A 163,487-nucleotide genomic window follows, 5' to 3' on the forward strand; every position below is an offset into this window, starting at 1 on the left:
GACTTGGGGGTTCGCCGTTAGGTCGCTGGCGCGAAAAGCAAAGCGGCGCTTGCGGTGTTTCGGCTTCGGTTCGCGGCGGCGGGGCTACGTCGCTGCGGTTGGCAACAGCAGCATCGCGTCGCCGTAGGAGAAGAACCGATAGCGCTCGGCGATCGCATGCGCGTAGGCGGCGAACATGCGCTCCTTGCCGGCGAAGGCCGAGACCAGCATCAGCAGCGTGCTCTCGGGCAGATGGAAGTTGGTGATCAGGCCGTCGACCGAGCGGATCCGATAGCCCGGCAGGATGAACAAGCGGGTCTCGCCGGCGAAGGGCTGCAGCTCGCCCTCGCCGCTCTGGCCGTCCTCGTGGCGGGTCGCGCTTTCCAGCGCGCGCACCACGGTCGTGCCGACCGCGATCACCCGGCCGCCGGCGGCGCGGGTGCGGCGGATCTGCTCGATCAGGCCGGCGCCGACGTTGAGCCATTCGCTGTGCATCACGTGCTGGTCCAGATGCTCGGCGCGCACCGGCTGGAAGGTGCCGGCGCCGACATGCAGGGTGACGTGGCCGAACTCGACCCCGCGCTCGCTCAGCCGCTGCAGCAGGGCCTGGTCGAAATGCAGGCCGGCGGTGGGCGCGGCGACCGCGCCGACTTCGCGCGCGAACACGGTCTGGTAGCGCTCGGCGTCGTCCTGGCCCGGCTCGCGCTGGATGTACGGCGGCAGCGGCAGGCGGCCGGCGTGCAGCAGCCATTGCTCCAGCGACTCGGGCACGTGGAAGCGCAGGCGGTAGAACTCGCCGTCGCGGCCCAGCACCTCGGCCTCGCCGCCGGCGTCCAGGGCGATGCGCGCGCCGGGCTTGGGCGACTTGCTGACCCCGAGCTGGGCGCGCGCCTCGGACCCGCCGAGCAGGCGCTCGATCAGGATCTCGACCCGGCCGCCGGTGCTCTTCTGCCCGAACAGGCGCGCCGGAATCACCCGGGTGTCGTTGAACACCAGCAGGTCGCCCGGCTGCAGCAGCTCGGTCAGGTCGCGGAAGCTGCGGTCCTGCAGCGGCGCCGGCTCCGGCGGCACGACCAGCAGGCGGCTGGCCGAGCGTTCGGCCAGCGGGGCCTGGGCGATCAGCTCGGGCGGGAGTTCGTAATGGAAGTCGGACTTTTTCAAAGGAAACCGGAGAGAGTGAGCGCGCAGCGCCGCGGCGGCCGAAGCCCGGCCAACCGGACCGTGCCGGCCGGAGAGGGGCCGGAGTCGGAACCGGGCAGGACGGAACCGGGCAGGGAGCGGGACATTATCCCGGGTATGGGCGGGATCGCCAAAGGCGGGGGTCGCAGGTGGGGGCGGCATCCGCAAAAGCAAAAGCAAATCCCCCCTGCCCCCCTTTTTCAAAGGGGGGAACGGCAAAAGCTGGGTGCGCGGGCTATTGCCCCTTTTGGCAAAGGGGGCCAAGGGTAGGAACGGCGAAAACTGAGCGCGCGAGCTATTGCCCCTTTTGGCAAAGGAGGCCAAGGGTGGGAACGGCAAAAGCTTAGCGCGCGGGCTATTGCCCCCTTTGACAAAGGGGGCCAGCGCCCGGCGCGGGCTGGGCCGCTGGACGGCGTCCGGAGCGCGGGGGATTTGCTCTTGCCCCGCTCTTGCCCCGCTCCTGCCTCGCCCCTACCCGACCGCGCCGGCGCCGCTACAACCAGCCGTTCTGGCGCGCGCGCCGGTAGGCCTCGATGCGGTTGCTGCTGTCGAGCTTGCCGATCGCTTCGGACAAGTAGTTGCGCACCGTGCCCTGGCTCAGGTGCAGGCGCTCGCCGATTTCGGCGGTGGACAGGCCCTCGCCGGCCAGGCGCAGGACCTGGCGCTCGCGCTCGGTCAGCGGGTCTTCGTCGCTCCAGGCCGCCACCGCGAGTTGCGGGTCGATCGCCCGGCCGCCGCGGTGGACCTGGCGCAGCGCGTCGGCGAGCTGGCCGGCGGGCGCGTCCTTGAGCAGATAGCCGCGCACCCCGGCGTCCATCGCCCGGCGCAGGTAGCCGGCGCGGCCGAAGGTGGTGACGATCACCACCCGGGTCGGCAGGCCGGAATCGCGCACCCGCAGGGCCAGGTCGATGCCGGTCATGCCGGGCATCTCGATGTCGGTGACCAGCAGGTCCGGCTGCACTCGCCGCACCGCCTCCCAGGCGGTGGCGCCGTCGCCGGCCTCGGCCACCACCTCGATGTCCGGCTCCAGGTTCAACAACGCGGCCAATGCGCCGCGCACCAGGGCCTGATCTTCGGCCAGCAACAATCGGATCATGCGATACCTCGTTCGAGCAAAGCCGGGCCCTTGTCCTTGGTCGGCGTCGGCGGCGCCGGCGGCAGCCGCCGCGCCGCGCTCAGCGCCTCGCGCGGCACCAGCAGGCTGAGCCGGGTGCCGCCGCCCTGGGGGCTGTCGATTTCGACCACGCCGCCGATCGCGCGCAGGCGCTCGCGCATGCCGGTCAGGCCGTGGCCCTCGGCCGCCACGCCGCCGCGGCCGTCGTCGGCGATGCGCAGCGCGATGCCGCCGCGCGATTCTTCGGTCAATTCGACCTCGACCCGGCGCGCGCGCGCGTGGCGCAGCACGTTGGTGACCGACTCGCGCAGGGCCAGGGCCAGGGTGGTCTCGATGTTGCCGGGGATCTCCACCGGCGCCAGGCGATGGTCGAGACTGATCTCGCCGCCGAGCAGGGCCAGCCGCGCCGCCGCCAGCTCGGCCTGCAGGCCGTTGGCGCGGATGCCGGCGACCGCTTCGCGGACCTGGGTCAGGGCTTCGCGCGAGACCCGCTCGACCTCGCCGATCTGGTCCTGCGCGGCGCGGGCGTCGTGTTCGATCAGGCGCGCGGCCAGCTGCGACTTCAGCACCACCACCGACAAGGTGTGGCCGAGCAGGTCGTGCAGGTCGCGGCCGATGCGCTCGCGTTCGGCCAGGCTGGCCAGGCGGCGCACTTCTTCCTGGGTCAGGCGCAGCTCGGCGTTGCGCAACTCGCGCGAACGCGCGGCGAGCACGCCGGCATAGACGATCGAGCCGACCAGGACATGGATCAGGAAACCCGACACCGGCATCGCCATCGCCGGCAGGGTCGTGATCATCACGATCCCGAGCACCGCGAACAGCAGCACGGTCAGGCTGACCCCGCGCCACAGCGGCAGGAAGCTGGCGAGCATGCCGGCGGCGAAGATCAGGTAAGTGCCGCCGCCGGCGCCGAACGGCAGCACCGTGTAGCCGATCGCCGCCACGCCCAGCACCAGCCACAGGCGCGCCTTGGCGCCGGCGCGGTAGAACGCCCAGTACAACGGCAGGAACACCGCCACCGAGCCGACCGCGACCGCCACCACCCACCACGGCAGCACCGGCCAGTAGAACAGCGGCACGAAGACGAAGCTCAGATAGAGCAAGGACGCCAGGTGCCAGCCCAGCAGGTGTTCCTGTGTGTCCAGCGACGGTCCGGGCAAGCGCATGGTCGTGTCCTACGATGAAGTCGGCATGCGGCCGCGCGAGGGCCGGGCGGGCATCGGCCCGGCGCGACGGAAGCGGAACGGCGCAAGCGCGCGGTCACCCTCGTGACCGGCGCTGCGGGATCGCTTCAGCGACCGCATGCCGGCGGACTTTAACGGAGTTCGACCGCGTCGATCTCGAATTCGAACCCGCCCGGGGCGCCGCCGGCGGCGAGGGCGATGCCGCGCAGCTGGCTCAGATCGACATGGGCCATGCCGGCCAGGGGCACGCTGACCTGCTGCCATTGCCCGGCCTGGGTCGGCACCAGTTGGAAGCCCGGCGTGCCCGGCAGCTCCTTGCCGGAGAACACCAGCACCGAGACCGGGCGGCCGTCGCCGCGCAGGCGCAGGCTGAGCTCGCGCACCGAACGGGCGTCGGCGGCGGCCATCGGCGCCGGACCCGGCACCAGCATCAGCCCGGCCCAGGGCTGCGGCAGGCCGGCGACGAGCTCGCCCTTGGCCGCCAGCGCGGTGCCGCCGCCCTGCCCCGCCTGCAGCTGCGATTTGGACTTGCCGCCCATGTAGGAGTCGTAGGACGCGACCCAGCGCGGACCCGGCTGGCCGGCGTTCCAGGTCGCCACCGCGCCGGGCTGCAGGGTCGGCGCGACGGCGACCCGCTCGACCGGGTAGCCGTTCTTCCACACCGTGCGGATCGCCCGGGTCGCGGCGATGTCGGCGGTCGGATCGCCTTCGACCAGGACCAGGTCGGCGCGCAGGCCCTTGGCGATGCGGCCGCGGTCGCTCAGGCCGAAGCTGCGCGCCGGCAGCGAGGTCGCCGCGCGCAGCGCTTCGATCGGGCTCAGCCCGGCCGCGACCAGCAGCTCCAGCTCGCCGTGCTGGCTGGCGCCGTGGCTGGTGCCGGGGTTGCCGGCGTCGGTGCCGGCCAGCACCGCGACGCCGGCCTGGTGCAGCAGGCGCACGTTCTCGCTCGCGTTCTTGGCCTTGTCCGGTTCGACCCGCCAACCGAAGCTGCGCGCCAACTCGTCCTTCTGCGCCGAGGTCAGGAACGGCGCCAGGCGCGCGTCGGCGATCAGCTGCTTGCCGTTGCCGGCGCCGTAGGCCGAGTGCTCGACGGTCAGGGTCGGCACCACGAACGCGCCGCGGCGCTTGATCGCCGCGACCAGTTGCGGGTCGTCGAGGCGGTCGGCGTTGATATGGACCAGGCCGTCGGCGCCGGCGTCGATCGCCAGCTTCGCCTCCTCGGCGCGCGAGACGTGGACCACGGCCAGTTTCTTGCGCGCGTGCGCGGCCTGGATCGCGGCGCGCAGCGAGGCTTCCGACAAGGTGTTCAGGCGCGGCTTGCCCTGCGCGTCGCGCAGTTCCTCCAGCACCAGCTTGATGTAGTCCGAGCCCTCGTCGATGCGCGCGTCGACGAAGGCCTGCGCCTGCGCCGGGTCGTCCAGGGTCGGAATCGGCACGCCGTACTGGGTGCCGTGGCCGCCCTTGGCGGTGACCAGGGTACCGGCCGACCACAGGTCGGCGCGGTCGGTGCGGGCGCGGCCGGCGCGTTCGATCTTCGCCGCGGTCAGCTGGCCGCTGGCGTTGAACATGTCCAGCTCGGTGGTCACGCCGAAACGCAGCGCGTCGTTGCGCGCGCTGCCGAAGCTGTGGGTATGGGCGTCGATCAGGCCCGGCAGCAGGGTCGCGCCCTGGCCGTCGATCACCGCGGTCCCGGCCGGCACCCGCAGCTTGGCGCCGACTTCGGCGATCAGCCCGTCGCGCACCAGCACGGTCGCCGACGGCAGCAGCTTGTCGCCGTCGAACACCCGCACCCCGGCGATGGCGAAGCTCGCCGGCGCCTCGCCGGCCGCCGGCTCGGCCCCGGCGGCCTGGGCCGCCGCCAACGGCGCGGCGGCGAACAGCGCCGCGGCCAACAACCGGGTCTTCAGTCGGCGAAGGGAGGGATGCGTCCGGGCGGGCGAGGACATGACGGCGGTCCGATGGGTCCGTGGAAGATGCGCCTACTGTCGGCGCCGGCCGCCGCAGCCGGCAGTGGGCGAAAGCATCGATCGCCGGTGACAAGCGTCAACCGGTCGCAGGCGGGCCGGCCTGAATCCCCTTGGGGGGGTGGGGGTTATCGCCGCCGCGCGGACATGATAGACTCGATAAATCATTGAAATGAAAAGAAAAATCGTCAAATAGGGCGGTCTTCACGCAAAATTTTTGCGCGACTTTTCTTCGTTTCGATCCGTTTTAAGGGTGTGCGAGATGGCGCTTGGCAGCCGGGGGCTGCTGCAACTGCGAAGGTCCGCGCCACGGCGCCGGACCGGTCTCCCACGTAGTCAAGCCTCGGCGGGACGCCGATGATCTTTGGAGATTGAAATGACCAACCTGCTCGACCAACTCGCGCCGCTGCGCGCCCACGCCGGCAAACGCCGCACCGTCGGCCTGGACGACGACACCCTCGTCCGTTTCGCCGTCACCCATCCCGAACTGGGCGAAGCCGTGGCCGCGGCCGCCGCCGAATACGCCCTGATCCGCGAGCTGCACGCCGACCTGCTCGACCTCGACGAGGACGCGCAGATCCACGCGGTCCAGGCCGGCTACGTCAACTTCTACCCCGACGACGGCGTCAACCCCTATGTCGCCCTGACCGCGCGCGGCCCCTGGGTGGTGACCCTCAAGGGCGCGGTGCTGCACGACTCCGGCGGCTACGGCATGCTCGGCTTCGGCCACACCCCTTCGGCGGTGATCGCGGCGATGGCCAAGCCGCAGGTGATGGCCAACATCATGACCCCCTCGCTGTCGCAGCTGCGCTTCGAGCGCGCCCTGCGCGGGGCCATCGGCACCGCCCGCGGCGGTTGCCCGTACGAGCGCTTCTTCTGCCTGAACTCCGGCTCGGAGTCGGTCTCGCTGGCCGCGCGCATCGCCGACGTCAACAGCAAGCTGATGACCGACCCCGGCGCCGCGCACGCCGGCCGCACGATCAAGCGGGTGGTGGTCAAGGGCAGCTTCCACGGCCGCACCGAGCGTCCGGCGCTGTATTCGGACTCCTCGCGCAAGACCTACCTGCAGCACCTGGCCAGCTTCCGCGGCGAGGACTCGGTGATCGCGGTCGAGCCTTACGACCTGGACGCGCTCAAGCAGGTGTTCGCCGACGCCGACGCCAACGGCTGGTTCATCGAGGCGATGTTCCTGGAGCCGGTGATGGGCGAAGGCGACCCCGGCCGCGGCGTGCCGCCGGCGTACTACGCCGCCGCGCGCGAGCTGACCCGCAACCACGGCTCGCTGCTGCTGGTGGATTCGATCCAGGCCGGCCTGCGCGCCCACGGCGTACTGTCGATCGTCGACTATCCAGGCTTCGAAGGCCTGGACGCGCCGGACATGGAGACCTATTCCAAGGCGCTCAACGCCGGCCAGTACCCGCTGTCGGTGCTCGCCGTGGGCGAACGCGCCGCCTCGCTGTACCGCAAGGGCCTGTACGGCAACACTATGACCAGCAATCCGCGCGCGCTCGACGTCGCCGTCGCCGTGCTCGAACAGGTCACCCCGCAGCTGCGCGCCAACATCCGCGCCCGCGGCGCCGAGGCGATCGAAAAGCTGGAAAAGCTCAAGGGCGAGCTCGGCGGCCTGATCACCAAGGTCCAGGGCACCGGCCTGCTGTTCTCCTGCGAACTGTCGCCGCAGTTCAAGTGCTACGGCGCCGGCTCGATCGAAGAGTGGCTGCGCGAGCGCGGCATCGGCGTGATCCACGGCGGCGTCAACTCGCTGCGCTTCACCCCGAACTTCACCATCGGCAGCGACGAACTGGAGCTGCTGGTGTCGATGGTCGGCCGCGCCCTGCGCGAAGGCCCGCGCCTGCAGCAGCAGGCGGCGGCCTGAGAGCTAGGAAAGCGAACAGGAGATAGAAGCTGGCGAAAGCCGCTTTCGCTAGCTTCCAACCCCTGTTTTCTATCTACTTGTTGCCTTCCATCTTCGGGAAATCCGCAATGATTCGTCTGTCCAACAAGGAAACCGGCGCCGACATCGGCGAGATCAGCGAGGAAGAACTGCAGATCCTGGTCGCGGCGCTGGAGGAAGAGAACAGCAGCGACCAGGACTACTGGATCGACCATGCCGTGGTCGACATGATCGAGATCGATCATCTCAACGCCGGCTCGCTGATCACCGTGCTGCGCGCGGCGATCGGCGACAGCGACGGGATCGAGATCCGCTACGTGCGCACGGCCTGAGGCCGACGCGCCTGGGCCGCGGCGACGCCGCGGCCCGGCCCGCCCTCCATGACGCTCGATCTGATCCAGGCCCGGCACGAGCGCGAGGCGTCCACCTCGCGCAAGTCGTTCGCCATCGATCTGCCCTTCCACCAGCAGCTGATGGCCCGGGCGCTGCCGCACGACGCGTATCCGCTGTTGCTCCGGCTGCGCGACTACTGGTCCGACGCGGCATGGTCGTCCGCCGAACTGCCGGATCTGCAGACGGAACTGACCCAGCTGCAGGCCCGGTTCACCGATCCCGCCGATATCCGCCGGCTTTCGCTGTTCCTCGCCCAGGCCGTCGCCGACGGCGACAACCTCTACGCCATCGCCGACTGAGTTCTCCGCGCTTCGCGAACCGGCCGCCGGACGCCTATTGCGCAAACGGCGCAGTACCGGCCTTCGTCCTGGCCCACGGAAGCGAACGCCAGTCCGCTGCGGCGGCCCGCGCCGCGCTTGCGCCCCGCTCCGCAACCATCAATCCTGTGCGGCAACGACCGCCGCCCGCCACCGTTTGAGGCCGCCATGAAAATCGTCGAAGTCCGCCATCCGCTGGTCCAGCACAAGCTCGGCCTGATGCGCCGCGCCGACAACAGCACCAAGTCGTTCCGCGAACTCGCCTCGGAAGTCGCGACTCTACTGACCTACGAAGCCACCGCCGACCTGGAGACCGAGGAAGCGGTGGTCGAAGGCTGGGCCGGGCCGGTGACCACGCGCCGGATCAAGGGCGCCAAGGTCACCCTGGTGCCGATCCTGCGCGCCGGCCTGGGCATGCTGCCGGGCGTGCTGGAACTGATCCCGGCGGCCAAGGTCGGCGTGGTCGGCCTGCAGCGCGACGAACAGACTCTGCAGCCGGTCGGCTACTACGAAAAACTCACCGGGCGCATGGACGAGCGCACCGCGCTGATCCTCGACCCGATGCTCGCCACCGGCGGCAGCCTGATCGCCACCGTCGACCTGCTCAAGGCCGCCGGCTGCAAGCGCATCAAGGGCCTGTTCCTGGTCGCCGCGCCGGAAGGCCTGAAAGCGCTGGAAGCGCGCCATCCGGACGTGGAGGTCTATACCGCCTCGGTCGACGAGCGCCTCAACGAAGTCGGCTACATCCTGCCCGGTCTCGGCGACGCCGGCGACAAGATCTTCGGCACCAAGCACTACGCCTGAGCCGGCCGCGCCGCGGGCACGCGCTCGCGGCGCGCCGCGGATAGCGGATTACTGCGCCTTGCGCCGGCGCCGCTGGCGCAGGCGATACAGCAGGATCAGCGCGAATCCCACCGCGACCGCGAACCAGCCCGGCGACCAGCCGCCCGGCGCCGCATCGGCGCTCGTCGCCGGCGCCGCGCGCGCAGGCGCGGCCGCCAGGGCCGCGGCGGCGGCTTCCGGCAACAGACGCCAACGCCCGTCGCGCAGTTCCAGCTTGCCTTCCAGCGCCGGCAGGCGCAGTTCGCGCCAGCTCACCCGCAGGTCGCCGATCTGCGGGTCCAGCGGGTTCTCCGCGCTGCCCAGGCCATCGCCCTCGGGCTGGAAGGTCGCCGCCAGATTGGCCGGCAGGCGGCTGAAATTGGGCCGGAACACCCGCCATTCGCCGATCGTGCGCAGCACCTCGACCTGGATCGGCTTGCCGTCCAGGCTGGCGTTCTCCGCCCACCAGCGCTTGTTCTCCAGCGGCATCCGCGTCGGGTTGACGTGGCCCGCAGCGAAGCCGGCCGAATCGATCGGCGCGGCGTTCCAGACTCGCTCGTAAGCCTTGCCGTTGAACCGCCACTGGTACATCTCGACCCGGCGGTCGAGGCCGAACTGGCGCGTCTCGACGCCGAAATCGCGATCGAGCAGGCGCTTGCCGGCGGTCGGCTCGCCCAGCGGTTCGGCGTCGGCGGCGGTCTGCGCCTGCGCGGCGAAGGCCACGCCGGCGATCGCCAACAGCGCGATCGCCCAGCCTTGGCCGCGCGCGCGCGCCGGGGTCATGCCGCCAGCGCCCTCGCCTGCAGCTCGGCGACTTCGCGCGCGGTGCCGAACTTGCCCTTGTCGTCGCGCACCACCTGGGCCAGGGCGCAGCCCGGGTCGTGGGTGAAGAACAGATGCACGTTACGCGCCAGCTTGTCGCTGAGGAAGGCCTTCTTCTCGTCGATCAGCAACTCGGCGTTGCGGTCGTAGCCCATGGTGATCGGCACGTGCACCCACGGCCGGCCCGGGATCAGGTCGGCGCAGAACACCACGCCGCCGTGCGGCTCGCCATCGACGCGGTCCGGGCCGACGATCTCGGCCAACATCAGCCCCGGCGTGTGGCCGTCGCTGTAATGGAAACGCACGCTCTCGCCGAGCAGCTTGGAATGCGCGCCGTCGACCAACTCGAGCCGGCCGGTGGCTTCGAGCAGGCCCGGCAGTTCGGCGATGAAGCTGGCGCGGTCGCGCGGATGCGGCTGCAGCGCGCGCTGGTAGTGCTCGCGGCCGACCAGGTAGTGCGCGTTCGGGAACAGCAGGCGCGGCGCCTGGCCTTCGGCCCACGGCGCCAGCAGGCCGCCGGCGTGGTCGAAATGCAGATGCGACAGCACCACCACGTCGATGTCTTCCGGCGCGAAGCCGGCCGCGGCCAGCGAATCGACCAGCACGTGGCGCTCTTCCACCACGCCGTAGCGCTCACGCAGCTTGGGTTCGAAAAACGCGCCGATGCCGGCCTCGAACAGCACCGTCTTGCCGGCCAGCGGCGTCGCCAGCAGGGCCCGGCAGGCCAGCTCGATGCGATTGGCTTCGTCGGGCGGCGACCACTTCGCCCACATCGCCCGCGGCGCGTTGCCGAACATCGCACCGCCGTCGAGCTTCTGCGAGTTGCCCAGGATCGACCAGAGTTTCATGGCTGCACCGCCCGTTCGGGCGTCGGCTGAGAAAGCTAGATTCTAGGCTTCGGGACGTGAATCGGGAATGGAGAATCGGGAATCGGAACAGCAAGAGCAAGACGCCAAGCTTTGCCGATTCCCTATTCCCTATTCCCGATTCCCGATTCCCGGCCCCAGGGCTTGAATCGGAACAGCAAGAGCGCGCAGCCGCGCCTTGCCGATTCCCTATTCCCGATTCCCCATTCCCGGCTTCACTGCGGCGTAGTAGTAGTCGCGAAGTGGAAAATGAACTCGCCGTCGCGGCCGTTTTCGCCGGCCAGCACGCGCACCGGCGGCAGCGATTGGCCGGCGCGCAGCACCGCGCTGCCGCTGGCGTGGGCCTTGAGGATCAGGCCGGCGGAGCGGCCGTCGATCTTGACCGGCATTTCCTGGCCCGGCACCAGCACCACCTGGCCCATCGACGGGTCGCTGGTGCGCGGGCTGGCGATGCGCGCGTCCTCGGCGTCACTGTAATCGCGCGCCGGCAGTTCGAACAGGTCTTCGCCGCCGGCTTCGACGTCGAAGGTCCAGGCGGTGCTGCCGTTGGTGCCGTCGTTGACGACTTCGATCCGCTGCAGGGTCAGCAGCACGGTGTAGCGCGACGGTGCCTGCGGCTTGTCTGCGGCGACGGCCGGCGCGGAGGCCGGTTGCGCGGCCGGCGCCGGCGCGGCGGCCGGCTTGTCCTTGAAGCCGCCGATCTCGCGCACGTTGTTGACCAGCGTGGTCAGGGCGACCAGAAAGGCGACCAGGGCGATCGAGATCGCCGGCACGCGGGTATACCAACGCTTGTCCTCGTCCTTGTCCCCGCTCACCTTGCGCTCCTGGTTACGTGATGGCCGTCGCCGTTGCGCGGCAATCTACCGCGCCGCCCGGCCGCCGCGCCATCGCGGCGGCGGGCGCGCGCTCAGCGATCGCTCAGCAGCACGTCGGCCTGGCCGACCGGGTTGCGCGGATCGGTGCCGCCGGACAGGGTGTTGTCGCGCCGGTCCCACATCACCGTCTGCAGATTGCCCCAGGTCGATTCGCCGGCGTTGACCTTGTGCCCCATCGCCTGCAGCTTGGCCACGGTGGCGGCGTCGAGCGCGCCGGCCTCGGCCGAAATCGCATCGGGGAACCACTGGTGGTGGATCCGCGGCTGCGCCGCGACCTGCTGCGGCGCCAGGCCGGCGTCGTAGGCCAGCACCGCCAGCAGCACCTGGGTGATGATCCGGCTGCCGCCCGGGGCGCCGACCGCGATCACCTTCTCCGCCGATTCCAGGAAGCTCGGGGTCATCGAGCTGAGCATGCGCTTGCCCGGCTCCGGCGCGTTGGCGGCGAAGCCCATCACGCCGAAGGCGTTGGGCGTGCCCGGGCGAAGGGCGAAGTCGTCCATCTCGTTGTTGAGCAGCACCCCGGTGCCCGGCGCGACCATGCCCGAGCCGTACAGCAGGTTCACGGTCTGGGTCGCGGCGACCCGGTTGCCTTCGCCGTCGATGATCGAGAAGTGGGTGGTTTCCTCGTCTTCCAGCGGCGCCGGCTGGCCCGACAGCAAGTCGCTGGGGGTGGCCTTCTCGGGATGGATGGTGGCGCGCAGGCCGGCGGCATAGTCGGCGCTGGTCAGCCGCGCCAGCGGCACCTTCACGAAGTCCGGATCGCCCAGGTAGATGGTGCGGTCGCGATAAGCGCGGCGCATCGCCTCGGCGATGATGTGGGTGCGGTGGGCCGGATCGAGCTTGGCCAGGTCCCAGCCCTGCAGCATCTGCAGGATCTCGGCCATCGCCACCCCACCCGAGGACGGCGGCGGCGCGGTGACGATGTCCCAGCTGCGGTACTTCAAGCGCAGCGGTTCGCGTTCGACCACCTTGTAGCCGGACAGCTCGTCGGCGCGCCATTGCCCGCCTTCTTCCTTCACCGCCTTGAGCAGCTTGGCGCCGACTTCGCCGCGGTAGAAACCGTCGTAGCCCTTGGCCGCCAGCAGTTCCAGGGTGCGCGCCAGGTCGGGCTGCTTGAGGATCTCGCCTTCCTTCGGCGGCGTGCCGTCGGCCAGGAACACCGCGCGGGTGCCGCGGTAGCGCTCCATCACCTCGCGCCGGCCGGCGTAGCCCTTCTCCAGCCGCGGGTACACCGGGAAACCTTCGCGGGCGATCCGGACCGCCGGCGCCAGCGAGGTCTTCAGCGGCAGCTTGCCGTACTTCTGCGCCAGGTGGACCAGCGCCGCCGGCAGGCCCGGGATGCCGGCCGACCACGGCCCGTTGGTGGCGCGGTCGCGGTTGAGTTCGCCCTTGGCGTCCAGGTAGGCGGCCGGCGTCGCCGCCGCCGGCGCGGTTTCGCGCGCGTCGACGAAGACGTCGCGGCCGCTCTTGGCTTCGTGCAGCAGGAAGAACCCGCCGCCGCCGATGCCGGAGCTGATCGGCTCGACCACCGACAGCGCGGCCGACACGGCGATCGCCGCATCGAAGGCGTTGCCGCCGGCGCGGACGATCTCCAGCCCGGCCTGGGTCGACAGCGAATGCGCGCTGGCGATCGCGGTGCCGGGCGGATGGGCGAAGCGGCGCGCGCTGTCGGCCGGCGCGGCGGCCGATGCGGGCGCCTGCACGGAGTCCTGCGCGAAAGCGGGCGCGGCGAGCGACAGCAGCGAGGCCAACAACCAGGGGAACGTCGAACCGGCTCGCGGCCGCATCGCCTTGCGCATCGGGTTTACTCCTGTTGTAGACGGCGCAGCTTCTCTAGCAACTGCGGCTCGGATTCGGGATGTTCCGGGTCCTTGTCGATGCACTCGACCGGACAGACGACCACGCACTGCGGCTCGTCGTAATGGCCGACGCACTCGGTGCAGCGCGCCGGATCGATCACATAGATGGTCTCGCCCTGGGCGATGGCCTGGTTCGGGCAGGCCGGCTCGCAGACGTCGCAGTTGACGCAGAGTTCGTTGATCTTGAGCGACATGACGGAGTTGCCAGCGGAGGGCGCGATTGCCTGTGCCGGTGGGGAGGGTCAGTGTAGGCCCCGGCGCGGGCGCGGCATAGCCGGCCGCCGGGACGCTGCGTATCGGAGGCCTCGCCGGGGCGCCGGCCGGCCTCCTCGGCACATTGCCGGGGGCGGCCTGCGGCGGGCGGCGGGACGAGGGCCGCAAACGATTCGGGCCGCTCGCGCGGCCCGGATCGATGCTGCGGCAGCGCGCGGGCGCTGCGGCTTACTTCACTTCGGCGAAGACGTAGTTGACGCCGGACGGGGTCACGGCGGCCTTGACCCGCTCGTTGTCGGCGGCGTCGCCGATGAAGATGAACTTCACGCCCTTCATCGTCGCCGGATCGACCTTGGCGAACGAGGCCACGGCCAGGTCGGCGGTCTTGACCGAGCTCGGCGAACCGAACGCGACCAGGTTGCCTTCCAGGATGCCGCGCGACATGTCGACCTGGGCCTTTTCCAGCATCAGATCGTAGTCGCGCTGGAAGGTCGGCGAATCCGGCGCCGGCAGGACGTAGACGTAGGTGCTGCCGTTGATGCCGTCCAGGTTGCGCTTGACCACGTCGGTCAGATACGCGTTCCAGGCGTTCTCGTCGTTGGTCTTCGGCGCCGGCAGCGGCGCGGCCTCGGCGGCGACCTCCTTCTTCTCCTCTTTCTGGCACGCGGCCACGAACGGCAGCGCCAGGCAGGCGATCAGCAGCAGGCGGGAGGAAGTCTTCATCGTATGCCCCTTAGGTATTGGCTTTGGTGTGACGTGTTGGGAGGTCAATGGTGCTTGCGTTGCCACTCGGCCCGCAGCGCCGCGTCGACCGCCGGCGGCACGAAGCCGGAAACGTCGCCGCCGAGGCGGGCGATTTCGCGCACCAGCGAGGAGGAAATGAAGCCGTACTGCTCGGCCGGGGTCAGGAACAGGGTCTCGACCTCGGGGATCAGGTGACGGTTCATGCTCGCCAGCTGGAATTCGTATTCGAAATCGGACACCGCGCGCAGGCCGCGCAGCAGCACCCCGCCGCCGACTTCGGCGACGAAATGCGCCAGCAGCGAATTGAAGCCGCGCACCTCGACGTGCGAGTGGTGCGCCACCGCTTTGCGCGCCAGATCGACCCGCACCTCCAGCGGCAGCGCCGGCCCCTTGCCCGGGCTTTCGGCGACGCCGATGACCATGCGTTCGAACAGCGGCGCGGCGCGGTCGACCAGGTCGACGTGGCCGTTGGTGATCGGGTCGAAGGTGCCGGGATAGACGGCGACGCGGTTGCGGGCGGAGCTCATTCGATGGTCGTTCGCTGCAGGAATGAGGGTAAAGCGGGAAGCCGCCCCGCCGGTTGCGGCGCAGTGTAGCAGCCGGCCGCGCGACGGGGTCAGGCCAGGCGGCGGCGGTACAAGGCGTAGCGCACTTCGCGGGTGGCGCCTTCGCGATGCAGGTCCCAGTCCGCCGGCAGGCGGATCGGCGCGTCGGCCGGCGCCTCGACGTACAGCCAGGCCGCCGGCGCCAACACCGGCAACAGTGTCGGCCAGACCCGGTCCCACAAACCGGCCGCGAACGGCGGGTCGACGAAGGCCAGGTCGAAGCCCGGCGCGGCCGCGTCGGCGGCGGGTTGCGCCGCCAGCCAGGCCAGGGCATCGGCCTGGACCACCTGGGCCGCCTCGCCGCCGGGCAGGCGCGCGCCCAGGGCGCGCAGTTCCGCCGTCAGGGCCGGGTCGCGTTCGACCAGCACCGCCGCGGCGGCGCCGCGCGACAACGCCTCCAGGCCGAGCGCGCCGCTGCCGGCGAACAGGTCGAGCACGCGCGCACCCGGCAGCATCGGCATCAGCCAGTTGAACAGCGTCTCGCGGACCCGGTCCGAGGTCGGCCGCAGGCCGGGCGCATCGGCCACCGCCAAGCGGGTGCCGCGCCAGCGCCCGCCGATGATCCGGACTTTGCCGGTCGTGGCCTTGCCGCCGCCGCCGCGGCCGGGCGCGGGCGCGCCGGCGAGGCCGGTTTGGGGCGGAACGCGCGGGCCGCGGCGGGAACTGTTCATCGGGAGAGTTTTCGGGCCGGTGCTAGCATGTGGCAATTCTCGCGCATGCCCCCACGTTCCGTCTCATGGTCAGTTTTTTTCGCCGTAAAAAGCCCGAAACCGCTGCCGGAACGCCTGCGTCCGAGCGCCGCTACAGCACCGAGGAGCTGGCCGCCGCGTTTCCGGGCGCCCAGCCGCGCGCGGCCGAACCGGTCGCGGCCGAGCCTGCGCCGGCGGTCGTAACGCCGGCCGCCGACGCGCCATCGGCCGTCGAACCCAGCCCGCTGCAGCCGGCCCCGCTGCAGCCGGCGCCGGTCCAACCGGCCCCTGTCGCAACGCCCGCGACGGCGCCGCCGGCGCCCGTCGCTCGCGCGGCCGAACCGGTGGCGGTCCAGGCGCCCGTCGCCGAACCGCGCGCCGCCGAACCACCCGTCCCGGCCGAAGTCGTCGCCGCGGCGCTGGAGGTCGAACCGCCGCTGCGCGACGACGCACCGCTGCCGGCCGCGCCGGCGCCGACCGCACCGGCCGCGCTGGACTACATCGACAAGCCCGCCGCCGCGCCGGGCAAGCCCGGCTGGCGCGAACGCCTGCGCGGCAGCGTGTTCGCGCGCAGCTTCGGCGGCCTGTTCTCGCGCAACCCGCGCCTGGACGACGACCTGCTCGACGAAATCGAAACCGCGCTGATCACCGCCGACGTCGGCGTCAGCGCCACCACGCAACTGGTCGAAGGCCTGCGCAAGCGGATGAAGTCGCGCGAGTTCGCCGACGCCAACGCTCTGCTCGCGGCGCTGCGCGCCGAACTGATCGCGATGCTGGTGCCGGTCGCCAAGCCGCTGCAGATCGACACCCAGGCCAAGCCTTTCGTGCTGCTGACCGTCGGCGTCAACGGAGTCGGCAAGACCACCACCATCGGCAAGCTGGCCAAGCGCTTCCGCGACGAGAACCGGCCGCTGATGCTGGCCGCCGGCGACACCTTCCGCGCCGCCGCGGTCGCCCAGCTGCAAGCCTGGGGCGAACGCAACGGCGTGCCGGTGGTGGCCCAGGGCCAGAACGCCGACGCCGCCTCGGTCGCCTTCGACGCCCTGCAGGCGGCCAAGGCGCGCGGCACCCAGGTGCTGATCGCCGACACCGCCGGGCGCCTGCATACCCAGCAGGGCCTGATGGCCGAGCTCGGCAAGATCCGCCGCGTGCTGGCCAAGGTCGATCCGACCGCGCCGCACGAGGTGCTGATGGTGATCGACGGCACCACCGGCCAGAACGCGTTATCGCAACTGCGCCAGTTCCACGCCGCGGTCGGCGTCACCGGCCTGGTGGTGACCAAGCTCGACGGCACCGCCAAGGGCGGCGTGGTGTTCGCCCTGGCGCGCGAATTCGGCATTCCGATCCGCTTCGCCGGCATCGGCGAGCGCCCGGAAGACCTGCGGGTGTTCGACGCCGAAGCCTTCGTCGACGCGTTGCTGCCCGAAACGCTCGGCGGCTGAGGCGCGGCCGCGCCATGTCCGCGCCGCCGGAGGCTGCCGCACCCGAGCGACGACGCTGGCGCAGGCGGGTGCTGGTCGCCGCCGGCGCGGTGCTGGCCCTGGTGCTGGCGCTGAGTTGGGTGTCGCAACCCAGCCAGGTCAGCGCGATCCTGCTCGACCGGGTCGGCCATGCCCTGGACCTGGAACTCAGCGCCTCGGGCGCCAGCGAGTACCGGTTGCGCGGCACGCCGATGCTGGAGGTGCGCGACCTGGTCGCGCGCCAGCCGGGCGCGGCGACGCCGCTGCTGCGCGCCGAGCGCGTCTACCTGTCGCTGCCGTGGAGCACGATCCGCGCCGCCGGCGCGGTGCTCGACGTGGAGCGGGTCGAACTCGACGCCCCGCAACTCGACGTCGGCGCCTTGCAGCGCTGGCTGGCTTCGCGCCCGCCCTCGCCCGCACCGCTGCGGCTGCCGACCCTGAGCCGCGGCGCGCGGATCGAACGCGGCCGCGCGGTCGGCGCCGGCTGGTCGGTCGAGAATCTCCTGATCGATCTGCCGCGCCTGCATCCCGAGCAGCCGCTGCGCGCGCGCCTGAGCGGCGCGGTCGTCGCCGCGCCGCTGCGGATCCCGTTCTCGCTCGCGGCGACCCTGCAGCGTCCGGCCGCCGCGCGCGGACTCGGCCTGGCCGGCCCGGTCGAGGTGGTCGCGCGCGACTGGCGCCTGCCGATGCATGCGATCGCCGGCGGCCGCCTGCATGCCGGCGCCGACGGTATCGGCCTGGACGGGCTGCGCCTGGGCGCTCGGGCGCGCTACCGCGCCAGCGACACCGACCTGCCGTTCGCGTTCGGCCTGGCCGGGCCGCTGCGCTACCGCGACGCCCGCCTGAGCCTGGCGCCGCTGGGCGCGGCGCTGCGCGGCCGCGAGGCGATGCCCAACCTCGATGGCGCCGGCCGCTTCGCCTACGCCGACCGACTGGAACTGCAGTTGCAGGGCCGCCTGGCCGAATGGCCGCAGGCCTGGCCGGCGCTGCCGCCGCCGCTGGGCCAGTCGCGCTCGCCGCTGCCGTTCGCGCTCGACTACGCCGGCGCGGCCGATTTCTCCGCGGTCGCGGCGCTGCGCCTGCAACGCGACGACACCGTCTTCGACGGCCGCTTCCGCCTGCCCGAGGTGCTGGACTGGGCCGACGCCGGCGCGCGCGGCGCCTTGCTGCCGCCGCTGCAGGGCCGCCTGAGCACGCCGCGGATCGAAGTCTCCGGCGCGGTGCTCGAAGGCGTGCAGGTCGAAATCGAAGACGATCCGCCGCCGGCCCCGCAGCAACCGACTCCGCCGCCCCATCCACCCGCCGTTGCTCCGCCGCCGAACCGATGACCGCTTCCAACGTCCCAGCCACCGCCGACGCCTTCGCCACCCGCCTGCTGGCGTGGTTCGACGTCAGCGGCCGCCACGACCTGCCCTGGCAGCACCCGCGCACGCCGTATCGGGTGTGGCTGTCGGAAATCATGCTGCAGCAGACCCAGGTCAAGACCGCGGCGCCGTACTTCGAGCGCTTCGTCGCGGCCCTGCCGAGCCTGCCCGACCTGGCCGCGGCCGAACTCGACAGCGTGCTCGGCCTGTGGTCGGGCCTGGGCTACTACGCCCGGGCGCGCAATCTGCACTCCGCGGCCAAGCTCTGCGTCGAACGCCACGGCGGCGAGCTGCCGCGCGACATCGATGCGCTGACCGCGTTGCCCGGCATCGGCCGCAGCACCGCCGCGGCGATCCTGGCCCAGGCCTGGGACGATCGCCATGCGATCCTCGACGGCAACGTCAAGCGCGTGCTCAGCCGCTACCACGGCATCGACGGCTATCCGGGCCTGCCGGCGGTCGAACGGCAGCTGTGGGCGCTGGCCGAATCGCATCTGCCGCAGGCGCGCATGGTCGACTACACCCAGGCGCAGATGGACCTGGGCGCGACCTTGTGCACCCGCGCCGATCCGTCCTGCATCCTGTGCCCTTTGCAGCACGACTGCGTCGCCCGGATCGAAGGCCGGGTCGCCGAACTGCCCACGCCCAAACCGGGCAAGACCGTGCCGCAGCGCCAGGCGCAGGTGCTGTGGCTGCTCGACGACGATGGCCGGGTGCTGCTGCAGCGCCGCCCGCCCAGCGGGATCTGGGCCGGCCTGTGGACCCTGCCGCAAAGCGAGGAAGCGGCCGGCGCGCAGCAGTGGTTCCAGGCTCACGTGCGCGGCGATTTCGCCGCCGGCGAAGCCTTGCCCGCGGTCGCGCACGCCTTCAGCCACTACAAGCTCGACCTGTGGCCGCGGCGCTGGCGCGGCATCGCCCTGCGCGACCGGGTCGGCGACAATGACGATCTGCGCTGGTTCGCGCGCGCCGAACTGGCTGCGCTCGGCATTCCCGCGCCGATCCGCAAACTGATCGAAGCGGCCTGAGCGCCGCACCGACCTCCATCAGGACTACCGACATGAGCCGCACCGTCTTCTGCGAATACGAACGCCGCGACACCGAAGGCCTGGACTTCGTGCCCTGGCCCGGCGAACTGGGCAAGCGCGTGTTCGCCCACATCGGCAAGGCCGGCTGGGCCGCCTGGCTGGCCCACCAGACCATGCTGATCAACGAAAACCGGCTGTCGCCGCTGGACCCCAAGCACCGCGCCTTCCTCGAAGGCGAGATGGAGAAGTTCCTGTTCGGCGGCGGCGCGGAGAAGCCGGCCGGGTTCGTGCCCGAAGGCTAGGAAATAGTGGAGAGGAGTGAGTAACGAGCGAAAGCGGTTGCGCGCCTTGCTCGCTCCTCGCAACTCGCTACTCCCCACTCGCTTCTAGGTCACAGTCCAAACGCCGGCGGATACGTCACCGAACCGCGCTCGCCGGCCAGCGCGCCGGGGCTTAGTTCCAGGGCCATGAAGCATTCGCCCGAGAACGGCGCGGCCAGCTTCGACGCCAGCGCGGGATCGAAGCCGAAGCGCGGGTAGTAGTCGGCATGACCGAGCACCACCACCGCTTCGAAACCGGCCTCGGCCAGGCGCGCCAGGCCGCTGCGGATCAATCGCGCGCCCACGCCGCGACGCTGCCAGGACGGCAGCACCGACACCGGCGCCAGGCACAGCGCATCGATCCGGCGTCCGTCGACCTGCACCGCGAGCGCGGTGAACAGTGCGTGGCCGACGACCTGGCCGGCCTCGTCGAGCGCGACCAGCGACAGCCGCACCAGGCCGTCGGCGTGCAGGCGGGCGACCAGTTCGGCCTCGCCGTCGCCGCCGAACGCGGCTCGGGTCAAGGCGTCGATCTGCGCTTCGTGTTCGCGGGTTTGTTCCTGGATGCGCATGGGCGGCTCCAATGGCGGGGTGTGCGGCGGGGCGTGCGGCGGCACGCGGGAAAACATCATCCAACTGAGCATGAAGGCCTCCATGGGATGCGAGGCGAGACTGGGGTCGGCGCTGGGCCGGAACCCAGCGCTGATACGCGCGGCCGGCAGGCGGCGCGCGCGGACGAAGAGCGCAGATGCGCGAGGGGCATGCGTCGCGGCATCGGCAACGCGAGCGCCGACAACGGCGTGAACGGCGCCGGCCGGATGCGGCGATCGCAGGAACAGCGCGGCGCAGCGCATCTCGCGCGTCGCCGCCAAGGCAGTAAGAGCATGGGAGTCTGTCGGTAGTAGCCGGAACGGACGCGACAGCGCGCATTCGCAAGACGCGAATGGCGAACGGTTCGACGCGTCAACCCACCTTCGCGAAACGAAGGGATTTAGCGGGTGGCTACACTCTCAGACATGGTGTCCCTCTGGTCCCGCCGGTCGACGGAGTACGGGGACGCGCACCGTAGTGCGCCTGCGCTGCGGCTGTCAAATCGGCCGCCCGGACGCCGCCTGAGGCCCAGCGCTCGCCCCAGCGCGGCAAACCCGACCCCGCCCCGACCCGGCGCCCGGCGATTCCGGCCTGCCGCAGAGGCGCGCATGCGCTGCCTCAAGACCCAAAGCTGACCTTTTTTGTCAGTTTCGGCGCCGGCCCGAGGGCGGGCCGGTCCAGGCCGGAATGCCCACCCAGGCACACTCTCAGTATAAAACGTGATGAATGGCACATTTTTTGCTCGATCCAATCGACACTTTCGCTGCCCTGCTTGGCGGCTCCCCCGCTTTCGTCGGATGGAACCCGGACTTCATGACGGCCAAATACCTCGTCCCCGCTCTCTGCCTCGTCGCCCTGATCGCCAGCGCCCCCCGCCCGCTCCACGCCCAAGCCGGCATCGGCGTGCAGGCCGGCGCCTCCCCCACCGGCACCATCGGCACCAACAAAGGCGATCCCGGCTCCGGGGCGCTGCAATGCCCGGCCGGCACCATCGTCCGCGGCGCCTACCATCGCGACAAGTCGATGAGCGGGGGACTGCCCTCCACCCGCGGCATGACCAACCGGGTCGGCCTGTACTGCGGCGGCATCACCACCGACGGCAGCACGGTCGCCGTGGTCAACCGCAACGCCAACGGCAGCCCGGACGTCCTGTCCGGCAGCTATGCCCAGCCCGGCACCGAGGTCACCAACTACTGCCCGTCCAACCAGTTGGTGCATCAGTTCGGCGGCTGGGACCGCGAATGGTCCAACGGCCAGTACCCGCCGTGGTCCTCGTCGCTGAACCTGGTCTGCCGGCCGCTGACCCTGGACGCGAATTCCTGGGTGCGGATGACCACCGGCGCCTCGACCAGCATCGAGGTCGGCGTACGCGAAACCATGTCCGGCCAACCGGCCCACGTCTCGCGCGGGCCGTTCTGCTCCAACACCTCCACCACCCTGGTCTCGGGCTTGTTCATGCAGGCCGGCGGCGAAGGCTACGACGGCATCAACGTCTATTGCGGCACCCTGCTGCAGGCGCGCCATTCGGCGATCCTGAGCTTCACCGATTTCGCCTGGAACAAGACCCTCGGCGGCACGGGCTGGCTGGTCAACCTGACCCAGGGCAGCACCCTGCTCGACAATGGCGCCGGCACCACCGGCGCCGGCCGCACCCCGCACGCCGGCGCCGCGGCCAATACCTCGACCGTGCAGACCGCGAGCGAGATCTACGTGCTGCCCGGCAGCAACTACCGCGCCGCGATCAGCCAGCGTCCGGGCGGCATCGCCGCCAACACCTACGTCACCGCCGGCAGCTGCCTTACCGGCACCGCCCTGAGCAACGAACAAGACGCTTCGTGCACGCTCGCCGTCACCGGCCTGCCCGACATCGCGGTGACGCTGAGCACGCCGGCGCCGGTCTACAGCAACTACGGCCAGTTGCAGAACATCGTCCTGACCGCGACCAACGTCGGCCCCGGCGCCACCGACGGCGACGACGGCTTCAGCGTGGTCGCAACCCTGCCGGCCGGCTGGACCGCCGGCACCCTGCCGGCCAACTGCGTCGCCAGCGGCGGCAATACCGTGGTCACCTGTGCGCTGAATCCGACTCCGCTGGCCGGCTCGGCCGCGCCCGGCAGCAACGGCGGCACGGTCGGCTTCACCATCCCGGTCACGGTCAACTCGCCGACCCTCAGCGGCACCTACACCGCCAATGCCGCGCTCGGCCGCAGCCTGCCCGACGGCGACGCCGATCCGACCAACAACGATTTCAACACCGCCAACGACACCGCCAGCGGCCCCCTGGTGTTCCAGAAGCAACCGATCCTGCGCCTGCGCAAGGCCTTGCCGCTGGGGCGGTTCGTCGCCGCCGACCAGTTCGCCCTGAGCATCGCCGGCACCGGCGGCCCGGCGAACGCCACTACCGCCGGCAGCGGCAGCACCGCGAACGGCGAAGCCCTGCTCAACGGCAGCGTCGGCGCGGTCTACACCCTGTCCGAAGCCGGCGCGGCCGGCGCCAACCTCGCCAACTACACCAGCGCTTACAGCTGCAGCAACGCCCTGGCCGGCGGCCAGGCGCCGAACGGCAACGGCGCCAGCTTCAATCTCACCGCGGTCGCCGGCGACGATCTGACCTGCACCTTCGGCAATACGCGCGCGCCGCTGGCCGATCTGGCGATCAGCAAGACCAATGGCGTCAGCACCGTTTCCCGCGGCGCGACCACGACCTACACCATCGTCGTCACCAACAACGGCCCGGACGCGGTGACCGGCGCGATCCTGCGCGACCCGGCGGCCGGCCGCCAAGGCCTGAGCTGCACCGCGCCGCCGAGCTGCACCGGCGCGGCCTGCCCGGCCGGATTGACCCTGGCTCAGCTGGAAGGCGGCGTCGCCCTCGGCGCGCTCGCCAACGGCGCCACGGTTACGGTCGACCTGAGCTGCACGGTGCAGTAAGCGCAACGCTGTGAGTTGCGCGGGGATTCGGGATTGGGGATTCGGGATTTGGAAAAGCGGAACGCGGGCGACGGGCTTGGACACCGTGGCCCGCCGCCGCTGGCGGCGGCGGGCGTTACGCCGGCTTAGAACAGTTCCATCACGTCGATCACCCGTCCGTCGCGGACGGTGACCAGCACGGTCTTGGTGCCGACGTAGTACTCGTAGCGCTCGGCGACGTTGGCGCCGAACTTGTTCTGGATCGGCACGATCTTGGCCGGCTTGCCCGCCACCTGTTCCAGGCGGCCGACGCTGTCGCCGACCACGATGACTTTGTTGCCGAAGGCTACGGTCTGCGCCATCGCGGCCGAGCTGAGGACGAACAGCAGCAGCGATGCGATCGTTCGGGTCATGGGCCTGCACTCCTTTGAGGATGCGCCGAGCATAGGCCGGCCCGGACACACTTCTTTGCGCCAATCCGCAGAATCACAGTGTTGCGCATTCGCCCGGCCGGCGAGCCGCCAAACGGCAAGCTCGGCAAAGATGCTGGCGGGCCTTCGGTCCCTGAAAACCCGTGGCGTGCGCGTAACTGGGGAGGGACGCACGCTGCCAGCCTGTCCAGGCTGCCCCAGCGCCGGGCCCGGTACAGTCGGCCGGCGCCGCACCGCAGGGTCGGATTTCTCCTACGCCCGGATCGCGCCAGCGCGCGCCGCGGCGGAGAAATCGCCGCGCGCGAAAAAACCAAGGGCCCGACCTTGCGGTCGAGCCCTTGGTTTTCGTAAATGGTGGCCGGGGAGGGAATCGAACCCCCGACACGGGGATTTTCAATCCCCTGCTCTACCAACTGAGCTACCCGGCCGTTCGCGGCGACCCGCGAGAGAGGCGGCATAATACGGACGCAAATCGGATCTGGCAAGCCTCACCTGCGCTGAACGATATCGGCACCGGTTCGCACTGCCGCGCTGCGGGCGGGCGCATGATGCGCGCAGGCCCGCAAGGACGGCCCGCGCCGTCGAGGAACGCTCATGAAAGCCTTGCTTACCGCCGTGCTCGCCGCCGTGGCGCTGGCCGGCTGCGCCTCCACCCCGAGGCTCGACGACGCCCAGCGCCTGGCGCTGTACCGCGCCCACGCCGGCGCGCCGGTCGACAGCTTCCAGTACTTCGGCGACCTCAACGGTTGGACGCCGCTGGGCGACAGCGCGCTGGCGGTGTGGACGCGCCCCAACCAGGCCTACTTGCTGGAACTGCGCGGCCCCTGCAGCGACCTGGAGTTCGCCTCGGCGATCAGCGTCAGCAACCAGATGGGGCGCGTGCATGCGCGCTTCGACAAGGTCACCGCGCTCGGCACGCAGTCGATCAAGATGCCCTGCTTCATCGGCCGCATCCTGCCGCTGGACGTCAAGGCGATCAAACAGGCGCAACAGGAAATGCGCAGCGCCGGCACCGTGCCGCGCGACGACGCCGGCCAGTGAGCGCGACGAGGATGCGGCCAGGCGCGTCCGCATAGTCGCCGCACGGCCAGCGCGCGATCGCCGCGCAGCGGCGCGCATTGGCGCGCCGCGTGCGATGCGACCGGATCGTGGCGCGAAACGTGATCGGGGGTCAGAAAAATCCTACAGCCGGCTGCGCCTTCGGCCGACTGTTTCGCCCTGCCCGCCGCGGCAATCTATCCAGGCCCCGGCAGCACGGTCGATGCGATGACACGGATGCCGCTCTGCAAAGGAAAAAGGCCGTCACCCTCGAGCAGGTGAGCCAGCGGAGCCGGGGTGACTTCATTGCAAGTGCCGAGGAAGCGTACATGTACGGCGAAACGGATTTCGCGCCGATGGCCAGGACGGCCGGTCGGCCGACGCCGCACAGGACGTGCGGGGTCCGCGCATGAGGGCAGCGACGTGGATGCAGGATTCGCTCCGCGCGCTGCCGCGCTACCTCCTGGTGCTGGCCACCGTCTCCGCGCTGGCGTGTCTGGCGCAGACGGTGGCGCCTTCTTCTGCGCCGACGCCCGCCGTTTCGCCGGGCTCGACCTCCTTGCCCGCATCCCGCACCGGCCCCGACACGCTGATGTTCGTCGTTGCGTCCGCAGCCAGCGCCTCCGCGCGCGAACCCGATGCCGCCCTTGGGCTCCCACGCTACGCGCGCACCGCGCCGGCGCCCGTCTCGCCCGTCTCACCGACCCCGTTCGCGCCCCTCGCTGCTCGGCTTCGCCCTGCGCAGGCCACGCCGCGCTGAGCGGCGGACGCTGGCCCGACCCCGCCCAACCGGCCTCCGCCTCGGCCGATTCTCCTGCAAGCGCTGCGCGGTCGGCGCCTTTCCGGCCCGGCTCGGGTTTCGCCGCGGCGGCCTCGCCGTTGTGCCGCGACCGGCACGCGCTTGGCCGGCGGCTTTTCCCTTTCTGCCGCCCCGCTCCGGGCGGCCCGATCTGAGCCGCGCCTGTCCGTGCGGACAGCGCTCGCCGCGCCCCTGACGGGCTCACCATTCGCCGTAGTATCCTCGCGGTCCCAACCCTGTGGAGCGGCGGAATGAAAGCACGGCCCTGGATGCGAACGATCGGCCCGGCGATCGGCCTGACCCTGGCCGCCGCGTTGCTGGCCAGTTGCTCCACCGGACCGGTACGCCGCGTCTCCGAACCCGCCGCGCGCATCCAGCAGTTGACCGTGCGCGCCAACGGCAGTTGGACGGTCGAGGTGCGGCTGGAGAACTTCAGCAGCATCCCGATGCGCTTCGACCGCTTCGATCTGCAGCTCAAGCTCGGCGAAGACAGCGCCGGCCAGTTGCAGGCCCAGCCCGCGCTGTCGATCGGCCCCGAATCGGCCGACGTGGTCAAGGTCGAGCTGACTCCGTCCGGCACCGCCAAGATCGCCGTCGCCGACGCCCTCGCCGGCGGCCGTAGCCTCAACTACAGCCTCAAGGGCGACGTCGTGGCCACTCCCGACGAAGCCAAGCAACGCACCTTCGCCATCGAACGCAGCAGCGCGCTGAGCCCCGCGCCGGGCTTGCCTGGCGTGATGCGCTGAAAGCCGGGAATGGGGAATCGGGAATCGGGAATCGGTTGAAGCCGACGCCCACTCCGCTTCCCATCCGCCTGGCCGCTCCTGCTTTCCCATTCCCCATTCCCTATTCCCCATTCCCGACCTATGAGCACCTACAAAGCCCCCCTCGCCGACATGCGTTTCGCCCTGTTCGACGTGCTCGGCGCCGAAGCCGCGTTCCAGCGCCTGGGTTACGCCGACGCCAGCCGCGACGTGCTCGACGCCGTGCTCGATGAAGGCGCGCGTTTCACCGAAACCGTGCTCGCCCCGCTCAACAGCGTCGGCGACCAGATCGGCTGCAGCCACGACAAGGCCAGCGGCGTGGTGACTACACCGCCGGGCTTCAAGCAGGCTTACGCCCAGTACGTCGAAGGCGGCTGGGCCGGCCTCACCTCCGACACCCGCTTCGGCGGCCAGGGCCTGCCGCACGCGGCCGGCGTGCCGCTGAAGGAAATGATCGACGCCGCCAACCTGGCCTGGGGCAACTTCCCGCTGCTCTCGCACGGCGCCACCGAGGCGCTGCTGCACCACGGCGAGGAGTGGCAGCAGGAGGTGTTCCTCAAGCCGCTGGTCGAAGGCCGCTGGACCGGCACCATGTGCCTGACCGAGCCGCATTGCGGCACCGACCTGGGCCTGCTCAAGACCCGCGCCGAGCCGCAGGCCGACGGCAGCTATGCAATCACCGGCACCAAGATCTTCATCACCGCCGGCGAGCACGATTTCACCGACAACATCGTCCACCTGGTGCTGGCGCGCCTGCCGGACGCGCCGGCCGGCAGCAAGGGCATTTCCTTGTTCATCGTGCCCAAGGTCCAGGTCGCGCGCGACGGCAGCCTGGGCGGGGCCAACGCGGTGCGCTGCGGCAGCCTCGAGCACAAGATGGGCATCCACGCCTCGGCCACCTGCGTGATGAACTTCGACGGCGCCCAGGGCTATCTGATCGGCCAGCCGCACAAGGGCCTGATGGCGATGTTCACCATGATGAACACCGCCCGCCTCGCGGTCGGCCTGCAAGGCCTGGGCCTGTCCGACCGCGCGCTGCAGAACGCGCTGCGCTACTCGCGCGAGCGCCTGCAGATGCGCGCGCTGTCCGGGGCCAAGCACCCCGAACTGGCCGCCGACCCGATCATCGTCCACCCCGACGTGCGGCGCATGCTGCTGACCTGCAAGGCGCTGGTCGAAGGCGGCCGGGTGATGGGCTACGACGCCGCCCTGCTGGTCGACATCGCCCACGCCAGCGGCGACGAGAAGGAACGCGCCGAGGCCGACGCGCTGATCGGCTTCATGACCCCGATCGTCAAGGCCTGCCTGACCGAGTGGGGCGTGGAATGCACCTACCACGCGCTGCAGTGCTTCGGCGGCCACGGCTACATCGCCGAGCACGGCATGGAGCAGCTCGCCCGCGACGCGCGCATCACCACCTTGTACGAAGGCACCACCGGCATCCAGGCCCTGGACCTGCTCGGCCGCAAGGTCATGCAGCTGCAGGGCGCGGGACTGAAGCTGATGCTGGAGCGGATCGAGCGCTTCTGCGCCGAGCACGAAGGCAATGCCGCGGTGGCCGAGTTCGTCGCTCCGCTGCGCGCCAAGGCGGCGCAGTGGCAGCAGCTGACGATGTCGATCGGCAAGCGCGCGATGGCCAATCCGGACGAAGTCGGCGCCGCCGCCTACGACTACCTGATGTACTCCGGCTACGTGTCGCTGGCCTACTGGTGGGCGCGCAGCGTCGCCGCCAGCGAAGCCTCGGCGCAGTCCGAGCGCTTCAAGGCCGGCAAGCGCGAAACCGCGCGCTTCTACTTCGCCCGCCTGCTGCCGCGTTGCGAAAGCCATGCCGCGACCATCGGCGCCAGCGTCGAGACCCTGACCGCGCTCGACGCCGACGCGTTCGACGCCTAAGCCCTCCCGCCCTGCCCTCGGCACCGCTCGCGCACTGCGCGCCGGTGCCGGCGGCGACGATCCGACCGCCGGCGCTCGGGCGGTCGCGAGCGGTCGGCGGCGCGCGATTTCGCGCGCCGCTACCAAATTCGTCATCAAACGGGTATAAGCTGGTTTCCCGATGGAGACCGATAGAGCGAAGATCCGCCTGGTCCGAACCGGAACCCACGCTGACATGCTGCAGCGTGAGCCGGATGCCTCCGGTGTCGCCGACCAATACTCGCCGTGGCCCGGCCCCCGCGCCGTCCCGCGCAACGCCCTCGAACGCCTGAGCTCGGTGCGACTGTTGTCGCTGGATGCGCACGGCCGGGTGCTGGACTGGATGAACTGGCAGACCGCCAGTTGCCTCTACGCCCGCGGCGCCGTCGCCTGGACCCTCGGCGATCCCTGCCTGGAAGTGCACGGCGGCATCAACCGCCTGACCGGCGAGCGCAGCGTGCTGGCCTTGCACCCGATCGTCGCCGCGCGCGGCCATGCCCGCCCCGGCGCGCTGGACCCGACGCCGGCGCTGACCAACGCCGCGCTGTTCGCCCGCGACGGCTACCTGTGCATGTACTGCGGCCACGACTTCCACCGCCCGCACCTGACCCGCGACCACGTCGTGCCGGTCTCCAAGGGCGGCCGCGACCTGTGGGAGAACGTGGTCGCCGCCTGCTTCGGCTGCAATTCGCGCAAGGGCAACCGCACCCCGCAGCAGGCCGGCATGCCGCTGCTCGCGGTGCCGTACCGGCCGAGCTGGGTCGAGCACCTGATCCTGTCCAACCGCAACATCCTCGCCGACCAGATGGCGTTCCTGAAAAACCAGCTGCCGAAGCGGTCGCATCTGGCCAACTGAAACGAGCGCGCACAAAGCGCCGGCGCAGGCGGCGCGAGCGCTCGCATGCGCTACGCCGACGCTTGCGGTTCGTCGTCCTTCGCCCAGACCCAGCCACTGCCGTTGCTACCCCCCTTTGAAAAGGGGGGCCAGGGGGGATTTGCTCTTACCTTGCTCTTGCCCGCCCCTGCCCCGTCCTCGCCCACCACCCCCAGCCCGCACCAACGCATCGACCGACGAATCGGAGCGCCTTCGAGCGCGCCCGCGCACGCGTTTACCCGCTTTCGCCGTCGACATCGAAAGCCAAGCCGACCGCTGCACGGCCAACTTCGTGACGAAAGTCGCAATATCGAGGCGTAAACCCCGTGTTTCTGCCCCAAAATGCTGCATAGCGACGCATCACGTCGCGTTGACGGTGACTCGTGCAGTCCGCAACACTTCTCGCTTGATTCTGATGCGGAAGCGACCATGCCTTTGACCCTCGGCCTGACCGGAATGGACCCGGCGACGGAGTCTGCGCTGCAGACCGCGTTCAAGGTCGCCAACGCCCAACTGGGCGGCCATTGGTCGCTGGTGCCCGAGCAACAGGCCGATTTCGTCGTGGTCGACATGGACAGCATGTACGGCCCGATGAGCTGGCTGCGCCTGCACGCCTCGGGCAAGTCGGTGATCGCGCTGACCGCCGCGCAACGCACCCAGGCCGACTTCCTGCTGTCGCATCCGGTCAACACCGATTCGGTGAAGCTGTTGCTCGGCGAGATCGCGCTGCAGTCCGGCCAGGCCCTGCCGACCCCGACTCCGGCCCCGGTCGAGATTCCGCCGCAGCCGCGCACCGACCCGACCGCCTCCCTGCCCGACGCCGTGGTCGAACTGCTCGAAGCCGACCGCGCCCAGATCCGCGCCGCGCAGGCGCCGGCCGCGGCTACGCCGTCGGCCGCACCGGCACCCATCGCACCTGCGCCCGTGGCGCCTGCGCCCGCCGCAGCGGCCGCGGTCGCCGCGCCCGTCGTTGCGCCGGCCGCGGCAGCACCCGCTCCGATCGCGGCGCCGGCCGCCGAGGCCGCCGCGGCGGACATCGCCGCAGCGGTTGCCGTTGCCGCCCCGGCCGCGCCCACCGCGCCTGCGACGCCCAGCATCACCGTCAGCGGCGACGGCCTGCTCGACTGGCTGATGCCGGGCCGCCTGCGCGGCCTGGTGCGTCTGAACCACGACGGCGAAGCGCTGTTGATCGACGCCGACGAACGCAAGTACCACGGGCCGGCGGCGCTGAAACCGCTCGTCGGGCTGTTCGAACGCGGTTTCGCCGCGGCCGATTTCGAATTGCTGCCGGCGGCGCAGTGGCAGGCCGCCGCGGCGCAGGCCGGCGCGGCGATGCCGCTGACCCGCCTGGTCTGGTTCGGCAACCTGCTCGCCGGCCGCGGCCGCCTCGCGCCGGGCTACGACCCGCAGCGCCGCTATCGCATGACCAAGTGGCCGCAGACCGAGCGCGAATACCCCAAGCATTTCCGCATCGCCACGGTGATGATGAAAGCGCCCGGGCACCTGGCCGAGATCGCCGAAGCCAGCGGCGTCAGCGAAGCCGAAGTCGCCGATTTCATCAACGCCAACCTCGCCACCGGTTTCGCCGAGGCCGAGGGCGACCCGGCGCCGGTCGAGCCGGCCAAGTCCGGCGGCCTGTTCGGCCGTTTGCGCGGCCGCTGAACCGCTGCGGCGCGGGGTCGCAGGCCCCCGCCCCGGCGACGTCCGCAATACCAAATCGCGACGATTCGAACGTATTCGGGCGGTTCCGCCTGAATGCGAGGCTGCGCGCTTCTTGCTCGCCTCACACTGGGGCGGGACAATGACCGACTAGCTGAACGTCAGATGGTCGTAATGATCGATTCGCAGCGCTACCCGCGTCTTTCCCGCATCCAGGTTCCCGCCGATCTGCGCCGCTTTCCCGAAGAGGAATTGCCGGCGATCGCGCAGGAACTGCGCGCCTACCTGATCGAACAGGTCGCCTTGGTCGGCGGCCATTTCGGCGCCGGCCTCGGCGTGATCGAACTCACCGTCGCCCTGCACTGGCTGTACGAAACGCCGCGCGACCGACTGGTTTGGGACGTCGGTCACCAAAGCTATCCGCACAAGATCCTCACCGGTCGCCGCGACAGCATCCATACGGTCAAGCAGAAGGACGGCGTCGCGCCGTTCCCGAAGCGCGACGAGTCCGAGTACGACACCTTCGGCGTCGGCCACAGCTCGACCTCGATCTCGGCCGCGCTCGGCATGGCGATCGCGCTCGAGCGGCTCGGCGACGAGCGCAAGGTCGTGGCGGTGATCGGCGACGGCGCGATGACCGCCGGCATGGCGTTCGAGGCGCTGGCGCACGCCGGCGGCCTGGATCCGGAGCCGAACGTGCTGGTGATCCTCAACGACAACCAGATGTCGATCTCCGAGAACGTCGGCGGCGTCACCAAGATGCTCGGCCGTCTGACCAGCAGCCGCACCCTCAACGCGATCCGCGAAGGCGGCAAGAAGCTGCTCGGCGACAAGCGCAAGCCGGCGGCGAAGTTCGTGCGCCGCTGGGAAGAGCACTGGAAGGGCATGTTCGTGCCCTCGACCTTCTTCGAGGAAGTCGGCTTCCACTACACCGGCCCGATCGACGGCCACGACCTGCCCGCGCTGCTGCACGCGATGAAGACGCTGAAGGGTCTCAAGGGCCCGCAGCTGCTGCACATCCTCACCACCAAGGGCAAGGGCTACGAGCTCGCCGAAGGCGACCAGATCGGCTACCACGCGGTCGGTCCGTTCGATCCGGAGAAGGGCCTGGTCGCCAAGGCCGGCGCCAAGAAGCCGACCTACACCGATGTGTTCGGCGAATGGCTGTGCGACATGGCCGCCGCCGACGAACGTCTGCTCGGCATCACCCCGGCGATGCGCGAAGGCTCGGGCCTGGTGCGCTTCAGCAAGGAATACCCGCAGCGCTACTTCGACGTCGCCATCGCCGAGCAGCATGCGGTGACCCTGGCCGCGGGCATGGCCTGCGAAGGCGCCAAGCCGGTGGTCGCGATCTACTCGACCTTCCTGCAGCGCGGCTACGACCAGCTGGTGCACGACGTCGCGATCCAGAACCTCGACGTGCTGTTCGCGATCGACCGCGGCGGCGTGGTCGGCCCCGACGGCGCCACCCACGCCGGCAACCTGGACCTGTCCTATCTGCGTTGCGTGCCGAACATGGTGGTGATGGCTCCGGCCGACGAGGACGAGTGCCGCAAGATGCTCAGCACCGGCCACCGCTACGAAGGCCCGGCCGCGGTGCGCTATCCGCGCGGCACCGGCCCCGGCGTCGCGGTGCAGCCGGACCTGGACGTGCTGCCGATCGGCAAGGCGCAGCTGCGCCGCCAGGGCTCGCGCGTCGCCCTGCTCGCCTTCGGCGCGATCGTGCCGGCGGCCGAGCAGGCCGCCGCCGAACTCGGCCTGACCGTGGTCAACATGCGCTTCGTCAAGCCGCTGGATCGCGAGCTGATCCTGGAGCTGGCCAAGAGCCACGACGGCTTCGTCACCCTGGAAGACAACGTCGTCGCCGGCGGCGCCGGCAGCGGCGTGGCCGAGCTGCTGTCCGCCGAAGGCATCGTCCTGCCGGTGCTGCACCTGGGCCTGCCGGACGAGTTCCAGCACCACGCCAGCCGCGAGCAACTGCTCGCCGAAGCCGGCCTGGACGCCGCCTCGATCCGCGCCAGCGTGCTCAAGCGCTGGCCGCAGTTGGCGGCGGCGCCGGCGCAGTCCGCGGCGGGCTGAGTCCCGCGCGCGCTTCGACCCAAAACGCCCGGCTCGCGCCGGGCGTTTTTGGTTTCGATAGCGCAGAAAATAAGAGTTCGCCGTTATCGGCTCGCCGCGGTCGCGGCTTGCGCCGCTCCTACAACGGAAACGTTGCGGCCGAAGCTCCTGCTGGAGCGGCGTAAGCCGCGACCACGCCGCTGCGGCTACGGCGAAACCGCTCCGCTCACACCGCCCAGAACGGCATCGCCACGAACGCGCTCAACAGCGCCGCCGCCGCGACCTTCACGCTCGCCTTCGGCGCCATCGTCATCAGCAAGGTCCACGCCAGCGCCGACACGATCATCGCCGCGAACCAGAAGATCGGGCCCTGGGCCCAGCCGCGCTCGTAGACCAGCACGGCGAACATCAGCGCCAGCAGCGCCCAGCCGACCGCGCGCAGGACGCGGCCGCGCGCGGGCACGAACGCGGCCGTCGACACCTGGCCGTGATGCTTTTCCAGCCCCAGGCTCAACAGGCACCACGCCGCCACGCCCAGACTCAGTCCCAACCACAGCATGCGCGCGCCTCCTCAGCGATCCGCCAGCGCCGGCTCGGCGGCGCGTTCGCGCCGCGACGGCGCCTGCGCCGGCCGCCGCGCCTTGATCCATCCGTGCCGCGCCAGCAGGGCGAAGCCCGCGGCCAGCGCCAGCGCGGTCAGGTCGACCGCGGCCAGGGCCCACTCGCCGCGCGCGATCGTGGCGAACAGGTGGCTGTTCGGCGCGGTGGCCAGATTGACCAACGGCACCAAGGCGAAAGCGGCGGCATTGAGGGCGAAGAACTGGCTCCAGCCGCGCTTGTGCACCGCCGGCACCGCCGCGTACAGCGTCGCCGCGATCCACACCGCGCAGAACACGGTGATCTCCGCGCTCGAACGTGCGACCGCATCGGCCGGAATCAGCCGGTTGGCGATCACCATCGCCGCGCTCGCCAGCGGCATGCCGCCGACCACGCCCAGGTTCAGCGCCTGCACCAGGCCGTAGCCCGACAGGCGGCCGGCCTCGGCGATCTTCTTCGCCCGCTTGTTGACCCAGACCTGCATGCCGCTGGCGATCATCACGCAGCCGGCCAGGCCCATGACGAAGTACAGCCAGCGCAACGCGCTGCCGCCCCACTGCGCCATATGCATGCCGCCGAGGAAGGTGTAAGTCTTGTAGCCGGGCCCGAACGCGCCGGTTTCGTGCAACAGCTTGCCGTCGTTGGCGTCGTAGAACACCTGGTCGAAATTCCAGGCCACGTCGCGGCTATGGTCGCCGCCGAAGGAAATGGTGGCGCTGGTGTCGTCGGGATGGTGCACGCTGACCCAGGTCAGCGGCTGGCCCAGGCGCCGGCGCGCGTCCTCGAGCAGGCGGTCGATCGGGTAGATCGCGGTCAGCGGCTTGCCGGTTTCGGCACGCTCGTAGCTGTCGGCGGCCTCGGCGTAGAACTTCTCGGCGTTGCCGTCGTAGGCGGTGAACAAGCCGGCCGGCATGTAATTGGCGACGAAGATCGCCACGCCGGTGTAGGCGATCATCAGATGGAACGGCAGGCCGAGCACGCCGGTGAGGTTGTGCCCGTCGAGCCAGGCGCGCTGGCCGCCGGCCTTGGGCCGGAAGGTGAAGAAGTCCTTGAAGATGCGCTTGTGGATCACGATGCCGGTCAGGATCGCGATCAGCATGAACATGCCGGCCAGGCCGACGATGTACATGCCCCAGGTCGGCGAGTGCAGGTTGAAGTGCAAGGTGAAGAAGAACTCGCCGCCGGCGGTCTCCGGCACTTTCTTGCCGGTGGCCGGATCCAGGCTGATCAGGTCCGGATCGCCGGCGTCGTAGTACACGCCGGCGTCCAGTGTCTTGCTGCGCTCGCCGGGCAGGGTCACGTAGTAGGCGTGCGGATGCGGCTTGGCGATCTTCTGCAGTTGCTCGACCGCGCTTTGCAGGCTGGGCGCCGGCGCGGCGGCCGCGCGTTCCTGGCCGTGCAGCGAGGGCTGCATCCAGTAGGTCAGCTCCTTGTCGAAGCAGGCGATGGTGCCGCCGACGAAGATCACGAACAGCAGCCAGCCGATCAGCAGTCCGGCCCAGGTGTGCAACCAGGCCATGGCCTGGGAAAAACTGTTTTTCATCGCCTCGGCCTCAGGTCGGCGGCACGGCGGAGCCGGGGAACAGGGCCGCAGCGCCGCACAGCTTGGCCGCCCAGAACAACAAGGCCGTGGCCAGCGCCGGAGCCCAGCACGCGCGCCAGGCGCTGCGCGCGGCGAAGGCGTACATCGCCACGCCGCACCAGACGAAGAAACTCAGCAGGCTGGCCGCGACCACCCGATCGACCCGCGGCAACGGCAAGGCCACGCTGAGAAAAGCGGTGCAGGCATAGGCGAAGAAATAGCCGATCACGATCGCCGCGAACGCGCGCGCGGCGACCGCGCCGCGATAGCGCCAGGACAGCGGCTGGCGCGGCTTGCGCGGGAGCGGCGGAGCCGGATTGACTAGGGTTTCGTTCATTGCGCTGGGCAGGGCGCCGGCCCGCGCCGGCGACGGCGGCGGGATGACGTTTGGGCGATGCGGGACGGACCTGGCCCCAGTCTAATTGGCAATAGTTCTCATTTGCAAACCATGACGGCGGCGGCGAGCGGATCTGCGCAGAGCGGCGCATTCCGACGTTGCCGCCGCGGTCGGGTTTACAGATCGCAACCCCGGTCGCGCCCGCGACCGGCTACGATCCGCTTTCGCCGCGTCCCCCATCCCCCGGAGCGCTACGCATGCGCCGTTCCCTGTTCGTCCTGCTGCTGTTGGCCCTGGCCCCGAGCGTCGCCCCGGCGCAGACGGCCGTGCCCGCGGCCGAGTCCATCCGCGACCTCGACACCCTGGTGGTCACCGGCGAGCAGCCCGGCCCCGGCATGTGGAAGGTGGTGCGCGGCGGCCATGTGCTGTGGATCCTGGGCACGGTCAGCCCGCTGCCGAAGAACATGACCTGGCTGTCGCGCGACGTCGAAGCGGCGATCGCCGAATCGCAGGCGGTGATCGCCCCGCCCTCGGTCAATTTCGACACCGACCTGGGCATGCTGCGCACGATGATGCTGATTCCGACCGCGCTGAAGGCGCGCAAGAATCCCGACGGCAAGACCCTGCAGGAAGTGGTGCCGGCGGACCTGTACGCGCGCTGGTCGACGCTCAAGGCGCGCTACATCGGCCGCGACGGCGGGGTCGAGAAGTGGCGGCCGATCTTCGCCGCGCAGGAACTGTACGAAGCGGCGATCGAGCGTTCGGGCATGAGCCTGAAGGGCGTGGTCAAGCCGGTGGTCGACCAGGCCGCCAAGCGCCACGGCGTGCCGGTGCTGGAGGCGCGGGTCGCGCTGAAGATCGCCGATCCGAAGGCGGCGCTGAAGGAGTTCGGCGCCAGCGCGCTCGACGACCGCGAATGCTTCGCCAAGACCATGGCGCGGATCGAGGGCGACCTGGAATCGATGCGCGCGCGCGGCAACGCCTGGGCGGTCGGCGACATCGCCGCGCTGCGCAGCCTGCCGCAGGGCGATCAGTACCGCACCTGCATGGACGCGCTGGCCACCACCGGCGTCGCCCACCGCCTGGGCTTCGCCGACCTGCGCGAACGCGTCGCCGCGACCTGGCTGGAACGCGCGCTGGATTCGCTGGCGGAAAACCGCAGCACCTTCGCCACCCTGCCGGTATCGGACCTGCTGGAGAACGGCGGCCTGCTCGACAAGCTGCGCGCCCAGGGCTACACCGTCGAGGATCCCTGAGCGGCCGCGCGCTCAGGCGCGCAGCCGGCGCACCAGGCCGTGGTCGCCGTCGACCTCGATTTCCTCGCCGTCGGTCAGTTCGCCGAGCAGGCCGGGCAGGTTGGCCACCGCCGGAATGCCGAACTCGCGCGCGACGATCGCGCCGTGCGACAGATACCCGCCGGTCTCCATGACCAGCGCCGCCGCGCGCAGGAACAGCGGCGTCCAGGCCGGGTCGGTGCTGGGCGCGATCAGGATCTCGCCCGCCGCCAGGCTCGCGCCCTGGTGCGGATCGCGCACGATCCGCGCCCGCCCGCGCGCGCGGCCGGCGCCGATCGGCGTGCCGCTCCAACCGTCCTCGCCCGCCGCGGCACGCGCCGGTTCCAGGGGCGCCGCCGCCAGGACGCCGTGTTCGACCACCAGTTCGGGCTCGGCCTGCAGCGCCTGCAGCAGACGCAACTCGCACCGGGTCCGCGCACGCGCTCGGGCGTGCGCCGGCGCGAGCCGACCGTCGGCCAGCGCGCACAGTTCCTCGGCGTCGAGCTCGAACGCATCCTCGGCCCGTTCCAGCGCGCCGCGCTCGCAGGCGCGCTCGCCGAGCTTCAGCGCCAGCCGCCGCAGCGCTTCGAAGTACGCCATCAGCGCGCTGCGCGCGGCCTCGCGCTGGTTGCTGTCGCGCGCCGCGCTGCGCAGCAGATAGTTCAGCGCCGGCCGCTGCCACCACGGCAGCCGTCCCTGCAGGCGTCGCCGCGCTTGCGCGCCGGCCTCGCGCTGGCGCAGACGCAGCGCCTGTGCGTCGCTGCCGCCCAGGGCCAGGATCTGGTCGAACAGATACTGCGGCCGTTCGCGCCAGCGCGCATGGCGCAGATAGCTCTCGGCGACCGTGCGATGGCCGTAGCGTTCGAGGAACGCGGCGAATTCGCCGCGGAACGCGCTGTCGGGCGGCAGGCTCTCGCGCCACGCCGCATCGTCGCGTCCGCCGCTGCGCAGCCAGGCCAGCACCGCCGGCTCGGCCGCCGCGCGCGCCGCCAGCGCCATCAGCTCGTAGCCCTGGCGCGCGGTGGTGCTCGGCTCGCCGCCGGCCAGCAAGGCCGCGGCCAAGGCATGGCCTTCGCCCGGGCAGTACTTCTCGATCAGGTCGACCAGGCCGCTGAGGCTGCCGCCGGCCGAACCCTGCAGGAAGAACAGCTCGTCGGCGCGGCGCACCTGCACGACCTGCTCGCTCAGGCGCTGGGCCAGCGCGCGATCGCCCTGGCTCAGGTCCTGTTCGCGCCACTGCTTCGCCTGCGCCAGTGCGGCGACGACCGCGGCGTCGGCCGCGCGTCGCCGCGCCGCCGACCGGCGCAGATACCTCAGCAGGCGCGCCACGCGGCGCAGCCGGTCGCGCCGACCCGGCGCGGGCACGGCGATCTCCGGCAGGCGTCCGCCGATCAGGGCGTTGATCGCCGCCGGCGCGATGCCGTAGGCGTCGTAGCCTTCCCACTGGATCAGCGAGGCCTCCAGGTACACCCGGCCATGGCGCAGGCCCGCGTGCGGCACGCCTTCCAGCACCGGATAGCCGCTGAGCTCGTAACCGGTGGTGAGCATGCGGTCGGCGGCCACGGCATAGATCGACCAGTCCATCGCCGACAAGGGCTCGGGCAGGATTTCGCGGGTGTTGCCGCGGGTCCACAGCGCCGGCTGGCCGCGCAGCGCCGGATAGGTGTGGCGCGCGCCGGCGGTGATCGGCCGCGCCTGTACGATCCACACCCGCGCGCCGTCCCAGACCCATTCCACGTCGTAATGCGGGCAGGCGAAATCGAGCGCGCGCGCCGCGTCCATCGCCAGCCAGGCGACCTGCTGCGACTGCTCAGGCGTCAGCACCGCCCGCGCGCCCTGCTCGGCCGGCGTGTCCGCCAGTTCGGTGCCGCCGTGTTGGCTGACCCGGGTGTAGTGGCGCTTGGCGCCGATACGGCGCTGCAGCGGCGCCAGGCGCTGTTCGATGCGGTCGTACCGCAGCAGGTATTCGTCGACATCGGCCTGGCCGCCGACCAGGGCCTCGCCCAGGCCCCAATGCGCGTTGACCGCGATCCGGTCCTCGCGTCCCGAGCGCGGGTCGCGGGTGAACACAACGCCCGAGGCCAGCGCCGGCAGCAGCGGCATCACCACCACCGCCATCGCGCTGTCGTCGGCGTCCAGGCCGAAACGCTCTCGGTAAGCGCGCGCGGCCGGCGCATGCGCCGAGTCCCAGACCTCGACCACCGCCTGCAGCAGCGCGTCCAGGCCGACCACGTTGAGACAGGAACGATGGATGCCGGCGAACGAGGCCTGGGCCGAGTCCTCCTGCGGCGCCGAAGAACGCACCGCCAGCGCCTGCGCGTTCCAGCCGCGCCGGGCCAGTTCCTCGGCCAGATGCTCGCGCAGCGCCGCGCCGACCGGCGCGCCCGGCGCGCGGCCGCGACTGGCGGCGGCGGCGATCACGAACCCGGCCGGCACCGCGATGCCGAGCCGGGCCATGCGCCCGAGCTGCCAGCCCTTGCCGCCGGCCACGCCCGCGCCGGCCGCTGCCGACGCGGCCCAGTCCAGCACCACGGCGGACTCGCTCATGGCGCCGCCCCGGCACGCGCCGCGGCGCCGTGCACGAACAGCTCGACGATCGCGGCGAACTCCTCCTCCAGCGTCGGCGCCGGCGCGCCCTCGCCCGGCGTCGCCAGCCAACGCATCAGCGCGCCCAGGTACAGGTGCTGGAGCAGGTCGGCCAACTGCCCGGCGGGCAGATCGCGCCGCAGTTCGCCGCTGGCCTGCCCGGCCAGGATCAACAGGCGGAACAACCGCTCCAGGCCGCTGCGCCCGTCGCCGTCGCGACGCCGCGCGGCGGCCTCGCTAGCGAGGAAGCGGTAGCGCACGTACGGCCACATGTAGCTACGCCGGCGTTCGCACCACTCGGCGGAAGTCCGCAGCCACTGCGACAGGCGGCGGGCGAAGGGCTCCGGCTCCGCCAGGCGGACCATCAGCCCGTCCAGCGCCTGCGCCAGCTCGCCGTGGAACCGGTGCGCCAACAGCGCTTCCTTGACCGGGAAATGGTTGTACAGCGTGCCCTTGGCCAGATCGGCCGCGGCGGCGATCTGCTCCATCGTCACCGCCTCGTAGCCCTCGGCCTCGAACAAGGCGAAGGCGGTGGCGGCGAGGTGGTCGAGGGTCTGCTGGCGCTTGCGCTCGCGCCGGCCCGGATCGGGCGTGGGGGCTGGAGAGTTCATGACGAGGCACGAATTGAACTTCGAACATATTTGTACGATGTTCAATATTTAGCAAGTGCCGGCCCGGCCGCCGGACGAGCCAGCCGAATCCGCATGGCCGGCCGATGCGCCCGGCTGGCCGGCGCCGCGGCGGAAGCCCGGCAAGGACGGCCATGCCGGCTGCTCAGAAACGCGCGCGCAGGTCGTCCAGCACCGGCACCAGCGCGAGCAGGCACAGCAAGGCCGCCAGCGGCACGATGGCGACGAAGCCGAGCCGGGCGAAGCCCAGCGCGCCGAGCACGCCGCCGAGGAAGAACAACCCGACCAGCCGCGCCAGCAGGCGCAACCGGGCCCGGTCCGCGCGCACCGGCGGCGCGGCCTCGCGGCGGTTCCAATAGGCGGATTTGCCCAGCTCGATGCCGAGGTCGGTGATCAGGCCGGTGACGTGGGTGGTGCGGATTTCCGCGCGCGAGAGCTTGGTGATCATCGCGTTCTGCAGCCCCATCACGAAGCACAACAACGCCGCGGTCGCCGAAACGAACAGCCATTGGGTGGCCTGCAAACGGCTGCCGGCGATACCGAACGCCAGCAACAGCCCGGCTTCGGCCATCAGCGGCAGCGCGTACTCGCTGTGCAGGCCGCGCCGGCGCCCCCAGTGGATCAGCATCGCCGAGCAGGCGGCGCCGGCGAGGAACGCCAGCACCGTGGCCAAACCGCCCGCCACCACCGCGTAGCGGCCCAGGGCGAGATCGTCGGCCATGCCCGAGACGATTCCGGTCATGTGCGAGGTGTACTGCTGCACGGCGAGAAACCCGCCGGCATTGACCGCGCCGGCGACGAAAGCCAGATACGCGGCCAGTTGCCGATCGGCGCCAGGCTGGCGGGTGCGGCCGGTCAGGCCGCGCAGATAAGCCACAGGCATTGCGCCCCCGAATCGAACGCGCCGACGGATCGCGACGCGACGATTATCGCGCGCCGGGCTTTCGATGAAATCCGCTCCCTCGCCGCCGCGCACGCAATGCCGGGCTCAGGAGCAAGCGCAGGGGACTGCCCGTCCGCTGGGATGCGGACGACGCGAGCCTGTCTGGAAGACGCGAACGGCCGCGGACCGGACTGGACGTCGGCTCCGCCTTATCGCGAAAGGGTGAAGTCAGCGAGCACTTGGGGCGGTGAGATTCGACGCATCACCCAAGCCGTTGATCCGCAACATCGAATGGTCGGGACGGCCGGATTCGAACCGACGACCCTCTGCCCCCCAGGCAGATGCGCTACCAGGCTGCGCTACGCCCCGACGTGTGTTGCGATGTTCCGCTCGTGGCGAGCGGGGCGGCAAGTATAGCCGCTGGAGCCGGGAATGGGGAATCGGGAATGGAGAATCGGCAAAGCTCTGCAGCCGTCGGCTCCCTATTCCCCATTCTCCATTCCCGATTCCCGGCCTTCAGCGCCTGAGCAGCTGCAAAACCTCTTCCAGCTCCATCCGCACCTGCTTGACGATCTGCGAGCTCAGCGCCGATTCGTCCTTGGCCGCCTCGCCTTCCAGGCGCAGGCGCGCGCCGCCGATGGTGTAGCCCTGTTCGTACAGCAGGCCGCGGATCTGCCGCACCATCAGCACCTCGTGGCGCTGGTAGTAACGGCGGTTACCGCGGCGCTTGACCGGGTTGAGGGTCGGGAACTCGGTTTCCCAGTAACGCAGCACGTGCGGCTTGACGTCGCACAGCTCGCTGACTTCGCCGATGGTGAAGTAGCGCTTCGCCGGAATCGGCGGCAGTTCGCGATTGCTGCCCGGGTCAAGCATGCTCCCCTCCGCTGTACGCCTCGACGCGTTCCTTCAGCTTCTGGCCGGGACGGAAGGTCACCACCGTCCGCGCCGAAATCGGGATCTCTTCGCCGGTCTTCGGATTGCGCCCCGGCCGCTGGTTTTTGCGACGCAGATCGAAATTGCCGAAGCCCGACAGCTTGACCTGGCGGCCCTGCTCCAACGCTTCGCGCAACGCGTCGAAGAACGCGTCGACGAATTCCTTGGCCTCGCGCTTGTTCAGTCCGACTTCGTCGAACAACCGCTCCGCCATTTCCGCTTTGGTAAGTGCCATTGTGTCCTCTGCGCGGCGCCCGGGACGGGACGCCGATCGAATCGCTCAGGCGCGCAGTTTCGCGCCGTGTTCGCGCTCGACCGCTGCGGTGACTTCGGCCACCACCGCGTCGACCTCCCGATCAGTCAGGGTGCGCGATTCATCCTGCAGAATCAAGCCCATAGCGAGACTCTTGAATCCGGTTTCCACGCCCTTGCCCTGGTAACGATCGAACAGGACCAATTCCCGCAGGCTGGGGCCCGCGGCGGCCCGGACGGTCGCCTGAACGGCGCCCCAGGCGACGTTGTCGGCGACGATGAACGCGCGGTCGCGACGCACCGAGGGGAAGCGCGACAGGCCGCCGGCGCGCGGCAGGGCGCGCTCGGCCAGCGGGGCCAGGTCGAGTTCGAAGGCGATCACGTCCTGGTCCAGGTCCAGGGCGCGCTGCAGGCGCGGGTGCAGCTGGCCGATCCAGCCCAGCCGGCGCTGCTGGCCGCCGTCGACCCGCCACACGTCGGCCGAACGGCCCGGATGGGCCCAGGCCGGCTGGCTCGGGCGGTACTCCAGGACCGCGCCGGCGCAGGCGGCCAGGCTGTCGAGGTCGCCGCGCAGGTCGTGGAAGCCGACCGCGCGCGCCGGCAGCGCCCACTGCTCGGCGTTGGCGCTGCCGCAGACCGCGGCGGCCACGCGCTGGGTCTCGACCGGGGCCGCGGCGGCGTCGCCGGCATGGAACACATTGCCCAGCTCGAACAGGCGCACCCGGCCCTGCTGACGGGCGGCATTGCGCGCCAGCGCCGCGACCAGGCCCGGCAGCAGCGAGGTGCGCATCACCCCGAGCTCGGCGCTGAGCGGGTTGGCCAACGGCACCGAACCGGCCCCGGCCTGCCACAGGTCCAGCCAGGCGGCGTCGACGAAGGCGTAGTTGATCGCCTCCAGGCAGTCGCGCGCGGCCAACTGGCGGCGCACGGTGACCGTGTCGACCCGGCCTTCGCTGGGCGCGACCAGGCGCGCGGCGCCGCCCGGTAGGGTGGTCGGGATCGCGTCGTAGCCGTGGATGCGGGCGATCTCTTCGATCAGGTCCTCTTCGATCGCGATGTCGAAACGGCGGCTGGGCGGGGTCACCCGCCAGCCGTCTTCGCTGCGTTCGAGCTTCAGGCCGAGCGCGCCGAGAATGCGTTCGACCTCGGCGTCGGCGACGCTCAGGCCCAGCACCCGCGCCAGGCGGGCGCGGCGCAGGGCGACCGGACGCGGCTGCGGCAGGTGGTCCGGCAAGGCCGACTCGACCACCGGGCCGGGCACGCCGCCGGCGATGTCGAGGATCAGCCGGGTCGCGTACTCGACCGCGGTGCGCGGCAGCTCGGGATCGACGCCGCGTTCGAAACGGTGGCCGGCGTCGGTGTGCAGGCCGAGCTTGCGGCCGCGGCCGATGATCGCCGCCGGGGCGAAGTGCGCGGCTTCGAGGAACACGTTGCGGGTGGCGTCGGTGACCCGCGTGTCGTAGCCGCCCATGATGCCGCCGAGCGCGATCACCCGCTGCGCGTCGCCGCTGCCGTCGACGATCGCCAGGAACTGCTCGTCCAGCGCCACGTCCTGGCCGTTGAGCAGCTTGGTCGTTTCGCCGGCGCGGGCACGGCGCACGCCGACCGGGCCCTGCAGCGTGTCGCGGTCGAAGGCGTGCATGGGCTGGCCGATCTCGAGCATCACGTACTGGGTGACGTCGACCAGCAGCGAGACCGGACGCACGCCGCTGCGGCGCAGCCGCTCGGCCATCCACACCGGGGTCGGCGCACTGGCGTCGACGCCTTCGATCACCCGGCCGCAGTAGCGCGGCGCGTCGGCGCCGGCGTCGAGTTCGACCGCCAGGGTTTCGGCGCTGGCCGCCGGCACCGCGGCGATCTGCGACGAAGCGACATTGGCGCCGGTCGCGGCGGCGACATCGTAGGCGATGCCGCGCACGCTGAAGCAGTCGGCGCGGTTCGGGGTCAGCTTGATCTCGATGCTGGCGTCGGGCAGGCCCAGGTAGTCCGCCAGCGGCGTGCCGACCGGCGCGTCGGCCGGCAGTTCGAGCAGGCCGGAGGCGTCCGGATCCACGCCCAGTTCCTTGGCCGAGCAGAGCATGCCGAAGGACTCGACCCCGCGCAGCTTGGCTGCCTTGATCGCGATCCCGCCCGGCAGTTGGGCGCCGACCGTGGCCAGCGGCGCGATCAGCCCGGCGCGCGCGTTCGGCGCGCCGCAGACGATCTGCACCGTGCCCTGCCCGGTCTCGACCTGGCACACCTGCAGGCGGTCGGCCTCCGGGTGCCGTTCGGCGGAGACGATGCGGGCCACGACCACGCCCTGCAGGGACTCGCCGAGCGCGACGACTTCTTCGACTTCCAGCCCGATCGCGGTCAGCGTCGCGGCGAGCCGCTCGCGCGAAACGGAGGTCGGGACATGCTGGCGCAGCCAGTTTTCGCTGAATTTCATGGGAGCCGGGAATGGGGAATGGGGAATAGGGAATCGGACGGCGCAACGCGGGGGCGGGAGGGGCAACGAGAATCGCAGCTCTTGCTCTTACGATTCCCTATTCCCCATTCCCGATTCCCGCCTCAGGCGAACTGCCTGAGGAACCGCACGTCGTTCTCGAAGAAGCTGCGCAGGTCGTCGACGCCGTAACGCAGCATGGTCAGGCGCTCCACGCCCATGCCGAAGGCGTAGCCGGTGTAGCGCTCCGGGTCGATGCCGACGTTGCGCAGCACGTTCGGGTGGACCATGCCGCAGCCCAGCACTTCCAGCCAGCGGGTGCTGCCGTCGGCCTGCTGCCAGGCGATGTCGACTTCGGCCGAGGGCTCGGTGAAGGGGAAATAGCTCGGGCGGAAGCGCATCTCGAAGTCGCGCTCGAAGAACGCGCGCACGAATTCGGCCAGGGTGCCCTTGAGGTCGGCGAAGCTGGAATGCTCGTCGATCAGCAGGCCCTCGCACTGGTGGAACATCGGCGTATGGGTCTGGTCGCTGTCGCTGCGGTAGACCTTGCCCAGCGCGATCATGCGCAGCGGCGGTTTGTTCTGCAGCATGTAGCGCACCTGCATGCCCGAGGTATGGGTACGCAGCAGGCGGGCGACGCCGGCGCTATCGGGCGGGAAATAGAAGGTGTCGTGCATCGCCCGCGCCGGATGGTGCGGGGGAAAGTTCAGCGCTTCGAAGTTGTGCCAGTCGTCCTCGATCTCCGGGCCGTCGGCCAGTTCGAAGCCGAGCCGGCCGAAGATGTCGGCCATGCGCTCCATGGTCCGGCTGACCGGGTGCAGGCCGCCGCGCTCGGCGTCGATGCCGGGCAGGGTCACGTCGATGGTCTCGGCGGCCAGGCGCGCGTCCAGCGCGGCCGCGTCCAGCGCGCCCTTGCGCTGCGCCAGCGCTTCGGTCAGCGCGTCGCGGGCCTTGTTGATCGCCTCGCCGGCGGCCTTGCGCTCGTCGGCCGGCAGCGCGCCGAGCTGCTTGAGCTGGGCGGTGACGCTGCCGGACTTGCCGAGCAGGGCCACGCGCAGCGCTTCGATGGCGTCGGGAGAGTCGGCCGCCGCGATATCGGCCAGCGCGTGCTGCGTCAGTTGCTCGATCTGCGCCATGTGCTCAGGTTTCCTTTCACTTGCCTTGCGTTGAATTGCCTCGCGATCGCCCGCCGCGGAGTTCCTCCGCCCAGGTCCTCGCCTGTTCACTGCCCGCCTCGACCAGTTGCCTGGTCGCCTCGTCGCAGCCCGCCGCCGACTCCGGGGCCCCGGTCGCGATCGCCGAGTTGATGATGACGTCGAGCAGTTGCTGAGCCGGAAGCCGCTTTTCCAGGACCATGGTGATCTTGTCGACATCCTCGGCGAAACGCTTGCCGCGCGCCTCGTCCAGCACCTTGCACTGCTCGTTGCGGCCCTGCGCGACCACCACCTCGGCGTAGCGCTTCAGCGTTTGCGCATTGCGCTGCTGGCGCGCATCCGGCGCCTGCGCCGATGCCGCCGCCGTCAGACCCAGCAACGCCAGGGTACCCAGCGCCGACTTGCCGTACCCGAAGATTCCTTTCATCGACCGCTCCGTTGAAATCCGACCGCCGTTGTTCGCGGCCCAGAAACGACAATGGGGAAGGACTTGCGCCCTTCCCCATGCCTTAGGTTCCCCGTGAAAAGTCCGCACATGGAAGCGCGGGCTTTGCGGAGGGATCCGCCTTAAGCCGCGAGCGCGCTCTTCGCCTTTTCCGCCAGCGCCGCAAAACCCTTCGCGTCGTGCACGGCGATGTCGGCCAGCACCTTACGGTCGAGGGTGATGCCGGCCTTCAGCAGGCCGTTGATGAAACGGCTGTAGCTCAGGCCGTTGATGCGGGCCGCCGCGTTGATGCGGGTGATCCACAGCGAACGGAAATTGCGCTTCTTCTGCTTACGACCGATGTAGGCGTACTGCAGGGCCTTCGTCACCGCCTGCTTGGCGACGCGGAAGACCTTGCGGCGGGCGTTGTAGTAGCCCTTGGCCTGCTTCAGGATTTTCTTGTGACGGCGACGCGCCGTTACACCACGCTTAACTCGTGCCATTTTTCAGTCTCCTCACAAATACGGAAGCATGCGGTCCAGACGGCCGGCGTCCTCGGCGCGAACATGGTTCGTCTGCCGCAGGTTGCGCTTCCGCTTGGTCGCTTTCTTGGTGAGGATGTGGCTCTTGTTGGCGTGGCCGCACTTGTACTTGCCGGAAGCGGTCTTCCGGAAGCGCTTGGCCGCCGCCCGATTGGTCTTGATCTTGGGCATTGCGATGTCCTTTCGGAGGTTTATGTCACTGGCCTGGGCGGTGGCCTGCGGCGCTGACGCGCCCTGCCACTCTTTCCGTCCTGCCCTTGCCGGCTTGTAAGTCGTTGATCTGAAACGAATCTACGACAGGTCCGTGAACTTGCATACAACAAACCCGGCGAACCGGGCCGCATAGTATGCGGCCTGGGCGCCGGGCTTGCAAATATATCGAAGGAAATCAGTCGATTGGCGCCGCCGCCAGGGTCCCGGCGGCGCGCTGCGGGCCGCCCCGGAGGCCGGGGCCGGCCGCTTACTGCTTCTTCTTCGGCGCGATCATCATGACCATCTGCCGCCCTTCCAGGCGCGGACGCGATTCGATCACGATGTCTTCGCCCAGGTCGGCCTCGATCCGCGCCGCCATCTCGCGACCGAGCTCCTGGTGGCTCATTTCGCGGCCGCGGAAGCGGATGTTGACCTTGACCTTGTCGCCCTCTTCCAGGAAGCGGCGCATGTTGCGCAGCTTGATCTGGTAGTCGCCCTCGTCGGTGACGGGGCGGAACTTGAGCTCCTTGATCTCGACCTGCTTCTGCTTCTTCTTGGCCTCGTTGGCCTTTTTCTGCTGCTCGAAGCGGAATTTGCCGAAATCCATGATCTTGCAGACCGGCGGATCGGCATTCGGCTGGATTTCGACCAGATCCAGGTCTTCCTCTTCGGCCATGCGCAGCGCTTCGTCGCGCGTGAGCACGCCGATCATTTCGCCATCGCTGCCGATCACGCGCACGCGCGGTACGCGGATTTCCTGGTTCTTTCGATTCGGCTTCTCGGGGGTACTGATTGTTGGATCTCCAAGGTGGTTCAGGCCGTCCCGGACGGCGCCGGGACGGGGTCTGTTGCGGGCTGCGCGGTTTAGCCGGCCGCTTCGCCATTCAAACGCGAGGCGAACTCGGCGACGGTCATCGTCCCCAGGTCTTCCCCTGCCCGCGTGCGCACCGCAACCAGGCCATTTTCCTTCTCGCGGTCGCCGGCCACAAGCAGGTACGGCACGCGGTCCAGCGTGTGCTCGCGAATCTTACGGCCGATTTTTTCGTTGCGCAAATCGGCCTCGACCCGGAACCCTTGATTTGCAAGGAGTTTCCGGACATCGGCCACATAATCGGCCTGGGCGTCGGTGATGTTCATGACCGCGGCCTGGACCGGGGCCAGCCAGGCCGGGAACTGGCCGGCGTGGTGCTCGATCAGGATCCCGATGAAGCGCTCCATCGAGCCGACGATGGCCCGGTGCAGCATGACCGGGGTCCGCCGCTGGCTGTTCTCGTCGACGTACTCGGCGCCGAGCCGGCCCGGCATCATGAAGTCGACCTGCATGGTGCCCAGCTGCCAGGTGCGGCCGATCGCGTCCTTGAGGTGGTACTCGATCTTGGGGCCGTAGAAGGCGCCCTCGCCCGGCAGCTCCTGCCATTCCACCCCGCAGGCCGACAGGGCGCTGCGCAGGGCGGCCTCGGCCTTGTCCCAGGTGGCGTCGTCGCCCAGGCGCGACTCGGGACGCAGGGCGATCTTGATCTGGATGTCGTCGAAGCCGAAGTCGCCGTAGACCGCCAGCGCCTGCCGGTGGAAGGCGGTGACCTCGGACTCGATCTGGTCTTCCAGGCAGAAGATGTGGCCGTCGTCCTGGGTGAAGCCGCGCACGCGCAGGATGCCGTGCAGCGCGCCGGAGGGCTCGTTGCGGTGGCAGGAGCCGAACTCGCCGTAGCGGATCGGCAGGTCGCGGTAGCTGTGCAGGCCCTGGTTGAACACCTGGACGTGGCCCGGGCAGTTCATCGGCTTGACCGCGTAGGTGCGCTTCTCCGACTCGGTGAAGAACATGTTCTCCTTGTAGTTGTCCCAGTGGCCGGACTTCTGCCACAGCGACACGTCCAGGATCTGCGGGCAGCGCACTTCGCCGTAGCCGCTGTCGCGGTACACGCGGCGCATGTACTGCTCGACCACCTGCCAGATCGACCAGCCCTTGGGATGCCAGAACACCAGGCCGGGCGCCTCTTCCTGCAGGTGGAACAGGTCCTGCTGCTTGCCGATCTTGCGGTGGTCGCGCTTCTCGGCCTCCTCGACGCGCTGGATGTAGGCCGACAGCTGCTTCTTGTCGGCCCAGGCGGTGCCGTAGACGCGCTGCAGCTGCTCGTTCTTGGAGTCGCCGCGCCAGTAAGCGCCGGAAATGCGGGTCAGCTTGAAGGCCTTGAGGAAACGCGTGTTCGGCACGTGCGGGCCGCGGCACATGTCGACGTATTCCTCGTGGTAGTACAGGCCCATCGCCTGTTCGTCGGGCATGTCCTCGACCAGGCGCAGCTTGTAGTCCTCGCCGCGCGACTGGAACACGGCGACGACCTCGTCGCGCGGCGTGACCTTCTTGATCACGTCGTAGTCCTTGTCGATCAGCTCGACCATGCGCGCTTCGATCGCGGCCAGGTCCTCGGGGGTGAACGGGCGCTCGTACCAGATGTCGTAGTAGAAGCCCTCCTCGATCACCGGGCCGATCACCATCTTCGCGCTCGGGTACAGCTGCTTGACCGCGTGGCCGACCAGGTGGGCGCAGGAGTGGCGGATGATCTCGACGCCTTCGGGATCCTTGGGGGTGATGATGCGCAGCTTGGCGTCGTGGTCGATACGGTCGCTGGCGTCGACCAGCTTGCCGTCGACCTCGCCGGCGACGGTGGCCTTGGCCAGGCCGGCGCCGATCGAGGCGGCGACCTCCATGACCGAAACGGGGTGGTCGAACTCGCGGCGGCTGCCGTCGGGAAGGGTAATGGCGATCATGAGTGCGGACTTGGGCAACGGATTCGGTGGCGATGCGGACGGCGGGCGCTGCGGCCTGCGCGCCGACGGGGCGAAGGACGCGGGCGCGGCGCGGGCCGCGGTCGCAGGGAGGGTACTGCTGGCTCGGCCGGGCAAGGCCCGGACAAGAAAAAAGCGCCGCTAGGGCGCCTGCGTGAGCGGGGCCTGCGCGGGTTCAGCGATGGGCGCGGGTAGTGTCCATGTCGCACGCTCGGCCGGCGGGATGCCGCGGGCCACCTGGTTCTCTGGGGGAAGCGGCCGGATGCCGCGTCGCAGGCGCTAATAGTTGGGGCGCGGCCGGGCCAAGTCAACCGTTCGCCGCCGGCGGGACCGCGACGCGGCGCACACGGGAGCCGCGCGGCCTCGGGTACTGTGCGCGATTCAAGGACGCCATCTGCGTGGGGACGTGATGGAAATCAGGGAAGCCGGCCGCGCCGCGCGCGGCTGCGGAGCGCCGTCGGCAACGTGGTGCGGCGGCGGCCGGTCCGCCGGCCGGCGCGGGCTCCGGGCCGGCGCCCCGGGCGGCCGATGAACGACGGCGCGCCTGCCTCCCCCGCTCCGACCGCCAGCGGCTCGGCCCTGGCCGTGCTGCGGCGCCTGCTGCCGACCCTGTGGCATTACCGCGGCCGGGTCCTGCTCGGCCTGGCCCTGGTGCTGGCCACCAAGCTGGCCCTGGTCGGATTGCCGCTGCTGCTCAAGCAGCTGATCGACGCGCTCGGTCAGAAGCCGACCGTACTGACCGTGCCGGCCGCGCTGCTGATGGCCTATGGCGCGCTGCGGCTGGCCTCCTCGTTGTTGCAGGAACTGCGCACGATCGTGTTCGCCCGGGTGCTGGCGCGCAGCTCGCGCGAGGTCGGGCTGCGCGTGTTCGCGCACCTGCACGCGCTGAGCCTGCGCTTCCACCTGGACCGCCGCACCGGCGCGGTCGGCCGCGACCTGGAGCGCGGCATGGCCTCGATCTCCGAACTGCTCGACACCGTGCTGTACATGGTGCTGCCGACCCTGCTCGAACTGGCGCTGATCGTCGCCATCCTGATCGCCGGCTACGACCTGTCCTTCGCTGCGATCACCCTGGCCACGCTGGCGGCGTACCTGGCCTTCACCTATCGCATGACCGAGTGGCGGCTGCGCTGGTACCGGCAAATGAACGAAGCCAACACCGAAGCCAACGCCGGCTCGGTGGATTCGCTGCTCAACTACGAAACGGTCAAGTACTTCAACAACGAGGCCTACGAGGCCCGCCGCTTCGACCGCCGCCTGCGCGAACTGGAAGACACCGCGGTCAAAAGCCTGAAGGCGGCGTCGCTGACCGGCATCGGCCAGGCCGCGATCATCGCCGTCGGCATCACCGCCCTGCTCTGGCGCGCCGCGGCCGGGGTGGCCGACGGCCGGATGAGCCTGGGCGACCTGGTCCTGGTCAACGCCTATCTGCTGCAGATGGCCGCGCCGCTGAGCTACCTGGGCGTGATCTACCGCGAAAGCAAGCAGATGCTGGCCAACCTGGAACGCATGTTCGCCCTGCTCGACGAACCGGTGGAGGTGCGCGACCGGCCCGACGCGCCGGCGCTGCGCGTGGCCGGCGGCGAGGTCCGGTTCGAGAACGCGAGTTTCCGCTATGGCGATCGCGAGATCCTGGCCGGCATCGACCTGACCATTCCCAGCGGCCGCACCCTGGCGATGGTGGGCAGCACCGGCGCCGGCAAGTCGACCCTGGCGCGGCTGCTGTACCGCCACTACGACCCCGACGGCGGGCGGGTGCTGATCGACGGCCAGGACCTGCGCGAGGTCGGCGTCGATTCGTTGCGCCGGCGCATCGGCGTGGTGCCGCAGGACACCGTGCTGTTCAACGAATCGCTGTACTACAACATCGCCTACGGCCGCCCGGACGCCAGCCGCGACGAGGTCCTGGAGGCCGCGCGCGCCGCGCGCATCCACGACTTCATCCAGGCTCTGCCGCAGGGCTACGACACCGGCGTGGGCGAACGCGGGCTGAAGCTCTCCGGCGGCGAAAAACAGCGCATCGCCATCGCCCGCACCCTGCTCAAGCGGCCGGCGATCCTGATCTTCGACGAAGCCACCTCGGCGCTGGACGCGCACACCGAAAGCGAGATCCTGCGCGAGTTGCGCCAGGCCGCGCAGGGCCGCACCGCGCTGGTGATCGCCCATCGCCTGTCCAGCGTGATCGACGCCGACCAGATCGTGGTGCTGGAGGCAGGCCGGATCGTCGAGCGCGGCGGCCACGCCGAGCTGCTCGCCGCCGGCGGCCGCTACGCCGAGCTGTGGGCGGTGCAGCAGCGCCGCGCCGACGCCGCGCCCGGACGCGGCGAATCCGCCCAGGCTGCGACCGACGGCATCGACGCCGACATGGCCGAGCCGAACCCGACTCCCGCCCTCATCGACTGAAGGAAGCCCGCATGACGACATTGATTGTCTCCGACCCCTGGGACATCCACGCCCGCTCGACGGCCTGGGCGCTGGAGAGCGAAGGCGAACGCGTGCATGTCTGGTACACCCACGACTATCCGCAGAAGCACGGCGTCAGCCTGCGCACCGGCGGCGGCACCGGCTCGGTGTCCCTGCACTGTCTGCGCCACGGCCGCGACTTCGACACCGCCGACGTCGACACGGTCTGGCTGCGCCGCTGGTACCAGCCCGAGGCCTCGGCGCAGCTGCATCCGGCCGACGTCCAGTTCGCCCAGCGCGAATCCACCGAATTCGTCCGCGCGACGATCAACCTGCTCGATGCGCAGCGCGAACGCTTCTGGGTCAATCCGGTGCAGGCCAAGGCCCTGGCCGACCGCAAGGCGGTGCAACTGCACCACGCCGCTGCGGTCGGCCTGGACACGCCGCCGACCCTGATCTCCAACGATCCCGAGGCGATCCGCGCGTTCTACCGCGAGCACGGCGGCCGCGCGATCTACAAGCCGATCACCGCCGCCTCCTGGATCGGCGAAGACAAGGTCTGGGGCACGTTCACTACGCCGCTGACCGACGAGTTGCTGCGCGAAGACGCGGCGCTGTCGAACGCGCCCGGCATCTACCAGCCCTTGCTGGACAAGGCCTACGAACTGCGGGTGACGGTGATGGGCCGGACCGTGATCGCCGCGCGCCTGCAGTCCCAGCGCGAAGGCCAGTACCTCACCGACTGGCGCGCCAACGAATTCGACGAACGCATGGGCTGCGAGCGCTATGTCCTGCCCGAGGCGGTGGAAACGCGCTGTTTGCAGACGATGGCGCGGCTGGGCTTGCTGTTCGGCTGCATCGACATCGTGGTGACCCGGGACGGCCGCTACGTGTTTCTCGAAGTCAACGAGATGGGGCAGTTCATGTGGCTGGAAGCGATCAATCCCGGCCTGCAATTGCTGGACTGCGTGGTCCGCTTCATCCAAAGCCGCGATCCGGCCTTCGTCTACGACTGGCGCGAACCGGCCTACCGCTACCGCGACTACTGGGAGTCGCGCGGCGAGCGCGGCGAAGCCGAGCCGGACGCGCAGCGCCACGTGCCCTTGCCGCAGACCTACCAGATGCGCGAATGAGCGACGCGGCGCGAGGCGCGAGGCGAAAAACAAGCGCAAAACAAGCGGGCCGGGAGGCGATGCCTCCCGGCCCGTTTCCCCTGACGCAATCCGGATGCCCGCAAGGGCGCAGCCGGGATTACGGGATATGGTCGCCGTTGTCGGCCGAATCGATCTCGCCGAACGGGCTGGTGCGGCGATAGGTCGTCGCGACCACGAACGCCGCATCCTGCGCGGCGCCCTCCATCTGCTCGGACTCGATCGCGACCATACGGCCGATCAGGCGGGTTTGTTCGCTCATTGCCTACTACTCCCTTAGCAAGGCGGCGGATCGCCGCGTTGCCAGCATTGGCAGTGCGGGGCCGCGTCGGCAAGCCGCGATTGCAGCGCTCCGATGCGTCCGCAAGGCGCCCGGCGAGGACTTTTCTTCGCAGCAACATGGATTTGAATTCGCCCGGAGCGGAAAATTCAGCACCGCAAAGTCGGCAATCAAACCGACTTGTGCGGCGTTAAGCACGTTCAGTTCGCGCTTGTTTCTGCGACCGAGTGCGGGTTCTGCGCGAACGCGGCGCGCCGCCCCTCGCCCCACCCGCTCCGCCCGTTTCGACGGGCGGCTGACGCCGCCGGCCGCACCCTTGCCCGCTTACCGCCAACGGGTATCGGGCAACTCTGCTCGACCGCAACGACGCGCCGATCCGCGGCGGCATGGACCCGGAGTTGCGTTCAAACGGCACATGCGACGATCGCATGCTCGATACCGGTGTCGGCGGCGGCATGCACCCGCACGAGCGGCCCCTGCAGCAGTCGGCGATGCCGGCCGTCGTCGCGCGCGCTGCGCAAGGCGACCGCAGCCGCCTATGCATCACTCGAAAATCACCTGCGGACGAACGGATACGTCCGGACAAACGAAAACGGCGCACCTCTTGCGAGATCCGCCGTTGCCGTAACAAATTGGTGGGCGGTACAGGGTTCGAACCTGTGACCCCTACCATGTCAAGGTAGTGCTCTACCGCTGAGCTAACCGCCCGTCGCCGTATTTACTGTTCAACACCCCGGCGAGGGCGCGTAGTGTAGCCCAGCGCAAAACGGGCGACAAGCCCTTTCGACGCCCCGGTCGGGCCAGCGGTTTTCGCGCCGGCGGCGGCCCGGAAGCGCTGCAGGCGCGCTCAGGCGGCGAAACCGGCGTCCTTGAGCTTGCGCAGTTCGTCGCGCACCGCCGCCGCCTGCTCGAACTCCAGGTCGCGCGCGTGCTGGTACATCTGCTGCTCCAGCTGCTTGATCCGCGCCGCGAACTGGGCCGGGCTGAGCGCGGCGTAGTCGGCGGCGGTCTCCGCCACCTTGCGCCCCTTGCCGCGGGCCTTGAGCGCCTCCGGATCGACCCGGGCCCCTTCCATGATGTCGACCACCGCCTTGGCCACCGACTTCGGGGTGATGCCGTGGGCTTCGTTGTGCTCGATCTGCTTGGCCCGGCGGCGGTCGGTTTCCTCGATCGCGCGCTGCATCGAGTTGGTGATCCGGTCGGCATACAGGATCGCCTTGCCGCGCAGGTTGCGCGCGGCGCGGCCGATGGTCTGGATCAGCGAACCGGTCGAACGCAGGAAGCCTTCCTTGTCGGCGTCGAGGATCGCCACCAGCGACACCTCGGGCATGTCCAGGCCTTCGCGCAGCAGGTTGATGCCGACCAGCACGTCGAACTTGCCCAGGCGCAGGTCGCGGATGATCTCCACCCGCTCGACCGTGTCCACGTCCGAATGCAGGTAGCGCACCTTGACCCCGTGCTCGCCGAGGTACTCGGTCAGGTTTTCGGCCATGCGCTTGGTCAGGGTGGTGATCAACACGCGGTCGCCGATCGCCACCCGCTCGCGGATTTCGCCGAGCACGTCGTCGACCTGGGTCGCGACCGGGCGGATCTCGACCTGCGGGTCGATCAGGCCGGTCGGGCGCACCACCAGTTCGGTGATCTGCCCCTCCGAATGGCGCAGTTCGTACGGCCCCGGGGTGGCCGAGACGAAGATCGAGCGCGGCGAGCGCCCCTCCCACTCCTCGAAGCGCAGCGGCCGGTTGTCCAGCGCCGACGGCAGACGGAAGCCGAATTCGACCAGGGTTTCCTTGCGCGAACGGTCGCCTTTGAACATCGCGCCGATCTGCGGCACGGTGACGTGCGACTCGTCGACCACCAGCAACGCGTCCGGCGGCAGGTAGTCGAACAGGCACGGCGGCGGCTCACCAGGCATGTGCCCGGTCAGGTGGCGGGAGTAGTTCTCGATACCGTTGCAGTAGCCGACCTCGGCCAGCATCTCCAGGTCGAACTGGGTGCGCTGGGCCAGGCGCTGGGCCTCGACCAGCTTGTTCTGCGCGTACAGCTGCTCCAGGCGTTCGCGCAACTCTTCCTTGATCGTGTCGATCGCGTCGAGCACGGTGCGGCGGGTGGTGACGTAGTGCGAGCCCGGGTAGATCGTGTAGCGCGGCACCTTGTTCAAGGTCTCGCCGGTCAGCGGGTCGAACAGGGTCAGCTGCTCGATCTCGCCGTCGAACAGCTCGATACGCAGCGCTTCGGCGTCGCTTTCGGCCGGGTGCACGTCGATCACCTCGCCGCGCACCCGGTAGGTGGCGCGTCGCAGTTCGGTGTCGTTGCGGGTGTACTGCATCTCGGTCAGGCGCCGGATCAGCTCGCGCTGGTCGATGCGCTCGCCGCGCACCATGTGCAGGACCATGCGGAAGTATTCGTTCGGGTCGCCCAGGCCGTAGATCGCCGACACCGTGCAGACGATGATCGCGTCGCGGCGCTCGAGCAGAGCCTTGGTCGCCGATAGGCGCATCTGCTCGATGTGCTCGTTGACCGAGCTGTCCTTCTCGATGAAGGTGTCGCTCGAGGGCACGTAGGCCTCGGGCTGGTAGTAGTCGTAGTAGCTGACGAAGTACTCGACCGCGTTGTGCGGGAAGAAGGCCTTGAACTCGCCGTACAGCTGCGCCGCCAGGGTCTTGTTCGGCGCCATCACGATGGTCGGCTTCTGCACCTGCTCGACCACGTTGGCGATGGTGTAGGTCTTGCCCGAGCCGGTCACGCCGAGCAGGGTCTGGTGGGCCAGGCCGTTCTCGAAGCCCTGGACCAGCCGCTCGATCGCCTGCGGCTGGTCGCCGGCCGGCGAATACGGCGCTACCAGCTCGAAGCCGGGGGACTGGGCGGTGTCGTCCATCGTGCGATCCGAACGCGGGGAGTCGACCAGTGTAGCCAACCGCGTCTCAACCGGTGAGATCGCCCCCTCGCCCTGCCCCACCCGAGCGGATACGAAAAGGCCCGCTCCGGTGGGGAGCGGGCCTGATTCGGTGCGGGTCGGCTACCGCGGGCCTACTTGTTCCAGCATTCGGCCGGGATCGAGGACGGGCCCTTGGCCCCGGTGTTGGACAAGTTCATGGTGCCGCATTTGTCCTTGTCCTGCCCGGTCGTGGTGCTCGGCACCGCCTGCAGGATGAAGCTGTTGGCGGTGACCGCGCCGTCGAAGGAAATCGTGTAGTGCGCGGTGCCTACCTTCGGCGACTGCGGCGGGTTGTTATAAATCGTGTTCAGGTTGGCGCCGACGTAGGTGCTATTGATGGTGTAGTAGCGCTCCATCGCCTGGGCCGCCTCGGCCAGGTCCGATTTGGCCTGGCCGCGCCGGCTCTTGCGCACGCTGTCCTGATAGGTCGGCACCGCGATGCCGACCAAGATGGCGATGATCGCGACCACCGCCATGAGCTCCATCAGGGTGAAACCCCGGCTCCGGCGCGCGCTCGAACGGTATCGGTAAGACGTCATGTCGGTCCCCTGTTATCGGATCTGGCGCCAGGACTGGCGTCCGCACGGCCTGGGCAGATAGATCGGCTGCGAACCGGAAGTCTGCACCATCACCGAGCACTTGGCCGCGACCGCCTTGGCGATCTCTTCCTCGGTCGCGGTGACCGGCAGGATATCGGTCTTCGGCGTCGCCACCACGGCCACGTCCTTGACCGGCGCGGTGCCGGTGCCGCTGCCCTGGCGCTTGAGCTTGACCGCGCCGACCTTGTCGCCGAAGCGGTTGCCGGTGGCCGAGCCGATGCGGGCGTTGGACATGCCGGCCGCGCCGCTCAGCGCATCCAGACCGTACAGCCAGTTGTTGCCGTCGGTGGAGCAGCCGTCGGTGCTGTTCGGGTCGTAGGTCGGGAAGAACAGGATGCCGTTCTGCAGGCGCGGATTGCCGATGAAGCGCTCGCCGGTCGCGACCGGATTGCCGGTCTTGGCCGTGTCCACGCCCAGGTTGATGTACCAGCCCTTCTTGGTCGCATCCAGGCGATCGCCGGTCACGTAGCGCAGCACGGCGCCGGTGGTGTCGACTTCCTGGTTGACGTACTGGGGTTGCAGTTCGTTGCGGCCGGCGATGACCACGCCCTTGTCGATGATGCCGTACACGCTCTGCATCGCCTTGTCGCTGGGGTCGTCGGTGAAGGAGAAGCTGCCGGTGCCGAACAGGACCATCACGTCGTTGCCGACCGTGGTCGCTTCCAGACCGCCGAGGATCGGCTGGCGCAGGGCGTAATTGTCGTTGTAGCGGGCGATGAACAACGGCTGGCCGCCGAAACCCACGCTGTTGTTGCGCAGATCGAACTTCCACACCGCGCCGTTGAGGTCACCGGCATAGACCGTGTCGGCGAAGCCGTCGCGGACCTGGGTGGAGCTGGTGCCCTGGTAACGGTCGATCACCACCACGTTGCCGAGGCCGTTCTTGGTCCGGGTCGGCAAGGTGCCGGTGGTTTCCTGGGCGGTGATCCGGGTGACCTTGCCGTCGGCGATGTCGACCAGGAACAGCACGGCCTTGCCGTTCGCGCTGTCGTAGCCGTTGCCGAAGATCGCCTTCCACTTGATCGCGCCGCCGGCTTCCTTGACCGGGACGATGGCGATCTTGCCGAGCACGCTGCCGATGTCCTTGGCGCCGTTGGCGTCGCCGGACAGGTCGTTGACTTCCCACAGCACGTTCAGCGTGGCCTGGTCGGTCACATCGAGGGCGAACACGCCTTTGCCGCCGGCGCCGACGCTGGCCGCCAGCACGGTCTTCCAGGCGCTGCCGTCGTGGGCGTCGGAGACTGTGACCAGGCCATCGACGTAGTAACGGTGCTGGAACACCTGGTCGTTGCGATCGGCGGCGCGGTACGGGAACAGCAGGTTGCCCATGTGGCCGACCGAGGTCGCCGGGATGTAGGCGAACTGTTCGTTGCCGGTATCGCCGTCGAAGGCATGGAACATGCCGTCGTTGGCGCCGACATAGACGAAGGTCTTGCGGGCGGTGCGCTTGGTGTTGAGATAGTTGGCGTAGTTCAGCACGTCCGGGGTCAGGCCGTCGGCGCTGCGCAGGCCGCGATAGCCGTAGTCGTCGCCCTTGGACGAGACGATCGGGGTGGAGTTGACGATGTCGCCGAGCAGCGTGGTGCGCTTGCGCAGCTTGCCGCCGTCGTGGGTCTTGTTGCCGCGCAGGTAGGCCACCGCCTCGGCGCCGGTCACGCCGCCGTCGATGCGGTTGAACTTGCCGGCGCAGTTCTGCAGCGCGTCGCTGCACAACGCGGTCTGCACTGCCGCATCCGTGGCGCCCAACGCGGTCGCGGTGAAATCGCCCACGGTCGGCTTGACGCTGCCGGCGGTCTTGCCGAAGCGGATGTTGCGCCCGGCTTCGCCGGTCAGCTTGGACGCGGCCTCCCACTTCTGGGTGAAGGTGATGGTGCCGGCGATCGGATCGTTGGTCGCCGTATACGCGGTGAGGCGGCTGAACCAGTCGGTGCCGTTGTTGGCCGATTCGTAGATCGGTTCGACCGACAAGGTGTTCGAACCGACGCGCGCGCCGACCAGGCCGATGGTGCCCGACGGGGTCGCGCCGCCGCCGACCGAGGCCAGGATCTCGCGCATCGCAGAGGTGATGTCGGACGGCGTGGTGGCGTTGATGTACTTGCCGCGCGCGTTCATGGTCGCGTGCCAGATCTCATCGACCGTGCTCGGCGCATCGTCCTGGCGCGAACGCCAGGCGGGGTAACCGGCCGGCGTATACGGATCGGGCGTATTGGTCAGCGGGTTGTAGGTCACGCCGTAGATATCGCCGCGAGCTCCCAGCGTGACGCCATAGAAGTTCATGTGCGGATCGGCGCGGCAATCCAGCTTGGGATCGTTCGGCGTGGTCTTGCACGCCTCCGGTACCGGCACCTTGCCCAGGCCCAGGTCGCTGCGCAGCGTGGTCTTGTAGTACAGCGCCGCGGTGTCGGCCAGGGTGTTGGCATGGGCGTCGGCCAGCGGCGCAGGCATACCGGCATCCTGAGATCCCGTCGCCGGACCGCCGCCGTTGCTGTAGCCGTCGGTGAACAGCATGCCGGCGTTGATCTGGCACGCGTACTTCACCGGGGCGCCGGCATCGGTGCGCAGGAACTGCTTGCCGATATGTTCGACGGCGAAACGATTGGGCGTGCCGCCGGACGCGTTCAAGGCCAGCAACTTCTCGTTGTAGAGCGCGGCCTTCTCGGCAGCCACCGACATGTCGCGCATCACGACGTCGGTATAGTTGGTCGGGTTGATCGTGAACATGCCGACGCGCATCTTCTCGGTGCGCTCGAGCGACAGGGTCAGCGCGGCCTTCATCGCGCGGTTGCGGTTGCCGTAGAAACTGAACCAGTTGGCGAAGTTCTGGATCGCGACAGCGTATTTTCCGGCGGAGTAATTGGCGGACTTGATCTCGTACTTGTACAGGTCGCAGCCGCTGCCGCAGGCATTCTTGGCCAGGGTCGGCGTGGCGGTGTAGCCCCAGGCCGAGCCTGCGGTCGCCGATTTCAGGTAGAAGGTCGCCGGATAGTACTCGATCGAGATTTCGCAGTAGTCGCTGACGGTGGTCGCGCTGTTGAGCGTGCGCCAGCTGCCGCTGCGCAAACCGCCGCAGTTGCCTTCGGAGTAGTACACCGTGTCCTTGGGCAGGACCGCGCCCTTGGGCACCATGAACAGGTTGTCGTCCGCATTCAGACGCCAGTTGCTCGCAAGATTGATCGTCGGCGACGTCTTGTCCGGATCGACCCGGGTATCGCTGATGCTGGCCTGCGGATAATCGACGATTTCGTTGGCTGCGTTCGGCCGCTTCCAGGGCGAGTAAGTGACGTTCGGATTGAAGTAGGCTGGATTCACATCGGGCGAGCGCGCGAAACCGAAATTGTCGATCGGCGGGATCGCATAACGGTTGTCGCCGATGCGATAGCCGGTCGACGGAATGGTGTGGTGGAAGTTCTCCCAATCCTCGCTGTCGTTCTGGGTACGCGGACGCGCGTTGGCGCCGGTACCGGTGAAGAAGCCGTTGGTGGAAGCGGCGTCCTCTTCCCAGAACGCAGCGCCGTCCTTGCCCGGGAACAGGGTCTGGAAGGTCATCGAGCCGGAGTTGTCGACCGCCATGACGAAGGCCGGCGGCACGGTCACGCTGGAGTTCAGCGGGGTCTGCGCCAGCGAACCGCCGGCCTGGATCGCGTTGGCGTTGTACAGCCAGTAGCCGCCGGCGGCGACCGCCACAGCCAAGGGCGCGAGTAGATAGATGCGCGGGGAAGTCATGACGTTACCCTCAGGGCACGAAAATGGTGTCGATGACGGCGTCCGAACCCGGGTTCGCGCCGCGGTCCACGGCGTAGGCCGTGACCTGGAAGATCAGATTGGTGTTCTCGCTGACCGGCGCGGTGCCCATGCCGATGCCGCCGCCGCCGGACACGCATTCGTCGATGCGGCGGGTATAGCTGAGCTTGGCCGGCAGCGGGTTGGCGTACTTGAGCTTCTCCGCCCACCCCGACGGGTCGAAGCCCGCGGTGCAGACCGATTCGTCCAGATCGATGGCTTCGGCGCCGCCGCTCTGCACCTGGCGCTGCAGGTCGCTCTCCTTGCTGCGCGCCCGCCCTTCGGCGTTCTGGAACGCCATATTGGTCGAGCGGTAACTCGCGGTCATGCGTTCCTGCAGGCCGGTGACCTGCATCGCGGTGATGCCGATCAGCGCCAGCAGAATCAGCATGATCAGGGCCACGTACAGCACCGCGCCGCGCTGAGCGCGAGGCGGGGCATGGCGACGGGTACGGATCGTATTCATGGCGGGCCTCAGTTTCCGTACAGCCGGTTGCGCAGGGCGATATTGGTTTCGTACACGGTGCGATAGCGCTGGTCGTCCGGCAGGGTCAGCTGGGTACCGAGCGAGCGCGTGACGGCAGTACGCGGCTGTGCCGAGGCGCCGTCGATGCTGCGGATCAACAGGCCGACCTGCATGCCGCCGACGCGCTGCCAACCGCCGCTGCTGTCGCTAGCCGGCAACAGGCTCGATGCGGTGCGTACCGCATCGATGACGCCGGTCGGCGGCTGGGTCGGATCGGTGATCATGTCCTGGGCGAACAGCAACTGCATGTTCTCCACGCCCTCGACGATCTCTTCGATGGTCGGCACGATCGTGTCCGTTCCGGGGGCCGCGTCGAAACGAGCCCGGTAAAGGCTCGGAATCTTGTCTGCGCCGACCAACTTGAAGCCGAGGTAATAGAGGTAGCTGTCGGCGCGATAGAGGCGCGCCTGCCCCGAGGCGAAGGTATCCGAGCCGTCGAAGGCGATCTGGTTGACGCCGGTGGTGCGCACCGTGAGCACCTTGGCGCCGGTGACATCGGCCACCGCGCTGGCCTGGAACAGCACCACCGAGCGGCAGTCGGCGATGCCGAACAGGCCGGGGGTGGCCACCGCGCGGGTCAGCGAGCCCCACTGGGTCTCGGCCGGGTTGACCCGGATCGTCGCCGGGTTGCCGGTGGTGAAGCCGGTGACCTCGGCGCTTTCCGGCGAGAGGACTCGCAGCACCAGGACGTCGCTGCCGCGAATCGGGGCGGGATTCAACGCGTTGAAAAGCGCATCTGGCAACGCCGGTACCCAGTCGCCAGCCGCACCATTCGTCGGGCCGGCCGTCAGGTTAAGGGTATCCGCCGGGCCGGTATTGCGCGCCTCGTAACCGCGCACCGAATAGTCGAAGCGCAAGGCCTCGCGCGCGCTGGGAATGCTGGCGTAGTTGCTGCGGTTGGACAGGAACAGCTCGCCGAACATGCCGTTGCCGGCGTAGAAGTGCGCCTGGTCGGACACGCAGCCGAAGTGGCCGCTCATCCGCGCGTCGCGTTGCAGCGCGTCGATCGCGAAGCGCGAGCTTTCCTGGGTGCGGGCCAGGCCCTGGGCCATCTGGTAGGAAGCGCGCGAGGCGCTGAAGATCTCGACCAGGCCGAGCAGCAGCAGGCCGCTCAGCAGCAACGCCACCATCAACTCGATCAACGACAAACCCTGTTGCAGTCGACGGCTCACAGCGCGCTCTCCATTCTGAATTCGGTACCGGAACCCAACGCGTTCCAACGCTTGTCGTCGTCCCAAGTGATCACGATGCGGACCGTCTTGTCCGGGTTCACCGTGACCGTGGCCACCGCCGATGCGCCCAGCGCCTCACGCATCCGGCAGGTGAACGCCGCCTTGCGATCGTCGGGGGTCAGCTTGTTGATCCGCGCGCAGCTGGCGTTGGCCGCTGCCGACGAGGCGTTGTAGGTGCCGCCGTATTTGGCCGCTAGCAGCCGGTTGGAGCGGATGTCGTCGAGCAGGTCGCTGGACAGGTTGGTGGCCACGGTGCGCTGGTTAGCGCTCTGCGACAGGCGCAGGTTGGTCGCCTGCAGCATCGCCAGGCCGAGCAGACCCAGGCCCATCACCAGCACGGCCATCAGGACTTCGATCAGGCTGAGACCGCGCTGGGTCCGAACGGGCGCGGGCCGGCGGGCATGTCGACGGCTCATGAGCAGGTTCCCTTGGTCACGCTGACGCGGCCGATGCGGTTGATTTCGAAGGCGCGCACGTTGTACGCGCCGGGCTTGCAGGTCGTCGCCTTCAACGAGAGGTTGAAGGTCCGAACCGTGACGCTGTTGCCCGTCTTCTCGACCGCACGGCCGCGATCGTCGAAACCGATCGCCGCGATGGTCGGATCGATCGCGAGGGTGATGCCTTCTTGCTGCTCGATCACGCGCTTGGTTTCGGTCAAGTCCTGATGGCTGCCGTTGCCGTTCTCGTCGGTCCAGATCAGCAGGCCCTGGTTCCAGTTCGTTCCGCAGGCGTTGCCGCCGGCATGGGGGCAGATCCAGGCCCTGCTCTTGCTGCGCAGGGCTTCGGCGCGGGCGAGGTTGAACGTCGCCAGCATCTGGTTGGTCGCGGTCGAGACCCGGTTGGAGCGGATGGATTCGGTGAAAGACGGCAAAGCCAGGGCGAGCAGGATCGCGGCGATCCCGATCGTCACCATCAGCTCGATCAGCGTGAAGCCGGCGGCACGGCGCATGTGCGGTTCTCTTCCCCAGAGGACAGCGAAGATGCTAACAGTCGGAATTACTTGGAAAACCCGCCGCACCGACGAGCGGTCGGGCTGGGTCGGCCAATGGTTCGAGGGGGAAAAATATTCCGACCGGCGTCACGTCCGGAGGGGTGATCGGTACCGGCCGCTGCGCTGCGGGCGACGGTTGCGCGGATTGGGGGCTCGGGACTCGGCTTAACAGCATCGGCCAGATCGATGCCGAAATCGGAGCTCTTGCGCTACGCGGGCAAGACGATCGCCAGACACGGCGCGGCAACCCGATTCCCGATTCCCGATTCCCGATTCCCGATTCCCGATTCCGAAAAAGAAAAAGCCCCGCATCGCTGCGAGGCTTTCTCTATTACTCGAATATGGCGCCCGAAGTTGGACTCGAACCAACGACCCCCTGATTAACAGTCAAGTGCTCTAACCGGCTGAGCTATTCGGGCGGGGCTGCATATGATGCTTATTGAACGGCCCGGCGTCAACACTCAAGTGAGAAATGAAGCGTCGACGCCGGAGCCCGCCATGATACCCGTTCAGGTCACCACGCGATAGCAGGGGCGGTACTCGCCGGCGATCTTCATCCGGCGCTGCTCGACGAACGCCCGCAGCAGCGCGTCCAGCGACTGCATCATGTCCGGGTCGCCGTGGATTTCGAACGGGCCGAATTCCTCGATCCGGCGCATGCCGTCCTCCTTGACGTTGCCGGCGACGATGCCGGAGAACGCCCGGCGCAGGTCGGCGGCCAGTTCGTGCGGCTTGCGACCGTGGTGCAGGTCCAGCGCGGCCATCGCCTCGTGGGTCGGGACGAACGGCTTCTGGAACTCCAGCGGGATGTCGACCGACCAATTGAAGAAGAACGAGTCCTTCTGCTCGATCCGGTACTCGCGCACCCGGCGGATGCCGGTGCTCATGCGCTTGGCCACCTGCTCCGGGTCGCCGACGACGATCTCGTAGCGCGAGGTCGCCGCCTCGCCCAGGGTCAGGCGCAGGAACTTGTCGATCTGCTCGAAATACGGCGCCGAGGCGGTCGGGCCGGTCAGGATCAGCGGGAACGGCAGTTCGGCGTTCTCTTCGCGCAGCAGGATGCCGAGCAGGTAGAGGATCTCTTCGGCGGTGCCGACGCCGCCCGGGAACACGATGATGCCGTGGCCCATGCGGACGAAGGCCTCCAGGCGCTTCTCGATGTCCGGCATGATCACCAGGTGGTTGACGATCGGGTTCGGCGATTCGGCGGCGATGATGCCCGGCTCGGTGATGCCGATGTAGCGCATGTTGCGGCGGCGCTGCTTGGCGTGGGCGATGGTCGCGCCCTTCATCGGCCCCTTCATCGCGCCCGGGCCGCAGCCGGTGCAGATGTCCAGGCCGCGCAGGCCCAGCTCGTAGCCGACCTGCTTGGTGTAGATGTACTCGTCGCGCGAGATCGAGTGGCCGCCCCAGCAGACCACCAGGTTGGGGTCGGCCGGGTGCAGGATGCGGGCGTTGCGCAGCAGGCCGAACACCGAGTCGGTCAGGCCGTCGCTGCTGCCCAGGTCGCGGCCGCCGCCCTTGCCGAGCTCGATCGCGGTGTAGGCCAGGTCGCGGACCACCGCGAACAGCAGCTCGGCGACGCCGCGGATGATCTCGCCGTCGACGAAGGCCATCGCCGGGGCGTGGCGCAAGTCGATCCGCACGCCGCGGTCCTGCTGGTGGACCTCGATGTCGAAATCGGGGTAGAGCTCGCGCGCGGCGCGCGGGTCGTCGGAGGCGCTGCCGCTGGTCAGCACGGCCAGGGCGCAGCGGCGCAGCAGGTCGTGCATGCCGGTGGACGCGTCGCGCAGGCGCGCGACCTCGTCGCGGGACAAGACGTCGAGTCCGCCCTTGGGGTAGATGCGGGCGTTGACCGTCGGCAGGACGGCCGTGGCGGGGGTTGCGGTCATTGCGTTTTTCTCTGCGTTTTCATCGATTAGTGGGAAAGGACTCTAGCAGCTTGTCCGCGGGACTGCGGAGGCCGCGCCCGCCGCCGGACCGGTCCGCGGCCGTGCCGCCCCACCCTGCCCGGCCGCGGAATCGGCGGCCCCATAAAAAAGAAAACGGCCGGAGCATCGCCCCGGCCGTTCTCGTTCACGCCAGATACCGCAAGAATCAGAAGCGGTAGTGGAAGCTCAGCTGAGCCGCCCAGCGCGAAATGCCCTTCTCGTCGTAGATCTGTTCCGGATCGGGCTTGGTGAAGCGGTAGACGTACTTGCCGGTGGCCGGATCGACGCCGCCGTAGTCGACGATGCCGCGCATGCCCGGGAAGGCGACTTCTTCGACCTGTCCCCAGTCCTTGTTCAGCAGGTTGCCGACGTTGAGGATGTCCAGCGCGAGCTCGGCCTTATGGCCTTCCCAGAAGCCCGGGAATTCCTGGGCGATGTGCAGGTCGAACTGGTTGACCCACTTGCCGCGGACGGCGTTGCGCTCGGCGACCTGGCCGGCGTGGCTGCGCATGTACTCGTCGCCGTTGAAGAACGCCCAGAACGCGGCCTCTTCGGCCGGGTTGCGGAACAGCACATCGCCCGGGCCCTTCGGGATGTACAGCAGGTCGTTGAAGCGGCCGTCGCCGTTGGCGTCGTTGTCGAAGGCATAGCTGTACGGGCGGCCCGAGCGGCCTTCGTAGAACAGCGACACGGTGGTCTTGTTGTCGCCGAAGAAGGCGTGCTTCCAGTTGATCGCCGCGGTGAAGCGGTCGCGGATCTCGTAGCTGGAGCGAGCCGACACTTCTTCGTTGGCCTGGAACACGGCGACGTTGCCGAGCTGCGAGCTCGAGGTCGAGCTGGTCAGCGGGCTGACTTCGTCGGCGTGGGTGTAGGTGTAGGCCACGCTCCACGACCAATCGCTGTTGTTGAACGGCTTGCTCAGCGACAGGGTGAACTGCTGGCTTTCGCCCTTGCTGGTCTGGCGGGCGATGATCGCGTCGTTGTACGTGGTACGACGGTTGGCGCGCGCATTGGTGCGGCTGTTGGTGCAGGACGAACCGTTCAGGCCGGTTTCGCGCAGGCAGGCCACGCCTTCGGCGTTCCAGCTGGCCGCGGCCAGGCCGTTTGCATCCCAATAGATGTTGCGGCCGTCCTGGCCGGTCTTGGTGACCGCGCCGAGGTTGAGCTGCTGGTAGTACAGCGCGTCGTTAATCGAGGTCACGACGGTTTCGGCGCTGGCGACGATGCCGTACCAGGGCAGCTCGGTTTCGAACGCCAGGTTGGCCTTCCACACCGACGGCAGGTTCAGGTCCTTCTCGATGAAGTCGACCGACTGGGTCGCGCCGGCGGCGCCGCCGGCGGCGTTGACCAGGCCGAGCTGCGCATCGGGGTTCGGGCTGAAGCCGTTGATACCGTTGGTGAACACGTAGTCGGTGTACGACAGGCCGTTGTTCGAGTACGGGTTGGCCAGCCACACGGTCGGGGTGCCGCCGCGGAACAGGCCGATGCCGCCGCGCAGCTGGGTCGGACGCTCGCTGTCGAAGGTGTAGTTGAAGCCGAAGCGCGGCGCCCACATGTCGGTGCCGTCGATGTTGTTGTCGTTGCGCACGCCGAACAGCGCCGAAGCGGCCGGATTGAACGTCGGCTTGTCGTCGACGATGGCGCGGTCGTAGCGGATGCCGAAGGTCAGGCTCAGCTTGTCGTTGACCGCCCAGGTGTCCTGCACGAACAGGCCGAGGTTCTTCTGGGTGAACTCGGCGGCCATGTTGTCGAGCTGGCCGCCGGCCGGGTAGAACAGCTGGTAGCGGCTGGAACGGCCGGCGCGGTAGTCGGCCGGGCTGTTGAAGGTGTAGACGCCGTTGACGCGGCGGCCGAACAGGTTATAGACCTCGTTCGACTCGTAGTCGGCGCCGAACTTGACGGTGTGGTCGCCCAGGAACAGGTTGCCGGCGAAGAACGCGTTCCAGGTCTTGGTTTCGAGGACGTTGGCGTGGGTGTTCTCTTCGGTGCCCAGGTTCAGGGTGTTGCTGCCGAAGCGGACCGCGATCGCCGGCAGGTCGAAGCGCGGGCTGCGCACGGCCGAATAGTCGCGGTAGGAGACCTTGGCTTCGGTCGAGAAGACGTCGGTCCAGTCGCTGAACAGCTGCGCGGTGTAGGTCTTGAACTCGAAGTCGTTGATGTAGTGGTACGAGTTCAACGCCAGCGAGTTGGTGCCGAAGCCCTGCAGGAACGCGGTGCTCTGCTCGCTCTTGGCGTAGCGGAAGTTGGCGCGGTGCTGGTCGTTGATGTTCCAGTCGAACTTGATGCCGTATTCCTCGCTCTTGGTGTCCAGCGAGGGCAGGCTCAGGTTGCCCGGATCGAAGCCGTACACGCTCTTCGAGGTGTTGATGACGTCGTCGATCTGCGCCTGGGTGATGTTGACGATGTTGTTGGCGCCCGAGCCCGGAGGACCGAAGCTGGAGTTGCCGGTGAACACTTCCTTGCCGGTGTACTTCTCGTAGTTGACGAAGAAGAACAGCTTGTCCTTGACCAGCGGGCCGCCGAAGGTGCCGCCGTAGGTCGATTCGCTGTCGAACAACTGCGGGCGCACGTCGTTCTGGTTCTTGCCCGACCAGTCGTTGTCGCGGTACACGCCGTACAGCGAGCCGTGGAATTCGTTGGTGCCGGACTTGGTCACGGCGTTGATCACGCCGCCGGTGCCGCCGGAGATGGTCACGTCGTAGTTGGCGACGTCGACCGAGACTTCGTCGACCACGTCCATCGAGAACGGCTGGCGCGGGGTCGGCAGGCCGTTGCCGCCGAGGCCGAACGAGTCGTTGGTGCTGATGCCGTCGACGCGGATCACGTTGTAGCGCGGGTTCTGGCCGCCGACCGAGATCTCGTTACGGGACTTGTCGGTCAGCACGACGCGCGGGTCGAGGCGGACGAAGTCCTGCAGATTGCGGTTGATGGTCGGCATCGACTCCAGCTGTTCGCGAGTGATGGTCGAGCCGGCGCCCATCTTGGTCGAGGAGAACACTTCCGAACCGCCCGCAGCGATCGCCTGCACGGCGTCGAGGGTGGTGACCGAATTGTTCAGCGCGACGTCGACTTCGTTGACCTTGTCGAGGTTCAGGAACACGCCGTCCTGGCTCGCAGTGCCCGCGCCTTCCTTGTTGATGACGACCGTGTACGGACCGCCGACGCGCAGACCGCGCGCGTTGTAGCGACCGTCGGCACCGGTGACGGCGCGGCTGACCGTGCCCGACTCGGTGTGGGTGATGGTCACTTCGGCGCCGGTGACGGGCTGGCCGTCGGCACCGAGGACGCGACCGGCGATGCCGGCGGAGGTGCTCTGCGCGAATACCGGCGCAGTGGCGAGGACGGCGAGCAGACCAAGCGTGAGCTTGGACGTGCGGACGCGGTTGCGATGGGTCATTACGATGGCCTCGGTACGTGGAATGCGTGGCGGAGTGCGGGCCGGCGCGGCTTTGCGCCGCAGCCGGGCCCTGAGAGGTTCTTCTGGCTAGCCCCTGACCCGGGCGGCGGAACAGTACGTCGCCGTCGGGTTAACAGCAGTTTAACAGGCTAGGAGGGGAGTGTGACAGGGACGTGACGCAGTTCATGCCTTGTCACACGGTGACGGCGGTCAAAGCTGAACCGGCAATTGCGGCAAAGTTCGGCGAAAAACCGCAAATCCGGGCAAACAAGCCAGTCGCGGCGGGCACTTAGCGCAGCCCGGCGAGGCGCAGCCGTCCGGCCGGCAGCCTCTCTACACAGCTCCAGGTGCCGCCCGGCAATGGGACGCAAGGACCACCGAAACGCGCCCCCTCGCAGCGACTCGGCAGTGCCGGGCCCGCCCCCCCTCCGCACCCGCCGGGGACGGCAACGGCCCGCGCCCCGGGCCGCGACAGGCGGGCAGCCGCAGGGCGGCCGGAACGCGCCGCTGCGCCTCGGATACGGCTGGTTTCTGACCTCTATCTGCTCGTTCCCGCCGTCAGGGCGGCGAGATCTGCAGGTACGTCCCCAGCCCGTCGAGGAACATCTGCACCGAGATCGCCACCAGCAGCATGCCCATCAGCCGCTCGATCGCGATCAGCGCGCGCCGGCCGAGCAGCTTGTACAACAAGGTGGCCGAGAACAGGATCGTCGCGGTCGCGCCCCAGGCGATCAGCAGCGCCAGGCTCCAGTCGCCCAGGCGCGCCGGGTCGTTGCTGCCCATCAGCATCACCGCGGCCATGCCCGAGGGGCCGGCCACCAGCGGAATGGCCATCGGCACGATGAAGGGCTCGCCGTCGGGCAACTCGCCCATCAAGCCTTCCGGCGGCGGGAAGATCATCCGGATGCCGATCAGGAACAGGACGATGCCGCCGGCGATCGACACCGACTCCTGGCGCAGGTGCATCAGCTCCAGCGCGTACTTGCCGCCCCACAGGAACATCATCAGCACGCCGAGCGCGATCAGCAGCTCGCGCGCCAGGACGATGCGCTGGCGCTTGGGCGGCAGCCCGCGCAGCAGGCTGAGGAATACCGGGATGTTGCCCAGCGGGTCCAGGATGATGAAAAGCAGCAGCGCGGCCGAGGCGATGGTCATGGGGTCGGCGTCCAGATCCGCCCCCGATGTTCGGCGCCGGCCGGCGACAGCAGGGTCACCGCAGCGGCGGCATAGGCCGCCGGCTCGCGCGCGGCGCGGTCGTTCTCTTCGACGTAGGCGCGGGCGCGCAACGGCGTGCGCATCGGCCCGGGACGCAGCCCGGACACCCGCACGCTCGAGTTGCCGAGCTCGGCATGGAGCATGCCGACCAGGGCCGCCAGCCCGTGCTGGGCGGCGCCGTAGCCGCCCCAATAAGCCTGACCGACCCGCTGCGGGTCGTCGACGGCGAACACCAGCGCCGCGTCCTGCGCCCGCGCCAGCAGCGGCAGGCAGGCCTGCGACAGCCACCACGGTGCGGTCAGGTTGACGTGCACGGCGCGCGCGAACGCGGCCGGGTCGGTCTGCATCAGCGGGGTCAGGCCGGGAAAGTCGGCGGCGCAGTGCAGCACGCCGTCGAGCCGGCCGAGTTCGGTTTCGATCCGCGCCGCCATCTCGGCGTAGTCGTCCGGCTGCGCGCCTTCCAGGTCGAGCGGGTACAGCAGCGGCTCGGGGCCGAGCTGGGCCAGCGCATCGTAGACCCGGTTCAACTTGGCCGGCTTGCGGCCGAGCAGGACCACGGTGGCGCCGGCCTGCGCGCAAGCCGCCGACGCGGCCGCGCCGAGGCCGCCGGCGGCGCCGGTGACGAGCACGACGCGGCCGGCCAGGGCCGGCGCCGGCGCAGGGCTGGCGGCGCTGGAACTCACTGCGACTGGGTCTCGCTGATCATCCGCGCCAGTTCGCCCGACTCGTACAGCTCCAGGGTGATGTCGCAGCCGCCGATCAGCTCGCCGTGGATGAAGAGCTGCGGGAAGGTCGGCCAGTTGGAGTAGCGCGGCAGGTTGGCGCGGATTTCCGGATCTTCCAGCACATTGACCGTGTGCAGCGAGGTCGCGCCCGCGGCCTTGAGCGCCTGCACGGCGCGGCTGGAGAACCCGCACATCGGGAACTGCGCGGTGCCCTTCATGAACAACACGATCGGATGGGCTTCGACTTCGGCCTGGATCCGTTCCATAACGGACATGGGTACTGCTCCTGCGAAAGCGGGTTGCCGACTTTGACGGTTCGGCAACCCGGCGTGGGGATAGAATATGAATTGTAAGCCTTCAAGGCGTCGCACAGGCGGCCGTCCGGGAACTCCATCGTCCCGGGACCGGAACGCCGGCCGCGGCGCCCCCCGCTAGCCAGCCCCCTCGACTCCTGGAGCCCGCCAATGGCCATCGAATTGCCTGCCCTGCCCTACGACCGCACCGCGCTGGAACCCACCATCTCGGCCGAGACCATCGACTTCCACTACGGCAAGCACCACAAGGCCTACGTCGACAATCTCAACAAGATGATCGAGGGCACCGAGTTCGCCTCGCTGTCGCTGGAAGAGATCATCAAGAAGTCGCAGGGCGGCATGTTCAACAACGCCGCCCAGATCTGGAACCACACCTTCTACTGGAACTGCCTCTCGCCCAAGGGCGGCGGCGAGCCGACCGGCAAGCTGGCCGAGCTGATCGCCAAGGCATTCGGCGACTTCGCCAAGTTCAAGGAAGAATTCACCAAGACCGCGATCGGCACCTTCGGTTCCGGCTGGGCCTGGCTGGTGCAGCGTCCGGACGGCTCGCTGGGCCTGGTCAGCACCCCCAACGCGGCCACCCCGCTGACCGGCGAAGACACCGCCCTGCTGACCTGCGACGTGTGGGAGCACGCCTACTACATCGACTACCGCAACGCCCGTCCGAAGTACGTCGAGGCGTTCTGGAACCTGGTCAACTGGGACTTCGTCGCCGCCAACCTGAAGTAAGCGCGCGCGGTCCGCAGCATCGGGACGGCCGGGGCGACCCGGCCGTCTTTTTTTGCGCCGCCGTCGGTCGCCAGACCGGTTCCGCGCCGGCGTTGCGTTGCTGGATATGCACGCATCGCCGCCGCAGGAGCCCGCACGCCATGAACAGGATCGGCCGCAGCCACCGCATCGGCCGCAACGCCCGGGCGGCAGCGCGCGGCGTCTTCGCCGCCGCGCTCGCCCTGGGCCTGGCCGCCTGCCCCGGACCCAAGCCCGCGCCCGGCCCCGACCCGGGCGGCCAGACCGCGCAGGCGCCGGCCAACACCACCGACCCGCGCTGGATCCGCCAGGCCCAGCCGCGCGCCAAGATCGCGGTGGTGTTCGTCCACGGCATCTTCGGCGACACCCTCGGCACCTGGACCCACGCCAACGGCGCGCGCTTTTTCGACCTGCTGAGCAGCGCGCCCGGGGTCGGCGACAAGGTCGACACCTACGCCTTCGGCTTCACCTCGCGCATGTTCGGCCAGGGCTCGCAGGACATCCGCGAGGCCTCGCTCAAGCTGCACGAATACCTGCAGTACCACGGCGTGACCGAGTACGACACGGTGGTGTTCGTCGCCCACAGCATGGGCGGGCTGGTGGCGATGCGCGAGCTGATCTCGCACCCGGAACTCAGCGCCAAGGTGCCGCTGCTGATGTTCTACGCCACTCCGCAGGAGGGCTCGGACATCACCCGCATCGCCAAGTACGTGGTCCAGAACAACGCCATCCGGCAAATGCTGCCGGCCGACGGCAACGACTACCTCAAGCAGCTCAGCGACGACTGGACCGGGCTGAAAGCCGCCGGCCGCGCGCCCAAGGTGATCTGCGCCTACGAAACCGTGACCACTCACGGCCAGATGATCGTCAAGTGGACCAGCGCCACCCGCTTCTGCGACGAGGCCCCGCCCGGCATCGCCGGCGCCGACCACATCAGCATCGTCAAGCCCGACCGGCAGGAGCACGAGTCGGTGGTCAAGCTGGTGAATGCCTTGCGCCGCTACGCGCTGCCGCGGCTGGAGGCCTCGGCCTGGGACACGCCGGACTTCGTGCCCGAGGCGGACGGCTGGAGCTACGTGCTGCAGCGCGCCGACGACCTCAACCACGCCGGCCTGGTCAACAAGAGCGCGACCAGCCAGAGCTATCGCATCGCCCTGCCGCAAAACTCCAAGCTGTGGATCTCGCCGGAAACCACGCCCAAGCTGATCCCCGCCGGCGGCCGCGAAGACCTGCGCCTGTTCGTTTACGGCGCGCCGCAGCCGGAGTACCGCTTCACCCTGCAACTGGCCTCTCAGCCGGAGCGCACGGTGGTGGTGCGGATCCCGGACCTGGCCGCGGCGCAGGCGGCCAAGGCGCAGCGGCTGGAGACCACCGCCGAAGCGATCAACGCCCGGATCGAAGCGTCCGACGGCGGCGTCGCCTTCCAGGATTTGCCCGACCAGGCCAAGTGGCAGGCCGTGGCCGAGGCCGCACAGGCCTCGATCGCCGCCGAGCGTCCGGACCTGCCGGCCGGCGCGCGCTGGGTCGCCGCCGCCGACACCCTGTCGGAGCTGGGCATGCTCGACTCTTCGGTCGCCGCCCTGCGCACGGTCGAGCGCCGTTACCCCAGCGTGGCCAAATCGGTCGCGGTCCAGCAGGTCGCGGCGCAGATCTCGGCCCAGTCCGGCCGCGACGACGTGCCGGTGGCGCCGAAACTGCGTCAGGACCTGCCGCCGCGCGAACGCCCGGCCGGCACCGCGCCGCGCCCCGACACCGCCCCGCGCCCCGAGCCGCGACGCGACCCGGTGGTGACCGCACCCGCCGTGACCGCGCCCACCGTCGCCGCCACACCGGCGGTGCGCGAGCTGTCGGTCAAGCTGCAGTCGATCCCGGCGACCCGTCGCGAAGGCCTGTCGCTGCAGGGCGACGTGCTCAAGGCCCAGGGCGACACCGCCGGCGCCGCGCGCGCCTACTCGGAAGCCAAGTCGATCCGCGCCACGCCCCTGCTCGACGCCAAGTTGCGCCGGACCGCGGTGGAATTGCAGCGCGATGGGGGCGGTTGAGCGCTAGCCTGCTCGTCCGACTCAGTTCGGCGGACCGTTGCGCTGAGGCTGGATCGTGCAAGGTGGCCCAATCGAGGACTTGCGCCAGCGATACGCGATGCCGAACCAGCCCCTGCGGAAAACGCAACGGACCTGCGCCCCGGGGCTCGCGGCATGGTAGAGCTGGGGGCTCACCGGGACCGAGGCTATCTGCCCGGTGGCCAGATCGCGGAACTCCAATGCGTTCGCGCGGTAGCGCGCACCGGCGATGTATTTTTTCGTCAAGGGGCCATGCAAGACCATTTCACCGCGGTCGACCAGGGCATTGGCGGCCATCCAGTACGGCCAGCTCATCAACAACAGCAACCCACACGTCATCGCGGCGTACCCCACGACCTTCCAGCGTCGGCGCAGCCGCTGCGTCAACCAATGCCGGTAGCACCAGGCATAAGCCGCGACGATTGCCAGCAACGGCAGCCACAGCCAAGCCACCGACTCGTAGAAGCCGCCGTTCAACGTGCTCTCGATCGCCACCAGCCACGCGATGCTGGCGACGATATAGACGCCCATCAACGTCCCGCCCCACCGCGCCAACAGGCGCGGTGGAGAACGCGGAGGACGGACCAGCCAAGCCACCTCAGCGCAACGCGGCGATGACCGGCTCGACCTGGTCCTCGCGCCCCAGCGCGGCGCCGACCCGGCGCAGCGCCGCGGCCAGCTCGGCCGGATCGTCGGCGCGCAAGGTGGCGTGGCCGACCTTGCGCCCGGCGCGCGCGGACTTGCCGTAGTCGTGCCAGTGGCCGCCGGCCTCGGCCAGCACCGGCGCGGCCTCGGGCATCGCGCCGATCCAGTTGAGCATGCAGGCCTGGCCGAGCATGCGCGTGTCGCCCAGCGGCAGGCCGAGCACGGCGCGCAGATGGTTCTGGAACTGCGAGGTCTCGCTGCCTTCGATGGTCCAGTGGCCGGAGTTGTGCACGCGCGGGGCGAGCTCGTTGGCCAGCAGCACGCCGTCGCGGCAGAACAGTTCCAGCGCGAACACGCCGACGTAGTCCAACGCCTGCGCCAGCTTGCCGGCGTGGGCGATCGCGGTCGCGGCCAGCGCATCGTCGACCCGCGCCGGCGCCAGGCTGGCCGAGAGCACGCCGTCGACGTGCCAGTTCTCGGTGATCGGCCAGGCGCGGAACTCGCCGTCGCGGCCGCGCACCGCGACCACCGACAGTTCGCGCTCGAAGCGCACGAAGCCTTCCAGGATCAGCCCGACCTTGTCGGCCTGCGCGCCGAGCGCGTCCCAGGCGGCGTCGAGGTCGTGCGGAGTCTTGATCCGGAACTGACCCTTGCCGTCGTAGCCCAGGCGGCGGGTCTTGAGGATGCAGGGCGTGCCGATCCGCGCCACCGCGTCGATCAATTGCTCGCGGGTGTCGATCGGGGCGAAGTCCGGCACCGGAATGCCGAGTTCGCGGAACAGGGTCTTCTCGGCCAGGCGGTCCTGGGCCACGGCCAGCGCGCGCGGGCTCGGGAACACCGGCCGGCGCTCGGCCAGCCAGTGCGCCGATTCGGCCGGCACGTTCTCGAAATCGAAGGTCGCCACGTCGATCTTGGAGGCGAACTCGTCCAGCGCCGGCTGGTCGGTGTAATCGCCCACCACCATCGGCGCGAACTGGCCGGCGCAGGCGTCGGCGGTGTTGTCCAGGACCAGGAAACGCAAGCCCAGCGGCGCGCCCGACAGGGCCAGCATGCGGGCCAGCTGCCCGCCTCCGAGGATGCCGACGGTGGTCATCGGCGCGGGTCGTCGTTGGCCAGCACGTCGTCGGTCTGGCGGGCGCGGAACGCGCTCAACGCGGCGCCGATCGCCGGATACTCGGCGGCCAGCAGCGCGGCCGCGAACAGGCCGGCGTTGGCCGCGCCGGCGTTGCCGATGGCGAAGGTCGCGACCGGGATGCCGGCCGGCATCTGCACGATCGACAGCAGCGAGTCCATGCCGTTGAGGGCCTTGGACTGCACCGGCACGCCGAGCACAGGCACCGCGGTCTTGGCCGCGAGCATGCCCGGCAGGTGGGCGGCGCCGCCGGCGCCGGCGATGATCGCGCGCAGGCCGCGCGCGGCGGCGGTGTCGGCGTATTCGAACAACACGTCCGGGGTGCGATGGGCCGAGACCACCCGGACCTCGTGCGGGACGCCCAGCGCCTCCAGCTTGGCGGCGGCGTGCTGCATGGTCTCCCAGTCCGAGCGCGAGCCCATGACGATGCCGACCAGCGGCGGCGGAGCGGACGGGGGGGCGGAACTCTGGGCTGGGGACATGGGACGTGCCTTGGCGCAAAGACGTATTCTAACGCCCTGTCCCGTCGTACCGGCACCGCACCGTATGGATCGCAAATTGCTCGACCTGCTCGTCTGCCCGACCACCCGCCAGCCGCTGCTGCCCCTGGACGGCCGCGGTCTGCAGGCCTTGAACGCGGCGATCGCCGCCGGCGCGGTGGTCCGCGGCAGCGGCGACGCCCAGACTCAGACCCAGCGCGAGGCGCTGATCACCCGCGACCGCAAGATCGTCTACCTGGTCGACGACGGGATTCCGCTGCTGGACGCGGAGAACGCCATCGCCGCGGCCCAGATCGACGGCCTGCCGGCGGCATGAGCGCCGCCGACCGCGACCTGACCCCGCCGCCGGCGGGCGAGATCGAGGCCGACGTCGCCGACGCCCTGGCCGAGGACCTCGGCCCCGGCGACGTCACCGCCTCGCTGCTGCCCGACGCCGCCGACAGCGCCTACCTGCTGTGCAAGGAGGACGCGGTGGTCTGCGGCCGGCCCTGGTTCGACGCCTGCCACCGCGCGCTCGACCCGGACGTGGTCATCGACTGGCGCGTCGCCGAGGGCGACCGGGTCGCCAAGGGCACGGTGCTGGCGACCCTGCAGGGCCGCGCCCGCGCCCTGGTCAGCGCCGAGCGCGCCTCGCTAAACTTCCTCCAGACCCTGTCCGGCACCGCCACCGTCACCGCCCGCTACGTCGAGGCGGTGCGCGGCACCGGCACCCGCATCCTCGATACCCGCAAGACCCTGCCCGGCCTGCGCCTGGCGCAGAAGTACGCGGTCCGGGTCGGCGGCGGGGTCAACCACCGCATCGGCCTGTACGACGCGGTCATGCTCAAGGAAAACCACGTCCGCGCCGCCGGCTCGCTGACCGCGGCGATCCAGGGCGCGCGGGCGCGCTACCCGCAGCTGCCGCTGATCGTCGAAGTCGAGACCCTGGAACAGTTGGGCGAGGCCCTGGAGCAGGGCTGCGACCGGATCCTGATCGACGACTTCGACGCCGCGACCCGGCGCGAAGCGGTGCGCATCGCCCGCGCCGCGCCGTATTCCGGGCGGATTCCGCTGGAAGTGTCCGGCGGCGTGGACCTGGACGGCCTGCGCGCGATCGCGCAGGACGGGGTCGACTGCATCTCGATCGGCGGCCTGACCAAACATGTGCGCGCGATCGACCTTTCGCTGAAACTCGGTCCGCCGCCGGGCTGACCCCCTTGGCTTTGCCCCTCGCCGCCGCCACAACTGCGCCATGCCTACCCTGATCCTGCTGATGATCTTCGGCGCCGCCGCCTTCGCTTTCTGGAGCGCGGGCCGCGCCGCCGCCGAACGCGCCGAGGCGGTCGGCCGCGACGCCTGCCGTGCGGCCGGCGTGCAATGGCTGGACCAGAGCGTGCACGCCATCGGCCTGCGCCTGATCCGGCGCGAAAGCGGCTGGCTGGGTTTCGAGCGCACCTTCCGCTTCGACTATTCGATCGACGGCGAAGACCGCCATGTCGGCCGCCTGGTCCTGCGCGACGGCCGCCTGATCGCCTTCAGCGGCCCGGTGGCGCGCGCGCCGGCGTCGCTGCACTGAGCCCCGGCTTCCTGTAGGAGCGGCGTGAGCCGCGACAATCGCAGCGACGTACGCGAGCGCAGTTGCCCGAAGCCCGGCCATACGAGCGCTGTGCACGCCCATGCCGATCAGCGTAATTCCTGACGCAGGCCTGGCATCTCACCGCTGCCGTGGTCGCGGCTCACGCCGCTCCTACAGAAGCGGCCGAAGACCGCGCTGCGAAAACGGGACATGGCGGTCACGGCTCGTGACCAGAGGAAATCCCTGCGGGACGCCGCTCCTACCCCGAGGACGCAGCGCGCTTATTTGACGATGCGCAGATGCCCGCCGCGGCGCGGCGTGGGCGGCTGCGGGCCGTCGTCGTCGCCGCCGTCGCTGGGGTCGTTCGGCACCGCGGTCAGCGGCGGCGGCGCGGTCTCGGCGCCCTCGTCCTCCGGGCCTGCATCCTCCATGCCGACGTCTTCCGGCAGGGCCATGCCCTGCCCGGTTTCGCGGGCGTAGATCGCCAGCACCGCGCCGACCGGCACCGAGACCGGATGGCTGACGCCGCCGAAGCGGGCGCTGAAACGGATCACGTCGTTGCCCATTTCCAGGTGCGAGACCGCGCGCGCGGCGACGTTGAGGACGATCTTGCCGTCCTTGACCGCGTGGGTGGGCACCTGCACGGCGGGACGGGTCGCGTCGACCAGCAGGTGCGGAGTCATGCCGTTATCGGCGATCCACTCGTACAGCGCCCGCAGCAGATAGGGGCGGTGGCTGGTCATCGTCGAGCTGCTTTCGGTCATGCCGGCATTTTAGCCCCATGCCGGCATGCGCGACGAGGCGTCGGCGGCGAAGGCCCCGATCCGGCACCGCGGCGCGCCCGGCGCCCGCGGCGCCGGGGGCCTCAGACCGGCAGGTCGCGCAGGCGGCGTTCCTGGTCGGTCAGGCTGCGGCCGAACCCGGGGCTGCGGAAGATCCGGTTGCCGTAGTCCTCGATCGCCTTGCCGTCCTTGGGCAGGGCCACGTCCAGCGAGGGCAGGCGCCAGATGATCGGCGCCATGGCGCAGTCGGCCAGGCTCATCTCGGGGTTGAGGAAGAACTTGCTGGCCTTGAACAGCGGCACCGAGGCGGTCAGCAGCTCCTTGAGCCGCTTGCGCGCGGCCTCGGCCTGGACCTTGTTGCCCATCTGGATCGCCTGCACCTGCGGCACCCAGTCGTGCTCCAGGCGCAGCATGGCCAGGCGCAGGCGGGCGCGGGACAGCGGATCGACCGGCATCAGCGGCGGATGCGGGTAGCGTTCGTCCAGGTACTCGCTGACCACGCTGGCCGCATACAGGACCAGGTCGCGCTCGACCAGGGTCGGCACCGAGTGATAGGGGTTGAGGTCGACGAGATCTTCCGGCGGATTCTGCGGGTCGACCGGAATCAGGTCGTAGCTGACGCCCTTGGCCGCCAGGACCAGGCGGACACGATGGCACAGCACGCAATCGGTGGACGAAAACAGAGTCAGGGCATTACGCATACGGGGGCTCGCCGCCATCATCGACCTCTCCAGCGACCGGAATCCGCCAGTCGCAAGACGCCCTCCACCCGCTGTGGAAGGTCGTCACGGCCTCGAGCCCGTGCCTGGTTCTGCGCCCGTCCGCATCCTCGCCGGCGGCTCCCCGGCCGCTCCGAAGACGGAAAGCCCGCGCCTTGCGGCCCGGGCTTTTCGCTGGACGGGATCAGTGCTCCACGTCGCGCCAGTACTCGGTCTTCAACAGATACGCGATGAAGGTGAACAACGCCAGGAACAGGATCACCCAAACGCCGATGCTCTGGCGCTTGAGCGCGGCCGGCTCGGCGGCGTACTCGAGGAATGTGGTGATGTCGCGCACCGCGGTCTTGAAGCCCTGCTCGTCGAGCGAGCCGGGCTGGGCGACCTTGAGCGCGTGCACCGGACGCTCGCCGGTGGTCTTGTCGGGTTCGCCGAACTCGGCGTGCTGCAGTCCCTGCAGCTCCCACAACGGGTTCGGCATCGAGGCGTTCGGGAACAGCTTGTTGTTCCAGCCCAGCGGACGGGACTCGTCGAGGTAGAACGAATTCAGGTAGGTGTAGACCCAGTCGCTGCCGCGCACGCGGGTGATCAGGCTCAGGTCCGGCGGCATCTTGCCGAACCACTGGTTGGCGTGCTCCGGGGTCAGGCTGACCTGGATCTGCTCGCCGAACTTGGCGCCGGTGAAGTTGAGGTTCTTCATCACCTCGTCTTCGCTCAGGCCCAGGTCCTCGGCCATGCGCGAATAACGCAGGTACTTCAGCGAGTGGCAGCCCGAGCAGTAGTTCATGTACAGCTGGGCGCCGCGCTGCAGCGAGGCGCGGTCGCTCAGGTCGGTGCCCGACTGCATCAGGTCGCCGCCGCCGGAGGCGAAGGCGGTGGCCGACACGAGCAGGCCGGCGGCGAAGGTGGCGAGCTTCTTCACGATGCGGTTCTTCTTCAAGGACGGCTGGCTGGTCTTAGTCATGCATCGTCACCCGTTCCGGTACCGGCTTGGTCTTGTCCAGCTTGGTCCACAGCGGCATGGTGATGAAGAAGGCGAAGTACAGGAAGGTCAGCACCCGGCCGATGATGGTCTCGACCGGGTCGGTGCCGGGGCCGGCGCCGATCTTGCCCAGCCACAGGAAGCACACCGCCAGCACGCCGAGCATCAGCTTGGTGATCCAGCCGCGGTAGCGGTGCGACTTGACCTTGCTGCGGTCCAGCCAGGGCACGAAGAACAGCACCGCGATCGCGCCGAACATCACCAGCACGCCCGACAGCTTGTGCGGAATCACCCGCAGCATCGCGTAGTACGGGGTGTAGTACCACACCGGCTTGATGTGCTCCGGCGTCACCAGGCGGTTGGCCTCGGTGAAGTTGTCGTGCTCGAGGAACCAGCCGCCGAAGGCCGGGGCGAAGAAGATGATGAAGGCGGCGATGATCAGGAAGAAACCGACCCCGACCAGGTCCTTGACCGTGTAGTACGGATGGAACGGAATGCCGTCGGCCGGCTTGCTCGGATCCCAGCGGTTGCCCTTCGGGCCGTACTTGATGTCGACGCCGTCGGGGTTGTTGGAGCCGACCTCGTGCAGCGCGCCCAGGTGCAGCACGACCAGCAGCAGCAGCACCAGCGGCAGCGCGATCACGTGCAAGGCGAAGAAGCGGTTGAGGGTGGCGTCGCCGGGCAGGTAGTCGCCCATGATCCACTCGGTCAGGCCGTTGCCGATCACCGGGATCGCGCCGAACAGCGAGATGATGACCTTGGCGCCCCAGAACGACATCTGGCCCCACGGCAGCACGTAGCCCATGAAGGCTTCGGCCATCAGCACCAGGTAGATGAACATGCCCAGGATCCACACCAGCTCGCGCGGCTTCTGGTACGAGCCGTAGATCAGGCCGCGGAACATGTGCAGGTAGACGACGATGAAGAACAGCGAGGCGCCGGTCGAATGCATGTACCGGATCAGCCAGCCCCACTCCACGTCGCGCATGATGTACTCGACCGAGGCGAAGGCCTCGGCCGCGCTCGGCTTGAAGTGCATCGTCAGGAAGATGCCGGTGACGATCTGGTTGACCAGCACCAGCAGGGCGAGCGAACCGAAGTAATACCAAAGATTGAAGTTCTTCGGCGCGTAGTACTCGGTCATGTGCTTGCGGTAGACCGGCATCATGCCGGGCGCGCGGGCGGTGACCCAGTCGAACACGTTGTTGGCGGTGCGGGTGAGGATGTTGGCCATGGCTTACGCCGCTCCCTTCGGGTCAACGCCGATCACGATCGTGGTGTCGTTCTCGTAGTGGTGCGGCGGCACCAGCAGGTTGGTCGGAGCGGGAACGCCCTGGAACACGCGCCCGGCCATGTCGAAGCGCGACTTGTGGCAGGGGCAGAAGTAGCCGCCCTTCCACGCCGGATCGAACGGTTCGGGGCGGATCTCGGCCTTCATTTCCGGCGAGCAGCCCAGATGGGTGCACAGGCCGACCAGCACCGAGACGTCGGGCTTGATCGAACGCAGCTCGCCCTTGATGTAGTCGGGCTGCTGGTCCTTGTTGTCCGACTTGGGATCGCGCAGATGCGAGTCCAGGGTCGGCAGCGCGTCGAGGATCGCCTTGGAGCGCTTGACGATCCAGATCGGCTGGCCGCGCCACTCCAGGACCAGGCGCTGGCCCTCGGCCAGCGCGCTGATGTCGGCCGTCACCGGAGCGCCGGCGAGCTTGGCGCGCGCGCTGGGGTTCCAGGACTTGATGAAAGGCACCGCCGCAAAGCCGGCTCCGACTGCGCCGACCACAGCCGTGGTCGCGGTCAGGAACCGACGCCGGCCCGTGTTGATAGGATCGTGGACCCCTTGGTTGGCCATCCGGCACTCCGCAAAACTGCAGTTCGAAGTTACGCCGCGAAGACCTGCACCAGGAGCGACTACTTGTACCACTGGCGAAAGGCTGGCGGCTCAAAAGACAGGGAAGTGTAGCGGAACCGTTAAGGGCGCGACAATCGGCCCTATTGCGAAAATCCCCACCGCCCACACTTGTGCGCCCGCAGCCTGCCCCGGCGGCGGCCGGCGGCCGCCGCGAGCGCGGCGTGAAACACGGTAAATCCCAGGGAAAAACCCCGTTTCCCGGGCTGCCGCGCCGCCGTCCCCGCGGCGCAGCCGGGCTCAGCGCGCCACGGTCGCCGCGGCACGGTAGCGTTCGGCCAGCACCGCCACCCGCTGCACGTAGCGCTGGGTTTCGCTGTACGGCGGCACGCCCTTGTACTTGTCGACCGCGCCCTCGCCGGCGTTGTAGCCGGCCGCGGCCAGAGTCAGGTTGCCGTTGAAGCGCTTCAGCAGCCAGGCCAGGTACTGCACCCCGCCCTGGATGTTCTGCCCGGCGTCGAAGGCGTTGCCGACGCCGAACCGGCGCGCGGTCGCCGGCATCAGCTGCATCAGCCCCTGCGCGCCGACCCGCGACATCGCGTTCGGGTTGTAGGCCGACTCGGCGTGGATGATGGCGCGGACGATGGCCTCTTCGACCCCGTGCTGGCGCGCCGCCGCGGCGATCTCGTTGGAGTAGGCCTCGGTGTTCAGGCGCAGGGTGCCGAAGTTGACCCCGGGCCGGGCCGCGCAGGCGAAGCAGGTCTCGATGAAGGAATAGCGGATCGTGCGCACCGCGGTGGCGCTGGCCAATCCCTTCGGCCGCTTGCTGGTGTAGTGGCGCACGCCGTCCTTGATATAGGAGTAGACCTGGCCCTGGACCAGCCGGGTCGGCGCCGCCTGCGGCGCGGCCGGGGCCGGGGCCGGGGCCGGCGGCGGGGCCGTCGGGGCGATCGCATTGGCGGCGTCGGCGGCCGGCGCAGCGGGCTTGAGTCCGGCCGCGGTCATCATCGCCGCGGCGCCGCTGTAGGTCGCCGGCGGGTTGTTGTTGACCGTGGCCGGCGCGCCGAGCGCGGCGACGCTGGCGGCCGGCGGCGGCGCGTACGCCGCCGGGGTCGGGTTGCGCGGCCGGCTGGCGCGGCTGGTGTACTGGCTGGCGACCACGCAGGTCTGGCCCTTGGGCTTCTTGCTGACGTAGCTGCGCTCGCCGGCGGCGTTCTCGCAGCGCCAGACGGTGCCGGCCACGGCCGGCGCCACGGCCAGCAGACAAGCCATCCCCAACAGTAGTGAGCTCCCCCTCATGGCGGCGAGTGTCCTCTGCCGCGCCCGAACTGCCAAGTCTTTGATACTGAAACGTGACCGGCGGCGCGGACAGGGCCCGCCGGGCCCCGGTTGCGGCTACACTGGCGCCCCCTTCCGGCGCGGACTAACCGCCGCCCTCCCCGGACCGACCATGACCGACCTGCACCCCCTGCCCACGGCGCCGGCCGCGGGCGCCGCCCGGCCGTCCACGCCGGGGGCCAAGAAGCTGTTCATCGAGACCCACGGTTGCCAGATGAACGAGTACGACTCGGCCAAGATGGCCGACGTGCTCGCCGCCAGCGACGGACTGGAACTCACCGACGACGCCTCGCAAGCCGACGTCATCCTGATCAACACCTGCTCGATCCGCGAGAAGGCCCAGGAGAAGGTGTTCAGCCAGCTCGGCCGCTGGAAGCAGCTCAAGCAGGGCGAGCGCCCGGTCATCATCGGCGTCGGCGGCTGCGTCGCCTCGCAGGAGGGCGCGGCGATCGTCAAGCGCGCCCCGCACGTCGACCTGGTGTTCGGCCCGCAGACCCTGCACCGCCTGCCCGAGCTGATCCGCGCCAAGCGCGAGACCGGCCTGCCCCAGGTCGACATCAGCTTCCCGGAGATCGAGAAGTTCGACCGCCTGCCCGAGCCGCGCGCCGAAGGCCCCAGCGCCTTCGTCTCGATCATGGAAGGCTGCAGCAAGTACTGCTCGTTCTGCGTGGTGCCCTACACCCGCGGCGAGGAGGTCAGCCGGCCGTTCGAGGACGTGCTGGTGGAAGTGGCGCAGCTGGCCGGCCAGGGCGTGCGCGAGATCAACCTGCTCGGCCAGAACGTCAACGCCTACCGCGGGCCGATGGCGCCGGGCGAGAACGGCGGCGAGGCCGAGGTCGCCGACCTGGGCCTGCTGATCCGCACCATCGCCCAGATCGACGGCGTCGACCGGATCCGCTTCACCACCTCGCACCCGCTGGAGTTCTCCGACTCGCTGGTCGAGGCCTACCGCGACGTGCCGCAGCTGGCCAACTACCTGCACCTGCCGGTGCAGGCCGGCAGCGACCGGATCCTGGCGGCGATGAAGCGCGGCTACACCGCGCTGGAGTTCAAGCAGAAAATCCGCAAGCTGCGCGCGGTGCGCCCGGACATCTCGATCTCCTCGGACTTCATCGTCGGCTTCCCCGGCGAGACCGAGGCCGATTTCGACAAGACCATGAAGCTGATCGAGGACGTCGGCTTCGACCAGTCGTTCTCGTTCATCTATTCGCGCCGCCCGGGCACCCCGGCCGCGGACCTGGAGGACACCGTCTCCAACGAGGAAAAGCACGCGCGCCTGTCGCGCCTGCAGGCGGCGATCAACGCCAACGCGGCGAAGATCTCCCAGGCCATGGTCGGCAGCGTGCAGACGGTGCTGGTCGAAGGGCCCTCGCGCAAGAACCCCAACGAGCTCACCGGCAAGACCGAGAACATGCGTTCGGTGAACTTCCCCGCTCCGCCGCGGCTGATCGGCCGGTTCGTCGACGTGCTGATCACCGAGGCCATGTCCAACTCGCTGCGCGGCCGGGTGCTCACCGACCAGGACCGCGACGCCGCCTGACCCAGCCCCGAGGAGACCGTTGCGCATGGACCGCGATTTCAACATCCGCGAGATCGGCCCCGACGAATTCGAACGCGTCTGGCCGATCTTCCGCGAAGTGCTGGCCCGCGGCGAGAGCTACAACTACCCGGCCGAACTGTCGCTGGAAAAGGCCCGCGAGATGTGGACCGCCCCGCCCTACCGGACCTTCGTCGCCGAGGGCGACGACGGCGAGATCCTGGCCTGCTACAAGCTCGGTCCGAATTACGCCGGCCGCGGCGACCACATCGCCAACGCCAGCTACATGGTCGCCGAGCGCTACTGGGGCCAGGGCATCGGCGCGGCGCTGTGCTCGCATTCGCTGACCCAGGCCAGCCAGGCCGGCTACGCGGCGATGCAGTTCAACTACGTGGTCAGCACCAACACCGCCGCGGTCAACCTGTGGCTCAAGCACGGCTTCGAGATCGTCGGCCGGGTGCCGAACGCGTTCCGCCACGTCACGCTGGGGCTGGTGGATGTGTTCGTGATGTATCGGGTGTTGTGAGGCCGGCCGGAAGCGGGAATGGGGAATGGGGAATGGGGAATGGGGAATCGGGATTCGGGATTCGGGATTCGTAAAAGCGGTGGCGGCTCGACTCGTTGAGGCCGCGCGCTTGTTGCCTGCCTGCTCCTGAGCTCGCCCTACGCGATCGCCGCGCCCTTACCTGCCGTCATTCCCGCGAACGCGGGAATCCAGGGCCTTTCGTGCGAGAACGCGCGAGGCCTCTGGATGACCGCCTTCGCATCAAAGCCAGACGCGCTCACGGCCATCGCCTGCCGAAGATACGCGGCGCGCGACTGCGCGCGCGCCGCGTCGGCCGACTAGGCCATGAATCCCAGATCGCGCGAGTTGAAATTGCCCAAGTTCGGGAAGATCAGATCCAACTCGCTGTCGCCGACCCCGAACCACCGCGCCAGGGTCGCCCCGTACTGGTCCACCGAGGTGGTCGGAATGATCTGGCCCCAGCCGGCGTCGTCGGCCCCGCCGTTGACCAGGGTCGGCATGGTGCCGAAGAATCGCCCGCCGCGCACCGCGCCGCCGACGATGAAGTGATGACCGCCCCAGCCGTGGTCGGAGCCGTCGCCGTTGGACGACAAGGTGCGGCCGAAATCCGAGGCGGTGAACGCGGTGACCTTGTCGGCCACGCCGAGTTCGCCGGTGGCCGCGTGGAACGCGGTCATCGCCTGCGACAGCCGCGCCAGCAGGCCCGGCTGATCGCCGAGCAGGCTGTCGTGATGGTCGAATCCGCCCATCGACACGAAGAACACCTGCCGCTTCAGCCCCAGCACCTCGCGCACCTTGATCAGCCGCGCCACCATCCGCAGCTGATTGCCCAGGTCTGTTTCTGGGAACGCGGTCTGCAACGGCGCGGAGGCCTCCAGCGCCATCGCCACCGCCGAGGCGTTCTCGCGCGCGCGACGGAACGCGCCGGCGTAACTGCGCCCGAACACGTGCGACTGCGCGCCTGGCGCCATCAGCTCCAGAAACGCCCGGCGGCTGTCGTCGTCCCACTCGAAGCGGCTGAACTGGCGCGGACCGTCGTTGCCGATCACGTACTGGCTGGACTGGCTCGCGCGTTGCAGGATGCTCTCGAAGTTCAGCGACACCGACATCGGAATGAAGGCGTCGGGATTGGCGTCGCGCAGCAGGTCGGCGATGTGCCCGGCCCAGCCGAAGCCGCGGCCCTCGCCGGTGCGCGAGACCTGCCAGTACTGCTGCTGGTCGTTGTGCGAGAACAGCTGCGGCGGCAGCTCTACCCTCTGATTGAGGTAATCGGCCTTGCTGGTCGGCCGGATCAGGGTGCCGACATTGCCCAGCACCGCTGCCTGCCCGCTGTTGAACAAGCCCTGCAGGCCGCCCATGCCGACCAAGTCGTCGTCGGTGGTGCAGGCCTGCAGACCGTACAGCGCGCCGTCCGAAGCGCCACCGCCGGCCTGCGCCGCCAGGGGCAGCAGTCGGTTCTGTTCGACCGCCAAGGTGGCTCGCGCGGTGCGGTATTGCTGATAGTGGCCGTCGTCGCGCGGCACGATCATGTTCAGCGAATCGTTGCCGCCGAACAGGAACACGCAGACCAGGGCCTTGTAATCGTCGAAGCGCGACGGTCCGTAGGCGTTGGCGGCCGCCTGCGCCAGGCGCAGGTTGCCGAGCGCGGAATACAGGCCGGCGCCGCCGAGCGCGGCGCAGATCGTGTTGGTCAGGAATTGCCGACGTTTCATGGGTGCTGTCTCCGTATTCCTGCTTACTTCTGCACGATGTAATCGGGCGAGTTGACGATCACGTACAGCGCCTCCTGCACCCGCAGGCGCTTGGCCGCGGTGGTGTTGGCCGGCATGCCGGACAGCCGCTGGGTCAGCACCTGCTTCATCTGATCGGTCATCTGCCCGGACAGGAACAAGGCGTCGTAGCGCGCGATCAACGCGGGAATGTCGTGCGCGACCGCGACTTCCGCGCTGAGGTCGATCGCCACCTCGTCGGTGCCGATGCCTTCCGGATTGCCGAGGTAAGCGTCGAAGATCTTCCTCATCAGATAGCTTTCGTTGGCCGGCATCATGTAGTCGGTCGCCAACTGCAGCTCCGGCGCCACCAGGCCCAGGCTCTGCGGCTCGCCGTTGGGGCTGTAGCGCGGGCTGAAGAAGTTGAACACCGACGGCGCGTACATCGGCACCTGGCCGAGGTAGTTGTCGACGCTCCAGAACTCCTCGGTGTGCCCGCTCTTGGACTTGCCCTTCAGCGCGCGCCACAGGTGGGTCAGGCGCAGGATCGGCTCGCGCACCTTGCCGAAATGCGCCGGCTGCGCGGCCGGATCGCGCGCTTCGGGGTCGAGTAGGATCGCGCTGACCACCGCGCGCAAGTCGCCGCGCACGCCTTGGCCGTTGTTGTCGAACGCCGCCGCGACCCGGCCGACATAGGCCGGGCTGGGATTGCTGGTCACCAGCCGCTGGATCAGCTGCTTGCCGATGAACGGCCCGACGTTGGGATGGTTGAAGATATTGTCCAGCGCCGCGCTCAGGTCGGCGCGGCCGCTGCCGCCGGCGGCGAGTTTGCCGCCCGGCAGGCTTACGCCCGGATACAGCAGCAACTGCTTCTCCTGCGCCGAGGCGTGGTACGCCGCATGGTTCTCCATCGGCGACACCCAGGCCGGCGCGTCGACTTCGTAGAAATAGCAATCGAACGAACCTTCGGCCTGGCAGCCCTTGAAGGTCCAGCCGGTGAACACGTGGGCGAAGCCGCGGACGGTGTCCTGGCCATAGGTCGGGATCGGCTGCTGCGCCGCGTCCAGCAGCGGCGTGCCGTCCTGCTTGAGTTGGACCAGGCCGACGCTGAACAACTGCATCACTTCGCGGGCGAAGTTCTCGTCGGGACGGATGTTGTTGACCGGATCGGGCTTGCGGTTCTGCAGCATCGACAGATAGATGCCCATCACCGGATGCAGGGTCACGTCCTCGAGCAAGGTGCGGAAGTTGCCGAACGCGTCGCGGGCCAGGGTGTCGTAGTAGTGGCTCATCCCGTACGAGGCGTGGTAGAGCGGATCGGAGGTCGCATCCGACACCACCATGATCTGGCTGAGCGCGAACGCCACCCGCTGGCGCAGTTGATCGCGGTGCACGATCAGGGTCGGCTTGATCGGGTCCTTGCCGCCTACGGCGTTGACGAACCACGCGTCCAGCCGCCAGTCGCGGCTGAAATCGTCGGGCCTGCGCACCCTGGCGTTCTTGAGGAACGTCAGCTGCGAAGACGCCGGGAACCCGACCTGCTCGTTGATCCAGGCGGTGTAGCCGATCTGCTTGAGCCGGTCGATGTCCTCGCGGGTCGGGCCGAACGTGGCCTGGGTCAGGAAGCGCGCGGCTTCGCCGTCGTTGGCGGGGATGTCGGCGAACCGCGCCACGGGCGCGGCGCCGGTCGCGCCCCGATCGGCGCGCAATTGCAGCGGATCCGGCGCACCGGGATACGGCCCGCCGTAGTCGGGCGTCGGCGTGACCCCGCGCAGTGCGATCAGGATTCCCAGCGCCAGCAACAGGCGCGACGATGCGCCCATCCACGCTGAGCGCAGAAGTAAGGATTTCATTGCAGGCCCCCAAGGCTGGCTGTTCGGCAGCGATCCTAGGGTCGGGGCCGGCGTCGAAATTTGACCGGCGACGCGATTTCAATCGGAAACACAACTGAATCCGGATTGACAATCACGGAATTACGAGTCCGTTACAATCGTCATCGACGCCGCATGATCGCCGCGCGCAGCCGCGCGTCGGCGAATCCCGCATGCGCCGCTCAGTCCAGCCGCTTGCGGAAGCGCGCCACCGCCAGGCTCATCATCACCGCGATGAAAGCCACCAGGTAGACCACGTCCGGCCACAGCTCCCACAGGCTGGCGCCGCGCAGCATCACCCCGCGGATCAGGCGCAGGAAATGGGTCATCGGCAGCACCTCGGCCAGCCACTGCGCGACCCGCGGCATGCCCGCGTAGGGGAACATGAAGCCCGACAGCAGGATCGACGGCAGCAGGATGAACACCGTCATCTGCATGGCCTGGAACTGCGAAGCGGCCTTGGTCGAGATCATCAGGCCCAGGGTCAGGTTGGCCAGGATCAGCAGGATCGCCGCCAGGTAGACATCGAGCACGCTGCCGCGGATCGGCACCTGGAACAGCCACAGCCCGAGCAGGATCACCACCGTGGTCTGGATCAGGCCGATCAGCGCGTACGGCAGCACCTTGCCGACCATCAGCTCGGTGCGGCTGACCGGGGTGGTGATCAGCAGCTCCATGTTGCCGCGCTCGCGTTCTCGCACGATCGCCACCGAGGTGAACATCACCATGGTCATGGTCAGGATCACCCCGATCAGGCCCGGCACGATGTTGACCGGCGAGCGCCGCTGCGGGTTGTAGAACGCGACCACCCCGATCGGCGCGGTCTTGCGCGGCGCAGTGCCGGCGTCGATCGGCAATTGCGCCAACTGCACCGCCGCGCTCTGCACCACCGTATCGCTGCCGTCGACCAGCACCTGCACCGCTTCGCGGCCGTCGATGCGCCGGCGTTCGAAATCCGCCGGCAGACTGACCCCGACGCTGATCTCTCCGCGCCGCAGCATCGCCATCAGCTGCTCGGGCGTGTCGGCCGTCGCCACCGGCCGGATCACCCCGGTCGCGACCATGTCCATCACCACGGCGCGCGAGCCGGCCGTGCCCGATTGATCGGCGACCGCCGCAGTGAGCCCGCGCGGATTGAGGTTGATCGCATAGCCGAACAGCACCAGCTGCCCGACCGGAATCATCACGATCATCGCCAGGGTGATGCGGTCGCGGCGCAGTTGCCGGACCTCCTTGAGCACGATCGCCCACAGCCGCCGCAGGTTCATGGCCCGATCTCCGCGTCCGCTGCGCGCCGCTCGCGGCCGCGCGTGGCCGAGACGAACACGTCTTCCAGGTTGGGCTTGGCCCGGCCGACCTGCGCTTCCAGGCCGGCCGCGCGCAAGGCGTCGCCGAGCGCCCGTTCGCCCAGACGCGCATCGGCCAACAACACCCGCAGGCTGTTGCCGACCTGAGCCACGCTGAGCACCCCGTCCAGGCCGACCAGCACCCGCTGCGCCTTGCGCGGTTGCGCCGCCAGCACCTCGACCGCGCGCCCGTCGAGTTCGCCGGCGAGCTCGGCCGGGGTGCCGTCGGCGACCAGCACGCCGCGGTCGAGGATGGCCAGGCGATGGCAACGCTCGGCCTCGTCCATGTAATGGGTCGAGACCAGCAAGGTGGTGCCGGCATCGGCCAGTTCGAACAGTTTTTCCCAGAAATCGCGCCGCGATTCCGGGTCGACCGCGCTGGTAGGTTCGTCCAGGAACAGCAGCTCGGGTTCGTGGATCACCGCGCCGGCCAGGGCCAGGCGCTGCTTCTGCCCGCCGCTCATGGTCCCGGCCAGTTGCTTCTGGCGATCGCCGAAGTGGTACTGCTCGATCAACTCGTCGACCCGCTGGCGCGCGCGCGCGCGCGGCAGTTCCTGCACCGTGGCCAGGAACTCCAGGTTCTCGCGCACGCTGAGGTCCTCGAACAGCGAGAACTTCTGGGTCATGTAGCCGATCCGCCGGCGCAGCGCTTCGGCCTGGGCGGGAATCTTCAGACCCAGCACTTCGATCTCGCCTTCGCTCGGGGTCAGCAGCCCGCACAGCATGCGGATGGTGGTCGACTTGCCGGAGCCGTTCGGGCCGAGAAAGCCGTACACGCAGGCGCGCGGCACGCTCAGATCGACCCGGTCGACCGCGCGCAGCGAGCCGAACTGCTTGCTCATGCCGCGCGCGCGGATGACCAGCGCGGCGGTGTCGGGCAGCGCGCTCATCGCGCGAACTCGACCCGCACCGGCAGCCCGGCCGGCAGCGCGGCCGCATCGGCCTCGGTGAACTCCACTTCGGCCAGATAGCTCAGCCGCGCCGCGTCCTCGCCGGTCAGGGCGTAGTACGGGGTGAAGCTGGGTTCGCTGCGGACCATGCGCACCCGGCCGGTCCAGGCGCGCTCGCGGCCCTCGATGCGGATCCGCGCGCTGCCGCCGACCCGCACATCGGCGCGGATCGGCTCGGGCACATAGACCCTTGCATACGGACGCTCGCCGACCAGCATCACCGCCAGCGGCGCGCCGACCGGGGCCTGGTCGCCGAGCTTGTACGGCAGGCTGTCGACCACGCCGTCGCGCGGCGCCAGCACGTCGAGTTTGCTCAGGTTGATCGCCTGCGCCGCGGCCTGGGCCTGCGCGGCGGCGAGCGCGGCGCGGCCCTGGGCGATGCGTTCGCGGCGGGTGCCGTGTTCGAGCTCCAACAGCGCCGCCTGCGCCGCGCGCACCTGCGCCTGGGCGTTGCCGGCGGCGGCGCGGGCGCGGTCGACCTCGGCCGCGGCGATCAACCGCTGCCGGCCCAGCGGCTGCACCCGGGCGTAATAGGCCGCCGAGTCGCGCGATTGCGCCTGCGCGGCGGCGAGGTTGGCGCGCGCCTGCTCGATGCTTTCGCTGCGCGCGCCGGCCTCCAGCTCCGCCAGCGCATCGGCCGATTGCTGCGCCTGCGCCTGCGCCGCCTGCGACTGGGCGCGGCTGCGGTCGGCCTCCAGTTGCAGCAGGCGCGTGCCGGCGCGCACCCGCTGTCCCTCGCGCACGTCGATGCGCACCACTTTTTCCGCGACCGGCGCCGGCAAGGCGACTCGGTCCCACTCCAGGGTGCCGAGCGCCTGCGGCGCGGGTTCGCTGCAGGCGGCCAGCAACAGCGCGGCCAACAGGGTCGACGCGCGCGCGGCGGCGACCGGGAAATCGAGTCGATAGGTCATGGCTGCAGTCCGCGGTCGAGCAGGGCCAGCGCGTGCTGGCGTTGCCGGTCCAGGTCGAGATCGTCGGCGTCGAACAGATGGCGCCAGATCGGCGCGCTGGCGGCCGGGAACAGGGTCAGGCCGATCAGGCTGACCATCAGCAGGCGCGGATCCAGGTCGGGGTTGATCTTGCCCTCGGCCTGGGCCTGGGCGAAGCGCGCCGCCAGCATCTTCGGCAGCGCCGGCGCGATCTGCTGGAACAACACGCTCTCGCGCAGCGCGCCGCCTTCGCACAGCACCTCGCGCACCCACAGCGAGGGCAGCCACGGATGCGCCGCGACGATCCGGCCGATGCCGGCGACGAAACCGCCGATCAGATCGAACACGTCGCGGCCCTCGCCCGCCACGCCCTCGCGCAGGCTCATGAACACCGGCAGCAGGCGTTCGCCGACCACCGCCTGCTGCAGTTGTTCCTTATCGCCGAAGTAGTAATGCAGCAGCGCCGGATTGACCCCGGCCTCGGCGGCGATCGCGCGCAGCGAGGTCGCGGCGATGCCCTGGCGGGCATAGCAGGCGATCGCCGCATCGAGCAGGCTCGCGCGCAGATCGGGATTGTCGGCCGCGGCCGGCCGCCCGGGGGCGCGGCGCACGGCGGCGGTCTTGCGCGGTCGTCCGCGCGACTTGGGGGCTGACGGGTCCATGCGCCATATTTAATTCAATGATTAATTAGTTTTCAAGACCGAGCCGACGGACGGTCGGCGGCGATGGCGGCCCAATCCGGCTGGGCGGCTTTTGTGGGAGCGGCCTACGCTCATGAGCGGCGACGACCGAAGGCCCGCAATGCCGCGCCCCAAGCCCGGCCATCCCCACGCCGTGCTGCCGGAAGCGACCGATTGCCCGGGCTTCGGCCGCGACGCTCGCGCCCACCGCTGCGGTTGGTCGCGGCTTACCCCGCTCCTACCCCAACCGCAGCGACATCGCACCTGCCGTTGCCGTTGCCGTTGCCGTTGCCGTTGCCGTTGCCGTTGCCGTGAAGAGCTTGGCGCAGAGTCGACCTCGCGATAGCAACTCGTAGCCCCGAAGGGCGGCCCGCAGGGATGCGGGCCGTGCGCAGCCAGGCCAAGGATGGCCTGTGCGGAGCAGCCCTGCGCGAGCCTCGTTCGATAGTGGCTCTTGATTCGAAACAGTTATGGCGTTTTCTTTGGTTACTTTCTTTGTCGCCTTGGACAAAGAAAGTGACCCGGCCGCTTGCGGACGGAAGCTTTGCTTTGGAGCTTTGCTTTAGAGCTTTGAAGCTTTAGAAGCCTTCGAACGACAGACGGCGCGAAACCGTAAGAACGCGGTCGCGGCTCACGCCGCTCCTACAGGGGCACAGGACAAAGACGCGGCGAACGGGCGAGATGGCGGTCGCGGCTTGTGACCGAAGGAAATCCCTGTGGGACACCGCCCCTACAGGGGAGCAGGTTCGTCGAGGACGGCGTGGGGATGACGGACGCGCCATCGCCCCAGGGTGTCGGCGCAGTGCGCGGGAATCACCCAAGCCTGCGGATGTTCGCGCTGGAACTGCGCCAGCCGCTGCACGGTGCGGCGATAGGCCGCCGCGTCGTCCACCGCCAGCCAGCGCGTCAGCCACGGCAGCTCGACCTCGCGCTGCAACTGCTCGCGGCGCCAGAACGCATCGGCCGCGAGCACGGCCCGCTCGCCCTCGACGGTACGCAGCGCCAGGCCGATCTGGCCGCGCGCATGCCCCGGCAAGGGCAGCACGACCACGCTGGCGTCGCCGAACAAATCCCAGCCGGGCCCGAACCCGGCCAGATCGCCGTCCAGCGCACCTGCGCCGCGTTCGTCCAGGCAGTCCAGGCGCGCGGCGAAATCCGCCGGCAGCAGCTCCTTCCAGATCTGCGCGTGCAGCAAACCGAACCAGCCGCCGCGCTGGACCTGCCGCCAGGCCTGCGCATGGACGACGAAACGCGCCTTGGCGAACGGCGCCAGCCCGCCGATGTGGTCGGGGTGGAAATGGCTCAGCACCACCGTGCCGATGTCGGCGCAGCGCAGGCCGCGCTGCTGCAGCAGGCTGGCCGCGTCGGTGTGCGCCGCCGAGCAGGCGTGGATCGCATGCCGGTAGATCCGGCGCAGGCCGCGGCGCATCGCCGCGCGCGCGGCGGCGCCGTAACCGCAGTCGAACAGGACCGCGCCGTGGCGCGGATGTTCGATCAGGGCCCAGCCGGCCGGGAAGCTCAGCGCCGGTCCGCCGCCCAGGCCGAGATGGCGCGGCGACGCGCAGCTGTGGCCGGACACGCCGAGGCTGAGCGCAACGCCCGCGCTCACCGCCGCGGTTCCTTGCGCGCCAGCTCGGCCAGGGTGCGGTTCAAGGCTTCGTCCATGCCCACCCGCGGCCGATAGCCGAGTTCGGCGCGGGCACGGCCGATGTCCAGGGTCATGTCCACGCTCAACAACTCGATGCCGTAGCGCAGCAGCGGCGGTTCGCGATCCGGACGCAGATGCCGGTAACCGGCCTCGACCGCGCTGGCCAGCGCCAGCACCAGCGGCCGCGGCAGGCGCCGCTGCGGGCGCGGCAGCGACAGCGCATCGGCGAGGCGGTCGATCACGCTCCAGATCCGCACCGGTTCGCCATTGCTGATGTTGTATACGCGACCGGCCAGGCGCCAGGACGCGTCCATCGCCAGCACGATCGCGTCGACCGCGTTGTCGACGTAGGTCAGGTCGACCTCGCAGTCCTCGGCGCCCAGCCGCGTCAGCCGGCCGCGGCGCAGCGCATCGGCCAGGCGCGGCAGGATCGCGCTGTCGCCGGGACCGAAGATCGCCCGCGGCCGCAACGCGATCGCGGTCACTCCGCCGTCGGCGCAGCGCGCCAGCACCCGCCGTTCGGCGATCAGCTTGGTCGCGGCGTAGTCGTTGACCGCGCGCGCCGGCAACGGCTGGTCTTCGCGGATGTTCCGCTGCGGACGGCCGTCGTGATAGATGCCGGGCGTGGAGATGTGCACCAACCGCCGCACCTGATGGGCGACGCAGGCTTCGGCGACGTGATCGCTGGCGTCGATGTTGGCGGCGACGAAATCCGCGCGCCGGCCCCATGGACTCGACAGCGCCGCGGCATGCACGACGATGTCGGCGCCGCGCAAGGCGCGGTGCACCGCTGCGGCATCGGTCAGGTCGAGCGCGGCGAACTCGACTCCCTGCGCCTGCAGGGCGCGGCCGCGCGCGGCGTCGCGGCCCAGGCCGAGCACCCGGTCCCAGGGCCGCGCCGCGGCCAGGCGGCGGGCCAGCGCGCCGCCGAGAAAACCGGTCGCGCCGGTGACGACGATGCGGCGCGGCGCGCTCATGCCGCCCGCTCCTTCGCCCTGGAGGTCCGCGGACCGCAAACTCGGTTAGTCCTCGGCACCGGCATCTCAGTAGGTCAGGGTCATGCCGACCCCGGACAGGCCGGCGCCGGTACCGAGCAGCACGCCGCGTTCGCCGCGGCGGATCGCGCCTTCGCGCACGCCCTGCTCCAGCGCCAGCGGAATCGAAGCCGCGATGCAGTTGCCGGTCTGCTCGAGCGTGCGCACCAGGCGCGCATGGTCGAAGCCGATCTGCTCGATCACTTCCAGCGCGGCGCGGCTGGCCTGGTGGCTGACCACCCAGCGCAGTTCGCGCCGCGCCTGCCGGTCTTCCAGCGCCAGCGCGCGCATCACGTGCGGTACCAGGCGGATGCCGCTGCGCAATGCCGCCGGCCCCTGCATGCTGAAGTAGGCGTCTTCCGGCCGGGTCGACGCGCCCAACGGCGGCCGCCAGCTGCCGCCGCCGCGCAAGGTGGTCAACTCCACGCCCTCGCCCAGGGTGCGCCAGGCGACCCGGTGGATCCGGCTCGGGCTGTCGTCCGGCGCGCGCTCCAGCACCGCCGCCGCGGCGCCGTCGCCGAACAGGGTGCAGACTTCGGCGTCGGCGAAGTTCAAACCGACCGAGGCGATCTCGCTGCTGACCACCAGGGCGCGTTCGATCCGGCCGTGGTGGATGCGTTCGGCCGCCATCTCCACCGCGGCGACGAAGCTCAGGCAGGTCGCATGCACCGACAGGGCCGGGATACCCGATCGGCCGAGTCCGAGTTCGCGCTGCAGCAAGGGGCCGCCGTCGGGAATCGCCCGCTCGGCCGATCCTGAAGCGTTGACGATCAGCTCGACCTGCTCCGGCGCGATGCCGGCGCGCTCGCAGGCCTGCAGCGCGGCCTGCGCGCCCATCCAACTGGCGCGTTCGCGCTCGGGTTCGGCCCAATGACGGAACGCCACGCCGCTGTGCTGCAGCGCCCAGCCCTCGGCCAGGCCGGCGCGCGCTTCGATTTCGGCGCTGGCGACGCGGCGTTGCGGCAGGTAGCGGCCGAGCCCGGCGATGCGCACACGCCAATCCAGCTCCGGGCCGGCGTCGCGGCGGCGCCGCGGCTCGCCCGCATCGGCCGGCGCGGCGGGCTGCGGCTCGCGCTGCGCACGCTCTTGATCTGCACGTTCCCGATCGATGTTCTGGATATCCCTCATCGCGACGCAGTATGAGCCTTGCCTCGCGGTTTGCCGATACGGACCGACTGCCGCGGCCACTGGCCTGGACCGCGCGCATCGCCCATGCTCGACGCCCGTCCCGCCTCCTCGCCGCGCCTTGCACGCGAACCCTCCCTCGCCGCCCGCCGTCCTGCCCTGGCCGCGCCGCCTCGCCATCGTGCTGGCGACGACGCTGCTCGGCGCGCTCGTCTACCTGGGCATCAACGCCCAGCCCTGGCGCCCGCCGTCGAGCCTGCCGCCCAGCCTCGTCGACGCGGCGATCGGTTGGCGGGCCTGGGCGATCTGGCCGTACTGGGCGATGTTGGCGACCGGGCCGGCGCTGGCGCTGGCGATTCGCGAACGCGCGCTGTTCTACGCCACCTTGCGCGCTTTCGCCCTTGCCGCCGGGCTCAATGCGGCGGTGTGGCTGGCCTGGCCGACCCGGATCGCGCGCCGGCCGCTGCCGGACGGCCTGGATGCCTGGACCGAGGCCGCCTGGCGCGCGCTGTATGCGCTGGACGGGCCGCACAACTGCTTTCCGTCCGGCCACATCACCATTCCGGCGGTGGCCGCGGTCGGTTTCGCCGCGCAGTATCCGCGCGCCCGCGGCGCGGTCGCGGTCGGCCTGGCCGCGCTGGCGCCGAGCGTGATCGCCACCGGCCAGCATTACGCCTGGGACATCGCCGGCGGCCTGCTCACCGCGACCTTGGGTCTCTTGCTCGCCGGCGCGCCCTTGTGGCGAGCTGTGCCCCCGCCCGCTGTCGCCTGCCGTTGAAGGACGCCGCCATGCCCGATACCACTCCCGATACCTCGCCCAACTCCCCCCGAACGACGCGCGACGCGGTCGGCTTCTGGTTTTTCGGCCTCGGCCTGCTCGGCCTGGTGCGCTCGCTGATGCGCGCCACCCGCGGCGGCGGTTTCGACGCCGACGCGATCACCCTGTTGTGGCTGATCGGTTCGGTGCTGCTGACCGCGATGGGCGCGGTGCGGATCTGGCGCAGCTGGCGCGCAGGCCGCCCGCCGCGCGCCTGAACCGCACGGCTTTGCGAAAACCCGGCGACAGGCGCAAGCTTTCAGACCCCAACGCGCTACCGCCTCACCCCGCTCTCATGCCCGCCCGAACCGCTTCCGAATTCGCCCTCGACCCCGCCGACAGCGAACGCCTGGCCAACCTCAACGGCCCGTTCGACGGTCATCTGCGCATGATCGAGCTGCGCCTGGGCGTGGAAATCGCCAATCGCGGCAACGTGTTCCGCATCGACGGCCCGCTGGCCGCGGTCGGCAGGACCGAAAAGCTGCTGCGCAGCCTGTGGCGGGAGGCCGCCGAGCAGACCCTGGACGAGAACGCGGTGCACCTGGCGCTGAGCGAGGCCGGGGTCGAGCAGATCGTCGCCGACGACATCGAGCCGCAGGAAGTCGCGATCCGGGTCAAGCGCGGCACCATCCGCGGCCGCGGCGCCAACCAGGCCAAGTACCTGCACGCCATCGCCACCCACGACATCAACTTCGGCATCGGCCCGGCCGGCACCGGCAAGACCTTCCTCGCCGTCGCCAGCGCGGTCGAAGCCCTGAACGAAGCGCGGGTGCAGCGCCTGATCCTGGTGCGCCCGGCGGTCGAGGCCGGCGAGAAGCTCGGCTTCCTGCCCGGCGACCTGACCCAGAAGGTCGACCCCTATCTGCGCCCGCTGTACGACGCCCTGTACGAAATGCTGGGCGTGGAGAAAGTGGTCAAGCTGCTGGAGAAGAACGTCATCGAGATCGCGCCGCTGGCCTACATGCGCGGACGCACCCTCAACGACGCCTACGTGATCCTCGACGAAGCGCAGAACACCACCATCGAACAGATGAAGATGTTCCTGACCCGGATCGGCTACGGCAGCACCGCGGTGGTCACCGGCGACCTGACCCAGATCGATCTGCCCAAGCACCAGAAGTCCGGGCTCAAGGATGCGCTGGACGTGCTGCGCAACGTCAACGGCATCAGCTTCACCTTCTTCGAGGCCAAGGACGTGGTCCGCCATCCCCTGGTCGCGCGCATCGTCAGCGCCTACGACGCGCGCGACGCCAAGGACGCCGAGACCGGGCCTTCCGCCTGATCCGGCCGGGTGACCGCGGGACGGCGCTTCCGTCCGCGGCACCGGCACGCTCCGCGAAGCGCCGCAACCAACGCAGTGAACGCCGTAATGACCCAAGGCCCCGTCCGACTCGATGTCACCGTCAACTATGCGATGCCGCGCAAAGGCCTGCCGGCCGCGACCAGCTTCCGCAAGTGGGTCGCGGCGGCGCTGGCCGGACGCATCCGCGAAGCCGACCTGGCGCTGCGCCTGGTCGACAGCAAGGAAGGCCGCGCGCTGAACCGCCACTACCGCGGCCGCGACTACGCCACCAACGTGCTCAGCTTTCCCGCCGACCTGCCCGAAGGCCTGCCCGAGGGCGTGCGCCTGCCGCTGCTCGGCGACCTGGTGATCTGCGCCCCGGTGGTCGCGCGCGAGGCGCGCGAACAGAAGAAAGCGCTCAACGACCACTACGCCCACCTGACCGTGCACGGCGTCCTGCACCTGCTCGGTTGGGACCACGAAGACGAGCGCGAAGCCGAATGCATGGAGCAGTTGGAGCGCGAGATCCTCGCCGGGCTCGGCATCGCCGACCCGTATCGCGAATAGAGGCATAGGGACGCAGTGGGTTAAGCGGTGCTTAACCCCCTCCGTCCCTGCCCGCGTTAGCTGGCACATTCGTCCAGGCAAAGTTCCGACATCGTCACCCGGAAAATCCGACCCCGCGTCGCGACGGGCGCCGATGTCCGACGGCCCGATCGACGCCGACACTGAGCGCCTCTTCCAGGAGGAACGCTCATGCGCACGATGCGCGGCATCACATTGCTCGAGGTGGCGATCGCCCTGACGATCGGCTTCCTGTTGTTCGGTTTCGCCGTGCCGGCCTTGCAGCATGCCGTGGCCCGCGCCCGCATCGGCCACGCCCGCCTGGCCCTGGCCGAGAGTTTCCTGCACGCCAACCGGGTCGCCGTCGCCACCGGCAGCGCGACCGTGATCTGCCCCGCGCCGGACGGCGGCGGCTGCCGGGCGAGCACCGACTGGAGCGCCGGCTGGCTGGTGTTCGCCGACGTCGACGGCGATCGCCGCTACGGCCCCAGCGACACCCTGATCCAGCGCCGGCGCGCGCTCGCCGGCGACATCCGCCTGCTCAGCACCGCCGGACGGACCCGGATCGTGTTCCAGCCCGAGGGCGACAGCGCCGGCTCCAATCTGACCTTCACCCTGTGCTCGTCCGGCGCCGGCGAGGCCGGCCTGCTGGTGCTGTCCAATCCGGGGCGGGTACGCCTGGACGCCGCCAGCGCCGCCCAGACCGCCGCCTGCCGCTACGGCCGCCCCCCGACCGGCGGTTAGCCGCCCGGTCCGGCCAGCGCGAGCCGGCGATGCGCGACGGCGAAGACCGGGCGGGAAGCGTCCGTCGGCGCGACGGTTCCGCTGCCGTTGCGACGACGGGCGGAGCGCGGCGGCAGGGCGGACGGCGGCCCTGCCACGGTCCGGTAGGACCTTCCGGGTTAGACTTGGCCCACAGCCCTCCCCCCGGGGGCACAGTTCATGAATCGAATGTCCGAGGACGACAGTAGTAGCACCCACGCGCCGGAACACCACGAGAAACGGCGCTCCTGGCTCGACCGCATCAGTTCCGCGCTGTCGGGCGAACCCAGTTCCCGCGAAGACCTGGTCGAGTTGCTGCGCGACGCGCAGTCCGACGGCCTCATCGCCGCCGACACCCTGCGAATGATGGAAGGCGCGATCGCCGTCTCCGACCTCACCGTCGGCGACGTGATGATTCCGCGCTCGCAGATGGTCGCCTTGCCGGCCGACGCCAAGTTCCTCGACCTGATGAAGCTGGTGGTCGAGTCCGGCCACTCGCGCTTCCCGGTCCACGGCGAAGACAAGGACGAGATCCTCGGCATCCTGCTGGCCAAGGACCTGCTGCGCGGCGTGGTCGCCGACAACGGTCCCGGCACCATCCACGAGCTGCTGCGTCCGGCGGTGCTGATCCCCGAGTCCAAGCGCCTGGACGTGCTGCTGCGCGAGTTCCGCCAGTCGCGCAACCACATGGCGATCGTGATCGACGAGCACGGCGGCGTCGCCGGCCTGCTGACCATCGAGGACGTGCTGGAGCAGATCGTCGGCGAGATCGACGACGAGCACGACGACGCCGAAGACCCGGACGCGCTGATCGCGGCCCAGGCCGACGGCCAGTACGTGGTCGACGCGCTGACCCCGATCGCCGACTTCAACGAGCGCTTCGGCGCCGATTTCGACGACGACGAGTACGACACCATCGGCGGCCTGATCATCGCCGCGATCGGCCACCTGCCCGAGGCCGGCGAAGAGCTGACCCTGGACCGCTTCGTGTTCCGCGTCGCCAGCGCCGACGCGCGCCGGGTGCACGCCTTCCACGTCGGCGTGCTCGGCAACGGCTGAGTCCGCGCGGCCGGCTCCGCGCCGGCCGCCGTTTCGATCCCGCATCCCTACGCGCTGCCGGCCCGGCGGCGCGACGGACGCTTGCGCCCGCCGCAGCGTCGCCGCGATGGCCGGCCGCAACCGCGCCCGCTCGCGCGCTTCTGCCCGGTGCGACAAGCCCAGCCGCGATAACGGCCAGCACCGGGCGTCACCGCGCCCGCGCACGGCCGACCGCCGCCTGGGCCTGTTTACAATGGCCGCCACCGCCCCGCCGGACCAGGCTGCCCGTGACCGCATTCCCCCGATTCGTCCGGCTCTACGCCCTCGCCGCCCTGCTGCTCCTGTCCGCCTTCGTCCACGCCGCCCCGCCGCCGGCCCCGGCCAGCGCGGCCGGCGCCAAGCCGCCGCGGATCGGCATGGTCACCATGCAACCGGGCGAAGAGTTCTGGTCGCGCTTCGGCCACGACGCCCTGGTGGTGCTGAATCCGGACAACGGCGAAGCGATCTCGTACAACTTCGGCTACTTCGACCCCAGCGAGCCCGATTTCGTCCAGCGCTTCGTCCGCAACGACATGCGCTACCGCCTGCTGGCGCTGCCGTTCGACGCCGACATGTCGCAGTACGCGCACGAAGGCCGCGGCGTGAGCCTGCAATGGCTGGACCTGACCCCGGCGCAGGCGCGCGAGCTGGCCGAAGCGCTGCGCCTGAACGCTTTGCCCGAGAATTCCTACTACCGCTACCAGTACTTCGACGACAACTGCGCCACCCGCGTGCGCGACGCCATCGATCGCGCGATCGGCGGCGAACTGCGCCGCCAGACCGAGGGCCGCTCGCACGGCAATACCTTGCGCAGCGAAGCGCTGCGGCTGTCTTCGCCGGAACCGTGGATGTGGGTGTTGCTGGACGTGATGATGGGTCCCAAGGCCGACCTGCCGGTGCCGGTGTGGGCCGAGTCCTACGTGCCGGGCCGGCTGGCCGCGGCGCTGCGCGAGGTCAAGAACCCGCAAGGCCGGCCGCTGGTGGCCGAAGAGCGCAGCCTGCTGCCGCATCAGATCTCGCCGGAACCCGAAGGCCAGCCGCTGCCGTGGTGGCCCTGGGCCCTGGCCGGGCTGGCGCTGGGCGCGGCGCTGGCCTGGATCGGCGACCGCAGCCCGCGCGTGCTGGCCTTCGCCGCGTTGCCGCTGTGGGGCGCGCTGGGCGCGGTCGGCGCGGTGCTGGTCTACGCCTGGGCCGGCACTGGCCACGACTACATCTGGGCCAACCGCAACCTGCTGCTGTTCAACCCGCTGTGCCTGCTGCTGTGGCTGGGCGGCCTGCGCGCGCTGTTCGGCCGCGAGACCGGTTCGGGCTTCGTCTGGCTGACCGCGCTGGTGGCCCTGTGCGCGCTGGCGGCGCTGTTCCTGTATTGGCTGCCGGTGTACCCGCAGCGCAACCTGCATTGGATCGCGCTGTGGCTGCCGATCCACGTCGGCCTGTGGGTCGGCTTCCGCAAAGCCGCCCGATTGCGCTTGGCCTGAGGCTTGCCCGTGCCGGCGAGCGCGGGCAGGATGCCGGCATGACCACGCCCGACCTGCCCCAATGCGTCATCAACGCGGCCGCCTACGGCCGCGACGGCAAGCGCCGCGACATCGGCCTGGACGAGATCAGCGACGTGCTCGCCGTCGACGACGGCAGCTTCGTCTGGGTCGGCCTGTACGAGCCGGACGAAGGCATCCTGGACAAACTGCAGGAAGAATTCGGCCTGCACGACCTGGCGGTCGAGGACGCGCACAACGCCCACCAGCGACCGAAGATCGAGTCCTACGGCAACTCGCTGTTCATCGCCATCCATACCGCGCAGAAGATCGACAACCGGATCCGCTTCGGCGAGACCCACCTGTTCGTCGGCCCGCGCTACCTGGTCACCGTGCGCCACGGCGCCTCGGTCAGCTACAAGAACGCGCGGGCGCGGATGGAGCGCGAGCCCGACCTGCTCGAGCACGGCCCCGGCGCGGCGCTGTATTCGGTGCTCGACAGCGTGGTCGACAACTTCATGCCGATCGTCGAAGGCTTCACCCTGGAGCTCAACGAACTGGAGAAGGACATCTTCGCCGAGGATTTCCGCAAGGACACCGTGCAGGAACTGTACGACCTCAAGCGCGAACTGACCCGCCTGCGCATGGCGGTGTCGCCCTTGCAGGACATCCTGGGCCAGCTCGCGCGCTCGCGCGGCGGCCTGATCGACGAGGAAATCCAGCTGTATTTCCGCGACGTGCTCGACCATGCCGTGCGCATCAACGAAACCACCGACACCTTGCGCGAGATGCTGACCACCGCGGTCAGCGTCAACCTGTCGCTGGTGACCGTGCGCCAGGGCGAGATCGTCAAGCGCCTCGGCGCCTGGGCGGCGCTGCTGGCCGCGCCGACCCTGATCGCCAGCTGGTACGGAATGAACTTCACCCATATGCCGGAACTGGCCGGGCAGTGGAGCTACGCGATCCTGATCGGCACGGTGATCGCGGTCTGCATCGTGCTGTACTTCGGCTTCAAGCGGGCTAAGTGGTTGTAGGGGCGCGGTAAGGGCGAACAGCAAATCCCCCCTGCCCCCCTTTTTCAAAGGGGGGAACAGCAAGGGCGGCGGCCGCTTCAGAAACGACGGCGGCGGCAGCGGAAGCGGAAGCGACAGCAAAAGGCAGCGGCGATCGTTGCCAGCTGGGTACGCTCCGACTCGTGAGACGGGCCACCACTCCCGTTGCGACAGGCCACCATTCCTGCTGCGACAGGCCCCCACGCGCTGCCGCGCACGACAACTCGCCCCCTTTGAAAAAGGGGGCTGGCGCCTGAGACGGCACGAAGTCAGGCGGCTCCAGCGGCGCCGGGGGATTTGCTTTGGCTTTGGGCGCTTTGGTTTGGCCTTGGCTCAGCCCTCGCCGCACCGAGCCCGCCATCGGCACTCCCCGACGCCCGAAACCGCACCGCCAGCGGCCCGAATCGCCCCCTAAGACCAAAGTATCAGCCGGGTTTGCGGCATTGCGCATTGACCCGTGCCGCCCCCGGCGCGACCCTCTGAGGGTCAAACTGGGAGGGTCGTCATGAAAGGTGGTCTCGGCAAATTGGGCTGGGCGGCCCTCGCAGTCCTCGGGGCGTTCTGCCTCGGCACCATCGCGCTGCGTCGCGGCGAACACATCAACGCGTTGTGGATCGTGGTCGCGGCGGTGTCGATCTATCTGGTCGCCTACCGCTACTACTCGCTGTTCATCGCCAACAAGGTGATGCAGCTCGACCCCACCCGCGCTACGCCGGCGGTGATCCACAACGACGGCCTGGACTACGTGCCGACCAACAAGCACGTGCTGTTCGGCCACCATTTCGCCGCGATCGCCGGCGCCGGCCCGCTGGTCGGCCCGGTGCTGGCGGCGCAGATGGGCTACCTGCCCGGCCTGCTGTGGCTGATCGTTGGCGTGGTGCTGGCCGGCGCGGTGCAGGACTTCATGGTCCTGTTCGTGTCCAGCCGCCGCAACGGCCGCTCGCTCGGCGACCTGGTGCGCGAGGAGATGGGCCGCGTGCCCGGCACCATCGCCCTGTTCGGCGCCTTCCTGATCATGATCATCATCCTCGCCGTGCTGGCGATGATCGTGGTCAAGGCGCTGGCCGAAAGCCCCTGGGGCATGTTCACGGTGATCGCGACGATCCCGATCGCGGTGCTGATGGGCGTGTACATGCGCTACATCCGACCGGGCAAGATCGGCGAGATCTCGATCGTGGGCCTGGTCCTGCTGCTGGCGGCGATCTGGTACGGCGGCAAGGTCGCGGCCGATCCGGTGCTGGGCCCGGCCTTCACCTTCACCGGCACCCAGATCACCTGGATGCTGATCGGCTACGGCTTCGTCGCCGCGGTGCTGCCGGTGTGGCTGGTGCTGGCGCCGCGCGACTATCTGTCGACCTTCCTCAAGATCGGCACCATCGTCGGCCTGGCCATCGGCATCTTCATCGTCATGCCCGACCTGCGCATGCCGGCGCTGACCCAGTTCACCGACGGCAACGGCCCGGTGTGGAAGGGCGGCCTGTTCCCGTTCCTGTTCATCACCATCGCCTGCGGCGCGGTGTCCGGCTTCCATGCGCTGATCTCGTCCGGCACCACGCCCAAGCTGCTCGCCAACGAGTCGCACATGCGCTACATCGGCTACGGCGGCATGCTGATGGAGTCCTTCGTCGCGATCATGGCCCTGGTCGCCGCCTCGGTGATCGACCCGGGCGTGTACTTCGCCATGAACAGCCCCGCGGCCCTGGTCGGCAGCGACGTGCACGCGGTGTCGCAGACCATCAGCGGTTGGGGCTTCAGCGTCACCCCGGAAGTGCTGGAGGCCACCGCCAAGGACATCGGCGAACACACCATCCTCGCCCGCGCCGGCGGCGCGCCGACGCTGGCGGTCGGCATCGCCCAGATCCTGCACAACGTGCTGCCGGGCGAGAACACGATGGCGTTCTGGTACCACTTCGCGATCCTGTTCGAGGCCTTGTTCATCCTCACCGCGGTCGACGCCGGCACCCGCGCCGGCCGCTTCATGCTGCAGGACCTGCTCGGCAGCTTCGTGCCGGCGCTGCGCCGCACCGAGGCCTGGGGCCCGAACCTGCTCGCCACCGCCGGCTGCGTCGCCTTGTGGGGCTACTTCCTGTACCAGGGCGTGGTCGATCCGCTCGGCGGCATCAACACCTTGTGGCCGCTGTTCGGCATCGCCAACCAGATGCTCGCCGGCATCGCCCTGATGCTGTGCACGGTGGCGCTGTTCAAGCTCAAGCGCGACCGCTACGCCTGGGTCACCATCGTGCCGACGGCGTGGCTGCTGATCTGCACCAGCGCGGCCGGCCTGATCAAGATCTTCGACGGCAATCCGGCGGTCGGTTTCCTCGCCCAGGCCAACAAGTACAGCGCCGCGATCGCCAAGGGCGAAGTGGTCGCGCCGGCCAAGAGCATCGAGCAGATGCAGCAGATCATGGTCAACAGCTACGTCAACACCGGCCTGACCGCGCTGTTCCTGTTCGTGGTGTTCAGCGTGCTGGCGTACTCGATCGGCGCCGTGCTCAAGGCCCGCGCCAACCCGCAGCGCAGCGACCGCGAGTCGCCCTACGTGGCCCTGAAGCCGCACGAAATGGGGAATATCTGAGATGGGCACCGCACTCGTCCCGGCCAGCCAGTACCAGTTGTACAAGCGCACCTGGCGCCGCCTGGTGCAGACCGCGCGGCTGTGCTGCGGGGTGCCGGACTACGACAACTATGTCCGCCACCTGATGGAGAAGCACCCGGAGCGGCCGATCCCGGACTACGCGACCTTCTTCCGCGAACGCCAGCAGGCGCGCTACGGCGGCGGGCGGTTCGGCTGTTGCTGAGCCGCTGCGACGCGAGCGACGAAAACGAAAAGGGCCGCCTCCGGGCGGCCTTTTTTTAGCGACGTTCTTTGGTCGGCGTTGCCGCCCCCCGGTAGGAGCGGCGCAAGCCGCGACAACCGAAGCGTTGCGATACCACGCCACCGACCGCAGCCGACGATCGCGGAGATCCGCTTCGGCCACCGCGCTCGCGTACCTCGTCTCTCCTGTCGCGGCTAACGCCGCTCCTACAAGACAATCAGACCGGCGCGGCGCCGGCCAGCGAGCGCAGGGTGATCCCGACCACGTAGGCCAGGCCGGTGCCGGTGGCGTAGCCGAGCGCGCCGAGCAGGGCGCCGACCGGCGCCAGCGAGGGATGGAAGGCCGAAGCCACCACCGGCGCCGAAGCCGGCCCGCCGATGTTGCTCTGCGAGCCGATCGCGAAATAGAACAGCGGCACCCGCAGCAAGCGGCCCACGCCCCACAGGATCGCGATATGCACGGCGATCCAGATCAGGCCCAGGGCGAACAGCCAGGGCTTGTCGAGCAGGGCCAGGATGTCCATCTGCAGGCCGATGCAGGCGATCAGGAAATACAGCAGCAGGCTGCCGATCTTGGAGGCGCCGGCGCCTTCCAGCTCGCGCGCGCGGGTGAAGCTCAGGCCCAGGCCGGCGAAGGTCGAGATCGCCACCACCCAGAAGAACGGCTCGTGCAGGCTGACCGTGCGCGCCCAGGACACGTTGGCGCCGAACCAGGCCGACAGCGGCGCGGCCAGGGCATGGGCCAGGCCGACCACGCCGAAGGCGATGCCGACGATCATCGCCAGGTCGGTCAGGCTGGTCACGCGCTGGTGCTGGGCCTGGAAGCTCTCGATCCGGCGCTTGAGTTCCTCGATGCCGCTAGTGTCGGCGCCGCTGCGCGCGTCGATCGCCTCGGCCCGGCTGGCCAGGAAGATCAGCACCGCCATCCAGACATAGCCGACGCCGACGTCGACCACCGCGAACTGGCCGAAGGTGGTCGCGTCGACCTGGAAGATCTCCTTCATCGCCAGCATGTTGGCGCCGCCGCCGATCCAGCTCCCGGCCAGCGCGGCCATGCCGCCCCAAGTGTCGCCGGCCACCGTTTCCGGATGCAGCGCGCGCATGACCAGGAACGCGACCACCGCGCCCAGCATCACGCTCAGCGAGGACACCGCGTACATCGCCAGCAGCTTGGGACCGAGCTTGAGCACGCCCTTGAGATCGATGGTCAGGGTCAGCAACACCAGCGCCGCCGGCAGCAGCACCCGGCTGGCGACCGGGTTGTAGAGCTTGGTGTTTTGGCCGTCGACTAGGCCGATGGTGTTGTAGATGCCGGGGATGAAGTAGCACAGCAGCAAGGCCGGGACGAAGGTGTAGAACTTCTTCCACAACCCGGTCTCGCGCGAGGAGGTCCAGAACACCAAGCCTAGGGTGGCGGCGATCAGGCCGAGCACGACGATGTCGTTGCTGATGAGCGCCGTGCGGGCGGGTTCTTGCATGCCGGACTTCCGAAGCGTGAGTGTCCCCGCTTTTACTTCGGATCGGCGCCGCCGGGCAAGGGTCAGTGGTGCGTGCGGTGCGAACGGGCCGCGGACGGGCAAAGCAAATCCCCCCTGCCCCCTTTTTCAAAGGGTCTTAGGAAGCAAAGCTGCCTCATAACGCAGCTATCTTCCTGAAATGAATAAGAAAAATAGGTACTACAGCCGTTCGAAAATCAGCGAGGCCCGATTTCGGGCCCTCGTGCGCTGCTGGGCCCTGGACCTGACCGCGACCAGCACCGCGCAACTGACCGGGTTGAGCGTGCGATCGGTCAACTCGATCTTCCTTGCCTTGCGTCGTGCCATCGCCACCGAATGCGAGCAGCATTCGCCGTTCACCGGCCAGGTGGAAGTCGACGAATCCTTCTTCGGACCGTGGCGCGTGCGCGGCAAACGCGGCCGCGGCGCCGGCAAGAAAACCATCGTCTTCGGCATGCTCAAACGCGGCCAGCACGTCTACACCCAGATCGTCCCCAACTGCAAAACCGCCACGCTTCAGGCCTTAATTCGTGGGCATATTCGCCTGGAGAGCGAAATCCTCTCCGACTGTCTGTCCAGCTACGACGGCCTGGTCGACCTGGGCTATGCCAAGCACTGGCGCATTCGCCACAGCGGCAATCATTTCGCCGAGGGCGACAACCACATCAACGGCATCGAGAGCTTCTGGAGCTTCGCCAAGCGGCGCCTGGCCAAATTCAACGGGGTGCCCAAGGCCACCTTCTACCTGCACCTGAAGGAGTGCGAGTTCCGCTTCAACCACCGCCACGAAGACCTCTACCGGGCGACCCTCAAGTTGCTACGATCCAACCCACTCTGAGGGGCTGTTTGCTTCCTAAGACCCTTTTCAAAGGGGGGAACGGTACGCGAAGCGTGGGCGGTTGCGGTTCGCAAGGGGGGGGACGGCAGCGCGAAGCGTGGGCGGTTGCGGTTCGCAAGGGGGAACGGCAGCGCGAAGCGTGGGCGGTTGCGATTCGCGAAGGGAGCCGTCGGCGCGAAGGGGGTCGTCGGCGCGAAGGGATGGACTGTCGGCGCGAAAGGGTCGGCTGCGGGCTCGAACCGGTGCCCCCTTTGGAAAAGGGGGCCAGCGCCCGGCGCCGGCGGGTTGCTGGGTGGCGTACGGAGCGCGGGGGATTTGCCGTTGCTCGTCTGTCGGCAAGGGCGCGAAAGCAAATCCCCCTGCCCCCCTCTTCAAAGGGGGGAACTGCTTGCGCGGGAGCTCGGGGGACGCGGCGGCCGTAACGGCCGCCGCGCCGATGGCGCTTACTGGCCGATGTGCTGCTTCAACCAGCCGTTGACCGTGTCGTGCCACTGCACGCTGTTCTGCGGCTTGAGCACCCAGTGGTTCTCGTCCGGGAAATACAGGAACTTGGACTCGATGCCCTGGCGCTGCAGCGCGGTGAACACGCCGATGCCCTGCTCGACCGGGATGCGGAAATCCAGCTGGCCGTGGATCACCAGCATCGGCACCTTCCAGTCCTTGACGTGGTTGACCGGGTTGAACTTCTCGTAGCTGGCCGGCTTGTCGTACGGGGTGCCGCCCTGCTCCCACTCGGTGAACCACAGCTCTTCGGTGGCGTAGCCCATCATCCGCTGGTCGAACACGCCGTCGTGGCTGACCAGGCACTTCCACGGCTGCTGCCAATTGCCGGCGATCCAGTTGACCATGAAGCCGCCGTAGGACGCGCCCAGCGCGCAGGCCTTGTCGCCGTCGAGGAAGGCGTACTTCTTCTGCGCCGCGGCCCAGCCCTTCTGCAGGTCTTCCAGCGGGCGGTCGCCCCAGTGCTGGCTGATCGCGTCGGTGAAGGCCTGGCCGTAGCCGGTCGAACCGTGGAAGTCGATCATCACCACCGCATAGCCCTGGCCGGCGTAGGTCTGCGGGTTCCAGCGGTAGCTCCAGCCGTTGCCGAAGCTGCCCTGCGGGCCGCCGTGGATCAGGAACGCGACCGGGTACTTCCTGCCTTCCTGGTAGTTCCACGGCTTGACCACGTAGCCGTGCACGGTGTCGCCGTTCCAGCCCTTGAAGTCGAACTGTTCGAAATCGCCGAACTTCACTCCCGGCAGCAGTTCCGACGCGCTCGGCGTGATCGCGCGCTGCGGCGCGCCGTCGAGGCCGCCGACGAAGATCTGGTCGCCGCTCTTGAGGCTGTTGCGGGTGAAGGCCAGGGTCTTGCCGGCCAGGGCGACCGAACCGACCGTGCCTTCGCCGATCAGCAGCGTCGCCTTGCCGCTGGCGATGTCGACGCCGAACAACGGCTGCTGGCCGAGGTCTTCACTGGTGGTGTAGATGGTCTTGCCGTCGTTGGACAGGACGATGCCCGAGGCCGAGCGATCCCAGTCCGGAGCGATCTCACGCGCCTTGCCGCTGGCCAGGTCGAGTTCCATCAGGGCGAAGCGGTCGGCCTCGAAGCCGGGGCGCTTCATCGCCCGGTAGTACAGGGTCTTGCCGTCGGCGCTGAACACCGCGCCGGTGTCCCAGGCCGGGTTGGACGCGGTCAGGTTCTTGGCCGCGCCGCCGTCGACGCCGACCTGGTAAAGGTCGAAGTTGGTCGACCACGGCTCCTTGGCGTCGGCCCGGCGGGCGTTGAACACCAGCGACCGGCTGTCGGGCGACCAGGTGTATTCGCTGCTGTCCCCGAACGGACGCGAGGGCACGTCGCCGACGACTTCGCCGCTGACCAGCTTGGCGCTGGCCACGGTCTTGCCCGCGGCCGGCAACTCGGCGACGAACAGCCGGTTCAGGCGGCCGTCGTTCCAGGCGTCCCAGTGGCGGATGAACATGCGGTCGAAGACCTTGCCGGTAGCCTTGCTCTTCTCCGCCGCGTCGAGCTTCTTCTTGCTGCAAGCCAGGTCGGCCGCGCAGTCGGGATAGGCTTCGGCGTTGAAGGCGACGCGCTTGCCGTCGGGCGAGATCTGGTAGCCGCCGACGTCGCCGTCGAAGGCGGTGATCTGCTTCGGCGTGCCGCCGCTCAGCGGCAGCGAATACAGCTGCGAGCTGCCGTTCTTGCTGCTGAGGAAGTACACGCTCTTGCCGTCCGGCGCGAACGCCGGCGAATTAACGTTCCAGCCTTCCGGGCTCAACCGCTTGGGCGGCGCGGCGTCGCGCGCGAACAGGTCCTCGATCCACAGCGAGGTGGTCGACTTGTTGGCGGCGAAGTCGACGCTGCGCTTGGCGAACACCAGTTGGCGGCCGTCCGCCGACAGGGTCGGCGAGGAGAAGCGGTCCATGCTGGCCAGATCGCGGATCTGCAGCCCCTGCGGCTCCGCCGGGGTGAGCGAGAAAGCCGGCGCGGACGCGCAGGCCAGGGTCAGGGCCAGCGGCAGAAGAGCGTGGCGTGGCGTCATGGCGAACCTCTGAACGTGATCGATGCGGGAACGGCGGCGCCGCGCGCGGCCGGGTTTGCGGAATCGGAACGAAAACGCGACGGCCCGGCATCGCTGCCGGGCCGTCGCCTGGAACTTACGCCTGCGGCACCGCCGCGTTCTTGCTGCTGCGGTAGAACAACCACACCACCGCAGCCAACACGGCCAGGCCGACCAGCGGACCGAAGTGGAATCGCTCCGGCAGCGCCAGCACTTCGCGGTTGCTGGTGATCACGATCGGGAAGGCGATGGCGATGCCCATCAGCGCCTCGCCGGTGATCAGGCCGGCGGCGAACAGGGTGCCCGGACGGTGCACGCGGTCGCTTTCCTCTTCGCTGCTGTTCGCGGTCAGACCGCGGCGGCGGCCGACGATGTGCGAGAGCAGGCCGCCGAGGAAGATCGGCACCATCAGCTCCAGCGGCAGGTAGATGCCGATCGCCGCGGCCAGCACCGGCACGCGGAACTTGGCCTTGCGCGACTTCAGCCATTCGTCGAAGGCGATGATGAGCGCGCCGATGCCGGCGCCGATGCCGATCATCGTCCACGGCAGCTCGCCGCCGAACAGGCCCTTGGCGACCGAGGCCATCAGCGTCGCCTGCGGCGCGGCCAGCGCGTTGGGGTGTTCCGGCGTCGGCGCGCCGATGCCGTAGGCGGCGGACAGCAGGTTCAGCACCGGCGCCATGATCAGCGCGCAGGAGAACGCGCCGATGCCCAGCATCAGCTGCTGCTTCCACGGCGTGGCGCCGACGATGTAGCCGGCCTTGAGGTCCTGCAGGTTGTCGCCGCCGACCGCGGCCGCGCAGCACACCACCGCGCCGATCATGATCGCGGCGACCGCGCCGATGGGCGAGTCGCGGCCCAGCATCAGCACCAGCACCGCCGAGGCGAACAGGATGGTGGAGATGGTGATGCCCGAAACCGGGTTGTTGGACGAACCGATCAGGCCGGCCAGATAGGCCGACACCGACACGAACAGGAAGCCGGCGACGATCATGATGACGGTCATCGGCACGCTGACGAACCAGTTGCCGACGATGGCCTGGTACAGCAGCAGCAGCGGGATGACGAAGCCGACCAGGGCCACCAGCATCCACTTCATCGGCAGGTCGCGGTCGGTCTCGGCGACGTCGCCGACCGCCGCGCTCTTGCGCGCCGCGGCCAGGCCGCTCTTGACCCCCGACAGCAGCGACTTGCGCAGCGAGAACAGGGTCCACACGCCGCCGATCAGCATGGTGCCGACGCCGAGGTAGCGCACCTTGGCCGACCAGATCGCGCCGCCGATGTCGGCCGCGCTGCCGCCGGCGATGCGCGCCGCCAGGGCCGGATCGGAGTCGAGGAAGAACATGTGGTAGATCGGAATCGCGAACTGCCAGGACAGGATCGAGCCCGACACGACCACGATGCCGACGTTGAGGCCGACGATGTAGCCCACGCCGATCAGCGCCGGCGACAGGTTGGTGCCCATGTAGCCCAGGTATTTGCCCATGAAGCCGGAGATCACCGCGTTGTCCGGGATCAGCTTCATGCCGCTTTCGGCGGCGAGCTTGAGCACCGCGCCGATGCCGCCCGCCAGGCCGAGGATCTTCATGCCCGGGCCCGGGTTCTCGCCGGCCTTGAGCACTTCGGCCGCGGCCTTGCCTTCGGGGAAGGGCAGCGGATCTTCGACGATCATCGAACGGCGCAGAGGCACCGAGAACAGCACGCCGAGCAGGCCGCCGAGGCCGGCGATGGCGAGCACCCACGAATAGCGGAAATCCTGCCAGTAGCCCAGGATCACCAGCGCCGGGATGGTGAAGATCACCCCGGCGGCGATCGACGAGCCGGCCGAGGCGCCGGTCTGGACGATGTTGTTCTCCAGGATGGTGCCGCCGCCGAGCAGGCGCAGCACCGCCATGGAGATCACCGCGGCCGGGATCGCGGTGGCGATGGTCAGGCCGGCGAACAGGCCCAGGTAGGCGTTGGCGGCGGCCAGGATCACCGCCAGGAAAATCGAGAGCGCGACGGCTCGGAAGGTCAATTGCTTCTGCGTTGCGGGCGATGCCATCGGCGTCTCCATCGCGGTAGGTCGGGCGGTAAGGCGGCGTATGGGCGGGTGGGGATCGCCGCCGGGCGGCGCCGCACAATCCGCCGATGATCGCATCCGCCGCGGGCGCCTGTAAAAGTGCAGTGCGGCAAAAAGCGTGATTGCGCAAACCCCGAGCCCGCCGCGGCAAAGCGGGGTTTTTCCGCGTTCATCGGGGAAAAGCGCGATCGCGCATCGCCGCGACGGCCCGGCCGGCACGGGCGGCGTCCGCCGCTGCGACCGGCGCGCCGCCCGCCCGGGCCTATACTCGCGCCTCCCGGTCCGGCCCGAACCGGCCCGACCCCACGAGAGGAACGTCCGCACGTGCCCGCCAGCCCCGCCCTGCCCGACTCCTCTCAACCCGATCCCGCCGCCGCGCGCTGCGACGAGTTCCTAGGCCACCCCAAGGGCCTGTACGTCTGCTTCTTCACCGAGATGTGGGAGCGCTTCTCGTTCTATGGGATGAAGGCGCTGCTGCTGCTGTACCTGCTCAAGTACCACCTGTTCGGCGACGACGCCGGCTACGACCTGATCGGCGCCTATGGCGGCCTGGTCTATGCCGTGCCGGTGATCGGCGGCCTGCTCGCCGACCGCTACCTGGGCATGCGCAAGGCGGTGGTGCTGGGCGGCGTGCTGCTGGTGCTCGGGCACCTGGGCATGGCCTACGAAGGCCAGGCGGCGAAGACGGTGAACGGCGCGGTGGTGCGCGACGAGGCCGCGCTGCAGGTGTTCTACCTGTCGCTGGCGCTGATCATCGCCGGGGTCGGCTTCCTCAAGCCGAACATCTCCACCATCGTCGGCAAGCTGTATGCGCACGATGATCCGCGCCGCGATTCCGGCTTCACCCTGTTCTATGCCGGGATCAACGTCGGCGCGCTGTTTTCGGCGCTGATCTGCGCCTTCCTCGGCGAGACCTACGGTTGGAAATACGGCTTCGGCGCCGCCGGAATCGGCATGGTCGCCGGCCTGCTGATGTTCCTGTGGGGCCAGCGCTATCTGCACGGCCATGCCGAGCCGGCCGACCCGGCGCGGCTGCGCGAGAAAGTGCGCGGCCTGTCGCGCGAGGCCTGGATCTACCTGGGCAGCGCCGCCGGCGTGCTGGTGCTGTGGGGCACGATCCAGTTCGCGTCGCAGGTCACCCTGCGCCTGGGCAGCCTCGACTTCACCGCCGCGCTGGCGATCATGCTGGCGACCCTGGCGGCGTTCCTGGTCTGGTTCTTCGGCTTCATCGCCCGCCAGTGCGGCAAGGTCGAACGCCAGCAGATGCTGGCCCTGGTGGTGCTGATCTTCGCGGTGCTGATCTTCTTCACCTTGTACGAGCAGACCTACGGCTCCTGGGTGACTTTCAACGACCGGCTGATGACCAAGGACATGTTCGGCCTGGCCAACGCCGCCGACTACAAGCCGACCCTGCCGTGGTCGCTGTTCTCGATGGCGGCCAGCCCGCCGCTGATGGTCGCCGCCCTGCTCGCCAGCGACCGCGGCCGCGACGGCCTGGCCAAGGCCCTGGTCGCGCTGCTGGTGCTCGGCCTGGCCCTGGCGACCGCGCACGACGTGGTGCTGGTGCCGCAGACCGCCGGCTCGCTGACCTACCTGGGCGCGTTCTTCATCGTCGTGCTGGCGCCGCTGTTCTCCTGGCTGTGGCCGTGGCTGGCGCGGCGCGGCCGCAGCCCGGGCAAGCCGGTGACGATGGCGCTGGGGCTGATCTTCGCCGGCCTGTCGTTCCTGCCGCTGGTGGCCGCGGCCGAGGTCGCCGGCGGCGGCGCGATGGCCAGCGTGTGGTACCTGGTCGCGGCCTACTTCATCCTCGAAATCGGCGAGATGTGCCTGTCGCCGATCGGCCTGTCGGCGGTGACCCAGCTGTCGGTGGCGCGCGTGGTCGGGCTGATGATGGGCGCGTTCTGGCTGGCCACGGCCTTTTCGGAAGTGCTGGCCGCGCAACTGGCCAAGATCGCCTCGGTCGACATTCCCGAAGGCGGCGCGATCGACCTGGCCGCGGCTGCGGCCAGGTACGGCGAGTTGTTCTCGATGCTGATGTGGCTGGGCCTGGGTTCCGGCGTCGCCTTCCTGTTGCTGGCGCCGCTGCTGCGGCGCTGGATGCACGGGGCGGGCTAGTGACGAGGAACGAGTGAAGAGGAGCGAGAAGTGAGCCAAAGCGGGTGCGTAGCCGCTTGCGCCCTGCTCGCTCCTCACTCCTCTACGCTCACTCCTCGCTGTTACTTCGCCGCCGCAGGCGCCGCGGCCTTGGCCGGCGCCGCCACCCGGCCGCCGAGCGAGCGCGACAGGAACGCCAGCAGGCGGGTGTAGAACTCGCGCTGGTGTTCCTTGACGTAGAAGCCGTGCCCTTCGGTCTTGTAGTACAGGGTTTCCACCGGCACCCCGGCGGCGCGCAGCGCCTTCTCCATCTTTTCGCTGTGGACGATCGGCGCGCGCTGGTCCTCGCCGCCTGCGGCCAGGAACACCGGCACCTTGATCTGTTGCGCCAACTGGGTCGGCGAGACCTTGGCGGTCTCCTCCTTGGAACCGATCCATTCGCGGATGTAGGTCTCGCCGGAACCGGCCTTCTGGATGTCGCCGGTGCTGTGCATCATCGGCAGGTCGTAGACGCCGACGTAACCGACCGCGCACTTGTACAGCGCCGGCTCCTTGGCCACGCCCATCAGCGAGGCGTAACCGCCGTAGCTGGCGCCGTACAGGCAGATCCGGGCCGGGTCGGCCACGCCCTGCTCGATCGCCCAGCGGGTGGCGTCGGTCAGGTCGTCCTGCATCGTGCCGCCCCACTGGCGCTGGCCGGCGAGCTGGAACGCCCGGCCGTAACCGGCCGAACCGCGGTAGTTCAGCTGCAGCACGGCATAACCGGCCTGGGCCAGCATCTGCGCGTCGTGGTCGAATTGCCACAGATCCTGGATGCCGAACGGACCGCCGTGCGGCATCACCACCAACGGCAGCGACTTGCCGTCGCTGCCGTTGGGCGTGGTCAGCAGGCCGGACAGCGCCAGGCCGTCGCGCGCCTTGAGGCGGACCGGGCGCACCGGCCCCATCTTCGCCGGATCGACCCAGGAGCCGCGGCTGATCACGTGCGCGGCATGCTTCTTGGCGTTGTCGTAGAGGAAGATGTCGCCGGGATTGCGGTCGCTCCAGCTGCGCAGCAAGGCCAGCCCGCCGTCGGCGGTCTCGGAGGTGACGCGCAGGCTCTCGCCCTTGAACGCGGCCTCCAGGCTGCGGTACTGCTTGGCCTCCGGCGAGGTCTTGTCGAAGAACTCGGTGCGCGGCACGCCGTCGGCGAAGAACACGCCGACCGGGATGTTGCTGTTGCGGCGGTAGATCGTCCGCTGCGGATCGGCGACCGGATCGCGCAGGATCTCCTTGCGGCTCTGGCTGGCGATGTCGAAGGCGACGATCGCGTCCGGCCCCTGCGGCTGCTCGCTGCGGAAATAGGCGACGCTGTCGTCGGCGGAGAAGCCGATCGGGCGGTCGATGCCCTTGCCCTGCGCGTCCGAGCTCAGCAGCTGCCAGTCCTTGCCTTCGCCGGCGCGGTAGAACAGCTTGCGCACCTGGTCGGTGCCGTAACCCAGCGCGAACCGGACCACGCCCTGGTTGTCGGTGACGAAATCGGCGTTGCGCACCGGTGCGATCGCGATCTGGTTGCGGCGCCCGGTGTACACGTCCAGGCGCTCGGCGCGGGTGTAGGCGTCGGCGGCGAACTGCTGCACCGAAATCACCACGCTCTTGTCGTCGCCGGGCAGGTCGTCGACCAGGAAGGCGGCGACCTGCTCGACCTTCTTCGGCTGGATGCGGGTGCCGGCGCCGGCGCCGCGCACGCGGTAGCCGACCAGCACGTCGATGCCGGTGCCGTTGGCGTTCATGGCGTAGATCTCGCCGGTCGGCTGCGGCTCGTCGCGCGAACCGAGCTTCTGCGCCATGCCCATCAGCACCCGGGTCGGGCTGACCCACCAGAAGTCGTGCACGTGGTTGTTCTTGCCGAGCCGGAACGCGCCGGTCATCTTCATGCCCTCGCGGGAGAAGATCACCAGCATGGTTTCGTTCTCGGTCGGCACCGTGGCGGCGTAGAACTCGCCGGTCGGCGAAAGCTTGATGTCGACGAAGGCGTCGTCCTTGATGAACGACTCGACATCGACTCCCTCGGCAGCGGCCGCAGCGGCCGCCATCGGCGCTGCCAGCCCCGCGGCCAGCAGCAACGCGTATCCCCACAACTTCATGGCCCTTCCCCCTGCACATCGTCCTTGGCGGCCGCCGCAGCGGCCGCTGTCGCTGCGCGACGGCCCGATCATAGGGGGGCGGCCGCGGCCGCACAAACGCACACAGGACGCCGCCGCAGCGGCACCGCGGGGGCCGCGCTCAGGCGGCCGGGCGGTCCAGGGTCGCGGCCAGGGCGGCGCGCCAGTGCGGCACGTCCAGGCCGTACTCGTCCCGCAGGCGGCCGCTGTCGAGCACCGAGTAGGCCGGGCGACGGGCCGGCGTCGGGTAGTCGGCGGTGGCGATCGGCTCGACCCGTGGCTGCCGCGCGATCAGCCCGCGCGCCAAAGCTTCTTCGAAGATCGCCTCGGCGAAACCGTGCCAGCTGGTCTGGCCGCCGGCGACCAGGTGGCGCACGCCGGATTGCTTCAAGCCCTGGCGCAGCACCTGCGCCGCGGCATCGGCCAGCAGCCAGGCCGGGGTCGGCGAACCGTGCTGGTCGGCGACCACGCGCAATTCCTCGCGCTCGCCGCCCAGGCGCAGCATGGTGCGCAGGAAGTTGTGCCCACGCGTGGCGTAGACCCAGGCGGTGCGCAGGATCAGATGGTCGGCGCCGCTGGCCCGGATCGCCTCCTCGCCGGCGAGCTTGCTTTCGCCGTAGGCGCTGATCGGGCCGGTCGGGTCGGTTTCGAGATAGGGCCGGGTGCCGCTGCCGTCGAAGACATAGTCGGTCGAGTAGTGAATCAGGCCGATCCCGTCCGCCGCGCACAGCTGCGCCAGCCGCTCCGGCGCCCCCGCATTGACCACGAACGCGAGCTCGCGCTCGTTCTCGGCGCGGTCGACCGCGGTGTAGGCGGTGGCGTTGATCACATGATCGGGCCGCACCCGGCGCAGCAAAGGCTCGATCGCGTCGGGCTGGGCCAGGTCCAGGGTTTCGCAGGCCGAACCATCCTCGGCCAGACGGCCGCTGCGGGTGGTGGTCACCACCTCGCCCAACGGGGCGAGGCTGCGGCGCAGTTCGTGGCCGACCTGGCCGTCGCCGCCGAGCAGCAGCAACCTCACGGCGCGTACACCGGCAAGCGGTCCTCGGCGATGTCTTTCAGCAACGGCGCGACCGCGTCCTTGGCCGACAGGCTCGGCTCGCTGAGCGGCCAGTCGATCGCCAGGTCCGGATCGTCCCAACGCACGCCGGCGTCGGCCGCGGCGTCGTAAACGTTGGTGCACAGATAGCTGAACACCGCGCGCTCGCTGAGCACCGCGAATCCGTGGGCGAAGCCTTCCGGGATCCAGAAATGGCGCTTGTTCTCGGCGCTCAGCACGACCGCGGTCCAGCGCCCGTAATGCGGCGAACCGCGGCGGATGTCGACCGCAACGTCCCACACCTCGCCTTCGACCACCGAGACGTACTTGCCCTGCGGATTGGGCCACTGGTAATGCAGGCCGCGCAGCACGCCGCGCGCGGACGAAGACACGTTGCCCTGCACGAAGCGCGGGTTGAGGCCGTGCGCGGCGAGCTTGTCCTGGTTGAACGACTCGTAGAAGAAGCCGCGCGCGTCGCCGAACACTTGCGGTTCGATGACGACGCAGCCGGGCAGATCGGTTTCGATGATTTTCAAACGTCTTTCCTCAGGGCACGAAGCCGCGCTCGGACAGCCCGAGCAGGTATTGGCCGTAGCCGTTCTTGGCCAGCGGGCGGGCCAGTTCGGCCAGTTGCGCGGCGTCGATCCAGCCGTTGTTCCAGGCGATTTCCTCGGGGCAGCAGATGCGCAGTCCCTGGCGGGCTTCGATGGTTTCGATGAAATTGGACGCTTCCAGCAGCGACTGGTGGGTACCGGTGTCGAGCCAGGCGTAGCCGCGGCCGAGCTGCTCCAGATGCAACGAGCCCTCTTCCAGATAGATCCGGTTGAGGTCGGTGATTTCCAGCTCGCCGCGCGCCGACGGCTTGAGGCGGGAAGCGAACTCGCTGGCGCGGCCGTCGTAGAAATACAGGCCGGTGACCGCGTAGTTGGAACGCGGCTTGTCCGGCTTCTCTTCCAGGCCGACCACCTTGCCCTCGCGGTCGAACTCGGCCACGCCGTAGCGCTCGGGGTCGCTGACCCAATAGCCGAACACGGTCGCGCCGTGATCGCGCTGGCCGGCGCGCTTGAGCATCGCGGTCAGGCCCGGGCCATGGAAGATGTTGTCGCCCAGCACCAGGCAGCTGGGCTGGCCGGCGACGAAGTCCTGGCCGATCAGATAGGCCTGGGCCAGGCCGTCCGGGCTGGGCTGGACCGCGTATTCGATCTTCATGCCCCAGCGCGAACCGTCGCCGAGCAGGGTCTTGAACAGCGCCTGCTCGTGCGGGGTGTTGATGATCAGCACCTCGCGGATGCCCGCCAGCATCAGCACGCTGAGCGGGTAATAGATCATCGGCTTGTCGTACACCGGCAGCAGCTGCTTGCTGATGCCCTGGGTGATCGGATACAGCCGGGTGCCGGAGCCGCCGGCGAGGATGATGCCCTTGCGATTCATGCGTGCGTCCTCAGGCCTGACCGATGCGTTCCAGGCGATAGCTGCCGTCGAGCACGCGCTGCACCCAAGCCTGGTTGTCCAGGTACCAGTCGACGGTGTGGGCGATGCCCTGCTCGAAGGTCAGGGTCGGCGCCCAGCCCAGCTCGCTCTTGAGCTTGGAAGCGTCGATCGCGTAACGGCGGTCGTGACCGGGACGGTCGGTCACGTAGGTGATCAGCGATTCGCGCGCGCGGCCGTCGGCCAGCGGGCGGCGTTGGTCGAGCAGCGCGCAGATGGTCTTGACCACGACGATGTTGGCGCGCTCGGCGTCGCCGCCGACATTGTAGGTCTCGCCGATGCGGCCGGCTTCCAGCACCCGCGCGATCGCCGAGCAGTGGTCGCCGACGAACAGCCAGTCGCGCACGTTGAGGCCGTCGCCGTACACCGGCAGCGGTTCGCCGACCAGGGCCTTGGCGATGATCAGCGGGATGAGCTTTTCCGGGAACTGGAACGGCCCGTAGTTGTTCGAGCAGTTCGTGGTCAGGACCGGCAAGCCGTAAGTGTGGTGGAAGGCGCGGACCAGATGGTCGGACGCGGCCTTCGACGCCGAGTACGGCGAATTCGGTGCGTACTGGGTGGTCTCGGTGAACTTGCCGGTCTCGCCGAGGCTGCCGTAGACCTCGTCGGTGGACACGTGCAGGAAGCGGAAGCCGTCGCGCGCCGGCGCGTCCAGCTGCTTCCAATAATCGCGCACCTGCTCCAGCAGGCTCAGGGTGCCGACCACATTGGTGTGGACGAACGCGGCAGGGCCATCGATCGAGCGGTCGACATGGCTTTCGGCAGCGAAATTGATCACCGCGTCGGGGCGGTGCTCGGCCAGCAGGCGCTTGATCAGGGCCGCATCGCCGATGTCGCCCTGGACGAAGACGTGGGCCGGATTGCCCTCCAGGCTGGCCAGGGTGTCGAGGTTGCCCGCATAGGTCAGAGCGTCGAGATTGACGACCTTGATGCCCTTGCGGACCGCATCGAGAACGAAGTTACCGCCGATAAAGCCGGCACCGCCGGTCACAAGCCAAGTAGGCACTCAGGACACTCCTTTATTTGATCGACGAAGATCGGGCCGGCCAGCCGGCGCGGACGCCCAGCGCCCGCACACCCGTTGCATCGGGCTGTTCAGCTTGCCCGGCCGATCCGAGCAAGTGCCGGATTGTAATGCCTATCCGGCTCCCGGCCGCGAGCGGCCGGGGCATCGATTCATCCTGTGCCGGTCCGGTTGCGGCGAATCCGCCGCAGCGACCGCGTGACCGACCTCACACCCGCTCGCCGACCGGCGAAAACACGACAAAGCCGGCAAGGCGCAACCCGATGTTAGGGCTGCGTGAAGACAGGACCCGCACGACTGGAGACAGGGTCGAGCGGCGAAACCCTCGCCTGAGACGATCCGGACGGGCGCAGCCGACGCCGCGCCCGTCCGCAAGCCGGCCTCAATCCACCGTCACCACCACCACGCTCATCCACGGCACCTGCACCACCACCCGCCCCTGGGCGAAGGCGACCGCATTGGCGATCCGGGCCGGGGCGCGGAACTGCGCGCCGAGGGCGAAGTCGGCCGGATTCATGCCGCGGCCGTGGCGCCAGGCCGAGTACACCCCGCTGGCCTTGCCGCGCAGGTCCATGACCACGCGCCGGTCCAGCGAGGCCGACTTGTTGATCAGCACGATCTTCTTGGCGTCGTCGGTGGCGAACACCTCCAGTTCCGGGATCGCGCTGGTCGCCGCGACCATGGTCGAACCGAAGCGCCGCGACCAGGTGCCGCCGGTCCACACGCTCATTCCCCAATACGCCGGCAGGCGCACGTGCTGCCCGTCCGGCTGGTCGTTGCGGCCGGTGCCGTCGGTGATCAGGCCCAGCGGGCCGTTGTTGTCGGCGTACTGATAGGCGCTGCCGCCGGCGTTGAGCACGTGACCGATCACCGAGGCGGTGTGGACCAGATTGCGCGAGGTGTAGAACGCGTCGCGCCAGCTGCCGTCGTACCAGGAGTTGTAGTTGAACTCGCCGACCTGGATCGCGATCCCGTCGGCGCGCTCGCCGAAGGTCGTGTCGATCTCCTGGCGCAGCCAGGCGATGGCGTCGGCGTACTGGCCGGTGCGGTGCAGGTTGTCGACGCGCTGGCCGTCGCCGTACTTGTGGAAGTCGACCACGTCGACATCGGCGTGGCTGGCGGCGAAGAACTTGCGGAAGTCCCCGAACTTGTAGTCGGCCCAGGTCACCAGCGAAGGGCCGGCCAGGGACAGCGGCCGCGCGCTGGCCGCGCGCATCGCCGTCGCGATGGCGTGGAAGCCGTCGCTGCCGTTGCCGCCGTGGATGTAGGGATCCATGCCGAAGCCGTTGTCGGGCTCGTTGCCGATGATGTAGTCGTCGACCGGGCCGCCGTGGCTGCCGCCGTTGTCGTTGAAGTAGCGAACCAGGGCCGCGGCGTCGCTGGCGCGGATGTCGTTGTCGTTGGCGCTGCCGCCGACGGCGATCATCGGGATGCCGCCGATGCCCTTGATCGCGCGGATATAGGCCTCGCCCTCGTTGCCGCCGTGCACGCCGCCGGCGGCGGAGCCGACCTGGCCGTCGTGGTGGTACAGCGGGATGCGCCAGACCAGCGGCCCCAGTTCGCCCAGGTAACGCTGCCACAGCGCCTGGTTCGGCCCCTTGATCAGGTTGCTGCCGTTGTCGGCATAGGTCGACACGGTCGAGCCCAGCGAATAGGCCGAAGTCGGCTGGCGATGGGCGGTGAAATCGACCACCACGTTGGCGGCCTCGGCGGCGTGGAGCGGGTTGCTGCCGAGCAGGGCCAGCGCGGCGGCCAGTACGGCGGCAAGAGGAAACGACGGGAGGGCGTGGGAGCGTAACGATAAGCGCATGGAAACCTCGCAGGGACACGGACAGGAGCGCGGCCGAAGCGCCGTCGCGCCAGGCGCCGTCATCGACGGTCGCGGCGGCGCGATCCGGCACGCAACGGCAGCGACGCGCACGCTACCCCCGGGCCGCGGCCGGAACCGCGACATGGATCGGCCATGCACAGGAGCACACAGATCGCGCCCCGAATTCGGGTCGCTAACACGCGTCGCACTTGACATCGATCACACAACGCCTGCGTCGACCAGGAGTCTTGTTGCTTTGCTACATGCAATCGCGTCGGCACCGACGACCCGGCCGCCTGCATTGCAAGCGACACACGTCACAGCGACAAGAATCGCATCGGAAGAAAGCGCGAAATCACCACGGAAACGCAGCCGAATCGATTAGCGTAGGCGCCTTCCACTCCGCTCAAATTCGGCATGTAAATCGAAACACATATCAAAATATTCTAAGTATCGGTGTCGAAAATTTTCTACATTCGACTCGCTCGCCCGATCCGCACGAACGCGACGGCGGGGCGTCCGCAGCGACGTCCGCTGCCCTATGCGCGCCAGCGTATCGGCACCGAATCGTTCCGAACCATCGCCTTGGCAACGGGACGCCATTCCATCCCGTCATGGAGGTTCGCAACGTGATCAAGACACTGACCGGCCTATTGCTCGCCCTGTCGGCGACCGGCGCATGGGCCACCGACCTCAGCCCCAACCAGGTCGGCGGCGGCGACATCCCCGGCAATTACCCGTCGATCGATTTCTACCTCAGCAACGGCAACTGGGCGCCCAAGCTGACCCTGTCCAACGCCGCCGGCGACGGCTACACCGTCGCGATCCACTCCAGTGCGGGCTACGACAGCCAGTTGGCCACCGGCAACACCGACTATCCGCTGAGCTCGATGCGGATCCAGGCCGGCAACCACCTGTCCTTCGTATACCGGGCCGCGCGGAAGCAATGGAGCCTGGTCGGGCCCAGCCTGAGTCCGAACCGCAACGGCGGCAGCGGCACCATCGGCAGTTACCCCGATGCCCGCGTGCTGCGCTTCGACCTCGCCGACGGCGATTGGGCGCAAGCGGTCACTCTGCCTTCCAGCGCCCCGGACAACAGCCTGATCGTGGTCTCGTCCAGCGCGACCTGGACCAGCCGCATCAATCCGCAGAACATCCAGTACGCGAGCAGCTTCAACCTGCGCACCGGCGACCAGTACGCCTTCCTGTATCGCTCCGCGCTGCAACGCTGGGTCAGCGTCAAGGCGCCGACCCAGACGCTCGACGCCGGCAAGGTCGGCGCGCAGATCCCGACCCCGAGCGTGCCCAACACCCAGGTCCGGTTCGGCGACGGCAACTGGGTGTCGGAGATCCGCCTGCCGGCCGGCGCCGGCGACCGCGATCGGATCAGCCTCGTGTCCGACGCGACCTGGACCGCGACCGTCTCCAGCCAGAACGTCGACGCGCCTTCGACCATGAAACTGTTCACCGGCTCGCGCTACGACTTCATCTACATCAAGGAGCGCGCGCGCTGGGTGCTGCAGTCCAGCCCGACCCCGGCCTATACCGCGAGCAGCCCGGGCGGCGCGCAACTGCCCGACATGACTTCGCCCAACGCCCGCTACTCGGCCTGGGACGGCAACTGGACCGGCACGGTGAAGCTGCCGGTCAACGCCGCGCCGGGCGACCGGGTGGTGGTCAAGAGCGATGCGGCCTGGGACTTCAGCGTCACCGGCCAAAACACCAGCTTCGGCAGCGTTCCGGTCCGTCGCGGCGAAACCCTGCGCTTCGTCCGCACCTCGGCCGGCGCCTGGGCGCTGGATACCCGCCTGATCACCATGCTGCTGGTCTACAGCGAGGAAGCGGCGGCGCAACTCGGCGAGACCGCGGCGCAGATGCGGCTGTGGGAAGGGCTGCGGCTGACCAACGAGGCGCTGGAGAACTCCCGCGCCAACTTCTACGTCAAGGCGGTCGGCCTGCTCAAGCGACAGTTCCAGGCGACCACGCTCGGCGACATCCTCAACGTCGCGCTCAAGGACTCGGTGGTCAGCTCGACCCGGTCGCGGCTGGCCGCCGATGCGGTCTATTACGAGGGCACCGAAGAAGGCTGCGGCCTGGCCTGGGTCAGCGCCGGCCGCGAGAGCATGATCGGTTCGGGCTCGCTGGCCTGCGGCACCACGGTGATGCGCCACGAGTTCGGCCACAACATGGGCCTCAATCACGGCGATGCCGCCAGCGGCGGTTCGGCGCCCTATGCCAAGGGCTACAACCTGATCCGCGACATCATGGGCGGCAACGCGATCCCCTTTTACTCCAACCCGAACCTGTACTACGCGACTCCTTACTACTCGTACACGCCCGATACCGAAGTGGCCATCGGCCTGCCGATGGGCATCGCCAACGTTACCGACTCGGTGCGGGCGATGAACGAGCGCTCCAAGATCGTTTCAGAGTTCTACTGATAGATCCCGTCGAACCCGCGCCCGCCCACCGCACCGGTGGGCGGGCTTCGTCTTGGCACTACGGAACTCCACCTCATGTCCATCACCCGCAAGCACGCCCTGGCGACCGCGCTCGCGCTGACCGCCGCGGCCACCGTCGGCCTGTTCCTGGTCGAACGCACGCGCGCCACCGCCCCGTCCGCTGCCGCGTCGCTGCTGGCGAGCGAGCCGGCGGCCGAGCCGGCAGCCGGCGCCGGAGCCCGCACGGCCTCCACGCCCGTCGACGCCTTCGTCGCCCGCCGCAGCGCCACGTTCTCGCTCGACCGCACTCGCCTGCAGCAAGCGCGCGCGCGCAAGGACGTCCTGCAACTGGCCGATCCGGCCAGGGTCGCCGCAGGCGCGCTGAAGCCGACCCCGCGGCAGATGAGCGACGGCCGCCAGTTCGTCGCCTACGACGCCTACGTGCTGGAAGCCAGGGGCGTCGGCGACGAGTTCGAAGTCTACGTGCCGAACATCGGCCTGACCCTGCACGGCGTGATCGACACGGTCGAAGTCAACGGCGACATCGTCCGCTGGTCGGGCACGTTCGAGGACTTCAATTCGACCCAGAGCCGGTTCTCGATCAGCCAGACCATGATCGACGACTACGTGCTGGGCAGCTTCGACACGCCGATGGGCAGCTACAACCTGGAAGCCAAGAACGGCCTGGGCTGGATCGTCGAGCAAGGCGCCGACTTCCATCTGCCGGCCGACGGCAAGGACTATCTGCAAGCCGCGCCGCGCCGCTGAGGCGCGCGATCGCCACGCGCCGGCATGGCGAAAAACCAAACCCCTCAACGAGCGGCGCGGACGCCGGGTCCGCGCGCCTGCGGTACGACCCCCCGTCGCGATGGGCCTGGCCGGGCGGATCCGGGCCGCGAGACCGCGCAGCCGCTTCGGCAGCTCCTGCCGAAGCGGCGCCCTGGCCCGAACGCGCCGGCCACGGCCGGCGCGTTCGCATCGCTCAGAACTTGTAGCCGACGCTCAGACTGTAGATGCGGCCGAAGTTGTTGGTGTAACCGGGGAAGCTCATCCAATCGTTCGGATCGTAGAACGGATGGCGGTCGAACAGGTTCTTCACCGTCGCGCCCACGGTCAGCTTCTCGGTCGGCCGCCAGGTCACGCCCAGGTTGGCCGTCCACCAGGCCGGCGCGCCGTCGCACTTGCTCGACTGCAGCGACACGTAGCTGCCGGTGCAGGTTTCGGCGTTGTTGTCCTGCGCGTCGATGCGGTCGTAGGACCACTTGGTCTTGCCGACGTAGTTGACATAGAAACTGGTGTTCCAGTCGCCGTAGCTCCAATCGACGTTGAAGGTCGCGCGCAGGCGCGGGTTGTTGTAGTAACCGACGGTATTGCCGTACAGCCAACCCGATTCGTCGCCGGCGTAGTACATGTTGCGGCGGGCGATGGTCGCGGCCACGCCGACGTTCAAGCGGCCCCAGTCGCCCAGGCCAAAACGGCCGCGCGCGTCGATATCGAAGCCGTCGACCAGGGTGCGGCCGCGGTTCTTGTACTGGCCGATCACGCTGGAAACGTTACCGATGCTGTAGCCCGGCAGCGCGCTCGGGCAGGTCACCCTGCTGGCCGGGTCGGCGCACATCGCCGCCAGCGCGGCCAGGTTGGAACGGTCGGCATCGGTGATCGGGAAGCGGGTCAGCGCCTGGATGTCCTCGGGCTTGCTGTAGTCCGGCGCGACGATCTCGTTGCGGCGATAGATGAACCAGTAATCGGCCGAGACCGACAGCCAGCTGGCGGGCTCGTACACGAAGCCCAGGGTGGCGATCTTGGCCTTCTCCGGCTCCAGGTCCTGGTTCGGCTGGGTCAGGCGCGCCACGTTGCGGCTGCAGTCGGAATTGCGCAGCGTACGGCCCAGGTCGACATCGCCGGGACGCGCGGACTGCAGCAGCAGGTTGGCGATGGCGTTGGTCTCGTTGCAGCGGACCTCGTCGCGGTAGCCGCCGATCTGGGCGAACACGCCGCCTTCGCCGGACTCGGCCAGGCTGGGCGCGCGGAAGCCTTCGGAATAGGTGCTACGCAGCAGCAGTTCCGGCAGCACCTGGTACTTGAGGCCGATCTTGGGCGCGAGGTTGGCGTTGAAGTTCGGGTACTTGTCCAGGCGCGCGGCGACTTCCAGCTCCAGCTTGTCGGTGATCGGCGCCACCGACTCGGCGAACAGCGCGTAGGTGGTGCGCTTGCCGTCGAACCAGGAGCCGCCCTGTTGGGTGATCAGGCCGTTGGCCGCGTCCTCGTTGCCCGGGGTGTAGAAGGTCTCGCGGCTGAGGTTGAAGCCGAACGCCGCGCGCACTTCGCCTGCGGGGAGCGAGAACAGCGGGCCTTCGATCTTGCCGTCCAGGGTGTGCAGGCGCGTCCAGGATTCGATGTCGAAGGTCGGATAGGCCTCGCGCAGCAGCCTGGCGTTGGCCTCGCTGATCTCGCCGAACTTATAGGCCGGATTGTCGGAGATGATCACCCGGCCCGTGCCCGGCTCGATGGTGAAGGGGCCGAAGGCGCGCTCGAAGCCTTCCAGGTTGACGTTGGCGGTCTGGTAGGTGACCGAATGCGAGCCGGCGGTGGTGAAGGCGCTTTCCCAGTTCCAGTCGCCCAGCGCGCCGCGCAGGCCGAACATGCCGCGGTAGCTCTTGTCGGTGTTGCGCTGGCCGAAGTGGTCGCCGCCCACGTCCTGCAGCAGGTACTGCAAGCCGACCACGCCGCCATTGATCGCACGCAGCGCGGGGCTGGCCTTGTTGTAGACGTTGTTGGGGCCGAGATAGGGATAGAAGAACTGGTTGACGCTGTTGCCGGTGTTGCGCGAGAACCAGCTGGTCGGATTGCCGGTGGTGGTACCGAACGCACGCGGGGTGCCGCCGTTGGCGCGCAGGTCGATGTCGGTATAGGTGGCTTCGGCGAAGGCTTCGGTGGTGTCGCCGATCAGGAAACGCGCGCTGACGTAGGCGGTGGCGCGTTCGGATTCGGCGCCGCCGTCGATCTCGTTGTTCAGCCAGGTCTGCCAGATGCAGCGCGGGCCGGCCGCTTCGACGACGACGTTCTGGCAGCCGGGCGCCGCCTCCTGCGTGCGCCGGCCGGTGACCGGGTTGATCGCGAAGTAGCTGCCCGGGTTGAACACGCCCGGCGCGCTGCCGGTACCCAGGCGCAGATTGTTGAGGTAGTTCGGGTTGTTGACGTAGAACTGTTCTGGCTTTTTGTCGTACCACTCCGACAGCGGAATCGGATCGCGCCGGTACAGATTGACCGACCCGTAGACGTTGTAGCGGTCCTCGTCCAGGTCGCCGAAGCCGCCGGTCAGGCTGAGCTGGTGCTCGCCGTAGGAATCGAAGCGCGGCGCGAAGTCGGTGGTGACGTTGATCTCCGCGCCCCGGTACTCGCGCTTGGTGATCACGTTGATCACGCCGGCGACCGCGTCGGTGCCGTACACCGCCGATGCGCCGTCGGTCAGCACCTCCATGCGCTCGATCGCCGCGGCGGGAATCGCGTCGATGTTGACGAACTGGGTCTGGAAGCCGGCCGGAGCGCCGTAGTACGACAGGCGCCGGCCGTTGAGCAGCACCAGCGTGCCCTGCGCGCCGAGGCCGCGCAGGTTGGCCTGCGAGGCCCCGTCGGAGCCGGTGAACAGCGACTTGGAATCCACCTGCGCCGGACGCGCGGCCGGCAGGTTGTCGAGCACCTGCAACAGGGTGCGCGCGCCCATGTTCTCGATGTCCTGCTTACTGATCACCTGCACCGGCGAGGCGGTCTCCACGTCCAGGCGGCGGATGTTGGAACCGGTCACTTCGACCCGCGACAGTTCGGTGGTCTTGTCCTTGCCGTCGGCGGCGGCAGCGGCGCCGTCCTGTGCGGCGGCGAACGAAGCATGGCCCAGCAACGCGGCGGCCAAGGCCAGCGACAACGGGGTGGCGGAAAAGCGGGACGGGCGGTCGGCGCGTTGACGGCGCGGGCGGCGGCTAGCGGGCAACATCGGAACTCTCCTGGCAGGATCTGCGGCGCGGATGGCGGACGAAGGGCAACAGCGATCCCGGGCCGCGGCCGGACGGCCGCAGTCGGTATGGGCGGGGGGAGGAGCGGTGTTACGTGTTCGGCGTCAGTGGTGGTGGGTCATGGCGCGAGGATGCTGGCGGTATCGCCCTCCTGGCCGATCAGTACGGCGTTGGCCCAGTTGGCGCAGACCTGGGCGGGTTGGCTGCCCTGCGCGCCGAGCGTGCGCAGGCTGAGGGAAGACAGGCCGCGGACGTCCAGCTCCGGCTTGACCACGCCGGGCGCTTTCACCAGACCGCTGTCGTAAAGCAGGCGTCCGTCGCCCCAGACCTGGAATTGCAGGCCGCCGGCGCTGCGGCAGGCGTCGTCTATGCCGAGGTCGGCGCGCAGCAGGCGCCACTGCCCTTGCAGGCGTAGGTCGAGGCGGCTGGACGGGCCGACGCCGAGGCCGCGGCGGAACAGCAGGCCGTTCATGCGCAGCGCGTCGCCGCCGCGCAAAGCGCGATCGCTGCGCACGGTTTCGGCCAGCGCGGCCGGCAACGGCAGCTCGGAGAGATAGCGTTGCTGTGCCGGCCGCTCCGGTTCTTGATGTTCGAGGATGTGGAAGCTCGACAGGGCGATCGGGCCGACGTCGCGCGGTTGCAAGGCATCGACCGCGCGCGCCGCGCCGCCCTGGGCGGCGGTGACCATCGGGTCGGCGCCGGACGCGCCGTCGCCGTCGGGGTTCTGCACGCTGAGCACGCGGAAGCGCAGCAGGCGGCCGGCGCGGGCCGGGAAATCGATCCGCTGCAGTTCCTGCTTGAGCTGCAGGCGGCCGCGCGCGATCGGCTCGCCCCACTCGCCGTTGCTGTCGCCCAGGTAGACCTCGTAGTCGCGCACCTGGCCGTGCTTCCAGTGCTGGTCGTTGCGCGGCGCCAGCTCGATGCCGTCGATCAGCTTGCGTTCGCCGAAACCGATGGTCCATTCGTGCGCGCCGGTGCGCACCGCCTGGTTGCGCACGCTGCGGAACCAGGTCTTGGGATCTTCGTCGAAGGCGTTCTCCAGCGCATGGCCGGGTTCTTCGGCCGGGCGGTTGACCACCAGCAGGCTGTCGGCCGGCAGCGCGCGGCCCAGCTTGGGCGCGTCCGGATAAGCGTCGTCGGCGGCCGCCGCGGCGACGGGAATGTCGAGCGCGAACCGCAGCGGCCTGCGGATATCGACCGCGGCGCTGCGCACGTGCACGCTGCCCTTGCGCTCGTTCGGATCGAAGTACCAGCCTTCCGCCGCCGACTGCAGCGCTGCGGCATCGGCCAGCTTCGGCAGCGCGCGGCCGTCCAGCGACACCGCGCGCGGCGCCTGCCGGCTGAGCACGCGCAAGGCGTAGCGGCGTTGCGCCAACTGGCCCTGGTACTGGCCCTGGACCGCATCGATCGCCACCGCCACCGGGCCGCTGCCCTGCGCCGGCGCGCTCATCCGCAACTGCTGGGCGCTCGACTCGCCCTGTTCGAAGCGGCGGGTGTTGCCGTCGTCTTCGTACAGGCTGTACTGCGACTCGCCCTGCGGGTACAGATCGAGCGTGATCTCGTCGAGCGGCTTTTCGCCGTCGTACAGCATCGCCGGATGCATCGGCACGATCGCCCCGGCGCGCACGAACAGCGGCAGCGTGGCCAGGTCGACCGGGCGGTCGAGTTCGCGCCCGGCGGCGCCGGCTTGCACGCTGCGGCCGTCCCAGTAGTCGATCCAGCGCCCGGCCGGCAGGTGGATGCCGCGACGCCAGCCGCGGCTGGCGGCCTGGCTGCGGTACACCGGCGCCACCAGCAGGTCGCGGCCGAGCAGGAACTGATACTTGTAGGCTTCGTCGCGGGCGTGCGGGTCTTGCGGGTAGTCCCACATCAGCCCGCGCACCGGCGGCGCGCCGGTCTGCGCGGCCTCGTGCGCCAGACCGTACATGTACGGGGTCAGCCGCATCTTCAGTTTCAGATAGTCGCGGTTGATGCTGCGGTAAGGCTCGTCGAACCACCACGGATGCTTGCGCGCGTTCGACGACCAGCCCGACATGCCCATCAGCACCGGGGTGAAGGCTTTCCACTGCAGGTCGCGGGTATAGGTTTCGGCGCTGCCGCCGAAGATCGCATCGACGTCGCCGGTGGCGTAGGCCATGCCCGACAGGCCCGAGCCGATCAGGGTCGGCACGTGCCAGCGGATGTAGTCCCAGCTCGCGCTCTGGTCGCCGGTCCAGGCCACCGCATAACGCTGGATTCCGGCCCAGCCCATCACCGTCCACAGGAACGGGCGCGAGTCGGAGTTGTGCAGGATGCCGTCGAACGCCGAGCGGTTGGCGTCCATCGCGAACTGGTAGCCCTTGCCGGTCCAGGCCACGTCGAGCTTCTGCACCCGGCTGCCGGCGGTGCCGACTTCCCAGGCGATCTTGTCGACGCCGTTCTCGGTCCACAGGCCGGTGCGGAAGCCGTACTTGGCCAGTCCCTTCACCGTCTCGGGCAATTGTTTGTAGCCGCAGCCGTAGCCGTCGTTGGGCAGGATCCAGCCGCCGGGCATGTCGTGCTCGCGGTACTGGCGGGCCACGCTTTCGACCACGTCCGCGGTGGTGCCGGTGGGGCCGTCGTGCCAGCCCTCCGGCACGGTGCCGGGCTTCTTGCCGTTGTCGCCGTCGTTGTAGCAATCGGCGTCGCCGTAGGACAGCGCCCAGCGCGGCAGCAGGCCGGGGCGACCGGTCAAACGGGTGTAGCGCTCGAGCAGGCGCGGCAGTTCGCCGACGAAGTAGTACGCGTCGAAGCGGTCTTCGCGATGCAGCAAGGTGGCCTGGTCGGGCTGGCGCAGGTCGTAACTGCCGTCGCTCCAGGTGTTGCGCAACATGCCCCAGCCGCGCGAGCTCAGCAGCATCGGCGCCGGGCTCGGGCGATCGCCCTCCTCCCAGCCGCCGGAATAGGACACGTCCAGTTCGCGGCCCTTGAACTGGTAGCGGCCGTTCTGCTGGCCGCCGCCGTAGAAGGCCTCGTCGGCCTGCGAGGACAACACCTGCACGCTCTGCGCCGGATCCAGGTCCAGCGGCTGCAGTTCCTGCCACAGCGGCACCCGCCGCTCGCCCTCGATCCGCTCCAGGCGCAGCTTCAACGGCTGCCGCTGCACGTGCAGGACCAGCGCGCCGGTGCGCACCCGCAGTTCGTTGGCGTCCTCTTCCAGAGCGGCGGCGACCTTGACCGCCGGTTGCGGCAAGACGATCGGCGCGGCCTTGTCGCCGGCCGGCGCCAGCTTGCCGCGGCGCCCGGCCTGCACCCGCACGATGTCCTCGGCCAGCACCTCGATGCGCAGCACGCTGCCGGTGTCGGTACTGAGCTCCCAACTCGGCGTGGCGGCGGCGACGGCGCTGACGCCGCGCAGGTTGCCGACCGGCTCGGCCGCGACCGGCAACGCCGACGCCCCCAGCGCAGCCAGGATCGCGATCGACAGTCGCGGACGACGCACGCGGAACTCCACCTTGCCCCCAGGGCCCGTTCGACGGGCGTTCGAAATGTGTTGCGACCGACTCTAGGGCAGGGTTTCGAAACCTGTCAATAAACTGAAAGGAAAAAGGAAGAATTTTTATAAGAAAACGAAAGATTGTGCGGCGCAATACTTTCTAAAATCGCTCGAAATGCCCATTAAGCCTTATACGAAAGGCATTCCAGTTCAATCTTTCGCTTCGTATCGATGGGATCCATTGCAAAGCGCGCCCGATCAATTTCTTTTGTTTTACTTTCGATAATTGACTTTCCGAAAGAAAACACTGATCTTGCCCTCGCTCAACAGGAACCCTCCATGGACCTCACCCCGCTTCCCGACTCGTCCGCCTGGCAGCGCCTGGGCGGAGCCGACACCGCCGCCGAGATCGCCCAGCAACCGGCCCTGTGGAACCGACTGGCCGAGGAGCTGGCGCAGGCGCGCGAACGCGTGCAGGCCTTCCTCGGCGACTGCCTCAAGGATCCGAACCAGCGCGTGCTGTTCACCGGCGCCGGCAGCTCGGGCTTCATCGCCGACCTGGTCGCCGACCGCATCAACTCGCAATGGCCGGCCGACGTGCGCGCCGTGCACACCACCAGCCTGCTGACCCATCCGGCGCTGTACCTGCAGCGCGACCGCCCGACCCTGCTGGTGTCCTTCGCCCGCAGCGGCTCCAGCCCGGAAAGCGTGGCCGCGGTCGAGCTGCTGCGCGCCGAAGTGGAACACGCGCGTTTTCTCGACATCACCTGCAATCCCGAGGGCGAGCTGGCCCGTCGCGGCGTCGGCCGCGAAGACACCTGCACCTTGCTGATGCCGGCGGCCAGTTGCGACCGCGCCTTCGCCATGACCAGCAGCCTGAGCTGCATGCTGCTGGCCGCGCTGAGCGTGTTCGACGCCGCGCCCTGGCCGCAACGCAGCGAGCGCCTGCAGCGGTTGGCCGGACTGGCGCAAGAAGGCCTGGCGCAATGGGATGCGGCGGCGGCCGCGTTGGCGCAACGTCCGTTCGACCGGGTGATCTACCTCGCCAGCGGCCCGCTGGAGGCGCTGGCGCGCGAAGCCGCGCTCAAGGTGCTCGAACTCACCGCCGGGCAGGTGCTCGCCCTGGCCAATACCCCGCTGGGCTTCCGCCACGGCCCCAAATCCACCCTCGACCGCGACACCCTGGTGGTGGTGATGCGCAGCGCCGATGCGCTGGCGCGCCGCTACGAGCAGGACTTGCTGGACGAACTGCGCCGCGACGGCGTCGCCGGCCAGGTGCTGGCGATCGGCCCGCACTCCGACATCGGCGGCGGCGACGATTACAGCCTGCGCGCGCCGCCGCTGGACGATACCTGGCTCGCGCCGGTGTGGCTGATCTTCGCCCAGTTGTACGCGCTGCAGCGCTCGGCCGCGCTCGGCCTGACTCCGGACAATCCCTTCCCGGACGGCACCGTCAACCGGGTGGTTCAGGGCGTTACCATCCACCATGGCTGAAGCGTCGCATTCCGGAATCTGTTACGGCATCGACATCGGCGGGACCAAGATCGAACTGGTCGCCTGCGATGCCGCGCTGGAGGTGCGCCATCGCCGGCGCATCGCCACGCCGCAGGGCGACTACGCCGGCTTCCTCGCCGCGCTGGAAGCGCTGGTCGCCGACGCCGACGCCGAACTCGGCCACAGCGGCAGCGCGATCGGCATCGCCCTGCCGGGCGTGCGCGACCGCCGCAGCGGCCGCCAGCTCAGCGCCAACGTGCCTGCGCTGACCGGCCAAGGCGTCGCCGCCGATCTGCAGGCGCGCCTGCGCCGTCCGCTGCATTTCGGCAACGACCTGCAGTGCTTCGCCCTGTCCGAGGCGCACGGCGGCGCGGCCGAAGGCTATCCGAGCATGTTCGGCGCGATCCTCGGCACCGGCGCCGGCGGCGGCTACTGCCTGCAAGGCCGCCTGGTCGCCGGCTACAACGGCCTGGCCGGCGAATGGGGCCATTGGAGCGTGCCGGCGCATCTGCTGCAGCGCCACGGCCTGCCGGTACTGGAATGCGCCTGCGGCCTGCGCGGCTGTGTCGAGCGCTATGTCTCCGGCAGCGGCTTGGTCGCCCTGCACGGCCACCTCGGCGGCACGGCCGCCGACGCCGGCGCGGTGATCGCCCTGGCCGACGCCGGCGACGCGCGCGCGCGCCAGGCCATGACCGTCCACCTGGACCTGCTCGGCCACAGCCTGGCCGCGCTGGTGCTGATCCTGGATCCGCACGTGATCGTGCTCGGCGGCGGCCTGTCGCAACACGCGCCCTTGTACGACGCCTTGCCGGCCGCGGTCGCCGCGCACCTGTTCAACGGCGTGCAGGTGCCGCCGATCGTGCCGCCGCGTTTCGGCGACGCCGGCGGCGCCCGCGGCGCCGCCCTGCTGGCCTGGCGTCCCGCCCTGTCCTGAGTTCGCGCCCTCCCCATCCGTTTTCCGCCGCGCTGGAGTTTCCACATGTCGCCCGTGCAATCGCTGATCGCCTCCCACCGCCAGGGCCGCAACCTCGGCCTGTACAGCGTGTGCTGCAGCAACGAACTGGTGCTGCGCGCGGCGATGGACGTGGCCCTGCGTCACGACACCCTGCTGCTGATCGAGGCGACCTCCAACCAGGTCGACCAGTTCGGCGGCTACACCGGCATGACCCCGCCGCAGTACCGCGACTACGTGCTGGCGCTGGCGCGCGAAGAGGGCTTCCCCAGCGACCGCCTGGTGCTGGGCGGCGACCACCTGGGCCCCAACGCCTGGCAGAAGCGCCCGGCCGCCGAAGCCATGGCCAACGCGCGGGTGTTGATCGAAGCCTATGTCGCCGCCGGCTTCCACAAGATCCACCTGGACTGCAGCATGTCCTGCGCCGACGATCCCACGCCGCTGCCCGATGCGGTCGTCGCCGAGCGTTCGGCCGAACTGGCGCGCATCGCCGAACGCACCGCCGCCGCGCACGGCCTGGCGCCGCCGGTGTACGTGATCGGCACCGAAGTGCCGGTGCCCGGCGGCGAAGCCTCGCTGGCCGGCGGCCTGCAGGTGACCACTCCGCAAGCGGCCGAGCAGACCTTGGCGATCCACCGCGAGGCCTTCGCCGCGCCCGACCTGGCCGCGGCCTGGGAGCGGGTGATCGCGATGGTGGTGCAGCCCGGGGTCGACTTCGACCACAGCAGCGTGCACGACTACGACCCGATCGCGGCGCGCGAGCTGGCCGACTTCCTCGAGCGCCAGCCGCGGATCGTGTTCGAGGCCCACTCCACCGACTACCAGCGCGAGCAAGGCCTGCACGAACTGGTGCGCGACCACTTCGCCATCCTCAAGGTCGGCCCGGCCGCGACCTTCGCCTACCGCGAGGCGCTGTTCGCGCTGGCCGCGATCGAGGCCGAACTGTTGCCGCAGGAGCAGCGCTCCGGCCTGCCCCAGGTGCTGGAACGCTGCATGCTCGAACAGCCGCGCCATTGGCAGCAGCACTACCGCGGCGACGAGCGCGAGCTGCACTTGCTGCGCCTGTACGCGCTCAGCGACCGCTGCCGCTACTACTGGGGCGAACCGGCCCTGGTCGCGGCGGTGCGGCGCCTGTTCGACAACCTGCGCGCGCATGCGCCGCCGGCCTACCTGCTCAGCCAGTACCTGCCCGAGCAGTACCGCGCGCTGCGCGCCGGCAACCTGGCCGACACGCCCGAAGCCTGGGTCCGGCACCGCATCGGCCTGTGCCTGGACGAGTACGCCCGCGCCTGCTCGGCGAACATGGCCGGCGCGCGGCCCGCGGAGCCGAAATCCGCGGCCGAGTCCGACGCCGGGCACGGCGCCAGCGCCGCGGCAAACGGCTAATCTTCTCTTCGCTCTCCTGCGGACCCACCGATGGCCACGCGCAATACCCGCTCCCGCCGGCAGCAGATCCTGCAATGCCTGATCGAGCAGGGCTCGGTGCAGGTCGCCGAACTGGTCGAACGCTTCGGCGTATCGGCCGTGACCGTGCGCGCCGACCTGAGCCATATCGAATCCCAGGGCCTGGCCACCCGCACCCACGGCGGCGCCAGCCTGGTGCGCACGCCGCCGCAGGAGCAGGACATCCACGAGAAGGACGCGCTGAACCTGCCGCTGAAGGAATCCATCGGCGCGCGCGCCGCGCAGCTGGTACAGGCCGGCGACAACATCATCATCGACTCGGGCTCCACCACCATGACCCTGGCCCGCCACCTGCGCGGCCACCGCGAGGTCACGGTGATGACCAACGGCCTCAACATCGCCTGGGAGCTGGCCAATGCCCCCGGCGTCGACGTGCTGCTCAGCGGCGGACTGCTGCGCAAGCAGTCGCTGTCGCTGCAGGGCAGCCAGGCCGAGGCCAGCCTCAACGCCTACAGCTTCGACACCCTGTTCCTCGGCGTGGACGGCCTGGACCTGCAGTTCGGCCTGACCACCCACGACGAGGCCGAAGCCCGCCTCAACCACCGCATGGTCGAGCGCGCGCGCCGGATCGTGGTGCTGACCGACGCGTCCAAGTTCGGTCGGGTCAGCCTGCACCGCATCGCCCGCCTCGACCAGATCCACGCCATCATCACCGACCCCGGCATCGACGACCGCTACCGCGAGGGCCTGCAGCGGCTGGGCATCGAGCTGATCATCGCCGAGCCTACGCCGTGACCGAACTGCGCAGCCTGCAAGGCCGCATCCTGACCCCCGCCGGCTGGCGCCGCGGCCGCATCGGCTTCGACGACAGGATCCGCACCATCGAGGACGTCGCCGGCGACGACGGCGACGGCGACGGCGACGGCGAAGCCATCGTCCTGCCCGGCTTCATCGACCTGCACGTGCACGGCGCCGCCGGGGTCGACCTGATGCAGGGCGGCGACGCCGCGCGCACCGTGACCCGCGCCCACGCGCGCCACGGCACCACCGCCCTGCTCGGCACCACCATGACCGCCGCCGAGGCCGACATCGCCCACGCCCTGCGCGGCCTGGCCGCGGCCATCGCCGAACCCGCCGCGGATGCGGCGCGCATGCTCGGGGTGCATCTGGAAGGGCCGTTCATCAGCCCGCAGCGGCTCGGCGCGCAGCCGCCGCTGACCGTGGAAGCCACCCTGGAATCGGTGCAGCGCCTGCACGCGCTGGCGCCGATCCGGGTGCTGACCCTGGCGCCGGAGATCGGCCGCCACACCGAGTTGATCCCGCATTTGAACGCGATCGGCATCCGGGTCCAGATCGGCCACAGCGCCGGCACCTACGAGGAAGGCCTGGCGGCGCTGCGCGCCGGCGCGGCCGGTTTCACCCATCTGTTCAACGGCATGACCGGGGTCGATCACTACCGGCCCGGCATCGCCGCGGCCGCCCTCGCCCACGCCGAGTACGCCGAGCTGATTCCCGACCTGCAGCATGTGCACCCCGGCGCGATCCGCATGGCCTTGCGCGCGATCCCGCGCCTGTATGCGGTCACCGACGCCACCGCCGCGACCGGCATGCCCGACGGCGAATACGCCCTGGGCTCGCAGCGCGTGCACAAATGCCTGGGCTGCGTGCGCCTGGCCAGCGGCTCGCTGGCCGGCAGCGCGCTGACCATGGACCAGGCCCTGCGCAACTTGGTCGAGGTCGGCCTGGACCTGGCCGACGCCGCGCAACGCGTCTCGACCTTCCCGGCCGACTACCTCGGCCTGAGCGACCGCGGCCGGCTCGAACCGGACGCCTGCGCCGACCTGGTGGTGCTGGACGCGCAGCTGCGCGTGGTCCAGGTGCATGTCGGCGGACGCGCGGTGGACTTGGGCGGAAACGCCTAAGCCGTGTCAGTGTGCGAGTCGGGCCAGGTCGCGCGCAGCGGCCGCCGGAGACGAATCGCTAGTCCCCATTCCGAACCCGTTTGGGGCCGTTCCAGTCCCTGAATTGTCCAAGGGGAACATCGCTCAGAAACTTCATGACCAGCGAATGCAGCGCTCCAGCATGGGCGGAGCGGTCGATCACTCCGTTGTTGCTGATCTCGAACCACTGATCCGTCACCTCCTTGCCCAGCTCCACGACCGCGGTCCGATAGGGCTCCGGCACTTTCAGCAGGAACATCGGATCGCCCGATTCGACCAGCGCCAAGGCGAAATCACGGTGCAGCAAAAAGTCTGGAAGGCCGTACTCGAGGTTTTCGCTGATCAGCCTGGAAATTTCTTCGTCGGTCACGGCCTGTTCCCGGGGCGGCGGTAGCGCATACCGGCTCGAGCGGCGCTCAAGCCTCACCCCGAGCAGAGGGGACGGGCTCCAACTCTGACGCAAATACCTCTGCCAGCCAAGCGGTACGGCCGTCCAGGTCCACGGCTTCCACGCAGAACGCTGGCTCCGATTCCGGCCGGCTGCCATGCACCATAACCACGGTGCCAACGTCCCCAACCCGCGGAAGTCTTCGACCGACGCTGCCGTCCACCCGTTCCGGAGGAACGTCGGCGATCAGGCGAACGACGTCGTAGTCGCGGATCTGTGCTTGCATGGATCGACTCCGATCGGAACTGAATCGCGAACGCGCCCGTGGGATGGATGTGTCACGCACGCTTCGCGATGCTCAATGCTCTTTTTGCTGTCGTGGAAAGGCTCGCCGCCGCCGTGACGGCAGGATGATCGGCCGCGGAGCAGCGATACAGCGCCGCTGCAGCCCCCAAAGCGACCTCAACATCCAGACGGAGCGCATCGGCCAGGGCGACGACAGAATCATTCTCGAGGGCACCGAGCGCTCCCAGGGCCTCGGCCGCATACGGATGGCCTGCGCGTAGCTCGGCGACCAGAAACGGTTCCAAGGGACGGGCGAGAGGGCCAAGACGTCCAGCGGCAATCAATCCACACGACAGCGGCATGCCGAGCCGACGATACGCGACGCCGTATTGATTTCTTGCGCTGCCGTCGAACAGCGATACCAGGATCGGAACAGCCGACTCTCCCCGATCGACCAGTTGAACGGTTGCGGCTACGCGATTTTCCGGCTGCAGGAATCGTTCGAACAGTGGGTCGCCCGTATCCATGATCCAAGTCCAGCGTCTGAATCGAACCGGGTCATCGTCGGCTCCGGTTCGAACGCGTTGTCGGCACCCGGCCGGCAACTGTTTGAAATCCATCTTTGCTACGGACAGGAGGCTATCAAAGCTCGGGAGTTTTGGCTCGGCCAGGCCGGGTTGTGCGACGCGGCCCGGATCGTCCTGTTCCAGCGCCACGCGCCGCGCAGCCCTCGCCCGCGCGGCCCAACGCAGCCAATGCCACCGCCATCCCTGCCGCTCAGGCGCGCATCGTGCCGCGATACGTCTCCGCCGCGTGCGCCGCGGCGCCGAGCAGGCCGGAACAGGCGTGGACGATCGCCAGCGACGGCACTTCGGCCATCGCCGGGGCGAACCGGCCCTTGGCCTCGAACGCGTCGCGGAAGCTGTCCAGCCGCAACGCATCCAGCAGCTTGGGCACCACGCCGCCGGCGAGGAATACGCCGTCCCAGGCGCCCAAGGTCAGCACCAGGTCGCCGGCCATCGAGCCGAAGGCAGCGCAGAACAGCTCCACCGCGTGCCGGCAGCGGGCATCGCCGGCGGCGGCCCGGGCGTTGATCTGCGCCGGCGACCACGGCTCGGCGGCGGCGCCTTCCAGTTCGCAGACCGCGGCGTACAGATTGGCCAGGCCCGGCCCGGACACCAGCCGCTCGCACGAGACCCGGCCGTAGCGGCGCATCAGGCATTCCAGCACCGCCATGTCGCGCGGCCGCGAGGGCGCGAAACCGGCGTGGCCGCCCTCGGTTTCCAGGGCGAAGCAGCGGCCTTCGCGCACCAGCAGGCCGCCCACGCCCAGGCCGGTGCCAGGGCCGATCACCGCGTAGGTCTGCGCCGTCGCCATGTCGAAGCCGGGCCAGTCGACCGCTCCGACCGCCGCCACGTCACCGGCGCGCAAGCGCGAGATCGCCATCGCCTGGGCGGCGAAATCGTTGATCAGCGCGACCCGCCGGGTGCCGAGCGCGGCGCCGATGTCGGCTGCGCGGATCTGCCAGGGATGGTTGGTGATGCGCGCCTCCTCCCGACGCACGCGCCCGGCCACCGCGAACACCGCGGCGTCGACCCGTTCGCCCGACTCGTCGAGAAAGTGGCGCGCCGCCTCGGCGGCGCTGGCGAAGCCCGCGGCCGGGTATTCGCGCACGCTGTCGTGCCGCAGCCGCTCGCCCTGGTCCAGCTCGGCCAAAGCGAAACGGGCGTTGGTGCCGCCGATGTCGCTGACCAGCACGCGCATCAGCGGACGGCTCCGGCAGCGGTTGCGGCAACGGGTTCGAACCGCAACGCCGCCAGGCCGGGCGCGCCCGACACCGATTCGACCACCAGCGTATTGCGCCCGCGCAGCAGGGCCGCGCGTTGCGGCCGGTTCGCCGGCGCCGGCGCCAGCGCTGCGCCGTTGACCCGGATGCGCAGCCGGCCCGGCGTACCGCGCCAGCTCAATCGATAATCGCCGGCGGCCTCGGCTTCGATCGTGTACTTGAGCCACTCGCCGGCCTGCATCGACGCCACCCGCAAGCCGTCGCCGTCGCGTTCGATATCGACACCGTCGTTGCGGTACAGCTGCGACCGGTTCCAGTCCGCATTCGGCTTGCCGCTTTCGTTGCCGGCGTCGAGGTCGAAGTAGGCCACGCCGTTGCGGCCGAGGTCGAAGTCCACCGCCGCCACTTCGCCGCCGCCGCGGCCGATCCGGTGCGGCTTGAACGGCAGGCTGCGGTCGTCGCGCGGCGCGCGCAGCCAGGCGTCGACCACATCGGCACGGCGCAGGTTGTGCTCGAAGCGCACGTCGCGGCTGGCCAGGGTCAGCAGGGCCTCGCGCGCCTGCGCGCGGCTCGGCCGCGGCCCCTGGCCTTCCCAGTACGCCAGCACCCGCTTGTAGCCCGGATTGGCGACCACCTGCAGCGGATTGTTGTAGCGCAGCTTCTTCAGCGGCCAGTTGGCCCAGCCGATGCCCTCTCGCTCCAGGGTTTCGACCGTGCGCGCGAACCAGTCGTTGGAATTCTCGCCGGTCTCGCCCAGCCACAGCGGCAGATTCCAGCGCTCGCGCAGGGCCAGCGGCTCGGCGATGCTGTCGCGGCCGGTGCCGGTCCAGTACTTGTGGAAGCTCAGCACCAGGTTGTCGTCCCACAACCCGGCGTCGAGCACGCCGCGATAGTTGTTGCCCCAGCAATTGCCTTCGACGATCACGATGTGGCGCCGGTCGACCTCGCGGATCGCCGCGGTGGTGCGCACCAGCAGCTCGCGCAGCGGCGCGTTGCCGGTTTCCCGGCAGCCGTTCCTGTCGCCCGCGTCGGCGAAGCCCCAGTTGGGCTCGTTGATCAGGTCGTAGCCGGCCACCGCGGGTTCGTCGCGATAGCGCTGCGCCAGCCGGCGCCACAACGCGACCATCTTGTCGCGGTTGGCCGGCTCGTCCCACAGCGAAGGCGCGGACGGATCGCGGTCGGAGATATTGAGGTCGTTGCCCTGCCCGCCCGGCGCCGCGTGCAGATCCAGGATCACGTACAGGCCGTTGGCCTTGGCCCACGAGATCAGGGCGTCGGTGCGGCGGAAACCGTCCTCCAGCCAGGTTTGTTGTCCGGGTACCGGCTCCTTGGCCAGCGGCAGCGTGTACAGCTCGTAGTGCATCGGCAGGCGGACCGAGTTGAATCCCCAGGCCGCGATCGCGTCGATATCGTCCTTGCCGACGTAGTTGTCCAGCCAGGCCCGGTAGAACGCCTCGGCGTCCTCCTCGCCGATCAGGTCGACGACGCGTCGGCGGATCGCGTGCTGCATGCCGGGGCCGGTCAAGCCGAGCATGTAGCCCTCCTGCAGCATCCAACCGCCGAGGCCGACGCCGCGCAGGATCACCGGCCGCCCTTGCGCGTCGACGATCTGCCGGCCCTGCACGCGCAGGAAACCCTCGGCCCGGCTCGCGCCCGGCGCCAGCGCCAGGGCGACGGACAAGGCCAGCGCGGCCGCCGACCGCGCGGCGTTCGACGATATCGCGCTCATCGATTCAGCCCCTGCAGCAGGCGCGCGCGCAGCTCGCGCGCGCGCGCTTCGTCCAACGGCGCCAGCGCGCCGCGCGCGGCCTCCGGGATATGCGCCGGCGTATCCGCATCGGCGTCGAACACGTAATGGCGAAACGTCTCGCGCCAGATCTCGCGTTGCGCCGGCGGCAGGTCGCGCACGCTCATGATCGCGTGCAGCAGCGCGTTCATCGGCGTATCCATCCAGCGCGGCGACTGCCGCCACCAGTAGTTGACCAATACGTTGAAAGCGTCCAGCGCCTCCATGTGATGCCACCACATGCTCGGAATCAGTACCGCGTCGCCGGGCCCGAGTTCGGCGACCTGCGCATGGCGCATCGCCTCGGCGAAGCGCGGGAAGCGCCGGCGATCGGGCGCGGCGAAATCGACCAGGCTCACCGCCTGCCCGGCCGGGGTACGGTCGAGCGGCCCGATATACAGATTGCGCAACTGGTCCGGCGGAAACAGGGTCACCCGGCGGCGTCCGGCGACCACGCAGGCGATATTGTCGGGCACATCCTGGTGAGCGGGGATGCGGGTACGGTTGCCGATCCAGATGCTGGCCAGCGGCTGCAGCGCGCCGAAGCCGAGGTCGTTGTGCTCGCGCAGGCCCGGCAGCCAGGTGTCGATGGTGGTCGATCCGACGTAGATCGTCGGCGGCGCCGGGTCGCCGGCATGGCGCAGCAACGCGTCCAATACGCCGGACAACGGCGCCTTGTGCTGCTCGAATCCGAAGCCGAGCAGGTCCGGCCGATAGGTGATGCGCCCGTCGGCGTCCGGCGGCGCGATGCTGACCGTCACCGCCGCGTCGCTGGCGTAGGCTTTCAGGTAATCGGCCGACGCCTGCGCCGAGGCCGCGCGCGCCAGCGGCCAGTGCGCCACCAGGCCGCGCAGCACGCAGGGGCGGTCCGAGCGCAGCAGCGCCTCGGGCAGCGCGGCCGGGTCGACGCCGCGCAGTTCCTCGATGGCTTCAACCACCGGCGGCATGGCGGCGCTCCAGGCGGTCGATCAGGTCGCGCAGCCGCGACAGCGAGGCCAGCGCCATGTAGGCCGCTTCCAGGTACCCCGCCTGCGACAACGCATGCAGGGCCGCGCCATCGAGGCCGCGTAGGCGGCGCTCGTCGAGGGTGTGGAATCCGGACAGGCGGTGCTGAGTGCGCTCGTCCAGCCGGATCTCCAGCGCGAACGGCTCCAGCAGCTGATGGCGTTGCAGCGCGGCGAGAAAACCGGCCTCCTCGCCCAGCCCGTCGTGCAGGGCGCGCAGCAGCGAGGCCACGCGCTCCAGATAGGCGGTGCTGCCCCCGTGTTCGAGGAACAACGGCTGGCCCGCGGTTCCGCCACGCGCCACCCGCGGATGATCCAGGTCGATATGGACCATCGGCTCGTCCTCGGCGATGCCGATCCAGAACGGCAGCCGTTCGACCGCCATCGGCAGATAGTGCGCGTCCCAGCGTTCACCGCCCTCGCCCGCCGCGCCTTGCAGGAACAGGTTTTCGTTCTGGCGCAGGCCGAGCAGCGCCAGCGAGCGAAACCCGCCGTCCGCGGTTTTCTGGAAGACGATCGGATAGTGCGCCTGCAATTCGCGGAACTCGCCGAACCAGGCCGGCGCCAGCATTTCGTCGTCGCCGTAGCGGGCGCCGCGCGCGGTGATCACGCGCAGGTCGTGGTGCTCGACGTTGTTGAGCAGTACGGTTCGGGGCATCGGAATTTCCGTGATCGGGACCAGCGCCGGCCGGAGCGCGCCGCCGACCGCCGCCTGCGCTGCGGGCGCAACGCGGCGGCGGCTTCGGCGCAAGACCGCGCTCAGAACTTGTAGCGCACGCCGAACATGTAGCGCGGTCCGTATTGGTCGAACGAGTACAGCTGGCGCTTGTTGCGGCCGCGGGTGCGCATCGTCTCGTCGGTCACGTTGATGCCTTCCAGCGACAGCACCAGATTGTCGCTGACCGCGTAGCTGACGTTCATGTCCAACTGGCCGTAAGCCTCGACGTAGATCGGGTTGGCGCCCTTGCCGTCGCCCAGCGAGGTCAGGAACTCGTCGCGCCAGTTGTAGGCCGCGCGCGCCTGCCACGGCCCCTTTTCGTAGAACGCGACCAGGTTGGCCGAATCGCTGAGACCGGTCATCGCGAACTGGGTGCCCAGGCTGCCGTTGTTGTAGGTCAGGCCCGAGTCGACGATGGTGTAGTTCGCGGCCAGGCCGAAGCCCGATTCGCCGAACACGTGCTGGATGTTGAACTCCCAGCCGTCGAGCGTATCGGCGCGGTTGTTGACCGGCTGGGTGATGTTGAACGCCAGCACCGGATCGGCGCCGAGGCCGCTGATGGTGCCGGTGGGGAAACCGTTGGAATCGGTCCCGGTCCTGACCACCCCGGGCTGGCCGTTGTAGGTGTTGAGGATGTAGTTGCGGATGCACGGCCGGTCGGTGCTGGCGCAGCCGCCGGCACTGATGGCCTGGTTCCAGTAGGCGCCGCCGGCGGGGGTGTGCAGGTCCGGATACGGGGTCTGCCGGCTGACCTGGTCGGCGATGAAATTGTCGATCTTCTTGCGGAAGTAGCCGAGCGACAGATAGCTGGACTCGCCGTAGTACCACTCGTAGGACAGGTCGAAGTTGCGCGACTCCAGCGGCTTGAGCGCCGGGTTGCCGGCGCCGCCGCCGCCGCCGTCGAAGCGCGCCTGGCCGCCGACGCTCAGCGCTGGGTTGAGGTTGTTCCAGTTCGGCCGGCCGATCGACTCGCCGTAACTGGCGCGCAGCTTCATGTCCTCGCGCAGGTCGATCGACACGTCCAGGCCCGGCAGCCAGTACTTGTAGTCGCCGTCGAGCTCGCGGAACTGCGAGCCGGCGTAGCGGATGATGAACTCGTTGGCCGCGACCCAGTCGATGCCGACCGGCGCCGGCTGCAGGGCCGAGGCCTTGACCTTGGTGCGCTCGTAGCGCACCCCGGCGGCGACGTGCACCGGCAGGGTCCAGTCGAAGCTGTTGCTCCACTGCAGATAGAAGCTGCGCGACTCCTCGCGCACCCGGCTGTCGCCGACGGTGCGGTTGGCGGCGCTGCCGGGCACGCGCGCGCCGCTGTAGTCGAACGAGGCGCGATAGTCGTCGCGCACGCCCTTGCCGCTGGCCACCCAGGCGTCTTCGGCCATCTGCCGCACCTGGTCGAAGTCGAACAGGAAGAAGGCGTCGGTGAAGCGCGGGTCGTTGGCGCCGCCGACGTCGCGGAAGTAGTCGCCCATGTGGGCGAGCTTCCACACCGAGTCCGGGTAGTCGTTGGGGCTGGTGGCGCCGCCCCAGGTGTCGAGCTGGACGTGGGTGAAGGCGGAGCGGTTCTTGTAGTCGGTCGAAGCGACGCCGAAGTCGAGCTTGGAATAGTTCTGGAACTGGTACTCGCCGCTGGCCTGGAACTGCTCGATCTGGGCGCGCTCGCGCTCGTTTCGGAACACCGATCCGGTCACCAGCATCTGCGCCGGGTCGATCGCGCTCGTCCCGTTCGGCAGGTGCAGGGTCAGGACCGGGAAATCGCGGCTGAAATCGATGGTGTTGCCGGCGCGGAAGAAGCCGGCGCTGGCCAGGGTGTTGTTCGAGCCGTAGGGGCTGTCGGGCGAGGAATCGGCGGTCGATCGGTGGTAGTCGAAGTTGAGCCTGAAGTCGTCGCTCAGGCGCCAGTCGACGTTGAGGCCCAGCGACTTGTTCTCGCGCTTGATCGCGCTCTTGCCCGCGCCGTTGGCGAAGTCGGAATTGCCGTTGTAGCGCTCGTCGTAGATCAGCGGCGAGGAACCCGAGCCCGGAGTCCACGAGCTCATGCCGGGGGTGAAGTTGAGCCACACCGACATGTCGTGGCGCATCTGCTCGATCTTGTTCTGCGAATAGGTGTAGTCGAGCGTGGTGGTGAGGTTGTCGGTCGGCGCCCACTGCAGGGTCAGCTGGCCGTTGAGGCGCTCGCGTTTGACCGAGTTGACGCTGTAGCCCAGGCTCTGCGGCATCGAGTAGACGTCGTTCGGACCGGGCCGGTGGGTGATGTTCTCCGAACCCGGCTGGCCCGGCAGCGGCAAGGCCGAACCCGAGCCTTCGCCGCTGGCCAGCGGGGTGTCGAGGAACGGTCGCCAGCCGTTGCCTGCGGCGACGAAGGCCGAGGCCGAACCGGACTCGCGCTTGAGGTAGTTGGCGCTCAGCCCGATGCCGAAGCGGCCGTCGGCCGAGGTGGCGCTGAAGATGCCCGAGGCGTCGGGGGTGACCGAATCGCCGCGCAAGTCCCCCGGCAGATCGTCGTCGGAGGTGTCCCAGACGCCCTTGACGCCGACATTGGCGTGCACGCCCGGTTTGTCCAGCGGACGCGCGGTCTTGATGTTGATGGTCGCGCCGATGCCGCCGGCGGGGGTGCTGGCGCGGCTGGTCTTGTAGACCTCGACCGCGGAAATCGACTCCGCGGCCAGGTCGCTGAATTCGAACGCGCGGCTGCCGGTGGCGGTCGGCATTTGCCGGCCGTTGAGCAGGACCATGTTGAAGTCGGGGCCGACGCCGCGCACGGTCACCCGCGAGCCTTCGCCGGCGTTGCGGTCGATCGACACGCCGCTGATGCGCTGCAGCGCTTCGGCCAGATTGGTGTCGGGAAACTTGCCGATGTCTTCGGCGGCGATGCCGTCGACCACGCCCTGCGCGTCGCGCTTGAGGTTCATCGACGAGGTCAGGCTGCCCTTGATGCCGGTGACCACGACGGTGTCCAGCGTGCGCGCCTCGTCTGCGGCGCCGGGCCGGCTCTGCGCTCCGGCCTCCGCCGCGGCCTGGGCGCCGGCCGCCGTTTCGGCGCTCTGCGCATACGCCGGCTGGCCCAGCGCCAGCAGCAATGCGGACGTCAATACAGTGCGCTTCAGCGCGCCGCGCGTTTGCTTCATCGAAATTCCTCCCCGAATGCCCACGATGCATGGCCGGGCAGGTGCTGCCCGTCCCCTCGACTGCCAGGGCCCGATTTGGCACGGCCATGACAGCGCTGTCAATTTCCTGGACAGAAGCGGTATTTCGATCAAGCAAAAAGCGTTTTCTCCGCCGTTTTTATTGCCGCGTCGCAACATGGAACGCGCGATGGCGCGGCAGGCGCCAGCGCAGCCGGGCCGCCCGGCGCATTGCGTCGCGCCGCGGTCGGGCCTGCCGCGAACGAGGATCCGCGCGGCCGGCGCCGACACGCGATCGCGGCGCCTCGGCGCCTTGTCGGAAACCGGCCCCGCCATGCTGTCGGCCCGGAGCGATCCGTGGCGATCCCCGCCCATCCATGCAATCCTTCGCTACTCCCGATACCGCTGAGGCCAGGATGACCACGACGGAATGCGCGCGCCTGTTCGAGGGCCTCGTCGCCCCGATGTCGGCGCAGGAGTTCAAGGCCAGGGTATGGCCCGGCGAGCTGCATGTTTCGCACCACCCCAAGCCCGAGCTGGCGCCGTTGCTGGCGCAGCCCGAGCTGCGCGACATCGACGCGTTCTGCGCGGCCGGCAACGACGGCGGGATCCATATCAACTACACCCGCGAAGAACGCTTCCGGATCGAGCTGGACGCCGACCCGGCCCATGCGGTCGCGCAATTCCATGCCGGCAATACCATCCAGATCCTCGACCTGAAGACCGACGAGATCCGGCGCTGGCACCGCGCTTTGGACGCATCGCTCGGATTGATTCCCGGCACCACCGTGGTCAACGGCTTCACCTCCCTGCGCGGCAAGGGCATTCCCTGGCATTGGGACTCGCAGGAAGTGTTCGTGGTCCAGGTCCGCGGCCGCAAGCTGTGGCACGTGGCGCCCAACGACTACGTCGACTGGCCGACCGTCAACGGCATGCCCACCTCATCGCCGTCGCGGGAAATGGCCATGCAGCTGAAGGCCCCGGCGCAGCCGATCCGCGAGCCGGAACGCTGGCAATCGGTGGAGATGCTGCCCGGCTCGGTGATGTACATGCCGCGCGGGTACTGGCACAAGGTCGAGCAGAATCTGGAAGAAAGCCTGCACCTGGTGCTGCAGGTGCGATTGCCGTCGTGGCGCGACCTGTTCCGCTTCATGCTCGACCACGCGCCGCCGCTGTACGGCCTGGATTGGCGGCGGCCGACTTCGGCGCTGAGTCCGGAGAACCTGGCGACCGCCGCGCCGCGCGAATTCCAGGAACGCCTGGACGCGCTGAGCCAGCTGGCCGGCGGCGGCGGCCTGATGGCGATGGCGCAGCAGTTCTCCCGCCTCATCGACGGCGGCGGCCTGTACAAGGACATCGCCCCGGAAAAGAAGTACTGAGGCTGCGGCGCGCGGCGCGCCGCTCTCAGTCCCCCAGCCCCAGGCGTTCGGCCAGCGCATGCGCATGCCGGCCGCGGATGCCGGTCATGTGGTTGCCGCCGCCGCGGATCAACTGCACCCGCGGCGCGTGCCGAAGCCAGCCCGCATGCATCTGCAGGGCTTCCCGGTCGTTGCCCTCGGCGTCGAGCTCGGGATCGGGCATGTGCACCACCCGCAGCACGCCGTCGTAAACGCCCGCCGGCTGATAGCTCGTGCGCAGGCAGGCGGCGAACATGCGCAACGCGCCCAGCATCGAGGCGGGATCCGACTGCGCGGGCATCAGGCCGACCTCGGCCATGCGCCGATGCACCAGTTGCATCCGTGCCGAGGCCGGCAGCGGCCGCAGGCCGGCCGCATCGATGCCGAGCGGGCGTTCGCTGGACAGTTGCACCAACTCGACCCAACGCACCAGCACGTCCAGTTCGTCGCATTCGGCCATCGCCGGGTCGGCGGTCGGCGGCCTGGAATCGAGCAGGTCCACGCTGGCCACGGTCCGGCCCAGTTGGCGCAGCATCAAGGCCACGGCGAACGCGATCCAACCGCCGAAGGAATGGCCGACCAGACGGATCGGCCCCTGCGGCGCGGCCTGCAACGCCTGCGCAAGGATCGAAGCCGCCGCCGTCTCGACCGTCGTGCACGGCGGCGCGATGCCGTCCAGGCCGCGCGGCTGCATGCCGAACATGCTGGCTTGCGGATGCGCCGCCTGGGCCAGGTCGAGCAGGCTGACCACGCTGGCGCCGGCGCCGGGAATGCAGAACACCGGCGCGCGCAGGGGACCGCCGTTCTTGAGCGGAATCGACTGGGTCGCCGGCGGCGGCGGCCGCAGCCGCGGAGCGGCCGCGGCGGAGGCCACCCAGGTCGCGACGTCCCGCTCGTGCGCTGCGCAGCGCTGGGTCGGCAGCAGCGTCGGCTCCGGCGCCGTCCATGCCTCGCAGGCCGCGCGCAGGCGCTCGACCGCGGCCGGCTCCTGCGCTTGCGGCGCCCACGCCGGCAAGGCCGCGTCGGGCACCGCCGCGACGCTGCGGACCGGCAGGTCGCAGCCGAGCATTTCCAGCGCCAGCGCCTGGGCCAGGGCGCCCGGCCGGTCGCCCAGGCCGACCAGGATCCACTCGCCCGCCCATCCGCGCTGGCGCAATCCGGCCAAGACCGCCTTGGCCATGCCCGGCAGGGTCGTCGCCGAATCCTCGCACGGCACCCGAACCGCTTCGATCGGGTTCGTGTCGATCGGCTTCGTTTCGATCCGGTCCGTTCCAATCCGGTCCGTTCCGATCCGACCTGTTCCGATCAGGTCTGCGCCGCCGATCTCGATCGGCACCGTCGCGCGCTCGTGCAACAGGACCATCATGCCGTCGGTTGCGTTCATGCGACCACCTCGTCCCTGCGTTGCGTCGTTCGACCGTCGTCGTGTTCGCCGACGTGTTCGGTGCCGACCGCGATCGTCGCCAGCGGCCGCTCCGGATCGCGCGCCAGCGCATCGATCAGATTCGCCATCGCGGTCTGCACCATCGCGCAGACTGCGGCCGGATCGATCCCCGCCACGCACTGCACGCTGACCACGAAGCCATGGCCGCCGCCCTGGTCGTCGACCGATACCGCGACCGGGTAGTTGGTGCGCTCCTCGCCGAGGATCAGCTCGATGCCTTGCCAGGTCTGCCGCGCGCGCGCCAATTCCTGCGCATCGCCGATCGGACTGTGGCGATAGTTGAACAGGCTGTTGAACAGCGCAGTGCGCGCGCCGGTCGGACTGCAGCGCTGCGCCAGCGCCAACGGAGCCTGCTCGTGGCCGAGGATCGCGCTCAACTCGGCGAACGCCAGCTCCACCGCCTCGCGCAGGCTCAGGCCTTGCAGGCGCAAGCGCAACGGCAGGGTGTTGATGAACACCCCCAGCGCGCGCCCGGAGCCGCGCACGCCCTGCAGGCGGCCCGACAGCACGGTGCCGAACACCACGTCGTCGCTGCCGGTCAGCGCCGACAGGCAGCGCGCCCAGGCGAGATGGAACAGCACCGCCGGCGCCACCCCTCGCCGCTGCGCCGCCGCGCGCACGCGTGCGGCCAGGGCCGGCGCCATCGGCTCGTGCACCGCCACCACGCTGTGCCCGCTGCCGCGCACTTCGGGCACGCCGAAGACGATGGTCGGTGCGGCCAGGTCGGCGAAACGCTGCTCGAAATAGCGCCGTTGTTCGGTCGCCGACACCGACCGTTGGGCGGCGATGAAGTCGCGGTACGGCGCCGGCGGCTGCAGCAAGTCGGCACGGCCGCGCAGCAGCAGGTCGACCTCGCCCAGGATCAGGTTCTGGCTGACGTGGTCGCTGATCATGTGATGGACCAGGATGGCCAGCAGCCAGCCACCGTCGGGATCGCGCGCGTAGCGCGCTTCCAGCAAGGGCGCGACGCGCAGGTCCTTGCGCGCGACGCGCGGGTCGGTGAGCCGGAACATCTGCTCGACCGCGTCCTGCGCCGGATCCAGCGCCAGTTCGATCGCCGGCAGCGCGGCGCGCCGCTGCACCACCTGCACCGGCTGCAGCAGCGATTCCCAATGCACGCCGGTACGCAAGGCATCGTGCCGGTCGATCACTCGCTGCAGATGGGCCAACAGGCCGTCCAGGCGGGTGCGCTGGTCGATCCGGACCACATAGCGCAGCAGGTAGGGGTCGCCCTGCTCCTGGATCAAGTGATGGAACAGGATGCCGGTCTGCAGCGTCGCCAACGGGTAGACGTCCTGGATATTGTCGGCCCCGCCCGGCACCGCGGCGACCACCGCATCGATGTCGGCCTGGTCGATGTCCACCAGCGGCAGCAGCCCGGGCACGATCCGTTGCGGGCCGGCCTGCAACGGATTGGGCGGCGCGCTGGCGGCGGCCGCGTCGCCGGACGCCGCCGCGACCGCGCGCGCGGCCAGTTCGGCCAGCCGCGGAACCGCGAACACGGTCTGCACGTCCAGGGCGATGCCCTGCTCGCGCAGGCGTTCGATCATGCCGACGATCATCAGCGAGTGACCGCCGAGTTCGAAGAAGTGGTCGTCGCGGCCGACCCGCTCGATGCCGAGCATGGCCGACCAGATCGCGGCGATCACCGTCTCGACCCCCGGCGCCGGCGCGACATAGGCGCTCGCGCCGGCGGCGGCGGTCGCTGCCGGCAGCGCCGCCCGGTCCAGCTTGCCGCTGGTCGACCAGGGTATCGACTCCAGGGCGACGAACGCCGCCGGCAGCATGTACTCCGGCAGGCGGGCGGCGAGCGTGTCGCGCAGGCCGCGCGAGTCCGGCGCCAGACCCGCCTCGGCCACCACATAGGCGACCAGGCGCGGCTCGCCGTCGCCGTCGCTGCGCACGGCGACGGCCGCGTCGCGCAGGCCGGGACAGGACAGCAGCGCCGCCTCGATCTCGCCCAGTTCGATCCGATAGCCGCGCAACTTGGCCTGGCCGTCGTCGCGGCCGAGGAATTCCAGGTGCCCGTCGTCGCGCCAACGCGCGCGGTCGCCGCTGCGGTACCAGCGCCGTCCTTCGGCGTCGCGCAGGAACTTCTCCGCGCTCAGTTCGGCGCGGTCGAGGTAGCCGCGGGCCACCCCGTCGCCGCCGATCCACAACTCGCCGGCCGCGCCGACCGGCGCCGGCTGGCCGTAGACGTCGACGACGCGCACGCGCACGCCGGCGATCGGCCGGCCGATGCTGCCGTCCCAGGCCTGCGGCACGGCCGCGCAGTCCAGCGCCTGGGCGGTGGCGTAGACGGTCGCTTCGGTCGGCCCGTAGGTGTTGAGCCAGCGCGTCGCCGCCGTGGCCGGCAATGCCCGCCATTGCGCCAGGGCCGCCGGCTCGGCCTTCTCGCCGCCGACCACCACCAGGCGCAGGTCCGGGCCGATTCCGGGCCGCTCGCCGACGCCGCGGCCCAACGCCTGCACCCAGCGATGCCAGAACGCGGTCGGCAGATCGGCCACTGCGATCCGCTGCTCGCGCAGGAACCGCTCGAAGTCGGCATCGGGCGCGACCAGCGCCGCAGGACGCACGACGACCGTGGCGCCGGCCCACAGGGTCGGGAAGATCTCTTCCACCGAGGTGTCGAAACTGCATGAGGCGTAGTGCATGACCCGCTCCGCCGGCGCCAGCGCGCATTGGGCGATGTGGTTGCGGATCAGGTGGACCACGTTGCGGTGTTCGACCACCACCCCCTTGGGCCGCCCGGTCGAGCCGGACGTGTAGATGACATAGGCGGCATCGGCGGCGGACGCGGCGGCGACGAAGTGCGGCGCATCGGCGGGATCGACGGCCGCGCAAGCCGCATCGACCGCCAGCAGCGGCGCGGGGGCGAGGCCGGCCAACCGCTCCGCGGCTGGCGCATCGACGATCAGCGCGGCCGGACGACAGTCGGCGAGCACGTCGGCGATGCGCGCGTCCGGATACGCCGGATCGACCGGCACGTATGCGGCCCCGGCCTTCAACACCGCCAGCATCGCGACGATCTGGTCCGCGCCGCGCGCCATGACCAAGGCGACGTAGCGGCCCGGACCCGCGCCCAGCGCACGTAAGCGCCGGGCGATGCGTTCGGCGCGGACGTCGAGTTCGGCATAGCTCAGGCGCCGTTCGCCGTCGACGATCGCCTCGGCCTCGGGGCTCTGTCGCGCCCGCGCTTCCACTCCGGCATGGACGGTCGTCGGCGCGTCGCCGTCGACCGGCGCCGGGCCCTGCTCCCACCCGCGCAGCCGCTCGGCCTCATCGGCCGAGGCGAGCGAATGCGCGGCAGCGTCGGCGTCCGGCTGCGACACCAGCACCGCGATCGCCTCGCGCAGATACCCGGCGATGCGCCGCGCCTGCGCCGGCGACAGCCGCAACGGATCGACGATGACCTGCAGCAGCAACCGCCCGCCGGTGTGCGAGAACGACACATCGAGCGGATAACCGGTCCACTCGTGCACGCTCGAACCCAGCAGCTTGAGCCCTGCCCCGTCCAGGGCTTCGTAGGCGTGGAAGTTGACGTAGTTGAAGATCGACTCGAACAAGGCTTCGCCGCCCTGTTCGCGATGCAGGCGGAAATACGGGTAATAGCGATGTTCGATCGCTCCCAGTTCGGCCTGGCGCACCTGCAGCGCGAGCTCGCGCCAACTGCGCGCATCCAACTGCGCCCGCAGGGGCAAGGTGTTGAGAAACAGTCCCAGGGCGCGATCGCCGTCGACCGTCTCCGGACGCACGTTGGAGACCAGTCCGGTGGCGATGTCGCGGCTGCCGCAAAGCGCGGCCAGCACGCGCATGTGCGCGGTCAACAGCAGCGTGCGCACCGGCACGCCCAGGGCATGGGCCAGCTCGCGCAAGGCGCGTTCGTCGTCGGCGGCGATCTCGATCGCCTCGGCGTGGTAGCCGGCGCGCGCGTGCGCGCTGCCGTCGTGCGCCGGCAGCGCGCTGCGCTGGAAACCGGCCAGCGCGTCGCGCCAGTAATCCGCCTGGCGCGAATCCAGCAGCGCCGCCTGTTCCAGCGCCACCGCATCGGCCGGCGAGGCAAGCAAAGGCTGCAGTTCGGCCCGGTCGATCTGCTCGATCTGCTCGATCGGGTCGGCAGCGCCGGCCTGCTCCAGCCGGCGCAGGTAGCCGCCGAACAGCTCGGTCTGCATCAGCGCCACGCTCCATCCGTCGAGGATCGCGTGGTGGAAGCTCATCGTGTACTGGATCCGGCGCTCGTCCAGTCGGTGCACGAATACGCGCCACAACGGCGGCCGTTCCAGGTCGAAATCGCGGCGGCGCTCGTCGGCGACGAAGTCGGCCACCGCAGCCGCGCGCTGGCCGGCGTCGTGCGCGCTCCAATCGATCACCTCCAGCGGCACGGCCGCCTCGGCGTGGACCAGTTGCAAGGACTCGCTGTAGCCGCCGTGGACGAAACCGGTGCGCAAGGCCGGATGGCGGCGCAGGACCGCCGCCAACGCAGCGCGCATGCAGGCTTCGCTCCAGCGCGGCAGTTCGAGTTCGTAACTGAAGACGTCGTGGTAGGCGCCCTCGGCATGCGCCAACTGGGCGTGGAAGATCATGCCCTGTTGCAACAGCGTGGCGGCATACGCCTGTTCGATGCCGGCCGGCAGGCGCGCGGCGTCGGCCGCCGCCAAGGGCCGCGGCCGCGGCCGCTCGTCGGCGTCGACGTCGGCGTCGGCATCCGCGCTCGTGTCCGCCGCGATGCGCAAGCCGCTCGCAAGTTCGGCCACGGTCGGGCGGCGGAACAAGTCGGCGATAGCGAACGCCAGGCCGCGCTCGCGCGCCTTGGCGACCACCGCGATGCTGCGGATCGAGTCGCCGCCGAGTTCGAAGAAGTTGTCGTGACGACCGACCTGGGCCACCTCCAGCACCTGCGACCAGATCTGCGCCAGCGCCCGCTCCGCCTCGCCCTGCGGCGCGGCGTAGGCGCGCTGCACGTACGCCGACGCTCCCGGCTCCGGCAATCGGCTGCGCTCCAGCTTGCCGTTCGCGCTCAGCGGCCACTGCGCCACCGCCACGTACGCCGCCGGCACCATGTAGTCCGGCAGGCGCGCGCCCAAGGCCTGGCGCAGCTCGGACGCCTCCAGCCGCTCGCATTCCACATACGCCACCAGCCGCGGCTCGCCGCCCTCGGACCGCGCGCACACCACCGCCTCGCGCACGCCCGCGCACTGCCGCAGCGCGCTCTCGATCTCGCCCAGCTCGATCCGGAACCCGCGCAGCTTGACCTGGAAATCGTTGCGCCCCAGGTACTCCAGCGCGCCGTCCTCGCGCCAGCGCGCCAGGTCGCCGCTGCGGTACAAGCGCTCGCCGGCCGCGAACGGGCTGGCCAGGAACCGCTCCGCGCTCAGCTCCGGACGGTTCAGATAGCCGCGCCCGACCTGCACCCCGCCGATGTACAACTCGCCCGCCGCGCCCAACGGCAGCGGACGCATCGCCTCGTCCAGCACGTACATGCGCACGTTCGGCGCCGGCCGCCCGATCGGCACCGCGCCCCGGTCTTGCGCCGTGCAGGTCCACCAGGTCACGTCCACCGCCGCTTCGGTCGGGCCGTACAGGTTGTGCAGCGCTACCTGCGGGTACGCCGCCAGGAACCGGTCGCGCAGTTCGCCGCTCAAGGCCTCGCCGCTGCACAGCACCGCGCGCACCCCGGCCAGCGAACCCGCCGCGGCGTGGCGCAGATACGCCTCCAGCATCGACGGCACGAAATGCAGCACGCGGGTGCCGCTGCGCTGGATCAGCTCGCCCAGGTACTGCGGATCCTGGTGACCGCCCGGCCGCGCCAGCACCAACCGCGCGCCCGCGTTCCAGGTCAGGAAGAACTCCCACACCGACACGTCGAAGCCGAACGGGGTCTTCTGCAGCACCACGTCCTGCGGTCCCACGGCGAACGCCTCCTGCGCCCATTGCAGCCGGTTGCAGACCCCGTCGTGCTGGTTCATCGCCCCCTTCGGCGTACCGGTCGAGCCGGAGGTGTAGATCACGTAGGCCAGGTGCTGCGGCGTCAGGCCCAGCGCCTGCGGGTCCGGGTCGGTGTCCAGCGCCGACCAGCCGGCCGGCCGGTCCAGGCGCAGCAACGGCGTCTGCGCCAGCGCCGCCGCGCCGGCGGCGTCGGCCAGCACCTGCCGCGGCGCGCAGTCGGCCAGCATCGCCTGCAGCCGCTGCGCCGGCAGCGACGGATCCAGCGGCACGTAGGCCGCGCCAGCCTTGAGGATGCCGAGCAAGCCGACCGCCAGTTCCAGGCCGCGTTCGGCGCACAGTGCGATCCGGTCGTCCGGCGTCGCGCCCTGCGCCAGCAGGGTGTGGGCCAGGCGATTGGCGCGCGCGTTCAATTCGCCGTAACTCAGCGACGCGCCTTCGAACTCCACCGCCACCGCGTCCGGCGCGCTGCGCGCCTGCGCCTCGAAACCGGCGTGCAGGCTCGACAGCGGCGGGTAGCTGCGCTGGGTCGCGTTGAACGTGTCCAGCAACAGCGAACGCTCCCCTGCCGGCAGTACGCCGTCGGCGCTCTCGCCGCCGGCCAGAGCCTCCAGCGCCGTGCACAGATAGCCGATCAGGCGCTGCGGATCCGCCGCCCGCGCCGAGTGGGCGCACTGGGCCAGGATCGAGAAGCCCTCCTCGGTGTCGTCGACCGCGATCGCGATCGGGTAGTTGGTGCGTTCGCCGCCGGCCACCAGGCGCATGCCTTGCGCCGCCAAGGCGGCCGCGGCGCTCGCGTCGGCGGCTTCGCCGCGGCGGTAGTTCAGCAGGCTGTTGAACAACGGCGTCGGCGGCGCGACCGCGCTGCAGCGCTGGGCCAAGGACAGCGGCGCCTGCTCGTGAGCGAGCAGCGCGTTCAATTCGTCCTGCATGCGGCGCAACGCGGCATCGCCAGCGCGACCGCCGTCCGCGCCTTGCCCGTCCAGCCGCACCCGCACCGGCAAGGTGTTGATGAACACCCCCAGGGCGCGGTCGGAGCCGGCCACGCCCTGCAGGCGGCCCGACAACACCGTGCCGAACACCACGTCGTCGCGATCCACGCACGCGCCCAGCACCTGCGCCCAGGCCAGGTGGAACAGCGCGGCAGGCAGCACGCCGGCACGCTGGGCGCGGGCACGCAAGGCCCGAGACAGATCCGCCGGCAGGCGCTCGACGGCTTCGCGCAATGCGCTGCCGTCGCCGCGGACGTCGTTCGCGCCGAACGGCAAGGTCGGTTCGGCGAGGTCGGCCAGACGCTCGCGGAAGTAGGCCTCGTGCGCCTGCCGCGGCACCGCCAGGGTGTGAGCGATGAAGCGCCGGTACGGCAGCGGCGGCGTCAGTTCGCCGGCGCCGGACAGCAGCGCCAACACCTCGCGCATCATCATCGCCAGAGTGACGTGGTCGCAGACCGCGTGGTGGGCGAGCAGCCCGAGCAGGCATTCGCCGCTGTCGGCCGCTTGCACCCGATGGGCCGCGAGCAGCGGCGCGCGGTCCAGATCGAGTCGGATGCGGTCCGGATCGGTCGCAGCCAGCAGGTGCGCGGTAGCGGCCTGGCGGTCGGCGAGGCGGCCATGGTCGATGCACGGCAGGCGCGCCTGCCGGCGAACCACCTGCAGCGGCGCCTCCAGGCCTTGCCAATGCAAGGCCGTACGCAGGATATCGTGGCGATCGATCACCGTTTGCAGCGCGTCGAGGAAGGCCTCGGCCTGTTCGGCGCCGTCGAAAGCGATCGCGGTGCGCAGCAGGTAGGCGTCGCCGCTGCCGCCGAGCAGATGATGGAACAGGATCCCTTCCTGCAGCGGCGCCAGCGGGTAGATGTCCTGCACGTTGCCGGCGCCGCCTTCGACCGCGGCGACCGTCGCATCGATGCGCGCCTGGTCCAGCGCGACCAGATCCAGCATCCCCGGTTCGATCCGCAGCGCATCGGCCGGGATGCCGCTGCCGTCCGCCGCGGACGGGTCCGCCGCTTCGTCGCCGCCGGCCATCCGCAGCCGGCTCGCCATCCGCGCCAGCGACGGCGTCTCGAATACCGCGCGCACGTCCAGGGCATGGCCGGCCTGGCGCAGGCGCTCGATCAACGCGATCGCCGACAGCGAATGTCCGCCCAGCTCGAAGAAGGAATCGTGGCGGCCGACCGCGTCGACCGCGAGCACCGCCGTCCAGGCTTCGGCCAGCACGGTCTCCTGCGCGCCGCTCGGCGCCTGGTAATCGCGCCGGATCGCCGCCGGCCCCTGCGGCGTCGGCAGCGCCGCGCGATCGACCTTGCCGTTGGCGGTCAGCGGCAGCGCCTCGAGGACCGAGAAGGCCGACGGCATCATGTAGTCCGGCAGGCGCGCGGCGAGCCGCTCGCGCGCGGCCGCGGCCGCGGCCGACCAGGAGGCGGCATCGGCGGGTACGACGTAGGCGACCAGTCGCCGGTCGCCCGGCGCGAACTCGCGCACTTCCACCACCGCCGCGTCGACATCGCCGGCGTCGAGCAACTGCGCCTCGATCTCGCCCAGCTCGATGCGGAAGCCGCGGATCTTGACCTGACTGTCGAGGCGGCCGAGGAATTCCAGTTGGCCGTCGCCGCGATGGCGGGCGCGGTCGCCGGTGCGGTACATCCGCGCCTGCGCATCCGACGCGACGAAGGGGTCGGCCAGGTAACGTTCGGCGGTCAGCGCCTCGCGGCGGAAGTAGCCCGTACTGAGGCATTCGCCGCCGATGTACAGATCCCCCGCCACTCCCTCCGGTACCGGGTTGAGGTTCGCGTCGAGCACGTAATAACGCGCGTTCTGGATCGGCCGCCCGTAGGGAATGCTGGACCAGGCCGGGTCGACGCGCTCGATCGGAAAGTAGTTCGACCACACCACCGCCTCGGTGGCGCCGCCCAGGCCGATCGGCCGGCAGTTCGGGAACGCGGCGCGCAGCGCGTCGGGCAGTTCCAGCGGGATCCAGTCGCCGCTGAAGAACGCCAACCGCAGCCACGGCGATTGCCCGCCGTCGCGCAGGTAGGGCAGCAGTTGCGCGAACACCGCCGGCGCCGAGTCCCAGAAGCTGATCCGTTCCTCGCGCAGAATCCGCACCAGCGCGCGCGGGTCGGCGACCTCTTCGCGGGTGGCGACCCGGACCCGGCCGCCCGCCGCCAGGATGCCGAAAATGTCGTACACCGACAGGTCGAAGCACAACGAGGTGGTGAACAGCAGAGTGTCGTCCGCGCCGACGCCGAAACTGCGCTCGACCCATTCGAACAGGTTGATCGCCGGGCGATGCTGGACCATTACGCCCTTGGGCAGGCCGGTCGATCCGGAGGTGTAGATCAGGTAGGCGAGCTGATCGGAGACGATGCCGAGCGCGGCCGGGTCCGGGTCGTGCTCGGGATAGCCTGCGACTGCGTCTTCCTGGTCCAGGCGCAGCACCTGCATCCGCTCGGCGGCCGCGCCGAGCGCGGTCGGATCGTCGAGCAGGCCGCCATCGGCCAGCAGCGCGACCGGCGCGCCGTCCTCCAGCATGTAGGCCAGGCGTTCGGGCGGATACGCCGGATCCAGCGGAAGATACGCGCCGCCGGCCTTGAGGATGCCGAGCAGCGCGGCGATCATCGTCGCCCCGCGTTCGGCGCAGATCGCCACCCGATCGCCCGGACGCAGCCCCATCGCCAGCAAGCGGTGAGCGATCCGGTTGGCGCGCGCGTTGAGTTCGCCGTAGCCGTAGCTGCGGCCGTCGGCGATCACCGCGACCGCGTCAGGACGCAGCCGCGCCTGGCGCTCGAAACCGCTGTGGATCAGGTCTTCGCGCCGGTACGGCACGGCGGTGTCGTTGAACGCGTCGATCAAGCGCGCGCGCTCGGCCGCCGGCAGCACCGGCAAGGCGTGCGCGGGCGTGGAATCGCCGCTCTCGACCGCGCTCAGCAGGCGCTCGATCGCGCAGGCGTAGCGTTCGGCCATCGCCGCGGCGTCGATTCCGGGCGCGCACATCGCCACCAAGGCGATGGCATGGCCGGCCAGGTCGACCGACAAGGTCAGCGGATAATTCGAGCGCTCGCGTCCGGCATGCACGCGCACGCCCGGCAGCCCCGCCCCTGCGCCGGTCGGTTCGGCGCCATGGCGCACGTTGAGCAAGGCGGTGAACAGCGGCAACGGCGCCTCGACGCCGCTGCAGCGCTGGGCCAGGGCCAGCGAAGCCTGCTCGTGGCGCAGCAACTCGGCCAACGCCTCGCGGGTGCGCTCCACCAGGGCGGTCGCGTCGCCGTCGAGCGCGATCCGCAGCGGCAGGGTGTTGATGAACACGCCCAGCGCGCGCGCCGCGCCAGCTTCGCGCATGCGTCCGGACAGCACCGAGCCGAACACCACGTCGCGGCGGCCGGTACAGGCGGCCAGGGTCATCGCCCAGGCCGCATGCAGGAACGCCGACAGCGGCACGCCGCGCGCGCGCGCTAGGCGATGCAGGCGCAACGCGACCTCCTCGCGCAGGGCCAGGCGCGCCTCGGCCGCGGACGCACCGGCATCTCGCGCGTCCAGGATCCCGAACGGCGCGGTCGGCTCTTCGACCTCACCCAAGCTACGGCGGAAATACGCCTCGTGCCCGGCACTACCGGCCAGGCGCGCGCGCGCGACGAAGTCGCGGAACGGCAGCGCCGGCGGCAGTTGCGCCGCCCGCCCCGCCAGGCGCAGGCCGATTTCCTCGACCACGCCGGCCAGAGTGATGTGGTCGCTGATGAAGTGATGGTTGACCAGCGCCAGCAACCAGCCGCCGTCCGCGTCCGGCATCGCGTAAGCGCGCAGCAGCGGCCCCTGGCGCAGGTCCAGGCGAAGCCGGGCCGGATCGGTGTGCGCTTCCAACGCTTCGCGCGGGCTGCGGTCCGCGGCCGGCGCCAGTTCTTCCAACGGCAGCGCCGCCCGCCGCAGCACCACCTGCACCGGCTCGGGCACGCCTTCCCAGCACGCCACCGTGCGCAGCACGTCGTGGCTGTCGACCGTCGCCTGCAATTCGCGCAGGAACGCATCCAGCCGCGGGCGATCGTCGAAGCCGAGCACCGCGCGCAGCAGGTAGGTATCGCCCTGGCTCTGCAGCAGGTGGTGGAACAGGATGCCTTCCTGCAGCGGCGCCAGCGGATAGATGTCCTGGATGTTGCGCATGCCGCCGGGCACGGCCGCGGCGATCGCATCGATATTGGCCTGGGTCAGCTCGACCAGCGGCAGCATCGACGGTTCGATGCGGTCGGCATCGGCGGGGATCCGGTTCGGCGGAACCGCGACGACCGGTTCGGATCCGGCTTCCGCGGTCATGCGCCGCGCCAGCGCGGCCAGTTCCGGCGCCGCGAACACGTCGCCGACCTGCAATCGCCAGCCGGCGCGCGCCAGCGGCTCGACCAGGCGCAGGACCCGCATCGAGTCGCCGCCGAGTTCGAAGAAGTTGTCGTGGCGGCCGACCTGGGCCACCTCCAGCACCTGCGACCAGATCTGCGCCAGCGCCCGCTCCGCCTCGCCCTGCGGCGCGGCGTAGGCGCGCTGCACGTACGCCGACGCCCCCGGCTCCGGCAATCGGCTGCGCTCCAGCTTGCCGTTCGCGCTCAGCGGCCACTGCGCCACCGCCACGTACGCCGCCGGCACCATGTAGTCCGGCAGGCGCGCGCTCAAGGCCTGGCGCAGCTCGGACGCCTCCAGCCGCTCGCACTCCACATACGCCACCAGCCGCGGCTCGCCGCCCTCGGACCGCGCGCACACCACCGCCTCGCGCACGCCCGCGCACTGCCGCAGCGCGCTCTCGATCTCGCCCAGCTCGATCCGGAACCCGCGCAGCTTGACCTGGAAATCGTTGCGCCCCAGGTACTCCAGCGCGCCGTCCTCGCGCCAGCGCGCCAGGTCGCCGCTGCGGTACAAGCGCTCGCCGGCCGCGAACGGGCTGGCCAGGAACCGCTCCGCGCTCAGCTCCGGTCGGTTCAGATAGCCGCGCCCGACCTGCACCCCGCCGATGTACAGCTCGCCCGCCGCGCCCAACGGCAGCGGACGCATCGCCTCGTCCAGCACGTACATGCGCACGTTCGGCGCCGGCCGCCCGATCGGCACCGCGCCCCGGTCTTGCGCCGTGCAGGTCCACCAGGTCACGTCCACCGCCGCTTCGGTCGGGCCGTACAGGTTGTGCAGCGCTACCTGCGGGTACGCCGCCAGGAACCGGTCGCGCAGTTCGCCGCTCAAGGCCTCGCCGCTGCACAGCACCGCGCGCACCCCGGCCAGCGAACCCGCCGCGGCGTGGCGCAGATACGCCTCCAGCATCGACGGCACGAAATGCAGCACGCGGGTGCCGCTGCGCTGGATCAGCTCGCCCAGGTACTGCGGATCCTGGTGACCGCCCGGCCGCGCCAGCACCAACCGCGCGCCCGCGTTCCAGGTCAGGAAGAACTCCCACACCGACACGTCGAAGCCGAACGGGGTCTTCTGCAGCACCACGTCCTGCGGTCCCACGGCGAACGCCTCCTGCGCCCATTGCAGCCGGTTGCAGACCCCGTCGTGCTGGTTCATCGCCCCCTTCGGCGTACCGGTCGAGCCGGAGGTGTAGATCACGTAGGCCAGGTGCTGCGGCGTCAGGCCCAGCGCCTGCGGGTCCGGGTCGGTGTCCAGCGCCGACCAGCCGGCCGGCCGGTCCAGGCGCAGCAACGGCGTCTGCGCCAGCGCCGCCGCGCCGGCGGCGTCGGCCAGCACCTGCCGCGGCGCGCAGTCGGCCAGCATCGCCTGCAGCCGCTGCGCCGGCAGCGACGGATCCAGCGGCACGTAGGCCGCGCCAGCCTTGAGGATGCCGAGCAAGCCGACCGCCAGTTCCAGGCCGCGTTCGGCGCACAGTGCGATCCGGTCGTCCGGCGTCGCGCCCTGCGCCAGCAGGGTGTGGGCCAGGCGATTGGCGCGCGCGTTCAATTCGCCGTAACTCAGCGACGCGCCTTCGAACTCCACCGCCACCGCGTCCGGCGCGCTGCGCGCCTGCGCCTCGAAACCGGCGTGCAGGCTCGACAGCGGCGGGTAGCTGCGCTGGGTCGCGTTGAACGTGTCCAGCAACAGCGAACGCTCC

Annotated in this window: 126 protein-coding genes, 4 tRNA genes and 2 pseudogenes; 47 read left to right on the forward strand and 85 right to left on the reverse strand. The window is 69.6% G+C overall.

Annotated features, from left to right (window positions below):
* Positions 1–84: 84 nt before the first annotated feature.
* The 4 genes from queA to K4L06_RS21785 form a co-directional block, all read right to left on the reverse strand.
* Positions 85–1,140 carry a tRNA preQ1(34) S-adenosylmethionine ribosyltransferase-isomerase QueA gene (gene queA, locus K4L06_RS21770; protein ID WP_221673354.1) on the reverse strand — a complete coding sequence of 352 codons (1,056 nt, stop codon included), beginning with the start codon at positions 1,138–1,140 and terminating at the stop codon, positions 85–87.
* Between the two features lie 511 nt (positions 1,141–1,651).
* Entirely contained in the window at positions 1,652–2,254 is a 603-nt protein-coding gene (locus K4L06_RS21775; protein WP_221673355.1) for a response regulator transcription factor, read from the reverse strand.
* The gene (locus K4L06_RS21780) at positions 2,251–3,438 is read right to left on the reverse strand and encodes a sensor histidine kinase (protein ID WP_221673356.1); all 1,188 of its coding nucleotides are present in this window, start codon (positions 3,436–3,438) and stop codon (positions 2,251–2,253) included. The genes K4L06_RS21775 and K4L06_RS21780 overlap by 4 nt, the downstream gene beginning before the upstream one ends.
* A gap of 149 nt (positions 3,439–3,587) precedes the next feature.
* Positions 3,588–5,402 (reverse strand): CIA30 family protein, encoded by a 1,815-nt coding sequence (locus tag K4L06_RS21785; RefSeq protein WP_221673357.1) that lies wholly within the window; start codon positions 5,400–5,402, stop codon positions 3,588–3,590.
* Positions 5,403–5,796: 394 nt separating this feature from the next.
* Between K4L06_RS21785 and K4L06_RS21790 the strand changes: the two genes are divergently transcribed.
* The 4 genes from K4L06_RS21790 to upp all read left to right on the forward strand — a co-directional run bounded on the left by K4L06_RS21790 (position 5,797) and on the right by upp (position 8,828).
* Positions 5,797–7,296: an aminotransferase class III-fold pyridoxal phosphate-dependent enzyme gene (locus K4L06_RS21790; protein ID WP_221673358.1), complete on the forward strand. Its 1,500-nt coding sequence runs from the start codon at positions 5,797–5,799 to the stop codon at positions 7,294–7,296.
* A gap of 107 nt (positions 7,297–7,403) precedes the next feature.
* Positions 7,404–7,646: a hypothetical protein gene (locus K4L06_RS21795; protein WP_221673359.1), complete on the forward strand. Its 243-nt coding sequence runs from the start codon at positions 7,404–7,406 to the stop codon at positions 7,644–7,646.
* A 48-nt stretch (positions 7,647–7,694) separates the two neighbouring features.
* Positions 7,695–8,006 (forward strand): hypothetical protein, encoded by a 312-nt coding sequence (locus K4L06_RS21800; RefSeq protein WP_221673360.1) that lies wholly within the window; start codon positions 7,695–7,697, stop codon positions 8,004–8,006.
* 186 nt (positions 8,007–8,192) lie between these two features.
* Positions 8,193–8,828 (forward strand): uracil phosphoribosyltransferase, encoded by a 636-nt coding sequence (gene upp / locus K4L06_RS21805; RefSeq protein ID WP_221673361.1) that lies wholly within the window; start codon positions 8,193–8,195, stop codon positions 8,826–8,828.
* Positions 8,829–8,876: 48 nt separating this feature from the next.
* Here upp and K4L06_RS21810 read toward each other — a convergent pair whose 3' ends face one another.
* The 8 genes from K4L06_RS21810 to rsmD form a co-directional block, all read right to left on the reverse strand.
* Entirely contained in the window at positions 8,877–9,629 is a 753-nt protein-coding gene (locus tag K4L06_RS21810) for a TMEM43 family protein (protein WP_221673362.1), read from the reverse strand.
* Positions 9,626–10,516, reverse strand: coding sequence for an MBL fold metallo-hydrolase (locus K4L06_RS21815; protein WP_221673363.1), 891 nt, complete (start codon positions 10,514–10,516; stop codon positions 9,626–9,628). The genes K4L06_RS21810 and K4L06_RS21815 overlap by 4 nt, the downstream gene beginning before the upstream one ends.
* A 233-nt stretch (positions 10,517–10,749) precedes the next feature.
* A complete protein-coding gene (locus K4L06_RS21820) occupies positions 10,750–11,349 on the reverse strand; it encodes a hypothetical protein (protein WP_221673364.1) in 600 nt (199 codons plus the stop codon).
* 92 nt (positions 11,350–11,441) lie between these two features.
* A complete protein-coding gene (ggt, locus tag K4L06_RS21825; RefSeq protein WP_255595410.1) occupies positions 11,442–13,208 on the reverse strand; it encodes a gamma-glutamyltransferase in 1,767 nt (588 codons plus the stop codon).
* A 5-nt stretch (positions 13,209–13,213) separates the two neighbouring features.
* Positions 13,214–13,462 (reverse strand): YfhL family 4Fe-4S dicluster ferredoxin, encoded by a 249-nt coding sequence (locus K4L06_RS21830; RefSeq protein WP_221673365.1) that lies wholly within the window; start codon positions 13,460–13,462, stop codon positions 13,214–13,216.
* 247 nt (positions 13,463–13,709) lie between these two features.
* Positions 13,710–14,204 carry a hypothetical protein gene (locus tag K4L06_RS21835; RefSeq protein ID WP_221673366.1) on the reverse strand — a complete coding sequence of 165 codons (495 nt, stop codon included), beginning with the start codon at positions 14,202–14,204 and terminating at the stop codon, positions 13,710–13,712.
* Between the two features lie 44 nt (positions 14,205–14,248).
* Positions 14,249–14,752 (reverse strand): pantetheine-phosphate adenylyltransferase, encoded by a 504-nt coding sequence (gene coaD, locus K4L06_RS21840; protein ID WP_221673367.1) that lies wholly within the window; start codon positions 14,750–14,752, stop codon positions 14,249–14,251.
* A gap of 89 nt (positions 14,753–14,841) precedes the next feature.
* On the reverse strand, positions 14,842–15,501 hold the full coding sequence (gene rsmD / locus K4L06_RS21845; protein ID WP_221673368.1) for a 16S rRNA (guanine(966)-N(2))-methyltransferase RsmD: 660 nt from the start codon (positions 15,499–15,501) through the stop codon (positions 14,842–14,844).
* A gap of 65 nt (positions 15,502–15,566) precedes the next feature.
* Here rsmD and ftsY point away from each other — a divergent pair, with 65 nt between their 5' ends.
* The 4 genes from ftsY to K4L06_RS21865 are packed head-to-tail and all read left to right on the forward strand — an operon-like array spanning position 15,567 to position 19,670.
* Entirely contained in the window at positions 15,567–16,961 is a 1,395-nt protein-coding gene (gene ftsY, locus K4L06_RS21850; RefSeq protein ID WP_221673369.1) for a signal recognition particle-docking protein FtsY, read from the forward strand.
* A 14-nt stretch (positions 16,962–16,975) separates the two neighbouring features.
* Positions 16,976–18,307 carry a hypothetical protein gene (locus tag K4L06_RS21855; RefSeq protein WP_221673370.1) on the forward strand — a complete coding sequence of 444 codons (1,332 nt, stop codon included), beginning with the start codon at positions 16,976–16,978 and terminating at the stop codon, positions 18,305–18,307.
* A complete protein-coding gene (gene mutY / locus K4L06_RS21860) occupies positions 18,304–19,368 on the forward strand; it encodes an A/G-specific adenine glycosylase (protein WP_221673371.1) in 1,065 nt (354 codons plus the stop codon). Before K4L06_RS21855 ends, mutY begins: the two co-directional genes overlap by 4 nt.
* Before the next feature lie 32 nt (positions 19,369–19,400).
* Positions 19,401–19,670, forward strand: coding sequence for an oxidative damage protection protein (locus tag K4L06_RS21865; RefSeq protein ID WP_064748403.1), 270 nt, complete (start codon positions 19,401–19,403; stop codon positions 19,668–19,670).
* 89 nt (positions 19,671–19,759) lie between these two features.
* Here K4L06_RS21865 and K4L06_RS21870 read toward each other — a convergent pair whose 3' ends face one another.
* On the reverse strand, positions 19,760–20,260 hold the full coding sequence (locus K4L06_RS21870) for an N-acetyltransferase (protein ID WP_221673372.1): 501 nt from the start codon (positions 20,258–20,260) through the stop codon (positions 19,760–19,762).
* A gap of 832 nt (positions 20,261–21,092) precedes the next feature.
* On the opposite strand from K4L06_RS21870, the gene K4L06_RS21875 reads away from it, so the two are divergent.
* Positions 21,093–23,210 carry a DUF11 domain-containing protein gene (locus tag K4L06_RS21875; protein WP_221673373.1) on the forward strand — a complete coding sequence of 706 codons (2,118 nt, stop codon included), beginning with the start codon at positions 21,093–21,095 and terminating at the stop codon, positions 23,208–23,210.
* A 125-nt stretch (positions 23,211–23,335) separates the two neighbouring features.
* On the opposite strand, the gene K4L06_RS21880 is transcribed toward K4L06_RS21875, so the two are convergent.
* Positions 23,336–23,602, reverse strand: coding sequence for a DUF2845 domain-containing protein (locus K4L06_RS21880; RefSeq protein ID WP_221673374.1), 267 nt, complete (start codon positions 23,600–23,602; stop codon positions 23,336–23,338).
* A gap of 370 nt (positions 23,603–23,972) precedes the next feature.
* Positions 23,973–24,048, reverse strand: a tRNA-Phe gene (locus K4L06_RS21885).
* A 166-nt stretch (positions 24,049–24,214) separates the two neighbouring features.
* Here K4L06_RS21885 and K4L06_RS21890 point away from each other — a divergent pair.
* The 7 genes from K4L06_RS21890 to dxs all read left to right on the forward strand — a co-directional run bounded on the left by K4L06_RS21890 (position 24,215) and on the right by dxs (position 32,744).
* Positions 24,215–24,661: a DUF6491 family protein gene (locus K4L06_RS21890; RefSeq protein ID WP_221673375.1), complete on the forward strand. Its 447-nt coding sequence runs from the start codon at positions 24,215–24,217 to the stop codon at positions 24,659–24,661.
* Between the two features lie 424 nt (positions 24,662–25,085).
* Positions 25,086–25,418: a hypothetical protein gene (locus tag K4L06_RS21895; RefSeq protein WP_221673376.1), complete on the forward strand. Its 333-nt coding sequence runs from the start codon at positions 25,086–25,088 to the stop codon at positions 25,416–25,418.
* Positions 25,419–25,726: 308 nt separating this feature from the next.
* Positions 25,727–26,203 carry an LEA type 2 family protein gene (locus K4L06_RS21900; protein ID WP_221673736.1) on the forward strand — a complete coding sequence of 159 codons (477 nt, stop codon included), beginning with the start codon at positions 25,727–25,729 and terminating at the stop codon, positions 26,201–26,203.
* A gap of 120 nt (positions 26,204–26,323) precedes the next feature.
* Positions 26,324–28,114 (forward strand): acyl-CoA dehydrogenase C-terminal domain-containing protein, encoded by a 1,791-nt coding sequence (locus K4L06_RS21905; RefSeq protein WP_221673377.1) that lies wholly within the window; start codon positions 26,324–26,326, stop codon positions 28,112–28,114.
* Positions 28,115–28,475: 361 nt separating this feature from the next.
* Positions 28,476–28,988: an HNH endonuclease gene (locus K4L06_RS21910; protein ID WP_343225829.1), complete on the forward strand. Its 513-nt coding sequence runs from the start codon at positions 28,476–28,478 to the stop codon at positions 28,986–28,988.
* A 447-nt stretch (positions 28,989–29,435) separates the two neighbouring features.
* Entirely contained in the window at positions 29,436–30,668 is a 1,233-nt protein-coding gene (locus K4L06_RS21915; RefSeq protein ID WP_221673379.1) for a hypothetical protein, read from the forward strand.
* A gap of 171 nt (positions 30,669–30,839) precedes the next feature.
* The gene (gene dxs, locus K4L06_RS21920) at positions 30,840–32,744 is read left to right on the forward strand and encodes a 1-deoxy-D-xylulose-5-phosphate synthase (protein ID WP_221673380.1); all 1,905 of its coding nucleotides are present in this window, start codon (positions 30,840–30,842) and stop codon (positions 32,742–32,744) included.
* A 205-nt stretch (positions 32,745–32,949) separates the two neighbouring features.
* Here the strand turns inward: dxs and K4L06_RS21925 are convergent, their stop codons facing one another.
* The 3 genes from K4L06_RS21925 to K4L06_RS21935 are packed head-to-tail and all read right to left on the reverse strand — an operon-like array spanning position 32,950 to position 35,239.
* Complete coding sequence (locus K4L06_RS21925) at positions 32,950–33,282, reverse strand: DUF3325 domain-containing protein (RefSeq protein WP_221673381.1); 333 nt, start codon at positions 33,280–33,282, stop codon at positions 32,950–32,952.
* Between the two features lie 12 nt (positions 33,283–33,294).
* The gene (locus K4L06_RS21930) at positions 33,295–34,863 is read right to left on the reverse strand and encodes a PepSY-associated TM helix domain-containing protein (RefSeq protein WP_221673382.1); all 1,569 of its coding nucleotides are present in this window, start codon (positions 34,861–34,863) and stop codon (positions 33,295–33,297) included.
* A gap of 10 nt (positions 34,864–34,873) precedes the next feature.
* Positions 34,874–35,239 (reverse strand): hypothetical protein, encoded by a 366-nt coding sequence (locus K4L06_RS21935; protein ID WP_221673383.1) that lies wholly within the window; start codon positions 35,237–35,239, stop codon positions 34,874–34,876.
* A gap of 257 nt (positions 35,240–35,496) precedes the next feature.
* Between K4L06_RS21935 and K4L06_RS21940 the strand changes: the two genes are divergently transcribed.
* A complete protein-coding gene (locus K4L06_RS21940; protein WP_221673384.1) occupies positions 35,497–36,495 on the forward strand; it encodes a TraB/GumN family protein in 999 nt (332 codons plus the stop codon).
* A 12-nt stretch (positions 36,496–36,507) separates the two neighbouring features.
* Here the strand turns inward: K4L06_RS21940 and K4L06_RS21945 are convergent, their stop codons facing one another.
* The 13 genes and pseudogenes from K4L06_RS21945 to thrS all read right to left on the reverse strand — a co-directional run bounded on the left by K4L06_RS21945 (position 36,508) and on the right by thrS (position 49,299).
* Positions 36,508–39,060 carry a PEP/pyruvate-binding domain-containing protein gene (locus K4L06_RS21945; RefSeq protein ID WP_221673385.1) on the reverse strand — a complete coding sequence of 851 codons (2,553 nt, stop codon included), beginning with the start codon at positions 39,058–39,060 and terminating at the stop codon, positions 36,508–36,510.
* Positions 39,057–39,710, reverse strand: coding sequence for a TetR/AcrR family transcriptional regulator (locus K4L06_RS21950; protein ID WP_221673386.1), 654 nt, complete (start codon positions 39,708–39,710; stop codon positions 39,057–39,059). Before K4L06_RS21950 ends, K4L06_RS21945 begins: the two co-directional genes overlap by 4 nt.
* A 169-nt stretch (positions 39,711–39,879) precedes the next feature.
* Positions 39,880–40,611 (reverse strand): annotated as a pseudogene (locus K4L06_RS21955) (YoaK family protein); the annotation flags it as partial.
* A gap of 292 nt (positions 40,612–40,903) precedes the next feature.
* Positions 40,904–40,980: transfer RNA gene (locus K4L06_RS21960), tRNA-Pro, on the reverse strand.
* A 147-nt stretch (positions 40,981–41,127) separates the two neighbouring features.
* Positions 41,128–41,484, reverse strand: coding sequence for a MerR family transcriptional regulator (locus tag K4L06_RS21965; protein WP_057948383.1), 357 nt, complete (start codon positions 41,482–41,484; stop codon positions 41,128–41,130).
* Positions 41,477–41,779 (reverse strand): integration host factor subunit alpha, encoded by a 303-nt coding sequence (locus tag K4L06_RS21970; RefSeq protein WP_031370383.1) that lies wholly within the window; start codon positions 41,777–41,779, stop codon positions 41,477–41,479. The genes K4L06_RS21965 and K4L06_RS21970 overlap by 8 nt, the downstream gene beginning before the upstream one ends.
* A gap of 45 nt (positions 41,780–41,824) precedes the next feature.
* A complete protein-coding gene (gene pheT, locus K4L06_RS21975; protein WP_221673388.1) occupies positions 41,825–44,224 on the reverse strand; it encodes a phenylalanine--tRNA ligase subunit beta in 2,400 nt (799 codons plus the stop codon).
* A 122-nt stretch (positions 44,225–44,346) separates the two neighbouring features.
* Positions 44,347–45,357 carry a phenylalanine--tRNA ligase subunit alpha gene (gene pheS, locus K4L06_RS21980; protein WP_221673389.1) on the reverse strand — a complete coding sequence of 337 codons (1,011 nt, stop codon included), beginning with the start codon at positions 45,355–45,357 and terminating at the stop codon, positions 44,347–44,349.
* Between the two features lie 16 nt (positions 45,358–45,373).
* The gene (locus tag K4L06_RS21985) at positions 45,374–45,802 is read right to left on the reverse strand and encodes a hypothetical protein (protein ID WP_221673390.1); all 429 of its coding nucleotides are present in this window, start codon (positions 45,800–45,802) and stop codon (positions 45,374–45,376) included.
* A 140-nt stretch (positions 45,803–45,942) separates the two neighbouring features.
* A complete protein-coding gene (gene rplT, locus K4L06_RS21990; protein WP_064748377.1) occupies positions 45,943–46,302 on the reverse strand; it encodes a 50S ribosomal protein L20 in 360 nt (119 codons plus the stop codon).
* Between the two features lie 12 nt (positions 46,303–46,314).
* A complete protein-coding gene (gene rpmI / locus K4L06_RS21995) occupies positions 46,315–46,512 on the reverse strand; it encodes a 50S ribosomal protein L35 (protein ID WP_027083463.1) in 198 nt (65 codons plus the stop codon).
* A 289-nt stretch (positions 46,513–46,801) separates the two neighbouring features.
* Positions 46,802–47,326, reverse strand: coding sequence for a translation initiation factor IF-3 (gene infC, locus K4L06_RS22000; protein ID WP_343225830.1), 525 nt, complete (start codon positions 47,324–47,326; stop codon positions 46,802–46,804).
* Between the two features lie 71 nt (positions 47,327–47,397).
* On the reverse strand, positions 47,398–49,299 hold the full coding sequence (gene thrS / locus K4L06_RS22005) for a threonine--tRNA ligase (RefSeq protein WP_221673391.1): 1,902 nt from the start codon (positions 49,297–49,299) through the stop codon (positions 47,398–47,400).
* A gap of 546 nt (positions 49,300–49,845) precedes the next feature.
* Between thrS and K4L06_RS22010 the strand changes: the two genes are divergently transcribed.
* Together K4L06_RS22010 and K4L06_RS22015 are read left to right on the forward strand one after the other, a co-directional pair.
* Positions 49,846–51,720, forward strand: a complete 1,875-nt coding sequence (locus K4L06_RS22010; RefSeq protein WP_221673392.1) for an ABC transporter ATP-binding protein/permease — start codon at positions 49,846–49,848, stop codon at positions 51,718–51,720.
* A gap of 11 nt (positions 51,721–51,731) precedes the next feature.
* Positions 51,732–52,853 carry an MvdC/MvdD family ATP grasp protein gene (locus K4L06_RS22015; protein WP_221673393.1) on the forward strand — a complete coding sequence of 374 codons (1,122 nt, stop codon included), beginning with the start codon at positions 51,732–51,734 and terminating at the stop codon, positions 52,851–52,853.
* 118 nt (positions 52,854–52,971) lie between these two features.
* Here the strand turns inward: K4L06_RS22015 and K4L06_RS22020 are convergent, their stop codons facing one another.
* The 15 genes from K4L06_RS22020 to grxD form a co-directional block, all read right to left on the reverse strand.
* Complete coding sequence (locus K4L06_RS22020; protein ID WP_221673394.1) at positions 52,972–53,133, reverse strand: hypothetical protein; 162 nt, start codon at positions 53,131–53,133, stop codon at positions 52,972–52,974.
* Positions 53,134–53,784: 651 nt separating this feature from the next.
* Positions 53,785–53,859: transfer RNA gene (locus K4L06_RS22025), tRNA-Val, on the reverse strand.
* A gap of 139 nt (positions 53,860–53,998) precedes the next feature.
* A complete protein-coding gene (uvrB, locus tag K4L06_RS22030) occupies positions 53,999–56,029 on the reverse strand; it encodes an excinuclease ABC subunit UvrB (protein ID WP_221673395.1) in 2,031 nt (676 codons plus the stop codon).
* Between the two features lie 152 nt (positions 56,030–56,181).
* Complete coding sequence (locus K4L06_RS22035) at positions 56,182–56,628, reverse strand: type IV pilin protein (protein ID WP_221673396.1); 447 nt, start codon at positions 56,626–56,628, stop codon at positions 56,182–56,184.
* 12 nt (positions 56,629–56,640) lie between these two features.
* Positions 56,641–60,411: a PilC/PilY family type IV pilus protein gene (locus tag K4L06_RS22040; protein WP_221673397.1), complete on the reverse strand. Its 3,771-nt coding sequence runs from the start codon at positions 60,409–60,411 to the stop codon at positions 56,641–56,643.
* A 10-nt stretch (positions 60,412–60,421) separates the two neighbouring features.
* Complete coding sequence (locus K4L06_RS22045) at positions 60,422–60,934, reverse strand: PilX N-terminal domain-containing pilus assembly protein (RefSeq protein ID WP_221673398.1); 513 nt, start codon at positions 60,932–60,934, stop codon at positions 60,422–60,424.
* Between the two features lie 8 nt (positions 60,935–60,942).
* Entirely contained in the window at positions 60,943–62,166 is a 1,224-nt protein-coding gene (locus tag K4L06_RS22050) for a PilW family protein (protein ID WP_221673399.1), read from the reverse strand.
* A complete protein-coding gene (gene pilV, locus K4L06_RS22055; RefSeq protein ID WP_221673400.1) occupies positions 62,163–62,642 on the reverse strand; it encodes a type IV pilus modification protein PilV in 480 nt (159 codons plus the stop codon). Before pilV ends, K4L06_RS22050 begins: the two co-directional genes overlap by 4 nt.
* A complete protein-coding gene (locus K4L06_RS22060) occupies positions 62,639–63,244 on the reverse strand; it encodes a GspH/FimT family pseudopilin (protein ID WP_221673401.1) in 606 nt (201 codons plus the stop codon). The genes pilV and K4L06_RS22060 overlap by 4 nt, the downstream gene beginning before the upstream one ends.
* 315 nt (positions 63,245–63,559) lie before the next feature.
* Positions 63,560–63,636, reverse strand: a tRNA-Asn gene (locus K4L06_RS22065).
* A 90-nt stretch (positions 63,637–63,726) separates the two neighbouring features.
* Positions 63,727–65,109: a nucleotide 5'-monophosphate nucleosidase PpnN gene (ppnN, locus tag K4L06_RS22070; protein WP_221673402.1), complete on the reverse strand. Its 1,383-nt coding sequence runs from the start codon at positions 65,107–65,109 to the stop codon at positions 63,727–63,729.
* 205 nt (positions 65,110–65,314) lie between these two features.
* Positions 65,315–68,545, reverse strand: a complete 3,231-nt coding sequence (locus K4L06_RS22075; RefSeq protein ID WP_221673403.1) for a TonB-dependent receptor — start codon at positions 68,543–68,545, stop codon at positions 65,315–65,317.
* 558 nt (positions 68,546–69,103) lie between these two features.
* Positions 69,104–69,700, reverse strand: coding sequence for a YhgN family NAAT transporter (locus tag K4L06_RS22080; protein WP_221673404.1), 597 nt, complete (start codon positions 69,698–69,700; stop codon positions 69,104–69,106).
* A complete protein-coding gene (locus K4L06_RS22085; protein WP_343225803.1) occupies positions 69,697–70,443 on the reverse strand; it encodes an SDR family NAD(P)-dependent oxidoreductase in 747 nt (248 codons plus the stop codon). The genes K4L06_RS22080 and K4L06_RS22085 overlap by 4 nt, the downstream gene beginning before the upstream one ends.
* Positions 70,440–70,760, reverse strand: a complete 321-nt coding sequence (grxD, locus tag K4L06_RS22090; protein WP_064748363.1) for a Grx4 family monothiol glutaredoxin — start codon at positions 70,758–70,760, stop codon at positions 70,440–70,442. The genes K4L06_RS22085 and grxD overlap by 4 nt, the downstream gene beginning before the upstream one ends.
* A gap of 189 nt (positions 70,761–70,949) precedes the next feature.
* Here grxD and K4L06_RS22095 point away from each other — a divergent pair, with 189 nt between their 5' ends.
* Entirely contained in the window at positions 70,950–71,528 is a 579-nt protein-coding gene (locus tag K4L06_RS22095) for a Fe-Mn family superoxide dismutase (RefSeq protein ID WP_221673405.1), read from the forward strand.
* 140 nt (positions 71,529–71,668) lie between these two features.
* Complete coding sequence (locus K4L06_RS22100) at positions 71,669–73,588, forward strand: alpha/beta hydrolase (RefSeq protein ID WP_221673406.1); 1,920 nt, start codon at positions 71,669–71,671, stop codon at positions 73,586–73,588.
* Between the two features lie 21 nt (positions 73,589–73,609).
* Here K4L06_RS22100 and K4L06_RS22105 read toward each other — a convergent pair whose 3' ends face one another.
* The 3 genes from K4L06_RS22105 to purE all read right to left on the reverse strand — a co-directional run bounded on the left by K4L06_RS22105 (position 73,610) and on the right by purE (position 75,865).
* A complete protein-coding gene (locus K4L06_RS22105) occupies positions 73,610–74,137 on the reverse strand; it encodes a hypothetical protein (RefSeq protein ID WP_221673407.1) in 528 nt (175 codons plus the stop codon).
* Between the two features lie 67 nt (positions 74,138–74,204).
* Positions 74,205–75,344: a 5-(carboxyamino)imidazole ribonucleotide synthase gene (locus K4L06_RS22110; RefSeq protein ID WP_221673408.1), complete on the reverse strand. Its 1,140-nt coding sequence runs from the start codon at positions 75,342–75,344 to the stop codon at positions 74,205–74,207.
* Entirely contained in the window at positions 75,341–75,865 is a 525-nt protein-coding gene (purE, locus tag K4L06_RS22115; RefSeq protein ID WP_221673409.1) for a 5-(carboxyamino)imidazole ribonucleotide mutase, read from the reverse strand. Before purE ends, K4L06_RS22110 begins: the two co-directional genes overlap by 4 nt.
* Positions 75,866–75,929: 64 nt before the next feature.
* On the opposite strand from purE, the gene K4L06_RS22120 reads away from it, so the two are divergent.
* From K4L06_RS22120 to K4L06_RS22130, 3 genes are read left to right on the forward strand one after another with little or no spacing between them, the layout of a single operon-like run.
* Complete coding sequence (locus tag K4L06_RS22120) at positions 75,930–76,199, forward strand: Trm112 family protein (RefSeq protein WP_221673410.1); 270 nt, start codon at positions 75,930–75,932, stop codon at positions 76,197–76,199.
* Positions 76,196–77,074, forward strand: coding sequence for a carboxylating nicotinate-nucleotide diphosphorylase (gene nadC / locus K4L06_RS22125; RefSeq protein WP_221673411.1), 879 nt, complete (start codon positions 76,196–76,198; stop codon positions 77,072–77,074). Before K4L06_RS22120 ends, nadC begins: the two co-directional genes overlap by 4 nt.
* Positions 77,075–77,114: 40 nt before the next feature.
* On the forward strand, positions 77,115–77,438 hold the full coding sequence (locus tag K4L06_RS22130; RefSeq protein ID WP_221673412.1) for a DUF3301 domain-containing protein: 324 nt from the start codon (positions 77,115–77,117) through the stop codon (positions 77,436–77,438).
* A gap of 281 nt (positions 77,439–77,719) precedes the next feature.
* Here K4L06_RS22130 and K4L06_RS22135 read toward each other — a convergent pair whose 3' ends face one another.
* The 6 genes from K4L06_RS22135 to K4L06_RS22160 form a co-directional block, all read right to left on the reverse strand.
* Complete coding sequence (locus K4L06_RS22135) at positions 77,720–78,202, reverse strand: ClpXP protease specificity-enhancing factor (protein ID WP_221673413.1); 483 nt, start codon at positions 78,200–78,202, stop codon at positions 77,720–77,722.
* Positions 78,203–78,303: 101 nt separating this feature from the next.
* A complete protein-coding gene (locus K4L06_RS22140; protein ID WP_221673414.1) occupies positions 78,304–78,939 on the reverse strand; it encodes a glutathione S-transferase N-terminal domain-containing protein in 636 nt (211 codons plus the stop codon).
* A gap of 184 nt (positions 78,940–79,123) precedes the next feature.
* Entirely contained in the window at positions 79,124–79,900 is a 777-nt protein-coding gene (locus K4L06_RS22145) for a cytochrome c1 (protein ID WP_221673415.1), read from the reverse strand.
* The gene (locus K4L06_RS22150) at positions 79,893–81,152 is read right to left on the reverse strand and encodes a cytochrome bc complex cytochrome b subunit (protein WP_221673416.1); all 1,260 of its coding nucleotides are present in this window, start codon (positions 81,150–81,152) and stop codon (positions 79,893–79,895) included. The genes K4L06_RS22145 and K4L06_RS22150 overlap by 8 nt, the downstream gene beginning before the upstream one ends.
* A gap of 3 nt (positions 81,153–81,155) precedes the next feature.
* Entirely contained in the window at positions 81,156–81,767 is a 612-nt protein-coding gene (gene petA / locus K4L06_RS22155) for a ubiquinol-cytochrome c reductase iron-sulfur subunit (protein ID WP_221673417.1), read from the reverse strand.
* Between the two features lie 297 nt (positions 81,768–82,064).
* Entirely contained in the window at positions 82,065–83,063 is a 999-nt protein-coding gene (locus tag K4L06_RS22160; protein WP_221673418.1) for a lytic transglycosylase domain-containing protein, read from the reverse strand.
* Between the two features lie 223 nt (positions 83,064–83,286).
* Between K4L06_RS22160 and miaB the strand changes: the two are divergent.
* Both miaB and K4L06_RS22170 read left to right on the forward strand, forming a co-directional pair.
* A pseudogene (gene miaB, locus K4L06_RS22165) lies at positions 83,287–84,642 on the forward strand (tRNA (N6-isopentenyl adenosine(37)-C2)-methylthiotransferase MiaB); the annotation flags it as partial.
* A gap of 25 nt (positions 84,643–84,667) precedes the next feature.
* Positions 84,668–85,165 (forward strand): GNAT family N-acetyltransferase, encoded by a 498-nt coding sequence (locus tag K4L06_RS22170; protein ID WP_221673420.1) that lies wholly within the window; start codon positions 84,668–84,670, stop codon positions 85,163–85,165.
* Positions 85,166–85,482: 317 nt separating this feature from the next.
* Here the strand turns inward: K4L06_RS22170 and K4L06_RS22175 are convergent, their stop codons facing one another.
* From K4L06_RS22175 to K4L06_RS22215, 9 genes are all read right to left on the reverse strand, one after another.
* Complete coding sequence (locus K4L06_RS22175) at positions 85,483–86,877, reverse strand: DUF1501 domain-containing protein (protein WP_221673421.1); 1,395 nt, start codon at positions 86,875–86,877, stop codon at positions 85,483–85,485.
* 23 nt (positions 86,878–86,900) lie between these two features.
* Positions 86,901–88,697, reverse strand: coding sequence for a DUF1800 domain-containing protein (locus tag K4L06_RS22180; protein ID WP_221673422.1), 1,797 nt, complete (start codon positions 88,695–88,697; stop codon positions 86,901–86,903).
* A 230-nt stretch (positions 88,698–88,927) separates the two neighbouring features.
* Positions 88,928–90,013 (reverse strand): ABC transporter permease, encoded by a 1,086-nt coding sequence (locus K4L06_RS22185; protein ID WP_221673423.1) that lies wholly within the window; start codon positions 90,011–90,013, stop codon positions 88,928–88,930.
* Entirely contained in the window at positions 90,010–90,948 is a 939-nt protein-coding gene (locus K4L06_RS22190) for an ABC transporter ATP-binding protein (RefSeq protein WP_221673739.1), read from the reverse strand. Before K4L06_RS22190 ends, K4L06_RS22185 begins: the two co-directional genes overlap by 4 nt.
* Before the next feature lie 29 nt (positions 90,949–90,977).
* Positions 90,978–91,952 (reverse strand): HlyD family efflux transporter periplasmic adaptor subunit, encoded by a 975-nt coding sequence (locus tag K4L06_RS22195; protein WP_221673424.1) that lies wholly within the window; start codon positions 91,950–91,952, stop codon positions 90,978–90,980.
* Positions 91,949–92,632 carry a TetR/AcrR family transcriptional regulator gene (locus K4L06_RS22200; protein ID WP_221673425.1) on the reverse strand — a complete coding sequence of 228 codons (684 nt, stop codon included), beginning with the start codon at positions 92,630–92,632 and terminating at the stop codon, positions 91,949–91,951. Before K4L06_RS22200 ends, K4L06_RS22195 begins: the two co-directional genes overlap by 4 nt.
* Positions 92,633–93,380: 748 nt before the next feature.
* A complete protein-coding gene (locus K4L06_RS22205) occupies positions 93,381–94,259 on the reverse strand; it encodes an MBL fold metallo-hydrolase (protein ID WP_221673426.1) in 879 nt (292 codons plus the stop codon).
* Complete coding sequence (locus K4L06_RS22210) at positions 94,256–95,275, reverse strand: NAD-dependent epimerase/dehydratase family protein (RefSeq protein ID WP_221673427.1); 1,020 nt, start codon at positions 95,273–95,275, stop codon at positions 94,256–94,258. Before K4L06_RS22210 ends, K4L06_RS22205 begins: the two co-directional genes overlap by 4 nt.
* A gap of 66 nt (positions 95,276–95,341) precedes the next feature.
* The gene (locus tag K4L06_RS22215) at positions 95,342–96,325 is read right to left on the reverse strand and encodes a 3-oxoacyl-[acyl-carrier-protein] synthase III C-terminal domain-containing protein (protein WP_221673428.1); all 984 of its coding nucleotides are present in this window, start codon (positions 96,323–96,325) and stop codon (positions 95,342–95,344) included.
* A 253-nt stretch (positions 96,326–96,578) separates the two neighbouring features.
* On the opposite strand from K4L06_RS22215, the gene K4L06_RS22220 reads away from it, so the two are divergent.
* The 10 genes from K4L06_RS22220 to K4L06_RS22265 all read left to right on the forward strand — a co-directional run bounded on the left by K4L06_RS22220 (position 96,579) and on the right by K4L06_RS22265 (position 106,287).
* Complete coding sequence (locus tag K4L06_RS22220; RefSeq protein WP_221673429.1) at positions 96,579–97,235, forward strand: hypothetical protein; 657 nt, start codon at positions 96,579–96,581, stop codon at positions 97,233–97,235.
* An 11-nt stretch (positions 97,236–97,246) separates the two neighbouring features.
* Positions 97,247–97,492 carry a hypothetical protein gene (locus K4L06_RS22225; protein WP_221673430.1) on the forward strand — a complete coding sequence of 82 codons (246 nt, stop codon included), beginning with the start codon at positions 97,247–97,249 and terminating at the stop codon, positions 97,490–97,492.
* A 77-nt stretch (positions 97,493–97,569) separates the two neighbouring features.
* On the forward strand, positions 97,570–98,556 hold the full coding sequence (locus K4L06_RS22230) for a PhoH family protein (protein ID WP_221673431.1): 987 nt from the start codon (positions 97,570–97,572) through the stop codon (positions 98,554–98,556).
* A gap of 87 nt (positions 98,557–98,643) precedes the next feature.
* Complete coding sequence (ybeY, locus tag K4L06_RS22235) at positions 98,644–99,123, forward strand: rRNA maturation RNase YbeY (protein WP_221673432.1); 480 nt, start codon at positions 98,644–98,646, stop codon at positions 99,121–99,123.
* 189 nt (positions 99,124–99,312) lie between these two features.
* Positions 99,313–99,864, forward strand: a complete 552-nt coding sequence (locus K4L06_RS22240; RefSeq protein ID WP_221673433.1) for a GspH/FimT family pseudopilin — start codon at positions 99,313–99,315, stop codon at positions 99,862–99,864.
* 207 nt (positions 99,865–100,071) lie between these two features.
* Positions 100,072–100,941: a transporter associated domain-containing protein gene (locus tag K4L06_RS22245; protein WP_221673740.1), complete on the forward strand. Its 870-nt coding sequence runs from the start codon at positions 100,072–100,074 to the stop codon at positions 100,939–100,941.
* Between the two features lie 266 nt (positions 100,942–101,207).
* Positions 101,208–102,437: a DUF4105 domain-containing protein gene (locus K4L06_RS22250; protein WP_343225804.1), complete on the forward strand. Its 1,230-nt coding sequence runs from the start codon at positions 101,208–101,210 to the stop codon at positions 102,435–102,437.
* 38 nt (positions 102,438–102,475) lie between these two features.
* Positions 102,476–103,468 (forward strand): magnesium/cobalt transporter CorA, encoded by a 993-nt coding sequence (gene corA, locus K4L06_RS22255; protein WP_221673434.1) that lies wholly within the window; start codon positions 102,476–102,478, stop codon positions 103,466–103,468.
* A gap of 523 nt (positions 103,469–103,991) precedes the next feature.
* Positions 103,992–106,064, forward strand: coding sequence for a carbon starvation CstA family protein (locus K4L06_RS22260; protein WP_221673435.1), 2,073 nt, complete (start codon positions 103,992–103,994; stop codon positions 106,062–106,064).
* A gap of 1 nt (position 106,065) precedes the next feature.
* A complete protein-coding gene (locus K4L06_RS22265; RefSeq protein ID WP_221673436.1) occupies positions 106,066–106,287 on the forward strand; it encodes a YbdD/YjiX family protein in 222 nt (73 codons plus the stop codon).
* A 235-nt stretch (positions 106,288–106,522) separates the two neighbouring features.
* Here the strand turns inward: K4L06_RS22265 and K4L06_RS22270 are convergent, their stop codons facing one another.
* Positions 106,523–107,782 (reverse strand): DUF819 family protein, encoded by a 1,260-nt coding sequence (locus K4L06_RS22270; RefSeq protein ID WP_221673437.1) that lies wholly within the window; start codon positions 107,780–107,782, stop codon positions 106,523–106,525.
* 178 nt (positions 107,783–107,960) lie between these two features.
* On the opposite strand from K4L06_RS22270, the gene K4L06_RS22275 reads away from it, so the two are divergent.
* Complete coding sequence (locus K4L06_RS22275; protein WP_221669623.1) at positions 107,961–108,638, forward strand: IS1595 family transposase; 678 nt, start codon at positions 107,961–107,963, stop codon at positions 108,636–108,638.
* Between the two features lie 443 nt (positions 108,639–109,081).
* On the opposite strand, the gene K4L06_RS22280 is transcribed toward K4L06_RS22275, so the two are convergent.
* Positions 109,082–111,163 carry a S9 family peptidase gene (locus K4L06_RS22280; protein WP_221673438.1) on the reverse strand — a complete coding sequence of 694 codons (2,082 nt, stop codon included), beginning with the start codon at positions 111,161–111,163 and terminating at the stop codon, positions 109,082–109,084.
* Between the two features lie 115 nt (positions 111,164–111,278).
* Positions 111,279–113,225, reverse strand: coding sequence for an oligopeptide transporter, OPT family (locus K4L06_RS22285; protein ID WP_221673439.1), 1,947 nt, complete (start codon positions 113,223–113,225; stop codon positions 111,279–111,281).
* A gap of 342 nt (positions 113,226–113,567) precedes the next feature.
* Here K4L06_RS22285 and K4L06_RS22290 point away from each other — a divergent pair, with 342 nt between their 5' ends.
* Positions 113,568–115,358 carry an oligopeptide:H+ symporter gene (locus K4L06_RS22290; protein ID WP_343225805.1) on the forward strand — a complete coding sequence of 597 codons (1,791 nt, stop codon included), beginning with the start codon at positions 113,568–113,570 and terminating at the stop codon, positions 115,356–115,358.
* Positions 115,359–115,459: 101 nt separating this feature from the next.
* Here the strand turns inward: K4L06_RS22290 and K4L06_RS22295 are convergent, their stop codons facing one another.
* From K4L06_RS22295 to K4L06_RS22320, 6 genes are all read right to left on the reverse strand, one after another.
* Positions 115,460–117,463: a S9 family peptidase gene (locus K4L06_RS22295; RefSeq protein WP_221673440.1), complete on the reverse strand. Its 2,004-nt coding sequence runs from the start codon at positions 117,461–117,463 to the stop codon at positions 115,460–115,462.
* Positions 117,464–117,602: 139 nt separating this feature from the next.
* The gene (gene rfbD, locus K4L06_RS22300) at positions 117,603–118,502 is read right to left on the reverse strand and encodes a dTDP-4-dehydrorhamnose reductase (protein WP_221673441.1); all 900 of its coding nucleotides are present in this window, start codon (positions 118,500–118,502) and stop codon (positions 117,603–117,605) included.
* Positions 118,499–119,056: a dTDP-4-dehydrorhamnose 3,5-epimerase gene (rfbC, locus tag K4L06_RS22305; RefSeq protein ID WP_221673442.1), complete on the reverse strand. Its 558-nt coding sequence runs from the start codon at positions 119,054–119,056 to the stop codon at positions 118,499–118,501. Before rfbC ends, rfbD begins: the two co-directional genes overlap by 4 nt.
* Before the next feature lie 10 nt (positions 119,057–119,066).
* Entirely contained in the window at positions 119,067–119,951 is an 885-nt protein-coding gene (rfbA, locus tag K4L06_RS22310; protein WP_221673443.1) for a glucose-1-phosphate thymidylyltransferase RfbA, read from the reverse strand.
* 10 nt (positions 119,952–119,961) lie between these two features.
* On the reverse strand, positions 119,962–121,014 hold the full coding sequence (gene rfbB / locus K4L06_RS22315; RefSeq protein WP_221673444.1) for a dTDP-glucose 4,6-dehydratase: 1,053 nt from the start codon (positions 121,012–121,014) through the stop codon (positions 119,962–119,964).
* A gap of 400 nt (positions 121,015–121,414) precedes the next feature.
* A complete protein-coding gene (locus K4L06_RS22320) occupies positions 121,415–122,842 on the reverse strand; it encodes a hypothetical protein (protein WP_221673445.1) in 1,428 nt (475 codons plus the stop codon).
* Between the two features lie 629 nt (positions 122,843–123,471).
* On the opposite strand from K4L06_RS22320, the gene cpaA reads away from it, so the two are divergent.
* Positions 123,472–125,283, forward strand: coding sequence for a metalloendopeptidase CpaA (cpaA, locus tag K4L06_RS22325; RefSeq protein ID WP_221673446.1), 1,812 nt, complete (start codon positions 123,472–123,474; stop codon positions 125,281–125,283).
* A gap of 75 nt (positions 125,284–125,358) precedes the next feature.
* Positions 125,359–126,051: a metalloprotease secretion chaperone CpaB gene (cpaB, locus tag K4L06_RS22330; RefSeq protein ID WP_221673447.1), complete on the forward strand. Its 693-nt coding sequence runs from the start codon at positions 125,359–125,361 to the stop codon at positions 126,049–126,051.
* Between the two features lie 214 nt (positions 126,052–126,265).
* Here the strand turns inward: cpaB and K4L06_RS22335 are convergent, their stop codons facing one another.
* Positions 126,266–129,205 carry a TonB-dependent receptor gene (locus K4L06_RS22335; RefSeq protein WP_343225831.1) on the reverse strand — a complete coding sequence of 980 codons (2,940 nt, stop codon included), beginning with the start codon at positions 129,203–129,205 and terminating at the stop codon, positions 126,266–126,268.
* A gap of 206 nt (positions 129,206–129,411) precedes the next feature.
* The gene (locus K4L06_RS22340; RefSeq protein ID WP_221673449.1) at positions 129,412–132,765 is read right to left on the reverse strand and encodes a TIM-barrel domain-containing protein; all 3,354 of its coding nucleotides are present in this window, start codon (positions 132,763–132,765) and stop codon (positions 129,412–129,414) included.
* A gap of 321 nt (positions 132,766–133,086) precedes the next feature.
* Here K4L06_RS22340 and K4L06_RS22345 point away from each other — a divergent pair, with 321 nt between their 5' ends.
* From K4L06_RS22345 to nagA, 5 genes are read left to right on the forward strand one after another with little or no spacing between them, the layout of a single operon-like run.
* Positions 133,087–134,241, forward strand: coding sequence for an SIS domain-containing protein (locus K4L06_RS22345; RefSeq protein WP_221673450.1), 1,155 nt, complete (start codon positions 133,087–133,089; stop codon positions 134,239–134,241).
* Entirely contained in the window at positions 134,234–135,175 is a 942-nt protein-coding gene (locus K4L06_RS22350; RefSeq protein ID WP_221673451.1) for an ROK family protein, read from the forward strand. The genes K4L06_RS22345 and K4L06_RS22350 overlap by 8 nt, the downstream gene beginning before the upstream one ends.
* A gap of 45 nt (positions 135,176–135,220) precedes the next feature.
* Positions 135,221–136,579, forward strand: a complete 1,359-nt coding sequence (locus tag K4L06_RS22355; protein ID WP_221673452.1) for a D-tagatose-bisphosphate aldolase, class II, non-catalytic subunit — start codon at positions 135,221–135,223, stop codon at positions 136,577–136,579.
* Positions 136,580–136,609: 30 nt separating this feature from the next.
* Positions 136,610–137,392, forward strand: a complete 783-nt coding sequence (locus tag K4L06_RS22360) for a DeoR family transcriptional regulator (RefSeq protein ID WP_221673453.1) — start codon at positions 136,610–136,612, stop codon at positions 137,390–137,392.
* Complete coding sequence (gene nagA, locus K4L06_RS22365; protein WP_221673454.1) at positions 137,389–138,519, forward strand: N-acetylglucosamine-6-phosphate deacetylase; 1,131 nt, start codon at positions 137,389–137,391, stop codon at positions 138,517–138,519. Before K4L06_RS22360 ends, nagA begins: the two co-directional genes overlap by 4 nt.
* A 58-nt stretch (positions 138,520–138,577) precedes the next feature.
* On the opposite strand, the gene K4L06_RS22370 is transcribed toward nagA, so the two are convergent.
* The 8 genes from K4L06_RS22370 to K4L06_RS22405 all read right to left on the reverse strand — a co-directional run bounded on the left by K4L06_RS22370 (position 138,578) and on the right by K4L06_RS22405 (position 147,629).
* Positions 138,578–138,907, reverse strand: a complete 330-nt coding sequence (locus K4L06_RS22370; protein ID WP_221673455.1) for a hypothetical protein — start codon at positions 138,905–138,907, stop codon at positions 138,578–138,580.
* A gap of 46 nt (positions 138,908–138,953) precedes the next feature.
* On the reverse strand, positions 138,954–139,211 hold the full coding sequence (locus K4L06_RS22375) for a DUF4926 domain-containing protein (RefSeq protein ID WP_221673456.1): 258 nt from the start codon (positions 139,209–139,211) through the stop codon (positions 138,954–138,956).
* Positions 139,212–139,263: 52 nt separating this feature from the next.
* Positions 139,264–139,926 carry a hypothetical protein gene (locus tag K4L06_RS22380; protein WP_221673457.1) on the reverse strand — a complete coding sequence of 221 codons (663 nt, stop codon included), beginning with the start codon at positions 139,924–139,926 and terminating at the stop codon, positions 139,264–139,266.
* Between the two features lie 61 nt (positions 139,927–139,987).
* Complete coding sequence (gene glk, locus K4L06_RS22385; protein ID WP_221673458.1) at positions 139,988–140,974, reverse strand: glucokinase; 987 nt, start codon at positions 140,972–140,974, stop codon at positions 139,988–139,990.
* Positions 140,974–142,725 carry a cellulase family glycosylhydrolase gene (locus K4L06_RS22390; RefSeq protein ID WP_221673459.1) on the reverse strand — a complete coding sequence of 584 codons (1,752 nt, stop codon included), beginning with the start codon at positions 142,723–142,725 and terminating at the stop codon, positions 140,974–140,976. The genes glk and K4L06_RS22390 overlap by 1 nt, the downstream gene beginning before the upstream one ends.
* Positions 142,722–143,729, reverse strand: coding sequence for a cupin-like domain-containing protein (locus K4L06_RS22395; protein WP_221673460.1), 1,008 nt, complete (start codon positions 143,727–143,729; stop codon positions 142,722–142,724). The genes K4L06_RS22390 and K4L06_RS22395 overlap by 4 nt, the downstream gene beginning before the upstream one ends.
* The gene (locus tag K4L06_RS22400; protein WP_221673461.1) at positions 143,713–144,444 is read right to left on the reverse strand and encodes a SapC family protein; all 732 of its coding nucleotides are present in this window, start codon (positions 144,442–144,444) and stop codon (positions 143,713–143,715) included. The genes K4L06_RS22395 and K4L06_RS22400 overlap by 17 nt, the downstream gene beginning before the upstream one ends.
* Positions 144,445–144,545: 101 nt before the next feature.
* On the reverse strand, positions 144,546–147,629 hold the full coding sequence (locus K4L06_RS22405; protein ID WP_221673462.1) for a TonB-dependent receptor: 3,084 nt from the start codon (positions 147,627–147,629) through the stop codon (positions 144,546–144,548).
* Between the two features lie 16 nt (positions 147,630–147,645).
* Between K4L06_RS22405 and K4L06_RS22410 the strand changes: the two genes are divergently transcribed.
* Positions 147,646–148,035, forward strand: a complete 390-nt coding sequence (locus tag K4L06_RS22410) for a hypothetical protein (protein ID WP_221673463.1) — start codon at positions 147,646–147,648, stop codon at positions 148,033–148,035.
* Positions 148,036–148,042: 7 nt separating this feature from the next.
* Entirely contained in the window at positions 148,043–149,005 is a 963-nt protein-coding gene (locus K4L06_RS22415; protein ID WP_221673464.1) for a cupin domain-containing protein, read from the forward strand.
* 25 nt (positions 149,006–149,030) lie between these two features.
* Here the strand turns inward: K4L06_RS22415 and K4L06_RS22420 are convergent, their stop codons facing one another.
* Positions 149,031–150,407: an alpha/beta fold hydrolase gene (locus K4L06_RS22420; protein ID WP_221673465.1), complete on the reverse strand. Its 1,377-nt coding sequence runs from the start codon at positions 150,405–150,407 to the stop codon at positions 149,031–149,033.
* Positions 150,404–163,474, reverse strand: coding sequence for a non-ribosomal peptide synthetase (locus tag K4L06_RS22425; protein ID WP_221673466.1), 13,071 nt, complete (start codon positions 163,472–163,474; stop codon positions 150,404–150,406). The genes K4L06_RS22420 and K4L06_RS22425 overlap by 4 nt, the downstream gene beginning before the upstream one ends.
* Positions 163,475–163,487 lie beyond the last annotated feature (13 nt).

Origin of the sequence: Lysobacter sp. BMK333-48F3, assembly GCF_019733395.1 — a bacterium.
Lineage (GTDB): Bacteria > Pseudomonadota > Gammaproteobacteria > Xanthomonadales > Xanthomonadaceae > Lysobacter.

What these genes read in the sequence shown, in the direction of transcription:
- K4L06_RS21775 (WP_221673355.1), bottom strand. Translation starts at nt 2,254, where the DNA reads ATGATCCGATTGTTGCTGGCCGAAGATCAGGCCCTGGTGCGCGGCGCA.
- K4L06_RS21780 (WP_221673356.1), bottom strand. Translation starts at nt 3,438, where the DNA reads ATGCGCTTGCCCGGACCGTCGCTGGACACACAGGAACACCTGCTGGGC.
- K4L06_RS21785 (WP_221673357.1), bottom strand. Translation starts at nt 5,402, where the DNA reads ATGTCCTCGCCCGCCCGGACGCATCCCTCCCTTCGCCGACTGAAGACC.
- K4L06_RS21790 (WP_221673358.1), top strand. Translation starts at nt 5,797, where the DNA reads ATGACCAACCTGCTCGACCAACTCGCGCCGCTGCGCGCCCACGCCGGC.
- K4L06_RS21795 (WP_221673359.1), top strand. Translation starts at nt 7,404, where the DNA reads ATGATTCGTCTGTCCAACAAGGAAACCGGCGCCGACATCGGCGAGATC.
- K4L06_RS21800 (WP_221673360.1), top strand. Translation starts at nt 7,695, where the DNA reads ATGACGCTCGATCTGATCCAGGCCCGGCACGAGCGCGAGGCGTCCACC.
- upp (WP_221673361.1), top strand. Translation starts at nt 8,193, where the DNA reads ATGAAAATCGTCGAAGTCCGCCATCCGCTGGTCCAGCACAAGCTCGGC.
- K4L06_RS21810 (WP_221673362.1), bottom strand. Translation starts at nt 9,629, where the DNA reads ATGACCCCGGCGCGCGCGCGCGGCCAAGGCTGGGCGATCGCGCTGTTG.
- K4L06_RS21815 (WP_221673363.1), bottom strand. Translation starts at nt 10,516, where the DNA reads ATGAAACTCTGGTCGATCCTGGGCAACTCGCAGAAGCTCGACGGCGGT.
- ggt (WP_255595410.1), bottom strand. Translation starts at nt 13,208, where the DNA reads ATGCGCAAGGCGATGCGGCCGCGAGCCGGTTCGACGTTCCCCTGGTTG.
- K4L06_RS21830 (WP_221673365.1), bottom strand. Translation starts at nt 13,462, where the DNA reads ATGTCGCTCAAGATCAACGAACTCTGCGTCAACTGCGACGTCTGCGAG.
- K4L06_RS21835 (WP_221673366.1), bottom strand. Translation starts at nt 14,204, where the DNA reads ATGAAGACTTCCTCCCGCCTGCTGCTGATCGCCTGCCTGGCGCTGCCG.
- coaD (WP_221673367.1), bottom strand. Translation starts at nt 14,752, where the DNA reads ATGAGCTCCGCCCGCAACCGCGTCGCCGTCTATCCCGGCACCTTCGAC.
- rsmD (WP_221673368.1), bottom strand. Translation starts at nt 15,501, where the DNA reads ATGAACAGTTCCCGCCGCGGCCCGCGCGTTCCGCCCCAAACCGGCCTC.
- ftsY (WP_221673369.1), top strand. Translation starts at nt 15,567, where the DNA reads ATGGTCAGTTTTTTTCGCCGTAAAAAGCCCGAAACCGCTGCCGGAACG.
- K4L06_RS21855 (WP_221673370.1), top strand. Translation starts at nt 16,976, where the DNA reads ATGTCCGCGCCGCCGGAGGCTGCCGCACCCGAGCGACGACGCTGGCGC.
- mutY (WP_221673371.1), top strand. Translation starts at nt 18,304, where the DNA reads ATGACCGCTTCCAACGTCCCAGCCACCGCCGACGCCTTCGCCACCCGC.
- K4L06_RS21865 (WP_064748403.1), top strand. Translation starts at nt 19,401, where the DNA reads ATGAGCCGCACCGTCTTCTGCGAATACGAACGCCGCGACACCGAAGGC.
- K4L06_RS21870 (WP_221673372.1), bottom strand. Translation starts at nt 20,260, where the DNA reads ATGCGCATCCAGGAACAAACCCGCGAACACGAAGCGCAGATCGACGCC.
- K4L06_RS21875 (WP_221673373.1), top strand. Translation starts at nt 21,093, where the DNA reads ATGACGGCCAAATACCTCGTCCCCGCTCTCTGCCTCGTCGCCCTGATC.
- K4L06_RS21880 (WP_221673374.1), bottom strand. Translation starts at nt 23,602, where the DNA reads ATGACCCGAACGATCGCATCGCTGCTGCTGTTCGTCCTCAGCTCGGCC.
- K4L06_RS21890 (WP_221673375.1), top strand. Translation starts at nt 24,215, where the DNA reads ATGAAAGCCTTGCTTACCGCCGTGCTCGCCGCCGTGGCGCTGGCCGGC.
- K4L06_RS21895 (WP_221673376.1), top strand. Translation starts at nt 25,086, where the DNA reads ATGCAGGATTCGCTCCGCGCGCTGCCGCGCTACCTCCTGGTGCTGGCC.
- K4L06_RS21900 (WP_221673736.1), top strand. Translation starts at nt 25,727, where the DNA reads ATGCGAACGATCGGCCCGGCGATCGGCCTGACCCTGGCCGCCGCGTTG.
- K4L06_RS21905 (WP_221673377.1), top strand. Translation starts at nt 26,324, where the DNA reads ATGAGCACCTACAAAGCCCCCCTCGCCGACATGCGTTTCGCCCTGTTC.
- K4L06_RS21910 (WP_343225829.1), top strand. Translation starts at nt 28,476, where the DNA reads ATGAACTGGCAGACCGCCAGTTGCCTCTACGCCCGCGGCGCCGTCGCC.
- K4L06_RS21915 (WP_221673379.1), top strand. Translation starts at nt 29,436, where the DNA reads ATGCCTTTGACCCTCGGCCTGACCGGAATGGACCCGGCGACGGAGTCT.
- dxs (WP_221673380.1), top strand. Translation starts at nt 30,840, where the DNA reads ATGATCGATTCGCAGCGCTACCCGCGTCTTTCCCGCATCCAGGTTCCC.
- K4L06_RS21925 (WP_221673381.1), bottom strand. Translation starts at nt 33,282, where the DNA reads ATGCTGTGGTTGGGACTGAGTCTGGGCGTGGCGGCGTGGTGCCTGTTG.
- K4L06_RS21930 (WP_221673382.1), bottom strand. Translation starts at nt 34,863, where the DNA reads ATGAAAAACAGTTTTTCCCAGGCCATGGCCTGGTTGCACACCTGGGCC.
- K4L06_RS21935 (WP_221673383.1), bottom strand. Translation starts at nt 35,239, where the DNA reads ATGAACGAAACCCTAGTCAATCCGGCTCCGCCGCTCCCGCGCAAGCCG.
- K4L06_RS21940 (WP_221673384.1), top strand. Translation starts at nt 35,497, where the DNA reads ATGCGCCGTTCCCTGTTCGTCCTGCTGCTGTTGGCCCTGGCCCCGAGC.
- K4L06_RS21945 (WP_221673385.1), bottom strand. Translation starts at nt 39,060, where the DNA reads ATGAGCGAGTCCGCCGTGGTGCTGGACTGGGCCGCGTCGGCAGCGGCC.
- K4L06_RS21950 (WP_221673386.1), bottom strand. Translation starts at nt 39,710, where the DNA reads ATGAACTCTCCAGCCCCCACGCCCGATCCGGGCCGGCGCGAGCGCAAG.
- K4L06_RS21965 (WP_057948383.1), bottom strand. Translation starts at nt 41,484, where the DNA reads ATGCTTGACCCGGGCAGCAATCGCGAACTGCCGCCGATTCCGGCGAAG.
- K4L06_RS21970 (WP_031370383.1), bottom strand. Translation starts at nt 41,779, where the DNA reads ATGGCACTTACCAAAGCGGAAATGGCGGAGCGGTTGTTCGACGAAGTC.
- pheT (WP_221673388.1), bottom strand. Translation starts at nt 44,224, where the DNA reads ATGAAATTCAGCGAAAACTGGCTGCGCCAGCATGTCCCGACCTCCGTT.
- pheS (WP_221673389.1), bottom strand. Translation starts at nt 45,357, where the DNA reads ATGGCGCAGATCGAGCAACTGACGCAGCACGCGCTGGCCGATATCGCG.
- K4L06_RS21985 (WP_221673390.1), bottom strand. Translation starts at nt 45,802, where the DNA reads ATGAAAGGAATCTTCGGGTACGGCAAGTCGGCGCTGGGTACCCTGGCG.
- rplT (WP_064748377.1), bottom strand. Translation starts at nt 46,302, where the DNA reads ATGGCACGAGTTAAGCGTGGTGTAACGGCGCGTCGCCGTCACAAGAAA.
- rpmI (WP_027083463.1), bottom strand. Translation starts at nt 46,512, where the DNA reads ATGCCCAAGATCAAGACCAATCGGGCGGCGGCCAAGCGCTTCCGGAAG.
- thrS (WP_221673391.1), bottom strand. Translation starts at nt 49,299, where the DNA reads ATGATCGCCATTACCCTTCCCGACGGCAGCCGCCGCGAGTTCGACCAC.
- K4L06_RS22010 (WP_221673392.1), top strand. Translation starts at nt 49,846, where the DNA reads ATGAACGACGGCGCGCCTGCCTCCCCCGCTCCGACCGCCAGCGGCTCG.
- K4L06_RS22015 (WP_221673393.1), top strand. Translation starts at nt 51,732, where the DNA reads ATGACGACATTGATTGTCTCCGACCCCTGGGACATCCACGCCCGCTCG.
- K4L06_RS22020 (WP_221673394.1), bottom strand. Translation starts at nt 53,133, where the DNA reads ATGAGCGAACAAACCCGCCTGATCGGCCGTATGGTCGCGATCGAGTCC.
- uvrB (WP_221673395.1), bottom strand. Translation starts at nt 56,029, where the DNA reads ATGGACGACACCGCCCAGTCCCCCGGCTTCGAGCTGGTAGCGCCGTAT.
- K4L06_RS22035 (WP_221673396.1), bottom strand. Translation starts at nt 56,628, where the DNA reads ATGACGTCTTACCGATACCGTTCGAGCGCGCGCCGGAGCCGGGGTTTC.
- K4L06_RS22040 (WP_221673397.1), bottom strand. Translation starts at nt 60,411, where the DNA reads ATGACTTCCCCGCGCATCTATCTACTCGCGCCCTTGGCTGTGGCGGTC.
- K4L06_RS22045 (WP_221673398.1), bottom strand. Translation starts at nt 60,934, where the DNA reads ATGAATACGATCCGTACCCGTCGCCATGCCCCGCCTCGCGCTCAGCGC.
- pilV (WP_221673400.1), bottom strand. Translation starts at nt 62,642, where the DNA reads ATGAGCCGTCGACATGCCCGCCGGCCCGCGCCCGTTCGGACCCAGCGC.
- ppnN (WP_221673402.1), bottom strand. Translation starts at nt 65,109, where the DNA reads ATGACCGCAACCCCCGCCACGGCCGTCCTGCCGACGGTCAACGCCCGC.
- K4L06_RS22075 (WP_221673403.1), bottom strand. Translation starts at nt 68,545, where the DNA reads ATGACCCATCGCAACCGCGTCCGCACGTCCAAGCTCACGCTTGGTCTG.
- K4L06_RS22080 (WP_221673404.1), bottom strand. Translation starts at nt 69,700, where the DNA reads ATGACCATCGCCTCGGCCGCGCTGCTGCTTTTCATCATCCTGGACCCG.
- grxD (WP_064748363.1), bottom strand. Translation starts at nt 70,760, where the DNA reads ATGTCCGTTATGGAACGGATCCAGGCCGAAGTCGAAGCCCATCCGATC.
- K4L06_RS22095 (WP_221673405.1), top strand. Translation starts at nt 70,950, where the DNA reads ATGGCCATCGAATTGCCTGCCCTGCCCTACGACCGCACCGCGCTGGAA.
- K4L06_RS22100 (WP_221673406.1), top strand. Translation starts at nt 71,669, where the DNA reads ATGAACAGGATCGGCCGCAGCCACCGCATCGGCCGCAACGCCCGGGCG.
- K4L06_RS22105 (WP_221673407.1), bottom strand. Translation starts at nt 74,137, where the DNA reads ATGGGCGTCTATATCGTCGCCAGCATCGCGTGGCTGGTGGCGATCGAG.
- K4L06_RS22110 (WP_221673408.1), bottom strand. Translation starts at nt 75,344, where the DNA reads ATGACCACCGTCGGCATCCTCGGAGGCGGGCAGCTGGCCCGCATGCTG.
- purE (WP_221673409.1), bottom strand. Translation starts at nt 75,865, where the DNA reads ATGTCCCCAGCCCAGAGTTCCGCCCCCCCGTCCGCTCCGCCGCCGCTG.
- K4L06_RS22120 (WP_221673410.1), top strand. Translation starts at nt 75,930, where the DNA reads ATGGATCGCAAATTGCTCGACCTGCTCGTCTGCCCGACCACCCGCCAG.
- nadC (WP_221673411.1), top strand. Translation starts at nt 76,196, where the DNA reads ATGAGCGCCGCCGACCGCGACCTGACCCCGCCGCCGGCGGGCGAGATC.
- K4L06_RS22130 (WP_221673412.1), top strand. Translation starts at nt 77,115, where the DNA reads ATGCCTACCCTGATCCTGCTGATGATCTTCGGCGCCGCCGCCTTCGCT.
- K4L06_RS22135 (WP_221673413.1), bottom strand. Translation starts at nt 78,202, where the DNA reads ATGACCGAAAGCAGCTCGACGATGACCAGCCACCGCCCCTATCTGCTG.
- K4L06_RS22140 (WP_221673414.1), bottom strand. Translation starts at nt 78,939, where the DNA reads ATGGCGGCGAGCCCCCGTATGCGTAATGCCCTGACTCTGTTTTCGTCC.
- K4L06_RS22145 (WP_221673415.1), bottom strand. Translation starts at nt 79,900, where the DNA reads ATGACTAAGACCAGCCAGCCGTCCTTGAAGAAGAACCGCATCGTGAAG.
- K4L06_RS22150 (WP_221673416.1), bottom strand. Translation starts at nt 81,152, where the DNA reads ATGGCCAACATCCTCACCCGCACCGCCAACAACGTGTTCGACTGGGTC.
- petA (WP_221673417.1), bottom strand. Translation starts at nt 81,767, where the DNA reads ATGGCCAACCAAGGGGTCCACGATCCTATCAACACGGGCCGGCGTCGG.
- K4L06_RS22160 (WP_221673418.1), bottom strand. Translation starts at nt 83,063, where the DNA reads ATGAGGGGGAGCTCACTACTGTTGGGGATGGCTTGTCTGCTGGCCGTG.
- K4L06_RS22170 (WP_221673420.1), top strand. Translation starts at nt 84,668, where the DNA reads ATGGACCGCGATTTCAACATCCGCGAGATCGGCCCCGACGAATTCGAA.
- K4L06_RS22175 (WP_221673421.1), bottom strand. Translation starts at nt 86,877, where the DNA reads ATGAAACGTCGGCAATTCCTGACCAACACGATCTGCGCCGCGCTCGGC.
- K4L06_RS22180 (WP_221673422.1), bottom strand. Translation starts at nt 88,697, where the DNA reads ATGGGCGCATCGTCGCGCCTGTTGCTGGCGCTGGGAATCCTGATCGCA.
- K4L06_RS22185 (WP_221673423.1), bottom strand. Translation starts at nt 90,013, where the DNA reads ATGAACCTGCGGCGGCTGTGGGCGATCGTGCTCAAGGAGGTCCGGCAA.
- K4L06_RS22195 (WP_221673424.1), bottom strand. Translation starts at nt 91,952, where the DNA reads ATGACCTATCGACTCGATTTCCCGGTCGCCGCCGCGCGCGCGTCGACC.
- K4L06_RS22200 (WP_221673425.1), bottom strand. Translation starts at nt 92,632, where the DNA reads ATGGACCCGTCAGCCCCCAAGTCGCGCGGACGACCGCGCAAGACCGCC.
- K4L06_RS22210 (WP_221673427.1), bottom strand. Translation starts at nt 95,275, where the DNA reads ATGAGCGCGCCGCGCCGCATCGTCGTCACCGGCGCGACCGGTTTTCTC.
- K4L06_RS22225 (WP_221673430.1), top strand. Translation starts at nt 97,247, where the DNA reads ATGCCCGATACCACTCCCGATACCTCGCCCAACTCCCCCCGAACGACG.
- K4L06_RS22230 (WP_221673431.1), top strand. Translation starts at nt 97,570, where the DNA reads ATGCCCGCCCGAACCGCTTCCGAATTCGCCCTCGACCCCGCCGACAGC.
- ybeY (WP_221673432.1), top strand. Translation starts at nt 98,644, where the DNA reads ATGACCCAAGGCCCCGTCCGACTCGATGTCACCGTCAACTATGCGATG.
- K4L06_RS22240 (WP_221673433.1), top strand. Translation starts at nt 99,313, where the DNA reads ATGCGCACGATGCGCGGCATCACATTGCTCGAGGTGGCGATCGCCCTG.
- K4L06_RS22245 (WP_221673740.1), top strand. Translation starts at nt 100,072, where the DNA reads ATGTCCGAGGACGACAGTAGTAGCACCCACGCGCCGGAACACCACGAG.
- corA (WP_221673434.1), top strand. Translation starts at nt 102,476, where the DNA reads ATGACCACGCCCGACCTGCCCCAATGCGTCATCAACGCGGCCGCCTAC.
- K4L06_RS22260 (WP_221673435.1), top strand. Translation starts at nt 103,992, where the DNA reads ATGAAAGGTGGTCTCGGCAAATTGGGCTGGGCGGCCCTCGCAGTCCTC.
- K4L06_RS22265 (WP_221673436.1), top strand. Translation starts at nt 106,066, where the DNA reads ATGGGCACCGCACTCGTCCCGGCCAGCCAGTACCAGTTGTACAAGCGC.
- K4L06_RS22270 (WP_221673437.1), bottom strand. Translation starts at nt 107,782, where the DNA reads ATGCAAGAACCCGCCCGCACGGCGCTCATCAGCAACGACATCGTCGTG.
- K4L06_RS22275 (WP_221669623.1), top strand. Translation starts at nt 107,961, where the DNA reads ATGAATAAGAAAAATAGGTACTACAGCCGTTCGAAAATCAGCGAGGCC.
- K4L06_RS22280 (WP_221673438.1), bottom strand. Translation starts at nt 111,163, where the DNA reads ATGACGCCACGCCACGCTCTTCTGCCGCTGGCCCTGACCCTGGCCTGC.
- K4L06_RS22285 (WP_221673439.1), bottom strand. Translation starts at nt 113,225, where the DNA reads ATGGCATCGCCCGCAACGCAGAAGCAATTGACCTTCCGAGCCGTCGCG.
- K4L06_RS22295 (WP_221673440.1), bottom strand. Translation starts at nt 117,463, where the DNA reads ATGAAGTTGTGGGGATACGCGTTGCTGCTGGCCGCGGGGCTGGCAGCG.
- rfbA (WP_221673443.1), bottom strand. Translation starts at nt 119,951, where the DNA reads ATGAATCGCAAGGGCATCATCCTCGCCGGCGGCTCCGGCACCCGGCTG.
- K4L06_RS22320 (WP_221673445.1), bottom strand. Translation starts at nt 122,842, where the DNA reads ATGCGCTTATCGTTACGCTCCCACGCCCTCCCGTCGTTTCCTCTTGCC.
- cpaB (WP_221673447.1), top strand. Translation starts at nt 125,359, where the DNA reads ATGTCCATCACCCGCAAGCACGCCCTGGCGACCGCGCTCGCGCTGACC.
- K4L06_RS22345 (WP_221673450.1), top strand. Translation starts at nt 133,087, where the DNA reads ATGGACCTCACCCCGCTTCCCGACTCGTCCGCCTGGCAGCGCCTGGGC.
- K4L06_RS22350 (WP_221673451.1), top strand. Translation starts at nt 134,234, where the DNA reads ATGGCTGAAGCGTCGCATTCCGGAATCTGTTACGGCATCGACATCGGC.
- K4L06_RS22355 (WP_221673452.1), top strand. Translation starts at nt 135,221, where the DNA reads ATGTCGCCCGTGCAATCGCTGATCGCCTCCCACCGCCAGGGCCGCAAC.
- K4L06_RS22360 (WP_221673453.1), top strand. Translation starts at nt 136,610, where the DNA reads ATGGCCACGCGCAATACCCGCTCCCGCCGGCAGCAGATCCTGCAATGC.
- K4L06_RS22375 (WP_221673456.1), bottom strand. Translation starts at nt 139,211, where the DNA reads ATGCAAGCACAGATCCGCGACTACGACGTCGTTCGCCTGATCGCCGAC.
- glk (WP_221673458.1), bottom strand. Translation starts at nt 140,974, where the DNA reads ATGCGCGTGCTGGTCAGCGACATCGGCGGCACCAACGCCCGTTTCGCT.
- K4L06_RS22390 (WP_221673459.1), bottom strand. Translation starts at nt 142,725, where the DNA reads ATGAGCGCGATATCGTCGAACGCCGCGCGGTCGGCGGCCGCGCTGGCC.
- K4L06_RS22395 (WP_221673460.1), bottom strand. Translation starts at nt 143,729, where the DNA reads ATGCCGCCGGTGGTTGAAGCCATCGAGGAACTGCGCGGCGTCGACCCG.
- K4L06_RS22400 (WP_221673461.1), bottom strand. Translation starts at nt 144,444, where the DNA reads ATGCCCCGAACCGTACTGCTCAACAACGTCGAGCACCACGACCTGCGC.
- K4L06_RS22405 (WP_221673462.1), bottom strand. Translation starts at nt 147,629, where the DNA reads ATGAAGCAAACGCGCGGCGCGCTGAAGCGCACTGTATTGACGTCCGCA.
- K4L06_RS22410 (WP_221673463.1), top strand. Translation starts at nt 147,646, where the DNA reads ATGCCCACGATGCATGGCCGGGCAGGTGCTGCCCGTCCCCTCGACTGC.
- K4L06_RS22415 (WP_221673464.1), top strand. Translation starts at nt 148,043, where the DNA reads ATGACCACGACGGAATGCGCGCGCCTGTTCGAGGGCCTCGTCGCCCCG.
- K4L06_RS22420 (WP_221673465.1), bottom strand. Translation starts at nt 150,407, where the DNA reads ATGAACGCAACCGACGGCATGATGGTCCTGTTGCACGAGCGCGCGACG.